Origin of the sequence: Shewanella sp. MBTL60-112-B2 (assembly GCF_019655055.1) — a bacterium.
In the GTDB taxonomy this organism is placed as follows: domain Bacteria; phylum Pseudomonadota; class Gammaproteobacteria; order Enterobacterales; family Shewanellaceae; genus Shewanella.
This window is the reverse complement of sequence record NZ_BPFA01000001.1, coordinates 57,672-288,357: the sequence shown is the minus strand read 5'-3', so window position 1 is coordinate 288,357 and position 230,686 is coordinate 57,672. Positions and strand designations below refer to the sequence as shown.

Sequence of the window (230,686 nt, the reverse complement as noted above, 5' to 3'; positions counted from 1 at the left end):
TCAGCTCCATCGCTGTCATTGGCTGTAAATATAACGTCACTAAGCTCGATTGTTTATCGGCCGACAGTTCACTCGCGAGCCCTAACTCTGTTACAGAGTTATTGGCCAAGATCTGTTTAAACTGATTCTGACCCACTCCAGCATTCTTAATCCAGTCACCGATATGCTGCACCTTGAGCACTTGTGGCTGGCGCTTTAAGAAACGACTAAATTTGTAGATAAAACTAATCTCTGCTTTAGCGAGTTGGGCATTTGCGGTACTCGCCACTACATAATGTTGTAAATTAATTCCCGAAAAATACTGAGTCATTTTTTGGCTTGAAAGGCTAAAGGGGCTGGATGATTCAAAGTAACTGAGTGGATCATCATTCAACGTCAGCTTCGACACACTGACCAAAGCGCAGGCGCTTATCAACACAATCCCAGTTATCACTGACATGGGGTGACTGGCGTTCCACTTAGCAATGGCTACCACCCCAGAAAAATTGAGCCCTTTCGTCATTGATGGCTTAGAGTGACGCGCGAAAAAAAGTAGGCTAGTTAGAGTTAATAAATAATTGCAAAGCACTGCAAATGCCACCAGTAAACCAAAACTTTTAATCGGGGGCGATGGGCTAAACATCAGCAAACTAAAGCCAAATATCGTAGTGATGCTGGAGTAAAACAGCGGCGGCTGATTGAGCTTCACTGTGTAGCGCAAGGCCTGCAGATTAGTTTGCCCCCGATTAATCTCACCACGCCAGCCAAAATACAAGTGAGAGGCATAAGCTAAGCCAAGGGTAATAATAATCACCGGCACAAAAGCTGTAATCGCCGTCAGAGTCAAGTTTAGCCATGCAGCGAGCCCCATACTTAATACTAAGGTAATGCCACTGTTGATACAGAGCGCCAAAACCCACAGCTTTTGCCTTATAAACAGCGCAGCCATCAACACTATGATGGCTAACAGTGCCGGAGCAAACCAAGTCAAGTCATGGCTAAGCACTTTGGCATATTGCCAATTCAGCGCATGGGTACCATTGAGGTAAGTGCTAACATTTAGCGATTGCCAATAGTCACGGCTGTCACTATCGACTCTTTGCAATACATCATCTAACCACAGACTCTGGGTGTTAAAGCTTTGGACTCTGTGGTTACTCAGGCGCAACTGCAGCAAGATCCCCTGCCCATTTGCCGACAGCACGGATGCCAGTCTAGGGTGAGTTTTATAAGCTAATATTTTATCTTCTTGAGCCCTCCCCTCTACAAATTGGTTATAGCCCTGAATACTTTCGATATCTTGATTATCTTTAAGCTTATCGATGAAGTTGATTAACTGGGCTTGCAACTCCTTGTTACGCCAATCTTGTTGTGTTTCCAGCAAAATCCAAAGCTGATCATGACGTTCAAATTTGTCCATCATGCTGTTAAACGCTACAAACCGCGGATCTGAAGGTGCAAAGTAATCACTAAAGTCGACATCGAGATTGAGCCGAGAAAAACCCATTACTGAGATCAGCAACGAGACTGAGATAACCATAAACATGATTATTGGATACCGCTGAATATGCCAGATGGTTCGTACTTGGTAACCCAATCGATCTCTCCCGGTGTTTTGATGAGTAACAATAGTTAGTTATGAGTAACAGCTAACAATGAGCAATAACTAACAATAAGTAACAGTTAGCAATGAGCAATAACGAACAATGAGTAACAGTTAGCAATGAGCAATAGCTAACAATAAGTAACAGTTAGCAATGAGCAATAGCTAACAATAAGTAACAGTTAGCAATGAGCAGTAGCTAACAATAAGTAACAGTTAGCAATGAGCAATAGCTAACAATAAGTAACAGTTAGCAATGAGCAGTAGCTAACAATGAGCAATAACTAGCAATAAGCAACAGTCAGCAATAAGTAACCTATAAAGCCTAGCAAAGTCACCTTTCATATTCGCTTCGTCGACAACAGGCTAATTACCCAATAAACCATTCATTTACGATTATTGCTCACTTCTGAAGCTAAACGTCTAATTATTCAACGGGCGAGCAAATAAACTGACTTATTTGCAAAAATTGGTTGACTCAAAAGCGTAAAAACCTTTTAATAGCGTCCGTTGCCCGAATAGCTCAGTCGGTAGAGCAGAGGATTGAAAATCCTCGTGTCCCTGGTTCGATTCCGGGTTCGGGCACCAATATTCAGTTTAGGTGTTGCAACAGCTAAACCAGCGATAAGGCAAATTAAGACCTTAAATCGCTAAACTAAACCTCGCATAGCGAGGTTTTTTTATGTCTGAATTTTATCAAAATACTTATCTCTCTATGCCGCACTTCCCTAATATAGAAAAGCCCCGAGATGACTCGAGGCTTCAATGTGCTCATCAGATTAAAATATCTAAACCTTAAACTTGCTCACCGCATCTTGCAGAAACTCAGCGCGCTCACGAACCTCTTCTGTGGCACTCGAGTTCTGCGTAGCAACATCAGCTGTTTCCTGAGCGATATCGCGGATCACCACCACATTCTGGTTAACCTCAGCCGCGACCATACTTTGCTCTTCAATCGCCGCCGCAATCTGAGTACTCATATCCATAATGTTAGTCACATCTCCATTGATCTGCTCAAGTAGAGTCCCTGCTGAAGCGGCTTGCTCAGCACTTTCGTTGCCCTGCTCTCGGCTAGATTGCATCAGATCTACGATAGAGTGAGTTCGAGACTGTAAGGTCTGAATTATCGCAGCTATCTCCTCTGTCGACTCTTGAGTGCGCATTGCAAGGCTTCGAACCTCATCAGCAACAACAGCAAAACCCCGTCCCTGCTCTCCCGCTCTTGCCGCCTCAATAGCCGCATTTAATGCCAGTAAATTGGTTTGCTCGGCAATACCACGAATAACATCCAGCACACTGCCTATGGTTTCGCTGTCTTTCTCAAGGTCGCTGACAACAGCAGCAGACTCATTGATCTGCTGAGCCAATAGCTCGATTTTTTCAATCGTCTGCTGCACACCGACTCGCCCTGTCTGTGCATTATCATGAGTCATGCTAGCCTTGTTAGCGGCAAGTTCTGTATTCTTAGCTATCTCATCGATGGTCGCCCCCATCTCAGTAATCGCCGTCGCCACCATATCGGTTTCATTGAGCTGATTCTCAGCCCCCAGTGAGGCTCGCGCCACGTTACTAGAGAGCTCCTGGCAGGACTGGTTCATAGTCTCCACCGATTGAGTCACCTGATGGATCAGTTGCTGGAAGCTTTCCACCATACTGTTAAAGTGTCTGGCGATTTGACCTAGTTCATCGTCACTACTGGTATCGCAACGCATTGACAGATCTTTATTCGCCTCAATATGAGTGATCACATCAGTAATGCGTTTAACCGGATCAATAATACTGCGGATAATCATTAAAGTGGTCACAGCTAGCGCAAGGGCGATTAGAACCGCAATAGCAAGACCAAAAATAAACGCCGAACTTTCTTTATCACTAATGGCATTCAGGGCTAAAGATTCAAGTTGTTTAAGCGCACTATCCGTATTAGCAACCGCTTGACGCAACTTGCCACGCTCGCCTTCAGAAATGCTCAGGCCGAGCAACTTCTCTTTCTCGACTAAGGCTTTAAAATCGGCATGATACTGCTGAATATTACCCAACACCTGCTGCTTAGCTTGTACACCCAATTGCGACACATTCGCAGTATTAATGAAGCTTTCGAGATTTTTATCAAACTTTGCCACATAACCTTCACTACGTCTGAGCATAAAGTCTTTCTCAGCGCGCCTAAGTTGTAGCATCTTCACCATCAATTGTGGTTCATCATACTGCGTAACTAAGCTTTCAACTTGATGTACAGCGCTGCGTAGGGTGCCATATAAACCCGTTTTAGGAGTAAGTCCTATCTGCTTATTTAGGCTAACGACATTGCTAAAGGCGGATTCATAACGGCCAAGCTCTTGACTAAACAGGCTTAAACTCTCTATGGGGATCTCATATTTTTCAAACACTGCGGTCAACTTAACAACCGTCTCTTGAGCTTCTCGGTTGTCAGCCCCATGCTGCTCAACATACTTAAGCTCCTTTCTTGCTAGAAAATCCTTTTCATCTTTACGTAACAGTAAAACCTCATTCTTAAGCCCGGCAATATCTTGTGAGGCTTGTGCTAATTCCGTTTGCACTTGACTAAAATAAACTTGAAGGCCAAACATGGCGGCTAGCGCCGTAATGGACACTCCTGCACTTAACAGTAATTTGTAACGAATTAGCATTTTACATCTCTTTTTATATCGGATTTTTTCCCTTGGAAAACACTTTTGCACTCTCCTCGGACTGTCATTTATCTCTATCGGCCGACTTGATAGTACATTTAGCTACAAAACAGAACAAAAACAGCAAACAATAGCTAACATTCTAATTATTAAGTTGAAATATAATTCACCAGATAAAAGTTCATTGACTCAAGCAATACCTGCAAATAGTATAAAATATACTTAAATGGAGGTTTTCATGTTAGTCATTAATGCAGAATCAGTTCATCAGTCACTTAATTTCCCCGATCTAATCAATGCCCTCGATGAGACATTCTCTCGCCCTGCAGGCATGCCGCAACGCCGAGTGTTCAGCCTTGATGAATCTGGTGAACATAATGATGCCTTTGCCGTTTTACCTTCATGGAATGATAAAGCGATTGCCGTTAAAGCCTTTACTTACTTCCCTGACAACCCAAAAAAAGCCCCTGCACTGGCTAGCTTATATTCAAAAATATTAGTCTTTAGCCGTGAAACAGGTGAGCCACAAGCCCTAGTCGATGGCACCAGTGTCACCTTCTGGCGCACAGCAGCTATCTCGGCATTGGGAAGCCGTTACTTGTCACGTGAAGACTCAAACAAGCTGCTTGTTTGTGGCACGGGTAACTTAGCTTCCTTTATGGCACTTGCTCATGCCAGCGTGCGCCCTATTACCCAAATCACCATTTGGGGACGCAATGAAGAGAAAGCTCGCGCTACGATTGAGCTTATCCGTAATAAACGCCCAGATATTGAAGTATTACTATGTACAGATCTCGAGCAAAGCGTGCGTGAAGCCGACGTCATTAGCTGCGCAACCGGCTCACCCATCCCTCTATTCCCAGGAGACTGGGTGCAACCAGGTACTCATACCGATTTTGTCGGCAACCATAATCACGATAGACGCGAATGTGATACTCAACTCATCACCAAATCATCAGTATTTGTCGACTCTAAAATCAATGTGTTTGCTGAAGCTGGCGAGTTACTCCTGCCTATCGAAGAGGGCGTATTCTCTCTTGATGAGGTGAAAGGAGAGCTGGGGCAGCTATGTACTGCTCAAATTAAAGGCCGCACCAGCAATGATGAAATCACCATCTTCAAGACCGTAGGCACTGCACTTGCCGATCTTGTTGGTGCCCAGCTAGTCTTCTCTAAGCTGAGCTAGCCTTATCTAAGGCGGAGCAACTACCGCTTTATGATATGTAACCAAGAGGAGCCATTGATGCTCCTCTTTTTATTGGGATGACTAACCACTAACCCTGCTTGAATTAGATTCCGTTGCTCTAACTTTTGCAGGCATTTAATTTAACAAGCATATAATCTAGCTCGTAATAAATACTTCGTTAACACTCCAGCAGCCTCCCCTAAAAATATTTTCTATTGCATTTAAACCTTTTTATCTGTTGGCTATGTCTTATTAGTATCAACTGCGCACAAGGAAATTTGAGTGACGGCACAAATACAGGTAATGGAACCAAGGCCGCTTCTAGAACCTGAACTAATAGATAAAGCCAAGCTAGGTGATAAGTTCGCTTTTAAGCAGCTGTATCAATTACACCACCAGCGCGTATATGCACTGTGCTTGAGGATCACCGGCCAAACATCGCTAGCCGAAGAGGCTACACAAGACTGTTTCGTCAGGCTTTGGCAAAAGTTGCCGCAGTTTCGTGGCGATAGTCAATTTACGACTTGGTTGCACACTCTCAGTGTCAATCAAGCGCTTTCAAACCTGAAGAAACAGCGCTCATTTTGGTCACGGTTTGTCAGTATTGATATCGATGTTGAAAGTGTTAACGATGAGTATGAAGACCTAGATAAAATTTTACTCAAGCTACCAGAGCGTGCCCGGATCGTTTTCGTGCTTCATGCGATCGAAGGTTATAAGCATGAAGAAGTTGGTCAGCTAATGGGGATTGCAGCAGGTACAAGTAAAGCGCAATACCACAGGGCACAAAAATTACTCGAGGCGCTAATTGACCAACGCCAAATAGATAAAGGTCAAACCGTTAAAGGAGGCCGTAATGAATGATGCTAAGGCTAAACTCACACAGCTAATAAATCAGGCGCCTAAAGAGATCCAACCTCAAAAAGAGCTTTGGAGTAATATTGAAAAACAACTCGATAAGCCCGAGTTTCAACAAACTAAAACTGAAAATCAACAAAACAGCCAATGGATGCGTCTCGCCATTGCCAGTATGGTACTGCTCACCGGGCTTGTAGGTATTAATCTTTGGCAGCAGAACACAGTACCGATAGCCACAGACTCTCCCCTGCTGGCTACCTTGGCAGAGATCCAACATCAGCATCAGCTTCAAGTGCAGCTATTGAGCCAGCAACAGCAAGTCAACTGGCAAACCACCGAGTTAGGTGCCCCCGTTGAAAAAGGCATAGAGCAGCTTAGAAAGGCCGCCGAGCAGATCTACCAAACATTACAACAATCCCCCCATGACAAGGAACTTTGGCAGCTATGGTTGTGGACTCAACACAAAGAAATCGAGCTACTACAGCAAGGGCAGAAGCTGCCAGTTAACTCATCTCCCCAAGGAGCTTTACTATGAAACTCACTCCACTTAACGCACTAATGGCTGGTGCACTTTTCCTTAGCCAAACAGCTATTGCCGGCGAAGCCATCGAGCAGCAGCAACAGGTTCAGTCAAATCCCTCAGTTAAGGTTAAAGTACAGCGAGGCAGCGTTACCTTTCAGTCTTGGGATAAAAATGAAATCGCGGTTAAAGGTAGCTTAGACGAACTCAGCCAAGGGTTTACCTTTAGTGTGAATGGTAACAAAGTGCTGATAGAAGATACCTTGCCCCGTCAATACAGTGGTAATAACAAAGACGGCTCAGAGTTAATCATCACTCTTCCTCACAAGCTTAAGCTTGAAGCAGAGGGTGTATCGGCTAATTACATTCTAAGTAACTTAAGTGGAAAATTAGAGATCAGCTCTGTTAGTGGCAATATCAAAGCGAATGCCCTGAGCGATAAAACCTTGTTGCAGACTGTTTCTGGCGATATTTCCACACTTAGTTTAACAGGTAAGAGTAAGCTGCAAACCGTATCAGGCGACATAAAAGATAGCCAAAGTTCAGGTACCTTAAGCTATCAAATGGTCAGTGGAGAGTTAACCGCTGACACCAAAGCAACCAAGGTCGACATTGAGTCTGTATCTGGTGATGCAACTATCACCTTAGAAAGTATCGATGTATTGTCAGTTAAAACTGTTAGTGGTGATTTAGAGGTTTCGCTTAACACCTTGTCGAGCCGCGCTAAGCTTGGCAGCGTAAGTGGCGACATGAGTATCACCTTTCTTAGGGATGCCAATGTTGCTTTCGATATAAATGGCGGACCCGGCGGTAAGATAAACAACAAATTGACTGGTGATAAGATCACTAAAGAAAAATACTCAGCGCAAACTTACTTAAAATTTCAAGCGGGTGATGGCCGCGCCGAACTCAATGCTTCTACTATTAGCGGTAAAATAGAGTTACTTAAGTAATCATACTGCGTAGATTTAATACTGATTGGACTTGAAGGTTTCATAGATAAGCCGTCAAAATGTCGACTTAACGGGACAGGCTATCAATACAAAAGGGCGCTAAAATTAAGCGCCCTTTTAATTTCTATTGCTAGGCAATGGCCTTACTTTCGGTTTTATCCGTTACTTAACCGATTTGATTTCAGCATCTGTCAGGTAGCGCCACTCACCCAGCTCAAGTTCAGCATCGAGCTCAATCGCACCTACGCTCTCACGGTGTAGCTTAGTGACCTTGTTACCAACGGCTGCAAGCATACGCTTAACCTGATGATACTTACCTTCGGTGATCGTCAAACGCGCTTGGTTCGAACCTAAAATCTCAAGCACTGCAGGTTTAGTCAGGCCATCTTCGTTATTGAGCTGAACACCCTCGCTAAATTGCTGCACAAGTTCTTCACTTAATGGCTCAGCCGTTTCTAATAGATAGCGCTTACCGCACTCTTTCTTAGGCGAGGTGATTTTATGCGACCATTGTCCATCTGTGGTGATCAAAACCAGACCTGTAGTGTCGGCATCTAAACGACCAGCAATATGTAAGTCTTCAGGACGGATCACATCCAGCAGACTAATCACCGACTGATACTCTTCGTCTATAGTTGAGCAAATCGTATCAACAGGTTTATTAAGCATGATAAAGCGTGGACCAATAATGGTTAGCAGCTCACCTTCAAGGCAGATTTCATGCTCATCGGTGACTTTAAAGCCCGAGTTTTTAACCACTTCACCATTACAAGTCACATCACCACGATGTAGAGCTTTTTTAGCAGAAACACGAGTGTGTGAAGTTGACTCACAAATAAATTTATCTAAACGCACAGTAGAAACTCAGCTGATATAACCATAATGGCCGTCATTATGAGGCCAGTGCCGCCAAAGGGCAAAGTTTTGCTTGAACAAGCAGCAACCTCAAGCGTATCGTTATTACGAGTTTTTATAGAGATACGATATGAATCAATCACCTAGTATAGAGCAACTGCCAACAAGTGCATTAGAAACCAAAGCGCAGCAAATTGATGAATTTGCCAAAATGATCTCAGGCAGCCGCTATCAATGCCTAGAACCACAACTCAATCAATTCTGGCATCAGCAGCAAGTGCGCAACCAACACATGAATATCAACGGCCAAATCGATTATGAGTTGCTACCTCATGTCGCCAAAACGGCCGTCATTGTGCAGCCTTTTAATGTGAGTTACGGCATCAATATTAAGTTAGCCGACAAAGCCTTTATTAATGCTAACTGCACTTTGTATGACAATGCGCCAATTAGCATTGGGTCACAAACTATGCTTGGGCCCAATGTGCAAATATACACAGCAAGTCACCCTCTTAATGCCTCTGAACGTTGTCACGGCATAGAAACCGCCAAAGCAGTGACAATTGGTAACCGAGTTTGGATAGCAGGTGGCGCAATCATTTTGCCCGGTGTCACTATTGGCGATGAAGCTGTGATTGGTGCTGGCTCAGTGGTCACTAAAGATGTTGGCGCTAGACAAGTGGTAGCAGGCAAACCTGCCAAGGTCATAAAAACCTTATAGTTGAGGTTACTTTTAACTAAAAGTTACTCGCTTTTTAGTTAAGGAAACCTTTTCTTACATATGACAGGCTAAATAACCACATAAGTTTACACCTCAGACTTGTTCGCCACACATCAAAAACTTAACATAAGTAACTCAATGTAATTCGTGCGACTTTGCCAATAACTAATCATTATCAAGCAACAGCTGACAATGAGTCGTTACCAGCGTTAGCCAAGAGCATGAATACGCTATTTGAAGAAAAAAATAATTAGCTTGATTCAAAAGCAAAACAAATTGACGGTATAGATTAAGGAAGAAAAATGAAAAAAGTACTCGTTGGGGGCTTATGCGCTTCCCTTATCGTTGGCCTCAGTGCATGTAACAGCGAACCCACTGAAGTAAAGACACCAGACACAAGCAAGACAGAAGCCGCTGTTGCTGTTGAAAAAGTACTGTCCTCAGGTATCGACTTTACTAATTTCGACAAGTCAGTTCGTCCACAAGATGACTTCTACTCGTACGTAAATGGTACTTGGGTAAAAGACACCACCATTCCGAGCGATCGCACCAGTACTGGGGCATTTTATGATCTGCGTGAAAAGTCTCGTGACGACGTAAAAGCTATCATCGAAGAAGTCGCCGCAACGCCAAACCTCAAAGTCGGTAGCGACGAGCAGAAAGTTGCCGATCTATACAACTCATTTATGGATGTTGAAACCCTTAACAAACTGGGCGTGACACCAATTCAAAGCGAACTAGAAAAAGTTAACGCGATTAAGTCTAAAGACGAGCTAGTCACTTACTTCGCTCGCAGCCAAATTATTGGTAGTGGTACCCCTATGGCGTTTTACATTAACGTTGATGCCAAAGATTCAAGTCGCTATGCCACGCATATCTGGCAATATGGTCTTAGCCTGCCAGAGAAAGACTATTACCTAAACCAAGACGAGCGTTTCGTTAATATCCGTAAGGCCTATGTTGAACACATCGAAAAGATGTACACCTTAGCAGGCTTGCCAAATCCAAAGGCGAGTGCCGAAGCAATTCTGGCTCTTGAGACTGAGATAGCTAAGCAGCATTGGGACGTAGTAGAGACCCGCGACAGCACTAAGACTTACAACAAGTATCAGGTTAAAGACTTGCCAACATTGGCACCAGATATTAACTGGAACGGTTACCTAGCCGCGCTTGGCGCCGACAAGCAAGCCGATATCATCATCAATCAACCTAGCTATATCCAAGGCCTAAACCAAGTCATTAAAGATACCGATCTCGCCGCCTGGAAGACTTATATGCAGTGGCAGGTATTGACTCATGCCGCGGGCAGCCTAAGTGAAGCGCTTGATAACGAAAACTTCGAGTTCTTTGCCAAGACACTCAATGGCCAACAAGAGCAGCAACCACGCTGGAAACGCGGCGTGTCATCGGTTAACGGTCTACTGGGTGAAGTGGTCGGTAAGGTGTACGTTAAGCGTCACTTTAAGCCTGAAGCCAAAGAGCGTATGCAGGTTCTGGTTGAAAACCTACGTGGTGCCTATGGTGATAGCATTGAGTCGCTAGAATGGATGAGCGCCGACACTAAACTGGCCGCTAAAGATAAGCTTGCCAAGTTTGATCCTAAGATTGGTTACCCTGATCGTTGGGAGAATTACGACAAGTTAACCATTAAATCAGATGACCTCTATGGCAACAACCTACGCGCAAGCGAGCTAAGCCACGAGAAAGAACTTGAGAAACTCGGTAGCCCAATTCGTAAGTGGGAGTGGCACATGACGCCGCAAACCGTGAATGCTTACTACAATCCAACCATGAACGAAATCGTGTTCCCAGCAGCAATTTTACAGCCACCATTCTTTAATATGGAAGCTGACGATGCGGTTAACTACGGCGGTATCGGCGCAGTTATCGGCCATGAAATGGGCCACGGTTTCGATGATCAAGGCGCTAAGTTTGACGGTGAAGGCAACATGCGTGACTGGTGGACCGAGCAAGACTTAACCGAGTTTGCCGCTCGTGGTAAGGCGCTTGTCGATCAATACAACGATTACGCGGTATTTGACGACTTAAACGTTAACGGCGAACTGACTTTGGGTGAGAACATCGGCGACCTTTCTGGCGTGACTATCGCTTACCGCGCATACAAGAAGTCACTTAAGGGTAAAGAAGCCCCGGTGATCGACGGCCTAACAGGCGATCAACGTTTCTTCATTGGTTTCACTCAAATTTGGCGAGCAAAAATCAAAGAAGAGTCAATGCGTAACCGTGTGGCGACCGATCCACATTCACCAGCGCAGTTCCGTGCTCTAGGTGCACTATCTAACATGCCTGAGTTTTACAGCACATACGCTTTGAAGCCGGGCGATGCCATGTACATAGCACCAGAGAAACGAGTAAAAATCTGGTAATCAGTTTTTTTAAAGAGCAGGCCCTAGGCTCTAGGAACTGCCAAGAAAGGTCCTAGGAAATGCAAAAGACAAAGACGATGAAAGCCGAGACGGGTAAAGCAGGGAAAACGGTGTTTGTTGTAGGTCAAGCTTTTGCTTTTCCTAGCAGGGCCTCTCAGCACAAGCAGCCCGTCCTCGAAGCGTAGTGTCCTAGAATCTAGATCTTGGGTCCTAGGTCCTCAAAAATAAAGCTAAAAAGCCGTTGATGTCTCATTTCATCAACGGCTTTTTGTTTATTGTTACTTTTCGGTGCTTAAAGCTCACACTATGAACAAATGTTAATTTGCCATTCAGCAAAGCTTAAGCATTTTCCAGCTAAATTACGGTATAGCCAAAAATAAGGACTGCTATGAACCGGATATTGCGGACGTTTTTCATTTTCTTGCTGTTACTATCAACCCGAACAGCCTTTGCTCATAATGTCGATCATGGGCAGAACAGTAGCAAAAATAACGGTAGTTACGCCGCCAAAAAGGCGCTCCCAAAAAACCTTGCAGGACTCACTGCTATCCAGTCCATGCAATACCAAGTGCCTAGGCAGACCAGCGCCGATCTCGATACCCTTTATAGCCAAGCCACTGACGCACAAGATGAGTTAGCCCTACTGCTCAATATGATCACCACTCAATCTCATACTCAATCTGTTCTAGCCGATATTAAGAGTCGTGACAGAGCCGAGGCCAAGGTGCAAAACAAATTAGATAACGACGCTAGCCAACTAACCGATATCGTCAGAGCCAGTATCGTCAGCCACGACATTCACAACCTAATGCAGGCGTTTGCCTTACTAAAATCAGACTGCGAACTCATTCAAGTAAAGAACCGCTTCGCCAGCCCAAAAGAGTCCGGTTACCGCGACTTGAACTTATTGGTAAAACTGCCTGAATCGCAAATGATAGCCGAGGTGCAATTACACCTTGCTGATATCGCTGAGATTAAAAGTGGCGTGGAACATAATGTCTACGAGCAGGTACAAACCATTCAAGCCTCAGCCATGCAAGAGCAACGCAACTTGAGTGAGATAGAGACCACTAAGATCACTCAACTACGCCAAGCATCCCACAAGCTTTATCATAAAGCATGGCTCAAATATAAGCGTAATGACCAAGCCAATATCATTACAGCCTCAGCGGCATAACCGCTAAGCCAACAGCTGCTAAATCAGCGCTAACCTAAAGGAGCCAAACAAACGGCTCCTTTTTTTATGCCGCCACTAAATGGCGCCATAACCTGCACTTTCCCATGATTTACGGTTATACTCCGCCCCAATAGTCTATACAGCCAGATAACCCCGAAAACTTATGAACGATATCATTGAGCAATTACAAGAGATGAGTGAAACGGTACCCGTACCGTTAGAGCTAGCGACATTTGAACAAATTGTTGAAGTTGAAGAAGAAATTCTAATTCCTCTGCCAATGGAGCTGAAAGAATACTTACTCTACGCCAGTGATGTGATTTGCGGCAGCTTAGAGCCCGTTACCGCCAGCGATCCTAACTCGCACACTTACCTACCAGAAGTGGCGGCCTATGCTTGGTCAATCGGCTTACCGCGTGAATATGTGCCTATCTGTCAGCAAGGCGATAACTTCTTCTTTATCAGCCAAGAAGGTCAAATTCAGCTATGGCAAGATGACGAAATTGACGAAGAAGAGTCATGGGAATCTTTCTGGGATTGGGCCGAAGAAGTGTGGATGCGTAGCTAATACTACAAGTATCAGCACACGCCATCACAGCAAATCATTTTAAGGAAACAAGATGTCTAAAGAACTTGGTTTAAATGCCATTGAAATGCAGTACCTTCGCCACTCTTTGGCGCTAACTACAGCCCAAGTTGCCAATATTGGCAAAGTGACCGAAGCCGATGTTATCGCTTGGGAAGCAGGTGAGAAACCAGCTCACATGCCAGTACAAAAGAAACTGCTTGAGATTGATGAAGCGATTGAGATGCAGGTGCTTAACACATGCGACGGCATCGAAGAGCTATTCAAGTCTGAGCCTAAGCGCACGTTAAGCTTTGTGGTTTATCCAACTCAAGCCCTATACGCTCAGTACAACCCTGAATTTTTGGGCACCTTGCCATTAGCCGAGCTCTATAACGTTTCAGCTTACCGTATCAAGAAAGAGTGCAAACTAATGCTAGAAGTTGACGTGGTACTGGTGCCGCTAAACTTTGAGTCTTACAAAGCATTCCGCGATAAAGAAGGCTTAAAAGAGAGCCGTGAAAACCGCGCAAAATGGGCTAAAGCGCAGTTATAAGATATTAGGATCTAGGATCTAGGATCTAGGTTCTAGGCACTGGCACGAGGAAAGGCAAAAGGCAAAAACGATGAAAGCCAAGACGGGTAAAGCCGTTTAAAAGCAACGAAAATAGTGTTTGTTGTAGGTAGCGCTTTAGCCGCTTTGCTTTTGATTTTCCTAACAGGGCTATCCTGCACAAGGGGCCCGTCCTCGAAGCGAAGTGTCCTAGAATCTAAGCCTAGAACCTAGGACCTAGGACCTGCATTAAACGGCGCCAGCTTCCTCTTTAGCAAGGCCTCTCACCATCGCAGGACGAGCGGTGATCCTGTCGCGATAAGCTGCCAGCTTAGGCGGAATATCTTGCTCAAATCGTGTCGCCCATAGCAAAGTATGCCCAAGTAATATATCGGCAACACTCAGCTCATTGCCAAGTAAAAAATCACTCTGTGGTAACCACTTTTCAGCGATTGCCGCGGCCTTGTCAAACTCCCACTTAGCCACCGATAGCATAGCTGGCAAACGCTGCGCTTCAGGCAAAGCAAATTTATGCTTACCTATGCTCCATAGCGGTTGCTCAAGCTCGCTGATAATAAAGCTGACCCACTTATGATGTAGCGCCGACTCATGCGTGCCCGCCTTTGGCAATAACTTACCCTGACCATATTTCTCAGCCAAATATAAAGTGATAGCGGCAGACTCAGTCACGGCGAAACCTTCGTCAACTAAAGCGGGAACTTTGCCACATGGGTTAACCGCTAAAAACTCCGGTTCTTTGCCATCGCCATTGGCAAAGTTAATGTATCGATATTGCCAATCAAGCCCAAGCTCTTCTAAGGTCCATGACACTCTCAAAGAGCGGCTACGCGGGATCCCATATAGTGTAATCATCTAACGGTTCCTTAATTTGCATCAACATCAATAGGGTGAGCCCCTAAACTACTGCTAAGAGTGAACAATTGAAACCGCCACTTTGTTTCAAAATGAGTCAGTTTCAAAATGAGTCAGTTTCAAAATAAGTCAGCCCAGAATAAGCCTCATTTAAATTACGGTTTAATTTTGCTCAAAACTTTGTTTAAGTAACAGAGGGAATAATAGCAATAAACAGGGAGTAACCGTGGACAACAAACAAGAGCCGCTGATTAAACAAGTCGAATTTGCCGATAACTTAGGCCGATACTGGATGACGCCGTTAACCATAATACTGGCCATATCCATTGTTGGGATCCCACTACTGCTTTTATGGCTCCCCATCGGTAGCCACTTTACCCGTCGTTATATCAATAATATGAGCACCGAGCTCACAGCTAAAAAACTCGTGGTACGCAAAGGCATTTTTACTCGCACTGAAAATACCGTGCCGCTGGATAAAATTACCGACATGGCATTAATTCAAGGGCCATTAATGCGCTTTTTTAAATTACACCAACTCACTATTGAAACCGCAGGTCAATCGGGTACAGGTGCCTTACTTAGCTTAACCGGTATTGTTGATGCCGCAGAGTTTAGAAGCTTAGTCCTAGCGCAAAAAGAAAAACTCAATCAGCAAGCGCCTGTTGCGACTCAAGATGAAAATAATGAGGCTAGTGTAGTGAGCCTTTTACAAGAGATCTCTGATACCCTCAAACGCATTGAAAGCAATAGTAAAAGCTGAAGTTAACCTCACACTATCAGTACGCCCTTTAAGCATTAACCATCAGTGAGCAATGAGCATAAGTAATGAGCATAAGCAATAACAGCGCGGCGTTATCGAGTCGCAAAATGAGCATCACAACACTCCTTAGCGCCATGGGGCCTGGTCTGTTAATGGCTGCTGCAGCCATAGGCGCCTCACATTTAGTCGCATCGACCCGAGCTGGTGCAGAGTTTGGCTGGCAACTGGCTTGGGTCATTTTGGCGGTTAACCTGCTCAAGTATCCATTTTTTGCCGCTGGAGCACGTTACACCAGCGCCACTGGAGAAAGCTTATTGCAAGGCTATTTAAGGCAAGGACCAAAGTATCTTGCGGTGTTTACAGCGCTTAACACCCTCGCCGCTATCGCCAGTACTGCTGGTGTTGCCATGCTCACTGCCGCCATGCTTACTCAGTTTGTGCCCTTAGCTATCGATCTACTAGCACTATTGGTATTGCTCTCAAGTGTGGCGATACTGATTTTTGGCCATTATGCGCTGCTCGATAAAATGACTAAAGTCATCATGTTAGCCTTGACCGTCACAACCTTAATTGCTGTTGCTCTTGCCTTTAACGCACCCGCAATAGTTAACCCAGACTTTGTGTCACAATCGCCATGGCAATGGGCCTATATAGGCTTTTTAGTCGCAATGATGGGCTGGATGCCCGCCCCCATAGAGGTCAGCGCCTGGAATTCGCTTTGGTTAATCGAAAAGCAAAAGTTAACCCCGGTGAGTAAACAGCAGGCACTGTTCGATTTTAACTTCGGCTATCTAATGACGGCACTACTGGCCATCGTTTTTCTCGCCCTAGGCACCTTAGTCATGCACGGCAGCGGCGAGCAATTTTCAGCTTCAGGGGTTAAGTTTGCTGCGCAGTTAATCAGCCTATATAGCCAGGTGATGGGCAGTGAAAGTCACTACCTTATCGGCGCAGTGGCGTTTTTGTGTATCTTTAGCACCACAGTAACCGTCATAGATGGCTATAGTCGCACCCTTAATATGGGCTGGCAGCTGCTGACTAAGCAGCAAGATAGTGAGCGCCGACTTAATGCTGTGATGTTAGCCGTCAGTACTCTTGGATTATTTATCATATTGTTTTTTAAAGGGGCTCTACTTCCATTACTGGAATTTGTTATGATTCTCGCCTTTATGACGACTGTGATTTTTGCTTGGCTTAACTATAAGTTGATGATCAGCACAGCACTTTTACCAGCAGACAGGTATGGTAGCGCCATGCGAGTGCTTTCATGGCTAGGATTAATTTACTTAGCCAGCTTCGCCGCGCTTTTTATCTATTGGATGCTAACAAAATAACGTAAACGGACTCCTACACCTTCAATGCACCTAATAACAAAAACACTAATCGGCTCAGTCGTTGTTGGCTGTTGCCTATGGGCTGCAAACAAAGCCAGTGCAAACCGCGTTGCCAGCAGTGATATCGCCAAACAACTGCCTAATATTATCAACCAAGCACAGCGTCCTTTTAGTGGCGTGGTAATGGTTAAACAAAATAACCAGCCTGTGTTCGCCTATATATCTGGTGACAATATTGACAATCACTCCAGCTTTTTAATTGGTTCGCTGTCAAAGCAAGTAACCGCTGCACTTGTCTTAAAAGCCGTTGATGACGGCCTAATCGATTTGCATAAAAGCGTTAGTCATTATTTATTAAAAGATGGCAATAAGCCGCGTGCTTATGTGCCACCAAGTGTGACCGTATCACAGTTGCTGAGCCACACCTCAGGTTTACTAACTCTTGGCGAACCACCAGTTTTTAAACCTGGCAGCCAGTTCCAATACTCAAATTATGGCTATGCCTTACTTGGCGACATACTTGAAGTGGTATACCAAAAGCCAATCGACCAGTTAGTTGCACAGCTCAACCAGCAAAATAAGCTTGATGGTTTGTATGCACAAACAGGCGATATCAATAGTATTGAGGCTACACACGCTAACTTCATCTTAGGCAACACCGAGACCTTAACTCAAAGTGCAGACGGCAGCAGCCAGTCGCAATTAATCCCTGTTGAACTCAGCATCGATAAATCGATGATCGCCTTTGGCGGCATGGTGGCATCGGTTGAAGCCTATGGCCGCTTTCAAGATGCACTGTATAACGGCAAACTTTTGAGCCCCAAAAGTCTTGCGTTAATGACTTCACCACAAGCGACTCGCAACCATAGATGGGGAGCATTAGAGTACGGCTATGGCACACAAATAAGCCGTGATGAACAGTTAGTTGAATATAGCCACAGCGGCTATCTTCCCGGTTATGTCAGCCTAGCCGTGTATTACCCAAAGTCGAAGGTCAGCTTAGTTATCTTAGAAAACACCTCTTGGGATCTCAGTAATCGCGAGCGCGTATTTGGCTTACACGATGCTATACGCAGCAGTATTCGTAACCGACTAGCAGCCCTTGAAGACCGCCCAGTAGCCAAACTGTATCAAGCTTCTGTTAGTGCATTTGAAGATACCTTTGCCCCGGCTAACACAGCAGCAAAAGCAGTAGAGTAATTGCTATTTCAGGGATAACTTCTGTTATAATAATCGGGATGATCGCGCAGCCGCGCGGTCCCATAGTTAGAAGAAATCAAACTCATGATTAACAATGATATTTTACGTAAAGTTCGCTATATCCTCGACTTAAGCAACGCAAAGATGATCCGCATTTTTGCTAAAACTAAGCACGAAGTGACACAAGAGCAAATGATCGACATGCTAAAAAAAGAGCATGAAGAAGGTTATGCTCCTCTGAATGACAAGAACATGTGTCGTTTCTTAGATGGTTTAGTGATCTACAAGCGTGGCCTAAAGCCAGGCGCTGAAGCGCCAGAACCACTAGCTCAATTGACCAACAACCTTATCTTCAAAAAGTTAAGAGTGGCATTTGAACTACGTGAAGACGATATCATTGAAGCGCTAGAACTTGCAGAATTCAACATGAGCAAGTCTGAGCTAGGCGCACTATTTAGAAAGCCTGGTCATAAGCACTACAAGCCATGTGGCGACCAAGTATTACGTAACTTCTTGATGGGCTTATCACTTAAGCACCGTCCAGAAAACGCTAACTAATTCAGTATAGAATTAGCGATACAAAGCGTGATAAAAGCACTGCCACTGGCGGTGCTTTTTTTAGGAGCTAGGAACTAGATCCTAGGACGCTTCGCTGCGAGGACGGGCTTCGCCCTGCTAGGAAAAGCAAAACCCCGACCTACAACAAACACCGCTTTTCCTAAAACCTAGGACCTTACTTAGCTTTTCCAATCTTTCCCGTAAGCGCTGCGTTCCGTCAGTGACGTAGTCATGTTCGCAGGCCGTTCGGCTCTTAATATCTTAGCTGTTCCTGTTTTTTCCGGCTCTTCTGTCTTTGCGTTCATCATCTTTAAACCGTGTTAGCTTTTTCGGCTTATCCGTAAATGACGCTGTCACATCCGCAAGGTCGCAGGCCGTTCGGCTCTCACCGTCTTTGCTTTAATCGTCTTTCCTTATTTTCCTAGGACCTAGGACCTTTCTTTGCTTTTCCTATATTTCATTAAAAATTTCGTCTAATTCGTCCGCAATAGCTAACAAAGATCACGCTTTATGTTAGTCTTCCGTGATTAGCATCACCTGTAATACCAATCAGTATATAGATTTACTCGCTCAGCGAGAATTTAGCGGTTCTGAGGCAAGGCGACGAATGAAGAGCATAGCTGTTCTACGGTCAAGTTCGTTAACGCAGCATCAGAGCTGCTAAAACTCGTCATTCTGGAGCGTTTTTGGCTGCCTATTTCCACATTGAACAGCACCATAGGGGAATAATAGCTCTTTCAACTATTCAGCTTGAAACAGTTTGCCAAAAACCGCTCTGAGCAGATAAAGTTCTTATACTGATTGGTATTACTCTACTAACAAAAACAAAGAAAAGGTTTCCAATGGACGATAACAAACGCCCGCTCTATCTTCCTTTTGCCGGTCCAGCCATTCTTGAAGCACCTTTAATCAACAAAGGTAGCGCTTTCACAGAGGAAGAACGGATTTTTTTCAACCTCGAAGGCCTACTGCCACACGTCATCGAGACTATCGAAGAGCAAGCCTCTCGCGCTTACGATCAATACAAAAACTTCAGTAACGATCTCGATAAGCATATTTATCTGAGAAACATTCAAGATACCAACGAGACCTTGTACTACCGCCTAGTACAGAACCATATTACTGAGATGATGCCTATCATCTATACCCCAACTGTGGGTATGGCCTGTGAGCGTTTCTCTAAAGATTACCGCCGTAACCGTGGTCTGTTTATCTCTTACGCCAATAAAGACCGTATCGACGATATTCTCAATAACTCGACTCGCCAAAAAGTAAAAATCATCGTAGTCACCGACGGTGAGCGCATCTTAGGTTTAGGCGACCAAGGTATTGGCGGCATGGGGATCCCAATTGGTAAGCTATCTTTATACACCAGCTGTGGTGGTATTAGCCCTGCTTATACTCTGCCAATCACACTCGACGTAGGTACTGATAACCCCCACCTACTAGAAGATCCTATGTACATGGGCATGCGTAGCCCACGTATTGGCGGCGAAGAATACAAAGAGTTTGTTGAAGCCTTTATGCAAGCGGTTCACCGCCGCTGGCCCGATGCACTTATCCAGTTTGAAGACTTTGCTCAAAAGAACGCTATGCCACTGCTTGAACGTTATAAAGATCAATACTGCTGCTTTAATGATGATATCCAAGGTACAGCAGCGGTCACAGTCGGTTCACTGTTAGCAGCCTGTAAGGCAGCAAAAACCAAACTTAGTGAGCAGCGCATCACCTTCTTAGGTGCAGGCTCTGCAGGTTGTGGTATTGCCGAGGCAATCGTGGCGCAAATGGTGTCTGAAGGCATCACTGAACAACAAGCGCGCAAGCAAGTGTTTATGGTCGATCGCTGGGGTATGTTGCAGTCAAATATGCCTAACCTACTGCCGTTCCAGCAAAAGCTAGCGCAAAACTGTGATGATATCGCTAATTGGGATAACTTCAGCGACAACATCTCGCTACTGGATGTAGTCAACAATGCCAAGCCTACGGTATTGGTTGGTGTGTCAGGCGCGCCGGGTCTATTCACCGAAGAGATCATCAAAGCGATGCACAGCCATTGCAAACGTCCGATAGTGTTCCCACTGTCGAACCCAACCAGCCGCGTAGAAGCCACGCCAAAAGATATTCTGCATTGGACACAAGGCCAAGCGCTTGTGGCAACAGGTAGCCCATTTGAGCCAGTGGTGGTTGACGATGTGACTTATGAGATTGCCCAATGTAATAACAGTTATATCTTCCCAGGTATTGGCCTTGGGGTATTAGCCTCAGGTGCAAAACGTGTTAGTGATGCCATGTTAATGGCATCGAGCCGCGCACTTGCCGAGTGTTCACCGCTGGCAATAGATGGTGAAGGCTCACTGCTGCCGAAACTTGAAGATATTCATAAGGTCAGTAAGCATATTGCCTTTGCAGTTGCCAGAACAGCAATTGAAGAAGGCCATGCTTTGCCAGTGACCGCAGAGCAACTGAACTATGCGATTGACGATAACTTCTGGATGGCAGAGTATCGGCGTTATAAAAGAACTTCGTTCTAGTTTTTTCGATATAGCTAAAACGGAAAAATATCGATGGTTCAAGCAAAGACGAGCGCTTCGCTAACGGTCTAAATCAAAAGCAGTCATATTTGGCTGCTTTTTTGTTTTTGGGGTTATCTGGTAGTTGGTTTGTTATCAGGCTTTGCCTGACCTTTAAGTTAGACTTCGTCTAACTTAAAGGTCAGTGGTGATGCCACATTGGTAATGCATCAGGCTACGCCTGACTAGGGTCGTGAGCTTACAGCTCACACTCGGGCAAAAGGGGGACAACAGCTTCCCCCTCTTGCATCACCCGAGCCGCCCCGACGAAGTTGTTGATCCTCACTCATTTTCGAAAATATCTATCGCCTCATATTCGCCGTCTGATAGGCAGGAAGCTTGAATGTCTTGAAATGCATGGATGCACGAGAAAGACCATGGCTCACCTAAGGCTATCTCGGCCTCCATGCCTCAATCACGACCCTCTCCTTACAAGAGTTCTTCAATGACCTCGGCAACTCCGATGGGGAATAGGTGTTTCCTATGAGTTTTCGAATCACTTTAGCTACAGTGCTTACTTTACAAATAACAATGCGAATCTTGCCAATTGAGGATTAAACGCCTCCCTACAACCTTGATCTAACGCATTGTGATTAGTGCGGTTTCAATAAATAATCCAACACATACTTTTACAGTCATCATCTGCTTAACGCACAGACCGTATTAAAATGTAATAAGCCATAGGGATAGTATGTCGAATCATCAATCACCATATATGCTTGAAACAGCCTCTGATTATTTAAGAGCTGCCAAAGTGTTATGGAAGGAACCTAATTTAGGTCTTGTAGCAGTAGTCAACGCTGCAATAGCCATTGAAATAATATTAAAAAGTTTTATTGCCCAGCCTTCAGAAAATGACCGCAAAGGTACTATTTCTGAACAATATGAAATCAAAGGAAAAAGGCTTCATACTTTAACGGACTTAGCGAAAGCCATAGATTCAGATTTATACAATAAGTTAGGGTTTCATCGCCACGAGTATTGGTTTCAAAAATTTGACAATTTATTTGTTCAATCACGTTATCCATATGAACCCACCTCTAGCGGAGGGTATTCAGATACTCCAATTCAGATAGGTATTGAAATGTTTAGATCAACGATTAACTGGTACAAACAAACAGAAAACCCAGATCCTTGGGTCATAATGTATCCAGATGTAGCTGGTGGTGGCTTATAACGAGCTGTTCTATTCAGATTCACCATGCCATTTGCTGATGCGAAGGATTCGTGCATGAGAATCTTAGAGCACATTCAGTACGTGCCCATCTGGTTGATATATAATAAAAAAACGCAACGTGGGCTTTTTTTATATCTGTAGTATCGAACCAGTTATCTCAAGCAGACTTAACAGCGTTGAGATTTACACCGACATATTTCTTGTAAGGTTTTAGCGACTCTTCACTGTCACCAATGATATGAACATTAGCTTTCTTGGCTAGCTTAGTGTTCATTTCTTCTACTACATCAACTGATACTTGAACCTTGCCACGTGGAAAGCGATTTGATTTGTTAATCATATAAGCGACGTTTGGTGATATCGGATAAAAGAAATCACACTCATGGTCTTCTGGTGGTTTAATTTCATCGGTTAAAGCTTGGTGGACATTCGCAATCGGCTGGTCAGAAGTAATGAACGGCGTAACGGTATCATTGATAAGCAAACAATGAACATCGTCTTTTCTATCAAGATAAAGTGACCGCCCTAAGTTCATACCGAACATATAACCAATGAACCACCAGCATTCTTGAGTCAACTTAGCAATATGTTCAGCTAAAGCACGAAGACGCTCATCTATAAGCTCATTAGATTTGCCCATGCCAGTATTAGCTAAGTCTTTAAAGTTCTTAGTCCTAGCAATCTGATGACCGAAAAACTGCATGAAGTGAATCATATTCTCGCTGTCATCGAGTACAGATAGGTCACGATTTGCAAGTGCTTTTAGAACGTCTTGAACTTCATCTTCATGAGCTGTGTGATAGTTTTCAATGCCGTTGCATCTCCAAGCTTCAAGCATCTTATCAGCTACTTCATCTTTGATTCCGCTCTGCTTGTATACAGATGCCATGTACTGCATTTTCAGATAATCATTTAGATAAGACATATGCAGCTCTTGTAAGTCTTCTGGACTTTCAGATGACCATCGTTTGATTACTTGTACATGCTCACGTGTAAGCGGTTGAACGCGATAGAAATGACGCTCTACTGCAACATTCTTAACGCTGTCTTTACGAACAATGTTTTTGTTGTTCTTGGTGGTGTAGAACACATTCTTGTTATCAGACGCCCATCGTCTCATGTAGTTAGCCCACACATGATGATGATTCTTCTTTCCTTGCAAGCTTTTCTTGCTTATTTCTGCCATACGCCCTCCGTTGCATTAGAAAATAATTGGGTCAGAGTAAACTAAACAATTCAATCCGAATCCCCAGAGTTATGCTTGTCTAATCCCGTGTAGATACGGCCGTGACCGTCCATGACATGGACGTCATGGCCGAGCTTCCAAGGATGGACTTGCTGCGTGTCACGGCAGTGTCTGCACATACGCTGGCCGCAGGCCATTGGAACCACTGCTGTTGGATGCCACTCGCAGCCTAAAAATATCTCTATGTCTACACGAAGATAAAAGTTGCTATCTCTGCTAGCAACAAAAAAGGCTATAGGAAAACTCCCATAGCCTCTTGAAATAGCCTTTTTGACTTAACTTTTTAGCAAAAAGTTACAGCTACTGACCTGCAATCACAGCCTTAATGCTATTAAGCATCGAACGGTCAGTTCGCGCTTTCTTCAGCTTACGTACACTTTCTTTAAGCGAAGCATCTGCTAGACGGGTGAAAATACCGTTGTACTCTTTCTCGGCAATTTCATCATCTGTTTCAGCCATTTCTGCAATATCTTGTGCAACACGGCTTAACTGGAACCAAGCATTAGCGATATAAAAACCGTGGAAGTCTTCTCTGGCTAATAGTGACTTAGCACTTGCAGGTAATGCATCCCAACCATTACTGAACTTAAGATCTGTGTCTTCAATTAACTCGTTGCAAAGGTTGGCATAGGCTTCGAACAGATCCTTTGGGATCTCGTTCATCGGCATTACCGTATTGCACACGTTTAATGAAACCTGCTCGGCACGTTCTCTATAAGTTTGGCTTACTTCTGTCATGATGTTTTCTCTACAAATGAGCACGATTAACGCACTCTTTATTCAAATTAATTTGGCTTAAAACTTACCGCTTACATATAAGCCATAATTGCCGTTACCTACGATTGGCGTGACTGTAATACCTTTATAAGGGTCGGTAAAGTATAGCCCCGATAATATACCGATGGCGGCACCAGCTAACACGTCTTCAACCTGGTGTTTGTCACTTTCTACACGGGTGTAACCCACATAAGTGGCGCCAATATAGGCAGGAATCGCCCACTGCCAACCGTAACGCTGCTGCACAAAAGTGGCGGCGGCAAAGCTGTCTGCGGTATGGCCTGACGGGAACGAATCATCGCCTGAGCCATCGGGCCTGTCTTTATCGACTGTGTATTTAAGGCCTTCTACCACTAAACGTGAAACCGCGCCAGTTTTGGCTAACTGCCACGCACCTTCATAATCATCTTCATAGATAAGCGAACCACCCAGGGCTACAGCTGGAATAAGCAGGTGTAATACATCACCAGATCTTTCTAAGTCTGATGCTGCGGAAGCTGACCAACTTGTCAGCAAAAGCAAACAAGCAAAAAACTTTCTCATCGCAATGACCTGTGTCATGAACCTTTAGAGGGCGTTGTTATACAGGCACAGTGTGCTAAATGCAAAAACTTGTGAAAGCGATTCAATTTTAAGCGTCCAACTCATAAAAATCTTAGTTAACAAAACTCGTTATCGTGTATTCTAACGGTCGAATATAAAAGGCTTTATTACTTAAAATAATACATAATGCACAAGCTCATTCAGCTATTACTCATCTCTCTAGCTTTAATCATAACTTTGGCCAGCCAGCATGCCGTGTCTGCTACAGCGGATATCAAACGAGCAGACGAGCTGTTCGAGTTACTCGACAGTGGTGTGGTTGAGAAAAACATTGAAAGAAAACAATACCTCAAAGAGCTAATTCCTTTAGTGCCCAAAAATGACCTCGCTAGGCAACTGCTGTTAGCTCGTGCGACCTGCTGGTCATATAACATGCTGGATGATGCTGAAATATCCCAAGCTCTGTTATTTGCAAAACAGGCTTTAACACGTCCTGAGTTAGCTGATTTTCCCGATGATAAATTAGATTTAGAGCTTTGTTACGCTTGGTTCTCGGAGCAAAAGGGTGATGTTGATACCGCGCTAACTTATTACAACCGGTTAGTTATTGAAGCCTACCAATTAGAAAACTTACGCCTGATGGCTGATGTACGCATGATGCGCGGCTATTTAACTTCATTTCAAGGCAACTACACCCAAGGCATAGAAGACTTAATGACGGCGCAAACCCTCTATAAAAGTTTAAATGTCACCGTTTGGGTGCAGCATAGCCTCTACGAAATCGCGACCATATATCGCCGCCTAGGCGATCAAGACAATGCTATCCGCTATTTCAATCAGTTACATAAGAGCCATATTGACAACCAACAGTTCGATAAAGCCAATGTTGTGATCTCATCAATCGCAATTGCAGAAGAGGAACGTAATAGCTTTGCGGAGGCTAAGAAGCTATTTCTAGAAAGTTATCACTACTGGGACGCTAAGCAAAATGGCTTTAAAAAAGCGGGTGTGGCCGTGAACATGGCTGGTACCTTAATCAAACTAGGAGAAATCGACCTAGCTCGCCACTATTTAGATGAATCGGCTGCTTTGATTACTCCGTCTGCTGAAGGCTTTTATAACTATATGCAGCTGTTTTATGCTCAAGTTTACTTAGAGCTAGGACAGTTTTCACAAGCCCATAAAAGTATAGCCCTTGCCCGTGTGGCATTTGAGCGAGTCAATAGCCTACGCGGACTGGTACAAGTACAGCTTGTAGAGAGTCAGATATTTCTTATGCAGGACAATTGGCAGGCAGCCTATGAATCTTTATATAAGTATATGGAGCTGCATATGGAGCTTGATAAAAAGATCTTCTCTCGCTACAACGCCGAAATGCGCACTCGCTTTAATGCTGAGCAGATAGAAGCCGAAAATCGCCATCTAGTTGAAAATCATAAGCTCAAAGAGCTAGAGTTAGCCATGCTGGAGCAAAATAAAGTTCAGCAATGGATTATCATCTTTATGGGCAGCATCATCCTTATTATCATATCGACTTTCACTTATAAGCAATTGCAGAAGAACAAATTACTGTCTGTGTTAGCACTGACTGACGATCTCACTCAGTTGCCTAACCGACGCTACATATATACCCAGGCCCAAGACTACTTTGATAGCGCAATAAAAAACCAGCAAGCTTTATCCTGTATCAGTTTCGACGCTGACTATTTCAAACTGATTAATGACCGCTATGGTCACGAAGTTGGCGACGAAACCTTAAAGTTACTCGCCGATACCTGTAGAGCCGTACTAGGGACCCAGTATGAAGCAGCGCGTGTCGGTGGCGAAGAGTTTCTCATTCTTCTACCCAATACTGATAAGGCACAAACCCTTAAGGTTGCCCAGGTTCTGGTCAATCAGGTTCGTAATGCTGACTTTAGCCTTTTCCCTCAAGGGTTCTCGATAACGATAAGTGCAGGAGTCTCAAGTCTTAGCGATACTGACGAAAAACTTTCTCAGCTGCTGAAACGAGCCGATGAGGCGCTTTACTTGGCTAAGAAAGAAGGTCGAGACCAAGTTAAAATGATTTAAGGTCAGCCACTTTTACCTTTCGACTGCAACAGGACAAGTCATCACTAGCGTAAATCCTTACCGCCAATATCAGGCCTGCTATCCCATATAGCAGGTCCATCGCCCACATCATATCTTTTGCCTCCACTCATTCACTATAAAGCTGCTACAAAGGCGGCCATAGATACGTATATTTGGCTCTATTCTATGACATTGAACAACACTAAAGCTTGCCATACTTTATACTATATAGTGTATAATTAATCCCGAATATCAATAACTTCTACGCAAAGTAGACTCTAAATGCCCAAGCTTTCTTTGTTAATACAAATCCTACTTTTTGTCAGCGCTCTTTCTGTGTGTAGTTTAAGCTTCGCTACACAAACTAACACTCAAAAAGCGGATGAAATCTTTGCCATTATTGATAGTGGCACCATCGACAATTCCGAGTCCTATCACCTCCATTTAGCTCAATTAGAAAGCTTGGTGTTAAAGAGTGATACGCCACGATTTCTGCGCCTAAAGCGAGCACAGTGTTGGTCATTTAACCCTTACGAAAAAGAACAAATCCCAGCGGCCTTAGCATTTGCCAAGCAAGTACTCAACTACCCAGAGTTAAGCCAATTTCCACACCATAAGCTTGATCTGGAGCTTTGCCATACTTGGTTTACAGAAAAGCATGGCAATGTCGAAGTGGCACAAAGAGGTTATAACAAAATCATAGAAGAGGCCTATGCACTAGAAAATTTACGCCTAGTTGCCGATGCCAGAAATATGCGCGGCTACTTACGCTCTTACCAAGGTAACTTCACCCAAGGACTTGAAGACTTACTGATAGCCCATGCTTTATATCAAAATTTAAACCTACCCGTTTGGGCTAACAGCAGCTTGTATGAAATCGCTACCAGTTATCGCCGCTTAGGTGAATATGCAAATGCTATTCGCTACTTTAAACGGCTTCAAGACAAGCATATTAGTAACAACAACTTTGATGGGGCCAATGCTATATCTGTCTCAATTGCCATAGCCGAGGAAGAGCAAGGTAATCTAGACGTCGCAAAGTGGTTATTTGAAGAAAGTCATACCTATTGGAAAGAAAACAAAAAAGAGTTAGAGCAAGCCACTGTAGCAGTAAATATCGCGGGCACCTTGATAAAGCTTGGTGAGATAGCCCAAGCTCACCAATACCTCAACGAAGCGGAACCCTTTATTCTGCCTACAGATACAGCTTTTTACAGCTTTTTACATCTATTTCGCGCACAAGTGTATCTCGCGGAAAATCGACTGCCTCAGGCTCATAAAAGTATTGCTTACGCGCGCACCGCCTTTAGCCGCGTTAAGAACATACGGGGCTTGGCACAGCTGCAATTAGTTGAAAGCCAAGCCTTCCTTAAACAGGAAGATTGGAAGCAAGCCTATTATGCCCTCTCTGAATATATGAGGTTGCATATGGAACTCGATAGTAAACAGCTTTCAAGCTACACCACCGAGATGCGCACTCGCTTCAATGCCGATCAGATTGAGCAAGAAAACCGCCATCTTATTGAAAATCAGCAACTCAAAGAGTTAGAGTTGAGCATGCTAGAGCAAAATAAACTCCAGCAAGGCATCATCATCTTTCTAGGCGGCTTTATTATCCTGATTGCCTCTGTTTTTGCCCGTAAGCAAATTCAAAAAAATAAGCTCTTGTCTGCCCTTGCATTAACAGATGACCTTACTCAGCTTCCCAACCGCCGTTATATCTACACCAAGGCGCAGACTTGCTTCGAACAAGCTCAAAAAACTGATAGCCCATTGTCTGTCATTACATTTGATGTTGACTACTTCAAGCTGATTAATGACAAGTATGGCCACGAAGTCGGCGATGATGCCTTAAAGTTCTTGGCCGACACATGCCGCGAAGTACTTGCAACGCAGAATAAGACCGCTCGTATTGGCGGTGAAGAGTTTTTAATTCTGTTACCAAATACCGATTTAGCAAAGGCCTATAAGATTGCCCAAGCTTTGGTACATAGCGTCAGATACAGTGATTTCAGCCCATTTCCTGCAGACTTTAGCATGACGATCAGTGCAGGGGTCGCTAGCCTTAGCGCGACAGATAGCAAGCTGTCGCAGCTGTTTAAAAAAGCCGACGATGCCTTATACGTAGCAAAGAACGAAGGCCGTAACCAAGCTAGAATAGGACAGTAGTTCTGCAGATGGGGATACCTATTTATCCCCAATAACTGCTATCATTAGTGGTTATACCAAGCCGATACTTTTAGCCAATAATAGGCCTATGTCCGACATATCTTCACAACTTGCCCCTATCGACACCCTAACGCCCATTCAACTTGGCGAGTTAGCCCTTAAAATTAATGTTTGGGGCCAAGAGTTAGGCTTTGCACAAATTGGGATTTGCGATACCGATCTCAGTGCAGAAGAGCCAAAACTTCAAGCTTGGTTAGACAAAGGTTATCACGGCGACATGGGCTATATGGCTAATCATGGCATGATGCGCGCGCGAGCTTATGAGCTACATCCAGGTACTGTGCGTGTAATTACTGCGCGGATGAATTACCTGCCACCAGAAGCTGGATTTGCCTTTAATCTTAAAGACCCCAATCTTGGTTATATTTCCCGTTATGCTGGCGGCCGCGACTACCATAAGATGATCCGCAGTCGCCTTAAAAAGCTCGGTGACAAAATTGAAGCAGAACTCAAAAGCCTTGGAATTAGCAGACCAAACTCACGGCCATTTGTTGATTCAGCGCCAATTTTAGAACGCCCTTTAGCCGATAAAGCAGGCCTTGGCTGGACCGGAAAACACAGTTTATTGCTTAATCAAGATGCAGGCAGTTGGTTCTTTTTAGGTGAGCTATTAATAGATTTGCCATTGCCAGTCGACATCCCTGTGGCTGAGGGCTGTAAAACCTGCGTGGCCTGTATTAAATCTTGCCCAACCAATGCGATTGTCGAACCTTATATCGTTGACGGCAGCCGCTGTATCTCGTATCTCACTATTGAGCTACAAGGGGCTATTCCGGTTGAGTTCAGGCAGGCGATAGGAAATCGAATTTATGGCTGTGATGACTGCCAATTGGTATGCCCAGTCAACAGCAAAGCGCCCCTCACAGAGGAGACAGACTTTCATACACGGCCATCACTTAAGCAGCCACAACTACTCGAGCTTTTTGCTTGGACTGAAACCGAGTTTCTAAAGCTGACCGAAGGCAGCCCTATTCGCCGTATAGGCCATGCTCGCTGGTTAAGAAACATCGCTGTCGCACTAGGTAATGCACCTTATAGCCAAGTGATAACACAAGCACTGACAGAGCGGAAACTTTCAGATGAAGTCGATGATATGGTCATCGAACATATTGACTGGGCTATCGCAGAGCAGCAATCTAAGCAAAGTGCTACAGCTCAAAACCCGATGGCTCAAAACCCTTCAGCCCTCAATATACAACAGCCGCAGGTGGCAGTTGTCAGCCGTAAAACCCAAAGGGTGATCCGCAGTGTTGAGAAAGGATTAGCGAGAGATGCATAACAAAATGGACGCTAACTAAGTTAGCGCCCATTTTAAATCAAGCCACAATTTATGCTTTAGGATCTAAGGTAAAACCCACTTTAATCGTCACCTGCCAGTGTGCCACCATACCTTCTTCTAAATGTCCTCGAGTTTCTACCACCTGAAACCATCTTAAATGCTTCAAGGATTCATTGGCTGCGGCAACGGCATTTTTAATCGCTTCATCAGAGCTAATTGGTGATGATCCGGTTAGCTCTATAATCTTGTAGGTATGGCTCATTGTGACTCCAACAGTGATTAAAAGAATAGTCTTAATCAGTATAGAACAACATCTGAGTATGTCTGCGGCCATAAGAGCGGTTGAATAGTTCAATCACCTTTTAGCATTCACCAAGATACACATTTAGCAGCAACAATCTGTTTTTTACTGATAAATAACGACTTCAATTAGAGAGAAGATTCGTGACAGCTCTTATTGGTCCGCCTTAAAACTCCCCACTCCGAAGTCGAAGGTTTTAGCTAAACGGTTCCATGCATTTATCTGGATCACAGCCAATGTTAGCTCGCTGATCTGCTTATTTGAAAAGTACTGTTTTAATGCATCGGTGGCATTAACTAAACGGTTTTCTTCATGACCCACACTCGCCAAAGGTAAGTTAGTCAACGCCTCAGCCCAATGCAGCACAACTCGTTCCTTATCGGTGTAATATGGCGCTTCTCGCCAAATAGATAATGAAGCCATACGTTGAGCGGTTTCACCTGCGGCCAATGCCTCTTTAAAATGCATATCAATACAGTAAGCACACCCATTAATGAGTGACACTCGGTAACGGATCAGTTCAAGTAAGTTGTGCTCAAGCCCACAGCTATTGACATAATTTTCAGTTTTTAACATACAAGCCATCACGCCACTAGCTAGCTGCTCTCCCTTGAGAGACGCGGTGATAGAAAGGTTTGGATTAGTCGTTTGAGTCATAATTGATGCCTATAAATGAATAAGTGAATTGCACAACAACTATTATCCATAAACACAAAAAAGCTGGAATACCAACATAAACTGCTTTACCTTTGCGTAAAACGCAAAGGTGAAATTAAGAGAACTCATGTTAAGTGCGATGCGGATCTTCATCAAAGTGGTCGAGCTCGGAAGCTTTTCTAAAGCGGCCGAAGTACTCAATATGGCGCCCTCAAGCGTCGCCCGTAATATCGACAACCTCGAGCAAGACTTTAAAGCGACCTTACTCAAACGTAGTACCCGACAACTATCGCTTACAGAAGCGGGGGAACAGTTCTTAGAGGGGGCGCGCAAACTGGTTAACGATGAAGAAAATCTAAAGATATCACTGTCTGAGCGAGATACTCAGCCCGAAGGCATACTACGTATTTCAGTGTTTGAAGGATTTGGTCGAGTAAAAATTTGCCCTCTTCTGCCTGGTTTTTTAGCCCAATATCCTAAAGTAAAGATTGAAATAGACTTAGACAATCAACTAGTAGACTTACACTCTGAAAACGTAGATATTGCTATTCGCATTGGCAACGCACAAGATTCAAGCCTACATGCCAGAATGCTTATGGCTAACCAAACTTCATTGTGTGCGAGTGCTAAATACTTAGCTCAATTTGGCACCCCACTTAAACCCGATGAATTGCAGCATCATAACTGCCTATTACTCGACCGTGATAGACAGCGTACCTATTGGCATTTCAAAAAGGGCAAACAATATAAGAAGGTTCCGGTGCAAGGAAACTTAACCTCAAGAGGAGGCACGCCTATTCTTGAGGCGGCTATACACCACGGTGGCATAGTACAGTTGTCGAGTTGGATGATGGATGATTTAATCCAAGATGGCACCTTAGTGCGCTGCCTCCCCGAGTGGACGCCCTCACTGTCAGAGCAATCCAGTGGCGATATTTATGCGCTTTACCGTGGTGGTAAGCACATGCGGCCAGTGATCCGCGCCTTTATCGATTACATAGTTAAGGCGCTCAAGCTCTAGATACAATTGAACCGCATAACCTATGCTATGCGGTTCATCGAGGCTATTAGTGTAGCGCTTTCAAGATATAACGCTTTCTTAGCAGCCCTATGCCAATAGCATTCGCCACCAGATCCCTGGCAAACTAGTAAAGCCGCTCGTGTAAAACGCCGGCTCTCCGTCTTTTATCACCATTAGTGTTGGTGTGACTTGCATCGCCCACTGCTGCGCTATTTCTCCGCGAGGATCATTAACCACTGCAAAGTCATAGCCTTTGTGCTGGATGTATTGCTGCATTTTTTCATCAGGGCCCGATGTCATTGCCACGCTCACAACCGGATAACTGCCTGCAATCACATTCACAGCTGGGCTAACAAAGCTGCAAACCGGACACCAAGAGCCCCAAAAATACAGCAGCACAGGTTGCTCATGGCTCATTGCCAGCAAATCAATTTTCTCGCCCTGCAGCGTCATTGCTTGAATATTGGGTAAGTCGGTTTTAGGTATATCGCGGCTGCGCCATATATCCAGCGCGGCAGAAAATACCGTTAATAACACCAGCATAAATAGCAGCTGCTTGAGCCAGCCAAGTAGCTTTTTCCCAAAGGAAAGCTTACTAGGATCAAGCTTATCTTGAGGATTATTTGTTGCCATTTTTCGCCTCCAACGCCTGTTCCACTTGTTGCTTTAGCTGTTCGAATGGCACTAAACCGGCAATAATTTGATCGCCAATCACCATACTGGGAGTGCCGCCAATACGCAGTGCGCGCATAAGATTTAAGTTATCAGCTACCGCCTCAGCAACTCGGCTATCAGTATTGTTAAGCCATTTAGTGGTATCGGTGATGCTCGCCACTTTGGCAATGGCCTGGCTATCTAATCTGCGCGGCACTGACATTAAGGTGTCTTTTACTGTTAAGTACTTCTCAGGCTCATTAAGCCAAACAGTTTGGGCAAGTTCGACGGCATCCACAGCGCTTTTCCCTTGCAGCGGCACCATTTTAATAATGATTTTAAGCTGTGGGAACTCGGCCATTAGCTTGTCTAATTCTGGCTCTAACTGTTTGCAGTAAGGGCAGTTAAAGTCAGTGAAGTACACCATAGTGAGTTCAGGATTTACAGCGCCCTTCCACGGGTCTGTAGCGCTATGAAACAATGCTTGCTGCTTGTCAGCGATAACATGTTCAACTCCCGCTTGCTCCTTCATCATTTCACGTGTTTGCAATGCGATAAAGGCTTCTTTAAGCAGTTCAGGGTCGTTAACTAGCATCTCTTCTACTATGGCTTTAACCTCTTGCTGCTGCGCTGCTGAAAGGCTTGCATCGTTAGCGCTAACAAACTGACTTGTGGCTAACTGGCTACCCAAAAAGCCTATTGCACTTAGTCCAACTAACCCGATAAAGGTCAATGCTGCTTTCTTGCTAAAAGTGGCTAAATTGGCAGTTGATAGTTCTTTTTTGTTGATTGTTTTGTTGATTGTTTTTTTCATTTGGTTTTTCATAAAAGTCTCACTTGAGCCGCTGTTGCCACTCAAAAAATGGGGGAGCTGCAGCCCTGTATTCACTCAGGACTGCAATCAATAGATCTGCGATAAAGCGGCTAAATCGTTTCAGTCGTCTCAGCCGAATAAGTCGAATAAGTCGTTCTAGAACTTGGCCGATGCGGCATTTATCGCATTAATGACGTCACTGCTTGATAGAATCACAGGCAGCTCAATGCCATCGGGAGCGTTAGGGCCATACACCACATTAAACGGCACGCCATAACGATTGTGGCTTTGTAGGTACTCGGTAATTGGCTTAGATGGTTTAGTCCAGTCCCCTATCATCAACACCATCTCATCAGCTTTAAGTTGGCTATAAACAGGATCTTGCAAAATCACCCCGACCTTATTGGCTTTACAGGTAATACACCAGTCAGCAGTTACATCCACAAATATTGTTTTACCCGCAGCGACTTGCTTGGCTATCTCAGGCTCATTAAGCGTTTGCCAATCAAGATCGGTAGGTAGTGGCTGCGCCCATCTATCAGAAGTAGCAAACGCCACAATAGCAACCACCGCAATGCCGATACTAATGCTGGCAATTGCCGCGGCTTTACCGTGAACCTTAGCCATTAAGAGCAAAAACTGTGATGCTAAAATCGCCGCCGCAGCCCATAAATAACCGCTTGCAACAAAGCTAGCTAACAAACTAATTAGCCATAAGCTGGTTAACAGTAATAATCCAGAGAACACGATTTTCACCACGTTCATCCAGCGACCAGGTTTAGGGAAGTAACTCGCTACTTGCGGAAAAGCCGCCACCAATAACCAAGGCAGCGCCATGCCTAAGGCCAGCGCGCTAAAGATAACAAATAGGCTCAATACGTCTGCGCCAAGCGCAAAAGCCACCGCAGTACCTAAAAAGGGAGCGCTGCACGGCGTTGCGAGTAAGGTGGCAAACATACCTTGCAGGAAGTGGCCACGATGATCATTGCCGCCAGTGGTTGCCAACTTAGTTTGCAGACTAGAGGGTAAATTAATTTCAAATGCACCCAACATGTTTAGCGCAAACACTGAGGTGACTAGCGCCATAAAGCCAATAAACCACGGGTTTTGGAACTGCACGCCCCAACCTATTGCTTGGCCGGTAAACTTAAGGATTAAGATAAATCCAGCAAGTAACCAAAATGAAACTAAAATCCCCAGTGCAGAGGCAATAAACTGTTTACGAATTTGGCCTTTTTGCATATTAGGCGCAGCAATCACCGAGCTAAGCTTCATACCTAAAACAGGTAGCACACACGGCATAACGTTCAGGATTAAGCCGCCGAGTAGCGCAATAAGCAAGATCTGTAGCAAGGACGAAGAACTAGCTTGTACAGTGGTTGGGGTGACTTCTGCGCGATATTCTGCCGACTTATCATGGCCTATAACCGTAAGGTAAAGTGGCTTACCAATCAATTCAGGCTCACCCAGCCAGCTGGAAGCATCAAACACCGCGCGTAATTTGTTAGTAGCAGATGCCGTTTCAAAACGCTCAAAACGAACAAACTTAAAAGTCGTATCGGGCTCACCATCAATAATGAATTTAGGCATCACCCAGCCAGTATCATCCATTTCAATTTGCAGCTGATTAGCTGCCGCGTCCCAGCCAATATCTAGGCTAGGATTACTGCTTTTTAGCGGTACTAACGACTGCGCCTTATTGTAAGCAAACATCGCATCAACATCGGCCGTCATGGTCTCAGGAACAATATCTAGGCTAATTTCGTAGTCAGTTAATACACAAACATTAGTGCACGATGACAGCGTAAACTTACCCTGTAAGCTGGTTGGTTTATTGGCGTCATCAATTTTGACCGAAATCGGAAATGTCGCTTGATTGTGGTAACCAAATGTTTGTAGCCCAAGCAAAGAAAACTGCTCAGGTGCAGGCCACTGCCAGTCGACTTGTTCAAGGTTAGTGGAGCCAGTCCAGTCAATACTAGGGGCAATTCCGCCCTCACCAGGGCTACGCCAATAGGTTTTCCAGTCACCATCTAATTGCACCTCCAGCACGCCAGGCAAGGTGTTAGTGGCTTTGTCTAACTCACCGGTAAGCATAAACTTAGCTTTAACCGGGGGATGATTCGGGTTCTCTAGCCAGCCTGTCGACTGGGCAAAGACCGGATTAGCTAATGCAATGAAACACACTAGAATAATCTGTTTTAATATTTTCACTTTTCTTTCTCCGCAGAAACGGATCGCCACCAACCTAGCACTTTAAAGCTGTTGGTGTAACGATGAATAAACGGCTTACGTTAGGGCTTAGACCTAATATTGATAACCGCAATGTTAGGCCCAAAACAAATAAATTCAAATAGATATGTGCTAGCGACTAATACCTCTTAGTATCAGATCTAGCGCAGATGTTTTATTCTTGAAAGCGACACAGAGAAAGATGAATACGCCTAGGCCTAGGCAGTACAGGGACATTGAGCGCCCTTTGTAGCACACGTGAAGCAAATGGAATAAGCGGGAAGATAAACAGCAACACCAATAACGGCAAAATGGGTGGCTCGTCGAGACACACCCTAAGTGATTTTTCAGATAATTCGCATTGTTTAAACTCTGAATTTTCAGCTTGGCTAGCAGTTGTCTCCTCGCTAGCTCTTACAACATGGGTACTTACCGCGTTATTTCTCATAACGTTAGTGCTTAAAGAGTTATTGCTAACGCTATGATTAAGCTCTTTAGCACTTAAGCTTGCGTAGGTAAATGAACTGGCATTTAGCTGCTCGAAGATGCGAAATACACCACTATTTTGCGCCAAGCAAAACAAGACTAATATGGAAAAAACCATAACAGTCCAATACTTGCTTGTTTTATTAAAGCGCGAATGCGAGATAAATAGCTCCGGTTCATCAGCAAAATTAACTAAGATAATCACTGTCATTAATGCGTGATATCACCTAGGTTACTCTCAGAGTAAGACCGAGCTTTTGTAAAAATAGTTCATCAATCAACAATAATTTAATGCGTTAGCCTAAAAAACCAACAAGTCAACTTATCAAGCAACCATCGACTACCCCTTGTCACTATACCTGCCACAGCGAATTTGCCTCACATATCCCCTTTGATATTTCAACCAGTTGCGGCTGTTTAGCCTCAGCTTTCCAGTATTGTTTTAAGGCACATTTAAAGTCACGTAAGCAATCAATCATTGTTAATTTCAAACTTTTTAATTGCATATTGTATACCTTTTAATGTTAAGATGAGGAAAATTCAGAGTTAACGCCCTGCTGAATTTCTTATAATTAAATACGATAATGGGCGTCTGGACGTCTAGAAGTTTATTGTGTTAGCCTAGGTATTCGCAATCGAAACGAATTCAAGTGCAACATGAGAGAATTTCATGTGAGGATAAAATGATAGAGCTTAGACATTTACGTACGTTAGTTGCCCTAAAGGAAAGCGGCAGCCTCGCTGGGGCAGCAAAAAAACGCTTCGTCACTCAGTCAGCACTCTCGCATCAGATCAAGGAATTAGAGACTCGTATTAATTCTGCTATTTTTGTGCGCAAGAGTAAGCCCCTCTCTTTCACTCAAGAAGGCGCGAGATTGCTCAACCTTGCTGAAGATATTCTACCAAAGGTGATCGAGACTGAGTTTGACCTTAAGAAAGGCCTAGAAGATGGTGATAATCATTTAGGTGTGGGTATCGAATGCCACAGCTGTTTTCGTTGGTTAATGCCTGTAATGGAGGAGTTCAGAAAACAATATCCTCAGGCTGATCTCGACCTATCTAGCCGTCATCTGTTCGACTCGCTAAACGCACTAGAACAAGGCGATCTCGATGTTGTACTGAGCTCAGATCCTGTTCCTGGACAGTCAATTGCTTACCAGCACTTATTTGATTTTGAAGTTAGATTGGTGGTGGCAAGCGATCATCCTCTGGCTCAGCAAGAATATGTTACACCTAAACAGTTAGAGAATTTATCGATTCTAAGCTATCCGGTAGCACTCGAACGTTTAGATATATATCGCCACTTTTTAGAGCCAGCAGGCATTCAACCTGGTCCACAAGTAAAATGTGATTTGACCATGATGCTGCTACAACGAATTGCCTGTAAAGATGGTGTAGCCGCTTTACCAAGCTGGTCAATTAGTGAGGCCCACGGCCTGAGCCTTACCAGTGTAAAGCTAGGTCCAGAAGGACTTAAGCGTCCTCTCTTTGGTGCATATCGCCGTAACGGGGCAAATGCCCGTTTAGCTCAACATTGGTTAGAGTTAGTAGCTAAAGAAGGCTTGTCAAAACAAAAACTTAACTAAGTCCCGCCCCCCCCGTTAACAAAAAGCCTGCATAATGCAGGCTTTTTTGATTTCTATATTGCCTTAAGCAATAAGTTTCTCTTAGTGAGTACCCGTCTTAGTACTAAACCAGGAGAATTAACATTATGTGTTTGGCGTAAGTTATGAGCAATCATAAACTCACCGCTAAGATCATCGTCTAAGCCTAATGACTCAAAAGCTTCTAAGGTCAATGTTTGCTGTTGATCTTCAATCACAGACTTAAGCAAGCTTAACGGATAAGGCTCGACTAACTCCGAATTTAAATAAGCAAATGCAGTTAGTGCGATGATGTCACCAAACACACTAAACAGAGCTAGTGTTTGTACTTCATCAGGATTAATTTGCACATTATCCATTTGATATAACTGATCAACAGCATCTATGGCTATCGCTTCTGTCATTGCCCAATAACCGTGAACGAGTTTCTTGTACGGTTCATTGAGCTCATCTAAACGCTCTTTCAGGTAGAAAGTAAAAGCATAGCGATAAATATTAACTTGGCCCAAACGCACTAAGGCGTCTTTTAAGGAACGGTTTTTACTCGACTGAGCCGTGGCGTGATCCGCGCTATTACTGCGCCATAGCAGGTGAGCAGATAACGCAGGATCAGACGAAACGATATCAATGACATTACGAATATCACCGTCCGCAATAATAGCTTTTTTCAATGGGATTAAGATCCCTCGACGGCCAATTACCTGCTCTTCATTGCTGATAATGGCACGTACTTGAGTAAATACTTGCTGCTCAAGATCTGTCATGTGAAACGTTAAACCTTATTCTTCTAATAATTATCGCAAACTACTTCTTACTGCTGGGTGCATCTATAAAGTAGCTTGATTATATGTACATTTTATTCGGGTAAATTAACCCATAATTTGACGTCAAAGGTCAAGCTAAACCATTACCTTAACAAGTTTCTCCGATTTGATGGGTATTAATTTAATCAAGCTGAAGAGATCTGTGATTAAACTAGCAATCCGCAACTAGACTGAGGCCTTTGACTTAACATTCCCCCTTATAACAAGAATAATCCTTGTATATAAACATTTACTATATCGCCTGATAAATCGCCTCAGCCAGCTTTGAATAGCCCTCATCGTTCAGGTGTATAGCATCAGACTTTTTACTCGGGCTTCTCAATAGACTACTCAAGATATCTTCGACGAGAACAAGTTTATATTGTTCGGCTAATTCCGCATAAATAGGTGAAGGGGAAAGGAATAAGCTCTTTTGCGGCACGGCCACCAGCAAAACGGGGACCTGCTTTGCCTGCGCTGTCTCAATCATCTGCGCTAAGTTAGCTTTAGTCGTTGCTAGAGGTTGATTACGCAGAAAGTCATTACCGCCCTCAAGTAAGATTAACAACTCAGGATCATGGCGAGCGAGTAACTGAGCTAAGCGCTTTTTCCCCCCCGATGTTGTTTCGCCTGATACTCCAGCATTGATCACTTCAAAGCCACTTATTCCTGCAAGTTGACTCGGATAATCTTGCCCCTTGCTCGCACCAACACCATAGGTCAGGCTGTCACCAAAGGCTAACACTCGTGCGTTTTCGGACAAAGCTGGAATACTGGCGCCCGAGCAAGCCTGTAATAACAGCAGTAACAAGATGGTGAGAGAGCGACTAAATGGCCTCAGTATCGACAAGTGTTTCATTGGCATGCCTACTTAAAAGTTTGCCTATTTATAGCATAAAAAAGCCAGATGCTATGCCTGGCTTTGTTGTTGTAGCAATCGCGATACCTCAGCGATGATTAAAACGCTTGGTAACTAACGCTGAAGAATAACTCTCTTCCAGGACTAAAGTAGTTTTGATCGGAAATGATCTCTTCATCAAACAGGTTGTTCGCCTTTAAGCGTAAGCTCCATGCATCATCAATCTGGTAACCAAGACTCAAATCCAGCTTATGATAGGCATCTAAGTACTGCTCATAACCAGCATAACGCTTACCTTGGTAATGATAGTTAGCCAACAGGTCAAATTGCTGCCAGGTGTAGCTTAATAAATAGTTAAACTCATTCTCGCTACGACCAATCAGTTGCTCATCAGTTTGCTTGTTCTGTGCATCGAGGTAGGTATACCCCAATTGATGTTCAAGACTAAACAACTCAAAGTTAGCCGACAGTTCGATTCCGCTGATCTCAGCTTTATTAATATTGGCAGGCTTCCAAATATCCCACCCGTAATCATCTTGCTCACCCGTAGGAGCCCAAGCAATCAGGTTATCGATAGTATTTTTAAATACGCTGATATAGGCGCGAAGATCTTGGTTATTAAAATGCAAAGCAAGTTCATAACTCTCTGCCGTTTCCGAAATCAAGTCTGGATTACCTGAGTCTGGCCAGTAGAGATCGTTAAAGGTTGGAGCCTTAAAAGCCGTACCCGTTGTCGCTGCTAGGCGCCACTGATCGTTAAACTGATACGCAAGGCTGGCATTGTATGAGGTTTCGCTATCGATATTTTCTACATCATCATAGCGAACTGCCACTTCAGCTAGCAGCTTGCTCCATTGTTTCTGCACTAATGCGTATGCGCCAAAAAGATCACGCTGGTCTTCGGCGTAGTCACCTCGGACTTGCTCTCTTGACCAATCGATACCGCCTGTAATCGTAAGATCATCTGCCGCTAAATACTGATTGCTCCAGTTAACTTGATCGCGCTTAGTTTCAAACTCAGCAATCGCTACACTTGCATCATCACCGCGGAAATTCTCATTTGAATCCTGTGACTGACTAACCGCTAACTTACTCGTGAACTGTTCACGACTGTACTGCGTGGCAAGACTCCACAGATAGTTCTCATAATCTGACTCATCGGCCGAGCCCGATGCGTAAATGTCATCGTATTGAGTATTACCCTTATCGTATTGACCATTCCAAAGTGCTTGCCAGTTTTGATTAATCTGCTGCGAGCCTTTTAGTGAAAGTGCATTACGCTTGTAACCATCATCATCGTTCTCCGCTTCGGCGCCATTATACACATCATAGCCGTCGGACTGTTCGTGGTTAACGGCAAGTGTAGTGCTGCCCTCGCCATGGTTCATACCTGTGCCAAATGAACCTCGTACATAGTCGTTGCTACCGTATTCAGCTCCAGCAAACCACTCGCCACCTTTAAGCTCACGGGTAAAGATTTGAATAACACCGCCGATAGCGTCACTGCCCCATACTGACGCACGAGGACCTTTAAGCACTTCTATACGCTCGATGTTCTCAGGAGATAAAGTGTTAAAACTGACTGTACCTAAAGTTGCAGAGCCGACCTTAACCCCGTCAACTAGCACTAGGACATGGTTTGAATTACTACCGCGAACGCTAATAGAAGTTGCCTGCCCCGCACCGCCGTTACGAGATACACTGACTCCGGGAAGCGTTTCTAGTACATCGGCAACCGATTTAGGGTTGAGGCGAACAATCTCTTCGCGCTCAATCGTATTGATAACAGTCAGCTGCTGATCTGCTGTTCTATCAAAGCGTGAACCTGTTACGGTAATCGTTTCATCGATTGTCGCTGAGGTTGCTCCGAGATCTTCGGCTGAAACAGAGAATGCAGTAAAGCTGATAAAACTGCTAACTAGCAGTGCGATTTTAGAGGGTTGTGTTCCCATTTACCTTTGACTCCTAAAGGAAAACGGGGCAAAAACGTCACGGTGACTCGACCAATGAATGACAAGTGCCATTATATATTGCTCGTTAATTGCCGCATTTCGAGATCTGCCCGCCGAAATCATCGAAATCACTTGCTTGGCCGGTCTCCGGACTTAGGTTCTGTATTACTGTGCAATACTCAAGAACAAGCTTTAAACGCCTATCCGTTAAGGCGCGCTCGTCTCTCACCATTCACCGTTGCGGGGGCAGTGTCAGAATCTAACTGACTTCCCGATTATCCTACTACCTTGCGGTATAAGTTACTGCTGTAACTTAAGGCACCAATAAAGTTGACTAAAATAGTATTTTTTCTAATAGCATGCTTTTTAATAGCATGATGCTTATCACTCAAGAGTAAAAAAACGCCACTTTTGAGAGTGCGCGCATTATAGACGTCTATACGGTTAAATGTCTAACCTAACTACATTTTAAAGCCCTGTTTTAGACGAAGAATATTCAGCCATCGAATAACATTAGTTTATTTACTTTAAATATCAGTCTGATAAGGCTTAGTTTTTTAAGTCGAGTAAGGCCTAATATAGGCTCAGAGGTGTAATGGTCGACAAGAACTCTTGGTGATTATCCGCTTGGATCGGCGGATTTTGTTTAGTGAAAGCTTCGCCTCGTATCGATTTATGGATTAAATACAGATCCTGCTTTCCTCTTACAACAATGTAATGCCCTATCTCTCCTTGCGTAGCAACTTCATTAGCGCTAATTGCTTTTGTCGACTTAAGGTGAGAGTTAGGCATTTTTGTACAGCCTATGATTGCACTTGCTGTTTCATGGTCATTAAGCGGCTCACTCGGTAAGTCTTCAAGTACTGTATCGCCTTGGCAACTTTCAAAATACACCGCCGCCATAGTCTCAAGGAATGCTTGTGGACTCACATCTTCCGCAACGTCTTTAAACCCCTGTACACACAGCATGGATGACCAAGTATGTAACGCTTGAGATGCTGGAACAAACTCAGCAGAGTACATAGTACCTTGCTGGTGTGAATAGGCTAACTTCCAATCTAGTGGCAAGTTAAAGTTTAGGGTTTGGCTAAAAATCGCTAACTGTTGAGGGGCTTTAGCCACTTGCTTCTCAGCTGCTTCAGCGCTTACTCCATAAGACGGGATAGCAAAAAAAATGGCGCTCAGCATGCCCATGGCTACGCGAGTAAAGTATGAATTCATACCTATACAAACCTTATTGAGGATAGTTTTATGAACGGTATTCTATCTGCGCATATGTAAAAGCGATACTTAAATAATTACTTTTTTTTAAACATGATGAAACATTTTACCAACCAAACTCAGCTTGCCGCACCTTATTTAACAATGACTTATATTTATACGGCTAATGTAGATTAAAAAACACACCAGAAATCACTTGCACAAGTCGATTACATTTGTAATCTTATTTATAAATTACAAGTGTAATCGCAGAGGGAACAATGAAAGAGATCAGTAATGCAGAGCTGTGTGTACTCAATATCCTGTGGCAATCCTCACCGATTAGTGCCAGTGATGTTATAGGTGAACTTTCTCGCACTAATGATTGGCACGAGAAAACCGTAAAAACATTACTCAACCGTCTAGTTAAAAAGCAAGCCATAGGCTTTGAAAAGCAGGGACGCTCCTATCTTTATAGCCCGCTCATCAAACAGAGTGAATACCAACTTAAGGAGAGTGAGTCTTTTATCGAACGCTTATTCTCAGGCCGAATCTCGCCCTTAGTCGCCGGGTTTGCTAAACAGAATAAGCTCAGCGCTGAAGATGTTGATGAGCTACAGCAACTGATTGATACATGGAAGAAGGATAACAAGTCATGATGCTATGGATGGCGCAGCAGACTCTATTAATCTCGGTGGTATGTGGCGGCTTACTTTTGAGCCACCGTTTATTACAACTGCACCTTGGTGCTCACAGAACCTATCATCTGTGGCTTGCCATTCCCGCGCTACTCATTAGCTCTGCAATAATGACTCTAGTTCCTTTTCCTCTCAGCGCAGTGCAAGCAGAGCAACTTGCCCACTACAGTGTGATGGCTGGTAAAACTATCGCAATGGTGCAAACCACAGATTATGCAAAGGTATTACTGTTTATATGGATAATAGGCATTGGCGCTATGGTCTGCCTACTGTTATTACAAGCTATTGGGCTTAAGCGAATATTGCGTACAGCAAAACCTGTTGAGCACCCGCAAGCAGCGCTACCGACATTGCAACACCCTAATGTACAGTCACCCATGCTGGTCGGTATTAACAAGGCCAAGATCTTACTTCCGGCTAACTTTAATCACTTATCGGACGATGAGCAGCACTCGATAATCGCTCATGAGCAGTACCATCATCAGCGCCGAGATCTAATCAGCAACTTACTTGCTTACCTAGTTTTGACCTTGTTTTGGTTCAACCCTCTTTGTTGGTTGGCTTACCGACGCTTTAGAGACGATCAGGAGTTATCCTGCGATGCCCATGTCACCCGAGCCTTAAGCAAGCAACAAAAAATCAGTTATAGCCAAGTGCTATTAGCCTACTCCCAGCAAGCTCATCACGGCTTGCTACACACTCACTATGGAAATAAAAACATACTCAAGGAGCGTATTATGCAAATGAAAACCTCGCAAAAAGGACAAAGCGGCTTAGCCATTATCGGCCTTACTATCTGCCTCTGCCTAAGCGGTCTGCTACTGAACCAACAAGTACAAGCCGGTGCTCACGAGCATAACGACATTCATCCCTTGACCCGTGTTGAACCTAAATATCCAATTCAGGCGGCCAAGGCTCATCAAAGCGGCTTTGTTAAGTTAAAATTTGATATCAGCCCCAACGGCGCAGTAAGTAATGTTAGCGTGATTGAGTCATCACCAAAGGCTGTTTTTGATAACTCAGCAGTTACCGCGCTTGAGCAGTGGCGCTATAAAAAGTCTGCGAAGGGGCTCGAAGGGGCAAAGGTGCAGCTCGACTTTATGATTGAGCCACCAGCAACCGATGTTGAGCGCATTAAAGTGACGCCTTAAACTAGCGTAAAATTGAAAGCTAACCCTATGTGGCCATAGCGTTAGCTTTCATCTTGGTAGAGCTTACTTATGCGAGCTGTTTCTTAAGTCTTTTTATAAGAGCTATTTATAACAGCCATTTTTTATAACAGTTATTTAGACTTCATCGCTTCAACGTCTTACCACTGCACCATCTTGACGCAATAATCAGTCACCGCAAAGTAGCGATAGCCTTGCCCCTCTGGCCAATGGCTATCGGCAAAGTCGACTCGGCTATAAAAGTGCTAGCGCAGCCTTCAACTGCTCTGCAAGTTCTGGATTACGCAATTGCTGCTTCTCCATGTCGAAGTTATCGAAGAAGCTTGGCACTGAAAGCGAAGCTTTCACGTCGGCGGCAAAATATGGCGCAGAGCCCGCTGCCGCAGCCAATACACTCGATGCACCACCAGGTCCAGGAGAAGTAGCAAGCAATACCATTGGCTTATTCTGGAATACCTTCATATCGATACGCGATGTCCAGTCAAACAAGTTCTTATAGGCCGCTGTATATGAACCATTATGCTCGGCAAAAGAGATGATAATGGCATCGGCTTCACCGATTTTTGCAAAGAATTTTTGCGCCTGCTCAGGCTGGCCCAATTCCTCCTCTCTATCTTGACTAAAAATAGGCATTTCGTAGTCATTAATATCAAGGATTTCAACGTCAGCACCGTCCACTAATGAAGCGGCGTAAGTCGCAAGTTGTTTGTTAATTGATTTAGAACTGCTGCTCGCTGCAAAGGCTAATAGTTTCATAATAGGACTCTCTATTCTGTTGGCTTATGCTAACGACAATTCATCAGCATCTTTAATTCAATTATCACTGTAACCCTTAGTAGCTAGGCTAAGTTCTGAGCGACAACCCGATGTAGAGCAGTGTATATTAGATGCTAGGTGTAATTAATAACCTAAAAAGATATTAACTATTTCCATATGACTGTTAATTGAAATCAGGAACCAAAAATGAATAAACTGTTTGATGGTATCGTGATATTTGTGCAAGTAGTAAAGAGCGGTGGCTTTTCCGCTGCGGCCGAGATTTTGGGGCACTCTACCTCTTATGTCAGCAAAGAGGTCAACAAACTGGAGGCTAGACTCGGGGTACGATTGCTCAATAGAACGACACGATCGATTGGCTTAACCCCTGAGGGAGATGCCTATTATCAGCAGTGCCTACAATTAATTAGCGATGCCGAGCAAGCTATTGGCTTAATCACTCAACATGATGTCAGCCCCCGTGGAGTGTTAAAACTCAGCTGCCCCGTTGGTTTTGCAGGGCAACACCTAAAGCCCATTATCTCCGAATACCTGCAGCGTTATCCCAATGTCAGCTTAGATTTAGATCTAAGCGATAAGCGTACCGATGTAATAGCCGATGGTTATGACTTAGCCATTAGAGCCTCGGCACAGCTTGAGGAATCTAGCCTAATCTGTCGCAAGCTCTATAGCTGCCAAGCTTATACGGTGGCGTCAAAAGAATATATTTCACGCCATGGTAAACCTCACCATCCTAGAGAACTAGAGACCCATAACGGCATCTGTTATTCCAATCATAAACAGCCAAGCAAATGGGATTATGTGGACCATGACGGCAAACACTTTTCGGTGGACATTCGGCCTAAGATCCTCTGTAACAATGGCAACATGCAGCTTAATTTGACATTAGCAGGACATGGCATCACCCGCTTGCCTAACTTCTATATGCAAGGTGAACTCGAAAACGATCAGTTAGAGATCCTATTTGACAACTTTCCCAGTGCCAATATCGATGTCTTCGTGGTTTACCCAAGTCGTAAACACTTGTCGCCTAAAGTCAGGGCCTTTATCGATCTGGCAGCCGAGCGCTTAGGCGGGTAGCCAGCCTCCCATGTTAATCTTTATGACTACTTTTTAAATAAATAGCTTTAAAGTTAACTATCTACAAACTTATAATCAAACAGCCCCTCCCCTATGGCTTAGTCGTATTTGCCAAGATGCATTCTTAGGGGGATTCAAACAATTTAGGTGACTTGTGTGCTAAAAAAAATTCTCACTATGACTAGCTCAACCCAGATGTTAGTGGCCATGTTTGTCGGTTTTGCTGTAGGTCTGTTTTTCGGTGAATCCGTTGGTTGGATGGGCACGATAGGCACCAGCGTCATTCTGCTTATGCAGATGACTGTTTTGCCCTATATTGTAGTCTCCTTGGTTGGCGGCATAGGCAAGCTGCAAAAGAGTACCGCCAAACTTATCTTTAGCCGCGCAGGTCTTATCATGTTACTGCTATGGCTGCTAGCAATCGTCATGATTGCCCTGATGCCACTGTCATTTCCTGTTATTGAATCGGCGTCGTTTTTCAGTACCAGTAGCATCGAGCCTGTCACCCCTATCGATTATTTTAAGCTGTATATTCCCTCGAACCCCTTCGAGTCTATGGCCGATGGTTATGTCCCCGCCATGGTGGTATTCAGTATTGCCATGGGGCTAGCGTTAATCGGGATGCAGGGCGAAAATAAACAACAAATTTTAACCTTTATGCATACTAGCTCAGAGATCTTCTCGCGCATCACTCAAGGCCTAGTCAAAATCCTACCTATCGGTATTTTCGCCATGTCAGCCTCGGCGGCTGGCACCATGGGAGTTGATGAGTTTGCCAGTATGCAGGTTTATTTAATCAGCTACTTTGTGCTGTGTTTACTGCTAACCTTCTGGGTATTGCCTTGGATTGTGGCATCACTGACGCCAATTACTTTTGCTCAAGCACTACGTATTACAAAGTCGAGCCTAGTTACCGCCTTTGCAACTGGTAATATTTTTATTGTTATTCCAGTAATTGTTGAAGAGTGTAAACAGGTCATGCGTGAACATGACAACCTGTGTGAAGACGGCGCTACCTTAATTGAAATTTTGGTGCCGATCGCCTTCACCTTCCCCAATATCGGTAAGCTCACCGTAATTATGTTTGTCTATTTTGCGGGTTGGTTTAACGGCACACCTGTGGATGTTGCCAGTATTCCATCATTATCTATTAGTGGCCTGTTAGCACTGTTTGGTAGTGTGTATGTGGCTATCCCCTTTATGCTTGATCTCGTCAAATTGCCCGCAGATCTGTTTCAGCTATTTGTTATGTCGGGCTTTATTACTGGTAAATTTAACTCTATCGCCGCGGTAATGAACCTGTTTGTTCTGACCCTTTTGACGGCATCACTATTTCAAAAATCACTCAAGTTACGTCCACCGCAACTGCTCAAGATGGGGATAGGGATCGGTGCCAGTGTATTGGTTACCTTGATTGTTTGCCGTGTCGGCATGGGGATGTTTATTCACAGCCCAGAGATCACTAGTGGCGTAATAGCCAATATGCAGGTGGCCGACAAGGTGCCGACTAAAGTTAATCGGCAGTTCCCGATCCTAGGCCAAACACCGACAACGCCTATTCGCAGCGTACAAGCCATCCGAGATGCAGGCACCTTAAGGGTCGGTTATATCCCCAGTAATGTGCCTTTTAGCTATTATAATAATTCGGGGAGTTTAGTCGGTTTCGATACTGCCATGGCCACTAAACTTGCCGAAGACTTAAAAGTTAAAATCGAATTTATTCCCTTCAAGAAAGATCAACTTGCCGCATCGTTAAAAGCGGGATTCTTCGATATTGCCATGTCCGGCCTCGCCATGGATATCGAACAGATGGACGCTCTTAGCTATGCCAACCCCATTTTAGAGCTCAACCTTGCTATCGCCACTAAAGACCACCTAGTGAACGACTTTAAGAGCAATGAAAAAATCAAACAGATGCAAAACATGACTATCGCTTATGTTGAGCATAGCGATGCTATTGAAAAGGCCAAGCTCTTTGCCCCCAATATCAAGTTCGTTAAAATTGAGGGCTATAAAGACTTCTTTAGGCAGAAGAAACACAAATATGATGCAGTGCTCATTAGTGCTCAAGCAGGTTCGGCATGGACCCTGTTTTTCCCGGGTTACGGTATTGCCATTTTAGAAAATAACTCCCATTACCCAGTCGCCTATGCGGTAGCGCAGTCTAACCAGTCTCTGCTCAACTACATAAACAACTGGCAGCGATTACGTAAAGTCGATGGCACCCAAGAGGGGATTTACGATTACTGGATGCTAGGTAAAGGCGCCGAGAAAGTACAGCCTAGATGGTCGATAATCCGCAACGTTTTACACTGGGTCGATTAAAGCTCCAGCCATTAGTAAAAAGAGTTAGCTAAGTCATAACTAAGTAACAGATTAGTTATTGTCCCATTAAAAAAGCCCTTAACTCGGTTCATAGTAAGGGCTTTTTTATTTGTTAATCGGCATTAATTCCTCAGTGTAGTGACTGCGTCTACATATAGGTTGGCGTCGGATTCGATAGTTGATTAACCTCTTCCTCGCTAAGATAGCGCCACTCACCGACTTTAACATCTAGGCTTAAATCACCAATTTGCTCTCGGTGTAAACCGTTAACCCGATTACCCACCGCGGCAAACATGCGCTTGACCTGATGATACTTGCCCTCGGTAATAGTGAGTCGCACCTCCTTGGGCGTGACCACCTCGAGTTTAGCAGGCTGTGTTAATGCCTTTTCATTTTGTAGCTGTAATCCTTGGGCAAACCTTGCAATTACCTCAGCCGAGTTATCAATTGTGATTGGGTCACGTAGCGTCACTCGGTAAGTTTTTTCACACTTTTTATCCGGCCGGATAATATCGAACGACCAACGACCATCATCGGTCAGCAAGACTAAACCTGTGGTGTCGGCATCGAGACGTCCAACAATATGTAAATCCTCAACTCTGTCTATATCAATACAGCGAAATAGGCTTGGGTAGTCACCATCGACATTAGAGCTTAAGGTATGCAGCGGTTTATGCAGCATGATGTAGCGAGAAGGCCGGGCAACTAACCTTTGCCCTTTAAAGACTATGGTATTGCTTTCATGCACCTGAAATCGCACATCAGTTATGGGCTCGCCGTTAACACTCACCTCACCACGCTCAATGCAATCACCGGCTTTGGCGCGGTTAAGCTCGGTACTCTTACAGATAAACTTGTCTAAACGCATGTCTCTTTTAATTGCTTATAACTGTCAATGGGCGATCACAATCAACAAAATAACATAAATGGCATTTTTAAGCGTTGATATATTGTGTCTTATGCATCTTCAGCTATTAAGCGGCGGCGATTTCAGGCACAATAGCGCCCTAAGTAAAAGCTTATAAAAAGCTTACGTATTTTGTCGTACACGCTTAGGAACCTACAATGACGCAAATCACCCTACTTACTCCTGACGATTGGCACCTTCATTTTCGCGATGGCGATATGTTGCAAGAAACCGTTCCTGCGACGGCACGCTTGTTTCAACGCGCTATCGTAATGCCTAACCTTCTGCCACCAGTTACTAATGCCCAAATGGTTACTGAATATCGTGAGCGTATTTTAGCTGCGCGCCCAGCGGGTTCGACTTTTCAGCCGCTAATGACTATCTTCTTGACCAACAACACCACTGAGCAAGACATCATTGATGCCAAAGCTGCTGGCGTTGTTGCTGCTAAGCTTTACCCAGCCGGTGCGACGACTAACTCTGACGCTGCAGTAAAAGCCCTCGATGCGCTATTTCCGGTGTTTGAAGCCATGGCTAAACACGGCATGTTGTTATTGGTTCACGGTGAAGTAACTGAATCGCATATCGATATCTTCGACCGCGAAGCCATGTTCATCGAGCGCTACCTTGCGCGCATTGTGGCGTCTTTCCCAACATTGAAAGTGGTATTTGAGCACATCACCACCAAAGATGCGGCTGACTTTGTAATGGAAGCGGCTGACAACGTAGCAGCGACCATTACCCCACAGCATTTACTGCTTAACCGTAATGACTTGTTAGTTGGCGGTGTACGCCCACATAACTTCTGTTTGCCAGTGCTTAAACGCAGCACTCACCAAGAGGCACTACGCGCAGCGGTAGCAACAGGTTCAAGTAAATTCTTCTTAGGTACCGACTCTGCACCGCACGAGAAGCACCGTAAAGAATCAGCGTGTGGATGTGCAGGTTGTTACAGTGCTTGGAGTGCATTAGAGCTGTATGCACAGGTATTTGACGACTTGGGCGCTTTAGATAAACTTGAAGGTTTTGCGAGTAAACATGGCCCAGATTTTTACGGTCTAGCGCGCAACACCAGCACAGTGACCTTAGTTAAAGAGAAGTGGACAGTACCGAGCGAAATCATCTTGCCAAACGGTAGTCCTATTGTGCCTTTCTTCGCTGGTGAAGAGGTGAACTGGAAAGTGAAAACCGCTTAATCCAGGGCCATGCTCCCAGGCATACTCAATAAAGCCCGCTCATTGCGGGCTTTTTGTTTGATAGAAATCACCCTATAACGAATATCTATCAGTAAAAATGTATCGTTTTTAGGGCCAAATACACATTCTGTTACCTCAAGACATCAACTGAATTAACAATAAGATAAAGATACATTTGTATACAAAGTTATCACATCATTTCTCATCACTTTGCGCTTAACTAGCCCCATGCAAACGCATAACTTAACCGGACGTTAAGTCCCACACGCAAGGAGCAACCGATGAAAAAACTATTACCATTGACCGCGATTCTACTGACTTCCATCACTTTTGATGCATCAGCAGCAATGGACCCAACTATAGAAAAGAAGCTTATTGCCGTCTGTAAGACTGGCTTGAGTGATAACCTATTTTTATACAGCAGAACCATGCTAGAAAATAAGATCGACAAACGTAGAATCTTTCCAAGATTAGTCTGTAACGGACAGAGCTTTCATGACTTTGCCCTCTCTAATGGCGCAAATAAAATAGCCAGCAAAATCGCCCATTACAATCCTGGCACGACTTCTATTATCGATCTCGCACAAAATTCACAATCTAGCAGCCAATACTCAGTAAGCTTCTAATTGAGTTTGCCAGTATGATGAAAAGGAATAATCCTTAGCATCATACTGGTATCGATACATCCCCTAACGTTAACGAACCAAATAAACGTACTTCACTCCCGCCCTAATGCTTCACCCAAAGGTTCAAAATAGGCGATAAGCGCCTCAAAAATCACCTGCCTATGCTCAAGGCTCGGATAGCCGCCGGCATCAAATAGCGATGACTTTAAGGTTTCATCTACCAGATAGGGATTGCTAATATCTTGATAAGATTCGATACAAGACTCAAAAGCCCGCGCCATTAACTCGGTTGGCTTCGAAAAATACTGAGTGCCGTATTGCTTATCCAAAGCGATGGCTCGGTTAACATAGTCATGACCATCTTCACCATTATCACTCAGCATTACCACTTCAAATACGCGCTCTAAGCGGCGATTGAGCGGATGAGCTATCGGCTTTACATCCGCAAGCCAACTATGGCTGGCAAAGGATATACCTCGCTCTGAGGTATGAAACGACTTAGGGGCGATATAGTGGTCAAACGCATGCCAGAATTCATGGGCGAGTGCGCCTGCTCCGGCGTTTTTAGCTAGCGCTAACTCACGCCTATGTGGTGCGTAATGGGCTTGTACACCTTTTTGGCCACCACTACCAAAAGCTAGATTTAAGGTTTCACGCAAACCCAGTGCTTTAGGAGGAAGCTTTAAAATAAACGCCAAATCGGCCAAGGAGTCAAAAATCAGATTAGCAGCTTTATCACGCTCTTCGTTTTCAACCCACTTACCTAAACGAATATGCCCCAGACCAAATACCTGTTTGATGTCAACGAAACTGACCTGCTCATCGAAGCGGTAATCAGGGCCAATGCGGGTGTAGCTACGGCTTTTTAACACAAATAATTTCTACCAAAGACTGCACTTATTTAATGCCACTCATTATAAAGCCATATTATGATGTTATACCAACCTGTAGCGGGGATGTCTCTGTTGATGCAGAAGACTAGCCTAGACTCTAGCTTCAGCGGTATAATCGCGCCCATTAGTTTCAGAACATATAGGCCTGACCATGGCACGCACTGCAGCCGCACTACACATTTTGGTTAAGCACCAAACACTTGCTGAAGATATTATTAAGCAGCTTAATAAGGGCGCGAAATTTGACGTCCTCGCCAAGAAGCACTCGACTTGCCCATCAGGCAAAAAAGGCGGTAGCTTAGGCGAATTTAAAAAAGGTCAGATGGTGCCGCAGTTCGATAAAGTTTGTTTCACTGGTGAACTCATTACACCACACTTGGTTAAGACTAAGTTCGGTTGGCATGTGATTAAGGTATTATACAGGACCTAGGTTCTAGGGCGCTTCGCTTTAAAAGAAGGGCCTAGATCCTAGAACGCTTCGCTACGAGGGCGGGCTCCGCCCTGGTAGGAAAATCAAATGCTTGACGGGCTAAAGCCCGATCTAGATATTTTAGGTTCTAGGTTCTAGGTTCTAGGTTCTAGGTCCTAGCCCCTTATTTTCCGTAAGCGCAGCGTTCCGTCAGTGACGCAGTCACGTTCGTAAGACCGCCCGCCTTAGCTTTTCCGGCTTTTCCTAGAACCTATCTTTTGGACGATTTGCAGCGAGGGCAGGCTTCATCCTGCTAGGAAAATCAAAGTTTTACGGGCTAAACCCGACCTACATATTGTAGGTCCTAGATTCTAGATTCTAGATTCTAGCCCCTTATTTTCCGTAAGCGCAGCGTTCCGTCAGTGACGCAGTCACGTTCGTAAGACCGCCCGCCTTAGCTTTTCCGGCTTTTCCTAGAACCTGCTTTTCCTAGGTCCTAGGTCCTTCTCTTAAACCTAGAACCTATCTTTTAAGCCTATATAGATTGCCGCTATCGGTACTGAAATAGATATCCCCTTTAGGGGTAACTTCAATATCGCGAATGCGCTCTCCTAGTTCTGCCATGATCCGCTCTTCTGCAATCGCTTTTCCAGCATCGTTAATCGTCACCACATTAATGTGAGTCAGCTTTAATGCTCCTGCGAGCAGCTTACCATTTAGCTCAGGGAATTTTTCGCCGCGATACATCACTAGGCTTCCCGGTGCGATTGACGGAATATACACCTTAACCGGCGGCTCAACTCCTTCCTTTACTTTACCGTCACCTACACTTATCGGCCCCCAATACTCTTTACCGTGGGAGGTGATTGGCCAGCCATAGTTAGCGCCGCGTTTGATTAAGTTAATTTCGTCACCGCCGCGCGGCCCATGTTCAATTGACCACAGTTGTTGGCTATTTGAATCATAAACTAGGCCTTGAGGGTTACGATGGCCATAACTCCAGATCTCATCGAGTATTGCGCTGTTATTTATGAAAGGGTTGTCTGCTGGCACGCTGCCATCAGGCTGTAAACGTAATATGGACCCTGCATGGGTTAGCGTATCTTGCCCATTTTCACGCACACCCCGATCGCCAATTGAAAAGTACAGACTATTGTCATCAAAGGCGATTCGACTGCCAAAATGCCGTCCTGTGTCCGTACGTGACGCGGAAACAAACAAATCTTGCCAATCCGTTAACCTACCGTTTTGATAAGTTGCTTGAGCAAGTGTGGTTGCGCCCTCTCCTTCAATATCTTTACTGTAAGTGAAGTAAACTTTTTTGCTTTTAAAATCAGTATCGAAAGGTGAAAGTGCAACATCGAGTAAGCCACCTTGGCCCTCTGTCCACACGCCTTCTGGAGTGAACAGTGTTTGATGCTTACCCGTTTCAAGGTTTACACGCTTCACCACGCCTTGCCTTTCTGTCACCAGCATAGATTGCTCGTCAACATAAGCCAGCCCCCAAGGAATATTGAGTCCAGTGGTAATCTTCTCGGCCTCATAGGCGTGGGAATGGCTCGATACTGCGGCTAACAGTATCAAGCCTACTTTGCTAATAACTGCTTTCATCAACATGCCAGTCCCCTTTTTTAATTACTTTTATGATTAGGTGCTAGAACGCTTTGCTTTTAGGTCCTAGGTCCTAGGTCCTAGGTCCTAGGTCCAGCATAAAGCAGTGTATTTAAGATTCAAGTGGGTATTGAGAGAGGACGTCGACATCTATTAGGTCTTAGGTTCTAGGTCGCTTCGCTGCGAGGACGGGCTCCGCCCTGCTAGGAACAGCAAAGGCAAAAAGCATTACCAGTGCTCTTTCTTAGCTTTCCGGCCTTTCCCCTTCTTTGTTTTTCTGCTTTTCCGTCTCAGCTTTAACCGTCTTTTCCTAGGACCTAGAACCTGCTTTTCCGTCTTAGCTTGTACTGTCATAGATAAAAAAACGCCTTGCTAAGTCAGTAGCAAGGCGTTTTTATCTTTATTGAGTATCCGTTAATAAGCTCGGCTTAGCGGATCGCAGAAATCAGATAATCAATCACAGCGGTATCAGGTGTCGATTTATGCTTAAGCTCAAACAGCGGAACTGGCTTTTCAAGCATATTTCGCTCAACCATTTCACTGATAATCGGCAAGTCCAGCGTGCCCGCTTTACCCACAAGCAAGTTATCGAGCGGCGTGGTTTTACTTAAGTTCACGATATCTCTAAAGCCTTTTAAGTACAGGAAGTCTTTGGTTAAACCACCACCACGATAAACGCGGGTGGTTAAGGTAAAGGCCTGCTCTGTGGTTTGACCGTATTCACGCTTTAGCGTTTGGAAAGTCATCGAGAAATCACGTTGTTCAAGCATCAAATTCACTGCAATTACTCGCAAAGCCAGAATCTTTAAACGATTCAAGGTTAAGTTACCCGAGCAATATTCGCTATAAATCGCGACCCCTTCTTGAGTATGAGTATTACCCACTAAACCAAGTGACATCACTCTAAGTTTCTGGCGACGAGCATTGACCGTTGTGAGCATGTGCACGCCAAGTTCATGGTAGGCAAATGCAATCAACTCTTTACTGGTGAACATAGCATCTTTATTAATTAGCAAGCTGCCACGCTCATTGTTTACCATCGCTTTAGCGACGATGCGGGTCGATTTTTCAACCTTACACTTAAGTCCCCAGTCATCGGCCTGCTGTTGGAATGACTTCACCGCATAAGCAGAATCATAAATCGCTTCTTCGTCATCGCCTTCAATATTCGGCGCACGCAGCAAGAACTCAGCATTGGCGATATCGTCTTTATCTGGCTGGCCGTAATATTTAAGCGAGTTATAGACAAACTCATCTGTACCTATTGAGCATAAAAGGTCAATCTTAGTCGCTAAATTATCAATAACATGGCGATAAAGCTGCTGAATATCGGCGTCCATAATATTGGATACAGGCAACTTATATAGCTGTTCGCGGAATTGATACGGATTAAGGTTTAGCTGCTTGTAACTAAATTCTGGCGCCTCTGCACCTTTGCGAGCTAAGAACTTTTTACGTTCGCTGGCAATGTTAATCGGGTTGATATATTTCAGTGTCGCAACGTTACTCGCCAGCTTAAACAAGCTCTTATCAAGCGATAAAATCTCAGGTGGTAACGTTGATGAGAGTAAGTCGACATTTCTTACTGACTTACGCTTACCAAAGCGGCGCATAAAGTAAGCCGCAGTCTCAGACAGAGCCTGCTTGACCCCCGCCTTAAGCTCTTCTAAAACCAATGGGTATAATTCACCAGAGGTTTCATCCATAAACACTTTTTTCACTTCGAGTGGCAAGACTAAAGTATGATCGAAATGTGCGTTTACATGGGCAATAAGGTAACCACGCCCCTGAAATACTTCGTCTCTTGCGGCGCGTACATCTAGGTTAGGTAGCTCAATCTTACTTAATTGCTTCTCAAAGTTCTGGCATGTCGTACCCCAGCGCTCGATATCAATCTGGCTAGTCCCTATGTTAAAGGTCGGCGTGTCTGCTTCAATTTTTTGGTAATTGTATGAGTGAACATCAAATACAATACTATTTTTGAATTGTTTCTCTAAACGCGCAACCAAGGCACTCAATACATTGTAAAAAGACTGATGCTTAGCATGGCTTTCATTACGCTGCTTTGTGGTTAACGGCTTCTTCCAAGCCGTTTTAAAATTAGTTGAATGAGCCTTGGGGCGATTCAAGTCATATTCAAAGCGCGAATCATTACCGATCAATACGATAGGGAAAGACGACAACATATCTGCGGTATAAGGCGCCTCAGCATAAAGGCGCTCCTCCTGCGTTAATCGACAGTTGTTTTTCAACTCATCTCGTAAATTGTGACCATTATGGATAGCGGTACACACAAATGGAGAGTATTCATCAATCTTAACCGTGAATGAACCCGCTTCGACTTCTGCGTGGAAGCATTCGCCTTTATTAATTAACGCTATACACTCTTTTTCAGATAACCTGAGCATCTTCAATCGCCTTTCTAAATTCAGTTTTTCTTGTACTTAACGCTTCTTTGGCATTGATTACATTTTCAATAAAATCAATAACCTTCTTCTGCAACTTAACGTTATTCAGCTTGTTAATACGCATAATGCCACCAGGGCTTTGTACGTTAACTTCAATCAACTTCTCGTTGATAACGTCGATTCCAACAAAGAATAGGCCATCACGTACGAGCTTAGGTCCAATATGTTTGCACAGTTCTCTTTCTTTCTTCGTCAACGTATGTTTCACCACGCTGCCACCAGCGTGAATGTTCGAGCGAACCTCGCCCTCAGCCGGAACACGCTTCATCGCACCGATAGGCTCACCATTTAGCATCAGAATTCGTACATCGCCCTCTTCTGCGCCCTCGACATACTCTTGCAAGATAACGTAGTTACCGCCTTTGCCGCTGTTAATGTAGAACTGTAGCAGAGAGTGAAAACTCTTCTGCGCCGCCTTCTCAACCAGAATCACACCTTGACCACCAAAACCATCAAGAGGCTTCATAATCATTTTTTCAGTTTTAGATTCACGCAGCACTTGCTCCAAATACTCGGGTGTTTTCGACACATGAGTAACCGGAATAAAAGTATTATTTGGATCATCAAATGACGCGGTATACAGCTTATTATTGGCGATACGTAAACCGTCGATATCATTCATGATGAACACGTCATCGCGTACCGAATCGAGAAAGTTAAGCGCAATAGGGTCAAGCGGCGGGCTAGCGCGCATAAAAATGCTATCAAAGCCCGCAAGCGGCAACTGAATGGTTTTAAACTCTGCCTTCTTATAGAAAGAGACAAGGTTGCTTGGCGTTGACTGCTCTTTATTGAATACTTGGCAAAATGCACTAGCTTCGGAGTCGCGCATGGTCAAGTTGCTGGTTGTTGCGACTGCAACAGTATGCCCTCTCGCAACACACTCATGAATTAACCGCAGCGTGGTGTCGGTTTCAGGCACGATAGTCGACCACGGGTACATCAAAAATAGAATATTCAATGGGATCTCTTTATAAACCGGAATGCTCTAAAGATCTTGGGCCAGATGGTGGCTTAGGGAGGTGTAGAGTATTCAAAATAAACAACACAATGACTTAGGTAACTATGACCTAAATCGGACTATGGCATCTATCTATCAATACAAGTTGAACTAGATATGGTGGCGCTAATTTACACCAATTTTTCAAATTGGAATATAAATAATTACCACAAAATAAAATAAAATTATTCACGGCATTACACACAAGTTGGCAACAGTACCCGCCGCAATAGCACTGACTCAAGCCGCACAATAAAACACTATATAATCATGACTTTAATTTCAAGCAAGGTACATGAATGGCTATTTCAAAACATAAAAAAACGCAGCTAATAGCTACGTCTTTTTAGGCTAACCATAGGTAAAGCTGAATTATGGCGTCACAATGTTAAACCAAAAATCAAAGCTATCGAGCATGCCAAAGAAGCTATCAAATGCGGCTTTGTCACCGACGAGCTTAATCTTGCCCTCTTTAACGGCTTGGTCGAAAGTAAGTTGCCCTAGTTGAATCTCAGTTAAGGTTGCCTTAGTCAAGGTCGCTGTCGCATCGGCCTTTTTTGCCTGCTTATCACTGTAATTAAGCACCGAGTTCTCGACCATTAAAGTGTACTTCTCATCGCTATCTGCAAAGTTAAGATTAAGCACTAAGTTTTTACCTTCGGCTTTTTCAGGCAAAATTCGTACACCTAGGTAATCAAACAGCATTTCCACTGGCATGTTAGCAATAATATCAGGTGAAGCGGTTTCTAACGCTAAGCCTTTCGGGATCCCATTGCGCAACTCATATGCTCCTTGCAGGTATACCGAGCGCCAAGGCCCAGACTCTGCTTGGTAACCCAATTGCTCATAACTATCTGCTAGCAGATTTTTAGCCGCTGTATTGTTAGGGTTAGCAAACACTAAGTGCTTGAGCACCTCTGCTGTCCAGCGGTATTCACCTTTATCGAAGTCTTGCTGAGCTTTTTTTAATACCTCTGCCTCTCCGCCCATATAGGCCATCATCTTCTTAGCAACCATCACAGGTGGCAGGTTATTAAGATCGGAGGGGTTACCGGTATACCAGCCCATATAACGTTGATAAACCGCACGACTATTATGTCTCAAAGTGCCGTAGTAACCTCTTGTCGCCCAGTTTTGCTCTAGTGATTTAGGCAAACTAATCATTTCGGAGATCTCTTCCCCGGTATAACCTTGGTTCATTAAGCGTACAGATTGGTCATGAATATACTTGTAAATATCACGCTGCTTCTTGAGGTAACTAACGATTTTTTCAGAACCCCAAACTGGCCAATGGTGCGACTGAAACTTAACATCCGCATCGCTGCCCCACATCTCAATCGTTTCATTTAAGTAGCTTGCCCAAATTAATGGGTCACGCACTTTCGCGCCGCGCAGTGTCAATACGTTGTGCATGGTATTTGTTGAGTTCTCAGCCATCCACAAAGCTTTCATCTCAGGAAAGTAGGTATTCATCTCTGTTGGTGCTTCGGTGCCTGGCGTAAACTGAAATACCATTTCAACACCATCAACCGTCATTTTCTGACCCGTTTTAGTAATATAATCGGTAGGAGCAATCAAACTACCAGTACCTGCCGAAGTTGTTTGGCCCAATCCGCCGTTCACTCCGCCTTGAGCATTACGAGGTAACATTGCACCGTACATATAAACGGCACGTCGCCCCATGACATTACCTGCTATCACATTTTCAGATACCGCATGCTCAGTGAAACCTTCAGAGGCAATAATTTTAACTTTACCAGCCTTAACATCCTCTTCGTTGACAATACCGCGTACCCCACCAAAGTGATCAAGATGGCTATGGCTATAAATGACAGCGACAACGGGACGCTTACCAAATTGTTTGTCGACAAGCTCTTTTGCAGCAGCTGCGGTTTCTGGAGTAATCAAGGGATCAAAAACAATCCAGCCTTTATCTCCAGCAATGAAGGTAATATTAGATAAATCATAACCACGAACTTGATAAATGCCGTCCCTGACTTCGAACAGACCATATTCCATATTGAGCTGCGCGTTGCGCCACAAACTCGGGTTTACAGTATCAGGGGCTGCACTGTCTGAGGTGATATATCGTTTATACTCTTCTAAATCCCAAACAACCTGACCTTCACTATTTTTAATTGTCAGTTCAGCAGGTTTAGCCAAAAAACCACGAGTCGCATTGTCGAAATCTTCTTTATCGTTAAACGGCAGTGAATTAAGAACTTTTTCGTTAGCCGCCTTAGTAAATTCACTGGCCGGTTTTGGCGCTACAACTTGCCCAGATTCAGTTGCAAAACTCGGCGCCGTCGACAATAACATCGCCCCAATACACCATGCTGATGTAGTTGTCTTTTTCATATTAATATCCTTATTAATTTACTTAGAAATGATAAAAAATCTAACTTATCCCCACTAACAATAGCAGCACCATTGTAAGCAACAATGTTTACTATCTTATTAATTGCGATGTAGGCACACATTGAATAGTAACAATAATTTTACAAGTGGGGGTATTGTGAAGTGATGCCGATTTAACAAAATGCATTGTTTAGAAGAATATCGCATCTAATATTGAGAGTTTCCGCAACTTCAGCAACTAAAATTCAGTCTAGGGATCGACATAGCAATTACCTAAAAGTTTAAACCTAAGTGATAACACACGCATCACGACTAAGTATTAGCTAACTGTCACCGCGGCATCGGTATAACACCTAGGAGAGCCATTGATTTTGATTTGATCCCGCCCCGCGAGCTTAGCTTCATAAAGGGCTAAATCTGCACGCTTCACCCAGTGCTCGCTCTCTTCATTAGCTAATGACTCGGCCAGCCCGGTACTTAAAGTAATCCCCTTGGTTTGCGGACACTCCTTAACCACTTCAATAACAACTTCATCTTTTATTCTTTGTAATCGCTCTAATGCGCACTCTTGCCAAATGCCATCGAATAAAAGTAAAAACTCATCCCCACCTAAGCGAAATAACAGATCGGTTTTTCGACAATGTGAGCTGATGAGCTCCGCCACTGACTTAATCACTCTATCGCCAACATCGTGGCCATAAAAGTCATTCACTTTCTTCAAGTAGTCTATGTCAATCAATGCTATACAGCTAGCCTCCCCCGTTTTGGCTCTTTGAGATGCAGCTTGCAAGCTAATGTCCATCTGATGGCGATTATAGACCCCAGTTAACGAGTCTTTAGTCGATAAAGTAATTAAGTTTCGCTGTAACCTCCGCACAGCTTCAATTACAACGTGGGAAATAGAAACGCAAAAAAATAAAGCTAAAACAAAGCGTAAGGTGACCATGGGCTCTTGGTGAGGCAAAACCGCTATAGTAGAGCCCAAAATAATCATAGTGTTCGATAACAATGCTATTTTTTTAGGAACCATAAATACTATGGTTGTCACCACAGGAAACACCCAATATGTCGCTAAGGTTCCAAAAATATCGATGCTCAGGATTATCGATGTGGCTAGCAAGGTTAGCGGTAATTTATAACCGATGATATTACGTTTAAAACGAAAAACACCTATCACTTCGACAACTAAACTAAGTTCAAAAGCCAACAATAAGCCACCTAACAATGACTCTCCTAACAGAATATTTTTAACCCCTAAGGGAACAAAGGTAATAAGCGTGATAACCAGAATAAAACTAAGTACCCGCTTACGACCGTAAAGATCAAAAAGCCCTTCATCTTGATGTTTAACCGAAAAGGTAGATCTATCCATAATGCGACCTTTTAATACAAATATAATTGGCTAAAACAAGCTTGCTCAATACTAAGTACTGCTGTAGAAACTATTTTAAGTATATGCCTCACAAACAACTGTATGTAATTTATCGCTGAAAGTAAAAAACGCAGCCCAATGACTGCGTTTTTTATCAACTGGCATGAGCATTATTTTAATTATGCCAATGAAATAGCTCTTAAAAGCATTACTGACATTGACACCTTGCAGATGCTCCACAAGGCTCTGCTTGAGCAACAACACACATTCCACTGCTATTTCCGCGACCGACACACCAAGCATTACAGTCAAACAAGTCTGGATGGCCTGTATCATCGCTGTGACTATGCAGTACGTCTTTAGCAGGGTTTGATTCCACTAGTAAGCCATTTTCAAGACAAGCCTCGCCAAAGGTTCTACCGTTTAGCTTGCCTTCTTTATCTGTGGCTACATGACAGCCTGCAATACCGGGGGCAACTCCATCGGTGTCTTTCCACCACGTTGTTTCATTGGCAATCCAGTCAGTAGGTTTAAAGGCAAACGTCCCCTTTGCACCTGGCATATCCTTAGCCCCTTTAGATGGAGCCCCTTTAGATGGAGCACCTTTCGCTGTAGCCTCTTTCGACGCCGCGCCCTCAGGAGCTTGCGCAGATAGCATCGTTGAGAAAACAATACTGACAAGTAATAACATGTGTTGTAGTTGACGCATTTAACCACCTATATATGTAAAACCCGTGAATGAAACCAAGTGGGCTTTTCTTCGGCTATGGCTAAACGTCTAAATTCAGAATAAAACATATAGATAGGAAGCGAGCACACAATCGGTTCGTAAAAGAGATAAAAAACTCTGCTAGAAAATTTAGTCGTGAGCCCATAAACATGCAAGATAGCTTAAGCAAATATTAATGATGTTAGCGGTATTGGCCCAGAAAGAAGCTCTGAAAGGTAGACCCGGGTACGCGATTATCTATCCACCTAGTTCCTTCTCAACAATATCTTCTCAACGACACATCAGGAGTTGTGGCAATAACCATTGCGAGCTTAGTCTGAATACAAACAATAAACAGAGCTGCAACCGTAATCTTTTGCCATCAGAGATTAAGCTGAAACCTTCAGCGTCATCATTTTGTGACTATCCTTTATTCAATCACCTATAGAAACTAAGCCTGAGGTAGCAGGATGAAGCCAATTATCGCAGATATAAAGCCTATTAAAGTCAGCCTCACTCAAGGAAAAGAGTACTATTTCTGCCGTTGTGGGCGAACTAAGAATCAACCCTTCTGCGACGGCTCCCATGCTGGAACCAATTTCAAACCTCAGCAATTTGTTGCCGATAATACTGAAGAGGCATATCTGTGCCAGTGTAAGCACACGGCGAACTCGCCCTTCTGTGATGGATCGCATAAGCAGTTCACAGCAAATGATATTGGCAAAGACAGTGCTCAGGAAAAAGAACAGAAAGAGGCTACAACAGCAAGTCAAGCTGCTCCCATCGCTCGCAATACGCCTGAAGAACCAACACTAGAATATATCCACATGCTGGCTCGAGAAGGCTTAGCAAAAGTCGGCCACCATGGCCCGATGACATCCATGGGTGTGCCGCGCAATCAACTGCCACATTGGGACGACTTACAACTCATGGTGGCGCAAATGGCCACTAAGCCCTTAATGGAAAATGTCGAGGTCACCACCGAACTCGTTATTGGGCCACAGGCAAGAAAACCACTCAAACTCGATATCCCATTATTCGTCTCCGATATGAGCTTTGGTTCATTATCTGAGGAAGCAAAAATTGCACTCGCTCGCGGCGCCGAATTAGCGGGTACAGGGATCTGCTCGGGTGAGGGTGGCATGTTGAGCGATGAGCAAGCCGAGAATTCACATTATTTCTATGAGTTAGCCAGCGCTAAGTTTGGCTATCAAGAAGCCTTACTCTGTAAAGTTCAAAGCTTTCACTTTAAGGGAGGCCAAGGCGCTAAAACGGGGACCGGCGGCCACCTACCAGCGAGTAAGAATGTCGGTAAAATATCTGAAGTGCGCGGCTTACCTGAGGGCGTTGACGCAATTTCTCCGCCAACCTTTACCGACTTAACCAGCAGCGCCGACTTTAAACGTTTTGCCGATCGCGTTAGAGAAGTATCAGGAGGCATTCCAGTCGGCTTTAAGCTTAGTGCCAATCATATCGAGCGCGATATTCAATTCGCCCTCGACGCCAGTGCCGACTACATCATACTCGATGGTAGAGGGGGTGGAACCGGAGCTGCGCCTGAAATTTTTCGCGACCATATTAGCGTACCAACGATTCCCGCAATAGCTAGAGCAAGGCGTTACCTTGACCAAAAAGGCGAAAGTGGCCGAGTCACTTTAATCGCAACCGGAGGCATACGCACTCCCATAGATTTTGTGAAAGCTATGGCCTTAGGCGCAGATGGCGTGGCAGTATCTAATAGTGCAATGCAGTCAATTGGCTGCGTGGCAGCTAGAATGTGTAATACCAACAATTGCCCGGCAGGGATTGCCACTCAAAAGTCTGATCTGCGTCAAAGGCTCGATATTGATAAATCTGCCAAGCAATTACACAATTTTTTTCAAGCCTCTGTTGAGCTAATGCAAGTGATGGCTCGCGCCTGCGGTCACGATGACCTGAGCCAGTTTAATAAAGATGATTTAGCCACCTGGCATATTGAAATGGCTCGCTTAACAGGAGTGAAGTACTCTGGGTTTATCGAGCCTTAATACCATTGCCGATATTCTCTATAAAAGAGGTGGCGACTTTGCAATAAAAAACCTGACCACAGGGCTTTCTCTTTGGTATAGATATTTGCAATAAATGCAATAGTAAACCGGAGGCTTAGCGCTCGACTCCTTGCATAAAGGCTTTGTCGGCCAGCGACAGCATGGCTAGATCTTCTTTGGTATCGCCATAGGCGTAAACTTGGCTAAAAGCGTTTAAGTCAAACTGTTGCAATACCTTGTCGGCCTTAGCGCTACAGCTGCAATCGCCAGCGCGGTAATAGCCACTATAGCGCATGCCCTTGCTTGCCATTTCACTACAGATAAGCTGGATATTCATCATCTCGCACCAAGGTTTAAGGTAAAGGTCCAGCGAGGCTGAGACCAAAACAATGGTGGCACCATCATCTTGATGTTGTTTGAGTATTTGCATTGCATCTAAGCGAATATGCTTAGGGATGATTTTGTCTGCATAAGCGCGCCCTATCGCATCAACTCGTAACTTATTGCGGCCAGCAAAAGCGAAAAAGCTCACCAACGGCCTAAGTTTCCGAGCAGGGATAAAGCCTAGCCGGTATAACAGATAAAGAGGAGACATAAACACTATGCCAAGTACTAATCGCACAGGTGTGGCCGAGTAGAGTATAAACTTGGTGAACATATCTTGATGAGTCAAAGTACCATCAAAATCAAACAAAACCAGCTTCAAGCCACTCTCCTAAACGACAACCAGATATAGCGGGTATTCTACAGCTTTTAAGCAATTTCCTCTTCGATAATATCCACCAGCTTAAGCTGTTCATCATGACCAAAAGAGGTTTTGTCGGCATTAGAAACCAGAAATACGTTTTCGGTGCATTCACCTAAGGTACTTATTTTTGCCGAGTGAATACTCAAGTTCTGCTCTGACAATAGATTACAGATCTGCTCCAGATACATAGGATCATCTAAGGTATTAACCTTAAGCAGGGCTCTGTTTTTCTTAGTGGTATGCAGCACTGTAACCACTGGAGGACTATCAAAATTCTTTAAGGCCCTTGGAGTAACTAGCTTTCTAGGCCTGTCTTTTTGGTCAACCGCTCGATAAATACGCTTAACGATTTGCTCTATTCTTGGTTCATCATCAATCGGCTCATCTTTATGATCAAGCACCTTGATGATCTCTAACACTTGACCATCTTTAGTCTGCATCATCTGCGCGTCTTTTACCTTGAGCTTAGAGCTGGCTAAAGTCTTAAACAAATCGACAAACAATTTGGGCCGGTCTTTGGTATAAACATAGATACTGGTAAAGCCATTATCACCATTCTTACCGATCAGAACCCGGGTTGTGCCAGCAACCCCTTCGAGCAGCCCCTGACTAATTTCAACGATATCTTCTACTGAATTACCACTGAAAAAATTATTCGGCAAACTGTGCCAAAACTTACTTAGGCGCTCTTCATCAATCCCGGCCTTTACAAGCTCTGCCCTTGCATCAGCCTGGTTTTCTCGAATAACGGTACGTACCTCAAAGATATTTTCAACTCCCTGCTTTAACGCGTCACGAAGCGCCATATACAAGAGAGTTAATTGACTCTCTTGCCAATCGTTCCAGTAACTTTCGTTAGTCGCCATCATATCGGCGATGGTAAATAGAAACAGGGCGTTGAGCTTATCTTGCGAGCCAATAGTTTTCGCCAAATGTTTAATCACGTCCGGCTCGCTAATATCTTGGGTTTGAATCGCGCTGATCAATAGATCTTGATTGGCCACGAGCCAATAGATGAGTGCCGTAGTGGATGCCTTTAACAAGTGCTCTTCAGCCAATTCTTTAGCCTGAATCGCGCTTAACTCACTGTTCTCAATCGCCTGTTTACCAGAAAGGTGATGACAAAGCGTTGCAAACACCAATGCAAATCGATTACCGATATTTTGATAAACCGAATACGTAAGGCTGTTCTTCTTATTGAGTGCAAAGCTGTCGATATACTGAATGGTTTTGAAGGTGTGCTCATCCACGGTAAAAGCGTTATGCATATCAAACTGCATTTGGCCTTCAATGGCATGCCACTGAGAGCAATATGCCGCTAATACACCGTATCTATGCATCAAGCCAAGGCATTTACGCAGGCCTTTAGGGTGAGACAAGATAGCTAAAAACTCTTCTCGGCAGCCCTGGTAATCTTGTAACTCGCCCAGTAGGCCACGACGGGTCTGTCTCAGTAATCTCAAGGTTTGCGGCGCGATACCATCAATATTATCGTTCTCGGCAATCAACTTAAACATACGTATAACCTGGCGCTTATCAATAAAGGCCTGGGTAAACTTCACCTCAATCAGGCCGTTACAAACGCTGAAATACTTATCGATAGATTGCAGGTTACCGCGCTCGGTTTCATTTAGGGTATCGAGCTTAAACGAGTCACAGATGATCTGATTGAGCTCTCGTACACGAGTCATTGCCCTAAATAGCTGGCGCATCATACGCTCAATCGCCAGCTGACTATTATCACCTTGGCCAAACTGCATAAATTCGGCTACAGCTGCTTGGTGCTCAAACAGCAAAACATCCTGCGCCGACTGCGTCACGCAGTGCAATGCCCATCTGACACGGCAGATAAAGTCATAAGCTTCTAATAACTCATACACTTCATCTTGCTGTAAGAAACCTATGGTTTTAAGGGCATTGGCATTGGCCAGTGAAAAGTGCTTTTGCGCTATCCACATAATCGTGTGCACATCGCGCAGGCCACCTGGATTGTTTTTAAGATTTGGCTCCAAATAAAGCGCAGTGTTCAGAGCCTTATTGTGTCTGACTTGCTGCTCTGCCATTTTGGCATCGTAAAAAGACAGACTGGTCCACAATTCATTTTGATACAGCTGCTCTTTAATGGTCAGCGCATGTTTTTTGGAGCCAACTAAACAGCGGATATCGAGCAGGTTGGTGGCAATGGTAATATCGGAGCTTGCAGACTCTATCGATTCAGAAAGGGTTCTAACGGTTTGGCCTATATCTAAGCCAAAGTCCCAAAGATGGGTGAGGAAAAGCGATAATTGTTCTTGCAGCTGCGGGGTTAACTCTTGTTCGATGATAATAGCTAAATCGATATCCGATCTAGGATGCAGCGCCCTTCGACCATATCCTCCCACCGCATTAAGCGACATCGAGGTATTATGCAGGTTGTACATCTTCCATAATGAAACCAACATTTCGTCTATATGCTTAGCACGCCTCTTTAGTAGAGTCTGCACTGGCAGAGTTAAAAACTGCTCATTAAGCTTTTCGTCGAAGGTTTTTATATGAAACTTCAACTCCGATAGAGAATTCAGTTCCAATATACTAGACATAATAAGGTTTTTTCCTATTCGCTATATAACCACTGACTTATACCTAAATACATTAAGGTATATGACAACATTCAACGTTCTAATTAGCCCGCAGAAAACATGATTTAACTGGATTAATCGCACCACAACCATAACAATTGCAAGACTTTTTTTCAACAAGACTCAGGTTTATCTGGCCTCCCGAACGCCAACTTAGGCTAGGTTTATCAATAAAATAGCATTGACAAGAGTAATAATTATGCTGGATGGGGCAGATCAATACACCAAGACCACCTATAGATAAGCACCTTGAATAATAACAAGTTAACGATATTTACCCGTTTAAACGAATAGAGTAGTCTGTGCTATTAAACTGACAACTCTACAGCCATTGCCAGCTTCTTTAAAATAGCATGGCTATGACAAACTAAAGGCGACTCAATGAAGCAAAAAATCGTATTAGTGAAAAGCTATTTTGCCAAGATTGAAACCGATAAACGCGAAGAAATGTGGGCCGCTAAACCAAAGACATCGGAATTTGAATATTCCACCTGTAAGATTGATAACCAGCGGCTCAATAGCGACCTACAGTTAGCAATAGAAAGCCTCAACAATGATGGTTATAGGGTTGTGCAGATAACGCCTGTTCTCTCTGGCGATTTTGCCTTTGAAGATCACTTCAGTGATCCGCACTTACTAGGCAATGGCGTAACAACGTCTGGCGGCTACGGCTACGGATTCTCCTACACCGACAGCTTGATTATCCTAGCCGAGCAAGTAACGGAGCCTCCAAGCAATCCTGCAGTACCGAATCTTGAAGTACCGAGTCTTGATGACGAAGACGGCGCCATCGCTTCCGAGTCAATCTAGTTAAGCTGTTTATGGTCTCGCTGCTAACTACACATTTTGAAATAACACTTCGACAGTAAAGGTTAGGATGAATTGATTGATCCGCATTGAAAATTCATCCTCTTTACTCCAATTATATTCAGGTGTGATGGAGAAAAATAACCAGTCTCTGGCGTAGTTTTGTCTGTAGGTCACGCTAATACTGGCATCTTTCACATAGTGATAAGGCTCATCGACACCGTAAATACCAGCCTGATAACTCAATGCCTGCTTATTATTGATGTACTGATAGACCCTAAAGCTGGAACCAAACTCCCAGCCGTTTCCCCGACTCTCATATTGAGCCACTGCGCTCCAGCGCGCAACGAAGGTCTCGTTAAACCCATGCTCGATATCAAACTCGGTTGATTCCCCCGTGACCTTCTTCTCTTGATACAGTTTTTGAGTCAATCGAGTCACAGTGCTATCAGAGATAGGATAGGTATAGCGCCACCTCGCTTCGACTTTAGGTTTGAAGTTGGCCTTGATATTAAAACTGACACGATCTTTCGCATACCAGTCATACCTTAGACCTATGTCGGTTTCATTATTGCCATCAGGAGAGCGAATAAAGGCAAAAGGATCATCCTCCCCAGTCGAGTCCAAAATTAGCTTTAAACGTTTTGTCACTCCGGGAAGGTTCAATCTGGCATTGAGGTTTGCCCGATACTTAAAGCCCTCTTTTTCATAGTGTGAAAAGTCGTTATACCAGCGAACTATAGTGCCAGCTCTCGCATCGTCTTCGACTCTGTCATCAACAAAAAAACTATCAAACCAGATCGCCGGTTGGCAAAACTTAGTATTGAGATAATCGAATGCCTTATCTATTCGACCTTCCATCTGAGACTCGCTATAACACGGGTCGTCTGCAATATTCTCGTCATCTGAGCTAAGTTCATCAACTTCACGGTTATCTTTAGCTTCTGAAACAGCTGGAGCTTGGCTGTCCTGAGTTTTGATTTCAGCAACAGACACTTCTGAGGCTTGTGCTACAGAAAAGGCGTAATAACACACAAAGACAAGAGGTAAGAATAAGCACTTAGCTAACAAGTGTGGCACTCAAGGTACAATAAAAGTTGCATTATAGTATCACTCATTACACTGGCTTTACATGCGTACTGTTACCCTGCAGGTGACTGTTCTAAAGCGACTTGGTGAATATACTAATCACTGAACTCCTGTTATAGCTTGTCTGTTATAGCTTGCCTGTCGAGCAGCCATCACTCTTGTTAACACTCTGTTCTTTCCTCCACTACGGCTATTCCTATTAGGGTTACCCAGATAGAAGCACAATAAAGCCCTGTGTGAGCAATTAGTTGCAGCAGCTTAAGCGACCGATAGATTTGATCACCTAAAGGACATTTCAATAAAAGTGTCATATAAGCTCAATAAACTGGCGTTATATGGAGTAAGAATCTATCTAGCAGGATTAGCTAGCGCGATTAGCTCAGGATGTAAGCTGATTAAAATAGGATAGGCCGTGTCTTCAAACAATCCAGACGTATTTATCGACAAAGAACTCTCTTGGTTATCTTTCAACGAACGCGTATTACAAGAGGCATGTGATAAAGCCGTACCGCTAATAGAAAGGGTCAAGTTTTTAGGGATCTACTCCAGTAATATGGATGAGTTTTTTAAAGTCAGAGTGGCAGCCGTCAGGCGAGAGGTGTTACTGGCTTACCCCAACGCATCAACAAAAAGCCAAGAGTTGATGAATAGGATCCACGCCAAGGTACTTAAGCTACAAGATCATTTCGACGAAACCTATCATGCATTGATGAAAGCACTCGCTCGAGAAAATATATTTTTAATCAATGAGAAGCAACTAAGTGATTTTCACAGCGCCTGGCTAAGAAAATATTTTAAAGACCAGCTCATTCGGCATATTGCACCACTTATCATTACCAAACAGAACAAGCTCATCAACAATATCGATGATGACTCCACCTACCTTTGCACTAGCTTGCAAAAGGGAGATAAAAGTCGCTATGCATTTGTGAAGATCCCCAATACAAACTTGCCTCGCTTTATTGAACTGCCCCACGAGAAGTCGAGTAAGAATAGACACTATATCTTGCTCGATAACATCATTCGTCACTGTATCGACCAGCTTTTCCAACCTTTTTTTGACTACGACAATATTGAAGTCTACTCAATGAAGATGACCCGAGATGCAGAGTTTGATATTACCGATGAGCTTGAAAAAACTCAGCTTGAACAGATGAGTAATGCCATTCGTAAGCGCTTACAAGCGCAGCCTGTTAGATTGGTATTCGATCGAAATATGCCAAGCTCAATGCTAAAAATGTTAAAGCGAAGCCTAAGCATCAGTTCAACCGAGTGCTTAGTGCCTGGTGGGCGTTATCATAGCTTTAAAGATTTTATGGACTTCCCCGAGTCGAGTCGCCGTAAGCATAGTTACGAAAAAGTGTCTGCCATTGAAAGTAGCCAGTTCAACGCCTTCAGCAACTGCTTCGATGCCATAAAGCATAGTGATATCGTACTTAACTATCCGTATCATAAGTTTTCACACTTCACCGAGTTAGTCCGCCAAGCCGCCTTCGATCCTGCCGTACATTCAATTAAGATCAACCTTTACCGCGTCGCCAAAAATAGTCACATCATGCAGTCCCTTATCGATGCGGTGCAAAATGGCAAACAAGTTACTGCTGTTATTGAACTCAGGGCTCGCTTCGATGAGCAGTCCAATATAGATTGGACCAAACGTTTAGCCGAGGCGGGCGTTAAGGTGCATCACGGGATCCCAAGCTTAAAAGTGCACTCTAAATTGTGCCTAATAAGCCGCAAAGAGGAGAGTGGAACGCAGCTATACGCCCATATTGGTTCTGGTAACTTTAATGAAGGGACCGCACGCTTTTATACCGACTTCTCCCTCTTTACTGCCAATCAAGCCATTGCCAAAGAGGTCAAACATGTTTTTGATCTACTTAAACGCCCTTATCAGCGCGATCATTTCGAACACCTTATTGTGTCGCCATTTAATTCAAGACAGCAATGGCTCAAGCTTATCGATGATGAAATTGATAACGCAAAGCAAAATAAGCCAGCTGCCATCACGTTAAAACTGAATAACTTGGTTGATAAACCTATGGTAGAAAAACTGTATCAGGCCTCTCAAGCTGGTGTTGATATTAAGCTGATTATTCGCGGCATGTGCATACTCATCCCACAACTTGCGGGCGTTAGTAACAATATTGAGGTTTATAGTATTGTTGACCGCTATTTAGAGCACTCCCGAGTGATGCTGTTTCATGCCAATGGTGAGCAGAAACTCTATTTCGGATCATCAGACTGGATGACTCGCAACCTTGACGAGCGAGTTGAGGTTTGTACGCCAATATACAGCCAAAACCTCAAAAAAATGATTATCGACACTCTCAATATTCAGCTTAGCGATAACACTAAATCACGTATTGTCGATCAAGAGCAAAATAACCTTTACAAGTCTCGCGGTAACCGAAAAAAAGTGCGTAGCCAAATGGCTATTCAACAATACTTACAAGGGTACGAAGCCGAGCAAGCGCAAAAACTGACGACTTCACCGACGCCTCTCGTTTATTGGCAAACAGACAACATACAAAAAAAGGCTTAATCTAACGTGTCACAGCAAGACAACTCACTACACTTTGTTGCCATCGATATGGGCTCGAATAGCTTTCACTTAGTGATAGCAAGAGAGCAAGATGGCACCATTCAGACGCTACATAAAGAAAAGCGCCAAGTTCAGCTTGCTGACGGTATTGCCGCTAACGGCATATTAGACAGCCAAGCCATGGAGCGAGGCCTAACGTGCTTAACTGAATTTCATCAACGTTTCTCAGGACTTGAGCAGACACGAGTTAGACTCGTCGCAACCCACGCCCTCAGAGTCGCCAAAAATGCCCGACAATTTATTAAAGCTGCCAGCAAAATAATCCCTTACCCAATTGAGATTGTCTCAGGGCATGAGGAGGCACGGTTAATCTACAGCGGGATCTGCAATAGCCAAAGCCTGCAAGCACGCAACTTAGTGATCGATATTGGCGGTGGTTCTACTGAAGTTGTAATAGGTAAGCAAACTAAAGCTACCACCCTAGCCAGCCTAAAATGCGGCTGTGTTAGCTATAATAAGCGCTTCTTTACTTCTGGAGTGCTCGACAAAGCCAGCTTTAAGGCGGCTCAAGCAGCAGCCGACAAGCAGTTTTCTTTACTGCCTAATGTCTATTTTAAGGGTGATTGGCCTTTGGTGCTAGGAAGCTCTGGTAGCGTCAAAGCGATATATGAAGCGATAAATGACCAGTTAGATCCCCCTGTTGATATCAGTTTAGAACGCCTAATCAAACTCAAACGTGATCTACTCGCCGTTGGCCATATAGATAACATAAACCTGCCAGATTTAGATCCTAAGCGCATTCCACTATTGGCGGCAGGGTTATGTATTTTAATCAGCTTTTTCAAACGGCTAGCCATAGACTCAATGCAGGTTGCTCAGGGCGCTTTACGTGAAGGGATCACTTATGAATTAGCCCATATCGGTCAGCAGAAAAGTATTAAGCAACGAACTGTCACCAGTCTTGCAAGGCTTTACCATGCCGATCCCGTACAGGCGGAAAATGTTAGTCGTTCAGTCGGCCACTTATTTGAACAAGTTCGGGCTTCTTGGCCAATAGCCTCTTACCTATGGCTACTAGACAGCGCAGCGGAATTACATGAGATTGGCATACATATTAATTCCCGTTCCCACCATAAACATGGCGGCTACATCATTGAAAATAGCGATCTACCGGGATTTAGTCAGCAACAGCAAAACCTATTAGCACTGCTGGTGCTAAACCATCGTAAACGCATAAACCAATATAGAATTGAGCAGCTAGAACCTGAAGAGAAGTTACTCGTGACTAGGCTACTTGTTATTTTCCGTCTAGCCATAGTGTTAAACCTAGGGCGAATTAACACTGAAACCGTACAAGTACAAATTGAAGCCTATGACAGTCATGTCTATTTAAGGCTCCCCTCGACACTTGATGAAGAATCTCGGCTACTGAGACGAGATTTAGCCACCGAGCAATCTAAGATAGCAAAACTTGGTATTAAGCTTATATTTTAATGGCGTATATTTATAATCCTAAATCAAAAAAGAGTAGCCATCGCTACTCTTGTTCGATTTAAAGTGATCAGCTTTATCAACTCGTGTTTACCCGTTAATCCACTAACCGAACAAACTTATAACCAAACAAACTGAGGCAGCTGAGTAAGATCCAAGCAGTTTCCTTGCTCTGCAATCACACTTTCTCTCGGCGCTAAGCTGCTATCCGTATTAAGTTGTGCCAATAACACCTTTTGCGCTTCCACTTCTCCGTGCACTAATACAAGGGGAGGAGAATCACTAAAGTGCTGATACCACAGCAATAGCTCAGATTGATCCGCATGAGCCGAAAGCCCACCAACAGTATGCAACCTTGCTGCGACGTTAATGCTTTGCCCGCTAATAGTCAGGCTCTCAGCGCCATCGACCAACAATCGCCCTGGAGTCCCTATTGCTTGATAACCACAGATAATCACGTCTGATAACGGATTGGATAAATTATGTTCCAAATGGCAACGAATACGCCCACCGTTACACATACCACTGCCAGCAATAATAATCAGTCCTTGATGGATATCATTTAGCTCCATTGACTCCTCAGTGGTATCAATAAAGTCTACGTTAGAAAGCAGCGGATGTTTACCGGGAGACATACGAGTAAAACGCTTAAAGTCCTCATCCATTAGGCCATAGTTTTCGACATAGATCTGGGTCGCTTTGATTGCCATAGGGCTATCTAAACAGATCCGCCAACGGGAGAGATCCCACTCCTTAGCGTAAAGATGAAACAGATAGAGTAGCTCCTGCGCTCGGCCAACCGAAAAAGCAGGCAACAAAATATTGCCTCGACTCTGCTCTATGGTGCGGGCAAATATCGATTTCAATTCCTCAAGAGTATCACCCCAACTGCGATGTAATCTGTCACCATAGGTACTCTCCATCAACACCAGATCTGCGCTATTGATGAATGTGGGATCATCCAAGATCGGCATCCCCTCACGGCCAAGATCGCCACTAAATACCAGCTTCTTAGTTTCATCGCCCTCCCCTAACCAAAGCTCAACGACCGCAGAGCCTAAGATATGCCCAGCATCTGACAGACACACTCTAAGATGAGGGGCTACCTGCATGTTCTCACCATAATCGAGCGCCACAAACTGCTGCATCACTCGGTCAACATCAGCTTCATCAAATAGTGGTTCCAACAAAGGTTCGTCTCTCTTTGCACGCTTCTTGTTTAGCCTTTCGGTATCCCTAGCCTGCAACATAGCGGCGTCTCTGAGCATTACTCCACAAAGCTCTACCGTAGCCTTGTGGCTATAGATGGGACCTGTAAATCCTGATTTAACTAACAAAGGCAGTCGACCGGAGTGATCGATATGAGCATGGCTTAAGACTACGGCATGGATCTGTGATGGCGTGAAGGCAAAAGGCTCGTGATTACGCAACACGTCGGCCTTACTCCCTTGGATTAAACCGCAATCGAGTAGCACTTGTCTTCCATCAATCGTGAGTAAGTGACAAGAGCCAGTCACTTCTTGAGTCGCACCTAAAAAAGACAGAGTCATCTGCATAGCATTGTTCCTCAAAGGCACCATTATTCCCTTTAGGCGAGTTCAACACAGGGGAGTCATTTGTGGTGCTATGCTTAAAAGATAAACCCTCAATCGCTTTTCGACTAGCAATTAGGCTAAAAATATCTCGGTAATTCCTCTCAAGTTTCTGCCATAAAAAAAGCAGGAATAACGTAAGTATCCTGCTTAAAGGGGGAGCTTTGAGGGGAGCCCAAGTGTGGGCTCAATACGACTCAGTTAGGCTTTATGCCCAGGCATATTTAGTATTTTGCTTCAAGTGTTAGCCACAGTTTATCTGTATCGCTTGAGAAGCTATAGCCCGCATCCGCACCACTAAAGCTGGCATACTTAACGCCAACACTGTAGTACTTGGCAAACGGGTAAGTTGCTGCCACGCCCCACTCTTTACCCATGTCGATATCGCCATAGTCAGAATCAAACTTGTGGTACTTAGCCAACAGTTTTAAGCCTGCAAGCTTAGCGGTAACAATGAAATGAGTATCTACTAGACCATTTTCCCAGTTGCCTTTACCACCGAATAGGAACTTATCCGTCCAACCGTTAAAGGCATGCAGGGTTGCAAGAGGCGTGATAAAGCCAGCCTTACCATCATCAGAACCCAGCACTTCATAACCGACCTTAGCGCCGATGAAGTCAAAATTAACGCCCGCACCTAACTTGTAGTATGAAGCACTGTAGCTAACAGGGTTATCGCTTCCCTCTGATTGCTGTGCATATTCCGCTTCATAGCTTAACTTCAGCGCATCAAGCTTAATATCACCGGTAGCACGAATACCATAAGTATCAGTTGAGAAAGACGGCACATCGATGTTATCAATTAAGTAAGCGTAACCAGAGATCTTAGCGAAATCTAATGCCTTGTAGTTAAGGTTAACTAGGTTCGTTTCGTTTTTGTGTTCTTCTTTACCAGAGCCTTCAGGGAAAATACGGTTCACATTCGCCACATAAGCATAGTAAGCCGTTAAGCCTTCTATTGCCGTATTCTTCAGCGAAACCGCATCATAAGTCTGCTCATTTTGACGGAAGCCGACACCACCAACAAAACGTTGGTTATCAAGTAAAATACGTTGGCGACCAAGCAAGGCTAAGGTTTCTGCAGGGCCTTTATAGCCAATATAGCCTTGGTTAATCTGGGTATACTTGTAATCTGCAATTAATGGCTCATTATCTGTGGAGCGAACATCATCAACCTCGGCAACGGCGTATAGGTTATAGATATCACCAGTTTGGTAATTTAAGCGGGTACGTAATGTGGTTTGATTTTGCTGATCAAGGTTAGCAACATCCACATCTTCATAACGAAGGCGGAACTGCACTTTTACAGCCGAGTCATCGATAAAAGCTTTCTTTAATGGGTCAACGGTTTCTGCAGTTACAGCAGTTGACGTTAAGCTTGCGAGTACAGCTAAGGTAAGGGCATTAACTTTCATTTATTGTAATCCTTTTGTTTCATCATTCTCACATGTAGTTATATAAATGAAACAATTGAATTAAATTGATCCAGAACAAGATTACACTTTGCTTACAAATCCATATCAATATCTGTGATAAAGATCATCATCAAATACTAAATTAGAGGTACACCCAAATAGGTATCGATCTGATTTTACTAATTTTACGAGTACTAACTAAAGCCAAAATGTTTAAGCGTTTTACTAAAAAGGAGGCACGGTTTTAGGTCTTGCCAGCATAAAGCAAACGCACTTCCACCCTATGTCTGGCTAAATCCAAAATAGAGTTAAAGCAATGCTTCACACCGACTCCAATATCATAGTGAAAGTCGTAATCGCGGCCATAATTACGCCAGTATACGCATCATCTTCATCAGCAAAAAACCGAGTAAAACTGAGCTTTAGGGTTTAACTTACGACTAAGTAAATGGATTCATAACCGTTGAACAAAGAGCATTTCTTACACATTAACTTCACATCTTCACTAGTAAGCTGCATCTCATGCTTAGCTAATTCACACTTTGCGCCTGACTATTTCGATGGCAGGCCTGTCATTGCTAGTCCTTTTTAGCTAAAGCACATTCAGCTTTTTAATACGCCCTTATTTAAACTAGGTAACCTCACTATGACTCGGCATTACAGTTCGCTCTTAGAGCAAGGAATCGAACCTTCAACATTTAAACCCTGGTTGCCGCTGTCTATTATTGTGATTGCGATTGTGAGCTGTTTTGCCATTGCTGCCACAGCGCCGGTTCCTGCAGAAAAGCCTCAAGGTGAAACCGCGGTTAACGTCAATGTTATGACAATTACCCCTAGTGTTTTTACACCGAGTTATAGCGCCTATGGCAGTGTTATTGCCGACAATAAATTAACCTTAAGTGCGCAAGTCGACGGTCAACTTACTTATCTCAGCAGTAATCTTGTAGAGGGCGGAATTATTGGTTTAGATGAATTGGTTTATCGACAAGATGATGCCGATCTCAACGCCATTTTATCTCAGCGACAAGCCCAATGGGAAATGGCCAGAGCGCAACTAGCACTGGAGCAAGGTGAACAGCGGATCGCCGAAAAAGATTACCAAATGATGCAGCAAGACTTTAAAGATAATGATTGGAAAATCGATCTGGACTTACTGCTGCGTCAACCACAGTTAAGCCAAGCGAAAGCTGAGCTCAATATCGCCCATAATGCGCTAAAAATATCAGAAAGAGATCTTAGCCGCAGCCAATGGCTGAGCGACAAACGCTATGTTGTTGAATCTAAAAACGCGACCCAAGGCGACTATCTGTCTAAAGGCGATAAAGTGGCAACATTAGTCGATATAAGCCAGTTGAGAGTGCCTATTTATTTACCTCGGGCGCAGGCTTCACAGTTACAATTAGGACAAACTATTAGTTTAACTCAGCCGGATACAGGGCAAAGCTTTAATGCAAAAATCAGCCATATCGTGCCGATTTTAGACCCCTCTTCTCAACTGCAAAAAATCTTCGCCCAATATCAGGCGATACCGCAGCAAAACAGCGCATTGATTATTGGTGACTTCGTCAAAGCCAACATCACTTTTGCACCTATCAACGATACCGTACGTATTCCGCTTGCAGCCATAGATAACGATCAAGTTTGGCTCGTCGGCCCTAACAAAACCTTGCAAGCCAAAGCTATTAATGTGCTGCATCAAGATGAAAGCCATGCGGTCATCAACAATGTATTTACGGAAAATGAGTATTTGATTACCAGTAAACTCCACCGTCCACTAGCTGGTTTAACTGCCAACATTGTGGAGAACTTCTAATGTCAAAGATACAACCCCAAACAACCACACAAACTCAAGCACTACCAATATTTCAACGATTGTTATCTTGGATGATAGATAACCCTGTTGCCGTTAATTTGCTGACTCTTTCGATCATTGTTTTGGGTGTTTACCGCTTTAACGACATAAATCAGGAAACCTCCCCCTCGTTTAAGGTTGATGAAATTGAAATTAGTGCGAGCTTTCCCGGTGCGACAGTCAAAGAAATAGAGCAAAGCATCATATTACCTATCGAGTATCGACTTAAAGAAAATACCCGCATTGATAGACTGCATGCTAGTGCTACTCAAGGAGAAGGCTTAATCACAATAAGCTTAAATGATGGCGTCGACGTCAACAGCATGCTTGCCGATGTTAAAAATGACTTAGACAGTATTAACAGCTTTCCAGACAGCATGGAGCCCATGCAAATTAGCCTTGTTGAAGAGTTAGAACCATTAATTGAGCTGGGCATTTATGGCGATCTCACAGAAACTGAATTAAAGAATGAAGCCCTTACGTTAAAACGCGAATTACTAGCAAACTTCGATATTGCGCAAATCAAGCTTGAGGGCGTTAGAGACAGCGAAATTGTCATAGAAATAAGCCAAGATAAACTAAAGCAACACCAACTCAGCTTGGCGCAAGTCATAGATAAAGTTGCAAATTCAGTTAGCGACACCTCGGCCGGCAGCATAAGTACTCATGCTGGTGATATTGTTGTTCGTACTTTGGGGCGTAAAGAACAATTAGCCGAATTTCGTGCAATTAGCATCTACAGTAATCAACAAGGTGCAGAGCTTACATTAGGGCAAATAGCTAACGTCAGTTGGGGATTTTCGCAGTCGGAGCAACCTTTTCTGGTTAACGGCAAACCGGCTGTAATGTTGGTGATTTACCAAAGCAAGCATGTCAAACCTATCGCCCTTAGCGCTGAGCTCCAAAGCTATCTCAAGCAATATCAAGCACAGCTACCAATAGCGAGCCAAATAACAATATTAGAAGATCAAGCACAGGCATATCAAACACGCAGCAAACTGTTACTCGATAATGGCGTAATCGGTTTAATCTTAGTCATTATTGCACTATCGCTGTTTCTTGATACTCGATTGGCATTTTGGGTATGCATGGGGATCCCCATCGCAATATTAGGTTCACTGGCAATTATGCCAACACTGAATATTGCGCTGAATATGGTGACCTTATTTGCCTTTATTATCACCCTTGGGATCTTAGTCGATGACGCGGTAATTGTGGCCGAGAACATCTACCAAAAAGTGCATGATGGACTGGAAATAGACCAAGCTTTAAAGCAGGGGGGGCATGAGATGGCGCTGCCAGTATGCTTTTCTGTAGCCACCAATATTATTGCTTTTATGCCGCTACTGTTTGTTACTGGCGAGCTAGGCAATATGTACAAGCCCATGACATTACTTATTTTTGCTATCTTTTTTGTCTCACTAATCGAAGCCTTGTTTATTCTTCCGTATCATTTAAAACAACTAAATAAACCCAAAAGGTTAACTCAGCTAGCCCAAATACAGCAGCGCAGTTTTAATGCTTTTGAAAAGCTGCGTGACGGCCATTTTAAGCGTTTACTTAATCAGACACTGAAAAACCCTTTGAGCGTTATCGCGGTTTTTATTGCTGCGAGCCTTATCGTCTTTACATGGGTAGGCTCAGGGCGAGTGGATAGCAGTTTTGTGCCTAAAGTAGAGTCTGAGCGAATCGATGTTGAGGTTGAGTTTATTGCTGGTAGCTCGCTTACCGATAAAAAGCGAATAATGCAGGATATTGAAGCTGCAGGTATACGTGCCTTTATTCGCCTAAAGGAGCCAGGCAATTATAAACATATCATGTTGTCGATTGAAGGCAGCGCGGGCTCAAGTACCTTCCAAATTCCAGCTGAAGAACAGCGCCAATATAGCGCGAGGCAATTAGTCGATAATTGGCGACAGGAGATAGGTGAAGTCGCTGGCGTAAAATCACTTTTCTTTGATTTTGAAGTCGGCCCTGGCGGCGGAAAAGAAATATCAATTGAACTTGCTAGTATCGACAGTGAAGCTCTGCAGGCTGCAACTTATACCCTCATGGACAAGCTGCAATCTTTACAAGGGATCACTGACATCGATAGCGGATTAATCGATGCCCAACGCGAGTACACCCTCACCGTTAATCAACGAGGCTTATTAATGGGCTTTAGCAGCGATAATTTGGGTTCGATAGTACGCAACAGCTTGTACGGCAAAGAAGTCAGCCGCCAAATACAAGCTGGCGAAGAGTTAAAAGTACGAGTCATGCGCGATAAGCGTGAACAATATAAAGCCAATACGTTAGCTGACTTATTGATAGTGTCACCATCAGGGCAACAGGTCCTACTAGGGCAAGTCGCAACAATTAAGCCTGAGTATTCACAGGCACAAATTGAGCGTGTAGACGGGGTTGAGCAAGTCGAAGTCAGCGCCAGCGTTATTCGAAGCCAAGCCAATGTGTCATTACTCGTAAAGCAAATTGATGAACAGGTTTTGCCCAGTATTGCTCAGCAGTACCCAAATGTAGCCTTAGAGCTAGGTGGTAGTGCCAGAGCAGAGCGAAAAGTAAGTGCCAATCTAACAAGTGGCATTGTATTAGCGCTATTTCTTGTGTTCGCTTTTTTAGCGATTTATTTTAAAAATGGCTTAGATGCGTTACTCGTTCTTAGTGTCATTCCGCTGTGTTTAGCCGCTGCGATGCTCGGCCATATAGTGCTGGGGCATAGCTTTAGCGTGATGAGCCTATTTGGCATGATTGCGCTATCGGGACTCGTGGTTAATGGCTCATTTGTGTTGTTACTGGAAATCAAAAAACGTCAGCTACTTGGTTTAGCTATTATTGATGCGATTTTGCAAGCCAGCCTTGCGCGCTTTAGGCCGGTAACAATCACAGCGGTTACAACCACAGTAGGGTTAGCCCCGATGCTATTTGAAACCTCAGTGCAAGCGCAATACCTTATTCCTATGGTGATAAGTTTAAGTTTTGGCACTCTATTCTCTCTTGCCACCATCTTAATTTACTGCCCTGCGATATTTTATTTAGCCGAGCGATGGCGAGCATCTAAATCAGTTAATCAAGGCGTTTATACTCTTGCTCCGAGCTCTATGGGTTAACAACTATCACTCAGCAAATCTAGACTGTAAATCACTTTGAAAAGTAGAAGTGGTGCAGCCTTCTTATAAGCAAAAGTGCTATTGATTAAGCATGATATTTTACGTCAGCGTATCTTTAGAATAGGATCCAATTCCAATACAGATATTAATGGATTAATAATCAGTGCTTTCCCGACTATCAAATACCCATTGCTTATCACTTGCAGGGCTAATTAGCCTTGCCCTTGTGGCGCTCAAGGCCGCGATAATATTACTTTTTCCGGAGCAGCTTTATTTTTTTGGTGCCAGCATTCCTGCGGATTATGCCAACAATGCTTACCTGCAAGATCAAAATCAGAGGTTTTGCTTCTTCTTACTCTCTATCTATGCGTTTTTTGCTAGCTACTGTGTTGTCGCAGAAACGAAAAACATATCCCTGCCTTTTATGATTTCAGTTTTGCTGCTGTTTGTACTGCTATCTATATTATCAGCCGTGCTAACGCTAAGCACACCACTAGCAGAACCTGTCAGTGCCAGTTATCGCTATTGGCCAATATGGGTTATCAATAGCCTTACTGAACTCATGATTGCTGTTTTAGCCGTTGCAGGGCTAAAACATTCATGGCGACGCTTGGCTGCAAAAATCAATTACCAACAAAATATTGTCATGCTCAGTGCAATAGTCATCGCCTTTAGCATTACCCAGTTTTACGTACCTGACAGGTATATGGACTGGAGCTTAACCTTAATAAAGCAATATAAAGAGCTGCTAACTCAATTACCCTATGAACTTGATGACCTTATTAGCATGTTTTGGTTCAGCCTACCTAAATATGTCATCTTATTTTCTATATCAATTGCTCTCTTAGCTAAACTTGGGCATGGTCGTCACTTTGTTTACGCCCTGCTTTTAAGCTTTATCTTGCTGCAATTTGTCCTCAAAGAACTGCCGATAATATCAACGTTAGCCATCGGCTCAACAACGCAAGTAAGCCAAATACTTTTGCTTACCAACAGCTTTGCAATTGGGCTGCTTGTGATTATGGTTGGCTATATCTCAAATACTCAAAGCAAAAGACTTGGTACAAGCAATGCTTAACCGTAATCATTATTCTGTTGACCTGTCTATAGGTATAGGCTTGAAACTCCACGCTGTCGTCAAGGCTAGGATGAAATATGTATACCGTTACCCAACTTGCAAAACGCGCCAATATCTCGCGAACCACTCTGCTCTATTATGAGAAAGAGGGGCTGCTGACTCCAGCTTTACGAGCAGATAATGGTTATCGATATTATGGTGAGGCTGAAGATAAAAAGTTAGCTGCGATAGTGTCGTATCGTGCATATGGGTTATCAGTAGCCAATATTGCAACCTTACTTAACGGAGAGAACGCACTTGAGCAACCTCAGCTATTAAAAGAACACTTTAATCAACTCGAGCAAGAGGTTGCCAAACTAATACCAATCAGTATAAACATTTGGTCGCTCAGCGAGAGTTTAGCGGCTCTGAGGCAAGGCAACGAGTGAAGAGCATAGTTATTCTACGTTTAAGCTCGTTAACACAGCATCAGTGCCGCAAAAACTCGCCATTCTGGAGCGTTTTTGGCTTCCTACTCCTGCGTTGAATAGCTTTATAAGGAAATAACCATTATTGCAGCTATTCGCCTTGAATTAGTTTGCCAAAAACCGCTCTGAGCCGGTCAAATTCTTATACTGATTGGTATAAGACAACAGCGGGCAATCGTCATCTTATTGAAAGCCCCTGATTTATTGGAGAACGAAATGGTAAATAAACAACCTTGGGTAGAGATTATGCTTGAAGCTGGATTTTAAGAAGAGGCAATGGTGTGCTGGCATCAAACATTTGAAAAGCTTGAGCCAAAAGAGCACCAAAAATTCTTAGCGTCTCTCAGTATTGATGCTGAAGAAATCAAACGCATTCGTGCTTTGTAATCATTCTGATATAGCGAATGCCTGGCTTACTGCAGCAGGCATTTTTAATCATAAAACAAACTTAAGTCACTCCTCTAAATCACTCCAGCTATTTCCTTCTTGATGAAACAATAATTGCCACAGAAATAATGAAACCTACATTCTCGACCTTGTATTTATTCCAACGATTAGCTTTACTTATCAAAGCAACAATACTGTTCATTAACTATTTAGGGGTTGATATGTTAGGCGAGAATCACTCAATAATGCATGAGTTTCCTGAGTACCAAGATATTATTGTTAAGCTTTGTCAAAGCGATGATGCCTTTGCAAAAGATACCAAACACTATAATGCGCTGGATAAAGAGATCCGAGAGCTTGAATTAAGAGGCGCGCCCATTGATGACGATGCCATGCATCAATTAAAACATGATAGAGCTGAGTTAAAAGACGCATTGTTTCATCGCCTCAGTACACATACCTAATCACTGCATAGTAGTCAGTCAATTACTGACAATAAAAAAGGGAGCCGAAGCTCCCTTTCATTATATCAACATCATTACTGAGGCATGCTGCCTTGAATAATTGTCGCGCTATTATTGCTTCCTACTGAACTCACTACCGCCGCATTGCTTGCATCGTATTGCATAACTGAAACATGGTTGCCTACGCCACCATAAACATACACATCAGCACCATGAGAGTCACCTGTTTGTGCAACCGTGATATCATTTTCAGCTCCCCACCAAGACTCAACAGATGCTTGGTTAAATTCACCTGTTTGTGAAATATCAACAACCGATTGGTCATGTGCAGCATCTGCATAAACGCGGTTACCCGTACCGTCTTGCGAAACCATCAGTAAGTTATCAGCTCCCCAAGTGCCTGCACCCACAGTATCACCGTAGTTACTTGGCGTATTACCACCACCCATGATCACATTATCGCTGCCTTGCTGGTCGATGATGATTTGGCTACCTGCACCGAAGCGTGTACCTGCAGCAGCATAGTTACGCTCACCGTTTTGGTTAATACTAATGTTGTTGCCATAGCTTTCGCTATCTTGGTCAACAACAGCAGTGTTGCTTTCACCCGCTTGAGTAATGATGGCTGCATCGCCGTTACCCAACTGACTTACAGACGCACCATTCGCGCTACCAGTTTGAGTCAGAGTAAGCTGGTTATTAGCACCACCTTGTGTCACGTTCGCAACGTTTGACTCATCAAATTGACTAATGGTTGCCATTTGCGCTGTACCCGTCTGATTAACGGTAGCGCTGTTGCCTATATCTTGCTGGTTTAGCGAAACAAAGCTTAAATCACTTGCTTGAGTGATATTTGCTGTTTGTCCTGCACCAGACTGATTAACTGATGCTTGGTTTTCATTACCAATTTGATCAATCATCGCTGTTTGAGATGTACCCGCATCAGCAGTTTGAGTCACACTGATGCTGTTGAGGTTACCAGTTTGACCACTGGTTAATGAATTACCTAAATGCTCTGAGCCAGTTTGGCTAGCAAAAAGACTGTTACCATCACCTGTTTGTGTCGCAGACACTGAGTCATTAGCTTGCTGGTTAATATAGCCTTGGTTGTTATTTCCAACTTGATCAAGGTTAGCTACCGCTTCTTCGCCAACTTGAGACACACTGGCAATGTTAGCATCACCAATTTGATTCACATTAGCAGTAGTTTGCATAGCAGTTTGGCTAATATAACCATAGTTGCCAGCACCCGTTTGGTTAAGGGTTGCTGTTGTGGTATCTGAACTATGATCAAAATCATCAGCATTAGTGAATTGGTCAATAGCACCTATGTTCGCGCTACCTGTTTGGTTTAGCTCTGCAGTAGCAAAGTCTGCATCGCCTTGCTGAATCGTTGCATTGTTGCCGCCACCAATATCTTGGCTGATGGTCGCACTTGCGTGATCTGTTGCCATGTTATTGATAAATGCTGTATCACCAGAACCGTTTTGCGTAATGCTAGATAGTGAACCATCAGCACTGTCTTGGAAAATGCTAGCATCGTTAGCATCACCATTTTGGGTGATGATTGCAGTCGCTTGCTCTTCTGTACCGCGTTGCTGCCTGATGCTTGCGTAGTTGTTATCGCCTGTAGTGTCAACTGTAGCCGTTGAAGTATTAATCTCATCGTGCTGCTGGATATTGGCTTGGTTACCATTACCTACCTGGTCAATATCAGCAGTCGTGAAAGAGGTTTCAGTTTGTGAAATAGACGCTTGGTTTGTGTTGCCTACTTGATCAACAGTTGCAGTGTTATTCGAGCTTTCGATAGATTGAGATACGTATGCTTGGTTAGTATCACCAGCTTGATTTACTGTCGCAGTATTATCAGTACTTCCGGTTGCGTAAGCGCTAGTCGATGCAAATATTGCTGATGAGACCAGCAGTGCAATTTTAGTGTGTTTCATATCCCTATACCCTTTCCCTTGGTTCGCATGATGAGGTAGCAGGCTAAACCCGCTTGCCATGACTTGGAGCTAATGTACTTAGTTGGCAATCAACTCCAATGACACTTTTTTGAACAGCACTCGTGCAATTAGCACTTAAAGCATGCCGCCAAATAATTGGCACTGATTATGCGTAGTGAAAAGAAACTCTGAATCCCCCCAAAGTATTAACCCAACCTATCCTAAAGTCGTATAATTTCGCCCTGCATAGACTTAACTACTAAATTAAAAACCAGCTCCACTTCCCCTTTCAAAGTTGTAAAAACTAAGGTTTAGCAAAAAAACTCTCAAAATTGCAACGCACAAAACAAACACCAAACAGAAACCGAATGCACACAAAAGCAACCAAAAACAAACAAATATTTCATCGCAGTGACTTTGCTGGTATCTTTGCTGCGCATATTTAGAAAGGACACTCCAATGCTAGAAAAATCAAAACTTAGCCAGTTTTTCAAATCGGCTTCAGTGGCAAAACTACTGCCTATTGCCCTAATTATTATCGCTATCTTTAACTCCTATTTCATCGTGAATGAAGGCCATGTCGGCGTCGTTAAACGTTTTGGCGAAGCGAAAGATCAACAAAATCCAGGTTTGCATTTTAAGATCCCATTTATTGAAACTGTCGAAATGATTGAAGTGCGCACTCGAAAGAATGCCGAGAAAATGGCATCTAGCACTAAAGAGCAAATGCCGGTAACAATTGAGGTTTCAGTTAACTGGACGGTAAATAAAGAAGCTGCACTTGATCTATTTAAGCGCTATGGCGGCTTAACTCAATTTGAGCAGCGTATTCTTGACCCACGTTTCCGCTCAGCCACCAAAGACACTATTCCACAATTTGAAGCCGAGCAGCTTATTCAAGATAGAGCCAGTGCCATACAAGGTATTGAACGCCGCTTAGCCGAAGAGATGGAAGGCTTCCCCGTTATCGTTGATAACATTCAAATTGAAAATATTATTCTGCCGCAGAAATACATTAACTCAATTGAAATCAAGCAAACTGAGAAGAACCTAGCAGCCGCAGAGGAACACAAGCTTGAGCGTCAACGCTTAGAAGCACTGCGAGCAGTAAACACTGCTGATGCTCGCGCAAAAGGGATTTTAAAAGTCGCAGAAGCTGAAGCGCAATCAATATTGCTAAAAGGTAAAGCGGAAGCACAAGCGATTGAAGCTAAAGCGAAAGCACTTAAAAATAACCCGCTAATTGTTAAGTTAACAGAAGCGCAAGCGTGGGACGGTAGACTACCAACCACCATGATGGGTGACGGCGCTATGCCAATTATGGATATTCGCGACGCAAGCAAGTAACAACACAATGTTCATCAACGTAAAACAATAAATGGAACCTAAGGGTTCCATTTATTGTATGAGCCCTGCAGATTTACTCGATCGACTTCAAGCAATTCAAATACTTCCCCCTATCAATAACAGCTTTATGCTAATTTGCCCGCCTTAAGTTGATATACCACTAATAGGTTAAATTAGACTTGCTCGCAATCATTAGGCCTAACTTAAAGAAGCGAAAATTAACAGCAAGCGAAGAGGAAAAGTATTAAATGAAATCATCGAAGTTAACCATCGCTTTACTTGGCTCAAGCCTGTTAGCTCTAAGCGGCTGCGCACTCACGCAAGCCCCTAAGCTTGTGAGTGAAGTTCAATTTAACGATCCGCAATTTGCAAGATGCGTACAGCAAACCGGAATACAAGAGCTGGCACAAATCTCTGAACTTAGCTGTAACAGCCAAGCTATAACCAATGTAGACGAAATCCGCTATATGCCTGAACTCACGGCACTAGTGTTATTAGACAATCAAATAAAGTCTATTGATATCAGCAGCCTAGAGGGGCTTGATCGCCTCATCATAGGTGATAACCAGCTTACTCATATTGATCTATCTAATAACCCACAGCTTATCGCGCTCAATATATCAGGCAATCAAATGACTGAAGTTGATGTAAGTGATAATCCTAAGCTTAAGAGTCTTTATGCCTATAAATTACCTTTGACTCATATCGATGTTTCTCATCAGGCAAAACTTAGGGATCTTGGCTTAAGCCGCCATCAACTTACCGAAATTGATCTATCAAATAACCCAGAATTACAGACATTGAACCTTTCAGTCGGCACGCTCAAAAAAATTGACCTGTCGCATAACCCTAAGCTGAATCACCTCTACTTACCAAGTAACCAGCTTACTGAGCTTAACCTCGACCATCATCCAGATCTAAGGGTGGTTTCGGTTAGAAATAATCAACTCAAGCAACTGGATCTAAGCCGCAATCCGCTGCTAATCAAAGTCAAAGCCGATTACAATCAAATTGATGAGCTTAACCTAAACCCGAACTCTCCTTTAAAAGAAGTTGAGCTTAATAGCAATCGCATCACCAACTTAGATATCTCCTCTTTTACTCAGCTACAAAAAGTTATTGCATTCAATAACCCACTACAGCAGCTAATCGTCAATGAGGAGCATTTGCCGCAAGTCATCTCAATTGAAGGCACGCCGTTAGATATCAGCAATAAAGCTCCCCATGAACAACAATCACTATCCAATTTAATCTCGCCAAGAGTGAGCATTATAGAGGCCGGCACTATTAGCCAAAAAGGCACTAAATATGATGTGACAAGCAGTCAATTAGTTACGCCAACCTTAGGTCAATATATAGGCTATAGATATTCAGTAAGCTTACCGAAAAATGCTCAAGGTCAAATTGATCCGGTTATTAAGAATCAAAGTCAGTTCCCAATAACTGTGCGTATGACTCACCCTGAAATTATCGATCCTAAGAGTGGCAAAGGCTTTACTAGCTCCAGTTGGACCGACACCATGTTTAAGCATGATAAAAACTTAGCCATGTGGTATTTCGGCGAGCCTCATGAGCTTGTCACGGGCCGTTGGACATTAGAGATCCTTTATCGTGATTCCGTCGTTGCTAAGAAGTCTTTTATGCTAGTAAATATGGATGAGAAGCCCAGTACTATGGGCCAAAAAAGTAAGGTTATTGAGCAAGGGTTAACGCTCGAAAAGTTAATCACCCGAGGTGAATATTACCTTTGTGAACAAGATAAATACCAACAATGCTTAGGCTTTGATGATGTAAAAAGCTGTGCTATCAGCATGCAGCCTTTTAAGGGTCAATGCTTACAAGATGCACTCATCATGATTAAACAGCGCTCAGCGCTCCCGATGAATGAGCAACTCAGGGAATTTTTTAGCCACTACACGGCTTGTATGGGCAGTAATTACATTCGAACTACAGAGCTTGATCCGGAGCAAGTTGGTGAGTGTTTAAGCCAGTAAAAAACGGATTTCAATATCAACTACCTTTAAAGCCCGCTATTTGCGGGCTTTATATTTGCCTAATTGTTAACCCTATCACGTGTCTTTACACTTCTTTAATTGCAGTTGATAGTGAGATTGATTACCATTCTCGCAAGTTTTATCTAACTTATGCCCTTTGCTAAAAATAATATAAAAATCAATATGTTTATAGTAGCAAGCTTAAGGTAGCCCTTTTTTGTCTTGGACCAACATTTGCCTAGACTGACATTGAGAATGTAAATATGACCGCAGTATCAGCTTTAAAATGGTTTCATAACTGGGTAGGTTTTTTCATCAGCATTACTATGCTGCTTGTACTCACTACTGGCGTATACCTAGGTAGTGTTGATATGTTTAAGCGACTCGATGATAAAGGTCAGCAATATGCGCCGTTATCTATTGAGCAAAAAGCTCACACTGTTGAAACCTTATTTGAGCGTTACCCTGAAATGAGCACGGTACGTTTTCCAACCGAGCACACGCCTTACATCCAAGCGGCCACTCGCGGTAAAACCATTGCCCTAGATAGTGAAATGAACGAACTCTCTGTCAGTTCGTTTGGCGATATTCCTGGTTACCGCACTGTATTTTGGTTACACCGTAACTTCTTACTAGAAGACTTTGGTGGTAAATACATTAATGCATGGGCATCGCTACTAGGTGGTGCAGTAACTCTTGTAGGCATCTACCTTTGGTGGCGCGTGCGTAAAGGCTTTAGATTAAAGCAAAGCATTCCAACTAATACCCGCTCAAGTAGTTTAGTGAAAAGCCACATCCAGCTAGGTTTGTTTATTTCAATTCCGCTGTTTATTTTATGCATTAGTGGCTTTTTAATTACCTACAAAAGTTTATGGACAGGTGCTCTAAAGCAGCCTCAAGCCGAATTCAGTTACCCTGTCAGTCAAGCAAGTAATTGGCAAAGCCAGTTACAAACAGCGCAATCACTTTGGCCAGAATCAAACCTCGTTGCAGTCAGCAAGCCACGAGTGAAGAAAGGTGAAGTATTAACAGAGCTTAATTACAGTATTCGTTTTGATAGCCATAATGATGTTTGGTTACGAGAAGCTGACCGTATGACAATGAGCTTTGAACAAGGACTTATCAAAGATGCGCTCAAGCACAGTGATAGAACACTATCAGGCCAAGTGGCTAGCTTTGTAAGACCACTGCATGATGCGTTAAATATGCCATTAAGCTATGTGGTTTTGATAACGTCTGTCTCAGTCATTGGCTGTCTGATCTTATTATTTAGCTCGGTTACCTTCTATCGCCGCATATTTGCTAAGAAAACCAAACAAATGAATAAACACGCTACTGCTTAATCGCCACTATCAACACCATTAATAGCAGCCTTATGGCTGCTATTTTTTCTAATGGCCCTATCTACAACGTTCATACCTACTGCTCTCAAACTAAAAATTTACTAACAATTCAAATGTTGACATTTTATGCCAATTCTACAAGATAGCTTAGTTAACAATAATAAAAAGTTTACTCAGAAATCATAATAAGATCCGTTTTAAAACGATAAAACTTTTGACAAGGAAGAAAGCATAAAAATGAAAAAGTCACTAATAGCTATCGCCCTAGCAACTACCTTTTTAGGTGGCTGCGGCGCATCAGATGTAAACACTCAAGCTAAAGAAACCAAGACTGAAGTCACTAAAAACGCCAATACTAAAGCCGAGTTAGGTAGCTTTGGTGTTGACTTGAGCGCTCGTAATGAAGCGGTTAAGCCTGGTGATGACTTCTTTATGTATGCCAGCGGCACTTGGTACGACAACTACGTTATGCCTGCAGATAAGACTCGCTTCGGTGCATTTACCGGCCTTGCTGAGCGTAGCGAAAAACAAGTTAAAGAAATTATCGACGACATCGCCAGCCGCAGCGACCTAAACGCTGAAGAGCAGTTAATCGCCGATTTTTATCAGTCGTACATGGATACAGATACCATTAATAAGCTGGGCATCACTCCAATTCAGGGCACACTAGATCAAATCAGCACTATCAAATCAACTGATGACCTAACCAAAGTATTTGGCGCAGCTTGGCTGACAGGTGCTACATCACCTATCTCTGGCGGCATGTGGTTTAACCGTCTAGACCCTAACCAATATGAAATGTCGATTGGCGCAGGCGGCTTAGGTCTTCCTGATCGCTCTTACTATCTTGAAGATGCAGAGCGATTCGTAAAAATTCGTGAAGCATACGTCACTCATATCGCTGAAATGCTAGCATTTGCCGGTATTAAAGATGGCCAAGCACGTGCAGAGGCCATTCTTGCGCTTGAGACTAAGATGGCTGAAGGCCAATGGCCACGTGAAAAGCGTCGTAACCGCGACCTAACACTGAATCAAGTAAAGCGTGCCGACCTTGCTAAAGACTATCCAGGTTTTGATTGGGACGTTTACTTTGCAGAAACGGGTTATCAAGTTCCCCAACTAAACATCTCCCAGCCTGAGCCAGTCAAGGCCATGATTGACTTGGTCAACAAGCAGCCGCTGAATGTTTGGCAAGACTACCTAACCTTCCACACCGTCAGCAATAATGCTGGTCTGTTGTCAGAAGATATCTACGCTGCAAGCTTTGGTTTTTACGGTAAAACCTTAAGTGGCCAGCAGGAGCCTCGTCCACGTTGGAAACGCGCAATCTCTGAAATGTCTGGCACCCAGTCTCTAGGCTTTGCTATTGGTAAAGTATACGTAGCACGTTACTTCCCAGAGTCTTCTAAGCAACAGATGGCTGAATTGGTTGAAAATCTACGCACAGCAATGGGCCAGCGTATCGATGATCTCGACTGGATGGGCGCAGAAACTAAAGTTAATGCCCACGCGAAACTTGCTGCATTTAATCCTAAGATTGGCTACCCAGATGTATGGCAAGAGTTTGATGGTGTAGAGCTTACCAACAACAACCTTGTTGGTAATATTCAAAACCTACGTCAGTTCTTTAAAGCCGATAGCGTTGCTAAAGAGCTTAAAAAGACTGACCGTAACCGCTGGGGCATGACACCACAGCGTGTTAATGCTTACTACAATAGCTCGTTTAACGAGATTGTATTCCCAGCAGCAATCTTGCAACCACCTTTCTTCGATCCAAACGCCGATCCAGCCGTTAACTATGGTGGTATTGGTGCGGTTATCGGCCACGAAATGGGCCACGGTTTTGATGACCAAGGTTCAAAGTCTGACGCTAATGGTATTCAGCGTAACTGGTGGACAGACTCTGACCGCGCGGCATTTGAAGCTAAAGCCGATCAATTGGCAGCGCAATACAGCAAGTATGAGCCAATCCCTGAAAACTTCGTTAACGGCCGCAACAGCCTAGGCGAAAACATTGGTGACGTAGGTGGTCTATCAATGGCTTATCATGCGTATAAGCTGAGCCTAAATGGTAAAGAAGCACCCGTGATTGACGGCGTGACCGGCGATCAACGCTTCTTCTTAGCTTGGGCGCAAGTGTGGAAAGAAAAGCGCACCGAACAAAGCATGCTAAACCAGCTACGTGCAGGTACTCATGCTCCAGGTCGCTACCGTGCACAAGCACCACGTAACCACGATGCTTGGTACAAGGCATTTGACGTTAAACCAGGTGATGAACTGTATCTTCCTGAAGATCAACGCGTTCGTATCTGGTAATAGGCAAACTCATGTAGCCTAACCTTGAATGCCAGTCAGTGCTCTGACTGGCATTTTTTATTCCTTTTCGTATATGCCTAAGTCATCTCTACCAGATTAAAGGGTTATATCTGAAAATTCATTTAGGGGTTTTAAAAAGTTAATTTAACCCGATATCTATATTGTTAAACCTGAATGAATAAGCAGGTAAGCGCCCCCTAATTGACAGAACTTTTACCGATAGGATTTATGATGAAAAACCAATACACACCAGCAAAAGTTTGGACCATGGATAATGAGAATGGTGGCGAATGGGCCAGCATAAATCGCCCCGATTCAGGAGCTAGGCATGAGCAAGTATTGCCTATCGGTAAGCACTCATTACAGTTACATTCGTTAGCGACCCCTAACGGCCAAAAAGTCACTATCATGCTAGAGGAGCTACTTGCTAAGGGCGTGACGGCAGCTGAATATGATGCGTACTTAATTAATATTGGTGAGGGCGATCAATTCGGCTCAGGGTTTGTCGATATAAATCCAAACTCCAAAATACCTGCGTTACTTGATACTTCATCAGATAAACCAATCCGTGTATTTGAATCCGGTAATATACTACTTTATTTAGCCGAAAAGTTTGGCCACTTCCTACCGACAGAAATTGCCGCTAAAACCCAAGTGCTGAATTGGCTATTCTGGCTACAAGGTTCAGCGCCTTATCTTGGCGGTGGTTTCGGTCACTTCTACGCCTACGCACCAGAAAAATTCGAATATCCCATTAACCGCTTTACCATGGAAACTAAGCGCCAACTCGATGTTCTCGATAAGCAACTGGCAGCCAATGAGTATATTGGCGGCTGTGAATACAGTATCGCCGACATAGCCATCTGGTCTTGGTACGGCAACTTAGTCCTAGGTAACTTATATGATGCCGCAGAGTTTTTAGATGTATCAAGCTACAAACACTTGCAGCGCTGGGCAAAACAGATTGGCGAGCGTGACGCAGTTAAGCGCGGCCGTATCGTTAACCGCTCGTGGGGAGAAGAGTGGGAACAACTGAGTGAGCGCCATAGCGCTGCCGATATCGATGTAGTGCTCAATAAAAAACCGTAATCAATATAGAGTCACAAATTATCAAAAGCGCTAGTAGAACCCCTCTAGCGCTTTTTTATCGCATTCACTAACCTATAAATGACTAACTACCGACACCACAGCGGCTTAAATGCTTAATCACCTCTTCATGCTGCGGATATTCAGCTAACAAGGTTTCTTGGCTAAACAGCTCAAAGTCATCAAAGGTAAAACCTGGCGACACCATACACCCCACTAACGAAAAACCAGACTTATTCATCGCCGAGCCAAAGATGCAACCTTTGGGTACTAAAAACTGTGGCCGCTCACCTGCGGCTAAATCTAAACCTAATTGCGCGGTGGTCAGCTCGCCTTGCTCATCAATCATATAAATGGTCAGTGACTCACCCGCATGGAAATACCACATCTCATCGGCGGTTAAACGATGAAAATTAGACACTTCTCCGGTGCGCAGCAAGAAGTAGATACTGGTCCAAAGCGCACGCGTATCGTCGAACGCTTGTTCTGAGCGATATGAAGAGCGGAAATAGCCACCTTCAACATGTTGTTCTAATTCTAGGTGTTGAATAAAGTGTTCAGCGGTTTGCATTGCAAATACCTTTTTAATTTTCATTTAATATACATTTCTAATGAAACGCAGTTAATACGGTTTTGTAGGGAAGGTTTCTAACTACGAAATAGCGTTAAAGTGTAATCCAATCTAGGCTTAAAGACTGCGAGCAAAATTAAAATCTCATGCTTTGCACCTGCTGATAGCTACAAAAAAGCCCAAACTAATTTGCTTGGGCTTCAATAGTGTTCACTATGACGATAAGTTTAGTGTTTGCCTGTCACGCCGTCACGAACCATCTCTTTGCCAGTCTCATACACTTCATCGGTTACCCAGCGAGCGTGTAACAACTTATGATTATTATCAAACACAGCAACAAAGTGACGACCATCAGCATTATTGGTTGCCATACCAACACCAGCTACGCCTTCTAGGCCTAAACCACCAGTTTCAATCGACACTAATAAACGTCTTAGGTCATCCAAATTATCGATAACTTTTTGCTCGTCACTCATCTTTAATACTCTTATCTCTTTACCCAGCATTAGGGCCCATTAGCCCTAAGCACATTATGCGGCGTACTTTACAGATCATAGCTAAGGATTAAAAGGCTGCACTGCTATTTTCAACAAGGGTAAATATCGAAACAGCCGATTTAATAGCAATCAATATAGACGTATGCGCGCAAATTAAGCAGGTGCTTATTTAGTCTATTAGCTTGGTCACAAATCACAGCTTATTTTATTAAATTTGACTGAGCTCATGTAATACTCCGCCGGAATAACCCTACAATTTATAAGATGGATAAATCTCGATGTCTGAAATTAAGTTTGGTGTATTGGGGCAGTATTTTCATTGTCCTGTGAAAGGTGATTTTGAGTATGCTGCAAAGGCTTTAGTACTCGTTGATAATAGCGGGTCTATTACGTCTGTTTTAACTGAAAAAGATGCCGATTACCAACAACATATCGGTGAACTATCTAACACTAATCAACTCATCGAATTAACTTCAACTCAGTATCTAATGCCGGGAATGGTTGACTTGCACGTGCATGCACCGCAATTCCCTCAAGCCGGTAAAGGCTTAGATCTGCCTTTATATGACTGGCTACAAGACTATACCTTCCCGCTAGAAGCTAAGTTTGAGGATATGGATTTCGCCAAGAAAATTTATCCCGAGTTAGTCAAATCATTACTCGCCAACGGCACTACCAGCGCCGTGTATTTTGCCACCATTCATAAAGACACTTCGGTGGAATTAGCTCGCGAATGTTTAAAGCAAGGTCAACGGGGCTTTGTCGGTAAAGTGAACATGGATGAGGCCAGCCAATGCCCACCATTTTACATTGAAGCCTCAACAAGCGATGCCCTAATCGAGACCGAAGACTTTATCAAGCAAGTACAGGCGCTCAAAGGCAACGAACATAACTTAGTGTCACCAGTGGTCACTCCACGCTTCGTGCCAAGTTGCACCAGCGAAATGCTACAGGGCTTAGGTGAGCTGGTACAAAAGTATCAATGCCATGTGCAGACACACTGCTCAGAAAGTGATTGGGCGCGAGATTACAGCCAACAGATGTATGGTAAGACTGACGTTGAGATCTATAGCGACTTTGGCTTAATGACCAACAAGACAATTTTGGCGCACTCGATATTCTTAACGCCGAATGATCACAAGGTGATCAAAGCAACGGGAGCAAGTATTGCTCACTGCCCACTATCGAATATGTATTTTGCCAATGCGGCAATGCAGACCCGCGAAATTTTAGATAACGAGCTGAAGTGTGGCCTAGGTAGCGACTTAGCAGGCGCGCCAATTCCATCTATTTTCCATACTTGTCTAGACGCAGTAAACCACTCGCGAGTGCGTGAAGATGGTACATCAACCTACTTACCAGCAGATACTCGTGGTGAAAGCGGCTCGCGTATTTCATTCTTAGAGTCTTACTGGATGGCAACGGTTGGCGGCGGCCAAGCCATTGATGCCAAGGTCGGTTTGTTCCAAGCTGGTTTTGAGTTTGATGCCTTAGTGGTTGATACCAGCGTGGCTGACAGCAATATCTTCATTGTTGATGAGATGGACAGCGCCAAAGATAAGCTAGAGAAAATCATCACGCTTAATAGCCGTCAAAACATTCGTAAAGTATGGGTTAAAGGTCAGCAGGTACTAGAGAAATAGACGACTAAATTTCCAAAATCAAGTCATAAAAAAGGCTCTGAAGGTAACCCTCCAGAGCCTTTTTTAGTTTAGCGTTAATCAATACTTAAATTAAAAACGCCATCACTAGTGACCATCCACAAAAGCAAATTTGAAAATAAACAGCAGTGCAACTAACGCCACGCCAGGGTGAATTTCACGCCAGCGGTTAGTGCCTGCTTTTAGTACACAGTAAGTGATAAAGCCTGCTGCTACGCCTTCGGTAATAGAGAAGGTAAACGGCATCATCACTGCGGTAATAAAGGCTGGAGCCGACTCTGTTAAGTCTTTACCATCAATTTTAGCCAGCTCTGAAGACATCAAAATACCCACATAAACCAGCGCGCCAGCAACCGCATACCCCGGTACCATGGCTGCAAGTGGCGAGAAAAAGATCACCAAGATAAACAGTAAACCGGCAACGATTGCGGTTAGACCTGTACGGCCACCAGCAGCAACACCAGCCGAGCTTTCAATGTAAGCGGTAACAGTCGATGTGCCCATATAAGCACCCACAACGGAGGTTGCAGAGTCTGTCATCAAGGCTTGCTTCATACGTGGGAAGCGGCCGCGTTTATCGGTAAAGCCACACTTTTCAGTGACACCAATCATGGTGCCAGAACTATCAAATAGACTCACTAAGGCAAATGAGAAGATCACCCCCATTAGTGCTACATCGAGCGATCCAGCTAAGTCTAACTCACCAAAAGTATTAGCAATGCTTGGAGGCATAGACACTATACCTGTGTACTCGATATCGCCCATTAAGGCCGCGATAGCCGTCACGATAGCAATCGACACTAACACTGCAGAATGAATACCGCGAGACGCTAAAATGACGATAATAAAGAAGCCTAACGCGCCGAGTACACATTCTAGCGAGCTTAAGTCACCTACGGTAATCATGGTTGCCGGGCTTGCCACTACAATACCTGCGTTACTAAAGCCGACCATAGCGATAAGTAAACCAATACCACTTGGAATACCGATGCGTAGACATTTTGGAATATTAGTTAAGATCCAAGAGCGGATCCCAAGTAACGATACAATCGCAAAACAGACTGCGCCCCAAAAAATGGTGCCCATACCAATTTGCCAGCTTACGCCCATCCCCACTACTACAGAGAAGGCAAAGAAAGCGTTAAGCCCCATTGCTGGTGCAAGTGCGATAGGTAAGTTAGCAATTAAGCCCATGGCGATACAGCCAATGGCGCTGATCATACAGGTGACCACAAATACTGCGCTTGCATCCATACCCGCTGCAGACAAAATTTGCGGATTCACGAACACGATATACACCATGGTCATAAAGGTAGTGATACCGGCAATCACCTCAGTTGAAACTGTGGTGTTGTGGGCTGATAATTTAAAAAAGCGCTCTAACAACCCACCACGTGTAGGTTGGGCAGAAGCACAAGCTTCTGCGGGCTCTTCATTAGTTGAAGCATGTTGTTGATTGCTTGGCGTACTCATAAATAGATTATTTCCAGTTTTAACTTCACTCAACCCGCGTCCCAAATAGCGGTGCAACGTCAATTTTTAATTTACGGCACACACACTTAACCCCCTGAAAGCATATTTCTGGAGATGACGACTTAATGATTACGGTTTTAACTAACGAGGGGCGCTATTGTAGAGTACAGACACCATCCCACACGAGTGATTAATGTCACATATTGCAGAGTTATTTAGAGGGTAAATCTGCTAAAGAGCAACACCATCAAAATAGTATCTTAGCTTAAGCAGAACCTTAGCCATTACCACTAGTAGATATTTGCCATAGCTACCTACCTAACCTTCTATATACAAAGAAGTTATTGAGCAAAAGTTTCCGCAATGCTAGTGTCAGCCCAAGCTTGTAAACTCCAAGGAAACAATAATGCTAAAGAAAATCTTAGCCAGCGTCGGTATTGGCAAGGCCACCGTCGATACCATTTTACTGAATGAGCAGCTTAGAGCTGGCGAGCCATTTGCTATAGAAGTGGTGATCAAAGGCGGCGAAGTCGAACAGGAGCTCAATGGTCTTGAGTTTGCGATTATGGCCGAAGCCAAAGCCGAGAAAACAGTCGGTGACGATGAAGTCAAATACAACAAGAGTCTAGTACTGCAAAGCTGGAAACCTATGCTCAAGCAGACGATTCAACCTGGCGAAACCATCACTCGTCAGTTCAACCTTGATCTGCATCCAGAAGTCCCCGCCACCAGTCTATTTAGCCATAGAATCGCTAAAGTTTGGCTACAAACAGGTCTAGATATCAAAAATGGTATCGACGGTTCAGACAAAGATCCCTTGATTATCGTGCCCTCAAATACTCAGCTTGCGGTATTAGAGCTTATTGAAAGCAGCGGCTACCGTTTGTTTAAGTCTGATCTTGAGGTTGGCTATGTTCGTGCGCAAGGATTTGCATCACACCTGCCTTGCTACCAAGAATATGAGTTTAAACCAGAGTCTCGCTCATTCTTTGGCGCTAAAGAATTGGAGGTTACCTTTATTGATAATGGCGCTGAAACCGGTGTGTTAATCGAAATAGACAGAGCCTTCTCTGGTGATGGCTACCACAGCACCTCTATTCCCAATTACTGTGATAGCGTTGAGAGTGTAAGACCTTATATTGAAAGACTGCTTGGTTAACATTTTTCCGCTACAAAGATAAAGCTAATAAGCACAGAGCTAAATCACTTTGCCTCTAATTGGTATTACAGCACTTCCTCTGTGCTTATTTTTCCTGCGATTCGGTTGTCACTTGTCGGCATAATCGCAATCAATCCTCAATATCTTAGCTAACAAGCTGCTCTATCTGATAGGAGTTTGCTTCCCCCCATAAGCATTAATTATGGCGCCACAGACTCAGGGATACGCTCAAGACCCATCAGCATTACAGTCAGCAAATATATTTGAGTTTTTAGTCTGACCTACACCACATAGGCTAAAGCAAATGATTGCTGAGTCTGTATAAACTCGAATAGAATCCGCCAACCTCAAATATCCCTACTTAAGATGTCGGCCCAAGACATTGATTTTCTGAGAGGATCTACCTTGTTAAACGAACATTCTCATCACTGTGGTGAAGCCCTGTACCTGTGTGATAAATACTGCCCGCGGTGTGGCGACACGCTTGAAGAAGCACGCCAACTTAAAGGTGTACTGGAGCTTCATCCCAAGATCCTTGATGAGCTAAAGCAAAGCTGTCCGGAGTCAACACTGTTTACAGGCGTCCTCAAGAGTACCTACCACTATCAAAGAAGCAGCAAGGGCGGACTTAAGTACTCATACTGGTGGGTGATACTTGAGGCTGCTGACGGTAGCACCAAGCAGATCAGCCTCAATGCCGAAAATAGTGAGTTTAATGATCTCAAACCAGGCGAATTGCTTACTATCCTAGAGCCGACTCAAATTCAGTTGCAACATGAACTCGTCGCTAACGTGAGTAAAAATACCGTCAGAAACAATGACTACGCCGCAGCTGTTATTCGTCATAAAGATGTGGGTCAGCGCTGGACGCGAGAGAAAGATTACAACACCCAAAATCCTGGCTGGGCAGGCCCTATTGCAGTGAGTGTATTTGTTGCAATTCTATTAGCTTTGGTTTCGGGCCTCATGGGGCTAACCGGTGAAGCCGCGCTATTTCTTGGGACGTTTGTCGGTGTGGTGATGGCTGCGCCACTACATAGTAAAGGCCAGAAACAATTCCAACTTGAGTCCACCAGACTCGAAAAGATCAATGCCACACTTAAAGAGCTGGTTGAGATCAGTAAAGAACAACTGGGCTATCACAGATTGATCCGCCCTAATGCGCAAGATGATACATTTTGCCATCACTGCGAAAGCCGGCTGCACAGCCATGCCTATCACTGCTTTCACTGTGGCCTGTCTCAACAAGTACAACAAGAAAATAGCGTCACGCTTAACGGCAAAGATGTTGAAAGCACAGATGTTGAAATCAGTAAAACCGAAACCTTTGCTGAGTCAGCGAGTGAAATGGCAAGCGAGCAACAAAATTGTACCAGTAGCAAAGTCCATCCGCTGGAGGCTATAAAGCAAACCACACCTTGTAAGAGCGCTGCGCAGATGCGCCAAGCTAAACTGGCCGAATTTAGCTGTAATCATCAAGACACGTTAGTCTTTAGCCATGTATTAGGTCGTAACCAGCAAATAGAAAGCAATGCCTGGTGTTATATGGTGCAAGTGGTTGACCGAGAAGTAACGACACAAGTAACCGAAAAAGTAGACGTTTATACCGTGCGAACGAGTAGCCGCCTCGATGTAGTTTCAACATACGAAACCCACTACGATCGTAGCCGAGACTCTAGACTAGAATCGACCATTCAAGTTGAAAACAATCAAGGCGAAAGGTTTGAGCAGTGTCTGCCTGAGTCAATGTTAAGCTCAACTGATGTTGGCGATTACCTACTGGTAGGCTATTCACGCTTATTCGGTAAGAAGAGAAACCATACCTATGCTGAGTACTATTACAACATCAGCAAAGGTGAATGGCTGATGCCAGAGTCGGTAGTCGACTACGGTAAAACCTGCCTCTGCGCCAAATTTTTGGTGGCACTTCTACTGGGCATAACGATTACTGCGGCCTATTATAGTAGCCAGTATCTAATCTGTGCATCTGTCTTTGGGGCTATCATGTTAACCGTTTTAGGCCTAAGCTTACGTAATGAAAGGCGCAACTTAAAAGCGGCAAATCAGCTCATTAAACCTATCATGGACACCCTATATCGGGTTCGCGATAGCAAGCAGCAACTTTTAACCTTCTTGCTAAAATTAAGCTAGTTGGCTTAAGCTAGAGCTAACCTAAAAAAGCCAGCATCAATTGCTGGCTTTGTTATTTGTTCTATTTGTTCCTTGCTGGGATCGGCTTCTTTTCAACTTCGCGTTTAAGTTCATCGGCTTTGTTACGCGCCTCACGATCATACTTGTCAGCATCCTTTCTCGCTTCTTGCACATCCTTCTTAGCCTCTTCCATATCTTTATCGGCTGCTTGACGTGCTTCACGATCGTACTTGTCAGCATCCTTTCTGGCTTCTTGCGCATCCTTCTTAGCCTCTTTCATATCTTTATCGGCTGCTTGACGTGCTTCACGATCGTACTTGTCAGCATCCTTTCTGGCTTCTTGCGCATCCTTCTTAGCCTCTTTCATATCTTTATCGGCTGCTTTACGCGCTTCACGATCATACTTGTCAGCATTCTTTCTGGCTTCTCGCGCATCTTTGGCTGCCTGCTTCTCTTCTTTTCGCAGTGTTTTATCTAGTTCTTGCTGGCGTTTATTCAGCTCTTTTTCAGCTTTTTGTGGCGGTTCAGCCACGGCACTTGGCGCGAGAAGTAACGATATAGATAGAAATAGTGCACTCACTAGTTGTGTGGCTTTCATCTTTAAACTCCTTTCCAGTTTAATCAGATTAACCTTCGCCCTTAGCGCAGCGTTTAAATCTGCAATGACAAAAGAGCGAGTCGAATCATCCAAGTATAGCCAAAGTAACAGAATTAATAGCTTTCACACCAAACAGAAAGCCTAATAGGCTTAAAGTTTATAGCAGGCCATTTCTAAAAAAAAATTAATGTAAAAACGCAACAGTTTTCTAAATATGGGATATCTAAAACATAAATAAGTGTGGCAGTATGTTCCGCCACAAAGGCATGACAACATACAAATAACTCAATAAAAATAAAAACTTAGTAACAAATTGGTGTTTTTTACATAACGCCTTTATCTATTTTGCTAGGAGTCATATGAATACAGTCTTTACAATTGGAGAATTAGAATCGTTCTTAGTTGCGATTCTCGTGCTTTTCATCGGCCATGCGGTTAATCGTCATGTTCCACTTTTTAAGAAATACAATATCCCCGAACCCATCGTCGGCGGTTTGATAGTAGCCGCACTTATTACCGTGCTGCACTTCAACAATATAACGGTGGCATTTAGCCTATCGATGCAAAATACTTTGATGCTGATGTTTTTCAGTACTGTAGGTTTGGCGGCGAACTATAAGCTGTTACTCAAAGGAGGCAGTAAGGTCTTTCTATTCCTAGGTGTCGCATCCTTATTTATCGTTATCCAAAATATCGTAGGTGTTAGCCTTGCAAATCTACTGGGCTTAGATTCCTTTATGGGCTTAATTGCAGGCTCTATTACGCTATCTGGCGGCCATGGAACTGGCGCAGCTTGGGCTGATACCTTCCAAACTGAATACGGCATCAACACGCTTGAGTTTGCCATGGCGGCGGCTACTTTTGGTTTGGTGATGGGCGGTATTATCGGCGGCCCAGTGGCGCAGCGACTCATCAACAAGAATAACCTAGTATCAAGTTACGGTATTGGTGGTAACCACCATACAGATCATCCCGATCTGGTCACCTATGACCAGTTTGAGGAAGACAGAGTCACTGCCAAGAGCGTACTGGAAGTTTTGTTTATTATGCTGCTCTGTGTGGCTGGTGCGAAATGGACCAGTGCACTCATTGAGGCTGTCGGCGCAAGCTGGCTAAAAATGCCCGAGTTTGTGTATGCACTGTTTATTGGCGTGATCATTACCAATCTCACCGAGATCTCTCGCGGTTATAAGATCAACAGCGAATGTGTCGATGTGCTGGGCTCCGTGTCTCTCGCCTTATTCCTATCTATGGCGTTAATGAACCTAAAGCTATGGGAAATTTTTGACCTTGCGATTCCACTACTGATCATTTTAGTCGTGCAAACAGCAGTACTTGCACTGTTTGCGTACTTTGTGACATTTAGAATGATGGGCAGCAATTATGACGCCGCAGTTATGGCTGGCGGCCATTGTGGTTTCGGCCTTGGTGCGACACCAACAGCGGTAATGAACATGGGCGCACTGGTATCAAGAACTGGTCCATCACCACAAGCCTTTATGGTGGTACCAATTGTAGGTGCCTTCTTTGTCGATATCGTCAACGCCGTTATCTTGAAGGGTTTCATGATTTTTGTTGGCTAACCTTTAATCCATAATAGTAAAAAGCCAGCTAAATTAGCTGGCTTTTTATATTAAAGAAGGTCCTAGGCTCTAAGACGCTTCGCTGCGAGAACGGGATTCGCCCTGCTAGGAAAAGCAAAAAGGTGACAGGCTAAAGCCCGCCCTACAAAGTAAGATTAAAGCCGTTTTTCCGTCTTAGTCTCTCCTAAAACCTAGGACCTTTCTCAGCTTCTCCTAGGATCTAGTACCTTCTATGCTTTTACGGTCTCAGCTTGTATCGCCTTTGCCTGCTCTTCCTTAGCAAATCGCCGCGATAACTTAATATAGAGAAACAGTGACACAAAAATCACCCCGCCGCCGAGTAGCTTTTGCGGTTCTAGCGTCTCGCCCAACACGCTAATGCTGAGCAATAGAGTCCAAATAGGTTCTAAGATCATTAGCAACGCAGCGGTTTCCATACTGACCTTGTACTGTCCCATCGTCTGTAATAAGTAACGCACCGAAGTAGCCATAACAATCGAAAGCACAAACCAGACTAGCAAATGATTAGAAAACTCTACGGCTTCAGGCTCAGTATATAGTGTATATAACAAGCCGACTAAACCAACAACAAATAGCTGCAAACAAATAGATACTAGAGGTTTAAGGTTACCGCTAATCCGCTTGTTCATGACAAAATGTACCGACAACAATGCCGATGCGAGTAAGAACAATAACTGGCTCGATTCCATCTTCCAGCCATTGGTTAAGCTCATTAGCATCATGCCGCTAACACTGACGGGCAGCGCAATCCAAAAAGCGCGGTTAGGCTTAACCTGGAACAGTAACCAAGCGGTAAGCGGCGCAATAATCATGGCTAAGCTCATGATAAACGCCCCCTCAGATAAGCCATCACTTATTGAAACCGCATAAATCCAAACCTGTAATGCTAAGCCTAAAAACACCCCGACTCCGCAAGCCGATAGCACTTGCTTAGCGCTTAGCTTAAGCAAACTTTTATAACAAAAAGGCACTAAAATCAGGCTTGCAAGGATAAACCTACTCGCGATAAACATTTCTCCCGCCATCGATTGCACCACAACTTTTGAGGCAATCCAGCCCATTGCGGCCAATAAGGTGGCGATAAAAAGATACAAGACTCCGCGCATTCTGAGCACTCTTAAAAAGAAGATAGATACGTTATTTTGATATGGAGAGAAGTGACGACATCAAAATAGTCAGCATAAAAACAAAATAGCAATCCACATGGGATTGCTATTACTGACTATTTTAAATTAGGAAGTGTAGCTAATGCTACTGATTATATTCGCTGTAATCAGTTAGGCCTTTTTCGCCACCACCAAACAAGGTTGCAGGGTCGTGCGTGGCAAGCTCAAATCCATGCTTAATACGATTAGGTAAATCAGGGTTTGCCACAAACGGACGCCCAAAACCTATCATATCGGCTAAACCATCAGCGACAGTTTGCGCCGCTTTATCAGCGTCATATTTACCGGCGTAAATGAGTACACCATCAAATGCATCACGTACTGCACGTTTAAATGCTTCCGGAGTTTCAGGTGCATCGTCCCAGTCCACTTCAGCAAGGTGTAAATACACAATCTTATGCTTATTAAGTAACGCTGCCGCCGCGGTATAAGTCTCTTCCGGTGTCGCATCGACTGTGCCGTTAAGTGAAGTAAATGGCGCTAAACGCACACCCACTTTGTCGCTACCAATGGCATCTACCATAGTTGCCACCACTTCATCTAGAAAGCGTAAACGGTTTTCAATGCTACCACCGTATTCGTCGGTACGGTTATTCGCTTCAGAATCAATAAACTGATTCACCAAATAGCCGTTAGCTGCGTGCAGTTCAATGCCATCAAAACCTGCTTCAATTGCATTTAGCGCGGCCTGACGATATTGACCAATGACCATGTCGATATCGGCTTTAGTCATTTCACGCGGCTCAACCACTTCAACAAAACCTGGATCATCGCTGCCATTATCGATAAACACCTTAACGCCTTGCGCTTTTAATGCTGAAGATGAAATCGGCTGCTCACCACCAATATTATCTGGGTGCGTCACACGGCCCACATGCCAAAGCTGGGCAAAAATAACTCCGCCTTTTTCATGTACTGCGTCAGTAGTTTTCTTCCAACCAGCAATTTGTGATGGGCTGTAAATGCCTGGCGTCCACGCATAGCCTTGGCCCATAGGTGAAATTTGCGTGCCTTCTGCAACAATAAGACCTGCTGATGCACGCTGCGCATAGTAAGTCGCCATCATATCGTTAGCTTCATTACCAGGCTGCGTGGCGCGCGAGCGGGTCATTGGTGGCATTACAATACGGTTATTGAGAGTGTGGCGACCTAGTTGTACGGGTTGAAATAATGCGTTTTTCATTGTCAATTCCTCTTAAGCAACCCTGCTCAGCCTATTAATAACCTAAGACTTCTGCGACTCACAGAGCGGTGTTAAATATTGATATAAGTAATAAATCAGAGCGGTAAACTAGTTCAACTGAATAAGCTCAATTTGATAACCATCAGGATCGGTAATAAAGGCAATATGGGTTGAGCCTCCTTTCACTGGACCCGGCTCGCGTGTCACCTTGCCACCAAGAGTTTTAATCTTGTTGCAAGCCGCATATATGTCGTCAACACCTAGCGCTATATGACCAAATGCACTGCCTTTTTCGTAGCTGTTGGTGTCCCAGTTATAGGTCAATTCAATTGTGGTGCCACCGGCTTCAAAACCAACAAACACTAAGGTGTAGCGGTACTCAGTATTGTCGGTTCTTTCAAGTACGCTCATGCCCAACACTTTAGTGTAAAACTCGATTGATTTGTCTAAATCGACAACGCGCAACATAGTATGTAAAAACTTCATCTTTAGCTCCAAAACACATTCGCTGTTCTCGCTACAAGGAGTGGCTATCACTCGAGCGTTAGCAATCTATGGCCGCTATATTAAGGTAATTAAACCAAGATAAATAATTATGATATTTTCTTATTACGATAATTTTCTGTTATCAATAGAAATAAAAAAGCGAACCGTTTAATCAAAAACGGCTCGCTTTAATCAAGCTAATATTTATTGTTTAGCGTGCAGGTGAGTGCCTACTTTGCAGCAGCCTTGGCGCGGGCGCTATGCAGCTTCTTGTAGCTTTCAATCAAGCGTAAGTGCGGCTCTATGCCTTCAAGTGCCATACTGGTCTTGGTTAGACCGTAGAAACGCACTTCACCGCTAACAGTGCCTACTACGTTTTGCATGACATCGATGCCGAACATACGGTTGAAGTTATGGATAAAGTGTTCAAGCTCAAGCTCTTCGTCCATTTCCACTTCAAGTACCGCACTAACCGCTTGATAGAACAAGCCACGCTCAACCGTGTTGTCGTTAAACTGTAGGAAACTATCGACTAGCTCCATCGCCTCTTCTGCTGCGCCCAGTGCGAGATAGATTAAGATCTTAAGCTCAATAATGGTTAGCTGACCCCATACGGTGTTTTCATCAAACACGATACCAATCATGGTGCGGATGTCAGTGTAGTTATCTAGCTGGCTTTCTTCTAAGCGGTTAACTAAGTCCACTAGCTCTTCATCAGAAAGCGAGTGCAGATTTAAAATGTCTTCGCGGTATTCCAGCGCCTTGTTGGTGTTATCCCAAATCAAGTCATCAACTGGGTACACTTCAGAGAAATCAGGTACCAACATACGACACGCTGACGCGCCGAGTTGATCAAACTCAGCGGTATACACCTCTTTACCTAAGTCAGCCAAAATGCCAAATAAGCTGTCGGCTTCTTCTTGGTTGGTACCAGAGAAATCCCACTCGCAGAAATCAAACTCAGCATTGCTGCTAAAGAAGCGCCATGAAATCACACCGGTTGAATCAATAAAGTGCTCAACAAAGTTTTCAGGCTCAGTGACTGCCATGCTGTTAAAGGTTGGCTTTGGTACATCGTTTAAGCCTTCGAAACTACGGCCTTGTAGAAGCTCTGTTAAGCTACGCTCTAATGCCACTTCAAAGCTTGGGTGCGCGCCAAATGAGGCAAATACACCACCAGTTTTTGGGTTCATCAGGGTCACACACATAACTGGGAATTGACCGCCTAATGATGCATCTTTAACCACAACTGGGAAGCCTTGTTCTTCAAGACCGTTAATGCCGGCAAGAATACTTGGGTACTTTTCAAGTACGCTCATTGGCACTTCTGGCAGGATAATTTCTTGCTCGATGATTTGGCGTTTAACCGCACGCTCAAAGATCTCAGATAGACACTGAACCTGCGCTTCCTGGATATTGTTACCCGCGCTCATACCATTACTTAAGAACAAGTTCTCAATCAGGTTTGATGGGAAGTAAACGGTTTCACCGTCTGAGTGACGAGTATATGGAATACTACAAATACCGCGGTCGATATTACCTGAGTTAGTATCAATCAGATTAGAACCGGCAAGCTCGCCTTCTGGGTTGTAGATCTCAAGGCAATATTCATCAAGAATGCCAGTCGGCAGTGAGTCATCGTCAGTTAACGCGAACCATTTTTCATTTGGGTAATGCACAAATTCACTGTTAGCAATCTCTTCACCAAAGAACTGATCATTGTAGAAGAAGTTACAGTTTAGACGCTCGATAAATTCGCCCAATGCCGAGCAAAGCGCGCTCTCTTTGGTTGCACCTTTACCGTTGGTGAAACACATAGGTGATGCTGCATCACGAATATGTAGCGACCACACGTTTGGCACGATATTGCGCCATGATGAGATCTCAATCTTCATGCCTAGCTCGGCCAGCATGCCAGTCATGTTGGCAATGGTTTGCTCAAGCGGTAGATCTTTACCTAAGATATAGGTGCTCGCGTCACTATCATCTTGTCCCATCAGCATCGCATTGGCGTCTGCATCTAGGTTTTCAACGGTTTCAATCTTAAATTCAGGGCCAGTTTGTACCACTTTTTTAACGGTACAACGCTCGATTGAACGCAAAATGCCTTGGCGATCTTTATCAGAAATATCGTCTGGCAGCTCAACCTGAATTTGAAAAATTTGGTTATAACGATCTTCAGGATCAACGATATTGTTCTGTGATAATCGAATGTTTTCAGTCGGAATATCGCGCGCTTTGCAATACACCTTAATGAAGTAAGCCGCACACAAAGCAGATGACGCTAAGAAGTAATCAAATGGACTCGGTGCAGAGCCATCACCTTTATAACGGATTGGCTGATCGGCGGTGACGGTAAAGTCATCGAACTTGGCTTCTAATCTCAGATTATCGAGAAAGTTAACTTTGATTTCCATTGAATATGATTTCCACTTTGTTGCGAGCGTTACCTATTGAGCAGCTCTAGGGGTTGAGTCATTTGCTCAATAATGAGCATCTCGCTCAAACGAGTGCTAAGGCTAAATAAACGTAATGGGGAATTATCAGTGTTTTTAGCGCATTAGTCTTGGGTTAATTAACTAAAATCACTGATTAGATTTAATCAGCGGTAGGTTATTGAATACTTGTCACTAAAGTATAGATTTGAAACTGAAGCTAACTTATTGGTTCTTATCGGCTTCGCGTTTTACCAAAACAAAAGTCAGGTACATTTTGGTCGGCAACGACAACACCATGCCAAAGGCCACGCATACGGCGCTAATGATAATACCGCTAACACCCATAGCATGAATCGTGTCGTTAAAACTATGCAGGTAGATCCCTAGTAAAATTAAGCAAAGCCCAATTGAGATGCAGACTTTAAGCAGAGTAATCAGCTTACTGTCGCTTACTTTGCAATCTAATAGATTCTTATTTAATAGCTTACGGTTTAATAGCTTGAGATCTGACACTCATCCCCCTGCTCAATCAAGTACAACTTGATTGAGCAGGCATGATGTTTTTTTGTGCTGATGCAGATCAAACTTAGATAAGCTAGTGCTAAATAACCCTTAGATATAAACAGCCATTAAACTTAAAATCTGCTAGTTGAATTGGCTGCAAGCTGTCAGCCATCGATGGATAAAGTCGCCAAGGCTTTATCAGGTTTAGCATAACTTAAGCGCGCCAACCTTTGGGTTTGATGATAGCTATCAAGCCCTGACACGGCAACACTTTCCAGCGCTTCAATATCGACATAGCCATCCGCTTTTAAGCCTGACTCATCGACGATAATATGGGTGATCTCACCAATCACTAGAATAGTGCCGTTAATTGCCAGCGGCATAATCTCGCGCACCTCTAGAGAGAACTTTAGCTGACTTTGAGCAACAAAAGGCGCTTCAATACCCGCGACAAATTCAGCAGATAAACCAACTTTTTCGAACTCAGACACACCTGCGGCATAACGCGCAGACGTTTGATGCGCCTGCCGATAAATCTTGGCCGATACATGATTAATAGTGTAACTGCCCATTTGCTCAATGTTGGCTAAGGTATCGCGCGGCACACTATCGGGGCGAATAACCATCCCCATTAATGCAGGGCTAGCTCCCAGATGAAAACACGAGCTAATAATGGCCACATTGTTATGCCCATCTTCACTTATCGTTGCGACTAAATTGGCGCTTTTAAATCCTGATAAACTATTAATCAAGCGTGCACGCGCGCGTTGCTCCATCTTATCTATGTCATCAAACCCAATATGTTTCATTATCAATATCCTTATAAATTATCGATATGGGCGAGTAAATGCTCAGCCCGCTGTAAAATAAGTTGCTGTGTCTGCTCTGGCTTTTTTAGCCAATTGGCGTAAACCATACGCGTGCGCGGATTGGCTTTAAAATCGTCAATATGTTGCTGCATAAAGTGCCAGTAAAGAGCATTCAGCGGGCAAGCATTATCACTGTGACTTTGCTTAACCTCATAATGGCAACCACTGCAGTAGTCGCTCATTTTATTGATATAGTTACCGCTAGCAGCATACGCTTTGGAGCCAACAATACCGCCGTCGGCAAACTGACTCATACCGCGGGTGTTGGGCATTTCTACCCACTCGATAGCATCGATATAAATACCTAAATACCAAGCGTCGACCTCATCGGGATCAATGCCGGCGATTAAGCAAAAGTTTCCGGTTACCATTAACCGCTGAATATGATGGGCATAAGCGTATTCGAGAGATTGCTTAATAGCGTGCTGCATACAATTCATCTTGGTGTTGCCATCCCAAAACCAGCGTGGCAATTGACGATTAGCATTAAGATGGTTAAGGCTGGCGTAATCAGGCATATGGGCCCAATACACGCCTCTGACAAATTCTCGCCAACCTAGGATTTGCCTTACAAAACCCTCTATTTGCGCCAATGTAATCGCACCATCACTTTGCTTAAAAAAGGCAATCGCACTATCGACCACATGTTGTGGACTTAATATTTTGGCATTGAGCGCAAACGACAATCTTGAGTGATATAAACTCCACTGTTTTTTATATTCAGCAATCGCAACTTGCTCTGTTTTAAGGGCTGAGTTTGGCTCAATCTCTGGCTCAGAGCTGAGCGCTAACTCGCCGCTTACCTGCGTAGCAGACGCGTCTAACTTATGGGTCATGGCATCTTGAAAGCGACCAAAATTAATTAAGCAGTTACGGCAAAAAGACTGCAATAATTCGTTGGCTTGTTTACGATTAACAGGCCATAACAATGCCGTATGAGCAGTGCCAATACTGGTAACATTATGGCGCTGCAGCCGCTGTAATATGGCGCTAACATCGTTAGCAAACACCAAAGGCGCAGGTACGGATTCAAAATCAGCTGTCTTGAGTTTCTGCCGATTATCGGCATCATAATTCCACTGACCACCAGCGGGCTCATTGCCTTGCATTAATAATCTAAAACGGCGACGCAGCTTGCGATAGAAATGCTCTAAGCGATGCTTTTTGCCTGTAGAGAAATAACCCTTTAGCTCAGAGTCTGACAGGTAAAAATGCTCGGTTTCAAAAGCCATATAAGAAATAGACAGCTCGCGAGAAAACAGCGACAACTGCTTACGCAGCCGATATTCATCGGGTAGCTGATAGTGAAACTCGCTCACTTGATACCGCTCTATTAACTCAAGCAATAACGCAGGTAAGCCTGCGTATTGTGCGGTGTCATCGAGCGTTAAGTGAACCACCTTGTGCCCAGCTGTTTGTAACGCTATTGCAAAAGCCTCCATCGCAGCGAAAAAAGCACAAACCTTTTGCACATGATGTTTTACATAGTCGGTTTCTTGCTGTAGTTCGGCTATCACATACAAGGTGTCATCATCTTGCTGTTGATACCAAGAGTGAGCAGCATTGAGTTGGTCGCCTAAAATCAGCCGCAATCTTTTTACCGGCTTATACTCACTCATGCTTGCTCCTTATCAGACTCTAGCTCAGTGTTATGAGCCCTCAGTCTTTGACCTGCGCAGCGCTTAGAGCAATATTTGACTTGCTCCCAATCCTTACGCCATTTCTTACGCCAGTTAAATGGCCTTAAACACACCACACACACTTTTGAAGCCAGCGGATTGTTACTCAATAGCAAACTCCTCCCACTCAATGGCTAGCGAAAGCTACCCAGCAGCGCTAATAAATACTAGTACGCACAGGTAAGAATTAAGGATTACTCTTTGTAACCCTATTCACATTAAAGAAAGGAATGATTACTAAGGATTAAGCTGCCGAAAGCGGTTATCGATTAGGGAATTAAATTCATTGTAGGTCAGCCGTTTTTGATACTCATAAGCAAAACGGCCGTGAAAAAACAGTGTCATCACTAAGTCTTGATAACCCAAGTAACAGGTATAACCATCAAGTTCATGCCAAGCCGTAAGGCCATCTAAATGATATTTATCATCACGCTTTATGCCGTTAGCAACCACATGATTAAAAACGAAGAGATGTTTCGATAAAGACATAAATAACCCTTAAAAACTTTGGTCGTCACAGTGCTAATAGCAAAGTCTCTTGCTTTGGTTGCAGTGATAAAGGTACGTATTAACCTCTACAGAATTGAATACGCATATACCTCTAATCTGGTTTACAGTTTTTTGAATCATAAAAAAGGATAAGCCGTAAGCCTTATCCCTTTAGTTCATACTGAACCTATCAATATCGAAAACAGCTGTTACATCGCTTGCTTTAGTAATTCAACAATGTCTTGATGCTCACGGTCTATAGCCAAATCCATTGCGCTTGAGTCATGAATATTCTGATGATGCATCGTCTTGGCAGCACCATTAGCAAGCAGTAACTCAACAATCGCAGTACGTTCATTATAGTTACCAATAACAGCCTTGATTAATGCTGTATTACCATCGTCACTGAGCGCATTACTATCAGCGCCAGATTGCAGCAATAATGCTACCACCTCGACAGTGCTGTTGCCGGCGGCGGCCATTAGCGCGCTTTCACCTTCATCATCTAAGCCATTTACGTCTGCGCCCTTTGATAACAGCAGCTGCATCTTCGACAACATACCGTTTTGGCTGGCGATATTAAGCGCTAGCGTGCCATAACTTCCCGCTTGATTAGGATTAGCACCCGCCTCAAGTAGTAAGCTAACAATCTCAAGCGTACTTTTTTGGACCGCATGATTAAGCGGTTTATTCTTATACCAATCGCCCTGATTGACGTCAGCTTCATTAGCTATCATCTTGGCGACCACTGCGGCATCTTTATCTAAAATAGCCTGAATAAGTGCAGTAAAACCACTGGCATCTAGGCCGTTCTCATCGAAGCCACGCTCATCAAAGCGATCTTCGTCGTCATCATCTTCGTCATCAAAGTCATCGTCGTCTTCATCATAGGCTTTTTCATCATAGTCATAGCCGAAATCAGCGCCACTCCCCGGTTCACGCCCTTCTATGTAGTCGCTCAAACCAGGCCAGTTTCCACGGTCGCAAAAGTCGTTGAACTCGACAATAGACTCGTTAGGCGACTTATCGATTAGGGCTTCTAACAACTGAGTTGACCACTTTAAGGTCTCAATCGGTGCGCCTAAGCAGTTATGATGGAAAACTGCGATTTGCGCGGTAACATTATTCACAGCAAAGGCGTCAAGTAACATGTTTGCAAGTGACTTAATCTCGTCAACTTCACACTCAAGGCTGAGTAATAACAAGTGTTTTTCAAGTCTAAAGGCATAAATATCGTCATCCAGATGATCAAGCTCTGGGATCAGCATTTTTATCGCGTTATCGCTCGTGGTATTTAGCTTGATACAGATAAAATAAGGCTCATCATAACTATCTAGCCCGGCAAGATGCCCACTTAGTACATCGTCTAGCGTTAATCCATCGAAAATATTACTGCTAAGCATGTAAACCTCATTTTTGATTCAGTTATAGGGGCGAGAAAACGAATACAGGAAAGTGAAACGAGCATAAAAAGCCCCTTGATGCGGAGTAGACTATGCCTTACGTCCTATAGAAACAAGGCGTTACTTTTAAAGGGGATAGTTAACTTGAAAAAATGTTTTGCCGATCAATTTATCGAAAGAAAATTCAAGTAAATGATTAACAAACTTTTGCAACAGGTTCAAAGTGTTCATTACCAAATGTCTGCATCGAAGCGGGCCGCCCTAGCCTCTGCCAAAGTACAATTGGTTAAATGCATCAGTTCGGCTAAGGTAATATTGGAGTCTTCGCCAATCAACCGAGCAAGCTTTGCTTCTAGCGACTCTAATTTATCTGCATGGCTAAGTAACCCAGTGTCGATTTTTCGAGTAAGGTAAGTAAATTCACTCCCCCCAGTGCTCAGCTGCACTGTTTTAAGCTGCTGGTTAAAAGATTGAACACCGATAGCCTCACCTGTTAGCCCCCAATTTCTTGAGCGGCGCACACGCTTAAGCTCACAATCAAATTGCATAGCGATGGCTTGAGCCTGTTTAACCGCTTCACGACCGATTCTATGAATAAGCGAGGGAAGCGAGATAGTGATCTCTTGTTTCATTAAAGGTGTTTCGAGGAGGCTTATAGCAATTACGGTATCTTTCCAGCCTAAACGCAAAAACTCAAGTGGCAAAAGAGCAACTAAAGCTTTAGCTTGTTAAAATTGTTTACCCAGTAACACTCCTTCTCAAGCAAGCACCTTAAGCCTTCGAGTTAAGCAGACTTTTTAGCTAAGCAACCTTTAGTTAAACAGCCTTTGAGTTTAGCCACAGCTAAGCTAGCAAAAAACAACCACAACTATCGAAACACCACCCTCCGGCCAGACTATCCACTAAATTAACAAGGAATAACCCCACTGAAATAGTTGTTTGTATCGAAAACTTTAACCACCAAATAGACTAACCCTGTCAGGATTGATTTAGATCAATGAGCACCTACGCCCTTTTGCGCTATAAAATAGTGAGGCAGATCACAAGCGCAGCAATCAACTTTCAAAGCAAAGTCACGCTAACGGCGAATACAGCCTTCTCACTATAATTAAAAACCTAAATCAGAGGTGCCCTATGGAATTACTACCGAATTGTTATACCGATCTTTGCGTTAATGGGAAATGGTTTCACTACGATCATGGTGCCAGCTCTGTATTCATGCTCAATGGCAGTAAGCCACTGACCTTTGAATTAGAATCTTTACCAAAAACCGAAGATGAGCTAGAGCTGCATTTAACCGCTATCGCTAGCGAGCTCATCTAAGCCAAACTCTTTAATAAACCGCTTTTTGCGACTAGCACGCTCATCTTAAATAGGCTGACTTCTATTTATTTTGCTGCGGCAAGTCGCCAGCATCCCCCACCTTTGCTGCCTGCCATCATTAGTCACTGTGGCTCTTGACATAACATCTAGAGTCATAAAGCATAAAATATAGTCACTTAAGTGCGCTAAAGTTCAAAGTCGGCAGCTAAATAGCATCAGCTAAAAAGTCTTTTTTGGGGAAGATTTGATTGTTGCTCAAAAAAAACTCGAAAATAAATATGGACAATACTAAATTATCGGGTAATATTTAACTCGCTCTGCTATTGAGAGTGATTAATGAAACATAAGTAAAAAGTAAAACCTTAGAATTCCTTCGTTATTGTTGTTATCCTCAGTTTTCCCTTATCTTCATCATCACATTTAATTATTCAATATTAGCGCATCGCATAATGCGACAATTTTTATGAATTTAAATATAAGGGACACATCATGTCTAATACAACTGGTATCGTAAAGTGGTTTAACGAAGAGAAAGGTTTTGGTTTTATTACTCAAGACAATGGCGGCGCTGACGTATTCGTTCACTTCCGTGCAATCACTTCTGACGGTTTCAAAACTTTGGCTGAAGGCCAGAAAGTATCTTTCGAAGTAGAGCAAGGTCAAAAAGGCCTTCAAGCAGCTAACGTAGTAGCGCTGTAACTTCGTAAGTTGACGTAAATGGTTTAATTACCATTTACGTCATTTAAAGCTAACGTCAAAAACTCTGACGCAAGAGCCAACCTCAAAACATTAATAAACATTTATATCTGTATCTGCGAAAACATTAACATTTCTATCATCTGCTTGTTGTATATGTCATTACGTTTCTGAATCACTTCGTTATATTCTTATAAATACAAATTAAACATATAAATTTATGACTAAATCTAAGTTTTACTTATTTTTACGTTGTCATATTAAAAGGTTAACTATGTCTCGTACATTGGGTCCAAAACGATTTTGGTTTCACCAATCAAAAAAGAAATCAGCACAAACTAAAATAATCAAAAAAAGGTAATAAATGAGAGTAAATTTTAATATTTTTAAAGATAACATTTCTTGGAATGCACTAATCCACCAGCTAAATGGTGATGTACTATTGCGTCATGTTCTAGTGAAAGGCAATGTCGTAGACAGAAATATAGATTTTATCTATTGTGATGAAACCTGCGAGGGTAAAATCATTAATGGTGATAATCAGCTTATCGGTAACTTTTCCACCTCCCACTAGTAAACTAACTGGTGCGCGCTGCAAGTACTCAACGTCACTCTTGAGTCTGATATTTAACAAAAGCCGAAGGGTTTGACGAAAAATTCAACCCAGTAATCTGTACCTCAGCAATGAACAGCCCTATATAAAGAGCCTTGCCGACCATAGAAACATCATTAGGTCACACAAGACTCTAATCCCGCTAGGATTGAAGGACTACATAGTGAAGCTTATCAATAATATCAGCTCAGCAGCTGCTCAGGAGCTTGATAACTAATGTGCTGATGGAACCGCACGATAAGCTCATCACGTGACTTATCTAGCGCTAATTCAGATGTCATGCTTCTTAGTGCATCTTCAACACGATTCAAATAACGGCCAAGCGCGCCATCTTTGCTGTCGTTAACACCTGCGGCAATAGTAAAGCTCACCATCTCGACTAGCTTACTGCCGTCCCAGTGACGAATAAATTGCTGCTCTTCAATATTTGGGTCGAAACCAAGCATTTGTACTTCATCGGTTCCATCTACTTGATCGAATTTACTGTTACGTACAAGCGGAGTTAAGCCATTGGCAACCATTGCAATTCGCTTAAGCTGCTTAGCTGAAGCAGCCTCAACAAATACATCCTCAAGCTTCTGATACATAGGGGTAAAGTCATCTGTATGTTGTGGCAGCATAGCCTGCTTAAGCCTACGACTTAGAGGGAGCTTTACCGTCACATAGCAAAGTGAGCCGTGTGCATCAGGGAGCGGACACTGTCTTGCTCTATATCTGTCGCTAATTGAGCGTAGCTTGTAACCATAGCTCTCTTTATTGCCTTTCGCCTTTGCAAACAGGTCATAGGATAGGTGTTGATGGTCACGAATTTTGATTGTGAGATTTTGCTCAGGTAACTGAGGCAAGAGTTTGCTGAGGAAAGTCTGCACCCTGATATGAAAATTTGCTGAGTTACTGCGAATTTCGTCACCAGTAGCTAAGAATGCAATCCTAATTTTTCTTGCACGGTAATCATCTTTACTATGAAGACTTTGGGCTTCATGGTACTCAGGATTGTAGAAGAAAATGATTTGCTCTTGAGTTGGAAAGCAATACGCTTCTGAGTGAAAACGTACAACAGGTAACTTATCGTTAGTGATCACATGCAAGTTATATAACTCTTCTTGCTCACCAAGATTGAAAATGGCGCGACTAAGGGTCTGATAACAGGTTTTGTAGTCGGGATAATGTGTCAGCAAAGCATCGGTAACTAAAATCTCTGCTGTTATATATTGGTTGGCTCGAACGTCCTTGGGAATGTACACTTTTTGCTGATGGCTAAGGGACATAAATACTCCTTGTGATAAGTTAACCATGCCTAGCTTGGTGCCTACTGTAGCGACTATTTATGACGAGGCTGCTGCAGGACACAATTGTTATACCTGATAGCAACATAATACTCCCCGAATATGATTTGATTCTTAAAATATGTACATAACAAGCTCAAGCGAAGTAAAAGGTTAACCAGAACCTTCCTCCACTTTATTCCGTTATTTAAAACGCGCATCAGATCGAGTAGTTTTTGGGTCCTTGCCCATTTCATACCAACCATCCCGGGTGTCTTTGATGTTATCAAACGCTTGAATATACGGTTTAATATCTAAGATTGGGGTGCCATCGAGCAAATCGATATCTTTCACATAAATAATGTTATCTTCGATATGGTCAATCGCAGCGATAGATAGGCCGATTGGATTAGGCCTTTTAGGCGAGCGAGTGGCAAAAATGCCATGGGGCTTAGTGTCGAGAAAAGGGATGACTGTCAGTGCGGGTTCACTCATTTTATGCAGGTGAAAAATCACATAAATATGAGAGAACTCAGCAAGATCTTGTAAGCCAGCCAGCAATGACTTATCTATTACTATTTGCGCTAAATTGTTTGCAATACCCGCCCCTTGGATGGGCATATCATCAATCGTTGTATAAGCCGTCTGTGCATAGCCTATGGCGTCAAACCTCATCAGCATGGTCTCAGTATCGTTTGTATGCCAAGAACCATACGCCAAAATCTCCCCTTGTAGCGTAATCAACCGCACAGAATTTAAATACGCCTTAAGTTAAACCCCAATTTCCTGCCTAAGCACAAATCTGGTTACGGCCCTTCTTCTTCGCTTTATATAACGCTTGATCGGAACGCTTCATGGTTTGCTCAAAGGTTTCACTGCTGTGGTGCTCTGCGACACCAATAGAGATGGTAACGCTTACAGTTTTAGCTTTATGTTGAGTCTTTCCACGAGTCGCTTTTGATTGGCTCTTACGCTTATCATCACGCAGTACGATATCGTATTCCTCTATCGATTCGCGCACTTCTTCAAGATAATCCAAGGTCGCTGATGAGTCTTTACGAGGAAAGATAATAGTGAACTCCTCGCCACCGTAACGAAAGGCTTTTCCTCCACCGCGCACGCCTCCAATCTTACTGGCGACTAACTTCAACACTTGATCACCTACATCGTGACCATAGGTGTCGTTAAACTTCTTAAAGTGATCGATATCCAGCATAGCCACGCTATATTTTCGACCTAGAGAAAGTACTAAGTTAAACAGTGCGCGACGTGAAGCTAACCCTGTCAGTTCGTCACGATAGGCTAAAAAGTAGGAATCGGTTAGAACCGTTAAAATATAAATGCTGGCCAATAGTGTCATTGAGATAGGCAAAGGCAACGCAGCTGGAGTAATAAAGTGTACAGCCCAAAGTACTAACGTAATGAATATCGAGGTGTTGACTAAATTAGCCTGCCAGACTCCACGTATAGCCACGATAAAAATACACAGATACAGAGGCGACAGAGTTCTTACATCTATACTAAACATTGCAGCTAGATAACCATCCAGCTGTAACTTAAATTCATTATTAGCCCATAACCATCCGAAAGCAGCCATAAAACTCAGAATTACTCCAGCGAGTCTGACTAAGCTATGGGGGGATATCAGCCCTCTATCTTTAATAAAAGCAAACCAAGCCATAGTGAACGCCCCGCCCAGTAAGATCTGGTTGGAATACGCTTGATCTATTGTGCCCAGTAAATGAGTTGTCGTAGCAACAAAGTAAGCCAGCATCAATGCTGCTAAATAAGCTAGCCGACTACGGTTAAATTGCAGCGAGATAGCAATTGCGGCGGGAAGTAGCCAAAAAGGAAGTTGCTCAATAATCCCCTGCCAAACCAACAAGTGTGCTTGGTTGAGCTGGAACAAAGTCAGCACAAAACCAGTTAAGATAATCGGGATAAAGAAATAGCGGCAACTATGATAAAAAGCAGACAAAACAAACCTCAATACGAATCTAATTTAACACTCCACTCTGCAATATCAGAGCGAGTAAGCCAGCTCAATAACCTAGGATTAAGTTTATGATTGAGCCATAGGGAGAGTTAAGGGATGAAAACTTCACACCTGTAATGCTCAGCCTTAGTAAGTCGACAATATTTCCATAAGATAAAGCTTATCACACGAAGAAATGGCCTTTTGTTTCCGAATAAAGCATGGGCGATAAGTTCTGAGTGTGAGCGAGTGTCTTTGTGAGAAAAAGTGTCCGCATTATAAACGATTATACATCTTCGCTATCGAAGGCCATATTCGAAAAAAGAAAACTATTAACGCAACCTTCATAATTAAATCCTCCCGATTTAACCTTTAAATCGCAATCGCAGAAATATAATTATTTGACAGGTTCAAACCTAAAAGCGAGATTCCAAATCTTTAACCTAATATATGAAAACCTTAAATAATCAGCCACATAACTTATAAAGTGATAATCCTTGCTTGGTCACAGTTTGGTACAGGTAAACTGATAATATTTCAGCCCTTTTTCAAATCACAATATTAGTCCCTACGGTTTAATTATGTCTAATCTTTCTATTAAGCAATTATTTATAGTCCTTTTTAGCAGCCTATTGATAATATTTGCTCTGTCTCTTGGTCTTATCAAATACCACAGTCAGCAATTAGAAGCGCAAATATTTACTCTTGAACGTGAAAACCAAACAAGTGAACTAATTTCCCAATTACTGAATAAAGTTTCCGGATTACGCCGAGAGCAGCTAGGTTATAGTTTGCGTCGAGTACAGGCCTCCCCGATTAGTGAAGAATCTAGGGAGTACTTGAATCAACAGGTTGTCGATATTAATGATATCGTCATTAAGTCTAATGAAGTTGTTAAAACAGATACCCTAACTCAGATAAATCAACTCAAGGCACCACTCGCAGAGTTTAGCCGTTTACATCAAAACTTTATGCAAAGTGATACCACTCAAGGTGCTGCCGCTGCGGGGCAAATGCTGAGCTCAATGGATGCCTGGCACATTTACAACAATGTTGAGCAAGGCATTTTCCAATTAATGAAGAGGCAAGCAGCCAAAGTTATACAAGCAAAAAGTGCAGCCGACGATGCAATGACAGCCCTAAATCGCAGCACGATTATTGTAGCAATCCTGTTTATGATTGCCCTTTCTAGTTCAGCTGTCTTCCTGTTAAAGCGCATACTTTCACCTCTGCACGCTACCAAGTCTGTCTTATCAGCTATTGCTGATGGCGATTTAACTATCGACATTGATATGAGTAAGTTTAACAGCCGTGAATTTAACCAATTGGCAGGCGTGTTACTGCAAATGCGCAATCAGCTACAAGATATCATTTCCCAGATTGGCGCAGCCTCGATTCAATTGGCCGCAGCGGTGGAAGAAGTGAGTACCATTGCACAGCAATCTGCCAGTGGAGTAGGACAACAACAGCATGAAGTGGATCAAGTTGCCACTGCAATGACTGAGCTACAAAGTTCAATTACAGAAATTGCCCGCAACACAAACCAAACTGCTGAGCAAGCTTTACTGGCTGTAACCGCCGCCGATAGTGGTAGCCGCGTTGTTGCCGACACTATGGAAGCGATTAATCAGTCAGAATCAGAAATCACTGCGGTTAGTGAGGTAATAACTCAGCTTCAACAAGACACCGATGCTATATCAGTCATTGTTGAAGTCATCGCTAATATTACTGACCAAACCAACTTACTGGCTCTGAATGCCGCGATTGAAGCCGCTCGAGCAGGTGAGCAAGGTCGTGGCTTTGCTGTGGTTGCAGATGAAGTGCGAACCTTAGCTAGCCGCACCCAAGGCTCAGCCCATGAGATTAAGACGACTATTGAACTGTTGCAGAAAAGATCACAAACAGCAGTAAGCGTAATGAACTCAAGTCGCGATAAGATGAAGCATAGTGTAGAGCAGGCAAGATGTGCCAGCGACGCCATTGGTGACATCAACGCGGCGATCACTCAAATTAATGATATGGCAATTCAAGTAGCCAGCGCCACCGAGCAACAAACCGCGGTAACTGAAGAGCTTAGCCAAAATATCATTAACATTAGCGATGCCGCATGTCGAGTGAGTGAAGGCACGGTTCAGGTCTCTCAATCAAGCAATGAGTTAAGTCAACTGGCGGTAAACCTAGCTGAAATTATTCGTCGCTTCCGCACAGTGTAAGCCACTAGCATCAATACCATTACACCCCGGACTCGAAAGCTAATTGACTAGCGAGTCCGGTATATCAAGGTCCGCCGACACTGACTTATATAGAAAAATCTTGCTTGTTTGTTTGCTAAACTTAGCTGAAGACTTAAAACCAGTTTAGCCAATGCCACTATCGGCAAAGCGGTAGCGGATACTCTCAGCGCTGTTTAATTTAACTGAGTCAAAATCATCTAGATGATGATGCTTTATCAGCGCACGCAAGTTGTCCACATAGGCCTGACCCCGGCTTGAATAATGTAGTAAAGATTGCACCAGCTCATCACCTGTTAACTTATTTTGTAGGCGTAATTGCTGACGTAATTGTCTCAGCTCTTTATAAGCTAAGGTGGTATTCAGATTATGGATATAACTCGCAGTGCTCTGATATAAGTTATCAAATGCCGCCACCTTGACATGACCGCCTGGCGTAGTTAAATACTTGCCGCCATCATGTGGCAGATGCTCGCCATAAAGATTGTTTCCCGCGATAGCAAAGTGACTGCTTCCCCAGCCACTCTCATCGATACCTTGAGCAAGCACCATACCGGTAGGAATAATATCTAGCTGTAGCAGTAAATCTTCTATCTGAGCAGACTTAATACCATAGGTGTCGAATAAACCTTGAAGCCAATCCTGCTCTGCCTCAGTTCTGTGCATTTTAGGCTTATGAGAAAGGGCAATAACTTTGGTTCTTACCTGTAATATCTGCTGATTGACCGCTTTAATTGTAGGTAACAGCAAACGAATAAATACTGAGATCTTTTGCTGAACCGGCAAATCGTTTAAATCACCAGGTAAGTTTTCAGTAAAGTAGCGCGGTAGCTGGTGAGTCGCAATGACAGAACTAAGCTGATAATGATTTTTATCAAATTTAGCCATTAACGCCTGTCCATTATCGAGCTCAACTAGAGGACCGGGAGGATAAACAGTTGCTAATGACTCTGGTGGTAAAGGAAACTGCTGAGTCGAGATTAAGCTTACAGCAGACGTTTCATTAGTATCGGCAAAAGCCATAGGAGAAATAACTAAAATAACACTGGCAATAATTTTGGCTAAAGACATGCTGGCCCTCTAAGGTGTGCAGTTAAGTCCTAGCCAATATATATCAGTGAAATCACATTAACTATCAATATCCTAGTAGGCGCTTTGATAACGACTTATCAGGAGTCAGTTTACGCCAACAAAAAAGGCCGCTTACGCGACCTCTTCATCTATTGGCATAGCAGTAAAACTAAGCTTTTACTTGTAAAATGCTTCAACAGTACCTTTTACAGTCACCATCAACGGCTGACCACGACGGTCTAGCGCTTTGTGAGATGGCACTTTAACCCAGCCTTCGCTGATGCAGTACTCTTCAACATCAAAACGCTCTTTATCGTTAACCTTAATGCCGATATCGTGTTCAAAAATAGCTTCCACATGGTGTGGGCTACGTGGGTTAACTGAAAGACGATCTGGTAATGCTGGTTGTGCTGTAGTGTCAGTCATAATCCTGGCCTATAGTAAAAATTGCAGTAAATAAAAAGTGCGCTATTGTAGGCAATACAAGGCTAACGCTCAATAGCGGCAGTCACAAATGTTAGTGGAATTTTATGGCGATTCAAGTCGGGATATATATTTGCCATCTAGGTGTTATCCAGCGCTAAACTTAGCAAGATGTGAGCATTAGTAATAAAGCGTCAAGAACCGCGACTATCTGCAGCCTTATGGCCCTTGACCGTGTTTTTTAGATGCTGCATAAACGTTTTAAAATGAGGCATAAAATCTTCAAACAATGGATGCTTACGCTCCCCCATCATTACCGGTCCTAATAAACGCAATGCCACCCCGACCTTAGTGGCCTGTGAAGGCTCTAGACCACTAGCTTGTTTTAGGCTATCAACAATTTTGAACAGATCCTCTCTGTCTTGCAGCTCAAACTCTACAGTCCTGCCCTTGGCCTGATCACCCAAGCCAATCTCTTCTATGGTGATTCGATAACAGTTATCTTTTCTAACTTTAGTGCTCATGTTGGCCTCTTCATGTTTATCCCTGATTAAGTTATCGCTCAGAGAATCCCCCCCGTCAATTAAGCCGAGTCAGAAAATGCTACTTATGATAAATACAGCAAAACTTTTTTGAGCAGTTTAAATCACGACATTCAGTTTACGCCCCCTTTAAAGTGTCAATTAAGTAGAGTAGCGCATATCCCGTCTAGAACAACTAAAGCCTTAATTACTGAAAGTAGTTACACCTCTGAAATTTATAACTAAATAGTTGACTTGTTTTTGGCTAATCATTAATATCCGCCCCCAGCAAAAAGCAGCCCGCAGCGGCACCTTCTATCCTTAGTTTTTTGCTTTATGTCAGCTGATCTCGGTCAGTTGTCTCTCTGTTTTTATAAAGTGAGAGACAACCATTTTGAGAGCAGCATGACCACGCAAACGACTACGCCAAATCTACCAAATTCAACATCAGCCCTCCCAGCTTGGAAAAATAAAGCTGTATTAAGCGTCGCCTTTTTAATGGCAATGACTTCTGTTGGCCCAGGATTTTTAACCCAAACAGCCGTGTTTACTAATATCTATAAAATAGATATGGCATTCCCTGTTTTCGCCTCGATGTTTATCACTTTCGCGATAGTGATGAACCTATGGCGCATAGTGGGTGTATCGGGTCTTCGCATTCAAGATATTGCCAATAAGATTGCCCCAGGTGCGGGTTACTTCATCGGTATTTTGTTGGCTCTAGGCGCAGTTGCATTTAACTTTGGTAACGTCAGTGGCGCCGCCCTAGGTTTAAATGTGCTTACAGGTGTGGATACCACATGGGGCGCACTGTTTACCGGTGTTGTGGGTTGCTTACTCTTTGTGGTTCACAATGCATCAAAACGAATGGATCAAATGGCTCGTTACTTAGGCCTGTTGATGATTATCTTAATCGCTTACGTCGCCATGACTAGCCTACCGCCAATGGGCGAAACATTAACTGCAGCAGTCATGCCTTTAGATGTCAGTAATTTACTCTTACCTACACTCACCATCGTCGGTGGCGCAGTTGGTGGTTACTATACCGGCGCGCAAAGACTCGTTGATATCGGCCTACAAGGAAAAGAACAGCTCGGCGCGATTAAGTCTGCAGCTTGGGCGGGGATCTCTATTGCCGTCGTTATCCGCATTTTACTTTTCCTTGCGGTATTTGGCGTAATTGCAGCAGGAGGGGTTTTAGATACTAACAATCCAGCTGCCGATGCATTCAAACAAGGCGCGGGCGATTTAGGTTACTTTATTTTTGGCTTGGTGCTGTTCGTTGCATCAATTACCTCAGTGGTGGGTAATTCTTATATGGCTGTCTCGCTAGTTAAAACCCTTTTCCCGGTAATTGAACGCCATGAAAAAGCTTGGTGTATCGGCTTTATCGTGCTCACCAGCATAGGTACCATAATGATGGACATGCCAATCCTATTACTGATGTTAGCAGGCTTAATCAATAGCCTTATCTTGCCTATAGTGCTGGCATTTATGCTTATGGCCACTCGCCGTAAAGATATCGTTGGTCATTACAAGCACCCGCTTTACCTGTCGGTCATGGGGGTTGTGATTGTTTTGGGAATGGGCGTAGCAAGTTTCAGTAACGTCGGTAACTTCATCACTAAATTTATTGCTAGCTAAACTTATTGCTAGCGAAGTTTATTGGCAACTCAGTTTTAGCCGCTAACAATATTGGGCTAATGATTATAGGCGCGGGACAATCAAAACCGCGCTTTTATCGACTAATTTAGTCTGCAACTCTACTTTTAAAAGCTTAATTTCACTCCAATAGCAGTCAATACTAGCCACCAAACACCCATATCAGCAGAATATTCTACCAAGTTGCACTTTTGGTTATTTCATAAACTAAAGTACTAGCAATAAACCAAGTATTACGCCTGTATTGTTAACTGCAATCACGTTAAAATGTGCAACAAAATTAACACCACCACTTAACAATACGCTGATTATCAATTCATTTGAAATCATAACGCATTGCTCTAAAACTACTTAATGCCTTCAAGGAGTCGAGAAGTCACATGAAAGTCAGTCAATTAATTTTAGCCATAATATCCTTGGGGCTAGCAACACCGGCCTTTGCCAGTGAAGCTGGATTGGATCTCACCCAATCGGGTGTAGGTTATGCAGCATTAATCATATTTTTTCTGGCTTATTGTTTAGTGATGGGAGAAGAGTATTTACAGCTTCGTAAATCAAAACCCGTACTGTTAGCGGCGGGAATTATCTGGCTGATGATAGGTTTTGCCTATCAGCAACAAGGCCAAATTGAGGTTGCTAAACAGGCCTTAGAGCATAACCTGTTGGAATACTCCGAGCTACTGCTGTTCTTACTGGTGGCCATGACTTATATCAGCGCCATGGAAGAACGTGGACTATTTGATGGCTTGCAAGCATGGATGGTCAGCAAAGGCTTTAATTTCCGCACCTTATTTTGGCTCACAGGCTTCCTCTCTTTTGTTATTTCACCTATCGCCGATAACCTTACCACCGCCCTGTTAATGTGCGCCGTAGTAATGAAAGTCGGCGGAGACAATCTAAAATTCATTAATATTGCCTGTATTAATATTGTTGTTGCCGCTAACGCTGGCGGTGCATTCAGCCCATTCGGCGACATTACCACCTTAATGGTTTGGCAGACAGGCTTAGTCAGCTTTGTTGAATTTACCGATCTATTTATTCCATCGCTAGTTAACTACATTATTCCAGCGGTAATTATGTCGTTCTTCGTGCCTAAAACTCAGCCGGACTGCGCTAATGAAAAAGTTGAGCTAAAACGTGGTGCAAAACGCATTGTCGCGCTATTTATTCTAACCATCGCTACCGCTGTTAGCTTCCACGCCTTGGTTCACTTCCCGCCAGTTATCGGCATGATGATGGGCTTAGGTTATTTGCAGTTCTTTGGTTTTTACCTACGCAAAACTCTGCCACGCTCATTAGAGAAGAAGAAAGCTGTTGCTATGGCCAATAAAGATGAAGCCGCGCTAAAACGCTTAGGCTCAGTAGTGCCATTTGACGTATTTAAACGTGTATCGCACGCCGAGTGGGACACCTTACTATTTTTCTATGGCGTAGTAATGTGTGTTGGTGGTCTAAGCTTACTCGGTTATCTCGGCATGGTATCAGATGTGATGTACAACCAGTGGGACCCAGTTTGGGCCAACGTGATGGTCGGTATCCTCTCAGCAATTGTTGATAATATCCCGGTGATGTTTGCCGTACTGACCATGCAGCCAGACCTCAGCTTAGGTAACTGGTTATTAGTGACATTAACTGCGGGTGTCGGCGGCAGTATGTTATCTATCGGTTCGGCGGCAGGTGTGGCATTGATGGGTGCAGCCCATGGCAAGTACACCTTCTTTGGCCACCTAAAATGGATGCCTGTTATCGCATTGGGTTACGCCGCAAGTATCTTGTGTCACCTATGGCTAAACGCGGATCTGTTTTAAGTATCTCTACCCATTAATAGCGCAAATAAAAAGCTCGGCATAAGCCGAGCTTTTTTATGCGACACAGTGAAAACTAGGGCCGAGTCTATTTTACTGAGCCATATCTTTAGCATGAACTTGCAAGTATTTAAGCAGTGTCTGCTCCTCTGTCGGCGTGAGGGAATTATAAGGCTTCATCGATTTCAACGTACTAATCCACTGGTTTGCTGGTAAATAATCTGCGGCTGTTACAGCATGACAGGCACTGCATGTTTCGTTATACATGCCTTTAGCATATTGCCAAACAGAGTCGATATTAGGTTGCAAGTAAGCCTGAGTAATCCAAGCACTTACCTCAACCTGTTGCCACATCATACCCGTGTTTGAGTCGCGTTTTTCTTGAATAAGCTTCTCAGTCGCTTTAGCTGACTCTTTTAACTTAGCGACATTGATAAACTTGCCTAGCTCTTGAGTGATAATGCCACTTTGTGCTGATTTTTCATGCCAGCCTACAAATTTAATCTGCAACATGTCATTTCTAGTCCCGAGTACTGTTACGCCAGATGCAGGCAAGAGCACTCCTTCAATGGTGCTTTGTTCGTTTGCATCACTATAGAGTTTTTTCTGCGTTAACGTATAAAGCGTGGTTACTGACGGTGCAATAGCAGAGTTGGCTTCCAACTGCTTAAATACCTTATGAAACCCTTGTTTCATTATCGGAAGTTGATGCGCAATGCCTTTATGGCATTCAATACAGTTCATGTTTTTAGCTTCGGCATTCGTCATAGCGGCAGCCGCTGCAGGAGACTGTTTTGCATGATCCATAGCATTATAAGTATGGCAACTTTTACATGGCGCCGAATTGGTTTCAGCCATCATTTTCCAAACATCTTCAGCCATCTTTTGCCGGTGCTGCTCAAACTTTAACGGTGTATCTACATCACCAGAAATATACTCGCTATAGATGTCACCTAAACCACCAATCTTAGCTTTAAGAAAATCTATCGGGTTATCTTCTGGGATGTGGCAATTACGGCACTCAGCTCTGACTCCTGCGGAATTTTTAAAGTGAATGGTATTTTTATATTCGTTGTAGTTTTCCTCCATTGAATGGCAAGAAACACAAAACTCGGTGCTCGAGCTATATTCAACTGATTCATGAAATACAAATACGCCTGCGAGACTAATTAGTGCCGCTATTATCGCAATAGTAAAAACCGAGTATTTGGCACTCGGTTTAGTAAGAAAATGCCAGGCTCTCTTCATATTGATATTCCGTTTTTTAGTCCGTGTCAGCTTTTTATCTTGAACTACAATAATGATAGTTAAAGTTTAAAAAACAGACACAACAATCCTGTATTGAATGAGATACGTCATTCAATACAGGAAAATAGCAAGACGACTTCAACGTTGATTTGCAGGTACTTAAGTCGGGAATGAAAAATGGCAATATCAAGACGCAAATTTTTAAAGGCTTCATTAGCTTCTGCATTCGCAGCCCAAGGACTGACTTTATTCCCAGCGAGTAAAGTATTTGCGGATGATACTCAAGTCATCCATCACGCCTCTCACTATGGTCCATTCAAAGCGATCGTTAAAAATGGCAAGCTAATTGGTATTCAGCCCATCAATGATATTGATGAATTTCCCACAGAGATGCTTACCAAAGGCGTATTAGGCCGTACCTACAGCGATACTCGAGTCATGTATCCTATGGTGCGAAAGTCGTTTTATGATGACCCATTAGGTGACCACAAACCCCATCTGCGCGGTAAAGAGCCTTTTGTGCGAGTCGACTGGAAAACCGCTATTGCACTCACCTCTTATGCCATCGCAAAAACGATACAAGAACACGGCAATGAAGCCATTTTCAGCTCCTCTTACGGAGGCTGGTCCCATTCAGGATTAATGCGTCCACAAACGTTACAAGGTCGTTTTTTTAACCTTATCGGCGGTCAAAGCAGCTGTAGTGGCGACTACTCTGCTGGTGCATCTGAAGTGGTCTTACCCCACATTATTGGCGACTTAGAGGTCTACTCTCCGCAAACGGCGTGGGAGGTCATCAACCAAAATACCCAAGTGTTTATCTTCGTAGGTTGTGACCCCTTTAAGACCAATCGTATTGAATTTACTGTTGCTGATCACCAAATGCATCAGCATTGGCTAGCCTTTGCCAAAAAAGGCATTAAGTTTATCTCTATCAACCCACAGAAAACCTATTCAGATAATCACCTAGGTAGTGACGTTATCCATATTCGCCCCGGCACAGACACCGCCCTATTTACAGCGATGTCATATCATTTATATAGCAGCAAACAACATGATCAAGCTTACCTAGATAAATACACGGCAGGGTTTGATAAGTATCTAGCCTACTTAGACGGCAGTGAAGATGGAGTAAAGAAAACACCAGAATGGGCCGCGGCCATTACAGGATTAACGGCAGCACAAATTATTGAACTTGCCGAAATCATGGTAACCAAACGCACTCAAATAGCCGCAGGGTGGTCTTTGCAACGAGCCGATCATGGCGAGATGATCCACTGGGCAATCATTAACTTCACAGCAATGGCCGGTAAAATTGGTAAACCCGGTGTTGGTTGTGGCTTTAGCTGGCATTATGGCTGCGGAGGCATGCCGCAGTCTGGAATGCGTATGCCTATCGGATTATCACAGGGGCGTAATCCAGTCACTAAAACAGTTCCTGTCGTGCTCATATCAGAGATGCTAAATAATCCAGGAAAAGCCTTTAGCCGAGACGGCACGGCTAAAACCTTCCCCGACACTAAGTTAGTTTATAACTCTGGTAATAACTTAATGTCTCATCAGCAGAACACCAATGAATTAATTAAGGCATTGGAAAAAGTCGATACCGTCATTTGCCAAGATCCATGGTGGTGCGCCTCATCGCGTTATGCCGATATTGTTTTACCCTCGACCTCAACACTCGAGCGTAACGATATGAGCTCCGGCGGCACCTATAGCAATAATAAAATTTATGCGATGAAACAAGTGATTGAGCCAGTTGGAGAGAGCTTAGATGATTACGAGATTTTTTCTCGCTTAGCATTTATGTTTAACGTGCATGACCAGTACACAGGTGGCAAAACCATGATGGAGCATTTACGCCACTCTTATGAGAACTCGGACGGCACCGATGACTTTGATACCTTTTGGAAAAATGGCATCAGCTATTTACCAACGCCAAAAGCGGCTGACGCTTATGTTCGTCATGCTGATTTTTATCAAGATCCCCAGAAGCACCCATTGCACACACCTTCAGGAAAAATCGAGCTGTATAGTTCGACGATTGATGCATATAACATCGCAGATTGCCCTGGGATGCCAAAATGGATACCACCATTTGAATGGCTAGGCAATGCAAAAGAAGGGCAAGTCCAAGTGCTCAGCCCACATCCTTGGATGCGACTTCATTCACAAATGGCCAATACTGATGTCAATTCCCATGAGTCTGTAGCAGGCCGACAAATCGCAATGATCAATGCAGCTGATGCTAAAACAAGAGGCGTAAAAGATGGTGATATTATCGAGGTCTATAATGACCGCGGTACCACGCTGTGCGGAGCAAAAGTCATCGCAGAGTGCATGCCAGGAGTGATATACATTCACGAAGGAGCATGGTTACAACTCGATGCCAAGGGCCGCTGTAATTCAGGCTCCATCAATATGTTAACCTCAAGCAAACCCTGTAGTGGTTTAAGCCAAGCGACAAGTGCTAATACCTGTTTAGCCTACTTCAAAAAATGTACTGACCCATTATCAGAAAACCTCGCTTATAGCCCACCTGAAGTAATAACGGCCAAAGATCCAATTGATGTATGGAGTCTCCAGCTTGGCACACGCTTAAAAGCGGTTAGTGGTAATAAAAAAGGGGCACAATCAAAAGGTGAAACACTCTTCTATGGTAGCTGTAGTTTATGCCATGCCTCCCCGCATCCAGATCAATACACTATTAATCAGTGGAAAGGGATCACCAAAAGTATGTTTCCACGCTCAGGGCTAAATGCAGCCGATCAAAAACTGGTACTGGAATTTTTAGATAAGCACGCTAAGAAGTAGATGATTACCATCCCATCAAACCAAAAGCTCGGCCTAAGCCGAGCTTTTTAGTTACTAGCTCTCGGTATTAATAGTAAAGCTTAACCCGAGGTGTTAGCGCGTTAGGTAACAATGAACAAACTCTGTGATTGCCGCCAAATCCGCAACCGAAATAAACTCATCCGTAGTGTGCACTTTAGCCATGCCGGTAGACAAGTTAACCGTCTTTAAGCCGTTCACGTTGAAGATATTGGCGTCTGACCCACCACCTGTCGACTTGGTCATCGCATCAATACCGATAGCGGCAAAAGTCTCTTTAATCTCTAGTACGTGCGCGTCATCATCGGCGATATGATAGGCGTTATAAGAGCGAATTGAGTCAATCTCAACACTCGCTCCGTGCTCTAAAGCTACAGCTTCAAAAGTCGACACCATATGATTAACTTGCTTAGCTAGCTTAACGTCATCAAGTGAGCGCGCTTCAGCTTCAATATACAGTTCTGGCATAACGATATTGGTTGCATGACCGCCTTGCACCACACCAATGTTAGCCGTAGTTTCATCATCAATACGGCTAAGCTGCATTTTGCTTATCGCGTCGGCTGCAACAGTTAACGCATTCACCCCGGTTTCTGGTTCTAGGCCCGCATGGGCAGGTTTGCCTTTAATGGTGATTTTTAAGCTTTGCTGACCCGGTGCAGTAGTAATAATGGTGCCAATTGGCCCGCCTGAATCGAGCACGATAGCTTGGCTTGATTCGATCTTACTAATATCAAAGCTTTTAGCGCCATGCATGCCGCGCTCTTCATACACGGTAAACGCCACTTCAATGGTTTTGTGGGCTTTGCCGCTCTCTTGAATACTGCGAACAGCCTCCATTACCGCTGCGATGCCAGATTTGTCATCGCCACCTAAAATGGTGTCGCCTTTAGAGCGAATAATACCGTCTTCGATAATTGGCTCAATGCCATTGCCCGGCGTTACAGTATCCATATGGCTACTGAAAACGATGCTACCTTCAAGCTCACCAGCTAATTTGCCATAAATATTAAAGCCATTGGTGATATCACCCGGTACGGCAAGCTTAGTGACGTCAAAACCTAGCAGGCCTAGCTGCTCAGCCAATGCCTCAGCCACTGCTTTTTCATTGCCTGATTCACTGTCAATTTTCACTAGTGAGATAAAATGTTCAACGAGCCTTTGTTGATTGATCTTGGTCATCTGTGAGCAACTTCTGTTATGCAAAATAGACAAGGATCATAAACCCAAGTAGCGAACTTAATCGCTGAGTTACATCAAATAAATGCCAGAAACCATCAGTAATCACAGACTCAGGGCTTTCTTATTGGCTTATTTGTTGCTTTATCATTGTTCTGCATAGAGAATAACAGCTAGTTTGCGCGGTTTATTCAATAGTATAGATTTAGGAGTTTCAATTCGATGATGACAAAATGGGCAACACGTTTTTTGCAAATGGCCGAGCTCGTTGCATCTTGGAGTAAAGATCCCTCAACTCAAGTGGGCGCGGTGATCACTGAAAATAACCGAATTGTCTCTTTAGGTTTCAATGGCTACCCTCACGGAGTGTCAGACAGTGCCGAAACCGACAACCGTGAAATGAAGCTGCTCAAAACTCTGCATGCCGAAGAGAATGCCATTCTTTACGCTAAACGCGATTTAAGTGGCTGTGAGATCTGGGTAACGCATTTCCCTTGCCCTAACTGTGCGGCAAAAATCATCCAAACTGGTTTAAGTACAGTGCATAGCCCTAAACCAAGCGAAGACTTTCAATCACGCTGGGGTGACAAGATTAAGATCAGCGAAGATATGTTTGCTCAAGCAGGCGTAAAAGTCGATTGGATGCAGGCAGACTAATAAAAATCTGCCTGCAACGCACGACTTAACATCATGATAAAGGACGCTAACTCGCGTCCTTTTATTTGCTCACAGCCTTATTAGCGATTATACCCCTGATAAATAGAAGCGGCCCGCTTGCTCCAAAATGATGTGGCGGTGACCTTGCGCTGTTCGATAGTTATAACAAGTGTTAATCGAACCTGCGATAAAACAACCATTTATCGATAGGTTAAATTGACTCTGTTCTGCATTACTGATTGCACTAGCAAATGACGTTTCCGTTTCGTTTTGTAAACTCACGGCAATGGCTTTGTAATCATTAATAAGGCGTTCGCGAGTATCGGCCTTTAGCTCAGAGACTTGCTCAATAAGCTTGTTATACTCCTCCTGCTCCACCCCTTCAAAATATACAGTTCCATTTTCTGGCATGACTAAGTGAGCAAAAAAGTATTGATAATCATGGTTCGATAGCGCTTTAACCACTGAATTAATCAGCGCCAACTTACTCTCCTGAGGATAGGTGTCATTATCCACTTTAACGCCATTTCTAAATACTTGAGTATCGAGCTCATTGAGTCGAGTTTTACTCAACTTTCCGATTACTGACTCGCTATTTTGCTCGGAAATTTGTTGGTATTTTTCATAAGCCTGATTTAACTGGATGCTATCTTCCAGCTGTTTTGCAGTAACAAACTCAAGATTAACAGCATTAGCTGCATCGACAGCTGCAAAGCTGAAATTGGAACAATTCAGGGTTAATAACAATAAAGATGCATTCATTAATGTGTTGCTTGGATGCTTATTTTTTTTCATTATCTTAACTGCCAGTAGTAGTTTTTATTGGCCCTAATCAGTCGAAAGCCTCTAATGTCTTGCCAATGCATTTGATAAAGCACAGCACCTTGCTTTTCCTGTGCCTGATAAAATTCAGGCTGAACATCGTTATCTAACAGCAGATTGATATTATCGATTATAGAGGTGACTCGAGGATCGTTAGTATCTAACAAGCTTTGCATGGTTTCGATAATATCCTGATCAACGTCTACATCAGGAAGGTTTGCATATTGACTTAAATGATAAACCAGATAATTAGCATCTTTACTTTTCAATGCCTTAGCTAATGACCTCAGTAAGTCTTGGTAGCTGGATTGCGGATACTTATCGCTATCTTTTTTTATGCCGCCATTAAACACTTTGTCGGTTAACTTACCTACTTCCAATGAGCTAACAACAGCAGCACGGGTGTTAGGGTAAGCTGTGATGATCTGCTGCAACAGATCATATTCTTTATCGTATTCACCAGTATGTTGGTACAGGTTTGCCTCAACAAATAGGCTGTTGGCATTAGCTTCGACAGATGTGGGTTGAGGTGGTTGATAAGTTGTATTACAGCCCTGCAGAACAACTAAAGGCAGCGCTAAAAGAAACAAATGTACTGGTTTTATCATCGATAAACTCTAGAGTAAGATAGGCTCGGGTTCAGCAAACCTATTTAGATCAACAATAGCCAAAATTATTGGCTACGCTTAGCTAGCTTTTTTGATAGCGTCAAGTTAACAATCGCCTTGCTATTGGCATCTGCAAACATATAAATACGGCGTCAACAACATAACAAATAAAAGAATAAATAACAGTGACTTAAACCGTAAATACCAACAAGCCTTCAAACCAAGGGAGTGTTCATAAAATACAATTTAACGGTAACAACGCTAAAGCCCTTTCTGGGCATGCTTAACACCTAAGTACCTGCTCACTTAAGCCATCATCATTAGCATATTGATATGTTGAACGTACACATCGTTGCAGTGGTGATAGTTGCCATAATACTATTGCCGCGAGTCCGCTCGCTTTTTACTTCTCCTTAGTGAGAACAGATACAAGCATGCGTTAAGTTTCCGTACAGCATTCTGCCTTTATAGTGAGTATCAAATAAGGATTATTAAGCAGAGGCGATAGATGAAGCAATTAACTGAGATGTTAGCAATAACTGCGAATATGTTTACCACTGCCACGAAAACGGTAACCACTATCGCTCTGACCTTGGCGATTTCAATTGGTAGCGTTCATGCCTCACCCAATACAGCTGTAACCGCCAATTTAGTCAAATCGAATACTGATGATAATTTGCTTATCTGCCAGTATCGAACCATCTCAGGCAGCCATTTTCAAGTGTTTGATAAGGTACTAGACAACACTGCTATCTGCCCGACTAACATACAAGTCGCCCACGAGACTATGCTAACAGACGCTGAAAAATATCAGCTTAAACAGATGTTATCTTTGAAGAATTAACGACTCATTAGGTAAAGCATTTAGTCGCTTAACCAGGAAAGCTTCTCAAATGGCGTCAATTTATTTAAGCGTGAGCTACTGTAGCTAAAACGTGAATAAGCTAATGTGTTAACAGCCAAGGCCGGTCTTATTATGTAAGCCTCTCCGCCCTAATACTTACAAAGACGATTAATATTCATTTTTCCGCAACAAATTGCATACAATCTGCACAACTGTTAGGTTAAACACTTAACTTACGCAAGGATGGTTATAAAATGAATAATAAAATTGCAATTGGTATTACCGCGGTGGCGCTATTAGGTGTGTTTATCATCAACCAAGGCTCAAATGATCAAAGTAATCAGCAGCCCCCTCTTACTGACGGCGCTGAGCCAACAGTGAGCCAGCTACCTAAAGTGTCCTCAGCTAACGAGGTATACGCTAAAGACTCTGCTACAAGTCCATCTCAACAAGATGCTCTAAACCGACAAAAAACTGATAGCGACAAGGTAGAAACCGTCCAAGCGAGTAACAGGCCAGTACCGCCTCCACCTCCTGTGGGCATACCACCTATGGCTCCGCCAGCAAACGGACAAGGTGTTGTTTCACACCCCAACCATCAAGCTCCTATCCAGGCGCCTATAAGTCAAAGCAGCCCAAGAAGAGAATAACTCATACCTAAGCCTGCTTAGCAGGCTATCGCCACAGCTCTTAGATATAATCAGTAAAACTAATGGCCAATATGTTGGCTAGATTTTGATGGCGGCGCAATTGGGTGGCTATTTGGAGAATGATGTGCCGCGGAGTCGTGGCTTGGCATTAGGGGTTGAGTTAGCCCTGCTTGCTTCACAAACTCTGCAATCAAGACTGTAAACTGTTCACTCACTAATTTTCGCTGTTTACTCACAATGTGATCAACATTCGCAGCCAGTTTTGGTTGAGTCTTTAAAAACTTTTGGCCTATATCAGATCCAAAAAAACGGGTTAAACTTAGCAGCTCCTCTTCTGTATATTGCTTAGCATATGCCTCTATAATAGGTGGCTCTAGCTGCTCCCAACTCAAAGTTTGACTAGCATAATCAAACGCTTTCTCGCGAAACAGATCCTCAAGTACTCGTTGATTAGCCGGAATTCGATAGTCCTTCAATAGATGGCTATATTGTCCCTGCAGCTTAAATTGCTCTTGTTGTAGCATCTTTTCAGCCTTAATCACCGTTAGCAATGCACTTGCTTGGCGGCGCTTACTGTCTTCATCAGCTGCAAAAGCAATATTAGCAACGAACACTGACAACAATATCCATAATCTAATCATTCTAGCTCCTCATCATACTTAAAAAAAAGGGCTCCTTAAGGAGCCCTCAAAACAGCGGCTTACTTCACATCAACCTGAACGCTTGCGCCACTGGCGCTTGGTTCACTTTGCACGGTAATGTAATACCAACCTACTGGCGGGTTAGAAACTGTAATCGATTCTTGGTTAGTATCGGCATTAGTCGATGCGTAATCGTAGCTGTTCGCATTCGACCAACTCGTACCAACATAGATACTCAAGTTCCCCGAGCCATGATCACTGCGAATATTCAAGCTTTGTGTTCCTTCTGCAATGTATAGGTAGTAATCATTGCGACCGTCTGAAGCACATACCGGGATACCATTGGCGATCTCAGAATATGACACAGCTGCAGAGCTGGCGCACTGGTCAGCGATCTGTCCTACTGGGTCAACAGGTGTCACCGAACCACCTTTACTCACGCTCAATGTTACACCACTGAACTCTGTACCACTGTCTACAGCAAAGTAACGCCAGCCTCGATGAGCAACAACATTGATCACTTCACTGTTTCCCGCAGAAACGGAAGTGGCTTCAGCACTATCAATACCCGCCCATGTACTTGAGTTGTAGTAAAGATCCGCGTTGCCGTTTCCACCTTCGAGGTTAATCGTCAAGTTGGTATTATCTTCTTCGACGAAGATATAGAAACTATTACGACCGCCACTAATACACTCGCTCTGATCATAATAGATCTGGCCATAGTTAGTCGTTGCAGTTCCACAATGAGGAACAACCGGGTCTACTGGATCCGTTGGATCGGTTGGGTCTGTTGGATCTGTTGGATCTGTTGGATCTGTTGCTCCAGGATCATTTTCCACATCTATTGCAGTTGTGCTGGCAATAAACTCAACACCACCAAAATCACCAGAAAGTGTAATATAGTGCCAATACTCATCAGGGTTGAGCTGCACCTCAATCACTTCATAGTTACCATTACCAATACCAAAGCCTTCGTTCTGCTCACCACTCGCCCAGTTGCCTGAGTTGTAGTAAATATCAGCATCTCCCCAACCACCGCGAGTACGGATCCATAACGTACCATTACTATTGTCGGTATTTGCAAAAGCAAAGCTAGCACGACCTTGTTGAGAATCAACACACTCAATTGGTGTATCTAAGGTCAAAGATGAACTGCCTGGATCATGTCGATTAGCTTCGTCAATCGGCACGCATAGAGAGTAATCAGTACTAATGGTCGATGGAGAGCCAGCCCAATTTCCTGCGGTGCCACTTTCTAGTGCATCAACATCACTTGGACCTTTATCAACAATACCGTTATTGCCAGTGCTAAGACCACTTGTTAGCCAGCCACGCCACTCGTTGTCATAGCTCGTACCAATATTATCTAGCAGCGCTTGATACTCTTCATACTTATTATTTCTTAATAAGTCTAAGATTTGATTAACATCGTCACGGTGTTTTTCAAACATGAACCGTACTGCAAGGTAGCCCCAGCGATAAATCCGATCCTGACCTGACTCATAGTTATTTTCGAAGATAGTAGATAAGGCAAATTCCTGCGTTTCTCCCATCTCAATGGCGCTTATATTCGCATCACGATAAGAGATGTATTCCGCCAAGCCTTCAATCCACCAAATTGTATTCGCTGAGATACTACGGCCAAAGTCACCATATAAATTGAAGCGACCATCTAGATAGTGCACATATTCATGCTGCAGGTTCCAAATATGGAAATCAGGCTGACGCCACTCGGCTTCATAAGCAATAAATCTTGCTTGGTTTTTCAAGCCTGCCGGTGAACCTTCCAGATACATACCACCATTGTTGGTAGCAATACCAAAGAATGTGCCTGCATATGACTGGTAATCGCTTGAGCTGTCAAAAATAACCAATTCTAGGTCACTGTTATTATCATTGGCTACGGGTTGATTACCGGTAGCAAGCTTACTATGGAAGTAATCTTCTTGATCACCTAACACTGCACAAGCCCAGGCAGCTTGGTCGTTATACATAGATTGTGCTCTAAGTTTCAGGCTATCAGAGCACTTATAGTTAAAGCTCAGCGTTTCTTTCTCTAGCTCATACTTAAAGCCACAAATATCATATGCATTACAATTAGCTCTATCGTAATAATCTGCCATTTCAGCAGCGGCTAGCCAAAGTACATCAGTCGAATCTTCTTTTGAAGTGCTAGACAATACTGACTTCACAAGTGATGTTGCTTTAGGAATTAGCGCATCAATATAATAAAAGCGAGACATCTCGCGAACTGCATTAACTAATACGTACTGTGCATCAGTACCTAACAGATGACGATTGCGTGATTGGAAGTTGTAGAGATCATCAAGAATTGACGGGTCACTGGCAAAAAGAGCCTGAAGATCATCATCCCATTGGCCACGGAATAGGGTCGTAAAAATCGCATTAGCAGCACCATTCATCGCCCAAGATGATTCCCAGCTGCTATCGTATTCAGCTAAAACCTTTTTGGTTGTCCAGTTGAAATAAGCACCTAAGCCTGAAGAGTCAACTAGGATCAATGCTTCTTTCAATACACCGGCATTTTCATCACTGGCAACCCAAGTTGCATCATTATTGAATAGATTATCAAGCGCTGTCTTGGTGTCTGCCTCCACGCCACTAGAATAAGTTGGTACATCGTCTGGGCTGTAGAACTGCACATAACGCGCGGCTCGTATATAGTAAATCAGTGACTCAATACCATCAGTATCGACACCAGTATAACGTAATGCTCGGTCACGAACTCCAGCTAACGCCGTACGCATATTACTTTCACTGAATAACGCCGTAGCATCGCTACCACGTAAATTAAACAGCGGGCTAACACATTGAGGATCAGAAGTAACAAGCTTATCTACGAGCCCCCAGCCGTTTAACCCAATAAAGGTTTCACAGCCTTCAGTGGCCGTAGAACCAGCAACGCCCTTAGCGCCCATTGGTTGCTTAGATAAAGCGTGTAAAGAAAGCATGCTTTTAGGAGAGACTATCTCCGACTCCATGGATACCACTGGCTGAGCCAGCGATGACGCACTAAATAAGCCTAGCGCAACCATGAGATGATTTGGTTTCATTGTGTATTCCTTCTAAATGGATTATTTCAGACGTAATCCATACTCCTACAACTGAGCTCGCCTGTTACTTATGAGCCAACCTCCTTAATGAGCTCGTTGTGGATACAATATACCAAAGTGCAACAAAACGGTAACATTTAGAGCTAAAAAACATCAAAGACTGAACTGGAAAACGCTCACAAAAAGTGTAAATCGATGTTTTAAATAACTTTAAAGCCAACCCGTCTCAGCAAGAAAAAACTAACAACCCATTAACCAGTGAGCGAATTTAAATATAGATAACTATCAAAATCAGCTATTTTCATACATGGCTATAAAAAATTGACCTTCAATATCAAGGCTAATTGCCCCCAATAAACTTGTATATTGTGTTAATTAAACTTTCAAATTCGTACCAAATATCACTTGAGTACGACACAACAAAAGGGGCGTCATGGAAATTCTTGAAATAAGCAGTTTGGTACCATTTCTCATGAAGGTTTACAGATGGTTTTAGCTGGGAAAATAAAAGGGATAATTTAAACAAGCAGCTTTAATCAGGCTAATGGTTATTTAGCTGCTGACTAAATCGCTGCTTATGCTTAACAATATAACTGAAGTCAATATTGGATCTAAATAGTTGTTCGCATCCATATCCCCCAATGAATGCATACTGTTACGGGAATTGTTTTTAAGTAAAGTTTTATGCCTGCATTTTAAATAAACCCTCAACTTGATCTAGCCAGAATACGTAACAGTCTTCCGCCAAAGCGGAATATAAATTTCCGTCTTCAAGTCAAAGACTTATTAAAAAACAACCAACTGTTTTTTCTTTGTTCTGTTGCACTTTAACATGCTAAAAACTGAGTGTATTACTGACATCTACCTGATATCTTCGCCGTGAATGTGTTTCCTATATTAGCTATTCATATGCCCCCTCGTACAACTAACTTAGTGGTGTGTTTGGCACTATAGGCAACTCATTTTTAATCTATAACAGAGTTTGTTGGTTATGGGCTTAAATATTTCATAGCTCATCCATGACCCACTTCTTGAATAATTAATCCGTTTATCTACACCGATAAATGAATAAAAGAAGATCTAAACCTTGATAAAAATAAATAAAATAACTGTCGCTTTAACTAGCGTGATGTTCAGTGGCTACCTGTATGCCGCAGACGCAACACTCACATCGAGTGTTATCACTTTTGTACCGGGAGAAACAAAAGTTCAAAATGGCGATATGGTTGCCTTTAATGGCGAATGCTTTATCGCCAAAAACAGCCCTGGCGTTTGGGAATCACCAAAAGCAGGCTCATGGTTTTGGGATGCCAGCGAATGCTCGGGCGAGCCTGCGCCAGACCCCGATCCTGAGCCAGAACCTGAGCCGGGCGACATTATTGCCTTTATTCCAGGTCAGACCAAGGTTAACAACGGCGATATCGTTTCTTATGCTAACCAGTGCTTTATTGCTAAAAACAATCCAGGCGTATGGGAAACCCCAAGCGCAGACTCATGGTTTTGGCAATTAACTGAATGTTCAAGCGAACCGGGTGAGCCTGATCCTGAGCCAACCGAGCTAGCTATTCTGGCGCCAGTTGCAGGCCAAGTACTAAGCCTAGATACAGCAACAGCGATCCAAGCCAAAGTAGATGGTGAACTAGCTGCTAAAGTCGAGTTTTGGGCTAACAACCAAAAGCTATCCCAACAAGCCGTTAATCCAAGCCAGAGTATGTATTCGCAAAACTGGACACCGACTGCTGCAGGCAGCGCGACGGTTAAGGTATTTGTATTCGATAAAAATAACCAAAAAATCAAACAACAAGCTGTTGCAGTGACTGTAAAAGATAATGCTGAAGAAGACTTTACTGCACCAGCTGTAAGATTCATTGCCCCTAATAATGGAGCAATCTTCAATGAAACAGACACCGTCGCTATTGCAGTTAATGCTACCGATGTTGATGACGATTTAACTAAACTGGTGATCAAAGCCAATAACGCGCAAATTTGCTCATTTAATGCGACCAATACGGCCACTTACGCCTGTAACTGGCAGCCGACTCAAGCAGGAAATGTCAGCCTAAAAGCCATTGCTACCGATGCTGAAGGTCTGTCTTCAAGCGTAAGTGTAAGCATTGCTATTGAAGCGGAAGAAGAGTTCACTGCGCCAGTGGTTAAGTTCATCACCCCAAGCAATGGCACAAACTTTAATGATAGCGAAAGCATTGCCATTTCAGTCAATGCAACCGATGTGGATGATGACCTAACCCAACTAGTTGTTAAGGCCAATAACCAGCAAATCTGTTCATTCGATGCAACCACTAGCCAAGTGTTTAGCTGTGATTGGCAGCCTACACAAGTGGGCGGCGTAATCCTAAAAGCTATCGCTACTGATGCTGAAGGTCTTTCTGCCACAAGCAATGTAAACATCACCATTGAAGAAGAGATTATCGACCCACCAGTGACCCCACCAGGTGGATTGTGTGCTGACTTTAATGTTTACCCAGACTGGACCCGTGGCGACCATGCAACTGGTGGCGACATTATGGTGCATAACAACATCGCCTACTCTGCTATCTACTGGACTCAAACACTTCCAGGCAGCGATGCCTCATGGGCGCTACATTTAAATTGTGATGGCACAGAGCCTGGCACGGCACCATTATTATCACTACCAAACCCAATGGACCCAGTGCGCCTTGAAGTCGCTGGCTGGCCAAACACCTTAGTGGTCGCTAGCCCATCAACAGCAGCGCCAGTGACATTGACTGTTGCAACCAGCAAGAGTGCAGACCTTACTGATATCAATAAGCTAACAACCAGCTTTGTTTCAATCATGGAGATGGCAGCACAAGCTGAGTCTGCATCAATCATCATCAGCAGTGATGTGCTTGATAAAGCTACTCAAGATAAAGCGCTAGCGACCAGCACTATTGCGGTTAGAGATGCGCTAATCAAGGCTATGGATATCACTGGCAATAGCATTGATCTTGATGATATCAACGCACTGACCAACGACTTGAAAGGTTGGGCGCAAGCTCACCAGTTGATTATTGCTACGCTTGCGCCACAAGCAAGCTACGGCTGGTCGTTAACCATTGGTGATTTTGCTTTCGATACTCACTCTGGTCGCCAATCAGTTTGGGATGAAGCGTCGGTATTCATAGCAGATTTACTCGATAAGCTTGAGCTATACCAAGCTGATGCAGTAAATAAAGCAGATTTTGTTGCCTTCACTAAATCTAGCTCAACGCAGGCCTTATCAAGTGAGCAATGGCACAACGCGCTAGAGTACGTTAAACAAGTGACAGACTTTGTTAGCACGCCAGCGATGCTAGAGCAGATCCCAACAGCGCAAGCAGCAAATTACTTTATGGGTAACCAGACAAGTAAACCGCAGCTTCGTAAAGCGGCATTCAGTAACGTCTTCGCTATTTTGTTTGATACCGACTCTGAAGAGTTAACCAGCAAAATTGAGCAATACCAAGTAGCAAAAATGCCGCTGTACTATGTGGGTAAAACAACAGATAGCGGCGATCTAACAATTATCGAAGCATTAAACCAAGAGCTGGCGAATGCAGAAGATACAATGAACAACACTGCATTCTTGTATGAAACGCCTCAATCACAATGGGTTCCGTCTACTGTTTATAAGTGGGCAGACTTCATGACAGGCTTAAATGCCATGCATAACGTGGGTGTAGCAGGCAACAAGTTCTGGTTACTCGATGAAAATGCAGATGATGCAACCAATATCAAATACGCCAAAGTCGCTATTGCAGCCTTCTTAGCACAAAGTATGCAAGAAACCATTCGCTACAACGCTTGTGATGAGAATAACTGGGCAGAAATAAAGTATGGTGCGCCAACTGATTACCCAATGACAGCAAGCTGTGGTCAATTAGGTCAAAAGTACGCAGATTACGGCGTTAACCCAGATTCAGGTTTAGACCACGCTTACTCTTGTCCACGTGATAACAAGATGGAAGTGAGCGCGTTAACGCACGCTAAGTGGTACGGTGCGCCAGCGCCAGTATTTGCAGCTCCTAATGCGGTACTTGAAGAACGTGGCCTGCTGGTTAACGGTGCTGTTGGTCGCTGGACTAACAATGGTCACTGTAATGACGTACCTAGCTCTGTAGATACCTCTAAGCAAGTTTGGGAACGTGACGATTGTAAGACTTACGTTGAGCAAAAAGCCGGTAAGTTTATCTGGGATGGTAGCAGTCAAGACAACGTAGAAGGTTGTGGTTGGTGGGGCCGCGGTGTAATTCAAACCACTGGTCGCCAAAACTTCGGTACACTTAACCATTACTTAGGACGCTCTCATGTTGACCCAGAAACTATTGGTAAGACAATTGATGGCATCACAGTTGAAGCGCCACCTGCAAACCCGCTATACGCCGAACTCGATTTCTGTTCAAACCCAGGCTTAATTTGTAGCTCTGAAGAGAACAAAGAGATCAAGTGGATTGCTGGTCTGTTTTACTGGGTAACCTCAGTACAGGCATACCCTGATGAAAGTGGTCAATATGGTAACTGGAACTACCACAACGAACTGAAGAAGTACGTTGAAGGCGGCATGAAAGGGACTGACTTTATTGATGATGTATCTGGTATCGTTAACCGTGGCTGTCCTAACTTAACTTGTTCTACTGGCGAGGTTCATAACGTTAAAGAACGTCGCGAGAACTTTAAGCTAGTGCTAAAACAGCTAGGTTTAACGCCGCAATAAACGTAAAAGCTCATTGTTGTGAAAAATAAAACCAGTCAGCGCAAGCTGACTGGTTTTATCTTATATGGGGCAAGCAATATAACTAAAAGAGGTATCACTTCTTAGATTTAGCGTTGTCGCATGAGTCACTACGACAAAGTGAATAATTTCGCCAATGTGCAGCAATCAATAGACAAGTCGCTGCGAGAGTCGCCAGTTTTTCTCCAGTTTCCCCTAAAAAGTCATGGCCATAAATAGCGCTGATAGCAAGCCCTGCAATACCGAAAAAAGCTAACACTAATACCATTGGGTCTTTATGGCGGGTACAACCCATTAATACCGCAATGGAGCTAGTTGGAATAACAAACCATACCATCAGCATATGATAAAAGTGATCGCCGACAGGAAGCGATAGCAGCGATGGGAACAACAGCAACAATATCGGCCCCGCTATACAATGCAATGCACACAATGCAGAGCCAGTTATGGCAAGACGATCTAGTAATGTTTGTGCGAGATTATTCATATCTGTTTTCAACCTAATGATTCTATTGAGTGCCTCAACGAGGCATGACTACACTAAAATTGCTTAGGTAACTTATCATTAACAATATTAGCAAACAATAAATTAGCAGCCGTTAGTCAAGAATTTATAGTAGAAAACAAAGAAGCTATATTAACTCGCTTCAGTTAGAGGCGCTTTATACTTTCCTATAAGCAACTTGTGCACCATCTTGGGAGATAATTTCATCCCCTTGGATCACAATGCCAAAGCCATGTTCTTCGTCCCAAGCACATTCAAAAATCATCCCAACGGCATTTTTGTCAGGGTGATGTAAAACAAACGCAGAGAGTTGCATTAACTTAAAGATATCCCCAGCCTGCATATCGGCTTCACTCACCTCGCCGACACAGGTTTCGTAAGATTCTGAATCTTCGTCAAACACATCGAGAAACTCTGAGTCTTCAAGTAATTCTTGATAGTTGTCATTAACATAATCGCAGACAAGCGCATAAATACGCTTTTCATTCTCGATAAACCATTGCTGCATATTATCAGCAATAGCCAGATCTTCTTGGGTGAGAAATTCGACACTGCCGTAGGCTTTAAACTCATGCCAAGCATTCAGCCCTGCTGTACCTTCATGAAACTCTTCGCCTGCTTTCCAAGTAATATTTATTGCTTTCATAATAGACTCGTAAAAAGAGAAGATTATATTTGAAGTGGCTTCTTATTAATGTGTGGTTAAAGCACAAATATACACTTATATAACACTCTTTCTTATTGATCTGGATTAAAAATCATATACCAGTCGATGAGCGAAAAAGTTCACCAACAGTTTGATGCTTGCTAATTGGATTAACCAGAACTTACACTTAGTGGCATAAATTGCGATAAACTAGCTAACTATGCAAAGGATTATTTATGTCTCATCCATATGATTTATTAACGCTTGATAATGGTGCCAGCTTAATTTTTACACCTTGCCCAGGGACAAAAGATGCAGGCCTTGCGGGATCTGTCTCAACCTTAAAGCAAGCCGGTGCGGTGGCTGTCATTTCAACGGTTACCCCAGAAGAGATGATTAAACTAGATGTGGCGAATCTCGGTGATGAGATACAAGCTCAAGAATTAACTTGGTTTACATTACCGATTGAAGATGACTGCGCACCAGCGGAAGACTTTGATGCAGCCTTTACTAAAACTAAACAACAAATAATGTCGCTCATTGACGATAAGTGTACCCTAGCCATTCATTGCCGAGGAGGTTCAGGTCGGACAGGCCTAGTAGCCGCCATTATTATGCTAGAACAAGGTTTAGCCTGGCCGAAAGTGAAATCCCGCATACAAGCTTTACGTCCAAAAACATTAATTGTTCCAGCTCATTTAGAGTACCTCGCCAAGCATTACGCTATTAGCTAAATAGCAACTCTATTGGCACCTCTCCTAAGGCAAAACGAAGAGAGTGCCAATTTAAAGTACTGATTTAAAAAATTTAAACGCTCTACCCCCTCAAAAAAAAGAAGATGAAATCATAGCCCCCATGATAAATCACCTAAAGCTTAGTAAGATGAGGCCGACAAACATGCCATTAACTATGGGTGTCTATGGTTGAGCCAAAACACAGAGCTAAACCACTAATTTAAAAGCGATTATAAGTACAAAGTGACAATTGCAAATCTATTATTTTTGCTTTTGATAGGCTGAACTGTGAAAAGGTGCTGATTGGTAATAAAACCAAGCTAAAACTAAAACAAAGCCCCCCATTGTTAATCATTCATATAAAACAGAAGCAAAAGTCATTGAGGCTATGATGCAAAACACTCGCAAACGCGTGGCAATCGTAAATGAGAAATTTAAAGATGAGATTGATAAACGAGTAGGCACAAGTACGAAAACACAAAAAATAAGTTGACCTTCAAAACAACCAAAACCGGGTTTACTCTGACTTCCTCAATAAAGGTCACAAAAAATAATGGGGTCCTTCAAAACAAACAGAATGAGTTTGATCTGCTCCACTTATTTACCGACATCAATATCTCATATCAACAATATGGAAGTCAGTACTATGAATATTTTCAACAAAAATCTTAACGTCAATACAAAAAAATATACTTTAATATCGGTAAGTATACTTTTACTATTTTCAAACTTTGCGAGTAAAGAGGCTTTCTCAGCGACTCCTTACACTGACGATAATCAGGGCATCGAAGTCCTTAAGGTATCATCATATAAAACACCTTTAGATAATAAAAATGAGATTTATGCAAATGGTAAAATGCAATCACCAGTGCTTATTGAATATAAATTGGGGCCTAACTTCATCAAGCCTCAATTTTTGATTAAAGAAAGATATACCCACGATTTACTGCCACGTAATGGCTGGAATGTTGAATATGAATTTAACAAACTCCCCCACTTTATAAGCAATAGCGGTGCAAAGCCGAGAAAAGGTAAAAAGCCACCCAAAAGAAGTAACCCTGCCAGAGTATTCTATATTAGTAACAACTCTGGGCTCATAGAAACAATCGATGTTTGTGTAGAAGTTACTGCTACGCATAAAATAACTAAAAACGAAATCACTCGTAATACTTGCGATGATAAGAACCAACAAAATAATGCAGTTACCATAAATACATTAATTCCTTTGAGTTATCAAAACAAAGACTTTTCTTTAACCCAAAAATATAACCAAGAGAAAGATAAATTTAACAAGAAACTATACCTTAGATATTACGAATTAACCGCCAACAACAATAGGAAATTCACAATAGCAAACCCAAAACAAATAAATATAAGAAAACCTAACTCTCTTGGAACGGTTTATTCAATGCCAGGTGTAGCCGCGCTACGAGTAACAAAAAAAGATCGCCTTTTCTATGTTGAAGCCCTTAGAAACGAAACTAAAAGTTATCAAAGTCCAGATGTTGAAAAAAAAGTAACTGAGTTTAAATTGAACACAAAAAACCCTACATCGCTCAAACCAATTGTTAAACTTGCAGCGATGTACGGCAAGGAATTTTCTCAAACAGTTTGGCCTTCAGGACTAGATAATCAATTAGCCAACTCGATGACGATACGAGTACTTGACGAATATGGTAATCCAACCGACCTAACCTTAACCATAAGTGGATGGGCCTTATATTTTGGCGATGAGTTTATATGGTAAAAGCACCACGTGAAGCAGACACTTATCATAGATAATCAAAAAATAGCCACCCTCGGTTAACTCAAATCATGAGTGGCTCTGATTAATGCATAAAAGAACTCGTCGAACCACACGGCTAAACAGTGGTAATAAGAACTTTAGTTAAATAGAGAGTTCCAAGCTAATGAGTGTAATTCTAGGACGAGCTAATAAAGAAAAAAACAACCTCCTACTTCAGCAATCTCTAAAGCTTAGTAGGAGGCTAACAAACACGCCTTTTATCATAGATATCTATGATGTGTTATAAAAATTAATTTAACTTATAAGTAAAAAGAAGCTACCGCTTCGCGAGTAGGTCTTTCTAAAATATCTTCTGGGCTAGTACCTGCAAAGAACTGAATTACACGGCTCTTAGCTCTATAAATAGTGCTTCTAACTTCCTTGCCTGTTTCCATATCGATAACTGAAAGTTGAATTTCAACAACGTCAGGTCTAAAAGACCATTGAGTCTCTCGATCTTCCCAGTGCAGAATCTTTGGCTTCACTAGGTAAGCATCTTGATTTTTTTCAAGCTGAGCATTGCAAGCTTCGGCTGCACACACTTCAATTACAGAAGAATGCTTAATGAACTCTCCGCGCAACATGTTCACAAGCTTTGAAGATGAATTCAGGTAATTAATTGTCCCATACTCACCGTCTTTAGGGATCTCAATAAATACCGCTCTTTCTGGTACTAATCCAACATCTGTGCGAGTCAAGTTAGTGTGTTTAATCTGTGCGCATGATGCCAAAGCTAAAGCGCCCGCAACAACAAGTATCTTTTTAAACATTTATTCAATAATTCCAATAGATTAGCCATTATCGGATTTAGACCCATTATCTATCTCTCGATAATCCGAGCGACCTTATACATAAATTTATGCTGCTGAACCATTAAATTTAGCGACAATACAGGAGGTTATTCAAAATTTGTGACTTTAATCGCTACTAGATGACTTACTAACGACAAATATAAATGCAACCTATTCTTTTTATAAGGCTTTCTTTAAAGTGGATAATGAATTCACTGTTAAAAAACACATCACTTCGAATAAGTGCGGTCAGAGTAAACTTTCCCGTCTCAACAAAAAAGCGAACTCTCCAGTTCGCTTTTTCAATTCAAAACCACCAAAACACTCACCCCAAACTCACCAACCCATGATGTTTACCTATAGAGTTAACCACCCCAACCAACCGCTGCTTTATCGCCTGCTCAATGCCCACACCGCCCTTTATAGGCGTAAGCAAGTCAGCAACTGCAATAAAAGCTGTGGTGTTTAAGCTCGTGCTGTCGTAACAATAGGCGTAACCATCACCCGATACCCATTCTTTTCCTGTCCCAGCGCTCCCACTCTTTTCACTAACAGCCAGCCCTTTATCTTCCAAGCTCCTAACCAAGGTAAAGTCGAAAGCCAAGATACAGGCTTCATCGCCATACCAATCGGCTTTCAACGCCTGAAAATTGATCCACATTTCTAGCTCAAGCAATAACGGTTTCAGCGAACTTGAAAAGCCGCTATCGGCACTAATCGTAATAGGAAGTTGTTGCTCTAAATCTATCTTACTCATCGGTATTTCCGTTACTCTGCTCTGGTTTAAATCAAGTGGTTTAAATTAAGCGCTATAACACTGATTCTGCGAGCTAATGCCATAGGTTGCAACAGCCTAATGTTAGATTTATCTTTAAAATTCACTCAATAAAAAACGCACCACTAAGGGTGCGTTTTACGTAATGGCGTTACTGCCGATGTTAAGACAATGAAGCCGATGGTTTTCGCCGCGGAGTTGACTCCAGTCAATGAGCAGTGAAAACCTAAGGCTGAAGCCGTATTATCGAGGCTAAGTAGCCATTATAAATTATTCGTAGTCAGAGACTGGTGCACAAGAACACATTAGATTTCGGTCACCAAACACATCATCAATACGGTTAACCGTTGGCCAGAACTTATTCGCCTTAACCGCTTTAGTCGGGAACACGGCAACTTCACGGCTGTAAGGACGTGAATCAAAGTCTGGATCCATGATGTCTGCTAGTGTGTGCGGCGCGTTGTGCAGTGGGTTGTTATCCACTGGCCACTCACCTGCTTCTACCTTGGCGATTTCGCCACGAATAGACACCATTGCCTCGATAAATCTGTCTAGCTCAACCTTAGACTCTGACTCTGTTGGCTCAATCATTAAGGTACCCGCTACAGGGAAGCTCATGGTTGGCGCGTGGAAGCCGTAGTCATTTAGGCGCTTAGCAATATCCATCTCGGTCACGCCTGACGCTTCTTTAAGCGGACGTAAGTCGATGATGCACTCGTGCGCTACACGGTCATTTCGACCTGTGTATAGCACTGGGTAGTGCTCAGACAGCTTCTTCATCATGTAGTTAGCGTTAAGCAGTGCTACTTGTGTTGACTGACGTAGACCTTTCTTGCCCAGTAACTTGATGTACATCCAAGTAATAGGCAGGATGCCTGCGCTACCAAATGGTGCAGCTGACACCGCGCCATTGTTGTCTGACTCTAGTCCGTGCTTAACTACCGCGTGACCAGAAAGGAATGGCGCAAGGTGCTTTTTAACACCGATTGGGCCCATACCAGGTCCACCGCCGCCGTGTGGAATAGCGAAGGTTTTGTGTAGGTTAAGGTGCGATACGTCAGCGCCGATAAAGCCTGGCGATGTTAGGCCTACCTGTGCGTTCATGTTAGCGCCATCTAGGTAAACCTGACCGCCGTGCTGATGGATCACTTCACAGATCTCACCGATGGTTTCTTCATACACACCGTGAGTCGATGGGTATGTCACCATGATGCAAGATAGGTTGTCAGCCACTTCAGCCGCTTTCGCCTTTAGGTCATCCATGTCGATGTTACCGGCTTTATCACAAGCGGTTACCACGATTTTCATGCCTGCAAGCTGCGCCGATGCTGGGTTAGTACCGTGAGCTGATTGTGGGATTAGACAGATGTTTCTGTGCGCATCGCCACGTGATTCATGGTATTGCTTAATAGCCAGAAGACCCGCGTATTCACCCTGTGCACCAGAGTTAGGCTGTAGCGATACCGCGTCGTAACCTGTGATATCCACTAACCATGCAGATAGCTCTTCAAGCAACTGTGCATAACCTTGTGCCTGATCTTGCGGGCAGAATGGGTGCATGTTACCAAACTCAGGCCAAGAGATAGGCATCATCTCGGTTGCTGCGTTTAGCTTCATTGTGCATGATCCAAGCGAGATCATAGAGTGGTTTAGCGCTAAATCTTTGTTCTCTAGACGCTTGATATAACGCATCATTTCCGTTTCGCTCTGGTAACGGTTAAATGTTGGGTGCGTTAATATTGCATCGGTGCGTACAAGCTCGCTTGGGATAGATGCGCTGCCGTTAGCAATAATGGCGGCATCTAGTGCGGCAACATCTTGGCCGTGACCTTCACCTAAAAGAACGTCAAATAGCTCTGCTACGTCAGTGCGAATGGTGGTTTCAGATAAACTTAAACCAATCACACCATCGCTGTCGATGCGTAGGTTTAGGCCTGCAGCTACCGCACGCGCTTGTACAGCGGCAACGTCTAAGCCTTTAATTGATAAAGTATCAAACCAAGTGTTATTTACTAGCTCAACACCTTTTGCAGTAAGACCTGCAGCAACGATATCAGTTAGGCGATGAATACGCTCGGCGATAGTTTTAAGACCCTGTGGGCCATGGTATACCGCGTAGAACGACGCCATGTTTGCCAGCAGAACCTGCGCAGTACAGATGTTTGAGTTAGCTTTTTCGCGGCGGATATGCTGCTCGCGAGTCTGCATTGCCATACGCAGTGCGCGGTTACCGCGAGTATCTTGTGATACACCGATAATACGGCCCGGTAGTGAACGCTTGTGCGCATCACGGGTTACGAAGAATGCTGCGTGTGGACCACCAAAGCCCATTGGTACACCAAAACGCTGTGAGTTACCAAATACGACATCGGCGCCCATAGAACCTGGTGACTTAAGTACCACTAACGACATGATATCGGCAGCAACTGACGCTAGCGCCTTTTTCTCATGTAGCTTGGCAAATAATTCAGTGAAATCGGTAATTTGACCATGACGGTTGGTGTACTGGAACAGGGCACCAAATAGCTCATAGTTAACGGCATCTTCAGCAGGACCAACGACAACTTCAAAACCAAAACACTCGGCGCGAGTTTTAATCACGTCAATTGTTTGCGGAAATACATCGTCAGCCACAAAGTAGATGTTCGCTTTTTTAGCTTTAGACACACGCTTAGACAATGCCATTGCTTCGGCGGCAGCAGTTGCCTCATCAAGTAGTGATGAAGAAGCTAAATCAAGGCCGGTTAGGTCCATTGACAGCTGCTGGAAGTTTAGAATCGCTTCAAGACGGCCTTGAGCAATCTCTGGCTGATAAGGCGTGTACGCTGTGTACCAACCTGGATTTTCTAATACGTTACGTTGGATAACCGTTGGCACTTCAGTACCGTGGTAGCCCATGCCAATGTAGCTTTTGAAGACCTTATTTTTGTCTGCAATTTTGCGGATATAAGCTAAGCCTTCTGCTTCGCCACATGCATCGCCAACCGCTAAGTCACGGTTTAGCAAAATCGCACCAGGCACAATTTGTGCGGTCAAATCTTCTAGTGATTCAGCACCGACAAAGTTAAGCATTTCTTGCTGCTGGTCTGCACCAGGGCCAATGTGGCGGCGTAGAAATAATTCGTGCTGCTCTAACTGCGTAAGGGTTTCTGTGGTCATGAGTAACCTAGTTCCATATTTGCCAGTATCCTGCCTGTAGGGGGCGGTGCTACCGGTCTATTTAGTTTTAGAATGCTTGTGTTGTTTGGCCTTTTTGCCGAGGCTTATTTACGTTCGCTTAGATACTTTGGATTACATCGCGTGCCAAAATATTTTCACTTACATGCCTGTTAATTTTGCTTAAAGCCATATAACGAACAAAGCCCCAATCAGCGATGAGTTGGGGCTTTGTGAGTCATCGACGCTTATTCGTCGTCGATAACCGCTTGATAACCTTCGGCATCAAGCAAGTTGTCTAGTTCAGCGAGATCTGTTGGCATTACGCGGAAGAACCAACCGTCACCGAATGCGTCGCTGTTAACTAGCTCTGGAGAATCTTCCAGTGCTTCGTTTACTGCGATAACTTCGCCTGAAAGTGGTGCGTAGATGTCTGATGCTGCTTTTACTGATTCAGCTACTGCGCAGTCTTCACCAGCATTTACGTCGTCACCCACTTCTGGCAACTCAACGAACACCATGTCACCCAAAAGCTCTTGAGCGTGCTCACTGATACCGACTGTGTAGCTACCGTCTTCTTCTTTACGGATCCACTCGTGAGAAGAAGCATATTTAAGTTCAGCTGGGATATTGCTCATTGGTCTAAATCCTTATTCGATGTTCTAATTCTGTATTTAATAAGAGGTTACACTGACTTGCCTATTAAGGCTTATATCAATTTTTGCACCTGTTTTACATCATAAGTGCAGCGATTTCATCTACTTTTTGACGTTTGCCACATTGTTTTAGTTCAACGAGGTAAATCTATTATTTTTACGCTTTATTAAGCGTTAGCTAAAAATAGATGAAATCGTCAATTTTGCTACCTTACATGCCACGACTACATTTTATATTCGCGGCATCACAAACGGTTTAAACAAACCTTTTTCTGAGCTAAATACGCAGGAATTTAGTGCTAATTTTAGGAGCCAGCGCGCAGTTGATAAGTATCAATGAGCACTGGCGACAACAAAGTAGGACTAAATAGCCAGTATTAACCCAGAAAAATTAGAATGCTTGTTTACCATTGCGTACAAACGACGGTGCGATAACCTTTACTGGTACACGCTTCTTACGCATTTCCACTTCAGCTACTTCGCCGATGCTGCGCGGTACGCGAGCCATAGCAATTGAGTAGCCTAGCGTTGGCGAGAATGTGCCACTGGTGATGGTACCATGCTGCTCTACACCGTCGCTGTCGGTAAAGAATACTGACATGCCGTGACGGATAACGCCTTTAGCGTCCATGATGAGGCCAACAAGCTTGTCTGTACCTTCTGCTTTAATCTTTTCTAGCGCTTGGCGACCGTTAAAGTCACGATCCGCAGGCTCCCATGCCACAGTCCAACCCATGTTGGCTGCAAGCGGGTTAACGCTTTCGTCCATATCTAGGCCGTAAAGGTTCATACCGGCTTCTAAACGTAGGGTATCACGAGCACCTAGACCACAAGGGCGAATGCCTGCATCTAAAAATGCTTGCCATAGCGCTTCAGCTTCGTCACTAGGCACGATAACTTCGTAGCCAGTTTCGCCTGTATAGCCTGTAGTTGCGATAAACAGTGAATCAGATTGCACGCCGAAGAAAGGCTTCATACCCTCGATTGCTGCGTTTTGTGCATCGTTAAATACTGTTGCCGCTTTTGCCTTAGCATTTGGGCCTTGAACAGCAATCATCGCAAGCTCTGGACGCTCGGTGACTTCAACGCTGAAGCCTTTAACTTGCTCGCTGATCCAAGCTAGATCTTTTTCACGCGTTGCTGAGTTAACAACAATGCGGTACTCGGTATCTGATAGGTAATAAGTGATAAGGTCGTCGATTACGCCGCCGTTATGGTCAAGCATACCGCCGTATAGCGCCTTACCAGGAACTTTTAGCTTAGCGACGTCGTTGGCTAGCAGTTTACGTAAAAAGGCACAAGCGTCATCACCGATCACGTCGACTACTGTCATGTGAGATACGTCGAACATACCTGCGTCTTGACGAACCGCATGATGCTCTTCGATTTGTGAACCGTAGTTTAGTGGCATATCCCAACCATGGAAATCTACCATTTTGCCGTTCGATTCTAGATGCTTGTTAAAAAGTACAGTTTTGTTAGCCATTTCTATCCCTTCTTTGGGGTCTTCTAGTCTGCAACTGCCGCCATCACTTTACACTTTATATAACGTACTTATATCGGGTACTTTTGTAGGGTACAGATACAAGATACCGATAAAGTGACTAGCAGCAGATCAATGTAGTCGTATTAAAATGCGGCGAAATTATACCTTGAGACACGACTTTGTATACAAAAGAATTTTCTAATCCGAACAGTTTTGTCATTAGTTTTTCTCATTATCAATTTGTTAAATCTTCACACCAAAACAGCAGTTACGCAGATAACAAAAAACAAGTCGATGAAATTAAAGACTTATTCAGCCTTAACTAATGAGTTCAAATTGTTAATTTTTAGACCGCTGACACAACTTAGGTAGATTTGTCTTGTTACCTAGCGCCTGTTGAATAAACAGTGTTTTCAAAGGCGCAAAATTGTCGACGATATTTAAGCCCAGATCGCGGATGGCTTTCTTAATCGGGTTTGTGCCTTGGAATAACCTCTTAAAGCCTTCCATCGCAGTGATCATTTCTAGTGCTTCGGCTTTGCGCCAACGTTCAAGATCCCGTAGGTGTTTATAGTCGCCAATATCTTTACCCTGCAGCTTAAGCTCCCTTATCACCTCGACTATGCTGGCGGCATCGAGAAAACCTAAGTTAACTCCCTGACCAGCTAACGGATGTATGGTGTGGGCCGCATCGCCAGCTAACACCAAACGCGGCCGTGCAAAGTGACGCGCGTAACGCATACGTAGCGGGAATGACTGACGCTCACTCTCAAGGGTGCACATGCCTAAGCGACCATCGAAGGCGGCGGTCAATGCACGTTCAAAATCAACTTTATCCAATGCCAGTAACTGCTCGGCTTTTTGCGGTGACACCGACCAGACGATGGAGCACAGATCTTTTTCGTATAATGGCAAGAAGGCTAATGGGCCTTCGCTATCGAATACTTGCCTTGCAGTGTCGCCATGGGGCAACTCGGTGCGAATAGTGGCCACAATAGCGTGATGGTTATAATCCCAGAAGGTCATGGGGATCTTACACTGCTCGCGTACCCAGGAGTTGGCACCGTCGGCAGCAATCACTAGGGCCGCACTAATGCTGTCGCCATTATCTAAGGTTAGCCAAGCTTCACGCTCACCAAAAGCGATACGTTCTAGGCGCTGATTCTCAATATAAGTCAGCTCGCTAAACTCGCTAGCGCGCTCGGCTAATGCAAAGGCAATAGCGTCGTTTTCGATAATCGAACCAAGATGGGTTTCGCTGAGTGAATGGGCGTCAAAATCAATCTTGCCTAGGCTGTCTTTGTCCCACACCTGCATTTTTTGGTAAGGACTCACTCTCGATGCAGCCAAGTAAGGCCAGGCACCTAAGTTAGTAATAAGTTGCTGGCTAGCCTTGTTGATGGCACTCACTCTAAGCTTAGGCGCACCTGAAACGGCTTGGGTCTGACCCGCATCAATCACCACGACTTTAATGCCTTCCATCGCTAAACCAATAGCCGTAGCAAGGCCAACCATGCCTCCACCAACAATTGCGACATCATAAGTTTGTGTGCTTAACATCTTTTACCCTTACTCAAAATACTGCTCATAGCGTGAATTACGCGGCCATTAGTTTGCCTTTTCAGGCTCTGCTAATGGTGACTGTTACGGTTGTATAGGTTGAACCCGTTGTAACGCCTAGCCTTTACTCCAGCCCATTGCGCGGCGTGCAACAGGGGCCTTTAATGGCGGAAACCAAGAAAGCAATCGTAGTCCGAGATTGCGTCCGGCTACCATCGGCCAATAATCATTTGAAAAACCGCGCACTAAAAACTCGATATTGTTCATAGTGCTTTGTCTGTCAGCCTTACGTCGCTCAAGGTAGCGATGAGTTAACTCTGTGCTACCAATATCTAAACTAGCAGGACACTGCGGGTTAGTAAGTACTTGCTTAAGCGAGTCAATCAAGCATACCACGTCGCGCAGGCCTAAGTTAAAACCTTGACCTGCAATCGGGTGCAGGGTCTGGGCGGCGTTGCCTAAAAAGACGGTGCGATGGTATATCGGTCTAGGCATATACGACAGGGTCAATGGGTAGCTAAAGCGATTACCTACATCAACAAATCGTCCGGCTCGATAGCCAAAAGCATGCTGTAATTTGTCGATAAATTCACTCTTGGGCGCCGTTAATAACTGCTCTGCTTCATCGGGCGCAAGTGCCCACACTAAAGATAAACGCGACTCACCTTTGCTATCAGCCATTGGCAATAAGGCTAATGGTCCGGTTTGAGTAAAGCGCTCATAGGCCCAACCGTTATGTGGCTGCTTGGTGTGAATATTGGCGATAATTGCGCTCTGACCAAATTCGACCTGTTCTAGTGGCTGCTTAAAAGCCTGACGCACCTTAGAGTTAACTCCATCTGCGGCGACCAGTAGTTTTGCCGAGATCTGCTGACCATCGTCTAGAGTCAACAGTTGTGAGTCAATGCGCGCTTCAACGCTTTGCAATTTGTTCGGGCAATAGAGCTCAATATCACTTTTTTCAAGCAGGCTAAACAGCTTGTTACCCACGGCTTCAAGCTCGACCACTTGCCCTAGGTACGGCAGCTGAAGTGACTCGCTATTAAGCTCTGTCATGCCAAAGTGGCCACGATCGGAGACATGAATATTGCTAATTGGCGTTGCTAAAGATTGTAGATGTTGCCAAAGACCCAGCTGTTGTAGCTTAAAGATAGAGCCATGGGAGATAGCGATTGAGCGGGCGTCGAATCCAGGATGCTCACTGCTGGGCTTATGCGCCTCGATAAGCGCTATTTTAATTGGTGTATTATCGCCAATACTCGCTTGCTGCTTAGCAAGCTCAGCCAGGCCTAGGGCTAAGGTCGCCCCCGCCATTGCGCCGCCGACAATCGCGATATCGACATCAAGGATCTGTGTGGTAGTAGCTAGAAAAGCCTGCTCGTTAGGATTAGCCATGAGTTTATAGACCCAATAACAAAAATACTTGGTAGTGTTGCTGATACAAAAACCGCCATTACAAGTTACTGCGATGGCGGTTTTTAGGTATGAGTTTTAGTGAAGCACACCCACATCGATGGGCTGGTCATCTTCAACCGCTGGGCCGAACTCCGCATAGCACATCAATGCAGCCATGCGAGTAAACTCCATTAGCTCAATCAATGCCGCTTCTGACTCTTCATCTTCGGCTACATCAAACTCTACCTGAGCTATCTCAGACAAATCTTGAATGACTTCACGCACATCAATTGATGCTTGATTTAGCTTAGGTTGGATAATCGCGATGCCGGTAAGGAAACTTTGCACCCAAAGTGATAGAGCTTCAACACGCTTTGGCAGTGACTCTTCCTCTTGCGGCAACATAGGGCTAAAACCAAAGTCAGTATCAGATAAACGCGTCACCGCATCTTGGTATAGCTCTTCAATCAAGGCTTGCAGATCTTTTGGCAGTGCTTGGCCGTCATTCATCAGCTCAAGTAAAGGTTTAGTCCAACCTGAGGCATTTTGCTCTACCCCGCCACAAATAAGCCCAACGAGAGCGCCGTGAACTTCGACAGGATGCTGACCAATTTCAGCTGCGTTGAGTGCTGCAAGTAACTTATCTATGCTCAATGTAGGTAGGCTCGCCATAAGGTGTTATCCAATCACAAAATATACTGTGTTCATGCTAGCAGAAGTGCGAGTGTCGACCAATAGTCGGCTCGATAAAGTCAGCAAAAGTTTGCGGGGTTAGCCACAAAAGCAGCAATCGACTCTGTCGGGCATTGACTGGCAAATCGATTCACCATTAACGCGGCAATCAATAGTTGCTCTTTGTTCAAGCTGAGCATGCACTTGCTATGCTTCAGTACTTAATGACGTATATGAGTACAAACTGGTTTATGTTTATACGCCAATGGCGATCTAAACAACAATTAATCTAAACTGCATCAGTTTGCGAGCCGATCGTGTTGCACTTTGCTAGTGAGACCGATATAGTCCGCTCAAGTACACGGTTAAAGGACTCTTCTCGGAATGAGTAGCAAGGCGATTGAAATTACCCTTATGGGTCGTACCTACTCTATTGCTTGTCCAGAAGGACGAGAAACTGCGCTTAGGCATGTGGCAAATAACCTTGAAAAGCAGTTAACCTCGCTCAAAGCGCGTACTAATAACATTAGCCGTGAAGAAATCGCCATTATGGCAGCATTAAATACCGGCTATGAGCTGTTAGAAGAACAGCAGAAGAATCAAGATTATATAAAGCAGATGGATAATAAAATCGGTTTGCTGCAGTCGACACTTGAAGATGCGTTGGTTGAACGCGCTACAAAACCCGACGAAACATCGTTATAATAGAGCTTGCTTAATCAGCAGCTGTTAACAGTTTTTTCGTAAGCCCATTTAAGTCACCCGACTGGTTTACGAACACAAGTTTTGCTCCCTGGGATATTCGCTAGCTGGTAATGTCCCTGTGCCGATAATTACAAACCCAGGGTGAATGTTTTACTGACATTGTGCAAGCTCGGCTCGTACCGAGAAGCCTTAGGAGGTATTCATTTACCCGCCTTGAACCTACGGTTCAAGGGCTACACCAGCGGTCGGTATTCTGGGGAGCAATTTAATTTACATGAAGCCACTTTGTTGATGACAAAGTGGCTTTTTTGTATGTGCGCATTGGCGATACCGACCTGTCGGACTTTCTATGAAAAGACTGGGGGGAGCAATTATTCTTTATAAGAAAAAGTTACATGAAGCCACTTTGTTGATGACAGAGTGGCTTTTTTGTATGTCCGCATCGGCGATACCGACCTTTCGGACTTTCTATGAAAAGACTGGGGGGAGCAATTATTCTTTATAAGAAAAAGTTACATTAAGCCTTCTGTTTATTAAGAGTTGAATACCGACTTACAATCTCGGCTACAAGCAGCTTTCAGCCACATAACTCAAGTCATTTTGTAAAAGCACAGTCTCAGGTTACATTTGGATACAGAGTCCTAATCCGCCATCAAATATAGTTACTCCACTGATATTTGAAGGACGTAAAAGGACTAACCTATGAAAAAGACTTGTTTAGTTATCTCGACTCTATTACTTACTAACTCAGTGTTTGCAGCAGACAACACCTATATTCGTAACGGTAATATTTATAGCCACGAAGGCCAGTTTTTTGCTGGAGCAGGTGCAGCAACGGGTAGTGAGTTTTATAAAGGCCAAGACCATAAGACCGGCGTATATATTAACGGTGGTTACCATGGCGAAGACTTTAACGCTGATCTATCAGGTATTAACTATCGCTTTTTTGGTAACAATGATAGCGCTATCAACTTTAGTGCCTTTGTTGTCACAAACCCAGGGTTTGATTCTAATGACGCAGATGTATTAACCGGTATGAAAGACCGTAAGATCAGTGGCGATTTAGGTTTAAACGCTGATATCAAACTCGGGCGAGGTACCTTATCCAGTAAATTCCAACACGACGTTACTGGCGTCTACGACGGTTACCAAGCGGATGTTACTTACTACCAACCAATGAACATCGGCTTTGCTGATTTTGTACCTTACGCCGGTGTGCACTATTACAGTAAAGATTTCGTCAATTACTACGCAGGTGTATCTAAGTCAGATGCCACAAGCGATCGTGCAGCATATAAAGGCGATGGCGCATTTGCATACAAAGCGGGTTACGCATTAGTCATACCGCTAACTGAACATTTAGATATTACTCAAGCTACTGGTTACTCACGCTTAAGTTCTGATATGGCTGACTCGCCGCTCGTAGGCAGTAACAATCAATGGGTAACAACTTTAGGTGTTAGCTACAGCTTTTAACTAAATGCCCATGACTACAATGGAGATGATAATGAAACAATATAGAAATCTATTCATAGGTGTTTTACTGGCTGTTATGTTAGCCGCATGTGCCACACCTTATGATACAGAGAAGAGCTTTTGGACCTTTGGTAAGGGGTTTGAAACCATGCAAATAGCCCCTGACAGTTGGCAAATCAGTTTTGTAGGTAACACCAATACTGACCGAGCACTGACACGTAAATATGTGATGCTCAAGGCTGCCGAGATATGCCAAAAAGCGGGCTATCCATACTTTAGCTTTAACAATGAGCAAACCAACCGCGACTCTGTGGCTCAGTATGGTGCAGGCACAACGACAACTGATATTTTGTGGGGTAGTTCTACCATAGATAAAGAGACTTCTACGGTTGTAGAAGTTACGGGGCTGAAAAACAAGCCAAACGACCCGTCTTCTCGAGTTTATAATACCAACTACATTTTGGAACATGTATCGTCGCAAAGTTAATCGATAATAAACATAAAAAAGCGCCTATTAAGGCGCTTTATATGTGTTATTCAGATAGATATTTAGCTATTACACGTTAGCTGACCAACAATTAGGGGCCAGTAAGATTCTATAACGAATTAGCTTTTGAGTTCGATGCTCAATGACATTCTTGCTCCACTTAATGCGCTTGAACGCCCAATCACTAATTCGGTTCCCATCCAGCTCCCTATGCGCTTAACAATTGCTAGCCCCATGCCGTGCCCGGCATTATCTCGGCTTTGTTGACCACGAACAAATGGCTTAACAACTTGCTCAATTTCATTGCTGTCGATCCCTTCGCCATCATCCTCGACATGCAACAATACACGATGCTGTTGCCTTTCCACTCGAACCAAAATGGCTGAGCGACCAAAACGCTCAGCATTACTAAGCAAGTTAGCAAGCTGCATCGAAAGATATTTAGGATCAGTACAGACCTGAATAGCGGACTCTGACGCTTGATATTCAATTGGATAAGCAATATTGCTATGATCTGCCAACTTCTGTTTAAGCCAGCTGTTTAGCTCAATCACTTGTAAGTCGGGTTTAATATTTGCTTCATCAAGCCGAGCATAACTTAATAGGGTTGAAACCAGTTCTTCCATGGTATCTAAATCACGGTTTAATCTTTGAAAATACTTAACTCTTAGCTGTTCTTTTTGTGTTTCTTCGAGCGCTTCAATACCAAAACGCAGCCTAGCGATAGGCGTTTTTAAATCATGGGAGACTGCGCGGCTGAGCAATTTATTATCGTCCACTAGCTGCTGGATACGATCGGCCATACGATTAAACTCTGTTTCAATCGCACCGATATAAGAGGTTTTACTGACTTTGATCCGTTGCTGTAGTTGCCCCATGCCAAAGGTTTTAGTAGCTTTACTCAGGTTCATTAGCTGCCTAATAAGTGGTGACACCCAAACCAATAGAATCAGCACCACACCAAGATAAAACAACATGGTATAGATCTTATTCCAGCTAAAGCGGATTTCCTCTGGGGACACTAACTGAGTTTTAATATTCAGAACTTGGCTAGTAAGCGGTAACCAATAATGTAGTGAGATCCCTTCATCTGACTCTAATAATAAAGCGGCATCTCGTTTAAACTGAGCCGCTAATGATGGCGGTAAAATAAATATCGCCTCATCAATTAAAGAGAGCTGCTGTTGGTTTTGCTGATTCCAATTTGCGATAAAGTACGCAGAATCAACCAGGTCATCATCTAGGCTTTGGGCTAATGAACGACCTACTAGCTTTAGTGCGGTCAATTGCTCTTTGGTCGTTGGCGTATCGCTACTTGGGGCTGTAAGACTAGCAAACTCACTAATTGACCAACCAAGGCTAACTATTGATACCAGTACCACCAGCACTAAAGAGATGATGAGTTTTTTCATGACTCGACCTTACCCAATAGCTCATCCATAAGATTATTGCGCGTCGTCTTCGCGACAAAATAGATAGCCTTTGCCACGGATAGTTTTGATTTTATAAGCTTGGCTTTGCGCTTCATGCAGTTTTTTTCGCAGTCGTGATACCCGAATATCAACAGAACGGTCAAAGCCGTCGTATTCAATACCGCGTAGCTGGGCAATTAAGTCTGAACGGCTCACCACTGTGCCAACTTTTGTAGCGAGTAACCATAAAACATCAAACTCATTGGCATTTAAATCTAATACTTGATGCTCAATTGTGACCGATTTTGCCACGGCATTTAGCACTAAAGTGTCAAACACCAACTGCTGTTTAATCGTGTCATCGGTAGCGCGGCGCAATAATGCTTTGATCCGCGCTAACATCACCTGGGGGCGAATAGGTTTGGTAAGATAGTCATCAGCGCCCACCTCTAATCCTTGAATTTCATCGCCATCTTCAACGCAAGCTGTCATAAATAAAATCGGCCCAGTGTAAAAGGCACGCGCCTCTTTACAAACATCAAAGCCATTCTTAACCGGTAACATCACATCTAGCAAGACTAGATCAGGCTCCTCTTCGGCGATCATTGTTAGGGCAAAATCACCCTGACTGGCAACCGTAATGCTGTAACCATGGTCAATTAAATAATCGCTTATCCACTCGGCTAACGAGGTATCGTCCTCCACTACCAATATGTGCTTTGTCGTTGATGTCATTAAAACAGTCTCCAACCAGACGGACTTTGCTTGGGCGCTTTATATACCCATGTCACGATAACTTTAACCTCTGCTAACAATTGCAAGTTATCGTGACGGATCAGGCTAAACGCCGTGGTAGCATCGCCTTCAAAACTGTATTGATATTGCTGTACCGATTGGCCATCCCAACAAGTTAACTGTTGGCGATTTTTAGATTCTATTAAGCAGTAACGTCCTGCTGCTGGCGTTTGCCACTGAAACAATACATCTTGATAGCAAGTTTGGCCTTTATGCAACGCCACGCATTGTTCAGGTGTTGCGGTAAAATTAATGGTTGGCTGCTTAGCTAAAACGCTAGATGGGCTGATAAATAACAAAAGCCCTAACCACTGATACAGCTTAGTCATAGGCCACCTAAAATACATAGCTGATTGAGGCGTTAAAAAACGACACATAACCAGACTCATTAAAGGGGCTATCTGTAACTTCATCTGACAGCACGTTCATACGGTACATAGCGCGAAACACAAAGCTTTCGCTAATAGGATAAGCAACTCCAAGCTCTAGACCATAACTAAATGAGTGACCCGGTTTATATGCAGGAAACAGCTCTGTAGCTTCTTCATCGCTTACACCAAAAAGATACTGGTTTAACGTAGAAGATGAGTATTCTACGCTCGCTAAAGCATGAAAATTCCAGTTACGCATCTGCCACGACTTACCTAACCTTGCACTGCTTTGGATCCGCTGCCCGTCAAAATAATCGCTGACGATACGATATTGGAACACGTAATGGTCATCCCAATAGCGCGTTGCTCTAAAGCCTGCGCCTATATATAGAGAATCTTCTGACATCAAATAATTGTTGCGTCCAATCTCGCTTAAACTGCCGGGGTCAATCCCTTCGGGCCGCGCCCAGGAGGTTTTCAAATTGGCGGCTAAAATATCCAATGACCAGCTTTCGGAGTTCCAAAAGTTAAAGCCAAGATTTATACCATCTTGCGACTGATGCACCATCTCAACAAATAGGCCTTTATACTGGTACATGCCACTGATAAGCAAAGAAGGCTGAACCGCCTGATGCTCGGTTTGGCGCACATCGACTTTATTAACACTATGAACACTAGCACCCAGCTCAAAATAACCGCCATTTGCTAAGCGATTATCAACACCACCTGCCACACTGGTGGCAATGTCAGATGCCATCACTGTGCTAGGCAATGCCCACAATAGCGAACACAAAACTGCCCATCCTGCTATAGCAAGTCTTAGCATAATGAGTTAAACCGTGTTGTATTTAATATAAGAATCAGCAACATGACATACCATCTAATGGTTTGGTAACAGTAGTAAAGACTACGCTTCAAATGATTGTTCAAAGAAATTAGTTAGCGCTAAAGAGGCGCAAATAACGAGTCGATTTATATCGCCGATTGAAGCAACTTTGTTGTCAAATCGAGCTTGCAAACATTGATAACACTCAGATAATTTCCCCACTACACTTTTACAGCCTCAAAATACTACACAAGCCGTCAATAGCGCAATAACACCAAGCACACAGCGAGAACAATAGACACACTGAACCAACAACGTGCTTACGATGATCTCAGAATATTTCAAAGGTATTAGATATTATTTAGGTTATCTAAATGATTGGGGGTTAACAGCGATAATTAACCACGACTAAACAGGTTTCATTAGTAAGCTTTTATCAATAAGTCTGTTACTAAATAAGCATAAACAACTGTAACCGCTAAACATATATCACAGAATGTAAATTATTACACAATAAGACTTTTTAAAAATCACAATAAAATCATAGCGTTAGCGTTATACGGGAGCGTTACCCCCATTGTTTCCTACATGGATTTCAAGTATAAAGCCAGAATAATTAATAACTTACAATTCCGGGACTATGGCAAGTTACATAAAAGCCCCTCGCCGTTGCTACGCGGTACTGCTCATTGCACTTTTCGCCCTTATTGGTTGTCAATCTCCCCCCGATACACCACCTGCACCAGCGAAGATTATTCCTCAAGCGTTAAGCCACTTACCCTTTGACGTTAAAGTCGATGGCGCTGATATTGTCGATATTCAATTAACACTAGGCGATCGCAACTTATACCTGAGCGATAATGGCCATATCAAAATGGTTTCAATTGCACAGTGCCCGCTGGATATCTCTGCACACCGTGGTGACTTCCGTTTACCGGAAAGTAGCGATCTTGCTATTGCATCTGCACTGTTTGATAACTACAACAGTGTCGAAATCGATGTCATGCAATTAGGAGATGGGACTTGGGTTAACCATCATGATAGCCAAACTGGGCGAGCTACGGTTTATTACACTGGCGAGCGCTACAAACTTGAGCGTATGAATTTCAAGCAATATGCCAACCTAAAGCTACGCCAAAAAGGCTCGAATGATTTGCTCGATAGGCGCCCAATTACTGCATATGAGGCCTTTACCACCTTTGCAGCATATCGCTCTTATGATCAGCTACTAAACGTAGAGATTAAGTCTGAAGCCAATGGCCATAAGTTAGTTGAGCTCGACAATATGTTACGCCAAACTATTGGTCAGGGAGGCTTTTACTATTCGGCATCGGATCTTGAAATACTGGAGAAGCTCCGTGGGATAAACCCTCGCGTCTATCTTGGATTTGTTCAAGGCGCGCACCCAACCAGTGTCGATAAAGTGACTGCAGATCTGCGCCGCGGCGCACAAAACGATGACTACTACTTAGATAACCAAAATAATATCGAGTTTGCCGGCAAGTATGGCACTAAGCGATATCGTTCTCGCTATAAAAACTATGCCTCATCGTCAGGCATAAGAATGCTTAACGATAAACTTGGTTCAAACTCAGGCCTGCATTTAGATATTCGCAGCTTTATGCAAAATACTAGTGTCCTAAATAGTGCGCACCGGTATGGCATGAAAGTGTATAGCTACACGATCAACGGCACCGATTATCATCAGTCGCAACTAAAGCGTTTGTCTAAATCAAAGCTGCCTGATGGGGTTATTGTCGACACCACACCTTATAAAATCTGCCAAAAGCTATTTAATGCATCTGTACCTAAAAAACGCTATCAGCCGCTAACCGCTTCAGGTAAGTATATCGCCTCGCTCCCCGCAGACGCTGATTTTGACCGCTTTAACGAAATGCTAGGTTACCAACAAGAAGGCTATTACATCTCGCTAAACTCGGGGCTTAAAGCGATTGCTAGCGCTAAAGCCAAGCCTAAAAAAGTAACTCACAAGTCTCATGCGAGCAATCCTCATGGTTTCCCAACAATTGTTGATGAAAAAATAGAAACCACTAATAGCAAAACCATTATTTTAACCCTACCAAGTAGCAACAATGACTGATAAAAAACACAGCCCATTTGCCACCGGTTTATTAAAATCGGCGCCAACGCAAACTAAAATGGCACAAGCCGAAAAAGAACTGCAAAAGGTGCAAAAAAAGCAGCAATCTTCGGCGGCTAAACAACAAAAGCAGCAAAAAGTAGAACAACAAATTGCAGTTACAGGAAAACCATTTTGGTGGTTGATGACTATGTTCATCTGCTCTGTGGTTTACCTGTTTCCTGAGGCTATATTCAACGCCGCCTTAACTGATGTGGCTGGCGGGCGTAACGCTAGTCATGATGACTTGCGCGCAGTCGAGCTATTTGGCCGAACAATTAGTGGTATTGGTGTCACCTTGCTACTGGCTGATATGTTGCTAACAGGCAAACGTGTCGCCAAAGTTGGCCACGCTTTAGGCTATTTCAGCTTAATTGCCGTACTTGTATGGCCTACAGTATTTTTTGGCCAAAAGTGGTTAGTGGATAAATTTATTATTGATGCCTCTACGCCTGCTGAACGCCAACAAGCCTATCTTTCACAGGTACTACGTAGCGCATTAATTGAAAAGTCGATTCAATTTGAAGGTATAAACTACGACCCAGATACCGCTCACAGCAGCACCGAAAAAGCCTTTCTATCTGTGTTTGGCGGCTTAGTCTATGCCGATGATAAACTGGTTGATGATCTCTCGCAGAAAAAACGCATGATCATGGAAAAGTTTGTCCGTGATAAGGCGATGTCTAGCTTCGATACTCACTATCAAGATTACGACGATTTTCGCCAAACCCTGCGCGGCAAGTACCAAGAGTATGCCGATGGCTCAGCTAAGTACAACCGAGCAGTTGCCAGCGCACCTGAACGCTCTGATGAGTATTGGTTAGATACCCAAAACCAAGTCAAACAAGGTTGGGAAAAGTACCAGAAAGGCGTAACCGCCTATGAGGCTCGTGTTGAATCTAGAGCGCAGAAAATCGCACCTAAAATGTATGACTATTTCGAACGTCGTAACGAGTGTAAAGAGCGAAAAGGCAGCAGCCGTAATAGCTGCTATGAGCGTTTACAAACAAACTATGATCGCGAGATCAAAAAATTAAGTATCCCCTATATTCCTGCAGACGACTGGCTTATTCGTGAAGAGATCTCTACCTCTGAAAATGTCGGTAACTCTATCATTGCTGGTGTTATGACCTTTGGCTTATTCACCGCCATGCAAGCGGTAGACGCGGTAACCGGTGGCGATGCGGGCTTGAAAGATCACCGCATGGTTTACACCAATGATGTGAATCACTATAAGAACGTGCTGATGGTAAAAATGGAGCCCGACTTTATTAAAGAGTCAGGCGGCTACCCGCTAGGTATTAACTCACTACATACCTTTAGAGTGCACGAGCTCACTAGCGTTAAAGTGAATAAAAAACTTAAACAAAAGGGCTTAAGCTTACCTACAGCTTGGTCTATTACAGACCGTTTAACCTTTGATAAAGCCGTTGCCAGTAAGGTACGCCAACAGGCTGATATTGAATGGCGCAAAAACATGCGCGCTAAAAATACTGAAATGTCGCCCAATCTTAGTTGGCAGCAGTTCCAACGTCATAGTGAGATCCAACAACGCATTGAAAAGCGTATGGGCGAGCTATACGTCAAGCCAACCTTAGCGGACTGGAACAACCGTCAGTTTAAGCAGCAGATCATTGAACCCAATATTCAGCGCAAAACCACCGAATACATCAATGTATTAGAAGCACAACAAGTTGAGTTTGCCGATGGCGGCAAATTTGCTGCAACGGGTAAGTCAGCGCTACGAGCAACTATTATCCCGCCTATTTCAATGTCGATTAGTTTGGCCTTAGTCTTGCTTACAGTACTGAAACTGCCAATGAAGCTGCTGGAGTTAGTACAAGCTAAACAGGCAAAGCCTAAAGATGAAGGTAAAAAAGCAACTAAACCCTATATCAAACCTACTGTAACCATCGCCTTATTAGCCTGTATTTTTGTGGTGCCTTTATCTATTGGTAGTAATAAATACACCATGGATGACTCGGCGATGAATTACTTCTTTGAACAAATGGAGAGCAACGATTCGGCCAGTGCTTCCTTTGCATTAAAGTGGTTATTGGTGACCCAACCGCTGGTGCAACCTATTGGTACATCATTGGATAACTTACTAAAAATGACCCAAGGGTTTCACGCCATTAGTGGGCCATTAAACCGTTTCGATTTAGCGGTTCTACCTGAACATGATGAGGTGGCAAACCAAAAGAATATCGCTGCCAAGCCTAGCTTGTCGCTGCCATTAACCATTAATACCAACGTGGATAATGCCAGAATTTCGGTGATGAATATTAAACCAAAGTATCAGCCTGGCATGCAGCTTCCACCTGGTGGCTACGACATCAAAGTCAGCGCACCTGGCTATCAAGACGTCCGCCAATGGGTGTACCTCAAAGCCGACCAAACCCAGTTTAACCTTAAGTTTTAATCAGTGATTTTATAGGAAGTCTCACGTGAGTAAATTGCAACAATTTCAAGATTTTATTCGAAGCAATGGTGAAAAAATCACAGGGGTTAATGTCCCCGTAGTCCTCAGCGATGAACAGGCTAAAGATGCCCAATTAAAGTTCAACTTTGGCTGGCGAGTCGAAATTGGCGTAAGCCGCCATAAACACGGTGGCCGACGCCCATCAGGGATTGCCAGTGGTAGCTCTTCAAGAGCAAGCCAAGAGGCCAATAAATCCGCTCAAGAATATGTTAGCGGCCGTAATCCACTGTTCAACGAACGTTTTTTAAAGATCCTCGGCCCGGATGTTTCAAAAAACTTCTTAATAAAAAATACCAATCTAAACTCAGCGCCAGATGTCTATGTAGGCGAAGATCTTTGTAATACCTGTAATGGTTCTGGCTGTGTAAGATGTAGAAGCTGTCGTGGCAGTGGCAAATTAAACTGTTTATCCTGTAGTGGCAGTGGCCGAGTCAGCGTAAGTCGCTACGACAGTTACAATGAACGTACGGTTTACACCACTGAAACCTGCTCGACCTGTTATGGCAGCGGTAACCGCACTTGTACTAGCTGTAATGGTAGCGGTGACGTCACTTGCGGTACCTGTGATGGTAGCGGTTATTTATACTATAGCTACACCATTGATGGCGAAGCGAAACGCAGTACCAAGTGGTTCTACACCAGCAGCGATTACCATGAATGGACTGACGACTTTGTTAAACGTACAGGGCTGAACGTTGTTCACTGCGTTAACGATATCACTGAAATCGATGTGAAGGATGAGCTTGACGGTTGTACCTTTATATATGGCTTTACCGCGGTATTACCAACACTACAATTTACAGCAAGCATTGATAAAGTCGACACTAAGATGTGCTTCGCAGGTAAGCAAAACCTTACCCACGATGCAGGAGGGATCTACGATCCAGCTGTTTGGCAAGTTGCGCAACAACTAGGTGCTGGCAGCAAGAGCGACGATGTGATTGCACTGGCGACCCCGGCAATTAAAGATATTATTGAAGCCAGAGAGACTAAAAGTAAGATCGCTTTACTTGAAGAAAATTGGGTTTCTACTGAAATTAAAGACGCTATCGGTGCAAATTACGATAGCTTAATAGGCCAACTTAAAAAGCAGAGTATTAAAGGGATCATTCCTAAAATGCTCGCTTCATTAGTAAAGTACGGCTACCTGTTCTTTATCTTAGCCGCCATGATTGCACTATTATTTCCACACTTTGCCGAAAATAGCATACAAAGAATGGGAATAATGGAATATCCACAATGGGTTATTGCGGTACTGACTGCAGAGTTTGCACTATTTGGGATCCATCCCTTAGCCAACTACGCCATGGCATTAGCGCTATTTTTCGCTAGCTATCAACTGGTTAAAAAATACTATTGGAAAGCTATCGGTAAGGCTAAAACCTACGCTCTGGCATTAGGCATCACTTTGCTACTACCCCATGTTTGTCTGAGCCTGTATTACAACACTCTCACCGCGCTCGATCAGCCACCAGCCATTGTTAATGCACTAGCAGGCGGCGCTATTTTTCTTGGATCATACCTATTCGTTATGGGTGTGGCATTGCCAAAGAAATGGTACTTAAAGCCGTTAGGCTTAATTGCTGCTGCAGCGCTATATGTTGGCCTTCAGTTTGTGATTGCCATGCTTAACGGCCCACTTGGTATTGTGCCTGTAGAAGAGAATTACGCGAAAGGAGTTGGCTACATAGTGCAGCCTGCACTTATGTATACTCTGTACAATTTTGTCGAAATTATTTTGTTATCAGTGCTGTTCAGTTACTTCTTAACCCGACGACGTTTCTGGTTAAATGCCAAAACAGCCGTAGCGGATTACAACAGCCCCGTTCTACTCAAATCGATGAATATGGAGCGTTAACCGCCAAGACGATACGGGCTAAGACGACGAAAAAGCAAAGACGATAGAGCCAGTTAAACAGCTCTTATCGTCTTAGTTTTAACCGTCTTTGCTTTAATCTTTTCCTAGAGCCCAGGACCTTGCTAGCCCCGTAAGCGAAGCGTTCTGTAGTGACATAGTCACGTTCGCTAGGCCGCAGGCCGTTCGACTGCTCTAAAACCATTTCAGCTTTTATCGTCTCAGTTTTAACCGTCTTTGCTTTAATCTTTTCCTAGAACCTAGAACCTTTCTTAGTCTAATCTTTACCAAAAAACCCATAAAGATAATAACCGCCATAACCTAAAGTGGCTGCGCCAACGATGCTCCACTCGTACCAGGTTATTTGTTGCCCCGTAAGTAACTCATAGCCTAGATTACACCAAAGTACGATGACTAATATCAATGGAGAAAGAGCTGCTGCTAACATCAATAACCTCTATATAGCTTAGAGCGTAAATCGCTCGGTAAAACCCATTAAACCCAAAGCTTGTTAAATTTGTTTTTCATACTGTTCAGAGCATCGTTAGCCACATTGCTGACACTGCTACTGACTTTGTTAACCTTACCGCTAACATCATTAATAGCCTCGCTAACGGCTTCATTTTGGCCGCACTTATTCAGTTCTTTTGCGCCAAAATGTTTACCGATACTCGCTCCTGCAGCCGCCCCCACTATGGTGCCAGCCCCTGGTACTATTGAGCCCATAACCGCGCCGACTTTTGCTCCCACCAGCGCGCCACCGACAGACCCAGCAATCTCGGCCTTCTTTGCCTCTGCACTGTTATTTTTACCCGAGACTATTCCCTCCAGTAAGTTACGCTCGACTTGGGCATCAAAACCTTCTATATAACCCAACTCTTGACGCCATTTACTCATAGCTACAATCAGTTGCTCCGGCTCGTGTCCTCGGTTAAGCAATTCACTAAATATACCGAGTACGATATCCATGCCAAAAGTTTGGTACATATTACGCAGTTCGATATAGATAGGGTCATCTGCCAATTCTGAACCAACTGAATCCCGAACCCACTTTCCCATAGGGTTAATAACCGAGCCAACTATACCGCTTACATCGGCAATCAATGAGCTACGATCTCTTTCTATAATACCTTCAACAAAGGCATAACCTTGCTCAAACTGCTCATCATTAAGCATGATAAATTGGTGAATATCAGATCCTACCTCAGCACATACTGCTTCACACAAACACTGTGGACCAATAACTATCTGGGTAATACAGTCAGAATCCATCATTGCTAATGCGTTTTTAAGGTGTAAGTCTAAAATGGTAAAAGCTTCGGCTTCTAAATGCTGAATTTGGTTCATTACCGACCCTATCTTTAGTTAGGAATTTGTAGTTAGGTATTGATAAAGTTAAGAATGGAATAGGTAAGGTTATCACCCGCATCAATATCACCTATGTAGGACGTTTCTAAACCTCCTTGAGCATCATAACTATTGGCGCCAAAGGCTGTATCGGCGCTATGACCAGAAAATTGTCCATTAGCATTATACCTATCGACACCACCAAACACGTTTGGCCGAGTAAAGCCGTCAAACTGACCATGGGAGTCAAAGTGATTGACTCCACCAAATACGTTATCGATATCCTGCCCAGAAAAGGCGCCGTGGGCATCGGAAAATGAGATGCTATTACCCAAAGGATTAGCCATGCCACTGCCAACAAAAGTCCCATTTTCAAACATGCTGACACGACCGGCAAATTGACTGGTTAGGTTTATCATTTATCCCTCTACATTTAGAATCAACCATCAAACTATACAGCTGCATACACCAGTGTTCAAGAGAAGATTGTAGGGTATAGGACCCAGTCACGTTCGCTAGACCGCAGGCCGTTCGATTTAGCTTTAAAAAAGGTCCTAGATCCTAGGGCGCTTCGCTTCGAGGACGGACTTCGTCCTACTAAGAAAAGCAAAAGTTCAAAACAAAACTCAAGCAAAACGCTCTATTTTCCGCTTTTCCCGTCTTGGCTTTTCTTAGGCCCTTATTCGTACCGTAAGCGAAGCGTTCTGTAGTGACGCAGTCACGTTCGCTAGGCCGCAGGCTGTTCGTCGCTTCAATCCCAGCATGCACCGTCTTTGCTTTAATCTTTTCCTAGAATCTAGGACCTTTCTTTGAACCTAGAACCTTTCTTTGCTTTTCCCTAGAACCTCGCCCCTTCTTTGCTTATGCATTCTTGCCAAGTTAAACTGCTTAGCTCATTGATAAGAGAGTCTTTGTTATGCCACAACAGCTTCCAGCTCTATATTCCTCGACTGTTGATACTCAAGCGACTCGCAAGGCCCTTCGCCTGCAAGTGCGACAAGCGCGGCGATCACTGTCGGATGAACAGCAGACAGCTTTCTCGCACATGGCAGCCAAGCACGCGTTAGAGTCTCTACTGTCGCGCAAAGTTAAGTCTGTTGCCTTGTATCTTAGTAATGACGGCGAGCTCGACACTCAACCGTTAATCGAAGGGCTTTGGCAAAATGGCGTTGATGTGTACCTACCTAGATTGCACCCGTTTAGTGCCGGAAACTTGCTGTTTTTACGCTATAACAGAGATACCAAACTGCTGAAGAGTCACTTGGGGATCTGGGAACCTAAGTTAGATATTACTCAGATGATCCTCACTCAGCAGCTCGATGTGGTGCTCACACCATTAGTCGCTTTTGATATGCAGGGAAATAGAATGGGCATGGGCGGCGGATATTATGATAGAACCCTCACCAATTGGCAGCAGCAACATAAACCTTTGCCAATAGGCTATGCCCATGATTGTCAGCAAGTCGACGCCCTGCCATGTGAGCATTGGGATGTACCTTTGCCGTTTATTTTCACCCCTAGTCACTGCTACGAATTTTAGCATTAATCATTATTAGACTGATTATCACTGATAGTGAGCTGTTTAAGCCTTTCAGCTATATGCTTTGCGCTTCCGCCGTTTATAAACAACAAGTTATAAAATATCTAAATCAGCTCTGTTGCCTCAGCTAACTTAGCTTAGATCCAGCCCGATCTCCGCAATGCTGCATGACTATACTTAACAGCACCCTTACATTTTTGGATATGCATAATGAGTGCTGATAATAACTGGTCGCTGAATATGCACCAGATAGAAACCTGTAACTGTAACCACGGTTGCGGCTGTCAATTTGCAGGCTTTCCTGACTTCGGTTCTTGCGAAGCCCTACTTGGCTTTATGGTTAATCATGGTCATTTAAATCAAACAAAACTAGACGGTTTAAAAGTGGTGCTAGCCTTAAAATGGCCCGGCGCTATCCATGAGGGTAACGGTACCTGTATCTTGTTTATCGACTCTAGTGCTAGCGAAGAACAAGTCACAGCCTTAGCCACTATATTTTCAGGCGCCGCTGGCGGCATGCCACTAGAAGCGCTCTCCTCAACGTTTACCACAGTCGTTGGTCCCGTTATCGTCAATATCAATATGGATACCAGTGAAACCAGCGCCTCTTTCGATGTTGAAGATGTTATGAAAGTCCAGCAAAAGCCACTGCTAAACCCTGTTACCGGTGAGAACCAACACGTGCATATTAGTTTTCCTGACGGCGGATTTATTTGGAATGATGGCCGTATTGGTACAACCGAAACCATGTGGCTTAAACATGACGCCTTAAGCTTTAACCACGCAGGAAAGTTTGCTGCTAAGGCGAATGTGCAGTGGCCAAACGGATAGCGACCTATAGCTGCGCAGCTTTTTATGAGTCAAGAGATTAGCCAATGGTTAATCTCTCGCAGGTTTCAAATAAGCTCCACTCTCCAGTAACTTGGCTTAGCATCCTGCTATTAACCGGATTGAGCTGGTATTACATGCTATTTGATATGACCATGATTATGGCGCCTCACTGGCATCTATATGAGCTCACCATGGTGTTTATGATGTGGGCGGTAATGATGGTAGGCATGATGCTCCCCTCTGCTACGCCTATGATTTTATTATTCGCAAAAATCAGCCAAACACGCCAGCAAAGATCAGCCGAATTTGTCTCATCGAACTTGTTTATCTTAGGTTATCTGCTGCTTTGGAGTCTCTTCAGTCTAGTTATCACCTTAGTGCAGTGGCAGTTACATGAACTCGCCTTGATGACGCCTATGATGAAGAGTAGCAATCATATCGCCAGCGGTATTCTATTGATCCTTATCGGCATCTATCAAATCTCCCCCCTCAAACAACAGTGCTTAAATTACTGCCGTTCCCCGCTTAACTTTCTGATGACCCAGTGGCAAGAAGGCAAAGTAGGCGCAGTTAAGATGGGGCTAAAACACGGATTATATTGTGTTGGATGCTGCTGGCTGTTAATGACATTACTGCTGGTTGTAGGTGTGATGCACATAGGTTGGATCCTAGCGCTGTCGATTCTAGTATTGCTAGAGAAGGTAGTGAGTTGGCCTGAAGCCATCAACCTAGGGATTTGCCTAGCCTGTCTTGGATTTGGGCTCTACTTTTTAGTGGGGTAATTCTTGTTTACTAAGCAAGGAGGTAAGCTAAGGTTAATTAGCGCTATTCTGGAGTGTTGCAAACAAAAAATAGTGCTCACTTCGTTTGCGACATAGAGGACACGAAGCAAAAACTCTGGCTGGCTTTTCTTCGTGCTCTTCGTGTATATAGCGGACTTAGTGGTTCATTGTTATCTTTCAAAGTCATCAGATTTCTCTGAGTAAGTGAATAGTAGCCGTGCAATCCACTCTTGTTATTGAATAAGGCCTCGCTTATACCTGCCAGTCGATGAGCGCCTCGCCCCTTGCTTGCAAGATCTCATTAATTTTAGAGAAATGCTGACAACCAAAAAAGCCACGATAAGCCGACAGTGGCGACGGGTGTGGCCCTGAGATTATCTGATGCTGCGGCGCATTAATACCTTTGCCCTTTTTGATGGCATGAGCGCCCCAAAGCACGAAGATAATCGGTTGGCTCTGCTGATTAAGTAACTCAAGCGCATTGGCTGTAAAGGTTTCCCAGCCCGCTTTAGCGTGAGAGTGTGCCTTGCCCTGCTCCACAGTTAGCACGGTATTGAGCATCAATATTCCCTGCTCAGCCCAGTGACTCAAGTTGCCATGTTGTGGAATGCTAAAACCATCGATATCGGTTGCCAGCTCTTTGTACATATTTGCTAATGACGGCGGCGTCTTAACCCCATGTTTAACCGAGAAACACAAGCCATGTGCCTGCCCTGGGCCATGATAAGGATCTTGGCCAATCAGCACTATGCGCACCTTATCCAGTGGCGTCGAATCAAAAGCAGCCAACACTTCACTCTCTGGCGGGTAAATGACCTTACCGGCAGCACGCTCTGCACTGACGAAGTCTTGCAAGGTTTGAAAATAGCTTTGCTGTTGCTGCTCTTTTATAAAAGAGCCCCAGCTAGAATGAGCCGTCATGCTCTTACCTGAAAAGATTAATTTGCCTAAGCTTAAAAGGTCCAGACACGGCTTGCAATCGCCTCTTTACAAATCAGCAGTAAAATCAGTATTGCTCTAGCCGTGACAGGTTAAGAGCTATAATCTGGAGTTAAACACTAACAAGTTTGCCATCTAAGGCACAATTATCTGCGACAAATATCAACGTTTTGTCATTGGTATTAAAAATTGTCAGTGTTAATATAGCGCTTCCTTCACATTTGGACGGCAATAGATGTACTTTCCAGCCTTCTCATCTAAGCAGCAATCAGGTTTTACTCTTATCGAACTCGTTGTTGTGATTATTATTTTAGGTATTCTCGCGGTTGTTGCAGCCCCTAAGTTTCTAAGCCTGTCTGAAGATGCACAAGTGTCTCATGTTAAGGCCACTGGCGGTGCATTTAAGTCAGGTATCGATTTAGCGAGAGCCGTATGGGCGGTAAAAGTCGGTGATGGTCCCGCAGAAAACCTACCGGTATTTGGTGAGTCAGATGATAACCACGTCGACTTTAATGCTAACGGCTGGCCTGCCCAACATTACTATACCGATGACGAGGAATCGCCTAAGCTTGATAATGTTGAAGACTGCATATCGGTATGGGAAGTGCTTTTTCAAAATAAAGAGCCTACAGTTTCAAAATCGACCACAACGGATGAAACTGATTATAAAGTCAGTTACGATAGTTCTGTACCTGCTGTTTGCCTGTTCAGCTATACGGACAATCCTAACCTATCAATCACTTACGACTCGAATAACGGTAGTGTTGTGGTGGACTCAGATCCAAGCACCTAGAATAAGCCTGCTTAGATGAGGTCAGAAAAAGTCTGCTAGGGTAATGCGAGAAATTAACTTATAAATAACGGACTAATTTATGGCTAGAAACACAACATCGTCAGGATTTACCCTTATTGAAATAGTTGTGGTGCTCATCGTTTTAGGGATCTTAGCTGTAATCGCGTTACCTAAGTTTATTAATCTAGGTCAGGATGCTGAAATCGCCAGCGTACAAGCCACTGGCGCTGCATTTAAAGGTGGCATCACTTTAGCTAATGTAAAATGGGCATCCAAAGGTGGCTCTGGCCCAGTCGATAACTTGCAAGTATTTGGTGATGGCAGTAACGGTCAACTCGATATCAATCAATGGGGCTTTCCATCACAAAGTTACCCGCCATTTGAATCTAGCCCGAGGCTGAATAACGTCGCTGATTGCATATCGGTTTGGCGAACTGTTATGCAAGAGCCTCCTGTGGTTGCAAGCAATCCGAATACTGATGGTGCAGAGTACTTTGCTACTTATATTAGCCCTGATCAGTGCCGTTACTTCTACCTTCCAGAACAGACCATGTCTATCTATTATGACTCCCGTAACGGCAGCGTTATTACCGATTCAGATCCCAATAGTTAATAACAATGATTCATTAATGACTCATTTAAGATAGAATCGAAACACTATCCTAGGTAAACAAGAGCAGAAGCAAGATGTCAGAAGCTAAAAAAGAAACCACCATTTTTGAACTAGCCGATCAATTCATTGCATTGGCAAACGAGCTTGCAGGTAAAGAGCAAGATGTAGGTAAAGTCGGTACGGCTATGCGTTTCGCAGCCTCTCGATTCAACGCCTTTGAAGCCGCATTGAAGTCATCAGATCTTGCTGCCGAGAAAGATAATGCACTTGAATGGTTTACCGATGAATATAAAGCCATGCTAAATGACAACCTTGAAGACCATATCAAGAATCCAGTGCAAGCTCGCGAGCCAGAGCCTGAAGCTGCTAAAGATGATGCCGTACAGGTATTCAACTCTTAAGCTTTAAGAGACTAAGCTGTAAGCTAATGCTTGAACAAAGCTGATACCATAAAAAAACGCCATCATTATTGATGGCGTTTTTTTATGTCAGTAAGGAGCCTGTTCCCACAAACTTAAAGCGTTACCAGCACTCTCACTGCCAACAAAATAAGCACCACACCCGACAGTTTATCAATTAGTGCCGCTTTCTCTCTGAGTTTAGGCAGCACTGCAGAGTGAGATAGCAACAGCGCGATAAGCGTATACCAAAGACCATCGATAACCAAAGGCGTTAGTACAATAAGCGCTTTGCCTGTCATGTTGTCAGCCACCATCACAAACTGGCTAAATAGCGCCAAGAAAAACAGCATGATTTTAGGATTAAACAATGAAATAGCCAGTCCATCGCGGGCTGCTGTGATGGCATCAGTCGATTCTCCCGCTGCCAATTTATCCGCCATGCCACCTTTTGAACGCAGCGCCTGCACGCCCATATACGCAAGATAAAGCGCACCGACAATAGCAATACCATTAAACACCATAGGCGCCTGCTTTAGTAATACCGCCAAACCTAATAGGGTCACTAAGGCATAAACACCAATCCCGATAGAGTGTGCCCAGGCACAGACAATACCTTTACCTCTACCACCGCCTAATGTGTGTCTCACCACCATAGCCAAACTCGGCCCTGGTGACATTGCGCCTAAACAGCAGATAGCTAGCAAACCTAGCCAAGCGCTAAAAGTCATAACAATCCTTACTTAATACTCTAGCCTACGGCTAGGGAGAAATTGTCCACAATATACATGATTTAAACCCATGCTGACCAACTCGCTTTATCACCGGCAAACAAAAATTGTCGCTAAGCGATGGCATGATGTCCTCAAGTTGCTAAGCGTTACTCAGGTTATTTTCATTTAACTCGGGCACAATAGTGTTAGTTTGGGACAATGCACACATAAAGTGCGCTGTAAGCTATCGCCAAAACTGAACGTCATTGACAACATACATAGCAGCCTTTAGATAACCCTTTGGAGTTTTGATGGACACGATTTCAATCAGCATTGCGATTTTTTTCAGCCTACTTTGCTTAAGTATTGCCTCGCTTATAGGACTAAAAATCAAAGGTAGGCTCGTCCCCAATGGCGTGATTGTCGTACTTGGTTTTATGGCTATATGTGTCGGTAGCGTATTTGCCTTTATTAACTACGGCGAAGATTACGACGCTTACAAGAAACTGAATTGGCAAACTTTAACACCGAGTCAGATCCAGCCGCTTGTAGATGAAGGCTACACAGTGTTTGTTGATGTCACCGCTGACTGGTGCAATATCTGTTATGCCAACAAAGTCGGCGTTACCCATAGAGAGAAAATCGTTAACGCCTTAGCGGCCGATAATATTATTTTAATGCTAGGGGATTGGACTGAGCCCAATGCAATCGTTGAAGGCTATATGCAAACTCAAGGTCGCGGCGGCACGCCTTATAATAAAGTCTACGGCCCAGGTGCGCCAAACGGCATTATCTTACCAACCCAGCTAACAATGGAATCGGTGCTGCAAGGCTTAGCAAAAGCAAAAGGCTAGTCGCTACAGGCAGCATCTAGCGCCATTTATTGTTAAAGATATTAGTAAGGTCACGTTATTTCGTGACCTTATTTTTTTACCCATCACTTTTGCGTATACTGTAGCGATAAACTGCTACATAAACAGGGCGCAAAATGTCTGCCATTAACCTTGAAGATAAAACCAACCACGACGATTTCCTGCCCGAGAACCAACTGATCCTGAACGCGGTTAGCGAAGGAATTTACGGTTTCGATTTAGCAGGTAATGCGGTGTTTATTAATCCCGCAGCCGAGCGAATGACAGGTTGGCAATCTCATGAGTTACTTGGCAAGAATATCCATGATTGTCATCACCATAGCCACAGCGACGGTAGCCATTACCATAAAGACGATTGTCCAATTTATAACACCTTAATCGATGGCACCGCTCGTGAGATCTCCCATGAAGTATTTTGGCGTAAAGACGGTACAAGCTTTCCGGTACATTACACTTCTACCCCCGTGTACAAAGATAGCGTATTAATTGGTGTAGTCGCGATATTTCGTGACATCAGTATTCAAAAACAAACTGAGCACTCGTTAAGGCAAGCGCTTGAGCAAGTTCAAGCCTTATCTGAGAAGCTCTCGTTCGAGAATCAGTATTTACAGCTCGAACTAGCAGATCGTACGGGAGACGTTGAGATCTCAGGCTCTAGCCAGCCAATTAACCAACTAATTCAACAAATTAAACTAGTCTCCAATACCGAAAGTACGGTATTGATAAGTGGTGAAAATGGTACAGGCAAAGAGCTGGTCGCCCGCAACTTACATCGATTAAGTAACCGTGCCGATAAGCCATTAATTAGCGTTAACTGTGCCGCATTTTCAAGTGCGCTGCTAGAAAGCGAACTGTTTGGCCATGAAAAAGGCGCATACACAGGTGCCACCAGCCGCCGTAAAGGGCGATTCGAGCTGGCTGACCAAGGCACGCTGTTTCTAGATGAAGTAGCCGAACTCAGCCTAGAAGCTCAATCTAAACTGCTGCGGGTGATCCAGGAGCAGGAATTTGAGCGCGTAGGCAGTAGCCAAACTATCAAGGTCGATATTCGCCTCATTACCGCCACTCATCATGATTTGCTTAAACGTGTTGAGCAAGGTCTGTTTCGTATGGATCTCTATTACCGCCTCAATGTGTTTCCAATTGTAGTCCCACCATTAAGACTACGATTAAGCGATATTCCTGAATTAGTCGGCCATCTGATCCAAGATTTAAATCGCAAACTAGGCAAGAAGGTCACTCAAGTTAGCCACAAAGGCATGACCAAGCTTATGCAGCATAACTGGCCGGGTAACGTTCGTGAGTTGCAGAATGTATTGGAGCGGGAAATGATTTTATCCCAAGGACCCGTGCTCGAGTTTTCACAACTACAATTTGCCGATCAGACTGAAAACCTGTCCCTTGCAAGCAGTCAAACTCTACAAGAGGTGGAGCGCCAACATATCCTGCAGATCCTCAAGCAGACCCAATGGCGGATATCTGGAGCAAGCGGTGCAGCCGCACTGTTAGGGCTTCCACCTAGCACTCTACGTTCACGAATGAATAAATTGGCCATCTCTCGCCCAGTCTAAGTTTACGTGGTTTACATTTGGCTCATAGGCTAGGCTCTCTACCTGACTGATGCATCCGGCTCCCAAGTTGTTAGCTCAAGCCCTGAGTTCAAGCCCTGAGCACGAGTCTAAAAAACCGCCCCAAGTCACGACATATCACCAAGACACGATATATCGTGACCCAGACAAATACACCTCCACATATTATTCAATAAAATCAACAGCTAATAACACAAACCATTTGGCCTAAGGCTTGCAGAGTTGCCGGTACGTTAACTAATGATATCGTCACGCAGTGCTCAAGTTGCTGCGAACACAAAATGCGTCCAGTAGAGAAGCCTTATGCAAAAAAACAACCTGAATAACACTGTGGGCAGCCCAGCAAGAGAGCAGCGGATCCCGGTAACCGTTCTGCCAAGTAAACCTCAAAGCAATAAGATCCATATTCGTGAGCAGAAAGGAGATTTGCAGAAGATAAGAACCGGCATGAATAGCTTGTTGGTAGCAGTATTTTTTCTACTGCCTTTTATCTCTTATGAAGGGCGTCAGGCCATTCTATTTGACCTTAATGAACAACAGTTTTTCTTTTTTGGAACCACGCTCTGGCCGCAAGACTTTACCATTCTAGCCTGGGTATTTATTGCCGCCGCGTTTCTACTTTTCTTTGTCACCGTTTTCTGGGGAAGAGTCTGGTGTGGCTACCTTTGCCCTCAGACCGCCTGGACCTTTATCTATGTCTGGGTCGAAACCCGCATAGAAGGCAAGCGTAATAAACGTGCCGCCTTAGATAAAGCGCCTTGGAGCAGCGACAAACTCAAAAAAAGACTGTTAAAACACTACGTTTGGGGGGCTATCGCTCTGTTGACCGGTTGTGGTTTTATCGCCTACTTTGTGCCTGCACGTGAGCTCTATATCGATATTTTTAGCTTTAACGCCAGCTTTTGGGTAGCGACCTGGGTATGGTTCTTCGCAATCTGCACTTACCTAAATGCAGGTTGGATGCGTGAGCAGATGTGCCTTCATTGCTGTCCCTACGCACGCTTTCAGTCTGTAATGTTCGACTCCAACACTAAGACGGTTACCTACAATGCCGAGCGAGGAGAAAACCGCGGGCCACGCAAACGTAAACCAGCCCTTAATAGCGCAAGCTTACTAGACCCTAGCTTAGCAGACTCTAGTCCAGACAAGGCTACCTTGGGAGATTGTGTCGACTGTAACTTATGCGTTGAGGTCTGCCCTACCGGAATTGATATCCGCAACGGCTTGCAGTATGAATGTATCGATTGTGGTGCCTGTGTCGATGCCTGTAACCAGACCATGGACAAGTTTGGCTATCAGCGCAATCTTATCGGTTACACCAGTGAAAACGCCTTATCTGGTAAGGCAGAACCCTTTTATGAGTCTTACAAGTTTATTGGCTACGGAGTCGCTGCCTTACTGATGTTGACGGTGATAGTGGCCGATATCTATAGCCGCAATAATATAGAGCTCAACGTGATCCGAGACAGACAGAGCCTATACCGAGAAACCAATGATGAAACAATCGAAAATAGTTACACCCTAAAGATCCGTAACAAGACACAACAAACCAGGCTTTATCGTGTCTATGTATCTGGCAATAGCGGTTATCGACTCGTTGGCCAAACGAACTTAAAAATAAAACCGGGCGAACAATTAGATTACCCGGTAACTGTCATTGCAGCGCCTGAGTTACTCGATGGTGCTCGCACTGAGATAACCTTTACCATCGCCGAGCAGCATAATTTTGGCCAAGCCTCGCAACAGTCGAGCTTCTTTGCACCGATTTAATGGTTAAAAGAAGGTACTAGGTCCTAGGGCGCTTCGCTTCTAGGACGGGCTGCGCCCTGCTAGGAAGAGCAAAAGCATGACGAGCTAAAACCCGACCTACAAAGTAAGATTAAAACCGCTTTTCTGCAAGGCCACAGGCCGTTCGACTCTTACCTTATTTCAACCAGCCCCATTGACCTATGGACATAGATCACACTAATCTAAACGCCTGTTTGATCATTAAGTAAGCATAACTATCCAAATAATAACTAAACCAGCTAAAGGGCAATTCAATGGCATACGATTCTGACTCAACACTCGACCTCTCGCGTTACGCTTCCCTTATCGATCTAATAGAACTTGCCAGTGCCCGCTACGGTGACAAAGCTGCATATTCATGCTTAGGTAAAGAAACCTCATTTAACGAAATAAATCGATACTCTCGCCAGTTTGCAGCGTATTTACAGCAAGAAACCAACCTTGTTCAGGGTGACAGAATTGCGATTCAGCTGCCCAACATTACCCAATTTGTTATCGCCGCTTATGGTGCAATAAAAGCTGGTTTAGTGCTAGTTAATACCAATCCGCTTTATACACAGCGCGAGCTAATTCATCAATTTAATGACTCGGGTGCAAAAGCGTTAGTCGTATTGTCAGATCTACTCCCTACATTAACCGAAGTCGTCGCAAGCACAGATATTGAAACAGTGATTTCCACCCATGCGATGGACTTAATTTCGCCGCAACCACAACCTGAAGTCCCCTTTGCTACAGTGCCTTTTTGTGAGGTATTAGCCAAAGGAGAAGAGCTGACCTACGCGCCAGTGATCAGCGTACTAGGCCAAATTGCCGCGCTGCAATATACCGGTGGAACCACAGGATTATCGAAAGGCGCAATGCTCACCCACGGCAACTTAATTGCCAACGCGATGCAGATAAAATCCCGCTTAGGTAGCCGTATCATTGAAGGCGAAGAGATCTTCGTTGCACCGCTGCCGGTGTACCATATCTACGCCTTTATGGTGAATTTAGTGCTCTATTATGAGCGCGGCGGCTGCTCGGTACTTATCCCTAATCCACGCGATATATCAGGGCTAATTTCAACCTTATCAAAGTATCCCTTTACTGGCTTTGCAGGTCTCAACACCTTGTTTGTTGGCTTATGCCATCAGCCAGAATTTAAGGCGCTGGACTTTAGTCACCTTAAAGTTACGATTTCTGGCGGCACCGCGCTGACCCAAGCCGCTGCATCTATTTGGCAGCAAACAACGGGTTGCACTATCTCTGAAGGTTACGGCCTATCTGAAACATCACCTGTAGTATCGCTTAACTCACCGGGGCTTGAGCAGCTTGGTACTATCGGTAAACCTGTTATTGCCACCCAAGTAAAAATCTTAGATATGGATGATAACGAAGTCGCTATCGGCGAAACCGGTGAGCTGGCAGTATTTGGCCCGCAGGTGATGCTAGGTTACTGGAACAACCAGAGCGAGACCGACAAAGTGATGACAAAATCCGGCTTCTTTAAGACTGGTGATATCGCCATTGCTACGGAAGATGGGTTCCACAAAATTGTCGATCGCAAGAAAGATATGATTATCGTCTCTGGCTTTAATGTTTACCCTAATGAAGTGGAAGATATCTTATCTAGCCATGAGGCTATTTTGGAATGTGCGGTGGTTGGTGTTAACGATGAACGCAGCGGCGAAGCGGTAAAAGCCGTGGTCGTACTCAATGATAGCCATGCAGACAAAGACCAAGCCATCGCAATAATAGATAGCTATTGCCGTGAGCAACTCGCGGCCTATAAAGTGCCTAAAATCATCGAGTTTGTTAGCGCCCTACCCAAATCTACCGTAGGTAAGATTTTAAGGCGCGAGCTACGTTAGTAGCTCCAAGGTAAAAGCTACGTAAGTAGCTCAAATAATAAAAGCTACTCAAGTAGCTCCTTGGAAGCTTCTAATTCAACCTGATTAACTGCTAGCTCTATAGCTTTGCCACTGTATATTCAGTCGCAAAGCTATCAGTAGCTAGTTAGCTATCAGCCGCTTATTCATTTCTAACGTCAGCCAAGTACCGTTGCTATCGAACCTTTGACGGTAGGTATATTGCCAACCTTCACGCACCTGAACCACAACTTGAGTATCACCTTGCTGTGGTTTTTCTGGCTCAGGTAAAACCTGCTCCTGATCAGCGGTGGTATTGATTGTTGACGATACTGACAGTCTCTCTTCAATCTCTTGTTTAGCAAAGGCTGCAGAGGTAAACATACCTAGCAATATTAACGACCCCCCTGCAATCAAGTTAGCAGGCTTCTGCCGCGTAAGCCCTTTATCTCTTTTCATAAAAAATCCTTTTAAATGAATTAAAAACATCCACCAAGTTACACTAAGCAACAACAGCAAAAGGTATCATTTTGTAACCAGTCTGTTCCTCTAGCCTAATAATGCCAATCAGTATAAGAAGTTGATCTACTCAGAGCGGCTTTTGGCAAACTAATTCAAGGCGAATAGCTGTAAGAATGGCGATTCCCTTGTAAAGCTGTTCAACGCTGAAGTCGGCAGCCAAAAACGCTCCAGAATGGCGAGTTTTAGCGACTCTGACGCTTTGGGTCTTAAGGAACAAGAGGGAGCTTAACCCTAGTTCAACTATGCTCTTCACTCGTTGCGAGCTGCATGGATGCAGTGAATGTCATTAAAGCAGGAGCACTTAATGACCTTGCATCAGAACCGCTAAACTCTCGCTGAGCGACCAAATCTTTATACTGATTGGTATAAGTTAAAATAAGCTGTCGCATTAACCCAAAAAGGAGCCATTGGCTCCTTTTTAATTGCTAACATTTCTAATAGGGCTAAATCAGTCTAGCTTTGCTCGACCCAAATGATCTGCTCAGTAGCAAAACCAAGCTTTTTAGCTTGCTCGATAAACTGTTGTTTAAGTGTTTCATCAACTGTTGGTGTGCGCGATAAAAACCATAAATAGTCACGGTTATAGCTAGTGATAAAGGCGTATTGATAGTCTTGAGTATCGAGTTCATACACCACATACGCGCCATAAAAAGGTCCAAAGAAAGACACTTTCAAATGACCAATATCAGGGCTATCTACAAAGTAGGCTTTGCCCTCTGCTTCATCCCAGCTTTGCTCTGCAGTTGAAAAGCCGCGGTTAATCACTTTAACCCCACCATCATCTTTCATCGAGTAGGTAGCAGTCACCTGATTTAGCCCACGCTCAAAGCTATGGTCTAGCCGCGCTATCTCATACCAAGTGCCTAAGTAACGCGGTAACTCAAAGCCTTTTACCGGTTCAATACCGCTTGGCAAGCTAGTACAGGCCGATAAAAACAGTAAACATGCAATAGTTATTAAGCGCATAGGACTCTCTCTTATTTTGTTTAAGTGCGTAGGCAGAGATCGAGCAACCTTATAACTCTATCCCTTTAACTAACTATACGCTTAAGACGCTGTTTTAGTTTACTCTTGTTGTAGTCCATCATCGGTTAATAACTGCAAGCTGGCAAACTCTCGATAAAGCTCGCTGCTTTGCATTAACTCGCTATGGGTGCCACTGCCCACCACTTGGCCTTTATCTAACACTAAAATGCGGTCGGCATTGATAACCGTTGCTAGCCTATGGGCAATAATTAACGTGGTTTTACCTACCATTAAACTATCGAGTGCCAGTTTTACCTTTTGCTCACTCACCGCATCAAGTGCGCTAGTGGCTTCATCGAGTAACAGAATAGGTCTATCTGCAAGAATCGCTCTGGCAATCGCAATCCGCTGCTTTTGGCCGCCAGATAAACGTACGCCGCGCTCACCCAAGTAGGTTTGGTAGCCATCACTAAACTCACCAATAAACTCATCGGCTTTTGCGGCAATACATGCCTGCTTCACTTCAGCTTCGCTCGCTTCAAGTCGGCCATAACGCACATTCTCTAATACACTAGTGGCGAAGATCACTGACTCTTGTGGTACTAACGCATATTGCTGACGCAAGGTTTGCGGGCTTAGCTTAGCGATATCGACGCCATCAAGTTCAATTATTCCGCTATCGAGCACATAAAAGCGTTGCAGTAATTCAAATAAGGTACTTTTACCTGCGCCGCTTGCGCCAACCAGCGCAACCCGTTCACCGGGCTTGATATCAATATTGAGGCCGCGAATAACTTCGTTGTTAGAAACTGGCTCAGGGCTATTTATTGGATCAGGGCTAATTCCTGAGCGCTCAAGGCTGTTTTCAAGCTCAGGGTTGTTTTCAAGCTCAGGGCTGTTTATCGGCTCAAGGCTGTTCTCATCTAAACTATCTGTGGCCTGATTGCTATCATCTATGTTGCCATAACTAAAGCGCACATCTTTAAGCGCGAGCTCGCCTCGAACCGGTGATGTTAACGTAAGCGGGTTGGCAACAACTGGGATATCGATTGGCGTTTCAATTAGCTCAATTAAACGCTCAGTCGCACCAGCTGCACGTTGGATTTCACCAATCACTTCACTGATGGTTGCCACAGAGCCTGCCACCATTACTGCGTAGAACATAAAGGCTGAGAGTTCACCGGCACTAATCGCACCGCTCATTACATCGTGTGCGCCAACCCACATCACTAATGCGATAGCTAAAATACTTAAAAACATCACTAATGATATTAGGATTGAGCGGTATTTAATCCGGCCTTTAGCTGCATCCATCACAGCCTCGACGCGATGATTAAATAGCGCACGGTCTTGATCTTCATGGGAGTAGGCTTGCACAGTGTGGATCTCATGCAATGTCTCATCCACATAAGCGCCTAAGTCACCCACCTTGTCTTGACTTTTACGACTTAAATCACGCACCTTGCGACCAAAAAAGAAAATCGGCCCAAGTACCATAGGCACGGCTAATAAGACTAAGCCGGTCATTTTAAAACTAGTAATGGCCATCATCACTATGCCGCCGAGCACAGTTACGCTTGCGCGCAGCGCCATCGACAAGCTTGAACCCACCACTGATTGCAGTAAAGTTGAGTCAGCAGTAAAACGGGAGATCACCTCACCGGTTCTCAGCTTGGCGTAAAAGCCTGGCGATAGTTTGAGTAAATGGTCATACACTTTTAATCTAATGTCGGCACTGACTCGCTCACCTAGCCAAGTCATTAAATAGAATCGGCAAAATATCGCGCTGCTACTTAGTGCGGTAATGCCAATTACCAGCATGATTATTTCGTTTAAGCGTGAGCCGTTATCTTTTAAAAAACCTTCATCGACCATAAGGCGTACGCCTTGACCAAGTGACAACCAAGCCAGTGAACCGATAAACAAAAAGATAATCGCGGTGATAACTTTGGCGCGATAGGGTTTTAAAAATGCGCCAATCCACGGCAGAACTGCGCGCTGGCTAACGTGGGACTTAGATGGTTTAGTGCTGCTAGCCTTAGAGGCCGGTGAGTAGGGCTCGTCTTTGGCGACTGAAGAAGCGTTTTGATCCAATGCAATATCCTTAACCACTAAGGTTAAAATGAAAACAACAGCAGAATAACAAAACCCGCGCAAAGGCGGGCATTGTTTATTGAATTTTAATACCAATCAGTATAATTATCGGCTTAACTTGCCTCTTCAGCGAGCTCCGCTTTTGGTGTGCCATGGTGACCATCGCGCTTCCAGTCAACATCTAATAACTCAGAGCCCGATAAGCTAAATGCCTGACCAAAGCCTTTTACATATAAGCCATGATGCGGATTTAGCTTAAATAGATTGAAATCACCAAGACCCGCTAGGTTATCAATCATCTCGCCAAAACGTAATGATAATGCCGCCACCCCCTTGGTAAATGTTTCGCTGTCGCGATCAACTAACTCAGCTGTTGCATCAAACGTGAGGCGCTTGCGCGCAAATACACTTTTAGCCGCAGCTTCATCTTCTAACAACATCACAGACAAGCTGTTTGATGCTTTAAGGTTAGTGCCGTGGCGAGCAAGCTCACTCACCAAGATATAAAAGCCATCATCCGCTAGCGCAAATGGGGCATAACTTGCATTGGGCACACCGTCTGCATCTTGGGTAGCAAGTTGTAGGGTTGAACGCTCGGCCTTAAAGGCTTCGATTTCCGGTAGTAATTTCTCTCGTAGTCTTTGCTCTTTATCGTTGCTCATTACTCTACTCTCTTCTAATGCTAATTATTTTTCGGCAAATCGACTTAAGCTAATACGGCAACTTGCTGCTTTAACTCATTAAAACGCGCCACCTGCTCTGGCAGTAATACCCGTTTTTTGTCACGACCTAAGTACACCTTAAACACCACTTCACCTTGTGAGCCAAAAAAGTTAATGGAGTGACTTTCGGTGCCTCTAAACGGCTTGCTAATCAATGCGATTGCGCTAATAACATCTAGCTTTAGGTGGCCATGAAGACCATCGCCTTTAGTGATTAAGTTGTAATAACCGTGGGCGTATTTTCCTTTTGGAAAACGGCCTTTAAATTCAAAAATACTGCCCGATGCTGAGATAATCGTGGTCATGTTGCCCCACTCTGGTAGCTCGGCCAACAAAGCGTCTTTTTGCTCTAATGGCAGTATGCTCAACTGCTCGCTTGGTAGAGCGGATACCACTTCCAACTCAGTGATATTAAGTTCTTCAGCAACTTGGCTTGGCATGGCTGCCGGATTAGCTTCTAGATGTTGACGGATTTGCTCTACTGATACAGACATGGAATATCTCCTATAAAATAAACGGCAAAGAAGTCGACGCATGTTAATGAGCCGACCTCGTTCTCAATTAGCTTACTTAGAAGCTATAGCGCGCTGACAATTTGAAATTCCTGCCTTGTTCATACAAGGTTTGCCACGCTTGGCGATATTCCTCATCACCGATGTTTTCAACGCTAAAATCGACTCTTAAGCCTTCAAATGTGCCCATAGCGGGTTCCCATGCCACGTACATATCCCACAATTTGTATGAGTCATATTGGTTTACGTTATCTAGCGGTAACTCGTCTTGTTCGGCTACATAAGTAAAGCGAGTACCAATTTTCATATCGCCTTGCATAATCCCTTGCGAAAGATCGATAGCGAGCTTTTTAGCTGGAATGTTAGATAAGTACTCGTCAGTTGCTTTGTCTTTACCTTCAGTTTGACCGTAGTTCACGCTTAGGCGAGTTTGCTCATAGCGGTAGCGAGTGCTGAACTCAAAACCGGTTAGCTTAGCTTCATCAACGTTGTTCCAAGAGGTGGTTTGCTCAAAGCCAGGAATACCCATTAATGGATCAGAAACCGACTGCTCGATAAAGTCATCAACGTCGTTTCTAAACACGTTTAAGGTGATAGCTAGCTCATCGTTACCCGCAAGATTGGCAAAACGTAAATCGGCTTTGATTTCTTTATTTTCGGCTTGTTCAGCTTTCAAGTCTGGATTGATTTCAAAGCTGTTACATAAACCATTTGGTAAGAAACCAGGAATAGATGGAATACAGTAGTGAGTACCTGTTGAGTACATCTCTTCGATACTTGGCGCGCGGAAAGCTTGATCGTAACGTGCACTTAAGGTTAACCAATCCGTAGTCTTCCAAACTAGACCTACTGATGGCGAAAATGCGCTATCGTCCGATGAAGTGTTGAGGTTATTGCTTTCATTTTTGAAGGTGTCATATCGCACTGCAGTATCTAGCGACCAGTTATCACTAAGTTCAATATCGGCACGAGTAAATGCGCCCCAAACAGTAGTATCTCCGTCGATATCATCGGGACGCTGCCCAACCTGACCACTGTCATCACGTACGGTTTTAATCGAGTCCTGATAACCGTCAACACCATAAGTTAAAACAGTATTTGCAAATTTCGAGCTGTTATTAATGCTAAACCCTAAGGTTTCATATTCAGTGCTATCAAACTGGTTTTTAGTGACGCGATCTTCGTCGTAATTGGTACCGTTCCAATACAGAGTCGCATTTAAATCCAGCAACTTGTTGTCACTAGGATTTAGGCTGTAATCTAAAGTCACGTTTTGATCTTCAGTTTTACGCTTAACCAAAGGTACTGAGCTGCCCACGTTGGTCGCAGGGTTACTCGGTACTAGCTCGTCAGTATTTGAAAAACGTGCTGATAGCTGCAAGCGTTGATCATCGGTAGGTTCCCAGCCAAATTTTGCTAAGCCACTTGTGCCTTCGGACGCGCTATTTTCAAGGGTTTGGTCATTACCAATTTTGATATTGTTGCTGTCGTAGTAGCTACCATTGAGTAACCAGTCTACTTTACCTGCCGAATCAGTTTGGGTTAAACCGTAAATGGCACCACTGGTTTTAATGCGATCGCCATTGGTCTCATATCCTTGCTTAAGGTAGCCACCAAAGGTGTCTTCTTCGTCTAAAAAGTCTGCTGCTGATTTAGTGTTTTGGGCAACCACGCCACCAATTGCGCCGCTGCCCCATAAGCTACTGGCTGGGCCACGGATCACTTCGACTGAACTTAAAAGCTCAGGGTCCATAAAATAAGTGCCCCGATGACCTGAATTGGTGTTTTGACGAGCACCATCGATAGTTTGCAGCACACGTTGACCGCCTAGACCACGGATTTCAACGCCTTGAGATGAAGCTCGTGGACCGTTAGTCACATTGACGTTGGCTTCATTTTTTAATGCCTGAGCAACCGATGCTGGTTGCGATTCCTGCAACTGCTCTTCACTCACTACCGCAACGCTGCGGCTGGTTTCCGATGCTTTTTCGCTTACACGAGTCGCGGTAACAAGCACTTCGTCAAACTCAGTTATTTGCTGCTCAGAGACTTGCTGAGTTTGCGCAGCAAATGCGCCCGAGCTTAGAGCCATTGCCATAGCGACTACAACTGGCTTCTTAGTCATTTTTCAATCCTCAAGGTAAGTACCGATAGCATCTCATCTGCAATCCACTTGGTTAGGATTGCCATTTTGAGACTGCCGTTTTGTTATTTTCGGCACTTTACCTGAGACAAAAAAATAGATCAAATGAAAATCATTATCATTTGCGATCTCATTCAAGCTGGTATATCTTATTTGGAAACCATTAACACTGACTTATCTAACCAATTGTAAATAATGTAAATATCTACCTTTTATGTCAACTTTGTAAAGATGTAGCAATTAGGTAGCGTTAAATACAATTGATAGGCCAGTACTAATATAATTCTATTGAGTAAGAATTTTCGGCCATGACTCCTAAACGTTATTTTGCTTTTGGTTGTTTAACTATTTTAATCCAAGGAGGCGTACTCGCCTCACAAAACAGCTTGCCAGAACTACAGCTCAGTTCAGGCTCTGCCATGGGCTCTAGCCAGACAGTCAGCATTTCTATTGCTATGCAATCTAGCCAAGCAGTAAAAACGCCCAAGCAAGTTAATGCACCCGCTGAAACCAAAGCTAAGCCAGCACCTCGAGTCGAAGAGGTTGCCAAAGCTCACTCGTTAACTCAGCCCCTTATGGAAAAGTCCATTGCAAGGCCCCAACCAATTGCCAAGCCTAACGCCATTGCGCAAACCCAAACCAAACAAGTTACTGCCCAAAAAAGTGAGCCTGTAAAGGCAAAGAAAATAGAGAAAGTGACAGAGGTTGCCGTGGCTCCAGCAACTGCAGAGCAAGAGGCCCATAACCAGCCCAAGGTCGAGGCTAAACAAGGTGTCAGCAAGCAAACTATCGCATTGAGTAAGCCTACTTTTTCTAGCCCCCCCACACAGCCTCACTACCCTAAAAAGGCCCGAAAAAAGGGCTTTCAAGGCACAGCAACGGTAGAGGTAATGTTTAACCAACTAGGTGAACAGCTTTCTTTAACCTTGGTTGATAGCTCCGGGTACCACTTACTCGACAAGGCAGCACTGAGCGCCGTTGAAGAGTGGCAATTTAGTGCTCCAAAACCACAAACCGCTTACGCCTACACAGTACGAGTACCGGTGAAATTTGCATTAAATTAATGCATCAAAGCTTACTGGGATAGTAAGGCTGAATATAGGCGTTTAAGGGAAAGCGCAATAACCATTTATTAGTTTATATCGTTACTGCGATAGCTTGAGTTATCGCCAAGGAAATAGCATGTCTCAACCTTTATACCAGCAACTCTTCGAGCAGCTTGGCTACTTAACTTGGCCATTATTTATCTGCGCTTTCTTAGCCCTAATGATTATTCTAGAGCGCTTAGCATTAATGCTCTATGAGCTACCTAAGCGTGACGGTTGGCTCACCCAATTACGCCAACAAGCGCGTAGTGCAACCCCAGAGCAAAAACAGCAATTGATGACTCAAATCAGCCTAGGTCGCAGCATGCTAGCCAAAGGCACTGCCTTATTACTGAGTCATGGCGAACAGTCGCGCGCCATGCGCGAAGAGATTGTTTCACTCTGGCTAGTGAAGCAAAAAAGTAAGCTGCTTTCGGGGTTAAAGGTTTTACACATAATTGGTGTTATCACCCCGCTACTTGGGTTACTGGGCACAGTGTTAGGGCTCATCGAAATGTTTAATCAACTTGGGCTATCGGATGGTCCTGTAACGCCATCACAACTCGCATCGGGTTTAGGCCTTGCGATGAACACCACGGCTGCAGGCCTTATTATTGCGGTTCCCGCCATTACCCTTGCGCATCTGTTTACCCTTTGGGCAGAACGTCGCTGCAACAAGTTAGCCCATGCGCTTAACTTATTAAACCTTTGGCTCGACGGCTTTGATCAAGCCTTGAGTATCGGCACAGATTCAGCTGCACAGTTATGTTCAAAAGCCGCGACCTGTAAAGAGGCGAGCTGCCAGTCTCAAACTGCTGAGCGAAATAAAGTAGCTGAGAGAAATAAAGCACCCGTGGCAGGTTTACCGTCATGATCAATGCCGGCAATGATGAAAGCAGCCAAAGTTTTGGTTTAGATCTGACACCGCTTATCGACATTATTTTTATCGTGCTGGTGTTTTTACTACTCACAGCTAATACCCAATTACTGAGCTTACCGGTTGATGTGCCTACTGAAGCAGACTCAAATCTAAGCGCGCTGTCTCAAGACAAACATATTGCAATCAATGTACTGCAAAGTGAGCCGCACTGGGCACTTGATGGCCAAAGCTTTAGCGACTTTGATGCCTTTGAAGCGGCATTTACTCAAGCTTTTAAGGCTAACCCAAAAGCCAAAGTGATTATTGCAGCCGACAAAACCGCCCCAGTGCAGCCCTTAATGACCTTACTTGCTGCTTTGCAAAGGCAAAACATCACCAATACGCAGATTTTAATGGAGCCTTAATCGGCTACATATTGTTGTAGTGACTTTTAATGCAGTGCTTTTTATTGCAGTGCTTTATTGCAGATTGACTAGCGAACTAAAGCGTTAATTTTATTACTTATTCTTGTTAAATCGTTTTATTAAATAGTTTTGATTAATTTGGAGTTACCCATGCTTGGTAAAAAAATCTTTAATAACAGCCATAATAGCTTATTAGCCAGGCTTGCCCTGCTATCGACATTGGCATTTAGCCAATCAGTACTTGCTCATGCAGACGCCCATAGCAATGAAAATACATCACCTAGCACACGCGTAGTCAGTGCTGGCGCTGGCGTAACAGAACTCGTTTTAGCGCTTGATGCAGGTAACGAGCTAGTGGCAGTTGACTCCACCAGCCAGTTACCAAAAGGTTTTGATAAAGTTGAAAAGTTAGGCTACCACCGCATGCTAAGCGCTGAAGGCATTTTAGCTTTGTCACCAAATCTTGTGCTTGGCACTGACGCTATGGGACCAAAAGCGACGCTTGATGTGCTAAGCGGCGCGAAAGTCAATGTTATCCAGCTACCTGATGCCAACACCCAAGCTCAGCTACTCAGCAATATTAATGAAATGGGCAAGCTACTAAACCGTGAAGAGCAAGCCAACACACTACAAGATCAGGTAAAGCAATCATTTCTGCAAATCGAAAACAAACAGCAGCAAATAGCCAAGCAAGGTGATGCACCTAAAGTATTATTTTTACTGCTTCAAGCCGATAGACCTGCTCGTGTAGGCGGCGATAACACTGCGGCAGACATCATTATTAAGCTAGCAGGCGGCAAAAATATCGCCGGTTTTAGCGGCTACAAGTCAGTGTCCCAAGAAGGTATCTTGTCACTACAACCCGATGTAATTCTTATATCTAACCGTTCTGATAAATCCATTGAAAATCCAATTAACGATCTACTCAAGCAGATGCCACTGCTTGAGCACACGTCAGCAGGTAAAAACAAGCAGATCCAGTCGTTACAACCACAAGCCCTTTTAGGTGGCCTAGGTTTAAGCGCCATTAAAGCTGCCGACAAGCTTGCTAGCGATTTTATTAACGTAAAGCAGTACTAATTTCAGCAACTTTCCACTGAAAACAGTCCGCCCACTAAGATAAACAGCAGGATACATAAATGGATAATCGTCGTTGGCTTTGGCCCAGTTTACTCGCCGCTCTGGTGATAACGAGCCTGATGTCTGTCAGCATAGGTCCACTGCAAATTAGCCCATCGGTGAGCTTTAACGCCGTCATCAATTGGGCTACTCAGCTAGATATGGGTAGCGTTGCCCCCCATGAGCAATTGGTGATTAATAATGTGCGTCTGCCACGTACTTTATTGGCGCTGGCTGTTGGTGCAGTGCTAGCCCAATGCGGCGCGGTGATGCAGGGATTATTTAGAAATCCGCTGGCCGATCCCGGCATTATCGGAGTGTCATCTGGCGCAGCCTTAGGCGCGGCAATTTGTATTGTGCTTTTCCCTCAGGGCGGCGAGTACATGGTGGCATTGAGCGCCTTTATCGCCGGTCTTGCCACGACATTAATTGTCTATCGCCTTGCTAGCAGCCCTAGTGGTACCTCAGTAGTGCTATTGCTGCTTTCCGGTGTCGCGATTGCCGCGCTTGCTGGTGCGGGGATCGGGCTATTAACGTATATGGCTGATGATATGGCGCTTAGGGATCTGACTCTATGGCAAATGGGCTCTATTGCCGGAGCACAGTGGCATTACGTGCTATTAACCTTAGTGGCGCTGGCGCTTGTAAGTTGGCAATTTAACTCCAGTGCCAAGGCGCTTAATGCCCTGCTACTTGGTGAAGCCGAAGCGCGCCATTTAGGGTTAGATGTCGATAAGTTAAAGCTGAAACTGATTTTACTGTGCGCTATTGGTGTGGGAATTTCAGTGGCAGCAACCGGCATTATTGGCTTTATTGGTTTAGTGGTTCCGCACCTTGTACGCATGATGGTGGGACCCGATCATAAACAGCTACTGCCACTCAGTGCCATGCTTGGGGCAGCCTTATTAGCACTGGCCGATATTGGCGCACGCTCACTGGTTGCGCCATCGGAGTTGCCCGTCGGCTTAGTCACAGCCTTGCTTGGCGCGCCCTTCTTTATTGTATTGCTGTTAAAGCAGCGTCACCGCTTGGTTTAAGGTAATGAATATGCAAACAGACTCAACAATGCCGGTACTTGAAGTCAATCATTTATCAGTGCGTGTCGGCCATAAGCCAGTACTCACGGATATTAACCTCAGTATAAAACCTGGCCAAGTTACCGCGCTACTCGGCCCCAATGGCGCAGGTAAGTCGACGTTACTAAAAAGCCTTTGTCAGGACGTTGAGATTGAGGCGGGCAACATCGAAGTTTACGGTAAAGCTCTCGCCCACTGGGACAGACAACAACTGGCTAAATCCTTAGCCGTTTTACCACAACACGCCTCACTCACCTTTCCATTTAAAGTGCGCGAAGTGGTTGAAATGGGGCTTTATCCGCTATCGCTTAATCAGCAACAAGGTAAAAGGCTGGTTGGTGAACAGCTTGAGCAAGTGGCGCTTTCTCACTTAAAAGAGCGCAGCTACCCCACCCTATCTGGTGGAGAAAAACAGCGTGTACAATTGGCTCGGGTGTTAACCCAGTTAGCGCAATCAAACATGCCACCGATTTTGTTGTTAGATGAACCCACCTCAGCGCTAGATTTAGCCCAGCAGCATAGAGTGCTTGGTTTAGCGCGCAGCCTTGCTCATGAACAAAACTACGCGGTGATTGTGGTGCTGCACGACTTAAACCAAGCCTCGCGTTACGCCGATAGGTTAGTGGTACTCGAAAATGGCTGCATCGTTAGTGATGGTATTCCTAGCGAAACCTTAACAGCAGAAACGGTGAAACAAGTTTGGCATTACGACCCCATTGTGGTGATGGAACCTGGCAAGCAAACACCGCTGCTATTTTAAAACATCGCAGCCTTGGCAATAAGGCTTATTGGTGCTCAATAAAAGTGCCATCCAGTAAAAAGTGCTCATGTTTATGGGCACTTTTGCTAAAAAGTTACCACAGTTATTACCTTGCTCAGCCTTCTATTTTATCGCTTTAAAAATCAGTGTTAGCGGCCCTTTAATCGCCGCTACATCTAAAGTCTGAACTGTATTATTACAGCGATAAGCCAGCGCAAAACCATGCAGGTAATCCACCAATAAACATAAAATATCGGTTTGCTGTATTTCATCTAAATCCAGCGGTTTTAATATCGCGCTAAAGCGATTAATAAACACCTCTGCAGGCCCGCTTGATTGCATAGATAACAAGGTTTCTAACAAACCTGAATACTGTTGTAATAAGTTAAGGTAACTGCAACTTAACGCGATCAAAGCATCTTGCCAATCATCACTTTTTTCAGGCTGATAAATCTCACTCACTAATGATGTGGTAATCGCTTCAAGCAGCGCATCTTTGTTTTTAAAGTAGTGATAAATCGCCATCGCATCGACCGATAATGCACTGGCTAATGCCCGAATACTTGGAATTTTTCCATCGCTTAACATCAAGCCTTTAGCCTTGTTAATTATCGCTTCTTGGCTCAATTGTTCAGCGTGACTTGCCGGGCGGCCGCGCTTCTTTTGCTTGACAGTCATAAATCAGTCTCGGTAAACTTCAAATATTCTACAGTGTAGAATAAGTTTTATTTTGCGACTTTACAAGTAACACTCGCTTAAGATAGCTAACACGATCTGTATAAAAGATATCGTCTGCATAGATGATATTAATCAGTTCAAGCTAAGCTTATAAAGTTACTATATGCTCCACACCACTAGACTTATCACTTAATATAAAAGCAGTGTTTAAGTAAGGAATAGCTATGCCCAATATCGTTTATATCGCCACTAGCCTTGATGGCTTTATTGCTGACAGAGACAACAATGTTGACTGGTTGCATGACATTCCAAATCCTGACGGCTTAGATCTCGGCTTTGGTGACTTTATGGCACGGATTGATGCGCTGGTGATGGGACGTAATACCCTAGAAATTGTGCTCAGTTTTGGTATAGATTGGCCATACACTAAGCCGGTATTTGTTCTCAGTAATACCTTAACCCAAGTGCCTGATGGACTTGAAGATAAGGTGTTTTTGATTAATGGACCATTACCGGAGGTTATTCAGCAACTCAATGCTCAAGGCTATCATGAGCTCTATATCGATGGCGGCAAAACCATTCAGGGCTTGTTGCAGCATGATTTAATTGATGAGCTGATTATTACCACCATTCCAGTATTACTCGGCGGCGGTATTTTGCTATTTGGCGAGCTTGTAGCACCACTACACTTTAAGCATGTTAAGGCTGAGCGCTTACTCGATCATTTAGTGCAAAATACCTTTGTACGACAAAGATAAAACTAAAGCTAAAGCTAACAAGGAAAAGACGAAAGTGAGTTGCTATCAGGCGGCTAATTCAACAGCTAATTCTGTAATCATAGTACTGGGCTCGCCCAACGATAACCAAGGTCACTTATCTGATATTGCCCTATCGCGCTGCCAAGCGGCACTAAAGCAATATCAGAAATCTCCAGCCAGTAAGTTGCTACTAACTGGCGGCTTTGGCGCTCACTTTAATCAAACTGACACGCCGCACGCAGTATATGGCCAGCGCTACTTAATCGGCCAAGGCGTGCCTGAAACTGCATTTACTGATATCGCTCTTAGTCGCTTTACCTTTGAAGATGCCACCTTGGCCATAGCTATTATTGAAAAGCTGCAATGCAGTGAGCTTTGTGTGGTGACATCAGAATTTCATATGCCTAGAGCTAAACTTATTTTTAGTCAGTTATTTGCCAATTTAGACTTAAGTTATGTTGAGGCCATTACGCCTGTTAGTGCCGACAAATTGCAATTACTGAAACAGCATGAGCTATCGGTTATAGATAGAGAGAAAGCTAACTTAACTTGCTTTTCAGCTACTTTAACCGAGTCTCGTTAGCTAAATCAGTCGGCTTAATTAGTCTGTACACTGGTTAAAAGCTTATCCTGCAAAATCTCAATTACGCTTTCAAGTACAGGGCCAGAACCGTGACTGCGAGATACAATACAGCCCACTGCAGTGAGCCAGCCGTGATACTCATGAGCAACGGGCAGCGCCACAACGTCTCCTCTTGAAATGCTGCTCTCAACTAATGATTCAGGCACTACAGCCCAACCTACACCTTGCTCAACCAGCTTAATTAATATTTGATGAGTATTGGCGTACCACAGCCGCGAGCTAATCGCATAACTAAACCACAGCTCGCGCTGTTTGGCGCTGCGATGCACGCACTGACGATAAGACTTTAGATCAGAATCTTGCACTAGCGGCAGTTTGGCTAACTCATGCTGAGGCGCTGCAATGGTTAGAAATCTGGCTTGCCCAAGGGTAAAAAAATCCATATCAACTTTAAGCTCACCGTCAGCGTAAACAATGCCTATTTGCGCCTTGCCATCACGAACCAGCTCTTCAACATCAAAGGTTGAAGCGGAAATTATCTCAAAGTGGGTTACCGGATACTTATCAGCTAACGGAGTCAACATAGCCAGCAGCTCATTACTCATTAAGCTTTCATCAACTGCGATAACCAATTCATGTTCATCTTCTTGACTAAGCGATACTATTTTTTGATCAAAATACTGCTGCTGATGCAGGATTGAATAGGCTATCGGCAGTAAGGCTTTGCCATTATTAGTCAGTATCGGCGTATTCTTATCGCGACTAAACAACTCCTGATTAATCGCTATCTCTAAGTTCGAAATCGCCTGACTCACCCCAGATTGGGCGCGCTTTAGTTTACGCGCAGCGGCTGAAAAAGAGCCGGTTTCGCATACTGTGACAAAGATTTTCAACTGCTCAAAACTATACATAATACCTGTCCAATAGAAGTTTACCGCCGCAAACCATCACGAAGCGTGATAACTGCTAACTTTGCTTACTCGTTTTACCTGTAATAATCAGCGCCCTTTTACAGCCTTAATAGGCTGACATTAATACATGCGACATTTTTTGGAGTAAGCAATGAGTATTATAGAGCGAGTATTTCACTCTGTATTGTTTGAAGTGCTGGCGGTGACATTTTCGATTATTGGTCTATCGGTTTTCACTGACCACGAGGTGATGTCTTTATCAGGAATGATGATAGTTGTTGCAACTATGGCAATGACATGGAATTTTATCTTCAATTGGTTATTTGACCATGCAGTACCCGGCGACAAAGAAAAGCGCCCATTAAAAGTACGTGTTATTCACGTGAGCTTATTTGAAATCGGCTTGCTATTCTTTACCGTGCCGGTGATGGCATACATACTCAACATTGGCATAATAGAAGCGCTAATTATGGACTTAGGCGTTACTGTATTTATTACGATTTACGCCTTTAGCTACAATCTTGCCTATGATCACGCAAGAGCATTTATTGTTCGCCAGCCTACTGTAAGCTGTTAAGTCACTTTACGTTGTTAATAAGCCTATGAGCCAGATCTCACAGGCTTTTTTATTCCTTTCCCAGATTAAAATGTCATTGTGATATCCGCGATGACTAATCCAATTCGTTGCAAGTCCTTCATCTATTGAGCTATTAAATAGACTGTCAGAGTGGCAAATCAAACTGGTAAATCAGCGCTATCAGCCACATAAACAGGAATTGCCAGTTACTGTCGCTTCCCCCCAAAAAAACAAGACAGCTTTACCAACCTCACCTTTACATTGCAAAGAAGGATTAGTTGATCCAACGCACTAAAAACCCATTTGATAATAATTATCATTATCAAAACAACTTTTATAGATTGAGAGCCGTGATGATTTTAACACCCACCATGACAGGCATTGCCAGCCCAGCTCCCCTGCAACATGCATTTAAAGTCAAAAGTGCGCCCCATGCAGGTCGAGGCGGTAGCCGTCCGGTATTTCTTGAGCCACAGCAATGGCAACAATGGTGGCAACAACCTAGTCAGGCAACTGAGCGGGCGCTGTATATTCATATTCCTTTTTGCCGCAAACGCTGCACTTTCTGCAATTTCTTTGAAAATGGCACCAATCCTGAGCGGATCAGTCGTTATATGCAGCGCTTAACCGAACAGCTGCATATTGCCGCCGACACACCACTTTCACAAAGCCAGCCGTTTAATACTGTTTATGTGGGCGGCGGTACGCCTACCGATATCAGTAGTGATGAAGTTAAACAGCTTGGTGAAGCTATTAGCCGTTTTCCGCTAGTAGACAATGCCGAGGTCACGCTAGAAGGCAGACTCAACGGTTTTGACGATGACAAGTGGCATAACGCCACTGCAAATGGCTTTAACCGTTTTTCATTCGGCGTACAAAGCTTTGACACTCAAGTGCGCCAAGCCGCTGGCCGCTTTGACGATAAAGATTTTTTACTTAACCGTTTACAGCAGCTTAGCCGACACCCAAGTGCCAGTATCGTCATTGATTTGATTTTTGGCCTACCAGGCCAAACCTTAGATGTTTGGCAGCAAGATCTACAAGCGGTTATCGACAGTGGCGTACATGGCGTGGATCTATATCAGCTAATCGGTTTAAGCGGCACACGTATCGAAAATGCCCGCGAAAAAGGCAAAATACTCGGTACCGCCTTAAGTGAATTTCAAGCCGACAGCCAAGCCCGCGCCAATATGTATGCCAGCGGCGCTCATCATTTTGAAGCGCAAAACTGGCAGCGACTTTCAAGTTGCCATTGGCGCCGAGATAGCCGTGAGCGCAGCATTTACAATAGCCTCGCCAAGAGTGGTATTGAGATCTTACCTTTCGGCGCAGGAGCTGGCGGCAGTATTCATGGCCACGGCTGCATGAACGCCCGAGACTTAAAGCAATGGCATCAGGCCCATGATGATATGCACTCAACTGAGGCAACAGCTATTTCTGCCATAGCGCTTAATCCGGTTCAAGTACCAGGCATGCTTATGAGCCCTAACCCGTCAGCTAGCTTAGATGCGATTTTCAAACGCGGTTTAGACAGTGGCAAACTAACGCTTAATTTATTAACGCCTGAGATGTGTATGCACCTGCAGCCACTGTTTATCGAATGGCAAAATAACGGTTTAGCCGAGTGCTCAGCACAAGCTTTAACGCTCACCTTAGCGGGACGCTTTTGGAATGTGAATATGCAAACCGGGTTATTCGAATTTCTAGCTAAAAACCCACTGCCAGCACAAACAAGCAACCAATTGGCGCATGGGACTCATGCCATAGCAGGCTAAGAGTGGATCTTTTAAGCGCACTGCACAAGTTAAAGTAGAGCTGATATAGTGCGCTTATTCTTCGCTAGGCATTCATATACTTATGGCAGCAACAAACCCTAAAAAAACCACTAAAAAGCCGGCAGGCACTAAGCCATCGGCTGCAAAAAAAGTGATTTCTGATGAAACCAAATCAGAAGCACTGCAAGTAGCCAAATCAACTCAAAAACCGGGGCAAACCAAAGAGCAAACTAAACTAATTGCTCAAGGCATCGAAAAAGGTATTGCCGAATACAAAAAATTGCAAAAAGGTAAAGCCAGAGAGCGTGATAAAGCACGTAAGCAAGAAAGTCGAGCTAAAGCCCGTGAAGCCAATATTGCTGATCAGGACCATAGTAATATTGAGGACCGCGCCGCCAGCCCATACCTAGCATGGGGATTGCTAACCATTAGCTGGATTGGCTTTATCGCTTATATCATGCTCACCAAATAGTCTCCCATGGGCCTTTAACGGCCAGTTAGCGGCGATTATTTCAGCCTCAATTATGTCAAAAAAAGCACTAAACAGATTCTGTTAGTGCTTTTTTATTTTCGCAATCCATTGTTTAGTATTTAATTGTTTTGTTAAAGCTGATATAAAAACTCAACTAAAGTCGATAATCAAATAGAGATGAGAATTCTATTCATAATTTGTCATAAGTTGTCTTATCTCATTCATTGAAGCCCTCATCACTATTCACATAATCTAACTATACTTACCTTAATCAAAAAATATGGATTAGCTGGAGCACACGGTCATGACTGAGCAATGCCCACCAAAAGAACAAGTTAGCAGCAAAAAAGACGAGCTAAAAGCCTTAGGCTTTATCATCTTTATTTTATTCCCAGCATTAGCCGCCACGTTTGTAAGCGTATACGGCTTGATCATCTGGATATCACTTACATTTAGTGGCGTTGCGTCTCACTAATTTCAATAACTAATTTTAAATTTATTACGAGGATGCCGTTATGAGATGGTTACTTAACATCTGGCGCACACTAACTAAACCAGCTAAGTACTTAACTTTAGGTGCTGTTAGCCTTTCCGCATTTTTAATGGGGATCATCTTCTGGGGCGGTTTTAACACTGCACTTGAAGCGACTAACACTGAAGCCTTCTGTATCAGCTGTCACAGCATGGAAAGCAAGCCTTACCAAGAACTACAGCAGACTGTACATTTTTCAAACCATTCAGGCGTGCGTGCAACCTGCCCAGACTGTCACGTACCACATAACTATGGTCGTAAGATCGCCCGTAAGCTAGAAGCTTCTCACGACGTATACGGTTGGTTATTCAACACTGTTAATACACCTGAAAAGTTCGAAGCTAAACGTCTTGAAATGGCAAGCCGTGAGTGGAAACGTTTTGACCGTGATAAGTCTGCAGCATGTAAAAACTGCCACCAGTACGAGTCTATGAAGTGGGACAGCATGTCTAAGCTTGCTGTTAAGCAAATGAAGCGCGCCGCTGAATTAGACCAAAGCTGTGTTGATTGCCATAAAGGTATTGCTCACAAGCTACCAGAAATGGGTACCGCTCGTGCGCCTGAGTTAATTGCTGAAGTAGGCCGTGGTGTAACAGGTTTACAAGTTGGTCAAACTTACTTCTCAGCATTAACCAAGCCTTTATTCTTCAACGAAAAAACAGACGTTGAAGCCGGTACTCTGAATATTGCAACTAAGGTTAAGATCTTAGAAGTAAAAGGTAATCGCGCCAAAATTGGTATCGATGGCTGGAGAAAGAAAATCGGTGCTGGTCGCGTGATCTACTACGACTTTGGCTTAAACATTCTATCAGCTCAGCTGACTAAAGACGCTGCGCTTGAAGAAGGTGTGATTAAGACTTTCGAAGAAAAAGAAGATCCAATGACAGGCCTTAAATGGCAACGAGTTGAAGCAGATATCTGGACTGATACAGACTACTTGCTAACAGACCTTCAACCTCTTTGGGATTACGCTCGTAGCACATACAGCACTGCATGTAGCGTATGTCACACTCAGCCAGCTGAAGCGCATTTTGATGCCAACACATGGCCAGGTATGTTCCAAGGCATGATCGCATTCGTCAACATGGATCAAGATACCCAAGCTTTGGTACAGAAGTATTTACAAGAGCATTCATCTACTTTCGATAAGTCAGCTCACTAATAGGACATAGCGTAATGAACAGAAGAGACTTTCTAAAAGGCTTAGTTGGAACATCTTATGTCGTACTTAGCGGATCATCAGTACTTGCACCGCTAAACGCTTTAGCGGCAGCTGGTGCAGATGCGTCTGACGGCTGGCTTACAACGGGTTCGCACTTTGGTGCGTTCAAGATGAAGCGTAAAAATGGCGTGATCTCTGAAGTTAAGCCTTTCGATACCGATATGTATCCAACGGATATGATCAACGGTATTAAGGGCTTAGTTTACAACCCATCACGTGTTCGCTACCCAATGGTGCGCCTAGACTTTTTATTAAAAGGCCACCAAAGCGATACCACACAACGCGGTGATTTCCGTTTTGTACGTGTCACTTGGGACAAAGCATTAGGTCTATTTAAAGACTCGCTTGACCTTATTCAAACCAAGTATGGTCCATCAGGGCTGCACGCTGGGCAAACAGGTTGGCGCGCAACAGGTCAGTTGCACTCAAGCACTAGCCACATGCAACGCGCTGTAGGCATGCACGGTAACTTCGTTAAGAAGATTGGTGACTATTCAACTGGTGCAGGGCAAACCATTTTGCCTTACATCTTAGGTTCTACCGAAGTTTACGCTCAAGGTACCTCTTGGTCGTTAATTCTGGAACATTCTAAAACCATCATTTTATGGTCGAATGATCCATACAAGAACCTACAAGTCGGCTGGAACGCTGAAACACACGAGTCTTATGCTTACCTTGCTCAGTTAAAAGAGAAAGTAGCTAAAGGCGAAATTCGTGTGATCAGTATTGACCCTGTCGTCACGAAAACACAGCAATACCTAGGTTGTGAGCAACTTTACATTAATCCGCAAACCGACGTAGCGTTAATGCTAGGTATTGCTCACGAAATGGTAGACAAGAACCTTCACGATAACGCGTTTATCGAAGGTTATAGCTTAGGTTTCGACCAGTTCTTACCTTACATTAAAGGTGAAACTGACGGTGTAGAGAAAACTCCTGAGTGGGCTGCAGAGATCACTGGCGTTTCAGCCGAGATCATCCGCGACCTTGCTAAGGTAATGACTAAAGACCGTACGCAAATGTTGATGGGCTGGTGTATTCAGCGTCAACAACACGGTGAGCAGCCTTATTGGATGGCAGCTGTACTTGCAACCATGATTGGCCAAATTGGTCTTCCAGGCGGCGGTATTAGCTATGGTCACCATTACTCAAGTATTGGTGTACCATCTTCAGGTGCAGCAGCGCCAGGTGCGTTCCCACGTAACCTAGATGACGGCCAGAAGCCAATTTTTGACAGTACTGACTTTAAAGGCGCAAGCAACACGATTCCGGTTGCACGCTGGATTGACTCAATCCTTGAGCCTGGCAAGACTATTGACTCAAACGGCTCTAAAGTCACCTATCCAGACATTAAGATGATGGTGTTCTCGGGTAACAACCCATGGAACCATCACCAAGACCGTAACCGCATGAAGAAAGCGTTCCATAAGCTTGAGTGCATCGTGTCAATTGATATGAACTGGACGGCGACCTGTCGTTTCTCTGACATCGTACTACCTGCTTGTACGACGTTTGAACGTAACGATATCGACATCTATGGCGCATATGCAAACCGTGGTTTGCTTGCGATGCAGAAAATGGTTGAGCCGTTATTTGAGAGTCTTTCTGATTTCGAGATCTTCACTCGCTTTGCTGCGCTACTCGGCAAAGAGAAAGAATACACTCGCGGCATGACCGAGCACGACTGGTTAGTGAAGCTTTACAACGACTGTAAAGCCGCCAATGCCGGTAAGTTTGAAATGCCTGAATTCGAAGAGTTCTGGAAAGCAGGATATGTTTACTTCGGTGAAGGTAAGCCTTGGGTTCGTCATCAAGCATTTAGAGATGACCCTGAGATCAATCCACTTGGAACACCATCTGGTTTGATTGAGATCTTCAGCCGTAAGATCGCCCACTACGAATACGATGACTGCCCAGGCCACCCAACTTGGATGGAAAAAGCAGAACGTAGCCATGGTGGTCCAGGTTCAGACAAGCACCCTATTTGGATGCAGTCTTGCCACCCAGACAAACGTTTGCATTCACAGATGTGTGAATCAGAAGAGTTCCGCGAAACTTACACAGTTAATGGTCGCGAGCCTGTATACCTAAACCCTGAAGATGCTAAGAAACGCGGCATTAAATCAGGCGATGTTGTACGCGTGTTTAACGACCGTGGTCAGTTACTTGCTGGCGCAGTGGTATCGGATAAATTCCCTAAAGGGGTTATTCGTATTCAAGAGGGTGCCTGGTATGGCCCTGTTGGTAAAGACGGTAGCAAAGAAGGCGGCGCTGAAATCGGTGCAATCTGTAGTTATGGCGACCCAAATACCCTAACTCTAGATATCGGTACTTCTAAGCTTGCACAGGCTTGTTCTGCTTATACTTGTCTTGTTGACTATGAAAAGTATCAAGGTAAAGTACCAGCAGTTAGTTCATTTAGTGGCCCGATTGAGATTGCATTATGATTAAAGATGCTGTGAATACAGAGACAGTTGAAATTAACCCAGTAGATCAGGTTAGAAGCACGATTTATCAATTACTTTCGTCATTATTTGCCAAAGAAATTGACCATAAAATCTTGCATGATTTAACCAGTGATCAAGCCCAGCAATTTTGGGCGCAATTGGGTAGCGAAGCTGAATTTAAAGCTGACGTTGATGTTTTAGTTGCTGAGCTTGCTAAGCTTAATACTGATAAAGCATTACTAGAACTTGCTGCAGATTATTGCGGTCTGTTCTTAGTTGGTACTAAATACAGTGCATCACCTTATGCAAGCTTATACCTAACAGATAAGCCAGCTAAGAAAGGCGATGAGCCACTGCTCTTTGGTGAACAGCATCAGCAGATGACTCAGTTTTTAAAGCAGAGTCAACTGCAAGTACAAAGTGAGTTTCCAGAGCCTGCGGATCACTTAGCAGTGATTCTGGCCTATGTTGCTCACCTTTGTACCCATAGTGATGAAGCCGAGCAGCAAAGCTTTATTAAAGCTAACTTAGCTAACTGGTTAGGCAACTTTGTTGCTAAGGTTACTGAGGTTGATACCGGTAACTTTTATCAAGCATTAACGCGCTTAACCTATGCTTGGGTGAAGTCTGATGCCGAGTGGCTTGAGTCTGAATTGAACTAATCCCTCATTGATTAGGAATTAGATTCAAAAAAGGGTGATGAACTTACGTTCATCACCCTTTTTTATACCTGCAAATTTATCTACTGATACTGATATTAGGCTTTAGGCTGCTCAGCTATCCAAGTCTGCAAGGCTGCTAATGATGCTTGCCACAACGCCATAAGAGAATCATGTTCAGTTTGCTGATATCGGCTTGAGCTCATTGCTGACTTCTCTAACAGCTTACATCGCTCTGATAGCCTAGCTAACCCCATATTCGCACTGCTGCCTTTTAGTGCATGCAATATATGACCAATATCGGCATCAGCCTTGAGCAAACCTTCAAAGTGCACTTTGCTGGTTTGTTGATAAATTTTAGCCAGCTCAATAACCGTCTCTAAACCTAGGTAAGTTAAGTCTTGGGTTAACTGCGTCTCATCGAGTAATGCAGCTTCTGTTCTATCACTGCCCAAGGAGTATTCCTGTTTATCAATAGCAGCTGTTTGATCGCTCAAGGCTGTTTTCTCGCTCAGTGCTGTTTCAGCCTGGATTTCGATATCTTGTAGCGGTTCGGCATTACCAAGCCAATTAGATAAAGCTTGCATATCAAGGGGTTTCATTAAGACTAAATTGAAACCTTTCTCTTGATAGTTTTCCATATCATCGGCCTGCAGCTGTGCAGTAAAAGCCGCTATTTCGATTTGATGTTCAGCTTGCCTATTAACCTCTTGTAGCTCAGCGAGTAATTCGATCCCCGAGCCATCGCCAAGCTGAATATCGAGCATAATGGCATCGAATTGCTTTGCCGTTTGTAGCGTATAGGCTTTTCTCGCAGCTTCACAGCTCTTTGCGAGTACCGAGCTATGGCCAAGGTGGGCTAGAAAACCCTGAGCTACCATAGCGTTAATCTTATTATCTTCAATAACTAAAAGATTTTTAGCTTGGGTATGAATAACTTGCTGCTGCAGCTCATAGTCAGGGCGGTCACAAACTATCAACGGCAGCGAGAAACCAAAGCAACTGCCCTTACCCAACTCACTCGTTACCCATACGCCGTTTTGCTCAGCTTGAGTGCTACTATTCATCAGTTCAACTAGCTGCTTACTGATAGCAAGGCCTAAACCCGTACCTCGGTCTCGACCTTTACTAGGCTCATTACTGTATGCCTTAAATAGCTTTTTCATCGCCGAAGCATCAATTCCTACACCAGTATCCTGAACTTTAAACTGTAGCGAGTCATGCTTAACTTCGACGGTAAGCTCCACCTCACCTTGAGGAGTAAACTTAATCGCGTTACCCAGCAAATTGAGCAGCACCTGTCTAAGCTTGGGGCCATCGATATATACCCATTTAGGCAAATCGCTATGGTTTGAGCGCAGAGTTAACCCAGCGAGTCCGGCACCAGCAAGCATAATAGCCACAACTTGATCCAACAGCTCATTGATATCCACAGCTCGGGGTTCATTAGCCAGTTTTCGCTGCTCTAATCGAGAAAAGTCTAAAATATCATTCAGTACCGTCTGCAGTAGCGTGCCGCTATATTGTGAGAGCGCTAACATCTGCTGCTGCGCCGCAGGTAGCTTTGAGTGCCCAAGTAAAGTTAAGGTACCTAAAAGTCCATTGAGAGGCGTGCGGATCTCATGGCTCATGGTGGCTAAGAACAGCGATTTAGCCTGGTTAGCTTGCTCGGCCATATCCCGGGCAAGCACATGGCCTTTGGCCTCTTTATCTAGCTGGATATTCGCTTCGGCAAGCTCTAAGGTTCTTGCTTCTACCTTTGCTTCAAGTGCCTGCTTATGTTCATACAGCTCTGCCGCAGTTTCTCGAAGTTCAGCCTGCAGTTTTTGATTATGATCTGTTTTTTGCTTAAAGGCTTTAATCGCACTGGCCATTGCCGCTAGTTCATCGTCACCTTGAGTATCAATAGTTACCGCTGTGTTGCCTAAACTGAGTTGAGCCAATGCCTTAGTCGCGGCATCGAGTTTTAAGGCAATACCTCGATAGATGACCTTATAGACCACCACAAAAATCACCAGAAACATCAGTAGCCCCGTCATCCATAAGCCAAATTTCGACCAAGTTAACTGCTTGAGATAGTCGTTTCGGGCATTTTCAGCTTCCAAACGCTGTAACTGCATGGCATAAGCAACCGCTTCATTGAGCACATCGAGTTTATCTGTAATGGTTTGTAGCTGTAACTCCTGCGCTCTATGGTACTTGGTGTACTCTTTCTGTAAGGAGAGGCTACTGGGTAGCGTTTGCAATATCGCAAACTGCTTAGCTAAGGTATTGGCCCTATCCGGATCACGAATAATATGAGTCAAACTGGAGAGCGAGCTAAGATAGCGGCTATCTGAATTGCCAATACTCCTGTCTAAGTGATTGCGCCCCGCAGGGTTAGGGGCAGCTTGCTGCGCTTGTGAACTTAAAGCAACTGCTAAGGGGGCTTTGCTTGGGTTTACAGTAGGAGTTATTCGGCTCCCGAGATCTCCCAGAAACGGATAAATCCCCGTTTCTAACTCGGGCGATTGAAACATCTGCCCCATAAGAGCAATGTTATGCACGATTTTAAGTGCACGATTAAGTCGCTCTTGGATATCTAAATCTTGTTCTATCAGAGTATCGAGCAACTGCGACGTTTTCTCTGCGCCTACAGCATCAGGGTAGGCTAAACTCAGTTTAGATAAGATCCCCGAGTCGACGATAGCCAGCTCCGCAAGTAGCAAGTCAGTACTTTTATTTGCTGCGTTAACGAGTTCTTTACCCTGCTTCTTCAAGCTATAAGCCACCTGAATACGTTGCCCTACTTGCTCCCCTAACTCTGAGATGTCGACAATAATCTCCGAAGCGCTCTGCTCAAGACTCAGGTCAAAATTCACTTCTAGCGCCTTAAGTATCTTAATCGCGCTGAGCATAGTCGCACTTTCAATCGACAGTTTGCGCCCTACAAACTGACGCTGCGCCTCATCTTGTGTCTGACCTAGCAAACCTGCATTTTCAGCCAATGCATTACTCGATAGAGCCAACTGACTTGCGGCCTCAGAGGCAGGCAATGCTCGGTTGTATAAGTATTTATCCGCCTCTTGAACCCATCGCAAACTCACACTACCCAAACTAACCAGTAGTAGCAAGAGTAAAGCAAGCAAACCAAAAGCCAGCATAAGACGACCAATTAGGCTTTTTCTCGATAGAGATAATTTAGGCAAGGGGGATTTTGGCAAGAACAATACACTCACTGTTATCTGTTAAGCTGATACAATATTAATCCTTTACTCATTCGATTCATAGAGACGTTATCCATGGTTAAAGTTTTGCAGCAGCGAATATTACTCGTTTTCGGCTTAAGTTTTTTAAGCCCTATTGTCATTGCTGCGACAACGCCGTCATCTTGGTCGCTTGAGCAGAGAATTCCCTACGAAAAAGTCTTGCAACAAACTACGCCGTTACAACTTACACCGCTCACCTCGGCTAAGAAAAGTTGGCGCATTTGCGCCTTAGTACCACATTTAAAAGACACCTACTGGACAGGTATTAACTACGGACTAGTACAGCAGGCTAAAGCGTTAAATCTAAAGCTGGAACTGTTCGAAGCAGGCGGTTATTACGGCCAAGATAAGCAGCTAACTCAACTCGATAACTGCATGAAGCATAGCTTTGATGCCATTTTACTCGGCGGCGTTCGCCCCGATATTTTAGATTTTTATCAAGCACCGATTACTAAACCCGTTATCGCTCTAGTCAATCGACTCCAGCACCCAAAAGTGAATACGCGCGTGGGCGTAAACTGGTATCAGATGGGCTTAAAAGCAGGGGAATATATCAAGCAGCAAACCAAGAAGCCTGCAACCTTAGCCCTATTAACCGGCCCAGACAAACTCGGTGGTAGCGACTACGTAGAGCAAGGGTTGTCAGCGGCCTTGAAAGACAGTTTAGTTAACATCAGCGCAGTGCATCACGCCGATAATAATCGTAATCTGTATCGAGATGAACTTGAGGTGCTATTAAGTGAACAGACGCCCGATTACATCCTTGGTAGCGCTGTTGCCATAGAAGCTGGGGTCAGCATACTGAGGCAATATCAGCTTACCGATAAAGTGAAACTCGTTAGTAGCTATCTATCGCCTGCGGTGTTGCGAGGGATTTATCGAGGTAAAGTGGCGTTTAGTAACGACGACCAAGTCGTTCTGCAAGGTAAGCTGGCTATCGATATTACGGTGAGAGAGTTAGAGGGAGCTCAAGCTTTTGGCGATATAGGACCAAAAATTAAAACCCTTTATCCTAAACATATCAGTGAAGATGTACTAAGAACCAGCTTGCCACCCGCAGATTACTATCCAATTTATCGGGTCAATACTGGATATTAAGTCGCCTTAAGTTGTTTAAATCGTTTCAGTACCCCTTCACCATGAATGGTCACAAACCGCTCAAACGAGTCAGCTTTAGTCTTTCACTTTAGCCGCAAACAAATAGCCTTCACCGTGAATGGTAACAAACAACTCACTGGATAATTTATTGCGCACATCAATGAAGGATAATGACATCGACAACTTGTTGGCTAAAATATAAAAATAGCTTAAACGAGTCAGCTTTAGTCTTTCACTTTAGCCGCAAACAAATAGCCTTCACCATGAATGGTAACAAACAACTCACTGGATAATTTATTGCGAAGGCGACGGATAATCACATCGATTGTTCTGTCGTTTACGTCCTGATCTCGGTGGCTAGTTTGCAACATTAAACGTTCACGCGATAACACCTGTTGTGGATGCAAAGAAAAGGCGGTAAGCAACTCAAACTCGGCTTTTGTTAGCTTGATTGGCTCACCATTGTGGGTCAGTTGGCGGCTATTGAGCTCTAATATATAGTCGTTAAAAGCGATAATATTATCATTTGGATCGTCTTGCTCTGCACTATCGGCAACGGCTTTTTTCACTAACGACATACGCCAGAGTAAGTTCTTAACCCTAACTAATAGCTCTCTTAGCTCGAAAGGCTTGGTGACGTAATCGTCGGCTCCCATCTCTAGGCCAACAATCTTATCTATGGTTTCATCACGTCCAGTCACTAAGATGATCCCTACATGGCTCCTGCTTCGCAATTCACGAGCCAGACTCAAGCCATCGACGCCGGGTAAGTTAATATCAAGCATGACTAAGTCGATATGCTGGCGGTCAAATTCGTGCCACATCTGATCACCATCTTGAGCTTCGAGTACTTCATAGCCCTCTTTCTCAAAATAGCCTTTTAACCTAGCTCTAATGACGGCTTCATCATCAACAACCAGTACCCGGTATGCCATATATCACCTCAACCTAAACCACTTTTATCGACAAAAGCGTCCGCAAAATTGCGCCACATAATATACACAAGTTAGCGCGTAAAGCGAGCAGTTGAAATATTTACGACTAAAATCTAAAAATACTCAGCCACAAAAAAGCCAACTCAAAGGAGTTGGCTTTTATTTATCAATGCATTAGCACTGACAAATTCATTTATTCTATATGCAAATTAAAAACTTTTGCTCACACCAAACACGACGCGATCATCGAAGATTTCAGTTTGTGTTCCGTAGACTAAGTGAGTGTCATCCACTGAACTTCCGTGGTAACGCAGATCGAATGTTAGGCCAACATAGTTAGCTTCAACACCTAAATTCCAGTGAGTCCACCCCTCTGCACCTTCACCGTCAAGATCTTGATAACCAAATGAACCAGAAAGTTTCACGCCATTATTGAAGTCATAGCTTGGGTGAATGGCGTAGTTCACGCCTTGCCAACCATCAACACCAAACCAGTCATCTAATGTTGGTGTGACTTCAAGCTGAACATTGGCTTGGCCAAACTGCTTAGCGACTCGCACCCAAAGCTCTGTGTAGTTTGAGTACGAAGCGCCAGGATAAAGATATGAGAACACCATAACATCATAGGTAAAGCCGCTGTCACCAAATGCGCCGGCCTTACCGATATAAGGTGCGGTTACGATTTCAAGATTTGGATCGGCAAACTTGATGTTTGAAGCAAATACACCAGTGTACCAGCCGTCATCATTGCCCCAACCTAGCGTGCCTTGTACTACAGGTACATCGCCGTCCATAGTTTCTGATTCACCACGGAAAACATAGTCGGTCGCAAATTTAACGTTGCCACTAATTTGTCCGCCAAGCAGTTCGTTGTCATCAGCAGCCACTGCGCTGCCCATGGTCGCCATAGCTAAACTGCCAAGCATAATTGCATGTGTAAATTTCATAATCATCATCCCAATATTTTCGATCTAAGTTATCAATCTAAAATCTCAACCTAGGCGGTTGATTGATTAATCCAAGCTTAGCAATATCAGCTTATACTAATCTAGGTTTTCGCCTAAGTTTTCATCTAAGCTTGTATCTAAATTTAGGTAAAGCTTACTCTCAAGTTATTAACAACCTTGAGAGTAAATATGAATTAATAAACCAACATTATGAACAAATATGAATAGCACACGACAAAGTACGGCCTAGCTCGCCTTTCTCAGCAGCAGCGCTTTTAGCTCCTCAATTTGCACTTTAAGCTCGGCGACATCCGCAGCGCTAGCTGGTTTATCTGCTGGATCATCGGCAGCCTCTTCACCTCTCATCGCGGCTGTTTCTTGGGTCATCACATCTAACACTGCCCCTACCATCATATTTAAAAACACGAATGCAGTTAAAAAGATAAAGCTTAGATAATAGATCCAGCTGAGAGGGTATACAGCCATGGTCTCGTACATTATCGATGTCCAAGACTCGAAGGTTGAGATCCTAAACAAGGTCAGCATAGCAACTGAGACATCTCCCCAGAGGAAGTCATTTACATTGGCAAAGAACATACTGCCTACCGCGCCATATATATAGAAAATCACAAACATCAGTAAAGCGATATAACCCATTCGGGGTATAGCCTTTAACAGCGCATTCACCAACATTCTTAGCTCAGGGATCATAGACACTAAACGCAGAACTCTGAAGATCCGCAGCAGACGGGCTAATAGAATGGCCGAGCCACCAGCAGGAATAAGACTACCGATAACAATCATGGTGTCGAAAACATTCCAGCCGTTGCTGAAAAATCGCTTAGGGCCGTCACTGGCAAGAAAACGGATCACAAGCTCAATGGCGAAAAATACCGTAATACCGATATCCAGCACGACTAAGCTCTGCTCCATCCACGCTGGAAGATGATAGGTATGCGCGCCAATGGATAACGCCGACACCACGATGACGAAAATAACAAAACCTTGAAAAACCTTACTATTGTCAATCAACTTAAGCTTTGACTGCAGGCCAGAAACGTTCGCAAGCACACCTTGCTCCTTTAGGGTAAAAGAGAATGAAATAAGCATGCACTCAATGGTGTGAGTGCATCGGGGCGCGAAGTGTAATGATCAAGGCTTAATTTTGTGTTAAATCAAGCCAGGAAAGTGATTTATAGCATAATAAGATAAGGTTAACTCAAAACAGACTCTATCTGAGCAAGGTGCTGCTCAACCCAGTCTCGGTTTATAGCGCCCCAATGGTTTATCCGGTAAAAACCAGCATTATTGCGCTCGCCATCTTGCACAAACTCGCACTCAATCGTTAAGTCTCCCAAAACGGCTATTGCATCTTGCAGGGTTCGACGAGGCATTTCTGTTAGCTTGTGTAACGACAATAAGTTATGTCTTTCACTATCGATTAGGTAAGCAATATAGAGCTTTCTAAAAAAAGCACTTTGCTGTTTAGAGGCAGTTAAGGTCAGGCTCATAACAATCTTATATTCTGGATGATTAAGGTAAACTACTTTATTTACAACAAATAACAAGTAATAACTGGATAGGCTAAAACACTCAACTGTTGCCAAATATGTCTCACTGTAGCGATAACGCCACACATACTGATATAGTCAAATAGAATAAACTGCCGTGAATAAACGACCTTAAATGAAGGACGAGAGTTGAAATGGATAGCAGCAACAATATCAGCAACGAAGCTGACTCTATTAACGAACAAGCTTGCCATGACTTAGTTGCACAGAATGAGTGGCAAGGCTTCGATCAGGTACCACTTCAGCCAGTCGATAAGCGCCATTACACCCAAGTGTTATGCGAAAGCCTGATACTTGGCTGCATCGCGTTTATTGCGGTGTCTCTGGCCGTGGTTCTACCTAGAGAGCTACAACTTCCCCTATTGCTAACCATATTAACGGGCCTGTTACTGTTATTGGCAATCCTTGGCTATTTGAGAGATCGACATGCCAAGTCGCTGGCTTACGCAACATGCGAACATGAACTTATCATGCAAAAGGGTTTTTGGTGGGTTAAACGCACCTCGCTTCCTTATTCAAGGCTCCAGCATGTTAGCCTGTCTCATGGCCCGCTAGAGCGCTATTTTAATCTATCCACTATCAAATGCTTCAGTGCTGGTAGCGGCTCGGCAGAGATTGAGTTACCCGGGTTAGAACAGCGAACGGCAGAACACCTGCGCCAACACCTGCTCACTCAAGCAGCTAAGGCTAATCCGCAATTACCGTTAGAGACGGCCTCGCAAGAGAATGAACTCGAAGGTGTCACACAGACTATAACCTCGGAAAAGTCTAACGATGACGCATAAATTTACCGATTGGTCATCGTTGTCAGCTTGGTCTATTATCAGCTTTACCCTGCTAACGACACGACAATTATTAAGCAGCGGCTACGCCCTCATTCCAGTTATCTACACCGGCTGGCAACAAGGCTTTAGTAGCCCTTGGGTCATCATTGCAATCCTAGCTGTGGTCGGTCTCATTTTTGTCTTTAGTGTGCTGCAATGGCTTAAGTTTCGCTTTAAAATTGAAACCGATAAGCTCAATATCAGACACGGTATTGTGTTTAAAAAAGCCGATGAACTTCCCTTCAGTAAAATTCAAAACGTACGCTTAGAGCAGCCACTTTACTTCCGTCCTATGGGACTCTATCGTCTCGTGGTCGAAACCGCAGGCTCTAAAGGAAATGAAGCCGAACTGTCGGCCTTAGCTTACAAAGATGCCCTAGCCCTTAAAAAGCAATTAATGGCAGAGCATGATGCGCATACACTGCAAAACGAGCACTCCAGTAGCCCATCACAAGACCAACATACATCTAAACAAGTTAGCACCATTAGCCGTAAGGATCTTAAACAGCTAGTGCTATTTGGACTTTATCAAAATAACGCCATTTGGCTAGCCGTCATTTTGGGTCCAATCTTCGGTCAACTCGATTGGGAGTCGATGGAAAAGCTACAATTGATGCAATCATTTATGGCTTGGTACGACAGCCATATTGCTATCAGCCTGATGCTACAGCTCATCTTTGCTGTTTTAGCGCTAGTTGGTTTGTATCTGCTATTTTCGCTACTTTCTATCGCCTCTGCCGTGTTGAAATACTTGCCTTACCGATTAAGTCGCAGTGGTAATACACTACATCGAACCGGTGGCATTATTGCTAAGCAAAACGATGCATTGGCGATAAGGCGCATACAGGTGATTAAATTCTATCAACCATTGATAGGCCGTTTACTTAAGCTCTGGACCGTCTACTTTAAGCAGGTTCAGGGTCATGAAGTCGAGCAACGAGGTTCGACTAATATGTTGGTTCCCAGCATGAGCCGTGACGATATTGCCAAGCTTCTACCCGAGCTTAAAGGCGTTGAGGCCAGCTCGACTCAGCTTCCTAAGCAATATCAACACATTCATCTTGGCTGGTTCTGGCGCCGTGGGTTGTTGCCACTTTTAGTCCCGGCTATTAACACCTACTTTATCGGTTTTAACCTATTTACCGAGCTACTCTGGGTAGGTGCGAGCCTGTTTTGTATCGGGGTTTACTTAAGATACCGCCAATATGGTTACCAGCTCGAAGGCGACAACCTGTGGTTTCACTCGGGGTTGCTTGGGCGCAGTTGGCAGCTTATCGCTCTGACTAAAGTTCAGCATGTATCGATAACGCAATCACCCAACCAAAAACGCAGTGGCTTGGCTAACCTTGAAATTGGCCTCGCCAGTGGTACAGTAAAGCTGCCTTATATCTCAATCATTGCCGCGCGAAAAATTGCAGAGCGATCCCTCGCGCTTATTCATAACGATCATCGAAACTGGATATAGCCATGAACAAACTAGCCACAGAGCACACATCAGAGCAACCCATTACCCCTGATATGATTATTCACTTTTGGTTTGAAGAAATTGAACCTAAACAGTGGTGGGTAAAGGACCTTGAGTTTGACGCTCTCATTAAGCAACGTTACGCCAGTTTATTAGCTCAAGCACTACAAGGGGAACTCTATCACTGGCGAGCAACCCCGCAGGGAAGGCTGGCCGAGATCATCGTGTTAGATCAATTCTCTCGCAACATTTATCGAGATACTCCAAAGGCCTTTGCCGCCGACGCCATAGCATTAGTGCTCGCTCAAGAGGCTGTGGCTATCAATTGCGACTCTGAACTAAAAGCTAAGCAAGTGCCGTTTTTGTTTATGCCTTATATGCACAGCGAATCAGCATTGGTACATGAAGTAGCGGTTAGGCTATTCAGCCGAGAATCGGCTAAAGGTAATTTAGATTTTGAACTCAGGCACAAAGCTATCATCGACCAGTTTGGTCGTTATCCTCACCGCAATGCCATCTTAGGTCGTGAGTCTAGCGCTGAAGAAATAGCTTTCTTGCAGCAACCTGGCTCCAGTTTCTAGCTTCTAGCTTCTAGCTGAGGCTGTACTTTTACCGCCCTGAAGAGCAGAGCAAAAAAACAGCCACACCGATAATGTGTGGCTGTTTTTTATGACATGTTTACAGCCGTCTTTATGCAACTAGCTGACTAAATCAGCTTTAACAAAGTCTTTTAAGTTGCTAATAACTCACTTAACCACTAGCACCGGGCACTTGGCTTTGTTGGCGATGGCCTCGGCAATATTGGGGTTGAGCAGATGCGCAATACCTTTGCGGCCATGACTGGCGATAACAATCATACCAATCTGACCGACCTCAGCCTCTTCAAGGACCTCATCTAAGACATCCCCTTTTCGAAGTACCGTTTTTACCGTCAATCCATGATTGAGTTCCTGTTGGATCTGCTGCTCTATTTTCTGTAGATTTTCATTCGCCGCAGTTTCTATCTGTCTATCAAGTTGCTCCACAGACTCTACTGCAATGCCATAATGATGCTCACTAAAAGGCTCACTCATTACATGCACCAATCGTAAGCTCACACCATATAGATTCGCCATCTCGATGGCATAGCTCAGTGCATGAGACGCCGTCAATGAAAAATCGGTTGGACATAAAATTTGTCGAGTACGCATAACTTCTCCTCAACCAAGCCTATTTATACTTGATTGCAGTCTAGCTTTCGTTAAATGATTCAATCATTGGAGTCATCTAAATCATTGGAGTCATCTAAATCATTAACTTAATACTTCTTACTTCACCACTAGCACAGGACACTGAGCGCGATTTGCGACCGCTTCAGAAACGTTGGAGTGCAAAAAATGTGATAGCCCGGTGCGGCCATGGCTGGCAATGACGATCATGCCTGCCTCTGAGCCCTCGGCCTCTTTTAGGATCTGCTCAGCAGCACTGCCGTGACGAATAACAGACTCAACTGAGAGCTCACTCTTGAGCTCAGTTAATAGCTTCTTCATATTTTCAGCCGCAGAGTCTTCCATGCTCTGAGCGAGCTCTTCAGGGGTAACCGTAAGGATTTGATAATTATCGACTCCCATAGGTTGCTCGATAACATGCACAATACGTAGACCAACATGGTATAGATTTGCCATTTCAATCGCATACTTTAGTGCATGGGACGCTGTATCTGAAAAATCCGTCGGGCATAAGATTTGACGACTACGCATAACTATTTCCTCCAAACATTATTCGCTTGCTATCACCATGGTGAATACCGCTTTATGGCAAAGACTTAAACTATAAGCTAATACTAATTCCTTACTAATAAGGTTAGTCATTAAGCCAATCGCGCGCCTCTTTTTTGCTCTCAAAAAACTTGGCGTCGTAAGGGGTAAACCAGTCTGCCAATTTCGCCATCCACTCTTGAAGGCGTCCCTCACCCACAATGGCAATCTTCTCGAATGCCTTACCGTGGGCAACGCCTAGCTTTAGATCGTCCCAGGCCGCTCGTAGTTCCCAGCCATCTAACTCACTAATATCCGCTAGCACATTAATTTCAGGATCTTCCACCCCAGCAATCGCGGACTCCAGCATGGGAACCATATATTCATAATCTTCGTGGGTTAACTTACCAACAGCAACAAAGGTCATATAAAACTTGCTACCACTGCGCTCAATTCCTACGGATATGCCATGTCTATCATTGCTCATTTGATGCTCCTCAGTTTTTAAGTGTGTCGACTAAGAATAACAACCTTTCCTAATTCAATTTTAGAGTCTTAACAATTCTTGAATTTGATCTTGGTCACAATTCGATCTGATATTTGATCTTTAATCAAAAGTTCATTATCATCAGACCGACTAATCAGTCGGTTATTTAAAGACCAAATCTGGAGCTCAGTTAATGAATATGCATATCGACAATCAAGCAGCACAACCCCTCTCGCAAATGCTAATCAAACAACGTACTAGCTACTTAAATGAGCCTGCGCCCAACTATTACGCCAGAATTGAGCACCTAAAAAGCCTTAAAGCCGCGATTATTACTTATCAAGAGCAACTCGTGTCAGCACTGAACCGCGACTACGGCAACCGCTCTGTTGATGACAGTATGATCTCCGATATCATGCCTTGCATTAACAACATCAACTATAGCCTAAAGCACCTTAAGAAATGGATGAAGCCTAGCTCTCGCCACCCTGGCTTGCTGCTAGCACCGGCAAAAATTAAAGTGCATTACCAACCTCTAGGTGTCGTTGGCATTATCGTACCGTGGAATTTCCCAATCATGCTGTCTGTTGGACCGCTTATCACCGCTCTTGCAGCAGGTAATCGCGCCATGATTAAGCTGTCAGAATTTACCCCAGAAACCAACCAAGTGCTCAAAGAGATGTTAAGTAGCATCTTTGATGAGAGCCATGTGGTGTGTATTGAGGGAGAAGCTGATATCGCCGCCGAGTTTTCATCGCTACCATTTGATCACTTACTTTTTACCGGCTCGACCACGGTTGGCCGCCATGTCATGCGCGCGGCAGCGGATAACCTCACTCCTGTGACCCTGGAGCTTGGCGGAAAATCTCCAGTCATTATTGCCGACGATATCGATATGGATATCGCTGTCGAGCGCATGATCTACGGCAAATGCTTAAATGCGGGCCAGATTTGCGTTGCACCAGATTATGTACTCGTGCCGCGTGCCAAGTTAGACAGTTTCATTCAGGCCTATAAGAAAAAGTTCATCAGCATGTACGGCAAAGTCAGTGACAATAAAGATTACGGCAGTGTGATCAATCAGCGACAATTTGACCGTATTATGCAGGTGCTAGATGACGCTATCGACAAAGGCGCCAACATTATTAGCGCCAACGATGAAGCGATTAATACCGATAAACGTAAAATGCCAACCCAGCTTATCAGTGGTGCCAGTGATGAGATGTTAGTGCTACAAGAGGAGATCTTTGGCCCGCTACTGCCAATCATCCCTTATAACAGCCTAGATGAGGCGATAAGTTACGTTAACCAGCGCCCTCGTCCTCTGGCACTTTACCTGATGAGCTTTGATAAAAACACGCAGCAGCACGTACTCAAGCACACGCATTCTGGCGGAGTGTGTATTAACGAAGCCGTGTTTCATGTGGCGGCCGATGACGCCCCCTTTGGTGGCATAGGGCCATCGGGCATGGGGCACTATCACGGTAAAGAGGGCTTCCTAACCTTTAGTCACGCAAAAACGGTTCTCAGCCGCGGTAAATATCTCAATACAGGTAAATTGGTGCACCCACCCTATGGTGGATTTATTCAGCGCCTATTGATGAAGTTTTTCTTACGTTAACCTTAACTTGGCAGCAAATTTGATGAGTCGTATCGACAAAAAACAGGCCATATTAGACACCGCGCTGACGCTTTTTGTCAGCCAAGGCTTTTATGCCACCTCAACCGCCTCGATTGCTAAACAAGCTCGGGTAGCTACTGGCACTTTGTTTCATCACTTCGCCTCAAAAGAGGCGTTGATGAACTATCTGTATATATCCATTAAGCAGGAGTTTGCCGATGCGATAAAATCGCAAATCAGTCAAAAGGGGGACTTGGAAAAAGACGCTCAACACCTGTGGCAGGTCGCCATAAATTGGGCGATTGCGAACCCACTTAAACAGGAGTTTTTCCAGCAATACTCTATGTCTCCGTCGATCGCATCCGAGGTGAGACAGCAGGCAATGAACAGTATTTTAGGCTTTATGGGGGAGTTAATTAATCAAGGGCAAAAACAAGGTGTACTAGCAGATTATCCGCTACCCTTAATGCTAGAGAGTTGTCATGGCCAATATTTAGCGGCCACGCGATACTTTCTAGATAACCCTGAATCATGGAAAGATGAAGCATATCAACAGTCAAGTTTTGCAATGTTTTGGAATGCAATGAAGACCTAGTTAGTTAACCAGTGGCAACTTATGAATAAGGCATAGAGCTGTTATTGAGTTAAGGATAATTTATTCAAAGGAGTGAATATGTTAAGAATGAAGACTAAATGCGAGCACTGTCATACGGCACTTGCACGAAAAGATACCGCCTATATCTGCTCATTCGAAGATACCTACTGCAAAAGATGCAGCGAGAAACTGCATTTTACCTGTGTAAGATGTCAAGGAGCGCTGGTACTAAGACCGCCAAGACTAATCAAGCCATTTAAGGTGCCTACCGCTAGATTAAAGACCCTTGCTTTAGCTAACTCCTATTAGCCGTAAAATGACAATTTATCAGAGCACTAGGGGCGTATTTATAACAATCACCTCTACTGCTCTATATAGACCATAAAGGTTACCGCATTATCTATGCATAAGGTAACCACAGACTCACACATAAACCTTTGTTATCCCGATTATGTAAGCAAATTCGTCCATCGTGAGCCTCAATAATCTCACGACAAAGAGGCAAGCCTAAGCCTGTACCTGACTGTTTGGTAGAGTAAAAAGGTAATAATGCTTGTTGCAGCACATCCGCCGACATCCCTAAGCCTTCATCCTTCACCTCAATACAGATCTCTTTATTCGGATAGGCCTGATTTGCCTCTTTGATCTCAAGGCTAACCTTAGCCGGTTCTGAACCGGATTCGTGGGCATTTTTCAGTAGATTAAGTAATACTTGCTCCATCTGAATCAAGTCGAAACTAACCTGATTTTTAGGTAGTTCGCCTAATAACTCAAATTGATAATGTTGTTTTAATTGCTGAGTGAGTGACTGCCAATCGACGGGCAGCTTTTGCGGCAAGGGAAGTTTAGCAAAGCGCGCATAGTTGAAGATAAACTGACTAAGGTGACTGGTGCGATCTTCAATAGTATCGAAAATCAGCTTTAACTTAGGATCGTTAAGATCTTTGGTGATCATTCGCCCAGAGTTAACCATGGAAGCTATTGGTGCTACTGAGTTATTGAGCTCATGACTGATGATGCGAATAACCTTTTTCCATACAGCCACCTCCTGCCGATTGAGCTCTCTAGTCAACTGCTTAAGTAACACCAAATGATGGAACTGACCGTTTAACAGAAACTGGCCTCGGGACAGGTGCCAAGTTTCAGCATCATGCCCCTCCGCGTTACTACTGAATGAGAACAAACCATCCTTGGGGTTTTCCATCGCACTAACCAACTCCTGCGACCCCCCTTCAAGCAGCTCGCTTAAACTCATACCCTCAATTCTAAGTCCATTATGAAACAAATGTCTCGCCGCATCATTGGCATAGATCACCCGCTGTTTATCATCGAGTAGTAGCATCACATTAGGAGAGCTTTGTATGACTTTGTCGAGCAGTAATTCCCGCTGGTAAATGTATTGTCGCTCTTTGCGCAATGTCTGTGCAGACTCGTTAAATAGACTCGCTAGTGCCTTTAACTGATTATCGCCACTCACCGGAATACTTACACTAAAGTCATTATCTTTAAAGTTAAGTAAGCCCACCTCAAGCGCCATTAAACTTGTTGCCAAGCCCCGAGTCAGCAGATAACTTATGCTAGCAGCGAGGAGTAACGAGGCTGAAAGAATCACAACATATAACCATGGTTGTTGAACAATGCTTTGTTGCACCTCTAGAGGCGATAGCCATATCAGACCTGAAAATGCCAACAACAGACCCGAAGCACTCGCAAGCACCGCACCGGTAATTAGCTTAACTCTTAATGAAACCGTGGTTTTAAGACTCATATTTAGCTTTTTCTAATAATGGCGACTAACAGACAAATAAACATTACTTATCGATCCCGTACTTATCCATGCGTCGATATAAGGCTTGACGGCTTAAGCCTAGAGCCTTAGCGACTCGGGCTATCACACCGTTATGTTTGTCGAGCTCCGCTTCAATATTAGCTTTTTCTGCTTGCGGGTTTTCTATGTTACTCGGCTCAGTATTACTCATCAGATCCACAGAAGAACGCATGGGGTAACTGGCCGTTTGAGTTTTTCCAAAGGGAGACTTTTCAACTACAGCCGCTGTAATAAAATTAGTGGATGAGTCAGCAGCGGAGCTAATGCCTAGCTCAGTATTTACAAGTTCTAGTCCAAAATCCTCAACGGTTAATTCTGGGCTACTCGCTAAAATCATCGCTCGCTTACAGGCGTTTTCTAGCTCGCGCACATTGCCGGGCCAAGAATGTTCCAGCAGCACTTGCTGAGTTTGGCGTGATAAAGAGAAGTCGACACCGATAAAGTGCTCAACCAAGGGTAAGATGTCATCTTTGCGATCATTTAACGCTGCCAAAGGCAGTTCAATCACATTCAGTCGGTAGAAAAGATCCTCTCGAAATCGTCCCGCTTGGATATCCTCAGCTAAATCAGCATTAGTGGCGCTTACCACCCGCACATTGACTTTACGTGTTTGATGGCTGCCTAAGCGTTCGAACTCACCAGTTTGCAATACGCGCAGTAATTTCACTTGACCAGAAAGCGGCAGATTACCTATTTCATCGAGAAATAGTGTGCCACCATCGGCGGCTTCAAAACGGCCAATTCGAGTCTTAGTCGCCCCAGTGAAAGCCCCAGCTTCAGCGCCAAACAGTTCGGCTTCGAGTAGTTCCATTGGTAGCGCGCCGATATTAACCTTAATAAACGGCTTAACTCTTAAAGCAGAATTAGCATGAATAATATCTGCGAGCTTATCTTTACCCGCACCGTTGGGGCCTGTGATTAACACCGACACATCTGATTTTGCTATCTGCAACGCCAAGTCGACACAACGCTGCATGGCGCCACTGTTAAAAAACATTCCACAAAGATCGGCATTTTTTATGGCCACCATACGCTGGCTGTCAACTCGGCTAAACTGGGCATTTTCCTTCGACAGACGGTGCAGTGAAATCAAGTTACTGATGCTGTTGAGTAATTTGGCATCATCCCAAGGTTTACCCATGTAATCGGCAGCGCCCTCTTTCACTAACTCTACGGCCAGCTCAAGCTGGGTCCAAGCGGTGAGCAATATGATGGGCAACTTCGGCTGTTGCCCCCTAAAGGCATAAAATAAACTCTTGCCCTCTTCACCGGATGTGGTGTCTTGAGTAAAGTTCATATCTTGTATCACCAGCGCCACATCATGCAGTCGGATAAGTTCGAGGGCAACATCTGGCGATAAGCAGGTAAGTGTTTGATAACCATTTAGTTCAAGCATTAAAGCTAAGGCATTACACACAGCTTGGTTATCATCGACAATCAGGATTGTATCCATAAGCTCTTTATTATTTATTCTTTATTTAGGGCTGCTATAAAAATAACTGAAAGCCAAACAGAGTTAAAGTAAAGCTCACATTTGGCTAACAATTAGATAGCATTCCTTTATCTCAGCAGTTGCCTATTACACGCTGCGAGTCGCTGTTGCAGGTGAGATTTTCACAGCTTTTTGTGCGGGTAAGATCACTGCAATCGTTGTTAACACAAGTAGGCCTGCCACAGTCATTACCGGATAGATAACCTCTAATGGAGGTAAACTATAAAGGCTCATTAATTGCTGACCTAACTGCACTGCGATTAGCCCCCCTAATACACCACCAATCAGACATAAGAGATAATTTTCTACTAGGAATAAGCTGATAATGTCGCGCTTCTTGGCGCCAAGGGCCCTGCGCGTACCTATCTGTTTAGTGCGGCGCTCAATATTAAACATCACCATACCGGCAAGGCCTAACGAGGTGATAAGCAATAATAACACCACCATCATAGACAACACTGTCGCCATCAGCTCATGGTCTCGATATACGTTATTACGGTGTTCGCTAATGGTTTTAAAGCCTCGAACCACGCGATTAGGATGCTCTTTATGTAACGCTGCAGGGATAGCCTCTTTTAGTTCTGCAATAGCAGACTCATCTGCGCGCACTAAAAAGCGCGTAAAAGAGGAGCCCAGCTCCACATTAAGGATCACGCTGCGGTTTAAGTTGGAGTGATTTACCCAAGCACCTTGTAGGCGCTCTACTACGCCGATAATTTTCATTGGCTGATCGCCAATATTACCGCGATACATCACTTGGCCAACGGCTGATTCATCTCCAAAAGTATCTTTAGCAAAGTCTGCGGAAACTATCGCTAAAGTTGCCAGCTCAGGGCCGCCGCTACTGACCTCATCAGGATAAAAGTTTCGCCCCTCAATCAGCTTAATTCCTAAAGTTGAGATCATCTGCTCATCACCATAATAGATAGCTGAACTTGGGGTATCTTTACGATCTTCTTCATTGCTGCCAAAAGAGAAATTCGAAGACCAGCCACCACCACTGAGCGGTGTCATACTGCTCGACGTTGCGGCCTTAACACCGTCGAGGTTACGAATTATCTCAACATCAATCAGGTTCTGTTCATTTGCAACGATAGCATCGTCGAAATTGTAGATAGTTAAATCAAAAACCTCCGACTCTTCAATTCCGGATTCTCTTGCCATCAGGCCTACACGCTCGATGATAATAAAGCTGGCATTGGCCACAATCGCTACCGATAAAGTAATTTGAATCAGCAGCAGTAGTGGGCCGCTTTTATTACGCATTAGCATGCTTAATATAGGTTTAACTTGAAACATAGTAAGTTCCTTTCTCACTCTGTAAATCATTGACTCTTGAGGTAGATACTTGGGTTAGTACTGCAAATACGCCATGCAGGATAAATTCCGGCAATAATGGCTGCGCTGACCGCAATGACTGGCGCTATAACCCACATGCTTTGATCCAACTGAGCCAGCGATTCTTCAAGAGCAAACTTAGTTGATAAGAAGTAAAGTGAAATCCAGGCCCAGAGTAATCCAATGGCACCACCACAAAGGCCAATTAAGCCCACCTCGACTAAGTGTTGAGAGAAGATCTGCAAGCGACTTGCGCCAATGGCGCGTCTAACCCCGACCTCCGGGGCGCGCTTTAAGAATTTAGCCAAAAGTAATCCCAACATATTGACTAAACACACGGTCAAAAATAGCGCACTTAAGCCCACCAATACCTTGTTATCTTCAGGGACTACTTTGTTAACGTTCAGCCACTGAGCGACATCTTTAATCTCACCACGGGCATCAGGGTGTTTAAAGCGACTAATCTGTTGCTGTTGCTCAACGTAACGACCTAACCACTCTTGGTATTCTTGCTGCTTGGCAGGCGTATCTAACTCAACCCAAAATTGCAGCCAATGCATCTCGGAGTTAAGCCTGTCTTGATAATTACGAATATTTTCATGACGCCAAGAGTTATTATTTCCCCAGCTCTCATACTCCTCAATTGGTGCCATTGAGAAAGGTACATAAATCTGTTCAGAGTCATTGAAGGCACCATTGTTAACATCGTAATACTTGGGACTCGGGTTCCAATCCCCGATAATCCCCACCACCTGATAAGGTTTGCGGTTTAGCAATAAGGTTTTACCGACACTATTACCACCACCAAAAGCTTTTTGATTGATACTTTCATTAATAACAACCTTATAGCCACCTTCTTTATCGACCTGTTTATCCCAAGGGCTGCCATAGACAAACGGCACATCAAACAATGTAAAGAAATCACCGCCTGTTACCCTTACTCCCTCTAAAATAGGCGAGAAATTCGCGTCTTCGGTCTGCACCGCAAGGCCCGTTCTAAACATGGCAGCCTGTCTTACCTTTACATTACTCTGACTCAGGTTAAAAGCATCTTGATAGGTGATCTGCTCGTTAATCATGTCCCAAGTATCATTGTCTTGGCTCATCAATTGCACCGAAAACAATTGCGCTGAACGCTCCCCAGCAGGGTTAACCGACGCCATCTTATAGATATTCAAGATAGTGATGGTGATGCCTATGCCGATGGAAATCGCAAGGATCATCAACAAAGATAGAAACGGTGTCTTCTTGATGCTGCGCCAAGCTAAATCCAGATAATAAAAAAACATCATGCTCTCCTTAGCAATCCATTAAGCAACTGAAGCCGTTTCGACTTTACTTTGAGCGCCACCAGCTTGGTACATGGTGAAGTCACATACATGGCCGTCGACAATCTGAATGTTTCGCTGGGCACGACGAGCCAACTCAGCATCGTGAGTTACCATAATAATAGTGGTACCAGCCTTGTTAATGTCCTCTAATAGCTCCATCACTTGGCGCGCCATTAGGCTGTCTAAGTTACCTGTTGGCTCATCGGCTAATAAGAACCTAGGCTCACCCGCTAAGGCTCTAGCAATGGCAACACGTTGCTGCTGGCCACCAGATAGTTGCGTAGGTAGATGCTTCATTCTCGATGCGAGTCCGACTTGCTCTAGTGCACGTTCAACACGAATTTTACGCTCCTTAGCATTAAAGCCGCGATAACGCAGTGGCACCTCAACATTTTCAGCTAAGTTAAGCTCAGAGATAAGATTAAAGCCCTGAAAGATAAAACCAATTTTTTCGTTACGGATAGCAGCACTCTTGTTATCACTCAAATTTGAAATATTCACCCCATCGAGAAAGTAGTCGCCATGAGTAAAACCTTCGAGTAAGCCGGCAATGTTCAAAAAGGTGGTTTTACCCGAGCCAGAAGGGCCCGTAACCGCAACAAATTCGCCTTCATTGACCTCTAAGTTAAAGTCACGCAATGCGTGGGTTTCCACTAAATCCGTTTTAAATACTTTGCTGATGTTGTTCATCGATAACATGGTCTATATCCCTTTAATTCTGTTTATCAATCTCACTAAAAATTATCTGCTTATCAATCTCACTAAAACTGTCTGTTTTACGTAATCTGCTGTTTTCGTAATTCTCTATGGCTTGGCCTGCCTACTGGATAATCGATGAAATAAGACACTCAAGAGCACGGCCGATTAGTTGTCCAATTTTCTGGCCATCACTCAGCGCGACATCAGACACAGTGCTTAAGCTCCCCCCATTTCCACTACCAAACTCAATCAAATTAAACCCAATAAACATCCAGTCACCCGCCCTATCCGTCGATACCTGCACTGCGACCACCAATAGTATTAATACTGCAGCAGTGATGACTTGCTGCTTGTTCATTTGGTTAACTTTGCGACAAACTTTGCTAATTGCTTTATTCATTGTCAGCTTCCTTATTCGACTTTCTTACTCCGCTAGCGAACGATCACTTGCGCAGCTTTGTTAAACGGCTCAATGCTTGAG

Annotated in this window: 198 protein-coding genes, 1 tRNA gene, 1 other RNA gene and 1 riboswitch (2 of these 201 only partly in view); of the genes, 98 read left to right on the top strand and 102 right to left on the bottom strand. The window is 43.9% G+C overall.

Annotated features, from left to right (window positions below):
• Nucleotides 1-1,576, bottom strand: partial view of an RND family transporter gene (locus K5Q73_RS01195; protein ID WP_259650859.1) — the 5' portion only. 611 nt of this gene lie to the left of the window's left edge; the window shows 1,576 of its 2,187 coding nt (coding positions 1-1,576); its start codon is at nucleotides 1,574-1,576; the stop codon falls past the left edge of the window.
• Nucleotides 1,577-2,094: 518 nt separating this feature from the next.
• Between K5Q73_RS01195 and K5Q73_RS01190 the strand changes: the two genes are divergently transcribed.
• Nucleotides 2,095-2,170: transfer RNA gene (locus K5Q73_RS01190), tRNA-Phe, on the top strand.
• A gap of 200 nt (nucleotides 2,171-2,370) precedes the next feature.
• Here the strand turns inward: K5Q73_RS01190 and K5Q73_RS01185 are convergent.
• Nucleotides 2,371-4,233 (bottom strand): methyl-accepting chemotaxis protein, encoded by a 1,863-nt coding sequence (locus tag K5Q73_RS01185; RefSeq protein ID WP_220765758.1) that lies wholly within the window; start codon nucleotides 4,231-4,233, stop codon nucleotides 2,371-2,373.
• Nucleotides 4,234-4,471: 238 nt separating this feature from the next.
• Here K5Q73_RS01185 and K5Q73_RS01180 point away from each other — a divergent pair, with 238 nt between their 5' ends.
• From K5Q73_RS01180 to K5Q73_RS01165, 4 genes are all read left to right on the top strand, one after another.
• Nucleotides 4,472-5,419 (top strand): ornithine cyclodeaminase family protein, encoded by a 948-nt coding sequence (locus K5Q73_RS01180; RefSeq protein WP_220758552.1) that lies wholly within the window; start codon nucleotides 4,472-4,474, stop codon nucleotides 5,417-5,419.
• Nucleotides 5,420-5,722: 303 nt separating this feature from the next.
• Entirely contained in the window at nucleotides 5,723-6,283 is a 561-nt protein-coding gene (locus K5Q73_RS01175; protein ID WP_220758917.1) for an RNA polymerase sigma factor, read from the top strand.
• Entirely contained in the window at nucleotides 6,276-6,812 is a 537-nt protein-coding gene (locus K5Q73_RS01170) for a hypothetical protein (RefSeq protein WP_220758553.1), read from the top strand. Before K5Q73_RS01175 ends, K5Q73_RS01170 begins: the two co-directional genes overlap by 8 nt.
• Entirely contained in the window at nucleotides 6,809-7,750 is a 942-nt protein-coding gene (locus tag K5Q73_RS01165; RefSeq protein ID WP_220758554.1) for a DUF4097 family beta strand repeat-containing protein, read from the top strand. Before K5Q73_RS01170 ends, K5Q73_RS01165 begins: the two co-directional genes overlap by 4 nt.
• A gap of 162 nt (nucleotides 7,751-7,912) precedes the next feature.
• Here the strand turns inward: K5Q73_RS01165 and rsuA are convergent, their stop codons facing one another.
• Nucleotides 7,913-8,605 (bottom strand): 16S rRNA pseudouridine(516) synthase RsuA, encoded by a 693-nt coding sequence (rsuA, locus tag K5Q73_RS01160; RefSeq protein ID WP_220758555.1) that lies wholly within the window; start codon nucleotides 8,603-8,605, stop codon nucleotides 7,913-7,915.
• A gap of 193 nt (nucleotides 8,606-8,798) precedes the next feature.
• Between rsuA and K5Q73_RS01155 the strand changes: the two genes are divergently transcribed.
• The 5 genes from K5Q73_RS01155 to K5Q73_RS01135 all read left to right on the top strand — a co-directional run bounded on the left by K5Q73_RS01155 (nucleotide 8,799) and on the right by K5Q73_RS01135 (nucleotide 14,011).
• Nucleotides 8,799-9,326 carry a sugar O-acetyltransferase gene (locus tag K5Q73_RS01155; RefSeq protein ID WP_259650673.1) on the top strand — a complete coding sequence of 176 codons (528 nt, stop codon included), beginning with the start codon at nucleotides 8,799-8,801 and terminating at the stop codon, nucleotides 9,324-9,326.
• Between the two features lie 302 nt (nucleotides 9,327-9,628).
• Nucleotides 9,629-11,713 (top strand): M13 family metallopeptidase, encoded by a 2,085-nt coding sequence (locus K5Q73_RS01150; RefSeq protein WP_220758556.1) that lies wholly within the window; start codon nucleotides 9,629-9,631, stop codon nucleotides 11,711-11,713.
• 388 nt (nucleotides 11,714-12,101) lie between these two features.
• Nucleotides 12,102-12,890, top strand: a complete 789-nt coding sequence (locus tag K5Q73_RS01145; protein WP_220758557.1) for a RelA/SpoT domain-containing protein — start codon at nucleotides 12,102-12,104, stop codon at nucleotides 12,888-12,890.
• A gap of 163 nt (nucleotides 12,891-13,053) precedes the next feature.
• On the top strand, nucleotides 13,054-13,458 hold the full coding sequence (locus K5Q73_RS01140) for an SMI1/KNR4 family protein (protein ID WP_220758558.1): 405 nt from the start codon (nucleotides 13,054-13,056) through the stop codon (nucleotides 13,456-13,458).
• A 52-nt stretch (nucleotides 13,459-13,510) separates the two neighbouring features.
• On the top strand, nucleotides 13,511-14,011 hold the full coding sequence (locus tag K5Q73_RS01135) for a DUF4447 family protein (RefSeq protein ID WP_220758559.1): 501 nt from the start codon (nucleotides 13,511-13,513) through the stop codon (nucleotides 14,009-14,011).
• Between the two features lie 246 nt (nucleotides 14,012-14,257).
• On the opposite strand, the gene K5Q73_RS01130 is transcribed toward K5Q73_RS01135, so the two are convergent.
• Nucleotides 14,258-14,881 carry a glutathione S-transferase family protein gene (locus tag K5Q73_RS01130; RefSeq protein ID WP_220758560.1) on the bottom strand — a complete coding sequence of 208 codons (624 nt, stop codon included), beginning with the start codon at nucleotides 14,879-14,881 and terminating at the stop codon, nucleotides 14,258-14,260.
• 292 nt (nucleotides 14,882-15,173) lie between these two features.
• Between K5Q73_RS01130 and K5Q73_RS01125 the strand changes: the two genes are divergently transcribed.
• The 6 genes from K5Q73_RS01125 to K5Q73_RS01100 all read left to right on the top strand — a co-directional run bounded on the left by K5Q73_RS01125 (nucleotide 15,174) and on the right by K5Q73_RS01100 (nucleotide 22,483).
• Nucleotides 15,174-15,644 (top strand): PH domain-containing protein, encoded by a 471-nt coding sequence (locus K5Q73_RS01125; protein ID WP_220758919.1) that lies wholly within the window; start codon nucleotides 15,174-15,176, stop codon nucleotides 15,642-15,644.
• 65 nt (nucleotides 15,645-15,709) lie between these two features.
• A complete protein-coding gene (locus tag K5Q73_RS01120) occupies nucleotides 15,710-16,978 on the top strand; it encodes an Nramp family divalent metal transporter (RefSeq protein WP_374706779.1) in 1,269 nt (422 codons plus the stop codon).
• A gap of 24 nt (nucleotides 16,979-17,002) precedes the next feature.
• Nucleotides 17,003-18,178: a serine hydrolase gene (locus K5Q73_RS01115; protein ID WP_220758561.1), complete on the top strand. Its 1,176-nt coding sequence runs from the start codon at nucleotides 17,003-17,005 to the stop codon at nucleotides 18,176-18,178.
• An 84-nt stretch (nucleotides 18,179-18,262) separates the two neighbouring features.
• On the top strand, nucleotides 18,263-18,736 hold the full coding sequence (locus K5Q73_RS01110; RefSeq protein WP_220758562.1) for a DUF1456 family protein: 474 nt from the start codon (nucleotides 18,263-18,265) through the stop codon (nucleotides 18,734-18,736).
• Between the two features lie 842 nt (nucleotides 18,737-19,578).
• Nucleotides 19,579-21,267 carry an NAD-dependent malic enzyme gene (locus K5Q73_RS01105; RefSeq protein ID WP_220758563.1) on the top strand — a complete coding sequence of 563 codons (1,689 nt, stop codon included), beginning with the start codon at nucleotides 19,579-19,581 and terminating at the stop codon, nucleotides 21,265-21,267.
• A 730-nt stretch (nucleotides 21,268-21,997) separates the two neighbouring features.
• Nucleotides 21,998-22,483 carry a hypothetical protein gene (locus K5Q73_RS01100; protein ID WP_220758564.1) on the top strand — a complete coding sequence of 162 codons (486 nt, stop codon included), beginning with the start codon at nucleotides 21,998-22,000 and terminating at the stop codon, nucleotides 22,481-22,483.
• A gap of 157 nt (nucleotides 22,484-22,640) precedes the next feature.
• Here K5Q73_RS01100 and K5Q73_RS01095 read toward each other — a convergent pair whose 3' ends face one another.
• From K5Q73_RS01095 to K5Q73_RS01085, 4 genes are all read right to left on the bottom strand, one after another.
• Entirely contained in the window at nucleotides 22,641-23,669 is a 1,029-nt protein-coding gene (locus tag K5Q73_RS01095; RefSeq protein ID WP_220758565.1) for a DUF4238 domain-containing protein, read from the bottom strand.
• A gap of 50 nt (nucleotides 23,670-23,719) precedes the next feature.
• Nucleotides 23,720-23,848, bottom strand: coding sequence for a hypothetical protein (locus K5Q73_RS21560; RefSeq protein WP_259655219.1), 129 nt, complete (start codon nucleotides 23,846-23,848; stop codon nucleotides 23,720-23,722).
• A gap of 181 nt (nucleotides 23,849-24,029) precedes the next feature.
• The gene (locus tag K5Q73_RS01090) at nucleotides 24,030-24,467 is read right to left on the bottom strand and encodes a DUF3069 domain-containing protein (protein WP_220758566.1); all 438 of its coding nucleotides are present in this window, start codon (nucleotides 24,465-24,467) and stop codon (nucleotides 24,030-24,032) included.
• Nucleotides 24,468-24,524: 57 nt separating this feature from the next.
• A complete protein-coding gene (locus K5Q73_RS01085; RefSeq protein WP_220758567.1) occupies nucleotides 24,525-25,049 on the bottom strand; it encodes a phosphatase PAP2 family protein in 525 nt (174 codons plus the stop codon).
• Between the two features lie 186 nt (nucleotides 25,050-25,235).
• Here K5Q73_RS01085 and K5Q73_RS01080 point away from each other — a divergent pair, with 186 nt between their 5' ends.
• The 3 genes from K5Q73_RS01080 to queG all read left to right on the top strand — a co-directional run bounded on the left by K5Q73_RS01080 (nucleotide 25,236) and on the right by queG (nucleotide 30,627).
• Complete coding sequence (locus K5Q73_RS01080) at nucleotides 25,236-27,119, top strand: GGDEF domain-containing protein (protein WP_220758568.1); 1,884 nt, start codon at nucleotides 25,236-25,238, stop codon at nucleotides 27,117-27,119.
• Nucleotides 27,120-27,401: 282 nt separating this feature from the next.
• Entirely contained in the window at nucleotides 27,402-29,288 is a 1,887-nt protein-coding gene (locus K5Q73_RS01075; RefSeq protein ID WP_220758569.1) for a GGDEF domain-containing protein, read from the top strand.
• Nucleotides 29,289-29,376: 88 nt separating this feature from the next.
• Nucleotides 29,377-30,627: a tRNA epoxyqueuosine(34) reductase QueG gene (gene queG, locus K5Q73_RS01070; protein WP_220758570.1), complete on the top strand. Its 1,251-nt coding sequence runs from the start codon at nucleotides 29,377-29,379 to the stop codon at nucleotides 30,625-30,627.
• A gap of 49 nt (nucleotides 30,628-30,676) precedes the next feature.
• Here the strand turns inward: queG and K5Q73_RS01065 are convergent, their stop codons facing one another.
• Together K5Q73_RS01065 and K5Q73_RS01060 are read right to left on the bottom strand one after the other, a co-directional pair.
• Complete coding sequence (locus tag K5Q73_RS01065; protein WP_220758571.1) at nucleotides 30,677-30,889, bottom strand: dodecin; 213 nt, start codon at nucleotides 30,887-30,889, stop codon at nucleotides 30,677-30,679.
• Between the two features lie 192 nt (nucleotides 30,890-31,081).
• Nucleotides 31,082-31,585 carry a carboxymuconolactone decarboxylase family protein gene (locus tag K5Q73_RS01060; protein WP_220758572.1) on the bottom strand — a complete coding sequence of 168 codons (504 nt, stop codon included), beginning with the start codon at nucleotides 31,583-31,585 and terminating at the stop codon, nucleotides 31,082-31,084.
• 127 nt (nucleotides 31,586-31,712) lie between these two features.
• On the opposite strand from K5Q73_RS01060, the gene K5Q73_RS01055 reads away from it, so the two are divergent.
• Nucleotides 31,713-32,606: a LysR family transcriptional regulator gene (locus K5Q73_RS01055; RefSeq protein WP_220758573.1), complete on the top strand. Its 894-nt coding sequence runs from the start codon at nucleotides 31,713-31,715 to the stop codon at nucleotides 32,604-32,606.
• 87 nt (nucleotides 32,607-32,693) lie between these two features.
• Here K5Q73_RS01055 and K5Q73_RS01050 read toward each other — a convergent pair whose 3' ends face one another.
• From K5Q73_RS01050 to K5Q73_RS01035, 4 genes are all read right to left on the bottom strand, one after another.
• The gene (locus K5Q73_RS01050) at nucleotides 32,694-33,239 is read right to left on the bottom strand and encodes a protein disulfide oxidoreductase (RefSeq protein WP_220758574.1); all 546 of its coding nucleotides are present in this window, start codon (nucleotides 33,237-33,239) and stop codon (nucleotides 32,694-32,696) included.
• On the bottom strand, nucleotides 33,226-34,074 hold the full coding sequence (locus tag K5Q73_RS01045; protein WP_220758575.1) for a DsbA family protein: 849 nt from the start codon (nucleotides 34,072-34,074) through the stop codon (nucleotides 33,226-33,228). Before K5Q73_RS01045 ends, K5Q73_RS01050 begins: the two co-directional genes overlap by 14 nt.
• A gap of 156 nt (nucleotides 34,075-34,230) precedes the next feature.
• Nucleotides 34,231-36,288, bottom strand: coding sequence for a protein-disulfide reductase DsbD (locus tag K5Q73_RS01040; protein ID WP_220758576.1), 2,058 nt, complete (start codon nucleotides 36,286-36,288; stop codon nucleotides 34,231-34,233).
• Between the two features lie 193 nt (nucleotides 36,289-36,481).
• On the bottom strand, nucleotides 36,482-37,003 hold the full coding sequence (locus K5Q73_RS01035) for a hypothetical protein (RefSeq protein ID WP_259650652.1): 522 nt from the start codon (nucleotides 37,001-37,003) through the stop codon (nucleotides 36,482-36,484).
• Nucleotides 37,004-37,475: 472 nt separating this feature from the next.
• On the opposite strand from K5Q73_RS01035, the gene K5Q73_RS01030 reads away from it, so the two are divergent.
• The gene (locus tag K5Q73_RS01030; protein ID WP_220758577.1) at nucleotides 37,476-38,378 is read left to right on the top strand and encodes a LysR family transcriptional regulator; all 903 of its coding nucleotides are present in this window, start codon (nucleotides 37,476-37,478) and stop codon (nucleotides 38,376-38,378) included.
• 53 nt (nucleotides 38,379-38,431) lie between these two features.
• Here K5Q73_RS01030 and K5Q73_RS01025 read toward each other — a convergent pair whose 3' ends face one another.
• The 4 genes from K5Q73_RS01025 to K5Q73_RS01010 form a co-directional block, all read right to left on the bottom strand.
• Complete coding sequence (locus K5Q73_RS01025; protein ID WP_220758578.1) at nucleotides 38,432-39,160, bottom strand: HDOD domain-containing protein; 729 nt, start codon at nucleotides 39,158-39,160, stop codon at nucleotides 38,432-38,434.
• 292 nt (nucleotides 39,161-39,452) lie between these two features.
• Nucleotides 39,453-40,058 (bottom strand): arylesterase, encoded by a 606-nt coding sequence (locus K5Q73_RS01020; RefSeq protein ID WP_220758579.1) that lies wholly within the window; start codon nucleotides 40,056-40,058, stop codon nucleotides 39,453-39,455.
• A 98-nt stretch (nucleotides 40,059-40,156) separates the two neighbouring features.
• Nucleotides 40,157-42,010 (bottom strand): TonB-dependent receptor domain-containing protein, encoded by a 1,854-nt coding sequence (locus tag K5Q73_RS01015; RefSeq protein ID WP_220758580.1) that lies wholly within the window; start codon nucleotides 42,008-42,010, stop codon nucleotides 40,157-40,159.
• A 120-nt stretch (nucleotides 42,011-42,130) separates the two neighbouring features.
• A riboswitch (cobalamin riboswitch) is annotated at nucleotides 42,131-42,351 on the bottom strand.
• A 232-nt stretch (nucleotides 42,352-42,583) separates the two neighbouring features.
• Nucleotides 42,584-43,231, bottom strand: a complete 648-nt coding sequence (locus K5Q73_RS01010) for a hypothetical protein (RefSeq protein WP_220758581.1) — start codon at nucleotides 43,229-43,231, stop codon at nucleotides 42,584-42,586.
• Between the two features lie 260 nt (nucleotides 43,232-43,491).
• Between K5Q73_RS01010 and K5Q73_RS01005 the strand changes: the two genes are divergently transcribed.
• Nucleotides 43,492-43,869 carry a BlaI/MecI/CopY family transcriptional regulator gene (locus K5Q73_RS01005; RefSeq protein WP_220758582.1) on the top strand — a complete coding sequence of 126 codons (378 nt, stop codon included), beginning with the start codon at nucleotides 43,492-43,494 and terminating at the stop codon, nucleotides 43,867-43,869.
• Nucleotides 43,866-45,059 (top strand): TonB family protein, encoded by a 1,194-nt coding sequence (locus K5Q73_RS01000; protein ID WP_220758583.1) that lies wholly within the window; start codon nucleotides 43,866-43,868, stop codon nucleotides 45,057-45,059. Before K5Q73_RS01005 ends, K5Q73_RS01000 begins: the two co-directional genes overlap by 4 nt.
• A gap of 252 nt (nucleotides 45,060-45,311) precedes the next feature.
• On the opposite strand, the gene K5Q73_RS00995 is transcribed toward K5Q73_RS01000, so the two are convergent.
• Nucleotides 45,312-45,833, bottom strand: a complete 522-nt coding sequence (locus K5Q73_RS00995; protein ID WP_220758584.1) for an NADPH-dependent FMN reductase — start codon at nucleotides 45,831-45,833, stop codon at nucleotides 45,312-45,314.
• A gap of 207 nt (nucleotides 45,834-46,040) precedes the next feature.
• Here K5Q73_RS00995 and K5Q73_RS00990 point away from each other — a divergent pair, with 207 nt between their 5' ends.
• Together K5Q73_RS00990 and K5Q73_RS00985 are read left to right on the top strand one after the other, a co-directional pair.
• On the top strand, nucleotides 46,041-46,934 hold the full coding sequence (locus tag K5Q73_RS00990; RefSeq protein WP_220758585.1) for a LysR family transcriptional regulator: 894 nt from the start codon (nucleotides 46,041-46,043) through the stop codon (nucleotides 46,932-46,934).
• A gap of 177 nt (nucleotides 46,935-47,111) precedes the next feature.
• Nucleotides 47,112-49,259 carry a cation:dicarboxylate symporter family transporter gene (locus tag K5Q73_RS00985; protein ID WP_259650653.1) on the top strand — a complete coding sequence of 716 codons (2,148 nt, stop codon included), beginning with the start codon at nucleotides 47,112-47,114 and terminating at the stop codon, nucleotides 49,257-49,259.
• 148 nt (nucleotides 49,260-49,407) lie between these two features.
• Here the strand turns inward: K5Q73_RS00985 and K5Q73_RS00980 are convergent, their stop codons facing one another.
• Nucleotides 49,408-50,127 carry a pseudouridine synthase gene (locus K5Q73_RS00980; protein ID WP_220758587.1) on the bottom strand — a complete coding sequence of 240 codons (720 nt, stop codon included), beginning with the start codon at nucleotides 50,125-50,127 and terminating at the stop codon, nucleotides 49,408-49,410.
• A gap of 197 nt (nucleotides 50,128-50,324) precedes the next feature.
• Between K5Q73_RS00980 and pyrC the strand changes: the two genes are divergently transcribed.
• Nucleotides 50,325-51,362 (top strand): dihydroorotase, encoded by a 1,038-nt coding sequence (gene pyrC, locus K5Q73_RS00975; protein WP_220758588.1) that lies wholly within the window; start codon nucleotides 50,325-50,327, stop codon nucleotides 51,360-51,362.
• A 281-nt stretch (nucleotides 51,363-51,643) separates the two neighbouring features.
• The gene (locus K5Q73_RS00970; RefSeq protein WP_220758589.1) at nucleotides 51,644-51,988 is read left to right on the top strand and encodes a DUF3718 domain-containing protein; all 345 of its coding nucleotides are present in this window, start codon (nucleotides 51,644-51,646) and stop codon (nucleotides 51,986-51,988) included.
• Nucleotides 51,989-52,080: 92 nt separating this feature from the next.
• On the opposite strand, the gene K5Q73_RS00965 is transcribed toward K5Q73_RS00970, so the two are convergent.
• Nucleotides 52,081-52,860 carry a CLCA_X family protein gene (locus K5Q73_RS00965; RefSeq protein ID WP_220758590.1) on the bottom strand — a complete coding sequence of 260 codons (780 nt, stop codon included), beginning with the start codon at nucleotides 52,858-52,860 and terminating at the stop codon, nucleotides 52,081-52,083.
• 172 nt (nucleotides 52,861-53,032) lie between these two features.
• Here K5Q73_RS00965 and ppiC point away from each other — a divergent pair, with 172 nt between their 5' ends.
• Nucleotides 53,033-53,311: a peptidylprolyl isomerase PpiC gene (ppiC, locus tag K5Q73_RS00960; RefSeq protein WP_012156435.1), complete on the top strand. Its 279-nt coding sequence runs from the start codon at nucleotides 53,033-53,035 to the stop codon at nucleotides 53,309-53,311.
• A 501-nt stretch (nucleotides 53,312-53,812) separates the two neighbouring features.
• On the opposite strand, the gene K5Q73_RS00955 is transcribed toward ppiC, so the two are convergent.
• The 6 genes from K5Q73_RS00955 to K5Q73_RS00930 form a co-directional block, all read right to left on the bottom strand.
• Nucleotides 53,813-54,907, bottom strand: coding sequence for a PQQ-dependent sugar dehydrogenase (locus tag K5Q73_RS00955; RefSeq protein ID WP_259650654.1), 1,095 nt, complete (start codon nucleotides 54,905-54,907; stop codon nucleotides 53,813-53,815).
• Nucleotides 54,908-55,329: 422 nt separating this feature from the next.
• Nucleotides 55,330-57,309 (bottom strand): flavohemoglobin expression-modulating QEGLA motif protein, encoded by a 1,980-nt coding sequence (locus tag K5Q73_RS00950; RefSeq protein ID WP_220758591.1) that lies wholly within the window; start codon nucleotides 57,307-57,309, stop codon nucleotides 55,330-55,332.
• Nucleotides 57,293-58,330, bottom strand: a complete 1,038-nt coding sequence (gene gshB / locus K5Q73_RS00945; RefSeq protein WP_220758592.1) for a glutathione synthase — start codon at nucleotides 58,328-58,330, stop codon at nucleotides 57,293-57,295. The genes K5Q73_RS00950 and gshB overlap by 17 nt, the downstream gene beginning before the upstream one ends.
• Before the next feature lie 411 nt (nucleotides 58,331-58,741).
• A complete protein-coding gene (locus tag K5Q73_RS00940) occupies nucleotides 58,742-60,727 on the bottom strand; it encodes an alkyl/aryl-sulfatase (RefSeq protein WP_259650655.1) in 1,986 nt (661 codons plus the stop codon).
• 319 nt (nucleotides 60,728-61,046) lie between these two features.
• On the bottom strand, nucleotides 61,047-62,099 hold the full coding sequence (locus tag K5Q73_RS00935; protein WP_220758593.1) for a GGDEF domain-containing protein: 1,053 nt from the start codon (nucleotides 62,097-62,099) through the stop codon (nucleotides 61,047-61,049).
• Between the two features lie 208 nt (nucleotides 62,100-62,307).
• Nucleotides 62,308-62,808 carry a hypothetical protein gene (locus K5Q73_RS00930; protein ID WP_220758594.1) on the bottom strand — a complete coding sequence of 167 codons (501 nt, stop codon included), beginning with the start codon at nucleotides 62,806-62,808 and terminating at the stop codon, nucleotides 62,308-62,310.
• Nucleotides 62,809-63,278: 470 nt separating this feature from the next.
• Here K5Q73_RS00930 and K5Q73_RS00925 point away from each other — a divergent pair, with 470 nt between their 5' ends.
• Entirely contained in the window at nucleotides 63,279-64,835 is a 1,557-nt protein-coding gene (locus K5Q73_RS00925) for a glutamate synthase-related protein (RefSeq protein ID WP_220758595.1), read from the top strand.
• A 115-nt stretch (nucleotides 64,836-64,950) separates the two neighbouring features.
• On the opposite strand, the gene K5Q73_RS00920 is transcribed toward K5Q73_RS00925, so the two are convergent.
• Together K5Q73_RS00920 and glnD are read right to left on the bottom strand one after the other, a co-directional pair.
• Nucleotides 64,951-65,541 (bottom strand): HAD-IB family phosphatase, encoded by a 591-nt coding sequence (locus K5Q73_RS00920; RefSeq protein ID WP_220758596.1) that lies wholly within the window; start codon nucleotides 65,539-65,541, stop codon nucleotides 64,951-64,953.
• A 47-nt stretch (nucleotides 65,542-65,588) separates the two neighbouring features.
• On the bottom strand, nucleotides 65,589-68,162 hold the full coding sequence (gene glnD / locus K5Q73_RS00915) for a [protein-PII] uridylyltransferase (protein ID WP_220758597.1): 2,574 nt from the start codon (nucleotides 68,160-68,162) through the stop codon (nucleotides 65,589-65,591).
• A 420-nt stretch (nucleotides 68,163-68,582) separates the two neighbouring features.
• Here glnD and K5Q73_RS00910 point away from each other — a divergent pair, with 420 nt between their 5' ends.
• A complete protein-coding gene (locus K5Q73_RS00910) occupies nucleotides 68,583-69,011 on the top strand; it encodes a hypothetical protein (protein ID WP_220758598.1) in 429 nt (142 codons plus the stop codon).
• Nucleotides 69,012-69,038: 27 nt separating this feature from the next.
• Here K5Q73_RS00910 and K5Q73_RS00905 read toward each other — a convergent pair whose 3' ends face one another.
• Nucleotides 69,039-70,088 (bottom strand): hypothetical protein, encoded by a 1,050-nt coding sequence (locus K5Q73_RS00905; protein WP_259655218.1) that lies wholly within the window; start codon nucleotides 70,086-70,088, stop codon nucleotides 69,039-69,041.
• Between the two features lie 421 nt (nucleotides 70,089-70,509).
• On the opposite strand from K5Q73_RS00905, the gene ppk1 reads away from it, so the two are divergent.
• Together ppk1 and K5Q73_RS00895 are read left to right on the top strand one after the other, a co-directional pair.
• Nucleotides 70,510-72,642 (top strand): polyphosphate kinase 1, encoded by a 2,133-nt coding sequence (ppk1, locus tag K5Q73_RS00900; RefSeq protein ID WP_220758599.1) that lies wholly within the window; start codon nucleotides 70,510-70,512, stop codon nucleotides 72,640-72,642.
• Between the two features lie 6 nt (nucleotides 72,643-72,648).
• Nucleotides 72,649-74,136, top strand: coding sequence for a Ppx/GppA phosphatase family protein (locus K5Q73_RS00895; RefSeq protein WP_259650657.1), 1,488 nt, complete (start codon nucleotides 72,649-72,651; stop codon nucleotides 74,134-74,136).
• 116 nt (nucleotides 74,137-74,252) lie between these two features.
• Here the strand turns inward: K5Q73_RS00895 and K5Q73_RS00890 are convergent, their stop codons facing one another.
• The gene (locus tag K5Q73_RS00890; protein WP_220758600.1) at nucleotides 74,253-75,689 is read right to left on the bottom strand and encodes an MBL fold metallo-hydrolase RNA specificity domain-containing protein; all 1,437 of its coding nucleotides are present in this window, start codon (nucleotides 75,687-75,689) and stop codon (nucleotides 74,253-74,255) included.
• Nucleotides 75,690-75,949: 260 nt separating this feature from the next.
• A complete protein-coding gene (locus tag K5Q73_RS00885) occupies nucleotides 75,950-77,140 on the bottom strand; it encodes an alginate export family protein (protein ID WP_220758601.1) in 1,191 nt (396 codons plus the stop codon).
• 646 nt (nucleotides 77,141-77,786) lie between these two features.
• Between K5Q73_RS00885 and K5Q73_RS00880 the strand changes: the two genes are divergently transcribed.
• The 5 genes from K5Q73_RS00880 (at nucleotide 77,787) to K5Q73_RS00860 (ending at nucleotide 84,495) form a co-directional block, all read left to right on the top strand.
• Nucleotides 77,787-78,953 carry an efflux RND transporter periplasmic adaptor subunit gene (locus K5Q73_RS00880; protein ID WP_220758602.1) on the top strand — a complete coding sequence of 389 codons (1,167 nt, stop codon included), beginning with the start codon at nucleotides 77,787-77,789 and terminating at the stop codon, nucleotides 78,951-78,953.
• On the top strand, nucleotides 78,953-82,099 hold the full coding sequence (locus K5Q73_RS00875) for an efflux RND transporter permease subunit (protein ID WP_220758603.1): 3,147 nt from the start codon (nucleotides 78,953-78,955) through the stop codon (nucleotides 82,097-82,099). Before K5Q73_RS00880 ends, K5Q73_RS00875 begins: the two co-directional genes overlap by 1 nt.
• Nucleotides 82,100-82,262: 163 nt before the next feature.
• Nucleotides 82,263-83,177 (top strand): hypothetical protein, encoded by a 915-nt coding sequence (locus K5Q73_RS00870; RefSeq protein WP_220758604.1) that lies wholly within the window; start codon nucleotides 82,263-82,265, stop codon nucleotides 83,175-83,177.
• 77 nt (nucleotides 83,178-83,254) lie between these two features.
• Nucleotides 83,255-83,605, top strand: a complete 351-nt coding sequence (locus K5Q73_RS00865; protein WP_220758605.1) for a MerR family transcriptional regulator — start codon at nucleotides 83,255-83,257, stop codon at nucleotides 83,603-83,605.
• A 647-nt stretch (nucleotides 83,606-84,252) separates the two neighbouring features.
• On the top strand, nucleotides 84,253-84,495 hold the full coding sequence (locus K5Q73_RS00860; protein WP_220758606.1) for a YdcH family protein: 243 nt from the start codon (nucleotides 84,253-84,255) through the stop codon (nucleotides 84,493-84,495).
• A 74-nt stretch (nucleotides 84,496-84,569) separates the two neighbouring features.
• On the opposite strand, the gene K5Q73_RS00855 is transcribed toward K5Q73_RS00860, so the two are convergent.
• Nucleotides 84,570-86,441: a curlin gene (locus tag K5Q73_RS00855; protein WP_220758607.1), complete on the bottom strand. Its 1,872-nt coding sequence runs from the start codon at nucleotides 86,439-86,441 to the stop codon at nucleotides 84,570-84,572.
• A gap of 459 nt (nucleotides 86,442-86,900) precedes the next feature.
• Here K5Q73_RS00855 and K5Q73_RS00850 point away from each other — a divergent pair, with 459 nt between their 5' ends.
• The 5 genes from K5Q73_RS00850 (at nucleotide 86,901) to yghU (ending at nucleotide 94,530) form a co-directional block, all read left to right on the top strand.
• Nucleotides 86,901-87,788 carry a prohibitin family protein gene (locus K5Q73_RS00850; protein WP_220758608.1) on the top strand — a complete coding sequence of 296 codons (888 nt, stop codon included), beginning with the start codon at nucleotides 86,901-86,903 and terminating at the stop codon, nucleotides 87,786-87,788.
• A gap of 248 nt (nucleotides 87,789-88,036) precedes the next feature.
• On the top strand, nucleotides 88,037-89,782 hold the full coding sequence (locus K5Q73_RS00845; RefSeq protein WP_220758609.1) for a DUF3859 domain-containing protein: 1,746 nt from the start codon (nucleotides 88,037-88,039) through the stop codon (nucleotides 89,780-89,782).
• 263 nt (nucleotides 89,783-90,045) lie between these two features.
• On the top strand, nucleotides 90,046-91,125 hold the full coding sequence (locus K5Q73_RS00840; protein ID WP_220758610.1) for a PepSY domain-containing protein: 1,080 nt from the start codon (nucleotides 90,046-90,048) through the stop codon (nucleotides 91,123-91,125).
• A gap of 237 nt (nucleotides 91,126-91,362) precedes the next feature.
• Nucleotides 91,363-93,441, top strand: a complete 2,079-nt coding sequence (locus K5Q73_RS00835; RefSeq protein ID WP_220758611.1) for a M13 family metallopeptidase — start codon at nucleotides 91,363-91,365, stop codon at nucleotides 93,439-93,441.
• Between the two features lie 231 nt (nucleotides 93,442-93,672).
• The gene (yghU, locus tag K5Q73_RS00830; RefSeq protein WP_220758612.1) at nucleotides 93,673-94,530 is read left to right on the top strand and encodes a glutathione-dependent disulfide-bond oxidoreductase; all 858 of its coding nucleotides are present in this window, start codon (nucleotides 93,673-93,675) and stop codon (nucleotides 94,528-94,530) included.
• A gap of 82 nt (nucleotides 94,531-94,612) precedes the next feature.
• On the opposite strand, the gene K5Q73_RS00825 is transcribed toward yghU, so the two are convergent.
• Together K5Q73_RS00825 and K5Q73_RS00820 are read right to left on the bottom strand one after the other, a co-directional pair.
• Complete coding sequence (locus tag K5Q73_RS00825; protein WP_220758926.1) at nucleotides 94,613-95,098, bottom strand: cupin domain-containing protein; 486 nt, start codon at nucleotides 95,096-95,098, stop codon at nucleotides 94,613-94,615.
• A gap of 227 nt (nucleotides 95,099-95,325) precedes the next feature.
• Nucleotides 95,326-95,574 (bottom strand): hypothetical protein, encoded by a 249-nt coding sequence (locus tag K5Q73_RS00820; protein WP_220758613.1) that lies wholly within the window; start codon nucleotides 95,572-95,574, stop codon nucleotides 95,326-95,328.
• 299 nt (nucleotides 95,575-95,873) lie between these two features.
• Between K5Q73_RS00820 and guaD the strand changes: the two genes are divergently transcribed.
• Nucleotides 95,874-97,238 carry a guanine deaminase gene (gene guaD, locus K5Q73_RS00815; protein ID WP_220758614.1) on the top strand — a complete coding sequence of 455 codons (1,365 nt, stop codon included), beginning with the start codon at nucleotides 95,874-95,876 and terminating at the stop codon, nucleotides 97,236-97,238.
• A gap of 105 nt (nucleotides 97,239-97,343) precedes the next feature.
• On the opposite strand, the gene K5Q73_RS00810 is transcribed toward guaD, so the two are convergent.
• Nucleotides 97,344-98,642, bottom strand: coding sequence for an NCS2 family permease (locus K5Q73_RS00810; protein ID WP_220758927.1), 1,299 nt, complete (start codon nucleotides 98,640-98,642; stop codon nucleotides 97,344-97,346).
• Between the two features lie 493 nt (nucleotides 98,643-99,135).
• On the opposite strand from K5Q73_RS00810, the gene K5Q73_RS00805 reads away from it, so the two are divergent.
• Both K5Q73_RS00805 and K5Q73_RS00800 read left to right on the top strand, forming a co-directional pair.
• Nucleotides 99,136-99,888, top strand: coding sequence for a sporulation protein (locus K5Q73_RS00805; protein ID WP_220758615.1), 753 nt, complete (start codon nucleotides 99,136-99,138; stop codon nucleotides 99,886-99,888).
• 405 nt (nucleotides 99,889-100,293) lie between these two features.
• Nucleotides 100,294-102,039, top strand: a complete 1,746-nt coding sequence (locus tag K5Q73_RS00800) for a hypothetical protein (protein ID WP_220758616.1) — start codon at nucleotides 100,294-100,296, stop codon at nucleotides 102,037-102,039.
• Between the two features lie 61 nt (nucleotides 102,040-102,100).
• On the opposite strand, the gene K5Q73_RS00795 is transcribed toward K5Q73_RS00800, so the two are convergent.
• Nucleotides 102,101-102,637, bottom strand: coding sequence for a hypothetical protein (locus K5Q73_RS00795; RefSeq protein ID WP_220758617.1), 537 nt, complete (start codon nucleotides 102,635-102,637; stop codon nucleotides 102,101-102,103).
• A gap of 359 nt (nucleotides 102,638-102,996) precedes the next feature.
• Between K5Q73_RS00795 and gltS the strand changes: the two genes are divergently transcribed.
• Nucleotides 102,997-104,220 (top strand): sodium/glutamate symporter, encoded by a 1,224-nt coding sequence (gene gltS, locus K5Q73_RS00790; protein WP_220758618.1) that lies wholly within the window; start codon nucleotides 102,997-102,999, stop codon nucleotides 104,218-104,220.
• Nucleotides 104,221-104,450: 230 nt separating this feature from the next.
• On the opposite strand, the gene K5Q73_RS00785 is transcribed toward gltS, so the two are convergent.
• From K5Q73_RS00785 to K5Q73_RS00735, 11 genes are all read right to left on the bottom strand, one after another.
• Complete coding sequence (locus K5Q73_RS00785; RefSeq protein ID WP_220758619.1) at nucleotides 104,451-105,347, bottom strand: DMT family transporter; 897 nt, start codon at nucleotides 105,345-105,347, stop codon at nucleotides 104,451-104,453.
• 145 nt (nucleotides 105,348-105,492) lie between these two features.
• Nucleotides 105,493-106,590 carry an alkene reductase gene (locus tag K5Q73_RS00780; protein ID WP_220758620.1) on the bottom strand — a complete coding sequence of 366 codons (1,098 nt, stop codon included), beginning with the start codon at nucleotides 106,588-106,590 and terminating at the stop codon, nucleotides 105,493-105,495.
• A gap of 108 nt (nucleotides 106,591-106,698) precedes the next feature.
• Nucleotides 106,699-107,076, bottom strand: a complete 378-nt coding sequence (gene gloA / locus K5Q73_RS00775) for a lactoylglutathione lyase (RefSeq protein ID WP_220758621.1) — start codon at nucleotides 107,074-107,076, stop codon at nucleotides 106,699-106,701.
• Nucleotides 107,077-107,306: 230 nt separating this feature from the next.
• A complete protein-coding gene (locus K5Q73_RS00770) occupies nucleotides 107,307-109,493 on the bottom strand; it encodes an OsmC domain/YcaO domain-containing protein (RefSeq protein ID WP_220758622.1) in 2,187 nt (728 codons plus the stop codon).
• Between the two features lie 243 nt (nucleotides 109,494-109,736).
• Nucleotides 109,737-109,952: a hypothetical protein gene (locus K5Q73_RS00765; RefSeq protein ID WP_374706782.1), complete on the bottom strand. Its 216-nt coding sequence runs from the start codon at nucleotides 109,950-109,952 to the stop codon at nucleotides 109,737-109,739.
• A gap of 230 nt (nucleotides 109,953-110,182) precedes the next feature.
• Entirely contained in the window at nucleotides 110,183-110,827 is a 645-nt protein-coding gene (locus K5Q73_RS00760; RefSeq protein WP_220758624.1) for a flavin reductase family protein, read from the bottom strand.
• Nucleotides 110,828-110,838: 11 nt separating this feature from the next.
• Nucleotides 110,839-112,506, bottom strand: a complete 1,668-nt coding sequence (locus tag K5Q73_RS00755) for a cryptochrome/photolyase family protein (protein ID WP_220758625.1) — start codon at nucleotides 112,504-112,506, stop codon at nucleotides 110,839-110,841.
• Nucleotides 112,503-112,676 carry a DUF2256 domain-containing protein gene (locus K5Q73_RS00750; protein WP_220758626.1) on the bottom strand — a complete coding sequence of 58 codons (174 nt, stop codon included), beginning with the start codon at nucleotides 112,674-112,676 and terminating at the stop codon, nucleotides 112,503-112,505. Before K5Q73_RS00750 ends, K5Q73_RS00755 begins: the two co-directional genes overlap by 4 nt.
• Before the next feature lie 127 nt (nucleotides 112,677-112,803).
• Nucleotides 112,804-113,055 carry a DUF3081 family protein gene (locus tag K5Q73_RS00745; protein ID WP_220758627.1) on the bottom strand — a complete coding sequence of 84 codons (252 nt, stop codon included), beginning with the start codon at nucleotides 113,053-113,055 and terminating at the stop codon, nucleotides 112,804-112,806.
• 209 nt (nucleotides 113,056-113,264) lie between these two features.
• Entirely contained in the window at nucleotides 113,265-114,458 is a 1,194-nt protein-coding gene (locus K5Q73_RS00740; protein ID WP_220758628.1) for an ankyrin repeat domain-containing protein, read from the bottom strand.
• Nucleotides 114,459-114,688: 230 nt separating this feature from the next.
• The gene (locus K5Q73_RS00735) at nucleotides 114,689-115,090 is read right to left on the bottom strand and encodes a ribosome recycling factor family protein (protein WP_220758629.1); all 402 of its coding nucleotides are present in this window, start codon (nucleotides 115,088-115,090) and stop codon (nucleotides 114,689-114,691) included.
• 502 nt (nucleotides 115,091-115,592) lie between these two features.
• Here K5Q73_RS00735 and K5Q73_RS00730 point away from each other — a divergent pair.
• From K5Q73_RS00730 to K5Q73_RS00720, 3 genes are all read left to right on the top strand, one after another.
• Entirely contained in the window at nucleotides 115,593-115,781 is a 189-nt protein-coding gene (locus tag K5Q73_RS00730; protein ID WP_220758630.1) for a hypothetical protein, read from the top strand.
• Nucleotides 115,782-116,270: 489 nt separating this feature from the next.
• Entirely contained in the window at nucleotides 116,271-116,480 is a 210-nt protein-coding gene (locus tag K5Q73_RS00725) for a cold-shock protein (protein ID WP_220758631.1), read from the top strand.
• A 361-nt stretch (nucleotides 116,481-116,841) separates the two neighbouring features.
• A complete protein-coding gene (locus K5Q73_RS00720) occupies nucleotides 116,842-117,051 on the top strand; it encodes a hypothetical protein (RefSeq protein ID WP_220758632.1) in 210 nt (69 codons plus the stop codon).
• 221 nt (nucleotides 117,052-117,272) lie between these two features.
• Here K5Q73_RS00720 and K5Q73_RS00715 read toward each other — a convergent pair whose 3' ends face one another.
• The 3 genes from K5Q73_RS00715 to K5Q73_RS00705 form a co-directional block, all read right to left on the bottom strand.
• Nucleotides 117,273-118,358 (bottom strand): DUF3083 family protein, encoded by a 1,086-nt coding sequence (locus K5Q73_RS00715; protein ID WP_220758633.1) that lies wholly within the window; start codon nucleotides 118,356-118,358, stop codon nucleotides 117,273-117,275.
• 201 nt (nucleotides 118,359-118,559) lie between these two features.
• Nucleotides 118,560-119,075, bottom strand: coding sequence for a tRNA (N6-threonylcarbamoyladenosine(37)-N6)-methyltransferase TrmO (gene tsaA, locus K5Q73_RS00710; protein WP_259650658.1), 516 nt, complete (start codon nucleotides 119,073-119,075; stop codon nucleotides 118,560-118,562).
• A 70-nt stretch (nucleotides 119,076-119,145) separates the two neighbouring features.
• Nucleotides 119,146-120,333 (bottom strand): GGDEF domain-containing protein, encoded by a 1,188-nt coding sequence (locus K5Q73_RS00705; RefSeq protein ID WP_220758634.1) that lies wholly within the window; start codon nucleotides 120,331-120,333, stop codon nucleotides 119,146-119,148.
• Between the two features lie 578 nt (nucleotides 120,334-120,911).
• Here K5Q73_RS00705 and K5Q73_RS00700 point away from each other — a divergent pair.
• Complete coding sequence (locus K5Q73_RS00700) at nucleotides 120,912-122,543, top strand: methyl-accepting chemotaxis protein (protein WP_220758635.1); 1,632 nt, start codon at nucleotides 120,912-120,914, stop codon at nucleotides 122,541-122,543.
• A gap of 144 nt (nucleotides 122,544-122,687) precedes the next feature.
• Here K5Q73_RS00700 and K5Q73_RS00695 read toward each other — a convergent pair whose 3' ends face one another.
• From K5Q73_RS00695 to K5Q73_RS00685, 3 genes are all read right to left on the bottom strand, one after another.
• On the bottom strand, nucleotides 122,688-123,632 hold the full coding sequence (locus tag K5Q73_RS00695; RefSeq protein ID WP_220758636.1) for a glucosaminidase domain-containing protein: 945 nt from the start codon (nucleotides 123,630-123,632) through the stop codon (nucleotides 122,688-122,690).
• A gap of 177 nt (nucleotides 123,633-123,809) precedes the next feature.
• Complete coding sequence (locus tag K5Q73_RS00690; RefSeq protein WP_220758637.1) at nucleotides 123,810-124,058, bottom strand: DUF3297 family protein; 249 nt, start codon at nucleotides 124,056-124,058, stop codon at nucleotides 123,810-123,812.
• A 191-nt stretch (nucleotides 124,059-124,249) separates the two neighbouring features.
• A complete protein-coding gene (locus K5Q73_RS00685; protein WP_220758638.1) occupies nucleotides 124,250-124,579 on the bottom strand; it encodes a DUF3861 domain-containing protein in 330 nt (109 codons plus the stop codon).
• Between the two features lie 402 nt (nucleotides 124,580-124,981).
• On the opposite strand from K5Q73_RS00685, the gene K5Q73_RS00680 reads away from it, so the two are divergent.
• A complete protein-coding gene (locus tag K5Q73_RS00680) occupies nucleotides 124,982-126,220 on the top strand; it encodes an NRAMP family divalent metal transporter (RefSeq protein ID WP_220758639.1) in 1,239 nt (412 codons plus the stop codon).
• 398 nt (nucleotides 126,221-126,618) lie between these two features.
• The gene (gene nhaD, locus K5Q73_RS00675; protein WP_220758640.1) at nucleotides 126,619-128,046 is read left to right on the top strand and encodes a sodium:proton antiporter NhaD; all 1,428 of its coding nucleotides are present in this window, start codon (nucleotides 126,619-126,621) and stop codon (nucleotides 128,044-128,046) included.
• Nucleotides 128,047-128,136: 90 nt separating this feature from the next.
• Here nhaD and K5Q73_RS00670 read toward each other — a convergent pair whose 3' ends face one another.
• Complete coding sequence (locus K5Q73_RS00670) at nucleotides 128,137-129,291, bottom strand: NapC/NirT family cytochrome c (protein ID WP_220758641.1); 1,155 nt, start codon at nucleotides 129,289-129,291, stop codon at nucleotides 128,137-128,139.
• A 177-nt stretch (nucleotides 129,292-129,468) separates the two neighbouring features.
• Here K5Q73_RS00670 and K5Q73_RS00665 point away from each other — a divergent pair, with 177 nt between their 5' ends.
• Nucleotides 129,469-132,105, top strand: a complete 2,637-nt coding sequence (locus K5Q73_RS00665) for a molybdopterin-dependent oxidoreductase (protein ID WP_220758642.1) — start codon at nucleotides 129,469-129,471, stop codon at nucleotides 132,103-132,105.
• Between the two features lie 93 nt (nucleotides 132,106-132,198).
• Here the strand turns inward: K5Q73_RS00665 and K5Q73_RS00660 are convergent, their stop codons facing one another.
• A complete protein-coding gene (locus K5Q73_RS00660) occupies nucleotides 132,199-133,305 on the bottom strand; it encodes a M20/M25/M40 family metallo-hydrolase (RefSeq protein ID WP_220758643.1) in 1,107 nt (368 codons plus the stop codon).
• Between the two features lie 219 nt (nucleotides 133,306-133,524).
• Between K5Q73_RS00660 and K5Q73_RS00655 the strand changes: the two genes are divergently transcribed.
• Nucleotides 133,525-133,959, top strand: a complete 435-nt coding sequence (locus K5Q73_RS00655; RefSeq protein ID WP_220758644.1) for a dCMP deaminase family protein — start codon at nucleotides 133,525-133,527, stop codon at nucleotides 133,957-133,959.
• A gap of 87 nt (nucleotides 133,960-134,046) precedes the next feature.
• On the opposite strand, the gene K5Q73_RS00650 is transcribed toward K5Q73_RS00655, so the two are convergent.
• Together K5Q73_RS00650 and K5Q73_RS00645 are read right to left on the bottom strand one after the other, a co-directional pair.
• Complete coding sequence (locus tag K5Q73_RS00650; protein ID WP_220758645.1) at nucleotides 134,047-134,754, bottom strand: hypothetical protein; 708 nt, start codon at nucleotides 134,752-134,754, stop codon at nucleotides 134,047-134,049.
• Complete coding sequence (locus tag K5Q73_RS00645) at nucleotides 134,754-135,389, bottom strand: hypothetical protein (RefSeq protein WP_220758646.1); 636 nt, start codon at nucleotides 135,387-135,389, stop codon at nucleotides 134,754-134,756. The genes K5Q73_RS00650 and K5Q73_RS00645 overlap by 1 nt, the downstream gene beginning before the upstream one ends.
• A 508-nt stretch (nucleotides 135,390-135,897) precedes the next feature.
• On the opposite strand from K5Q73_RS00645, the gene K5Q73_RS00640 reads away from it, so the two are divergent.
• Together K5Q73_RS00640 and K5Q73_RS00635 are read left to right on the top strand one after the other, a co-directional pair.
• Nucleotides 135,898-136,233 carry a hypothetical protein gene (locus K5Q73_RS00640; RefSeq protein WP_220758647.1) on the top strand — a complete coding sequence of 112 codons (336 nt, stop codon included), beginning with the start codon at nucleotides 135,898-135,900 and terminating at the stop codon, nucleotides 136,231-136,233.
• 254 nt (nucleotides 136,234-136,487) lie between these two features.
• On the top strand, nucleotides 136,488-136,883 hold the full coding sequence (locus K5Q73_RS00635) for a hypothetical protein (protein WP_220758648.1): 396 nt from the start codon (nucleotides 136,488-136,490) through the stop codon (nucleotides 136,881-136,883).
• 59 nt (nucleotides 136,884-136,942) lie between these two features.
• On the opposite strand, the gene K5Q73_RS00630 is transcribed toward K5Q73_RS00635, so the two are convergent.
• Both K5Q73_RS00630 and K5Q73_RS00625 read right to left on the bottom strand, forming a co-directional pair.
• The gene (locus tag K5Q73_RS00630; protein WP_220758649.1) at nucleotides 136,943-137,524 is read right to left on the bottom strand and encodes a DUF2059 domain-containing protein; all 582 of its coding nucleotides are present in this window, start codon (nucleotides 137,522-137,524) and stop codon (nucleotides 136,943-136,945) included.
• Between the two features lie 59 nt (nucleotides 137,525-137,583).
• A complete protein-coding gene (locus K5Q73_RS00625; protein WP_220758650.1) occupies nucleotides 137,584-140,598 on the bottom strand; it encodes a M9 family metallopeptidase in 3,015 nt (1,004 codons plus the stop codon).
• A 1,087-nt stretch (nucleotides 140,599-141,685) separates the two neighbouring features.
• Here K5Q73_RS00625 and K5Q73_RS00620 point away from each other — a divergent pair.
• Complete coding sequence (locus K5Q73_RS00620; protein WP_220758651.1) at nucleotides 141,686-145,312, top strand: Ig-like domain-containing protein; 3,627 nt, start codon at nucleotides 141,686-141,688, stop codon at nucleotides 145,310-145,312.
• Nucleotides 145,313-145,406: 94 nt separating this feature from the next.
• Here K5Q73_RS00620 and K5Q73_RS00615 read toward each other — a convergent pair whose 3' ends face one another.
• Nucleotides 145,407-145,817: a MerC domain-containing protein gene (locus K5Q73_RS00615; RefSeq protein WP_220758652.1), complete on the bottom strand. Its 411-nt coding sequence runs from the start codon at nucleotides 145,815-145,817 to the stop codon at nucleotides 145,407-145,409.
• A 175-nt stretch (nucleotides 145,818-145,992) separates the two neighbouring features.
• Nucleotides 145,993-146,481 (bottom strand): hypothetical protein, encoded by a 489-nt coding sequence (locus tag K5Q73_RS00610; RefSeq protein WP_220758653.1) that lies wholly within the window; start codon nucleotides 146,479-146,481, stop codon nucleotides 145,993-145,995.
• 236 nt (nucleotides 146,482-146,717) lie between these two features.
• On the opposite strand from K5Q73_RS00610, the gene K5Q73_RS00605 reads away from it, so the two are divergent.
• Together K5Q73_RS00605 and K5Q73_RS00600 are read left to right on the top strand one after the other, a co-directional pair.
• Nucleotides 146,718-147,215 (top strand): protein phosphatase, encoded by a 498-nt coding sequence (locus K5Q73_RS00605; protein WP_220758654.1) that lies wholly within the window; start codon nucleotides 146,718-146,720, stop codon nucleotides 147,213-147,215.
• Between the two features lie 646 nt (nucleotides 147,216-147,861).
• Entirely contained in the window at nucleotides 147,862-148,962 is a 1,101-nt protein-coding gene (locus tag K5Q73_RS00600) for a hypothetical protein (RefSeq protein ID WP_220758655.1), read from the top strand.
• A 299-nt stretch (nucleotides 148,963-149,261) separates the two neighbouring features.
• Here K5Q73_RS00600 and K5Q73_RS00595 read toward each other — a convergent pair whose 3' ends face one another.
• The 8 genes from K5Q73_RS00595 to K5Q73_RS00560 form a co-directional block, all read right to left on the bottom strand.
• On the bottom strand, nucleotides 149,262-149,771 hold the full coding sequence (locus K5Q73_RS00595) for a DUF4823 domain-containing protein (RefSeq protein WP_220758656.1): 510 nt from the start codon (nucleotides 149,769-149,771) through the stop codon (nucleotides 149,262-149,264).
• Between the two features lie 346 nt (nucleotides 149,772-150,117).
• Nucleotides 150,118-150,549, bottom strand: a complete 432-nt coding sequence (locus K5Q73_RS00590; RefSeq protein ID WP_220758657.1) for a hypothetical protein — start codon at nucleotides 150,547-150,549, stop codon at nucleotides 150,118-150,120.
• Between the two features lie 288 nt (nucleotides 150,550-150,837).
• Nucleotides 150,838-153,726, bottom strand: coding sequence for an aminomethyl-transferring glycine dehydrogenase (gene gcvP, locus K5Q73_RS00585; protein ID WP_220758658.1), 2,889 nt, complete (start codon nucleotides 153,724-153,726; stop codon nucleotides 150,838-150,840).
• A 245-nt stretch (nucleotides 153,727-153,971) separates the two neighbouring features.
• Nucleotides 153,972-154,361, bottom strand: coding sequence for a glycine cleavage system protein GcvH (gene gcvH, locus K5Q73_RS00580; protein WP_220758659.1), 390 nt, complete (start codon nucleotides 154,359-154,361; stop codon nucleotides 153,972-153,974).
• 409 nt (nucleotides 154,362-154,770) lie between these two features.
• Nucleotides 154,771-155,865 (bottom strand): glycine cleavage system aminomethyltransferase GcvT, encoded by a 1,095-nt coding sequence (gene gcvT / locus K5Q73_RS00575; RefSeq protein ID WP_220758660.1) that lies wholly within the window; start codon nucleotides 155,863-155,865, stop codon nucleotides 154,771-154,773.
• A 339-nt stretch (nucleotides 155,866-156,204) separates the two neighbouring features.
• Nucleotides 156,205-157,425 (bottom strand): FAD-dependent oxidoreductase, encoded by a 1,221-nt coding sequence (locus tag K5Q73_RS00570; RefSeq protein WP_220758661.1) that lies wholly within the window; start codon nucleotides 157,423-157,425, stop codon nucleotides 156,205-156,207.
• A gap of 117 nt (nucleotides 157,426-157,542) precedes the next feature.
• Nucleotides 157,543-158,820 (bottom strand): 2-octaprenyl-6-methoxyphenyl hydroxylase, encoded by a 1,278-nt coding sequence (ubiH, locus tag K5Q73_RS00565; protein WP_220758662.1) that lies wholly within the window; start codon nucleotides 158,818-158,820, stop codon nucleotides 157,543-157,545.
• A 96-nt stretch (nucleotides 158,821-158,916) separates the two neighbouring features.
• Nucleotides 158,917-159,492, bottom strand: coding sequence for a UPF0149 family protein (locus tag K5Q73_RS00560; protein WP_220758663.1), 576 nt, complete (start codon nucleotides 159,490-159,492; stop codon nucleotides 158,917-158,919).
• Nucleotides 159,493-159,876: 384 nt separating this feature from the next.
• Between K5Q73_RS00560 and K5Q73_RS00555 the strand changes: the two genes are divergently transcribed.
• From K5Q73_RS00555 to K5Q73_RS00540, 4 genes are all read left to right on the top strand, one after another.
• Nucleotides 159,877-160,197 (top strand): cell division protein ZapA, encoded by a 321-nt coding sequence (locus K5Q73_RS00555; RefSeq protein WP_220758664.1) that lies wholly within the window; start codon nucleotides 159,877-159,879, stop codon nucleotides 160,195-160,197.
• 82 nt (nucleotides 160,198-160,279) lie between these two features.
• Nucleotides 160,280-160,461, top strand: a non-coding RNA gene (gene ssrS / locus K5Q73_RS00550) — 6S RNA.
• 438 nt (nucleotides 160,462-160,899) lie between these two features.
• Nucleotides 160,900-161,673 carry an outer membrane protein OmpV gene (gene ompV, locus K5Q73_RS00545; RefSeq protein ID WP_220758665.1) on the top strand — a complete coding sequence of 258 codons (774 nt, stop codon included), beginning with the start codon at nucleotides 160,900-160,902 and terminating at the stop codon, nucleotides 161,671-161,673.
• Nucleotides 161,674-161,704: 31 nt separating this feature from the next.
• Complete coding sequence (locus K5Q73_RS00540; protein ID WP_220758666.1) at nucleotides 161,705-162,160, top strand: hypothetical protein; 456 nt, start codon at nucleotides 161,705-161,707, stop codon at nucleotides 162,158-162,160.
• Between the two features lie 119 nt (nucleotides 162,161-162,279).
• On the opposite strand, the gene K5Q73_RS00535 is transcribed toward K5Q73_RS00540, so the two are convergent.
• The 4 genes from K5Q73_RS00535 to K5Q73_RS00520 are packed head-to-tail and all read right to left on the bottom strand — an operon-like array spanning nucleotide 162,280 to nucleotide 165,495.
• Nucleotides 162,280-163,572 (bottom strand): ATP-binding protein, encoded by a 1,293-nt coding sequence (locus tag K5Q73_RS00535; RefSeq protein WP_220758667.1) that lies wholly within the window; start codon nucleotides 163,570-163,572, stop codon nucleotides 162,280-162,282.
• 33 nt (nucleotides 163,573-163,605) lie between these two features.
• Nucleotides 163,606-164,307, bottom strand: a complete 702-nt coding sequence (locus tag K5Q73_RS00530; protein ID WP_220758668.1) for a response regulator transcription factor — start codon at nucleotides 164,305-164,307, stop codon at nucleotides 163,606-163,608.
• Nucleotides 164,307-164,696, bottom strand: coding sequence for a DUF3019 domain-containing protein (locus K5Q73_RS00525; protein ID WP_220758669.1), 390 nt, complete (start codon nucleotides 164,694-164,696; stop codon nucleotides 164,307-164,309). Before K5Q73_RS00525 ends, K5Q73_RS00530 begins: the two co-directional genes overlap by 1 nt.
• Nucleotides 164,697-164,703: 7 nt before the next feature.
• Nucleotides 164,704-165,495 carry a MipA/OmpV family protein gene (locus K5Q73_RS00520; RefSeq protein WP_259650675.1) on the bottom strand — a complete coding sequence of 264 codons (792 nt, stop codon included), beginning with the start codon at nucleotides 165,493-165,495 and terminating at the stop codon, nucleotides 164,704-164,706.
• Nucleotides 165,496-166,204: 709 nt separating this feature from the next.
• Here K5Q73_RS00520 and K5Q73_RS00515 point away from each other — a divergent pair.
• The 3 genes from K5Q73_RS00515 to K5Q73_RS00505 are packed head-to-tail and all read left to right on the top strand — an operon-like array spanning nucleotide 166,205 to nucleotide 172,044.
• Complete coding sequence (locus tag K5Q73_RS00515) at nucleotides 166,205-167,665, top strand: glycerophosphodiester phosphodiesterase family protein (protein ID WP_220758671.1); 1,461 nt, start codon at nucleotides 166,205-166,207, stop codon at nucleotides 167,663-167,665.
• Nucleotides 167,658-170,126: a PEGA domain-containing protein gene (locus K5Q73_RS00510; protein ID WP_220758672.1), complete on the top strand. Its 2,469-nt coding sequence runs from the start codon at nucleotides 167,658-167,660 to the stop codon at nucleotides 170,124-170,126. The genes K5Q73_RS00515 and K5Q73_RS00510 overlap by 8 nt, the downstream gene beginning before the upstream one ends.
• 25 nt (nucleotides 170,127-170,151) lie before the next feature.
• Nucleotides 170,152-172,044 (top strand): hypothetical protein, encoded by a 1,893-nt coding sequence (locus K5Q73_RS00505; RefSeq protein WP_220758673.1) that lies wholly within the window; start codon nucleotides 170,152-170,154, stop codon nucleotides 172,042-172,044.
• Between the two features lie 274 nt (nucleotides 172,045-172,318).
• Here the strand turns inward: K5Q73_RS00505 and K5Q73_RS00500 are convergent, their stop codons facing one another.
• From K5Q73_RS00500 to K5Q73_RS00490, 3 genes are read right to left on the bottom strand one after another with little or no spacing between them, the layout of a single operon-like run.
• On the bottom strand, nucleotides 172,319-172,489 hold the full coding sequence (locus K5Q73_RS00500) for a hypothetical protein (RefSeq protein ID WP_220758674.1): 171 nt from the start codon (nucleotides 172,487-172,489) through the stop codon (nucleotides 172,319-172,321).
• Nucleotides 172,490-172,536: 47 nt separating this feature from the next.
• Nucleotides 172,537-173,388, bottom strand: coding sequence for a DUF6861 domain-containing protein (locus K5Q73_RS00495; protein ID WP_220758675.1), 852 nt, complete (start codon nucleotides 173,386-173,388; stop codon nucleotides 172,537-172,539).
• Between the two features lie 32 nt (nucleotides 173,389-173,420).
• Nucleotides 173,421-173,807 carry a hypothetical protein gene (locus K5Q73_RS00490; protein ID WP_220758676.1) on the bottom strand — a complete coding sequence of 129 codons (387 nt, stop codon included), beginning with the start codon at nucleotides 173,805-173,807 and terminating at the stop codon, nucleotides 173,421-173,423.
• 497 nt (nucleotides 173,808-174,304) lie between these two features.
• Between K5Q73_RS00490 and K5Q73_RS00485 the strand changes: the two genes are divergently transcribed.
• From K5Q73_RS00485 to K5Q73_RS00475, 3 genes are all read left to right on the top strand, one after another.
• Entirely contained in the window at nucleotides 174,305-174,928 is a 624-nt protein-coding gene (locus K5Q73_RS00485) for a 5-formyltetrahydrofolate cyclo-ligase (RefSeq protein WP_220758677.1), read from the top strand.
• A 210-nt stretch (nucleotides 174,929-175,138) separates the two neighbouring features.
• Nucleotides 175,139-175,759, top strand: coding sequence for a DUF1326 domain-containing protein (locus K5Q73_RS00480; protein WP_220758678.1), 621 nt, complete (start codon nucleotides 175,139-175,141; stop codon nucleotides 175,757-175,759).
• A 44-nt stretch (nucleotides 175,760-175,803) separates the two neighbouring features.
• Complete coding sequence (locus tag K5Q73_RS00475; RefSeq protein WP_220758679.1) at nucleotides 175,804-176,541, top strand: DUF2182 domain-containing protein; 738 nt, start codon at nucleotides 175,804-175,806, stop codon at nucleotides 176,539-176,541.
• 252 nt (nucleotides 176,542-176,793) lie between these two features.
• On the opposite strand, the gene ung is transcribed toward K5Q73_RS00475, so the two are convergent.
• The gene (gene ung, locus K5Q73_RS00470; protein ID WP_220758680.1) at nucleotides 176,794-177,462 is read right to left on the bottom strand and encodes a uracil-DNA glycosylase; all 669 of its coding nucleotides are present in this window, start codon (nucleotides 177,460-177,462) and stop codon (nucleotides 176,794-176,796) included.
• Nucleotides 177,463-177,715: 253 nt separating this feature from the next.
• On the opposite strand from ung, the gene K5Q73_RS00465 reads away from it, so the two are divergent.
• The 3 genes from K5Q73_RS00465 to K5Q73_RS00455 all read left to right on the top strand — a co-directional run bounded on the left by K5Q73_RS00465 (nucleotide 177,716) and on the right by K5Q73_RS00455 (nucleotide 179,287).
• Nucleotides 177,716-178,273: a type II secretion system protein gene (locus K5Q73_RS00465; protein ID WP_220758681.1), complete on the top strand. Its 558-nt coding sequence runs from the start codon at nucleotides 177,716-177,718 to the stop codon at nucleotides 178,271-178,273.
• A 79-nt stretch (nucleotides 178,274-178,352) separates the two neighbouring features.
• Nucleotides 178,353-178,886 (top strand): type II secretion system protein, encoded by a 534-nt coding sequence (locus K5Q73_RS00460; RefSeq protein WP_220758682.1) that lies wholly within the window; start codon nucleotides 178,353-178,355, stop codon nucleotides 178,884-178,886.
• 74 nt (nucleotides 178,887-178,960) lie between these two features.
• A complete protein-coding gene (locus K5Q73_RS00455; protein ID WP_220758683.1) occupies nucleotides 178,961-179,287 on the top strand; it encodes a DUF3144 domain-containing protein in 327 nt (108 codons plus the stop codon).
• Between the two features lie 113 nt (nucleotides 179,288-179,400).
• On the opposite strand, the gene K5Q73_RS00450 is transcribed toward K5Q73_RS00455, so the two are convergent.
• Complete coding sequence (locus K5Q73_RS00450) at nucleotides 179,401-180,015, bottom strand: LysE family translocator (RefSeq protein ID WP_220758684.1); 615 nt, start codon at nucleotides 180,013-180,015, stop codon at nucleotides 179,401-179,403.
• 293 nt (nucleotides 180,016-180,308) lie between these two features.
• Here K5Q73_RS00450 and K5Q73_RS00445 point away from each other — a divergent pair, with 293 nt between their 5' ends.
• From K5Q73_RS00445 to K5Q73_RS00430, 4 genes are all read left to right on the top strand, one after another.
• Nucleotides 180,309-180,851 carry a thioredoxin family protein gene (locus K5Q73_RS00445; protein ID WP_220758685.1) on the top strand — a complete coding sequence of 181 codons (543 nt, stop codon included), beginning with the start codon at nucleotides 180,309-180,311 and terminating at the stop codon, nucleotides 180,849-180,851.
• 134 nt (nucleotides 180,852-180,985) lie between these two features.
• Nucleotides 180,986-182,440 (top strand): sigma-54-dependent Fis family transcriptional regulator, encoded by a 1,455-nt coding sequence (locus tag K5Q73_RS00440; protein ID WP_220758686.1) that lies wholly within the window; start codon nucleotides 180,986-180,988, stop codon nucleotides 182,438-182,440.
• Nucleotides 182,441-182,761: 321 nt separating this feature from the next.
• Nucleotides 182,762-184,228: a cytochrome c oxidase accessory protein CcoG gene (gene ccoG / locus K5Q73_RS00435; RefSeq protein ID WP_220758687.1), complete on the top strand. Its 1,467-nt coding sequence runs from the start codon at nucleotides 182,762-182,764 to the stop codon at nucleotides 184,226-184,228.
• A 272-nt stretch (nucleotides 184,229-184,500) separates the two neighbouring features.
• A complete protein-coding gene (locus K5Q73_RS00430; protein WP_220758688.1) occupies nucleotides 184,501-186,096 on the top strand; it encodes an AMP-binding protein in 1,596 nt (531 codons plus the stop codon).
• A gap of 141 nt (nucleotides 186,097-186,237) precedes the next feature.
• Here K5Q73_RS00430 and K5Q73_RS00425 read toward each other — a convergent pair whose 3' ends face one another.
• The 6 genes from K5Q73_RS00425 to K5Q73_RS00400 all read right to left on the bottom strand — a co-directional run bounded on the left by K5Q73_RS00425 (nucleotide 186,238) and on the right by K5Q73_RS00400 (nucleotide 193,001).
• A complete protein-coding gene (locus K5Q73_RS00425) occupies nucleotides 186,238-186,552 on the bottom strand; it encodes a hypothetical protein (protein WP_220758689.1) in 315 nt (104 codons plus the stop codon).
• 516 nt (nucleotides 186,553-187,068) lie between these two features.
• The gene (locus K5Q73_RS00420) at nucleotides 187,069-187,581 is read right to left on the bottom strand and encodes a lipocalin family protein (protein WP_220758690.1); all 513 of its coding nucleotides are present in this window, start codon (nucleotides 187,579-187,581) and stop codon (nucleotides 187,069-187,071) included.
• Nucleotides 187,582-187,680: 99 nt separating this feature from the next.
• Nucleotides 187,681-189,570 carry an ABC transporter transmembrane domain-containing protein gene (locus K5Q73_RS00415; RefSeq protein ID WP_374706781.1) on the bottom strand — a complete coding sequence of 630 codons (1,890 nt, stop codon included), beginning with the start codon at nucleotides 189,568-189,570 and terminating at the stop codon, nucleotides 187,681-187,683.
• A 218-nt stretch (nucleotides 189,571-189,788) separates the two neighbouring features.
• On the bottom strand, nucleotides 189,789-190,337 hold the full coding sequence (hutZ, locus tag K5Q73_RS00410) for a heme utilization protein HutZ (protein WP_220758692.1): 549 nt from the start codon (nucleotides 190,335-190,337) through the stop codon (nucleotides 189,789-189,791).
• A gap of 44 nt (nucleotides 190,338-190,381) precedes the next feature.
• Nucleotides 190,382-190,891, bottom strand: a complete 510-nt coding sequence (gene hutX, locus K5Q73_RS00405) for a heme utilization cystosolic carrier protein HutX (RefSeq protein ID WP_220758693.1) — start codon at nucleotides 190,889-190,891, stop codon at nucleotides 190,382-190,384.
• Nucleotides 190,892-190,967: 76 nt separating this feature from the next.
• Nucleotides 190,968-193,001: a TonB-dependent hemoglobin/transferrin/lactoferrin family receptor gene (locus tag K5Q73_RS00400; protein ID WP_374706780.1), complete on the bottom strand. Its 2,034-nt coding sequence runs from the start codon at nucleotides 192,999-193,001 to the stop codon at nucleotides 190,968-190,970.
• A 359-nt stretch (nucleotides 193,002-193,360) separates the two neighbouring features.
• Here K5Q73_RS00400 and K5Q73_RS00395 point away from each other — a divergent pair, with 359 nt between their 5' ends.
• From K5Q73_RS00395 to K5Q73_RS00370, 6 genes are all read left to right on the top strand, one after another.
• Complete coding sequence (locus K5Q73_RS00395) at nucleotides 193,361-194,116, top strand: energy transducer TonB (protein WP_220758695.1); 756 nt, start codon at nucleotides 193,361-193,363, stop codon at nucleotides 194,114-194,116.
• 118 nt (nucleotides 194,117-194,234) lie between these two features.
• Nucleotides 194,235-195,011, top strand: coding sequence for a MotA/TolQ/ExbB proton channel family protein (locus K5Q73_RS00390; protein WP_220758696.1), 777 nt, complete (start codon nucleotides 194,235-194,237; stop codon nucleotides 195,009-195,011).
• A complete protein-coding gene (locus K5Q73_RS00385) occupies nucleotides 195,008-195,421 on the top strand; it encodes a biopolymer transporter ExbD (protein WP_220758697.1) in 414 nt (137 codons plus the stop codon). The genes K5Q73_RS00390 and K5Q73_RS00385 overlap by 4 nt, the downstream gene beginning before the upstream one ends.
• Nucleotides 195,422-195,571: 150 nt before the next feature.
• Nucleotides 195,572-196,501: a hemin ABC transporter substrate-binding protein gene (locus tag K5Q73_RS00380; protein WP_220758698.1), complete on the top strand. Its 930-nt coding sequence runs from the start codon at nucleotides 195,572-195,574 to the stop codon at nucleotides 196,499-196,501.
• A 59-nt stretch (nucleotides 196,502-196,560) separates the two neighbouring features.
• Complete coding sequence (locus K5Q73_RS00375) at nucleotides 196,561-197,577, top strand: iron ABC transporter permease (protein WP_220758699.1); 1,017 nt, start codon at nucleotides 196,561-196,563, stop codon at nucleotides 197,575-197,577.
• A gap of 4 nt (nucleotides 197,578-197,581) precedes the next feature.
• Nucleotides 197,582-198,376, top strand: coding sequence for a heme ABC transporter ATP-binding protein (locus tag K5Q73_RS00370; RefSeq protein ID WP_220758700.1), 795 nt, complete (start codon nucleotides 197,582-197,584; stop codon nucleotides 198,374-198,376).
• 123 nt (nucleotides 198,377-198,499) lie between these two features.
• Here K5Q73_RS00370 and K5Q73_RS00365 read toward each other — a convergent pair whose 3' ends face one another.
• Nucleotides 198,500-199,054, bottom strand: a complete 555-nt coding sequence (locus K5Q73_RS00365; RefSeq protein ID WP_220758701.1) for a TetR/AcrR family transcriptional regulator — start codon at nucleotides 199,052-199,054, stop codon at nucleotides 198,500-198,502.
• Nucleotides 199,055-199,278: 224 nt separating this feature from the next.
• On the opposite strand from K5Q73_RS00365, the gene K5Q73_RS00360 reads away from it, so the two are divergent.
• Nucleotides 199,279-199,812 carry a dihydrofolate reductase family protein gene (locus K5Q73_RS00360; protein WP_220758702.1) on the top strand — a complete coding sequence of 178 codons (534 nt, stop codon included), beginning with the start codon at nucleotides 199,279-199,281 and terminating at the stop codon, nucleotides 199,810-199,812.
• A gap of 34 nt (nucleotides 199,813-199,846) precedes the next feature.
• Nucleotides 199,847-200,395 carry a YdcF family protein gene (locus K5Q73_RS00355; RefSeq protein WP_220758703.1) on the top strand — a complete coding sequence of 183 codons (549 nt, stop codon included), beginning with the start codon at nucleotides 199,847-199,849 and terminating at the stop codon, nucleotides 200,393-200,395.
• A 14-nt stretch (nucleotides 200,396-200,409) separates the two neighbouring features.
• On the opposite strand, the gene K5Q73_RS00350 is transcribed toward K5Q73_RS00355, so the two are convergent.
• Nucleotides 200,410-201,306, bottom strand: a complete 897-nt coding sequence (locus tag K5Q73_RS00350; RefSeq protein ID WP_220758704.1) for a LysR family transcriptional regulator — start codon at nucleotides 201,304-201,306, stop codon at nucleotides 200,410-200,412.
• A 151-nt stretch (nucleotides 201,307-201,457) separates the two neighbouring features.
• Here K5Q73_RS00350 and K5Q73_RS00345 point away from each other — a divergent pair, with 151 nt between their 5' ends.
• The 7 genes from K5Q73_RS00345 to torD all read left to right on the top strand — a co-directional run bounded on the left by K5Q73_RS00345 (nucleotide 201,458) and on the right by torD (nucleotide 208,993).
• The gene (locus K5Q73_RS00345) at nucleotides 201,458-201,883 is read left to right on the top strand and encodes a PACE efflux transporter (protein WP_220758705.1); all 426 of its coding nucleotides are present in this window, start codon (nucleotides 201,458-201,460) and stop codon (nucleotides 201,881-201,883) included.
• A gap of 353 nt (nucleotides 201,884-202,236) precedes the next feature.
• Complete coding sequence (hutW, locus tag K5Q73_RS00340) at nucleotides 202,237-203,658, top strand: heme anaerobic degradation radical SAM methyltransferase ChuW/HutW (protein WP_220758706.1); 1,422 nt, start codon at nucleotides 202,237-202,239, stop codon at nucleotides 203,656-203,658.
• A gap of 82 nt (nucleotides 203,659-203,740) precedes the next feature.
• A complete protein-coding gene (locus K5Q73_RS00335; RefSeq protein WP_259650660.1) occupies nucleotides 203,741-204,130 on the top strand; it encodes a DUF2956 domain-containing protein in 390 nt (129 codons plus the stop codon).
• Between the two features lie 304 nt (nucleotides 204,131-204,434).
• Nucleotides 204,435-204,605 carry a periplasmic nitrate reductase, NapE protein gene (locus tag K5Q73_RS00330; RefSeq protein WP_012156555.1) on the top strand — a complete coding sequence of 57 codons (171 nt, stop codon included), beginning with the start codon at nucleotides 204,435-204,437 and terminating at the stop codon, nucleotides 204,603-204,605.
• Between the two features lie 40 nt (nucleotides 204,606-204,645).
• Nucleotides 204,646-205,824 carry a pentaheme c-type cytochrome TorC gene (gene torC / locus K5Q73_RS00325; protein ID WP_220758707.1) on the top strand — a complete coding sequence of 393 codons (1,179 nt, stop codon included), beginning with the start codon at nucleotides 204,646-204,648 and terminating at the stop codon, nucleotides 205,822-205,824.
• A gap of 14 nt (nucleotides 205,825-205,838) precedes the next feature.
• Entirely contained in the window at nucleotides 205,839-208,331 is a 2,493-nt protein-coding gene (gene torA, locus K5Q73_RS00320) for a trimethylamine-N-oxide reductase TorA (RefSeq protein ID WP_220758708.1), read from the top strand.
• Nucleotides 208,328-208,993 (top strand): molecular chaperone TorD, encoded by a 666-nt coding sequence (torD, locus tag K5Q73_RS00315; RefSeq protein WP_220758709.1) that lies wholly within the window; start codon nucleotides 208,328-208,330, stop codon nucleotides 208,991-208,993. Before torA ends, torD begins: the two co-directional genes overlap by 4 nt.
• 95 nt (nucleotides 208,994-209,088) lie before the next feature.
• Here torD and torS read toward each other — a convergent pair whose 3' ends face one another.
• The gene (gene torS, locus K5Q73_RS00310) at nucleotides 209,089-212,199 is read right to left on the bottom strand and encodes a TMAO reductase system sensor histidine kinase/response regulator TorS (protein WP_259650676.1); all 3,111 of its coding nucleotides are present in this window, start codon (nucleotides 212,197-212,199) and stop codon (nucleotides 209,089-209,091) included.
• 72 nt (nucleotides 212,200-212,271) lie between these two features.
• Here torS and torT point away from each other — a divergent pair, with 72 nt between their 5' ends.
• Nucleotides 212,272-213,336, top strand: a complete 1,065-nt coding sequence (gene torT, locus K5Q73_RS00305) for a TMAO reductase system periplasmic protein TorT (RefSeq protein WP_220758710.1) — start codon at nucleotides 212,272-212,274, stop codon at nucleotides 213,334-213,336.
• Between the two features lie 224 nt (nucleotides 213,337-213,560).
• On the opposite strand, the gene torR is transcribed toward torT, so the two are convergent.
• The 4 genes from torR to K5Q73_RS00280 form a co-directional block, all read right to left on the bottom strand.
• On the bottom strand, nucleotides 213,561-214,271 hold the full coding sequence (gene torR / locus K5Q73_RS00295; RefSeq protein WP_220758711.1) for a two-component system response regulator TorR: 711 nt from the start codon (nucleotides 214,269-214,271) through the stop codon (nucleotides 213,561-213,563).
• A gap of 209 nt (nucleotides 214,272-214,480) precedes the next feature.
• Nucleotides 214,481-215,218, bottom strand: coding sequence for a TorF family putative porin (locus K5Q73_RS00290; RefSeq protein ID WP_220758712.1), 738 nt, complete (start codon nucleotides 215,216-215,218; stop codon nucleotides 214,481-214,483).
• Between the two features lie 246 nt (nucleotides 215,219-215,464).
• Nucleotides 215,465-216,289, bottom strand: coding sequence for an ion transporter (locus K5Q73_RS00285; RefSeq protein WP_220758713.1), 825 nt, complete (start codon nucleotides 216,287-216,289; stop codon nucleotides 215,465-215,467).
• A 143-nt stretch (nucleotides 216,290-216,432) separates the two neighbouring features.
• Nucleotides 216,433-216,729 carry a winged helix-turn-helix domain-containing protein gene (locus K5Q73_RS00280; RefSeq protein WP_220758714.1) on the bottom strand — a complete coding sequence of 99 codons (297 nt, stop codon included), beginning with the start codon at nucleotides 216,727-216,729 and terminating at the stop codon, nucleotides 216,433-216,435.
• Nucleotides 216,730-216,923: 194 nt separating this feature from the next.
• Here K5Q73_RS00280 and K5Q73_RS00275 point away from each other — a divergent pair, with 194 nt between their 5' ends.
• From K5Q73_RS00275 to K5Q73_RS00265, 3 genes are read left to right on the top strand one after another with little or no spacing between them, the layout of a single operon-like run.
• Nucleotides 216,924-217,574 carry a PH domain-containing protein gene (locus tag K5Q73_RS00275; RefSeq protein ID WP_220758715.1) on the top strand — a complete coding sequence of 217 codons (651 nt, stop codon included), beginning with the start codon at nucleotides 216,924-216,926 and terminating at the stop codon, nucleotides 217,572-217,574.
• Nucleotides 217,564-219,078 (top strand): PH domain-containing protein, encoded by a 1,515-nt coding sequence (locus K5Q73_RS00270; protein WP_220758716.1) that lies wholly within the window; start codon nucleotides 217,564-217,566, stop codon nucleotides 219,076-219,078. The genes K5Q73_RS00275 and K5Q73_RS00270 overlap by 11 nt, the downstream gene beginning before the upstream one ends.
• Nucleotides 219,079-219,080: 2 nt before the next feature.
• Nucleotides 219,081-219,659, top strand: a complete 579-nt coding sequence (locus K5Q73_RS00265) for a DUF924 family protein (protein ID WP_220758717.1) — start codon at nucleotides 219,081-219,083, stop codon at nucleotides 219,657-219,659.
• A gap of 165 nt (nucleotides 219,660-219,824) precedes the next feature.
• On the opposite strand, the gene K5Q73_RS00260 is transcribed toward K5Q73_RS00265, so the two are convergent.
• From K5Q73_RS00260 to K5Q73_RS00250, 3 genes are all read right to left on the bottom strand, one after another.
• On the bottom strand, nucleotides 219,825-220,268 hold the full coding sequence (locus K5Q73_RS00260; RefSeq protein ID WP_220758718.1) for a universal stress protein: 444 nt from the start codon (nucleotides 220,266-220,268) through the stop codon (nucleotides 219,825-219,827).
• A 117-nt stretch (nucleotides 220,269-220,385) separates the two neighbouring features.
• Complete coding sequence (locus tag K5Q73_RS00255; protein WP_220758719.1) at nucleotides 220,386-220,817, bottom strand: universal stress protein; 432 nt, start codon at nucleotides 220,815-220,817, stop codon at nucleotides 220,386-220,388.
• A 103-nt stretch (nucleotides 220,818-220,920) separates the two neighbouring features.
• On the bottom strand, nucleotides 220,921-221,301 hold the full coding sequence (locus K5Q73_RS00250; protein ID WP_220758720.1) for an STAS/SEC14 domain-containing protein: 381 nt from the start codon (nucleotides 221,299-221,301) through the stop codon (nucleotides 220,921-220,923).
• A 193-nt stretch (nucleotides 221,302-221,494) separates the two neighbouring features.
• Between K5Q73_RS00250 and K5Q73_RS00245 the strand changes: the two genes are divergently transcribed.
• The 3 genes from K5Q73_RS00245 to K5Q73_RS21850 all read left to right on the top strand — a co-directional run bounded on the left by K5Q73_RS00245 (nucleotide 221,495) and on the right by K5Q73_RS21850 (nucleotide 223,826).
• Nucleotides 221,495-222,922: a coniferyl aldehyde dehydrogenase gene (locus K5Q73_RS00245; RefSeq protein WP_220758721.1), complete on the top strand. Its 1,428-nt coding sequence runs from the start codon at nucleotides 221,495-221,497 to the stop codon at nucleotides 222,920-222,922.
• A 22-nt stretch (nucleotides 222,923-222,944) separates the two neighbouring features.
• Nucleotides 222,945-223,517: a TetR/AcrR family transcriptional regulator gene (locus tag K5Q73_RS00240; protein ID WP_220758722.1), complete on the top strand. Its 573-nt coding sequence runs from the start codon at nucleotides 222,945-222,947 to the stop codon at nucleotides 223,515-223,517.
• 78 nt (nucleotides 223,518-223,595) lie between these two features.
• A complete protein-coding gene (locus K5Q73_RS21850) occupies nucleotides 223,596-223,826 on the top strand; it encodes a DUF1272 domain-containing protein (RefSeq protein WP_220758723.1) in 231 nt (76 codons plus the stop codon).
• Nucleotides 223,827-223,917: 91 nt separating this feature from the next.
• On the opposite strand, the gene K5Q73_RS00230 is transcribed toward K5Q73_RS21850, so the two are convergent.
• The 7 genes from K5Q73_RS00230 to K5Q73_RS00200 all read right to left on the bottom strand — a co-directional run.
• Nucleotides 223,918-225,285: a PAS domain-containing sensor histidine kinase gene (locus K5Q73_RS00230; RefSeq protein ID WP_220758724.1), complete on the bottom strand. Its 1,368-nt coding sequence runs from the start codon at nucleotides 225,283-225,285 to the stop codon at nucleotides 223,918-223,920.
• Between the two features lie 43 nt (nucleotides 225,286-225,328).
• Nucleotides 225,329-226,798: a sigma-54 dependent transcriptional regulator gene (locus K5Q73_RS00225; RefSeq protein ID WP_220758725.1), complete on the bottom strand. Its 1,470-nt coding sequence runs from the start codon at nucleotides 226,796-226,798 to the stop codon at nucleotides 225,329-225,331.
• A gap of 126 nt (nucleotides 226,799-226,924) precedes the next feature.
• Nucleotides 226,925-228,136, bottom strand: coding sequence for an ABC transporter permease (locus K5Q73_RS00220; RefSeq protein WP_220758726.1), 1,212 nt, complete (start codon nucleotides 228,134-228,136; stop codon nucleotides 226,925-226,927).
• Between the two features lie 26 nt (nucleotides 228,137-228,162).
• Entirely contained in the window at nucleotides 228,163-229,464 is a 1,302-nt protein-coding gene (locus tag K5Q73_RS00215; protein ID WP_220758727.1) for an ABC transporter permease, read from the bottom strand.
• A gap of 21 nt (nucleotides 229,465-229,485) precedes the next feature.
• Complete coding sequence (locus tag K5Q73_RS00210; protein WP_220758728.1) at nucleotides 229,486-230,205, bottom strand: ABC transporter ATP-binding protein; 720 nt, start codon at nucleotides 230,203-230,205, stop codon at nucleotides 229,486-229,488.
• A 121-nt stretch (nucleotides 230,206-230,326) separates the two neighbouring features.
• Nucleotides 230,327-230,605 carry a hypothetical protein gene (locus K5Q73_RS00205; protein ID WP_220758729.1) on the bottom strand — a complete coding sequence of 93 codons (279 nt, stop codon included), beginning with the start codon at nucleotides 230,603-230,605 and terminating at the stop codon, nucleotides 230,327-230,329.
• A gap of 32 nt (nucleotides 230,606-230,637) precedes the next feature.
• Nucleotides 230,638-230,686: the 3' end of an efflux RND transporter periplasmic adaptor subunit gene (locus tag K5Q73_RS00200; RefSeq protein WP_220758730.1), read on the bottom strand. The gene runs 1,214 nt beyond the window's last position; 49 of the gene's 1,263 nt are visible here — the last part of the coding sequence; its start codon lies beyond the right edge, outside the window; its stop codon occupies nucleotides 230,638-230,640.

What these genes read in the sequence shown, in the direction of transcription:
- K5Q73_RS01185 (WP_220765758.1), bottom strand. Translation starts at nt 4,233, where the DNA reads ATGCTAATTCGTTACAAATTACTGTTAAGTGCAGGAGTGTCCATTACG.
- K5Q73_RS01180 (WP_220758552.1), top strand. Translation starts at nt 4,472, where the DNA reads ATGTTAGTCATTAATGCAGAATCAGTTCATCAGTCACTTAATTTCCCC.
- K5Q73_RS01175 (WP_220758917.1), top strand. Translation starts at nt 5,723, where the DNA reads ATGGAACCAAGGCCGCTTCTAGAACCTGAACTAATAGATAAAGCCAAG.
- K5Q73_RS01170 (WP_220758553.1), top strand. Translation starts at nt 6,276, where the DNA reads ATGAATGATGCTAAGGCTAAACTCACACAGCTAATAAATCAGGCGCCT.
- K5Q73_RS01165 (WP_220758554.1), top strand. Translation starts at nt 6,809, where the DNA reads ATGAAACTCACTCCACTTAACGCACTAATGGCTGGTGCACTTTTCCTT.
- K5Q73_RS01150 (WP_220758556.1), top strand. Translation starts at nt 9,629, where the DNA reads ATGAAAAAAGTACTCGTTGGGGGCTTATGCGCTTCCCTTATCGTTGGC.
- K5Q73_RS01145 (WP_220758557.1), top strand. Translation starts at nt 12,102, where the DNA reads ATGAACCGGATATTGCGGACGTTTTTCATTTTCTTGCTGTTACTATCA.
- K5Q73_RS01140 (WP_220758558.1), top strand. Translation starts at nt 13,054, where the DNA reads ATGAACGATATCATTGAGCAATTACAAGAGATGAGTGAAACGGTACCC.
- K5Q73_RS01135 (WP_220758559.1), top strand. Translation starts at nt 13,511, where the DNA reads ATGTCTAAAGAACTTGGTTTAAATGCCATTGAAATGCAGTACCTTCGC.
- K5Q73_RS01130 (WP_220758560.1), bottom strand. Translation starts at nt 14,881, where the DNA reads ATGATTACACTATATGGGATCCCGCGTAGCCGCTCTTTGAGAGTGTCA.
- K5Q73_RS01125 (WP_220758919.1), top strand. Translation starts at nt 15,174, where the DNA reads ATGACGCCGTTAACCATAATACTGGCCATATCCATTGTTGGGATCCCA.
- K5Q73_RS01120 (WP_374706779.1), top strand. Translation starts at nt 15,710, where the DNA reads ATGAGCATAAGCAATAACAGCGCGGCGTTATCGAGTCGCAAAATGAGC.
- K5Q73_RS01115 (WP_220758561.1), top strand. Translation starts at nt 17,003, where the DNA reads ATGCACCTAATAACAAAAACACTAATCGGCTCAGTCGTTGTTGGCTGT.
- K5Q73_RS01110 (WP_220758562.1), top strand. Translation starts at nt 18,263, where the DNA reads ATGATTAACAATGATATTTTACGTAAAGTTCGCTATATCCTCGACTTA.
- K5Q73_RS01105 (WP_220758563.1), top strand. Translation starts at nt 19,579, where the DNA reads ATGGACGATAACAAACGCCCGCTCTATCTTCCTTTTGCCGGTCCAGCC.
- K5Q73_RS01100 (WP_220758564.1), top strand. Translation starts at nt 21,998, where the DNA reads ATGTCGAATCATCAATCACCATATATGCTTGAAACAGCCTCTGATTAT.
- K5Q73_RS01095 (WP_220758565.1), bottom strand. Translation starts at nt 23,669, where the DNA reads ATGGCAGAAATAAGCAAGAAAAGCTTGCAAGGAAAGAAGAATCATCAT.
- K5Q73_RS21560 (WP_259655219.1), bottom strand. Translation starts at nt 23,848, where the DNA reads ATGTGCAGACACTGCCGTGACACGCAGCAAGTCCATCCTTGGAAGCTC.
- K5Q73_RS01090 (WP_220758566.1), bottom strand. Translation starts at nt 24,467, where the DNA reads ATGACAGAAGTAAGCCAAACTTATAGAGAACGTGCCGAGCAGGTTTCA.
- K5Q73_RS01085 (WP_220758567.1), bottom strand. Translation starts at nt 25,049, where the DNA reads ATGAGAAAGTTTTTTGCTTGTTTGCTTTTGCTGACAAGTTGGTCAGCT.
- K5Q73_RS01080 (WP_220758568.1), top strand. Translation starts at nt 25,236, where the DNA reads ATGCACAAGCTCATTCAGCTATTACTCATCTCTCTAGCTTTAATCATA.
- K5Q73_RS01075 (WP_220758569.1), top strand. Translation starts at nt 27,402, where the DNA reads ATGCCCAAGCTTTCTTTGTTAATACAAATCCTACTTTTTGTCAGCGCT.
- queG (WP_220758570.1), top strand. Translation starts at nt 29,377, where the DNA reads ATGTCCGACATATCTTCACAACTTGCCCCTATCGACACCCTAACGCCC.
- K5Q73_RS01065 (WP_220758571.1), bottom strand. Translation starts at nt 30,889, where the DNA reads ATGAGCCATACCTACAAGATTATAGAGCTAACCGGATCATCACCAATT.
- K5Q73_RS01060 (WP_220758572.1), bottom strand. Translation starts at nt 31,585, where the DNA reads ATGACTCAAACGACTAATCCAAACCTTTCTATCACCGCGTCTCTCAAG.
- K5Q73_RS01055 (WP_220758573.1), top strand. Translation starts at nt 31,713, where the DNA reads ATGTTAAGTGCGATGCGGATCTTCATCAAAGTGGTCGAGCTCGGAAGC.
- K5Q73_RS01050 (WP_220758574.1), bottom strand. Translation starts at nt 33,239, where the DNA reads ATGGCAACAAATAATCCTCAAGATAAGCTTGATCCTAGTAAGCTTTCC.
- K5Q73_RS01045 (WP_220758575.1), bottom strand. Translation starts at nt 34,074, where the DNA reads ATGAAAAAAACAATCAACAAAACAATCAACAAAAAAGAACTATCAACT.
- K5Q73_RS01035 (WP_259650652.1), bottom strand. Translation starts at nt 37,003, where the DNA reads ATGACAGTGATTATCTTAGTTAATTTTGCTGATGAACCGGAGCTATTT.
- K5Q73_RS01030 (WP_220758577.1), top strand. Translation starts at nt 37,476, where the DNA reads ATGATAGAGCTTAGACATTTACGTACGTTAGTTGCCCTAAAGGAAAGC.
- K5Q73_RS01025 (WP_220758578.1), bottom strand. Translation starts at nt 39,160, where the DNA reads ATGACAGATCTTGAGCAGCAAGTATTTACTCAAGTACGTGCCATTATC.
- K5Q73_RS01020 (WP_220758579.1), bottom strand. Translation starts at nt 40,058, where the DNA reads ATGAAACACTTGTCGATACTGAGGCCATTTAGTCGCTCTCTCACCATC.
- K5Q73_RS01015 (WP_220758580.1), bottom strand. Translation starts at nt 42,010, where the DNA reads ATGGGAACACAACCCTCTAAAATCGCACTGCTAGTTAGCAGTTTTATC.
- K5Q73_RS01010 (WP_220758581.1), bottom strand. Translation starts at nt 43,231, where the DNA reads ATGAATTCATACTTTACTCGCGTAGCCATGGGCATGCTGAGCGCCATT.
- K5Q73_RS01005 (WP_220758582.1), top strand. Translation starts at nt 43,492, where the DNA reads ATGAAAGAGATCAGTAATGCAGAGCTGTGTGTACTCAATATCCTGTGG.
- K5Q73_RS01000 (WP_220758583.1), top strand. Translation starts at nt 43,866, where the DNA reads ATGATGCTATGGATGGCGCAGCAGACTCTATTAATCTCGGTGGTATGT.
- K5Q73_RS00995 (WP_220758584.1), bottom strand. Translation starts at nt 45,833, where the DNA reads ATGAAACTATTAGCCTTTGCAGCGAGCAGCAGTTCTAAATCAATTAAC.
- K5Q73_RS00990 (WP_220758585.1), top strand. Translation starts at nt 46,041, where the DNA reads ATGAATAAACTGTTTGATGGTATCGTGATATTTGTGCAAGTAGTAAAG.
- K5Q73_RS00985 (WP_259650653.1), top strand. Translation starts at nt 47,112, where the DNA reads ATGACTAGCTCAACCCAGATGTTAGTGGCCATGTTTGTCGGTTTTGCT.
- K5Q73_RS00980 (WP_220758587.1), bottom strand. Translation starts at nt 50,127, where the DNA reads ATGCGTTTAGACAAGTTTATCTGTAAGAGTACCGAGCTTAACCGCGCC.
- pyrC (WP_220758588.1), top strand. Translation starts at nt 50,325, where the DNA reads ATGACGCAAATCACCCTACTTACTCCTGACGATTGGCACCTTCATTTT.
- K5Q73_RS00970 (WP_220758589.1), top strand. Translation starts at nt 51,644, where the DNA reads ATGAAAAAACTATTACCATTGACCGCGATTCTACTGACTTCCATCACT.
- ppiC (WP_012156435.1), top strand. Translation starts at nt 53,033, where the DNA reads ATGGCACGCACTGCAGCCGCACTACACATTTTGGTTAAGCACCAAACA.
- K5Q73_RS00955 (WP_259650654.1), bottom strand. Translation starts at nt 54,907, where the DNA reads ATGTTGATGAAAGCAGTTATTAGCAAAGTAGGCTTGATACTGTTAGCC.
- K5Q73_RS00950 (WP_220758591.1), bottom strand. Translation starts at nt 57,309, where the DNA reads ATGCTCAGGTTATCTGAAAAAGAGTGTATAGCGTTAATTAATAAAGGC.
- K5Q73_RS00940 (WP_259650655.1), bottom strand. Translation starts at nt 60,727, where the DNA reads ATGAAAAAGACAACTACATCAGCATGGTGTATTGGGGCGATGTTATTG.
- K5Q73_RS00935 (WP_220758593.1), bottom strand. Translation starts at nt 62,099, where the DNA reads ATGGATAGATCTACCTTTTCGGTTAAACATCAAGATGAAGGGCTTTTT.
- K5Q73_RS00930 (WP_220758594.1), bottom strand. Translation starts at nt 62,808, where the DNA reads ATGCGTCAACTACAACACATGTTATTACTTGTCAGTATTGTTTTCTCA.
- K5Q73_RS00925 (WP_220758595.1), top strand. Translation starts at nt 63,279, where the DNA reads ATGAAGCCAATTATCGCAGATATAAAGCCTATTAAAGTCAGCCTCACT.
- glnD (WP_220758597.1), bottom strand. Translation starts at nt 68,162, where the DNA reads ATGTCTAGTATATTGGAACTGAATTCTCTATCGGAGTTGAAGTTTCAT.
- K5Q73_RS00910 (WP_220758598.1), top strand. Translation starts at nt 68,583, where the DNA reads ATGAAGCAAAAAATCGTATTAGTGAAAAGCTATTTTGCCAAGATTGAA.
- K5Q73_RS00890 (WP_220758600.1), bottom strand. Translation starts at nt 75,689, where the DNA reads ATGCAGATGACTCTGTCTTTTTTAGGTGCGACTCAAGAAGTGACTGGC.
- K5Q73_RS00885 (WP_220758601.1), bottom strand. Translation starts at nt 77,140, where the DNA reads ATGAAAGTTAATGCCCTTACCTTAGCTGTACTCGCAAGCTTAACGTCA.
- K5Q73_RS00880 (WP_220758602.1), top strand. Translation starts at nt 77,787, where the DNA reads ATGACTCGGCATTACAGTTCGCTCTTAGAGCAAGGAATCGAACCTTCA.
- K5Q73_RS00875 (WP_220758603.1), top strand. Translation starts at nt 78,953, where the DNA reads ATGTCAAAGATACAACCCCAAACAACCACACAAACTCAAGCACTACCA.
- K5Q73_RS00865 (WP_220758605.1), top strand. Translation starts at nt 83,255, where the DNA reads ATGTATACCGTTACCCAACTTGCAAAACGCGCCAATATCTCGCGAACC.
- K5Q73_RS00860 (WP_220758606.1), top strand. Translation starts at nt 84,253, where the DNA reads ATGTTAGGCGAGAATCACTCAATAATGCATGAGTTTCCTGAGTACCAA.
- K5Q73_RS00855 (WP_220758607.1), bottom strand. Translation starts at nt 86,441, where the DNA reads ATGAAACACACTAAAATTGCACTGCTGGTCTCATCAGCAATATTTGCA.
- K5Q73_RS00850 (WP_220758608.1), top strand. Translation starts at nt 86,901, where the DNA reads ATGCTAGAAAAATCAAAACTTAGCCAGTTTTTCAAATCGGCTTCAGTG.
- K5Q73_RS00845 (WP_220758609.1), top strand. Translation starts at nt 88,037, where the DNA reads ATGAAATCATCGAAGTTAACCATCGCTTTACTTGGCTCAAGCCTGTTA.
- K5Q73_RS00840 (WP_220758610.1), top strand. Translation starts at nt 90,046, where the DNA reads ATGACCGCAGTATCAGCTTTAAAATGGTTTCATAACTGGGTAGGTTTT.
- K5Q73_RS00835 (WP_220758611.1), top strand. Translation starts at nt 91,363, where the DNA reads ATGAAAAAGTCACTAATAGCTATCGCCCTAGCAACTACCTTTTTAGGT.
- yghU (WP_220758612.1), top strand. Translation starts at nt 93,673, where the DNA reads ATGAAAAACCAATACACACCAGCAAAAGTTTGGACCATGGATAATGAG.
- K5Q73_RS00825 (WP_220758926.1), bottom strand. Translation starts at nt 95,098, where the DNA reads ATGCAAACCGCTGAACACTTTATTCAACACCTAGAATTAGAACAACAT.
- K5Q73_RS00820 (WP_220758613.1), bottom strand. Translation starts at nt 95,574, where the DNA reads ATGAGTGACGAGCAAAAAGTTATCGATAATTTGGATGACCTAAGACGT.
- guaD (WP_220758614.1), top strand. Translation starts at nt 95,874, where the DNA reads ATGTCTGAAATTAAGTTTGGTGTATTGGGGCAGTATTTTCATTGTCCT.
- K5Q73_RS00805 (WP_220758615.1), top strand. Translation starts at nt 99,136, where the DNA reads ATGCTAAAGAAAATCTTAGCCAGCGTCGGTATTGGCAAGGCCACCGTC.
- K5Q73_RS00795 (WP_220758617.1), bottom strand. Translation starts at nt 102,637, where the DNA reads ATGAAAGCCACACAACTAGTGAGTGCACTATTTCTATCTATATCGTTA.
- gltS (WP_220758618.1), top strand. Translation starts at nt 102,997, where the DNA reads ATGAATACAGTCTTTACAATTGGAGAATTAGAATCGTTCTTAGTTGCG.
- K5Q73_RS00785 (WP_220758619.1), bottom strand. Translation starts at nt 105,347, where the DNA reads ATGCGCGGAGTCTTGTATCTTTTTATCGCCACCTTATTGGCCGCAATG.
- K5Q73_RS00780 (WP_220758620.1), bottom strand. Translation starts at nt 106,590, where the DNA reads ATGAAAAACGCATTATTTCAACCCGTACAACTAGGTCGCCACACTCTC.
- gloA (WP_220758621.1), bottom strand. Translation starts at nt 107,076, where the DNA reads ATGAAGTTTTTACATACTATGTTGCGCGTTGTCGATTTAGACAAATCA.
- K5Q73_RS00770 (WP_220758622.1), bottom strand. Translation starts at nt 109,493, where the DNA reads ATGGAAATCAAAGTTAACTTTCTCGATAATCTGAGATTAGAAGCCAAG.
- K5Q73_RS00760 (WP_220758624.1), bottom strand. Translation starts at nt 110,827, where the DNA reads ATGAAACATATTGGGTTTGATGACATAGATAAGATGGAGCAACGCGCG.
- K5Q73_RS00755 (WP_220758625.1), bottom strand. Translation starts at nt 112,506, where the DNA reads ATGAGTGAGTATAAGCCGGTAAAAAGATTGCGGCTGATTTTAGGCGAC.
- K5Q73_RS00745 (WP_220758627.1), bottom strand. Translation starts at nt 113,055, where the DNA reads ATGTCTTTATCGAAACATCTCTTCGTTTTTAATCATGTGGTTGCTAAC.
- K5Q73_RS00740 (WP_220758628.1), bottom strand. Translation starts at nt 114,458, where the DNA reads ATGCTTAGCAGTAATATTTTCGATGGATTAACGCTAGACGATGTACTA.
- K5Q73_RS00735 (WP_220758629.1), bottom strand. Translation starts at nt 115,090, where the DNA reads ATGAAACAAGAGATCACTATCTCGCTTCCCTCGCTTATTCATAGAATC.
- K5Q73_RS00730 (WP_220758630.1), top strand. Translation starts at nt 115,593, where the DNA reads ATGGAATTACTACCGAATTGTTATACCGATCTTTGCGTTAATGGGAAA.
- K5Q73_RS00725 (WP_220758631.1), top strand. Translation starts at nt 116,271, where the DNA reads ATGTCTAATACAACTGGTATCGTAAAGTGGTTTAACGAAGAGAAAGGT.
- K5Q73_RS00720 (WP_220758632.1), top strand. Translation starts at nt 116,842, where the DNA reads ATGAGAGTAAATTTTAATATTTTTAAAGATAACATTTCTTGGAATGCA.
- K5Q73_RS00715 (WP_220758633.1), bottom strand. Translation starts at nt 118,358, where the DNA reads ATGTCCCTTAGCCATCAGCAAAAAGTGTACATTCCCAAGGACGTTCGA.
- K5Q73_RS00700 (WP_220758635.1), top strand. Translation starts at nt 120,912, where the DNA reads ATGTCTAATCTTTCTATTAAGCAATTATTTATAGTCCTTTTTAGCAGC.
- K5Q73_RS00695 (WP_220758636.1), bottom strand. Translation starts at nt 123,632, where the DNA reads ATGTCTTTAGCCAAAATTATTGCCAGTGTTATTTTAGTTATTTCTCCT.
- K5Q73_RS00690 (WP_220758637.1), bottom strand. Translation starts at nt 124,058, where the DNA reads ATGACTGACACTACAGCACAACCAGCATTACCAGATCGTCTTTCAGTT.
- K5Q73_RS00685 (WP_220758638.1), bottom strand. Translation starts at nt 124,579, where the DNA reads ATGAGCACTAAAGTTAGAAAAGATAACTGTTATCGAATCACCATAGAA.
- K5Q73_RS00680 (WP_220758639.1), top strand. Translation starts at nt 124,982, where the DNA reads ATGACCACGCAAACGACTACGCCAAATCTACCAAATTCAACATCAGCC.
- nhaD (WP_220758640.1), top strand. Translation starts at nt 126,619, where the DNA reads ATGAAAGTCAGTCAATTAATTTTAGCCATAATATCCTTGGGGCTAGCA.
- K5Q73_RS00670 (WP_220758641.1), bottom strand. Translation starts at nt 129,291, where the DNA reads ATGAAGAGAGCCTGGCATTTTCTTACTAAACCGAGTGCCAAATACTCG.
- K5Q73_RS00665 (WP_220758642.1), top strand. Translation starts at nt 129,469, where the DNA reads ATGGCAATATCAAGACGCAAATTTTTAAAGGCTTCATTAGCTTCTGCA.
- K5Q73_RS00660 (WP_220758643.1), bottom strand. Translation starts at nt 133,305, where the DNA reads ATGACCAAGATCAATCAACAAAGGCTCGTTGAACATTTTATCTCACTA.
- K5Q73_RS00655 (WP_220758644.1), top strand. Translation starts at nt 133,525, where the DNA reads ATGATGACAAAATGGGCAACACGTTTTTTGCAAATGGCCGAGCTCGTT.
- K5Q73_RS00650 (WP_220758645.1), bottom strand. Translation starts at nt 134,754, where the DNA reads ATGAAAAAAAATAAGCATCCAAGCAACACATTAATGAATGCATCTTTA.
- K5Q73_RS00645 (WP_220758646.1), bottom strand. Translation starts at nt 135,389, where the DNA reads ATGATAAAACCAGTACATTTGTTTCTTTTAGCGCTGCCTTTAGTTGTT.
- K5Q73_RS00640 (WP_220758647.1), top strand. Translation starts at nt 135,898, where the DNA reads ATGAAGCAATTAACTGAGATGTTAGCAATAACTGCGAATATGTTTACC.
- K5Q73_RS00635 (WP_220758648.1), top strand. Translation starts at nt 136,488, where the DNA reads ATGAATAATAAAATTGCAATTGGTATTACCGCGGTGGCGCTATTAGGT.
- K5Q73_RS00630 (WP_220758649.1), bottom strand. Translation starts at nt 137,524, where the DNA reads ATGATTAGATTATGGATATTGTTGTCAGTGTTCGTTGCTAATATTGCT.
- K5Q73_RS00625 (WP_220758650.1), bottom strand. Translation starts at nt 140,598, where the DNA reads ATGAAACCAAATCATCTCATGGTTGCGCTAGGCTTATTTAGTGCGTCA.
- K5Q73_RS00615 (WP_220758652.1), bottom strand. Translation starts at nt 145,817, where the DNA reads ATGAATAATCTCGCACAAACATTACTAGATCGTCTTGCCATAACTGGC.
- K5Q73_RS00610 (WP_220758653.1), bottom strand. Translation starts at nt 146,481, where the DNA reads ATGAAAGCAATAAATATTACTTGGAAAGCAGGCGAAGAGTTTCATGAA.
- K5Q73_RS00605 (WP_220758654.1), top strand. Translation starts at nt 146,718, where the DNA reads ATGTCTCATCCATATGATTTATTAACGCTTGATAATGGTGCCAGCTTA.
- K5Q73_RS00600 (WP_220758655.1), top strand. Translation starts at nt 147,862, where the DNA reads ATGAATATTTTCAACAAAAATCTTAACGTCAATACAAAAAAATATACT.
- K5Q73_RS00595 (WP_220758656.1), bottom strand. Translation starts at nt 149,771, where the DNA reads ATGTTTAAAAAGATACTTGTTGTTGCGGGCGCTTTAGCTTTGGCATCA.
- K5Q73_RS00590 (WP_220758657.1), bottom strand. Translation starts at nt 150,549, where the DNA reads ATGAGTAAGATAGATTTAGAGCAACAACTTCCTATTACGATTAGTGCC.
- gcvP (WP_220758658.1), bottom strand. Translation starts at nt 153,726, where the DNA reads ATGACCACAGAAACCCTTACGCAGTTAGAGCAGCACGAATTATTTCTA.
- gcvH (WP_220758659.1), bottom strand. Translation starts at nt 154,361, where the DNA reads ATGAGCAATATCCCAGCTGAACTTAAATATGCTTCTTCTCACGAGTGG.
- gcvT (WP_220758660.1), bottom strand. Translation starts at nt 155,865, where the DNA reads ATGGCTAACAAAACTGTACTTTTTAACAAGCATCTAGAATCGAACGGC.
- K5Q73_RS00570 (WP_220758661.1), bottom strand. Translation starts at nt 157,425, where the DNA reads ATGTTAAGCACACAAACTTATGATGTCGCAATTGTTGGTGGAGGCATG.
- ubiH (WP_220758662.1), bottom strand. Translation starts at nt 158,820, where the DNA reads ATGGCTAATCCTAACGAGCAGGCTTTTCTAGCTACTACCACACAGATC.
- K5Q73_RS00560 (WP_220758663.1), bottom strand. Translation starts at nt 159,492, where the DNA reads ATGGCGAGCCTACCTACATTGAGCATAGATAAGTTACTTGCAGCACTC.
- K5Q73_RS00555 (WP_220758664.1), top strand. Translation starts at nt 159,877, where the DNA reads ATGAGTAGCAAGGCGATTGAAATTACCCTTATGGGTCGTACCTACTCT.
- ompV (WP_220758665.1), top strand. Translation starts at nt 160,900, where the DNA reads ATGAAAAAGACTTGTTTAGTTATCTCGACTCTATTACTTACTAACTCA.
- K5Q73_RS00540 (WP_220758666.1), top strand. Translation starts at nt 161,705, where the DNA reads ATGAAACAATATAGAAATCTATTCATAGGTGTTTTACTGGCTGTTATG.
- K5Q73_RS00535 (WP_220758667.1), bottom strand. Translation starts at nt 163,572, where the DNA reads ATGAAAAAACTCATCATCTCTTTAGTGCTGGTGGTACTGGTATCAATA.
- K5Q73_RS00530 (WP_220758668.1), bottom strand. Translation starts at nt 164,307, where the DNA reads ATGACATCAACGACAAAGCACATATTGGTAGTGGAGGACGATACCTCG.
- K5Q73_RS00525 (WP_220758669.1), bottom strand. Translation starts at nt 164,696, where the DNA reads ATGACTAAGCTGTATCAGTGGTTAGGGCTTTTGTTATTTATCAGCCCA.
- K5Q73_RS00520 (WP_259650675.1), bottom strand. Translation starts at nt 165,495, where the DNA reads ATGGCATCTGACATTGCCACCAGTGTGGCAGGTGGTGTTGATAATCGC.
- K5Q73_RS00515 (WP_220758671.1), top strand. Translation starts at nt 166,205, where the DNA reads ATGGCAAGTTACATAAAAGCCCCTCGCCGTTGCTACGCGGTACTGCTC.
- K5Q73_RS00510 (WP_220758672.1), top strand. Translation starts at nt 167,658, where the DNA reads ATGACTGATAAAAAACACAGCCCATTTGCCACCGGTTTATTAAAATCG.
- K5Q73_RS00500 (WP_220758674.1), bottom strand. Translation starts at nt 172,489, where the DNA reads ATGTTAGCAGCAGCTCTTTCTCCATTGATATTAGTCATCGTACTTTGG.
- K5Q73_RS00495 (WP_220758675.1), bottom strand. Translation starts at nt 173,388, where the DNA reads ATGAACCAAATTCAGCATTTAGAAGCCGAAGCTTTTACCATTTTAGAC.
- K5Q73_RS00490 (WP_220758676.1), bottom strand. Translation starts at nt 173,807, where the DNA reads ATGATAAACCTAACCAGTCAATTTGCCGGTCGTGTCAGCATGTTTGAA.
- K5Q73_RS00485 (WP_220758677.1), top strand. Translation starts at nt 174,305, where the DNA reads ATGCCACAACAGCTTCCAGCTCTATATTCCTCGACTGTTGATACTCAA.
- K5Q73_RS00480 (WP_220758678.1), top strand. Translation starts at nt 175,139, where the DNA reads ATGAGTGCTGATAATAACTGGTCGCTGAATATGCACCAGATAGAAACC.
- K5Q73_RS00475 (WP_220758679.1), top strand. Translation starts at nt 175,804, where the DNA reads ATGGTTAATCTCTCGCAGGTTTCAAATAAGCTCCACTCTCCAGTAACT.
- ung (WP_220758680.1), bottom strand. Translation starts at nt 177,462, where the DNA reads ATGACGGCTCATTCTAGCTGGGGCTCTTTTATAAAAGAGCAGCAACAG.
- K5Q73_RS00465 (WP_220758681.1), top strand. Translation starts at nt 177,716, where the DNA reads ATGTACTTTCCAGCCTTCTCATCTAAGCAGCAATCAGGTTTTACTCTT.
- K5Q73_RS00460 (WP_220758682.1), top strand. Translation starts at nt 178,353, where the DNA reads ATGGCTAGAAACACAACATCGTCAGGATTTACCCTTATTGAAATAGTT.
- K5Q73_RS00455 (WP_220758683.1), top strand. Translation starts at nt 178,961, where the DNA reads ATGTCAGAAGCTAAAAAAGAAACCACCATTTTTGAACTAGCCGATCAA.
- K5Q73_RS00450 (WP_220758684.1), bottom strand. Translation starts at nt 180,015, where the DNA reads ATGACTTTTAGCGCTTGGCTAGGTTTGCTAGCTATCTGCTGTTTAGGC.
- K5Q73_RS00445 (WP_220758685.1), top strand. Translation starts at nt 180,309, where the DNA reads ATGGACACGATTTCAATCAGCATTGCGATTTTTTTCAGCCTACTTTGC.
- K5Q73_RS00440 (WP_220758686.1), top strand. Translation starts at nt 180,986, where the DNA reads ATGTCTGCCATTAACCTTGAAGATAAAACCAACCACGACGATTTCCTG.
- ccoG (WP_220758687.1), top strand. Translation starts at nt 182,762, where the DNA reads ATGCAAAAAAACAACCTGAATAACACTGTGGGCAGCCCAGCAAGAGAG.
- K5Q73_RS00430 (WP_220758688.1), top strand. Translation starts at nt 184,501, where the DNA reads ATGGCATACGATTCTGACTCAACACTCGACCTCTCGCGTTACGCTTCC.
- K5Q73_RS00425 (WP_220758689.1), bottom strand. Translation starts at nt 186,552, where the DNA reads ATGAAAAGAGATAAAGGGCTTACGCGGCAGAAGCCTGCTAACTTGATT.
- K5Q73_RS00420 (WP_220758690.1), bottom strand. Translation starts at nt 187,581, where the DNA reads ATGCGCTTAATAACTATTGCATGTTTACTGTTTTTATCGGCCTGTACT.
- hutZ (WP_220758692.1), bottom strand. Translation starts at nt 190,337, where the DNA reads ATGAGCAACGATAAAGAGCAAAGACTACGAGAGAAATTACTACCGGAA.
- hutX (WP_220758693.1), bottom strand. Translation starts at nt 190,891, where the DNA reads ATGTCTGTATCAGTAGAGCAAATCCGTCAACATCTAGAAGCTAATCCG.
- K5Q73_RS00400 (WP_374706780.1), bottom strand. Translation starts at nt 193,001, where the DNA reads ATGGCTCTAAGCTCGGGCGCATTTGCTGCGCAAACTCAGCAAGTCTCT.
- K5Q73_RS00395 (WP_220758695.1), top strand. Translation starts at nt 193,361, where the DNA reads ATGACTCCTAAACGTTATTTTGCTTTTGGTTGTTTAACTATTTTAATC.
- K5Q73_RS00390 (WP_220758696.1), top strand. Translation starts at nt 194,235, where the DNA reads ATGTCTCAACCTTTATACCAGCAACTCTTCGAGCAGCTTGGCTACTTA.
- K5Q73_RS00385 (WP_220758697.1), top strand. Translation starts at nt 195,008, where the DNA reads ATGATCAATGCCGGCAATGATGAAAGCAGCCAAAGTTTTGGTTTAGAT.
- K5Q73_RS00380 (WP_220758698.1), top strand. Translation starts at nt 195,572, where the DNA reads ATGCTTGGTAAAAAAATCTTTAATAACAGCCATAATAGCTTATTAGCC.
- K5Q73_RS00375 (WP_220758699.1), top strand. Translation starts at nt 196,561, where the DNA reads ATGGATAATCGTCGTTGGCTTTGGCCCAGTTTACTCGCCGCTCTGGTG.
- K5Q73_RS00370 (WP_220758700.1), top strand. Translation starts at nt 197,582, where the DNA reads ATGAATATGCAAACAGACTCAACAATGCCGGTACTTGAAGTCAATCAT.
- K5Q73_RS00365 (WP_220758701.1), bottom strand. Translation starts at nt 199,054, where the DNA reads ATGACTGTCAAGCAAAAGAAGCGCGGCCGCCCGGCAAGTCACGCTGAA.
- K5Q73_RS00360 (WP_220758702.1), top strand. Translation starts at nt 199,279, where the DNA reads ATGCCCAATATCGTTTATATCGCCACTAGCCTTGATGGCTTTATTGCT.
- K5Q73_RS00350 (WP_220758704.1), bottom strand. Translation starts at nt 201,306, where the DNA reads ATGTATAGTTTTGAGCAGTTGAAAATCTTTGTCACAGTATGCGAAACC.
- K5Q73_RS00345 (WP_220758705.1), top strand. Translation starts at nt 201,458, where the DNA reads ATGAGTATTATAGAGCGAGTATTTCACTCTGTATTGTTTGAAGTGCTG.
- hutW (WP_220758706.1), top strand. Translation starts at nt 202,237, where the DNA reads ATGATTTTAACACCCACCATGACAGGCATTGCCAGCCCAGCTCCCCTG.
- K5Q73_RS00335 (WP_259650660.1), top strand. Translation starts at nt 203,741, where the DNA reads ATGGCAGCAACAAACCCTAAAAAAACCACTAAAAAGCCGGCAGGCACT.
- K5Q73_RS00330 (WP_012156555.1), top strand. Translation starts at nt 204,435, where the DNA reads ATGACTGAGCAATGCCCACCAAAAGAACAAGTTAGCAGCAAAAAAGAC.
- torC (WP_220758707.1), top strand. Translation starts at nt 204,646, where the DNA reads ATGAGATGGTTACTTAACATCTGGCGCACACTAACTAAACCAGCTAAG.
- torA (WP_220758708.1), top strand. Translation starts at nt 205,839, where the DNA reads ATGAACAGAAGAGACTTTCTAAAAGGCTTAGTTGGAACATCTTATGTC.
- torD (WP_220758709.1), top strand. Translation starts at nt 208,328, where the DNA reads ATGATTAAAGATGCTGTGAATACAGAGACAGTTGAAATTAACCCAGTA.
- torT (WP_220758710.1), top strand. Translation starts at nt 212,272, where the DNA reads ATGGTTAAAGTTTTGCAGCAGCGAATATTACTCGTTTTCGGCTTAAGT.
- torR (WP_220758711.1), bottom strand. Translation starts at nt 214,271, where the DNA reads ATGGCATACCGGGTACTGGTTGTTGATGATGAAGCCGTCATTAGAGCT.
- K5Q73_RS00290 (WP_220758712.1), bottom strand. Translation starts at nt 215,218, where the DNA reads ATGAAATTTACACATGCAATTATGCTTGGCAGTTTAGCTATGGCGACC.
- K5Q73_RS00280 (WP_220758714.1), bottom strand. Translation starts at nt 216,729, where the DNA reads ATGAGCCTGACCTTAACTGCCTCTAAACAGCAAAGTGCTTTTTTTAGA.
- K5Q73_RS00275 (WP_220758715.1), top strand. Translation starts at nt 216,924, where the DNA reads ATGGATAGCAGCAACAATATCAGCAACGAAGCTGACTCTATTAACGAA.
- K5Q73_RS00270 (WP_220758716.1), top strand. Translation starts at nt 217,564, where the DNA reads ATGACGCATAAATTTACCGATTGGTCATCGTTGTCAGCTTGGTCTATT.
- K5Q73_RS00265 (WP_220758717.1), top strand. Translation starts at nt 219,081, where the DNA reads ATGAACAAACTAGCCACAGAGCACACATCAGAGCAACCCATTACCCCT.
- K5Q73_RS00260 (WP_220758718.1), bottom strand. Translation starts at nt 220,268, where the DNA reads ATGCGTACTCGACAAATTTTATGTCCAACCGATTTTTCATTGACGGCG.
- K5Q73_RS00255 (WP_220758719.1), bottom strand. Translation starts at nt 220,817, where the DNA reads ATGCGTAGTCGTCAAATCTTATGCCCGACGGATTTTTCAGATACAGCG.
- K5Q73_RS00250 (WP_220758720.1), bottom strand. Translation starts at nt 221,301, where the DNA reads ATGAGCAATGATAGACATGGCATATCCGTAGGAATTGAGCGCAGTGGT.
- K5Q73_RS00245 (WP_220758721.1), top strand. Translation starts at nt 221,495, where the DNA reads ATGAATATGCATATCGACAATCAAGCAGCACAACCCCTCTCGCAAATG.
- K5Q73_RS00240 (WP_220758722.1), top strand. Translation starts at nt 222,945, where the DNA reads ATGAGTCGTATCGACAAAAAACAGGCCATATTAGACACCGCGCTGACG.
- K5Q73_RS21850 (WP_220758723.1), top strand. Translation starts at nt 223,596, where the DNA reads ATGTTAAGAATGAAGACTAAATGCGAGCACTGTCATACGGCACTTGCA.
- K5Q73_RS00230 (WP_220758724.1), bottom strand. Translation starts at nt 225,285, where the DNA reads ATGAGTCTTAAAACCACGGTTTCATTAAGAGTTAAGCTAATTACCGGT.
- K5Q73_RS00225 (WP_220758725.1), bottom strand. Translation starts at nt 226,798, where the DNA reads ATGGATACAATCCTGATTGTCGATGATAACCAAGCTGTGTGTAATGCC.
- K5Q73_RS00220 (WP_220758726.1), bottom strand. Translation starts at nt 228,136, where the DNA reads ATGTTTCAAGTTAAACCTATATTAAGCATGCTAATGCGTAATAAAAGC.
- K5Q73_RS00215 (WP_220758727.1), bottom strand. Translation starts at nt 229,464, where the DNA reads ATGTTTTTTTATTATCTGGATTTAGCTTGGCGCAGCATCAAGAAGACA.
- K5Q73_RS00210 (WP_220758728.1), bottom strand. Translation starts at nt 230,205, where the DNA reads ATGTTATCGATGAACAACATCAGCAAAGTATTTAAAACGGATTTAGTG.
- K5Q73_RS00205 (WP_220758729.1), bottom strand. Translation starts at nt 230,605, where the DNA reads ATGAATAAAGCAATTAGCAAAGTTTGTCGCAAAGTTAACCAAATGAAC.